Source organism: Rhizobium sp. LC145 (assembly GCF_001005825.1).
GTDB lineage: Bacteria > Pseudomonadota > Alphaproteobacteria > Rhizobiales > Rhizobiaceae > Neorhizobium.
Genome location: NZ_LBHV01000003.1, coordinates 1 through 225557 on the forward strand (window position 1 = coordinate 1; position 225557 = coordinate 225557).

A 225557-nucleotide genomic window follows, 5' to 3' on the forward strand; every position below is an offset into this window, starting at 1 on the left:
GGGTGGAGCAGCCCGGTAGCTCGTCAGGCTCATAACCTGAAGGCCGCAGGTTCAAATCCTGCCCCCGCAACCAAGTCTTCCAAAAGATCCACTCAAAGCCCGCCTCGCGCGGGCTTTCTGCGTTCTACCGCAAGCGCCGCGCGCCGACTAACCAAGCGGCTGCCGCAATCCGCCCTCGCCCAAAAGGCGACCACCCCAGCAACCTCCTTCGGATTAAAACGCAAATGGATATGAAGGCCGAGGAGGGAAGAAAATTGATCCAGCGAAACAATTCCACGCAACGGGAAAAGGTCGATCACGGCTTGGCTGATATACGCAGGAACGGCCAGGCCGGCCGGTTGCATCGGAGACTGGCGGTGATGACGCGGCATCGTTTCACCGTATCCGGTGGCAAATTCTGACCGCTTAGATCGTCCTAGTTCTTGAAGACCGTACAGGATCCGCCGGCCCCCTTGATGCGTTCGCAAAGGGAAACCGCCTCCGTGCGGCTTGCCCGTCCGATCCGGGCGGCATAACGCGGTCGGGCGCCAAAATTGCCGCCCTTCTGGCGCACGATCAGAGCTCGCTCGGAATTAAGCGGCGACGGCAGTCTGCCGATGGCATTGGCGAAAAGCCGGCTGGCGATGCCCGGATTGTAATGGGCTGCAAGCTGCACGCCCCAGGGCGCCCAATCCGCCGAGCGGAAGAGAATGGGCTCTCTCAGGCGCCGGTTGCTGGCAAGCTCCACGCAGCTTTCGATGAAGGGCTTGGCCTTGTCGAGGGGAGGAGCGGGCGTTTCGGGGGGATTGTCCTTCCAGGTCTCGGCCGTATGCCCGGTGATCGCAAAGACGTAATCGCGCGTTTCGAGCGGTAGCCGGCCGGTCCTCAGAAAGGATTCCAGGCCGGTTTCACCCGCATTATAAGCCGCTGCAGCAAGGCCAAGATTTCCGAACCGGGTTCTCAGGTCGTTGAGATATCGGGAGGATGCGGCGAGCGCTTCGATGACGTCGAAGCTGTTCGCCAAGCCGCGAAGCTTTGCGGTCGCCGGCATGAATTGGGCGATGCCCTCCGCTCCCTTCGGACTAATGGCATCCGCCCTGAACAGGCTTTCCCGCCAGATGAGGCGTGCGAAGAACTCCGGTGGAAGCGAATTTGTCGATGCCACATGCTCGATGATCTGGCAAAGGTCCCGGTTGTAGCTTTTGGTGCGAATGCACAAGGGCTGGGAACCGTCGGCCGAGATGCTTCGATAAACGCAGGCATCCTCGCCTTCATTCTTCTCCGAGGCAGCGGTGGGTGTCTGGCAGGCTCCCGCCACCCCCAGCGCAATGCCGATGATCATCAGACCGCGATATAGCTTGAACCCGTGAAACCCCGTCATGGCTCGCCCTTGCAGAACTGCATCTCCTCAAGCTGTGGTAGCATTCTAAGCGAGAGCGGCATGAAGATGGAAGCCGTCGATCTTGTTTCTGGTTACCGTCTGGGAAATAGTTCTAAATTGCCCGGCCAGGGACGCGCAGGTGCGGCAAGGCGATGTTCAAGCCGGAGCAGGGGAGGTGAAAATGCGGATGGAGCGGGGATCGTCGCGCGGATGGTGGCCGACGTGAGCGGCTTCGTTTTCAACACCACGAAATCCATCGTTTCGGAAGTCGACGCCAGCGCCCGCATTGCGGATTTGGCCGGTTCGCTGCTCGGCCGCCGGATCGTCCTCGTCACAGATAGAGGATTGCGCCGTTTGGGCATTGTCGATCCCGCGCTTGCCTCCTTCGCCAGGGCGGGCGTCGATGTCGCGGTGTTCGACGATGTCGATGCCGATCCGCCTGAAAGAAATGTATCCGAGCTCGTGGACCTCATCAGATCCCATCATGCGACTGGAGTGATCGCCATCGGCGGCGGGTCGCCCATGGATGTCGCGAAGCTGGGATCGCTGATCGCCGGTGGCGGCGAAAAACTGAGCGATGTCTACGGCGTCAATGTCGCCAAGGGGCCACGCCTGCCGCTCGTCCTCGTGCCGACGACGGCCGGTACCGGTTCGGAAGTAACTCCGATCGCTATCATCACGACCGGCGGCGCGGAGAAGAAGGGCGTTGTCTCGCCGCTTCTTCTGCCGGATATCGCGGTTCTGGATGCAGACCTCACGCTCGGCCTTCCGCCGGCGGTGACCGCCGCGACAGGGATCGACGCCATGGTGCATGCGATCGAATCCTATGCTTCCGCCTCGCCCAACAATAATCCGGTCTCCAACGGGCTTTCCAAGCAGGCGCTGCGGCTCCTGGGCGCCAATATCCGGGAAGCGGTATTCAACGGGAAGAACCGTGAAGCGCGCGGAGCCATGCTGCTCGGTTCGCTTCTCGCCGGCCAGGCTTTCGCCAATTCGCCCGTGGCAGCGGTTCATGCGCTGGCCTATCCGATCGGCGGGCATTTCCATGTCCCGCATGGTCTATCCAATGCGCTGGTCCTAACGCATGTGCTGCGCTTCAACCTGCCCAAGGCAGCTGGCCGGTACGCGGAGATTGCCGCGGATGCATTTCCGGAGCTGGCGGATATCTCCTTCGCCAGGCGGGCGGATGCCTTTATCCATGCGCTGGAAAGACTGGGAAGGGAGTTGAATTTGCCGCAAGGGCTGCGCGAGGTGGGCATTCCGCGAGAGGCGCTGCCGATGTTGGCGCGCGATGCGATGAAACAGACGCGCCTCCTCGTCAACAATCCGCGCGAAATGACCGAGGGCGACGCGCTGGCGATCTACGAGGCCGCTTATTAGCCGCGTTCATCATCTGCCGAGGCCTGTGCTGCTCACCGCTCCTTGACCGATTCCATCACCACCGATGTCGAGGTGCTGGAAACATAGGGAAGGCTGGAGATCTTCTCCCCGAGAATCTCCCGGTAGCGCCGGATGTTCCGCGTCCGGATCTTCAGGAGGTAGTCGAAGCGGCCGGCGATCATGTGACATTCTTCGATCTCGGGAATTTTCCTGATCGCGCGATTGAACTCTTCGAGCGCATTCTCCCGCGTGTCGGAAAGCTTCACCTCCGCAAAGGCGACATGGCTGGCATCGAGCTTTTGGGTATTCAGAATTGCCCGGAAGCCGAGGATGAAGCCCTGATCGACAAGGCGCTTCAGCCGTGCATTCGTCGGCGTCTTGGAGAGTCCGATGCGATTTGCGAGTTCCGTCACGGAAATGCGGCCGTCTTCCAGAACGGCCTCAAGGATCTTGCGATCGAACGCGTCCAATTCGCCTGAGGAATCCAAATTCATGGCCGTTTTCTCCTTGATTGATCCAATCATTGATAAAAAAGACCACAAATCTCAATAGAAAAGTTCGGGTGGTCCGCAGGCCTCATATTATACTTGGTCCATGTATCCCGAGGCGGTCTGAAGGCGCGATCTGTCTGTTTCCGCCGGTCGGGACTATCGGCGCATCCGGCCGATCGATCACCGATGACTATCATTTGGGAAAATATATGCCGTCCATGGAAAACGCCCGCCTCCGTGCCGAGGCCCAGCCAGTTCCGCCGTTCACCGATTTTGCGCCGCCGATCAGGCCCCAATCTTCGCTGCGTGCGGCAATCACCGCCGCTTATCGGCGGCCAGAGGAGGAATGTCTGCCGCCGCTTCTCGACGCTGCCACTCTCCCGGTCGATCTGGCGGACGAGGTCAGACAGACCGCACGGACGCTGATTACTGCGCTGAGGGGCAAGAACCGGGGCTCCGGCGTGGAGGGATTGGTGCAGGAATATGCGCTTTCCAGTCAGGAAGGCGTGGCGCTCATGTGCCTTGCCGAAGCCCTGCTCCGCATTCCTGATACGGCTACGCGGGACGCGCTGATACGCGACAAGATCGCAGACGGGAACTGGAAAGCCCATCTTGGCGAAGGCCGTTCGCTCTTCGTCAATGCCGCCACCTGGGGTCTCGTGGTGACCGGCAGGCTGACGTCGACGGTCAACGACCGGGGACTCGCCGCCGCGCTCACCCGGCTTATCGCGCGCTGCGGCGAACCGGTCATCCGCCGTGGCGTGGACATGGCGATGCGCATGATGGGCGAGCAGTTCGTCACTGGCGAGACGATCGACGAAGCGCTGCGACGCTCCAGGAGTATGGAAGAAAAAGGGTTCGGCTATTCCTACGACATGCTGGGAGAGGCCGCCACGACAGCGGCCGATGCCGAGCGCTACTACCGGGATTACGAAGCCGCGATCCATGCCATTGGCAAGGCGTCCGCCGGCCGCGGGATCTATGAGGGACCGGGCATATCGATCAAGCTTTCGGCGCTGCATCCGCGCTATTCGCGCGCGCAGGCCTCGCGCGTCATGAACGAATTGCTGCCGCGGGTGAAGGCGCTCGCCTCGATCGCCAAGTCCTATGACATCGGCCTGAACATCGACGCGGAAGAGGCCGACCGGCTGGAGCTTTCGCTCGACCTGCTGGAAAGCCTCGCTTTCGACCCCGATCTTTCCGGTTGGGATGGCATCGGTTTTGTGGTGCAGGCCTATGGCAAGCGCTGCCCCTTCGTCCTGGATTTCGTGATCGATCTCGCTCGCAGGGCCGGGCGCCGCATCATGGTGCGCCTCGTCAAGGGCGCCTATTGGGATGCCGAGATCAAGCGCGCTCAGCTCGATGGCCTTGAGGGTTTTCCGGTCTTCACCCGCAAGGTCCACACGGACGTGTCCTACATCGCTTGCGCCCGCAAGCTCTTGGCGGCGGTCGACGTGGTCTTCCCCCAATTCGCCACGCACAATGCGCAGACACTCGCCACTATCCATCATCTGGCCGGTCCGGATTTCGAGGTGGGCAAGTACGAATTCCAATGCCTTCACGGCATGGGCGAGGCGCTCTATGAGGAAGTCGTGGGTCCCGGCAAGCTCAACCGCCCCTGCCGCATCTATGCGCCGGTTGGCACGCATGAGACGCTGCTTGCCTATCTCGTGCGGCGCCTCCTCGAAAACGGCGCGAACTCCTCCTTCGTGCATCGCATCGGCGATCCCAGAGTGTCGGTGGAAGAACTGATCGCCGATCCTGTGGCGGTGGTCCGATCCATGCACGTGCCCGGTGCAAAACATGACCAGATAGCCTTGCCTGCCGATCTTTTCGGCGCGGCGCGGGTCAACTCGGCCGGCTTCGATCTCTCCAACGAGGCCACTCTCGCGGTGCTGTCTAAAGAGCTTGCGGACAGCGCGAAGCTGGACTGGAAGGCTGAGCCCCGGCTTGGCGAAGGCCTGGGAAGCGGCGAAGCCCGCCCTGTCCGCAATCCCGGCGATCATTCCGATATCGTCGGCGAGGTGACGGAGGCTTCGGATGAAGCCGTCCGCAAGGCGGCAGAGTTGGCGCTTGCGGCGGTCGGCCAATGGTCGTCGGTATCGCCGCAAGAGCGGGCGGCATGCCTCGTCCGGGCAGCGGACCTGATGCAAGCCCGCATGCCTCGGCTTCTCGGTGTTGCCATGCGCGAGGCCGGCAAGTCGCTGCCAAATGCCATTGCGGAGGTTCGCGAAGCGATAGATTTCCTGCGCTACTACGCCGAACAGACGCTTCGCACGCTCGGGCCGAACCACAAACCGCTCGGCCCCGTCGTCTGCATCAGCCCCTGGAACTTCCCACTTGCGATCTTCACGGGCCAGATTGCCGCAGCACTTGCCGCGGGCAATCCCGTCCTGGCAAAGCCCGCCGAGGAAACGCCGCTGATCGCCGCCGACGCGGTGAACATTCTTCATGAAGCGGGCATTCCGAGGGGAGCGCTGCAGTTCCTTCCAGGCGACGGCCGCGTGGGTGCGGCCCTCGTTGCGGCCTCCGAAACCGCGGGCGTCATGTTCACCGGCTCTACCGAGGTCGCGCGCCTCATCCAGAAGCAACTCGCCGGAAGGCTGTCCGCGGCCGGCAAACCTATTCCGCTGATCGCCGAGACGGGCGGCCAGAATGCGATGATCGTCGATTCCTCCGCTCTTGCCGAACAGGTGGTAGGCGATGTCATCGCTTCCGCCTTCGATAGCGCCGGCCAGCGCTGCTCGGCGCTGCGTGTACTCTGCCTGCAGGAAGATATCGCCGACCGCACCCTGGCCATGCTGAAGGGTGCATTGGCCGAGCTGCGCATCGGGCGGACGGACCGTCTTTCGATCGATATCGGCCCGGTCATCACCGAGGAGGCCCAGCGCAATATCGAGGCGCATATCGAGAAGATGCGAGCTCTCGGCCGCAAGGTCGAGCAAATTGCCCTGCCGCCGGAGACTGCGGCCGGTACCTTCGTTTCCCCGACGATCATCGAACTCAAGTCGTTTGCCGATCTCGAACGGGAGATATTCGGTCCCGTGCTTCATGTCGTGCGGTTCAAGCGGGAGGAGCTGGATCGCCTTGTGGACGATATCAACGCCACCGGTTACGGCTTGACCTTCGGGCTGCATACTCGGCTCGACGAGACGATCGCCCATGTGACCAGCCGGGTCCGGGTCGGCAATATCTATGTCAACCGCAATATCATCGGCGCCGTGGTCGGCGTGCAGCCCTTCGGCGGCCGGGGACTTTCGGGCACCGGACCCAAGGCGGGCGGGCCGCTCTATATCGGTCGCCTGGTTCAGGATCCGCCTGTGCCGCCGCAGCACAGCTCGGTCTATGTGCATCCCGCGCTTCTCGATCTTGCCCGGTGGCTGCGCGGCCGCGACAACGAGGCGCTTGCCGAACGGGTGCGGAACCTCGGCAGCAATTCCGCGCTCGGATTGAGCCTCGAGCTTCCGGGTCCGGTGGGTGAGAAGAACCTCTATGCGCTTCATTCCCGTGGCCGTATCCTGCTCGTGCCGGAAACGGAGGAAGGCCTCATCGTCCAGCTTGGAGCCGTATTGGCGACCGGCAATACGGCTGTCGTCGATGCCGGCTCCGGTCTCAAGGAGCGGATGGCTGATCTGCCTGCTGCCGTATCCTCGCAGATCACATGGGCGAGCGACTGGAAGGCCGCCGGCCCCTATGTCGGCGTCCTGATCGAGGGCGAAGGGGAAAGACTGCTGGAGATTGCCGGGCGCATTGCCGACCTGCCCGGCCCGCTGGTTCTCACCCAGGCGGCATCTACCGCCGAGCTCCTGGCGCATTCCGAAGCCTATTGCCTCAATTGGCTGCTGGAAGAGGTTTCCACCTCCGTCAACACCGCGGCGGCAGGCGGCAATGCCAGCCTGATGGCGATCGGCTGAGGTGCATATCGAGGAGAGGTGAACTTATCGTTTTCGGTCGAAAGAAACGCCCGCGGCCAACTGGTCGCGGGCGTTTCGCTGCCTTGGGAGGGAAGGCATGACACGTGAAAGGTTCAGGCGACCTTGCGTTGGCGACAGGGTTCGCAGAGCGCCTCGAGCATTCTGATTTCCTCCGCCGTGAGATCGGTGAGCGGCGGACGGACGGTGCCGGCATCGAAGCCCATCAGGCGGACGCCGGCCTTGATGGCGGAAACGGCATAGCCCTTCTGCCGGTTGCGGATCTCCATGAAGGGATAGAAGAAGTCGATGAGAATGCGGTTCGTCGTTGCGGTGTCCCCGGCGCGTAGCGCCTTGTAGAACTCCTGGGCGAGTGCCGGAACGAAGTTGAACACGGCGGAGGAATAGGTCGTGACACCGGCGCCGAGATAGGCATCGGCGAAAAGCTCAGCCGTGGGCATGCCGCCGAGATAGGTGAGCCTGTCACCCATCGTCGCCGTGATCTTGCGCACGAGGCCGATATCGCCCGATCCGTCCTTGAAACCGACGAGATTGGGGCAGGCGTCGCAGAGGCGCGCCAGCGTTTCCGACGAGAGGATCGAGTTGTCGCGATTGTAGACCATGACGCCGATCGACACCGACTGGCACACCGTCTTGATGTGCTGGAAAAGCCCTTCCTGGCTGGCATCCATCAGGTAGTGGGGCAATAGCAGCAGGCCGTCGGCGCCCGCCTTTTCGGCGGACCTTGCGATCGATACAGCGATCCGCGTGCCGTAACCGCAGCCCGAAACGATAGGCGTCTTGCCGGCGGATGCTTTCGCCGCGGCGATGATCTCAGGGATTTCAGCAGGCTCCAGGGAGAAGAATTCGCCCGTGCCCCCCGCCGCGAACAGAACGGCGGCATCGAAACCCGCGAGCCATCCGACATGCTCCTCATAAGCCTTGCGGTTGAAGAGGCCATCCTTGCCGAAAGGGGTGACGGGGAAGGAAAGCAGGCCCGCGCCGAGCGCCCGTTTCAATTCATTGGGATCCGTAGACACGGGAATAATCCTCCAGGAGTTGGCTTTGTCCCGGAAGCTATAAAGAGATACGATCTCTGTCAATAGTTGTATTATGTTTGATGCGGCGCCTATGTACGCCGCATCAGCGAGCGGTAACGCTGCTGGCTTCCTTTGAGGTGCATTCGCATCGCCTCGCGCGCGGCTGTCTCGTCGCGCTCGGCAATCGCGCGGGCGATTCGCTCATGTTCGTTCTGTATTTGCGAAAGATAATCCGGCGGCGAAGTGTCCCCTTCGTCCTCCTGCAGCAACGAGCGCGGGATCATCTGCTGGCCTATCGCTTCCAGGAGTTCGCGAAAGCGCGGATTGTTGGTGGAATCGGCGATGGCAAGATGGAAGGCGCGATCGCTGTCGATGGTCGAAGCGCTGGCGGCGATCTGCTGCTTCATGCTGTCGAGACATTCGAAGATCAGTTCCTGCTGGGCGGGCGAGCAGCGCCCGGCGGCAAGTCCGGCAGCTTCGATCTCGATCGCCGCGCGCACTTCCAGCATCTCGATGATCGAGGAAACCCGGCTGGGATCGACGCCGCGCAGGCCGCGATGGAGGCCCGGTTGCGGGGCAAGCACGAAGACTCCGACGCCATGGCGCACTTCCACGAGCCCGTCGGCACGGAGCGAGGCGATCGCTTCCCGGATGACCGTCCGGCTGACCTGATATTGCTGGGTCAATCCACTTTCGCTGGGGAGCTTCTCTCCGGGTTTCAACTCGCCGCGCAGGATTGCCTCGCGCAGGCGCTGGCTCACGGTTTCGACGAGATTGCGTCCCTTTCTGGGGGGAGCCTCCAGCGTGGTATGATCTGATCTTCTCAAGACGGCCGCTCCGGCTTATTTCTTGGTATTTCCTGCTACTTACTGGCGTAAAAACCTCTTGCTTTGTCAAGAGAGCGAAAGAAATTAATTGACGGCTTCCTGTCGCCTTGTAGTATGACATTTTGCTGAGATATGACGACATGGAGCAGGAAGACAAAATCCTGCTTTCGCCGGGCAGCCGAGATTCCCGCCCCGGCCGGGACAGGAGGAGTTTCGTGAAAATCGTAGATGTCAACGTGCGGGTCTTCGCCCACACGACCCGCCGCCATCAGGATAGCGCCGGCCATGCCCATCCCGGCCCGCCGCACAAGGTCAATCTGGCTCTGATGACCATCGTTGCCGACGACGGCAGCGAAGGCCACTGCTTTGCGGCCCCGGAAGTCGTGCGCCCGCATGTCGTCGACAAGTTCGTCAAGAAGGTGCTGATCGGGGAAGACCCATTCGCGCGCGAAAGGCTCTGGCAGGAGCTTGCCCATTGGCAGCGCGGCAGCGCCATGCAGCTCACCGACCGAACCCTGGCGATCGTCGATTGCGCGCTCTGGGACCTTGCGGGTCGCAAGCTCGACATGCCGGTGCATAAGCTGATCGGCAGCTATCGCGAGAAAATTCCCGCTTACGGCTCGATCATGTGCGGCGACGAGCTGGAGGGCGGCCTGGCGACGCCGGAAGACTACGGCCGCTTTGCCGAAAAGCTCGTCAAGCGCGGCTACAAGGGCATCAAGCTCCATACCTGGATGCCGCCGGTCTCCTGGGCGCCGAATGTCAAGATGGACCTCAAGGCCTGCGCCGCCGTCCGCGAAGCGGTCGGGCCGGATATCCACCTGATGATCGATGCCTTCCATTGGTATTCCCGCACCGAAGCGCTGGAGCTCGGCAAGGGGCTGGAAAAGCTCGGTTTCGACTGGATCGAGGAGCCCATGGACGAGCAGAGTTCGGCCTCTTACGCCTGGCTTGCCGAAAATCTGGATATTCCGGTGCTTGGACCGGAAAGCGCCGCCGGCAAGCATTTCAACCGGGCCGAATGGATCACCTCAAAGGCCTGCGACATCCTGCGGACCGGCGTGCACGATGTCGGCGGGATCAGTCCGGCCATGAAATGCATGCATCTGGCAGAATCCTTCGGAATGCATTGCGAAATTCACGGCAATGGCGCGCCGAACCTCATCGTTGCCGCCTGCTCCAAGAACGCCAAGTGGTACGAGCGCGGCCTTCTGCACCCCTTCCTCGAATATGACGACGGCTTCGAATATCTGAACGCGCTGGCCGACCCGATGGATGAGGAAGGCTACGTCCATATTTCCGACAAGCCCGGCCTCGGCGAGGATATCAACTTCGATTTCATCAACGCTAATCTCGTCGGCTGATCGGCGAACTGCCTCCCAAGTAGGAAGAAGCCCGGTTTTCCATCGAGAGCCGGGCCATTTTCTGCGTGGTTTTGAGAATTAGAGGTGACGGTCGAGCCAGTCGATCGCGTAATCCTGCTGCTCGATCGGGAAAGAGTGGGCTCCCGGCCAGAACCGGGTCTCGATCCGGTCGCAGGCACCCGCGGCGCCCCAGATGTCACGCAATTGCCGAAAGGCTTCATCCGTCACCGGTTCGGGAAAATGCCGGTCCTGCCGACCGCTGAAGATCAGAGCCGGTTTAGGCGCCGCCAGCGCCGCGAAATGCGGGTAATCCAGTTTGCCGGCGATCTGCGGATGCAGCATGCAGAAGGCGGACTGGCCGCGAAGCTGATTGTTGCCGGGCTGCATGAGACCGGCGAGCGTTCCCATCCAGCCGCCGGCGACGCAGGCTTTGACATCGTCGGAAAGGGCGGCGAGCTGCCAGGCGCGCGAGCCCCCCATCGAATAACCGAAACTCGCCAGACGGTTCGCATCGACATCCGGCAATCTGCCGAGCCAGACCAGAGCCTCCAGATCTTCGCGCAGGATGACCGAGGCGAGCGAGATGCCGAATTGCATCAGGTTAGCGGCAAGAGCCTGCTGCGCCTCGTAACCATTGCCTTTCCGGCTTCCCCAGCCAATGGCGTCGGCGCTGAGCACGGTATAGCCGCGCCGGACGAGTTCGTTGCCGACATGACGGCCGCCATATAGCCGCGCCGTCCAATGATCGATCTCGGCAGCGATTTCCGGGCTCTCTCCCGGCCGCAGGATCATCTTTTCCTTGCCGATGGAGAAGTACGAGCCGTGGTCATGCAGCAAGAGTACCGCAGGCGTCGGGCCGCCGGTATCAGGCCGAAGCAGATAGGCTTTTGTTACCTCGCCGTTCGAAAAACGAAATTCGAGTTCTTGGCCCCTGCAGCCCTCGTCGCTCCACTCGCCGACGACCAATGTCTCGGCGGGGGCGATCGCCTCGATGCCCAGCGCCTCCCGGACCTTGGCTCGCGTGCGGTGCTTCCAGGTGGTGAAATCTTCATGCAGGTCGAAATTCCAGGCGAACGAGAGATTATCGCGCAGCCTCGCGGCAAGGCTCGACATGTTCTCACCATCTATCATGGCGTGTTCCGAGACCTCTCGATCAGTCGATCGCGGCTATCTGTGAGGTGCTTGCGCATGGCTGCACGCGCTTCGTCGGCATCCTGTGCTTCGATCGCATGAAAGATTGCGCGATGCTCCTCGCTGACGCGCATGAGATGCCCGATGAAAGTCGCGTCACTCACCGTATGGGCCTGCATGCGCATGCGGGGCATCAGCGTTTCGCCGAGATAGTTGAATATCTGGTAGAAATGCTCGTTCTGGCTGGCGGCCGCAACGGCGCAATGGAATTCGAAATCCGCCTGGGTATTGCGGTCGAGATCGCGGATTGCGTTGTCCATCGCCGTGAAGGCGGCGGCCATGGCTGTAATGTCCGCCTGGGTTCTTCGCTCGGCGGCAAGCGCGGCGGCTTCGGACTCTATGCCGATGCGCAGCTCAAGGCCCTTGAGTACGTTTTCGACCCTCATGAGGTTTTCACCCGTGAGCCGAAACGGCGTCACGCCGGCATCCTCACGAACGAAAACGCCGATACCGTGGTGGATCGAGACGTGCCCGCTCGCATTGAGATTGGCGATTGCCTCGCGGACGACCGTCCTGCTGACGCCCAATTCGTCGATCAGCGCTTTTTCCGTCGGCAGCTTCGAGCCGCGCAGATATTCCCCGAGCTTGATACGCTCGGTGATCGTGCGGACGACCTGAGAGCTGAGCGTTTCCTTTCGACGCCAGGTTGCCGTCTGTGGAAGAGACTTCTCGGCTTCAATGGTCATCGCTGCTCCTCTCGGGATCAAAGCCCAAACCTAGACAGCTTGGTCGTATTCGAGGCTCGCCTGTATGAGGTCCCTGGCATAGGGGTCGCTCGCCCGGCCGGTGGCCAGAACGTCACGGCTCATGATCTCGACCAGCCGTCCGTGCTGCATCACCGCCAACTGCTCGCACATATGGTCGATCACCGCCAGATCGTGCGAGACGAAGAGATAGGTAAGGTTTCGCCTGGCACGTATATCCGCAAGCAGGTTCAGCACCTCCGCCTGCACAGAGACGTCGAGCGCCGAGGTCGGTTCGTCGAGAAGCAGGATGCGCGGTTCGAGGATGAGCGCCCGGGCGATCGCCACGCGCTGCCGCTGGCCGCCCGAGAGTTCATGGGGATAGCGCGACAGGAAATCCGGGTTGAGGCCGACGTCGATCAAAGCCCGCTCCATGCGCTCCACCTGACGGTCCATGCGGTGGATACGCAAGGGCTCCTGTAGCGCCGTGCGGATCGACTGGCGCGGATGGAGCGAGCCGTAGGGGTCCTGGAAAACCATCTGTACCATCCGGCAGTATTCGTCGAAAGGCATGTCGCGCACCGATTGACCGGCGATCAGGATATCGCCCTCCCAGGCTTTCAGCAGTTGCGCGATGCAGCGCAGGATGGTGGATTTTCCCGAGCCGGATTCCCCAACGAGGCCGAAGGATTCGCCCGCTTCTACCGAGAAGGAGACATCGCCGAGGATGCGCCGCTTGGCTGCGCCAAAGCCGAGATCGATCGACAGGTTGCGAACCTCGATGGCGTTCATGCCCGCACCTCCTTGATGTCGCGGTTCAGCACCGGAAGCGGCTTGCGGCTGCCGCCGATATGCGGCTGGGCGGCCAAAAGCCCGCGCGTATAGGGATGGGTGCAGTTCGTCATGTCGCGGGCGGCCCGCTCCTCGACGACCTCGCCGGAGCGCATGACCAGCACCCGGTCGCAGAAGTTGCGCACCAGATTGAGGTCATGGCTGATCATGATGAGGCCCATGCCCTTTTCGGTCACCAGCTCGTTCAGGATTTTCAAAACCTGCATCCGCACAGTCACGTCGAGTGCGGATGTCGGTTCGTCGGCTATGATGATCCGCGGTTCGGGGATCAGCATCATGGCGATCATGATGCGTTGGCCCATGCCGCCCGAGACCTCATGCGGATAAAGGCCGAAGACGCGTTCCGGATCGCGGATCTTCACCGCCTCCAGCATTTCGAGCGTCTTCTGTTTCGCGGCGTGCGAGGAGGCCCGCGTGTGCACCCGATAGGCCTCGGCAATCTGGTCGCCGACGCGATGCACCGGATTGAGCGAGAACTTCGGGTCCTGCAGGATCATCGAGATGCGCCGGCCGCGGATGTCGAGCATCTGCTTTTCGCTAGCGGCCAGAAGATCGGTGCCGGAAAAATCCATTCGGTCCGCTTCGATACGGGCTGTCGGCAACAGTTTCAGAAGCGCACGGCCTATCGTGGATTTGCCCGAACCGGATTCTCCGACGATGCCGAGCCTTTCCCGCCCGAGCTCGAAGGAAACGCCCTTCACGACGGTGTTGTAGGTTTTGCCGCTGCGATAGCTGACGCTCAGCTTTTCGACGCGAAGGAGAGCTTCTTGGCTTTTGTCCATGGCGTGATCCTCAGCGCTGTTTCGGGTCGAGCGCATCGCGCAGCCCGTCGCCCAGCAGGTTAAAGGCCAGGCTGACGAGCAGGATGGCGCCGCCGGGGAAGGCGACCAGCCACCAATTGTCCAGCATGTAGCGGCGGCCGGTGGCGATCATCGCCCCCCATTCGGGCAGCGGCGGCTGGGCACCGAGGCCGAGAAAACCGAGGCCCGCCGCTGTCAGGATCACGGTCGCCATGCTGAGCGTCACGCGCACCAGAACCGAGGGCAGGCACATGGGCATGATCGATTTCACGATGATGCGCAACGCCGAGGCGCCCTGCATGCGCGAGGCCGAGATATAGTCCGCACCCCGAAAGGTGAGCGTTTCGGCGCGCGCCAGCCGGGCGATCGGCGGCCAGGCCGTGAGCCCGATCGCGATGATCGCATTCTCGAGCCCGGCACCGAGGGCGGCTACGAAGGCAAGCGAGAGGATGAGGCTCGGGAAGGAAAGAAAGATATCGGTGATCCGCATCATGAACGTATCGTACCAGCCACCGAAATAGCCCGCCGTTGTGCCGACGATGAGGCCGATCGGCCCGACGATGACCGAGACGATGGTGATGATGGTGAGGCTGATGCGCGTGCCGTAGACGATGCGGCTCAATATGTCGCGGCCGAGCTCGTCCGTCCCGAACCAGTGGGCGGCGCTCGGCGGCTGCAGCGCGTTGCCGAGGTTGATGATGTTCGGATCATAGGGTGCGATCACCGGCGCAAGAAGCGCCGTGAGCAGCAGTATGGTGATGACCACAAGACCGAAGGCCGAGGTTGGGCTGCCGAGTAGCTCGCGGAAAAGCGAGACAAGCTGGCGCAGCGCCAGGCTCTGCTTTCGACGGGTTTCGGGCATGGTCGCATCCTGGGAGTGTAGAAGGTTGGCTGTCATGTCAGCGCGTCCTCGGATCGAAAATCTTGTAGAGGGCGTCGGAAAGCAGGTTCAGCGCGATGAAGATGACGCCGACCAGGAGCACGCAGGTCATCACGGCATTCATGTCGCCGATCAGCATGTTGCTGGTCATGTATTGGCCGAAGCCAGGCCAGGAGAATACCGTCTCGATCAGCACCGCGCCTTCAAGAAGACCGCCATAGGCGAGCGCCACGATCGTCACGAGCTGCACGCGGATGTTCGCGAATGCATGATGCCAGATCGTGCGGCTCTTCGAGAGCCCCTTCACGCGGGCGGTGGTGATATATTCCTGGTTTAGCTGGTCCAGCATGAAGCTGCGTGTCATGCGGGTAATGTAGGCCATCGAGGAATAGCCGAGAATGCTGGCCGGGAGCATCAGGTGGTTGACCGCATCGGCGAAGACTTCCCAGTCTCCGGCAATGGCCGCGTCGATCAGGATGAAGCCGGTTCGGTCGGGAACGAGGCCGACATAATAATCGGAAAGGCGTCCGCCGCCGCCGACTAGATCGAGCGCGGCATAGAAGATAATGAGGCCGATCATGCCGGTCCAGAAGATCGGCATGGAATGGCCGATCAGAGTGGCAAACCGTATGACGTGGTCGGCCGGCTTGTTGCGCTGGACAGCGGCAAGGATGCCGAGGGGAATGCCGAAACCCGCGCCGAAGATGATCGCGAAGGTGGCAAGTTCGATCGTGGCGGGCATGACATGCAGGATATCGTTGATGACCGGCTGCCCCGTCCGGATAGAGACGCCGAAATCGCCATGCGTGAGGTCGTTCACATAGCGGATGAACTGCTGGTAGAGCGGCAGGTGCGCGCCGATGCGCTCGGCGACCATTTCGTAGGTGGCCTGGTCCGCTTCCTCCCCGACGATGGCCCGCACCGGATCGACCGGCATCAGGCGTCCGATGCAGAAGGTCAGGACAAGCAGGCCGATAAGGGTCGCCGATACGGTGCCCGCCTGCCTTGCGAAGGCGAAAAGACGCTCGTTGCTCATGGAATTTCCTCGGTATCGCAAGCTTTCCGCCGCCGCGCGAGGCACGGCGGCGGCAGGCGATTATCTTTCCTTCGTCACGGTGCGAAGTTCAGTCGACCAGGACGCGTTGAGCTCCAGACCCCTGATGTCGGCCCGGAAGCCGACGCTGTCGACCACCTCGGCGAATGGCTGGATGGCTGGAACCATGTCGGCGTAATAGGTCTGGATTTCCTCGTATTTCTTGATCTGAGCCTCCGGATTGGCTTCCACGAGCGCCTCGTCGATCATCTTGTTGATCTTCTCGTCGTAGAAGGAGGTCCGCCAGCCCTGGAAGTTGGTTAGCTTCGCCTCGTCCGAATTGTCGGGATTGTAGACGATGGAGCGCAGATTCGAGTCTGGATGCGGCAACTGCCCGCCGCCGCCGCGGCCGACGATAAGCTCGAACTTCCGTTCGCGCATCGCGCCATAGATCTGGTCGCCGGAACCGGTGATGATCTCTGCCTTGATGCCCGCCTGAGCGAGCGTCGCCTGGATGGCCGGCGCGAGATTCACGAACGGAGTGTCCGAGATCGCCCGGAGCGTCGTCGAGAAGCCGTTCGGATAGCCGGCCTCCGCAAGCAGGGCCTTGGCCTTCTCCACGTCCAGCTTGTAACCGATACTGGGAAGAGCGCCGGAGATCCCGGTCTGGATCGGACGGTCGCGGAACTTGCCGAAATAGGGCAGGACGCTGTCGTTGAGCCCCTGGTAGTCGATGAGGTAACGCAGCGCCTCGCGAACCTTCTGGTTCTTGAATTTCTCGTCCTTCATGGAAACGGCGAGATAGTAGAAGCCGCTGCCGCCGATTGTCTGGACCTTCACGTCTTCGTTGTTCTCGAGCGCCTTCAGGTCGGCTGCCGACATGGAATAGGCGATGTCGATATCGCCCTTTTCCAGCATCAGCCGCTGGCTCTGGGATTCGGCCAGATGGCGCATGATGATGCGACGCATCGCCGGAGCGTCGCCCCAGTATTCGTCATTGCGGTCGAGGGTCACCCGCTCGTTGGAACGCCATCCCTCGAGCTTGAAGGGACCGGAGCCCGCCGAATTATTGGTCAGCCAGGCATTGCCGAGGTCGCCATCCTTCTCCTGCTCCGTCACGGCCTTGCTGTCGAGCACCGACCCCGGACCGACAAGGCAGAGCGTCATGATGATGATCTGTGGATCGACCTTCTTCGGAAGCTTGATGACGACGGTATGCTCGTCCGGCGCGGTGAAATTCTCTTCCGCATTGGCGGCCGTGAAGCCGTGCGTCTTCAGCGAGGTCGATTGCGCAAGATTGAGCTTCATCACCCGCTTGAGCGACCAGACGACGTCGGCCGAGGTCACCGGATTTCCCGACGCGAAGGTGGCGCCCTCGCGCAGCTTGAAGGTGATCGTGGAATTGTCGTCGCCGACCGTCCAGCTTTCCGCCAGTTGCGGGTCAATCTTCGAGCGGTCGGCGGCGTTCAGCGAAACGAGGTTATCATATATGTTCGCTAGAACCTGCACGGCCTCCTTGCCGGTAATGGCGGCAGGGTCGAGCGTCAGGATATTGTTCATCGAAAAGCCGACCACCAGCATATTGGGCGGTGTTTCGGCATAAGCAGGCTGCATAAGCAGCGCGGACCCGATCAGGATCGACGATATCGTATTGAAGATTGGCTTCATCAGTGCTCCTCCTGCGCCACCATGATCCTGCCTCCGCAAGATCGCTCCTCACTTAAAAGAGATATGACCTCTTATATCTCCTGTCAAACGGAAAGCGTCCAGTGCCGGCCCGGTGCTGCGTTCCTCCTTGTATTCTCTTGGCCTTTTCGGAATGGGCGATTTCGGGACGCCGGAGCCATGTCGGATGACGTAGGCCCTCGCTCAGGGCATGCTATCTGGAAAGGCGGTCGAGGAAGGCGCGCATTTCCTTCACGATCCCGGCGTCGGTGGCGTAGGATCGTGGCGGCTGGAAACCGAAGGCGACCGCTCGCTCGTCTTCGTTTTCAACCAGCCGGCGGCAGGAGCTATGGACCTCTCCCGCGCCTGTTTCCATCACCACCCGCTCGACGGTGGCGAGATTGACGCCGCCGCCAGGCATGATCGACACCCGGCCGCTCGCCTGCCTTACGAGGCGTTTCAACACGTCGATGCCATCCAGGCTGGCTGTCGCAAGTCCGGAGGTGAGGATGCGCTCGACGCCGAGGCTTGCGGCCTGTTCCAACGCCGCATCCGCATCGGGGGTCAGATCGAAGGCGCGGTGGAGCGTAACGCCGAGGCCTCGGGCGCGCTCCATCAGCCGCTGGAGAAGCGAAAGATCGAGCGTCGTGTCCGGGTGGTTGGCGCCGGTCACTACGCCCGCAAGTCCGGCCGCGCGAACTGCATCGATATCCGCCATCATCGCAGCCTCGTCATCGCCATCGAAAACGAAGTTGCCTGCGCGTGGCCGGATCATTGCGTAGACGGGGATCGGCGCTTGCGCGGCAAGCGCCATCAGGCCGGGAGAAGGGGTGAGGCCGCCTACATCGAGCGCCGAGCAAAGTTCGACGCGGTCCGCGCCGCTTTCGATAGCCGCAGCCAGGCCCTGCGGGCTATCGACACAGACTTCGAGAAGAATGCGCATTTCAGCCTCCCTGATGACCGAGCACCGCGGCCCCCACCAGACCGCCGTCCTCCTGGCGAAGCGCCGGCGTCACCAGCGGATGGTCGAAGCGGTTGAGGACGCGCCCACGCACGGCCGCGTCGAGAGCGTCGATCAACGGCGTGACCGACGCAAGCCCCCCGCCGACAGGCACGATTGAGGCGCCGGTAATGTGGACGGCAAGTGCCAGTGGATCGGCGACGAGTTCGAGATAGACGGCGACCGTCCTCGCCGCACGGCTTTCACCCGCTAGCCATCCCTCCAGAATGCGGTGGCTGCTCTCTGTCCGGCCATGCAGATGAAGATGCAGCCGCTCGATGCCGCGTGCCCCGCCGATCGTATCGACGCAGCCGGATTGCCCACAGCCGCAGGAAAAGCGTGGTATGTGGATCGGCCCCTCACCATTCCGAAGGTCGACCGAGGTGTTGAGGATCGGCCCGTGCCCCCATTCGCCGGTCACGCCGCCGGCGCCCTTCACGAGCCGTCCGTCGATGGCAAGTCCACCGCCGATGCCGGTCCCCATGATCGCGCAGAAAACGACGGAATGTCCGCGCCCGGCGCCTTCATTGGCCTCGGCGAGTGTCAGGCAATCGGCATCGTTTGCGGCAAGAACGGGTCGGCCGAGGATCGCCGCCAGCGCGGTGCTGAGATGCCGGCCGGTCACGCAGGGAACATTTGCAGAGGTCGCGATCCCGTTGCGGGGATCGACGAGGCCGGCGATAGAAAGCGCAAGTGGCGATGTGGGCGCTCCTGCGCCGGCATGGCGGTCGAGCAGCGTAGCGAGGGCGGCGGCAAGTTCGCTCCAGGAGTTCGCCGGTGTCGCTACCTTCTCCAGGAGCTCGAGCGCGCCCGGAGAGGTGGAAACCGCAAACTTCATGAAAGAGCCGCCAATATCGACGCAGTAGACGGGAATGCTCATTTGCGCGGGTCCAGAAGGTCGCGCAGGCCGTCGCCGAGAATGTTGAAGCCGAGCACGGTTATCATGATGGCAAGCCCCGGAAACAGCGACATCCAGATGTTGAGGCCGAGGTAGTTGCGGCCATCGCTCATCATCGCGCCCCATTCGGGAAGCGGCGGCTGGGCGCCGAGCCCGAGGAAGGAAAGGCTTGCTGCCGAAAGGATCACCGTGCCGGCGGTGAGCGTCGATTGCACGATGATCGGCCCGATGGCGTTGCGCAGGATGTAGTGTGTCATGATGCGGCGGCGGGAGATGCCGAGCGAGATAGCCGCCTCGACATATTCCTGGCTTTTCAGCCCGAGCGTGAGGTTGCGGCTAAGCCTAGCATACACCGGCACGGAGAATATTGCGATCGCGATCAGGAGATTGACGAGGCCCGGGCCGAGCACGCTGACGATGAGGATGGCGAGCACGATGCCGGGGAAGGCGAAGAGAATATCCATGATCCACATGATCGCCTGGTCCAGATAGTGGCCGCTCATGCCGGAAAGAATGCCGAGCGGAACGCCGAGGATGACGGCAAGTCCGACGGCGAGCACGACCTCGATGAGCGAAATGCGCGCGCCGTAAAGAACGCGCGAGAGGATGTCCCGGCCGCTGTCGTCGGTGCCGAAAGGATGTCCCCAGGAGGGAGGCAGCATGGTCGCAAGCAGATCCTGCTCGTATGGATCGGCAGGCGCGATCATCGGTGCGAAGATGGCGGCCAGCACAATCAACCCGATCAGCAGACCACCGAGAGCAATGCTTCTGTGGGATGCCACCCAGCGCAGGCTGCGGACCAGCCAGGATCGGCGCACGGTTTCCATTCCGGTTTCGAGCGCCGCCATCAGTCGAGCCTTATCTTGGGATTGAGGAGGGCGATCAACATTTCAGCGAGGAAGTTCATCATCACCACGCCGGTCACGGCGACCAGTGTCACGCCCTGGATGACCGGATAGTCGCGATAGCGCACCGCATCGACGAGCAGCCGGCCGATGCCCGGCCAGTTGAAGACGGATTCTGTGACCACCGCCCCGCCGATCAGGCTGCCGAAATTGAGGCCGACAATGGTGATGATCGGGATCAGCGCATTGCGGAGCGCATGGCTCCAGTAGATGGAACGCGGCGCGACACCCTTGGCATAGGCGGTGCGGATATAGTCCTGCGACATCACCTCGATCATGCTGGAGCGGGTCATTCGGGCAATCACGGCCATCGGCAGCACGGCGAGCGTGATCGAGGGTAGAATGAAACTCTTCCAGGAAGAAGCGCCGAGCAGCGGCAGCCAGCCGAGCTTGACGGAGAACGTGTTCATCGCCATCAGCGCCAGCCAGAAATTGGCGACGGACGCACCGGCGCTTGCCAGGATCATGACCGCCTGATCGGGCCAGCCGTGCCGGTGGATGGCGGCGATCATGCCGGCCGGTACGCCGATGCCGATCGCCAGAATATAGGCGGTGATAGCGAGGCCAATGGTGAAGGGCAGGCGCTCGGCGATTTCGTCCACCACCGGCAGTTTCGACTTGATCGATATGCCGAGATCGCCCCGGATCGCGCCATGGGCGAAGGAGGCATATTGTTCGGGCAGGCTGCGGTCGAGGCCGAGCCGCCCGGTCATGGCATCGACCGCCTCCTGGGTCGCTTCCGGACCGGCCATCAACCGGGCAGGATCGCCCGGCAGCGCCCGGATCGCCACGAAGACGATGAGCGAAACGCCGATGAGGATCAGCGGCAGGGCCAGCAATTTCTTGGCGATATAGGCTTTCATCGACCGCTATTCCGGCTGGATACGGGCGGCCGAACCGCCCGGCACCCGGCTACTCCTTGGTTGCGTCCTTGACCACGATGAGGCCGCCCGGAATGACCCAGGCGCCGCTCACATTGGCGCTGGCCGCATAGAGGTCCTGTTTGGTGAAGAGCAGCACATGCGGCGCCTCTTCGTTCACCAGCTTTTGTGCCTCGACATAGATCGCGTTGCGGGCGGTTTCATCGAGCGTGGAAGCCGCCTTGTCGATGAGGCCGTCCAGCTTCTCGTCGCTGAAGAAGCCGAGATTGGCGCCGGTCGGCGAAGCGCTCGCGGAATAATAGAGCGGGCGGAATTGCAGGTCCGCGCCGTTCACGCCGGAAGACCAGGAGGCGATCGCCGAGGCCGTGCCGTCCGCTTCCTTGCCGGCGGGGTCCTGGAAGGCTGCCTTGGACCACACGCCGCTTTCCATGCGGCGGACGTCGAGCTTCACGCCGACCTTGGCCCACATGGCCTGAAGGAGTTCGCCGATGCGCGCCTCCTGCTCCTGTACGATGGTCGACATTTCGAAACCGTCCGGATAGCCGGCTTCGGCAAGCAGAGTCTTGGCCTTCTCGACGTCATTGCTATAGGGAGCAAGCGACTTGTCATAGCCAGGCGTGACTGGCGCGAGTGGCGAGTTCGCGGGCGTGGCGAACCCTTGCGTGAAGGCTTTCACGATACCCTCGCGGTCGGTTGCGTAGTTCAGCGCTTGACGTACCCGCACGTCGTCGAGGGGCTTCATCTTGGTGTTGAGTGACACCCAGAAGACGGCCGAACCATCCGTCTTGCTGAGCTTCATTTCGGGATTGGCGCCCGCCTGCGCGGCAAAGGCGGAAGGGAAGGGATTGACGACGTCCACCTCGCCGCTCTGGAGCGCCATGTTCATCACCGAGGGCTCGGCTGTCCAGGTCCATTTGATCTCGTCTTCGCCCTTGGGCGCGCCGCCCCACCAATCGGTGTTCTTCACCTGCAATACATATTCGCCGGACTTGTATTCGGCGAGCTTGTAGGGGCCGGTGCCGACGGCCTGACTGCCGATCGTGCCGGCGGCTTCCGCAGCGGGGCTCACCATCAGGCAAGGCCCCGTGCTCAGAAGTGCGAGAAAGGCCGGGTACTGGGTCTTCAGCTTGAACTCCACCGTCATGGGATCGACGGCGATCACGCTTTCGAGGAAGGTGCGCAGCCTGCCGCTTGCGGCAAGGCCACGCTTGGTATCGAGATGGCGATTGAAGTTCTTGACCACGGCATCGGCATTGAAGGGCGTGCCATCATGGAATTTCACGCCCTCGCGCAGCTTGAAGGTCCAGACGAGGCCGGAAGGATCGGAAGACCATTCGGTGGCGAGCGCCGGCTTCAGCGAAAGATCGGGATCGCGCTTGATAAGCCCTTCATACATGGGGTCGAGCAGGGCGGCGGTAAACGTGGCGGTCTGGTCGCCGGGGTCCATGGAACGCGGCGCTTCGCTCTGCATGACGTTCAGGGTCGCCGCCATGACGGCGGCAGGCATCATCAGGCTGCCGGCAACAGCAGCCGCCAGCGCGAGGCGCCTGGCCTTGGACGGATTCCGGTGGAAGATGTTCATGATCGTTCACCCCTGATTGTTGTTGAAACAGGGCGGATCGCTGCCGCCTTAGATCATTTTTTATAGTTATTGCCGTTGATTTGTTCATTTTCTGAACTTAGTGTCAAGCACTTCCAAATCCCGGATACCGCCCTTGAACGCGATGCTCACTTCCTCCCAACGCCAGTTGTTGCGCGTCATCAGCGAGTCCGGCCCGCTCAGCCGCACCGAGATGGCCAATATTCTGGGTTTGAGCAAAGGGGCCATGAGCGGTCTCGCCCGCGACCTGCTCGATCGCGGCGTGCTGCACGAGACGGAAACGATCTATGGTCAGGGGCGACCTTCCATACGGCTCGACCTGCATCCGGAATGCGCGTTCTTCGTCGGCGTCTCGCTCCTCGAAGATCCGGCTCCGATGATTCTCGGTGATCTCAACGGCGGCATCATCGCAAGATGCGCGATGCCGCTCTCGCGGGATCCGGAAGTGATTGCCAATGCGATTGCGGAAGGCCTGCCGGCTCTGCTCGGGAGCCGGCCCGACGCGAAGGAAAAGCTTTCCGGCATTGGCGTAGCGCTTTCCGGCTTCGTCGACGAGACCCAGGCGAACTGCGTGAAATCAACGTTGCTCGGCTGGCAGGACGTTCCGCTGGCCAGGATCATCCGTGAACGGACGGGCATCGAAACCTTCATCGAGAACGATGCGAAGGCAGTCGCGGTCAGCGAGAAGCTCTTCGGTAGCGCCCGCGAGGTCCAGAACTTCAGCGTCGTCTCGCTGGGCGACGGCATAGGCTGCGCCCATTTCATCGAGGGTAGGCTCTACCGCGGCAATCACGGCGGCGCGGGCGAGATCGCCCATTGCACCATCGAGCCCGGCGGCGCGCCCTGTCGCTGCGGCAAGCGCGGCTGCCTCGATACGGTCGCCTCGATGAAGGCGATCAAGGAAATGTCGCGGGCCGAGGGACTGGAATGCACATCCCTTTCCGATATCGAACACCAGGCATCGGCCGGCAATGCGGCGGCCATCCGCATCCTCCACCGGGCGGGTTCGGCGCTCGGCCTCGCGATCGCGCATCTGATCCAGATGAACGACCCGGGCCTCATCCTCATCACCCATCTCGAAGGCTCCTTCGATGGATTGTTCGGCACGGTGGTGCAGCAAGCCGTCGAAATGAACGTGTTGCCCCGATATGCAGGCCAGACGCCGATCCGCATCAAGCGCGTCGATAGCGACATCTGGGCACGCGGCGCGGCCAGCATCGCAGCCCACAACTTTCTGATCGGCCCCAACGTGAATTGAGGTTTCCCATGCGCATCGCCGTCGGCGGCATCCATATCGAATGCAGCACCTACAACCCGGTCCTCAACGAAGAGAAGGACTTTCGCGTGGTGCGCGGCGAGGAGCTGACGGCGTCGCCCTATTTCGCTTTCCTCAAGGATTATGAAGCGGAATTCCTGCCCACCATTCATGCTCGCGCCATTGCCGGCGGTCCGGTATCGCGCTCCACCTATGAGCGTTTCAAGGCGGAGTTCCTGGAGCGCCTGAAGCCGCTCCTTCCGCTGGACGGGCTCTATCTCGCCATGCACGGCGCCATGTATGTGCAGGGCATGGAGGATGCCGAGGGTGACTGGATCACCGCCGCCCGCGATCTGGTCGGACCGGACTGCACCGTTTCGGCGAGCTACGACCTGCACGGCAATGTCAGCCAGCGCATCATCGACGCTCTGGACATGTATTCCACCTATCGCACCGCGCCGCATATTGATGTGGAGGAGACGATGCGCCGCTCGGTCTCCATGTTGGTGAAGAGCCTGAAGACCGGCGTAAAGCCGATCCTCGTCTGGGCGCCCATTCCTGTCGTCCTGCCGGGCGAGCGCACCAGCACGGTCGATGAGCCGGCAAAGAGCCTCTATGCGATGATGCCGGAGATCGATGCGCTCGAAGGCGTCTGGGACGCGTCCCTGATGGTCGGCTATGTCTGGGCCGATGAACCGCGTGCGACGGCAGCCGCGATCATGACCGGCACGAACCGGGCGGTCCTGGAGCGGGAGGCGAGGCGCGTCGCACAAGCCTATTGGGATGCGCGCGAGAAATTCGTCTTCGGCTGCGAGACCGGATCGATCGAGAAATGCGTGGAGAGGGCGATCGCCAGCAGGACCGCGCCGGTGGTGCTGGCCGAATCCGGCGACAATCCGACGGGCGGCGGTGTCGGCGACCGCGCGGAAGTGCTGGCGGAGCTGATAGCGAGGAAAGCGCAGGGCGTCGTCTTCGCAGGCATTGCCGACAGGGCAGCAACCGATGCCTGCTATGCCGCCGGCATTGGCGCCGAACTCGATCTTTCGATCGGCGCTTCTCTCGATACGATCGGAAGCAGGCCGGTGAAGACCCTTGCTCGGGTCAAGTTCCTGCACGAAACCACCGATCCGGCCGACCGTCAGGCCGTGGTCGTCATCGGCGGCATCGAGCTGGTGCTCTCGGCCAAGCGCCGGCCCTATCACAACATCGCCGATTTCACCCGGCTCGGCCTCGATCCGCACCACGCCAGGATCATCGTCGTGAAATCCGGCTACCTCTCGCCGGAACTCGCGCTGATCGCCAATCCGAACCTGATGGCGCTTTCACCGGGCGTCGTCGACCAGTTCGTCGAGCGGCTGGAGCGGCACCGCAAGCTGCGCCAGACCTATCCGTTCGACAAGGATTTCGCTTTCAAGCCGCAGGTTTTCCTTTCGGCTCGCTCCGCCGGGCGCTGAGGGGCGGGATCAGGCTCACTTATCTGCTGCCGAAGGTCGGCGAGGTTTCCAGTGCGAGCGGCCGGACGGCGGAGCGGCTACCGCCGCGAGCCGGCCTTTCGGTCTGCCGCGGAGCGTAGCGCTCCACCATTTCGCTGCAGAAGGCCGCAAATTCCTCCGGCACGAAAGGCGGGCTCGTATGATGCGCGCCGATGCCGCGATGTTCCGGCGTGAAGCAGAAGGTGACCGTCACGTCGAAATCCTCGAGCGCGCGCATCTGGCGGTCGAACCAGTCGAGTGCATTGGGGCGGAACCGGTCGGCCCATGAAAGGCCGGTGCGGACGGATTTGACTCCGAGCCGCTTCATCCAGTTCACGGCATCCGTAAGCCTCGGGTCCTCGAAGTGGAACCATTGCACGAGGCCTAATTCCGGCGTGTGCCTGACGAATTCATCGAAGGCCGGTTTCGGCGTACCGTCCTCCCGCAGAAGGCCCATGTAGTAGTGGCGATAGTAGGAGGAGCCTTCGGCCTCCCGGTGGCGCGTCGTCGCTTCCCAGGCGCGGGGGAGATCATAGAGGCTGTACCACTGGCAGCGCTCCACCTTGCCCTTCAGCAGCTCGGCGGTGCGCTTCAGCCCCCAGAGCTGCACCTCTTCCGCGCCGAAGGTCGATACGCCGACCTCGCTCACCCAGACCGGCAGGTCAGTTACAGCCCTGATTTCATCGATCTTGGCCGGCCATTCGTGGATCTGCCAGAGGTTCCAGTCGAGCGGAAAACCGTGAACAGCCACGGCATCGAGATGGTCGAGCACACCGAAATCGCGCATTCGCGTTATGAAATGCGGATCGATTGGCGAGATTCCGCCAAGGACCCGGATCAGATCGGGATTCTTCGCGCCGATCGCATCGGCGGCGAGCATGGCCATGCGGGCAAACTGGCTCCAGTCCGGGTCAAGTTCCGGGTCCCAGTGCGATTTGTTGTTCGGTTCGTTCCAGATCATCGTGGCTTCGATCATGCGTTTTCTCCAGGATCCTGGGTTTCATGCAATCGTCTCGTTGAGGGTCAGAACTTTCGCGCCCCAGTGACCGGCCGCAATGCTGGTAACCGAGGCGGGCGCGATATCGAACCTCGGCCAGGCGTCGATCGGCAGGCCCAACACATGGCTCACCGCCGCTTTGATGACATCGGCATGCGAAACCAACACTAGTCTCCCGCCGCCATCGCCGGCAGCAAGGGTTGCGATCAGCTCCAGCGCCCGGCGCTGCACGTCCAGCATGGTTTCGCCACCCGGCGTGCGGGCAAGACTGCGGATCGTATTCCACCGGCGCCATGAGGGGTCCGCATCGAGCGTCTCGAAGGTCTTGCCGGACCAGTCGCCGAAATTCACCTCGTCCAGCGCGTCCGTGATCTCCGGCTCGCCGAGCCCGCAGGCCGTCGCGATGGCTACGGCCGTTTCCCGCGTACGCTCGCGGGGGCTCGTGTGAACCGCACTGATCTTTTCCCGCTGCATCCTTTGCCCCAGGCGCCGGGCCTGCTCCTTGCCGGCCGCCCCGAGCGTGATGCCTTCCTTCCGCCCGGCCAGAAAGCGCCCGACATCGTCATGGGCGGCATGGCGGACCAGGAAGAACGTCACCGTCATTCGGCCGCCCCGCGCAGGATATCTTCCTGATCGTCGATGAAATTCTGCGTCCTCCGTCGCGCCTCGTGATCGGTGAATTGCTGCGGCGGCGACTTCATGAAATAGCTGGATGGGCCCGTCAGCACGCCGCCCACGCCGCGGTCGAGCGCGAGTTTCGCGCAGCGTACGGCGTCTATGACCACGCCGGCCGAATTGGGAGAATCCCACACCTCGAGCTTGAGCTCCGCATTCAACGGAACACCGCCGAAGGTGGTTCCCTCGAGGCGGATATAGGCCCATTTCCTGTCGGCGAGCCAGGGCACATGGTCGCTCGGCCCCACATGCACATCATCGGGCGGCAAGGGAACATCGAGCTGACTGGTGACCGATTGAGTCTTGGAAATCTTCTTCGATTCCAGCCGCTCGCGCTCCAGCATGTTGAGGAAATCCGTATTGCCGCCGAAATTGAGCTGGTAGGTGCGGTCTACCCGCACGCCGCGCTCGCGGAAGAGATTGACGAGCATTCGATGGACGATGGTGGCGCCCACCTGGCTCTTGATGTCGTCGCCGATGACCGGCAGGCCGCGCGCGGCGAACTTCCTCTGCCATTCCGGTTTTGAGGCGATGAAGACCGGAATGCAGTTGATGAAGGCGCAGCCGGCGGCGAGCGCCTGTTCGGCATACCATTTGGTCGCCTCTTCGGAGCCGACCGGCAGATAGGAAACGAGCACGTCCGTGCGTGTCCGTCGCAGGATTTCGGCCACATCCGCTTCCGGTTCGGCCGCTTCCTCGATCTCGTCCCTGAGATATTTGCCGATCCCGTCGAGCGTCCTGCCGCGTTTCACGGCAACGCCGGTCGGCGCGACATCGGCAAACCGCTTCGTGTTGTTCGGCTTGGCATAGATGGCTTCCGCCACGTCGCGCCCCACCTTGGACGCGGCGACGTCGAAGGCGGCGGAAATCTCTATGTCGCTCACCTGATAGCCGCCGAGATCGACATGCATGAGGCCTGGAACCGGCTCGTTGTCCTGGACGTTACGGTAATAGGTCAGGCCCTGGACCAGCGAGGAAGCGCAGTTTCCCACTCCGACCAGGCCGACGCGAATGGAACTCGAAACCATCTTTTTCTCCAGCATCTACAAAGCCTGCGAACAAACCGCGGCGCCATGTGTTCCAGGAAAACTTCATTTTCCCGGAGTTGCGGCAAGAAGGCTGGCTTCAGGCTTGAAAGGGAGAAATGTCGATGCTGGTCTATGGCGACCTCGAACGTGTCGAACGATCGGCCGTGATGCGCGGGGAGATCGCCGAGACGCTTGCCGGTTGCTTGCGGATGCCTCCCGGCAGGCCGCGCCATGAGGCACTGGTGAACGCTTTCATCGCCACGGGAGAACTGGTCCAGGGACTGGCGGATCGGGAGTTTGCCGAAAAGGGCGTGGATGATCTTTCGTTTGTCCAGGAGACGGGCGCGAAACTTCTTCACGCGCAGGCCGGAGCCATCATGCAGTCGTGGCGGAGCGGCTTTGCCGGCGAACTGTCGCTGCCCCGGCAATGGCCGGACCTGCTGCAGGAATTGGAGTGCGCCGAACCGCTGCGCGTGAAGCGGGGAGAAGGCTATGCCTTCTATGCCCTTTATCCGGAAAGCTATATCGAGGCGGCGTCGAGGTCGGGATTGACTGCTCGGACTATCGTGATCGGGCTTCGCAGCATCGGTGCAGGTCTTGCCGCGCTCGTGGCCGCCGCCCTCGGCTCCGGGCCAGCCTGGTCGCTGCGTCCGTCAGGCCACCCCTTCGACCGGCGCCTGCGGGTCGCGCCGGCGCTTGCTAAACGCATTCTGGGTGAGGGGGACCGCGATTTCGCGATCGTTGACGAGGGACCTGGCCTCTCGGGAAGCTCCTTCGGCAGCGTCGCGGATTGGCTGCAGGCCAATGGCGTGCCCGCCGGCCGGATACATTTCTTTCCCAGCCATCCGGGCGATCCCGGTCCACGGGCAAGCGCGGCGCATCGAAAGTTCTGGAGGGAGCGCCCCCGTCACCACGTTTCGATGGACGAGCTGATTATCGATACGCGGGAGCCCGCTCACCGCCTTTCGACCTGGGTGGCCGATCTCGTTGGCGCCAGGAAAAGATCCTGGCAGGATCTCTCCGGCGGTGCCTGGCGCGCGCTACGCCATCCCGACGAGCGGTTTTGGCCGCCGAGCCACATGCAGATGGAAAAGCGGAAATTCCTGATGCGGGCGGATGACGGGAACTGGCTCGTCAAATATGCCGGTCTTGGTGGGAGCGACAAAGAGAAGACGCGTCGGGGCGCCCTCCTGCACGAAGCCGGTTTCACGCCGGAAGTGGCCGGCACCTGCCACGGTTTCCTGGTAGAGAAATGGGTCGATGGGACCCCGCTGAGCATGATCGCCATACCACAAGGGCAGCTCATCGATCATCTTGGCCATTATCTCGGCTTTCGTGCGCGTCATCTTGCTCCACCCGGTAGAGGTGCGTCGCCCGAGGAGCTGTGTCGTATGGCGGTTTTCAATACCAGCGAGGCGCTCGGCGAAGACGCGGCGGAAAGGCTTAGACAGCAGATTGGTCCCGTTGGGAGGTTTTCCCGCCGGCTTCGCCGGGTCGATACGGATAATCGGCTTCACGCCTGGGAATGGCTGATGACCGGCGACGGCCGGCTGGTGAAGACGGATGCGCTCGACCACAATGCCGCGCACGATCTCGTCGGCTGCCAGGATATCGCCTGGGATGTCGCCGCCGCCGGCGTCGAGTTCGATCTTTCCGGCGCGGAGCGGGATCGGCTCGCCGCGGCCATCGCGCAGCAGACGGATTGCGATCTGCGTAAAGACGTCCTCACGTTCTTCGAAGCCTGCTACCTGGCCTTCCAGATCGGCCTCTGGTCAGGCGCGTTCGCCTCCGCCGACGGCCTCGAGAAAGCAAGGCTGGGGGCGCTGGTGGAACGCTATGCCGTCCGTCTGCGGAAACTGCTCGAAGTCACGGACTGTCAGGGCGAAGTCGGCTCCCCAATGCAAGCAGGGATTTTCGGCCTACCCGGATGAACGGAAGCGAAGTCAATGCCTGGATGTCAACTTGCGTTGTCGTTTCAGGCTTCTGATAGCCGCCCGTATCAGCTTCACTGATCGGTGCCCCACGCCTCTCAGTTTCAGCAACTCCCCGTCCGTGAGTTCGGATGCTTCGCTCAGGCGGCGAATGCCGTTGGCCTCAAGCGATCGGGCGACCCATTGAGGAAGACAGTTGGTCAGCAGGGGATCTAAAGGGCCATCCGGCTCGCTTTCCAATCCCGTTCGAGACGATTGCGGCATGGCAATTCACGGATTCACCGTTCAAGGTCGAGGGTCGAACCTCGTGAATCGTCCGCTGTTCCAGGGACTCCGTTAAATCTTTCGGGAAGCGATGCCTTCCATTTATCGTAGCCGGCTAAATTCCTTCCCGAAGCCTATAGCCGACGCCGGTTTCGGTGAGGATGTATTGCGGCTGATCGGGTGTCTTCTCGATCTTCTGGCGAAGCTGGCGCACATAGACACGCAGGTACTGCACGTCGGTGAGCCCGTCCCAGACGTGCTCCAGCAGGAAACGGTGCGTCAGTACCTTGCCTGCATGCTGCACGAGAATGCGCAGGATTTCGTATTCCTTCGGCGAGAGCTTCACCTCCTCGCCCGCCACCTTCACGATGCGCTTGACGAGATCGACGGAAAGCTCGCCGGTCTGGAAAATCGGCTTTTCGCCGTGGCTTTGCAGCCGGTGCCGGAGCGCGACGCGGATGCGGGCCACGAGCTCGTTCATGCCGAAAGGCTTGGTCACGTAGTCGTCGGCTCCGAGTTCGAGCGCTCTGACGATACCCGCCTCGTCGGTACGGCTTGAGAGGATGACGATCGGCAGATCGATGCCGTCGCGGCGCCATTTCTCAAGCAGATCGTGACCCGCCATGTCGGGGAGCCCGAGATCGAGCAGGACCAGGTCCGGCTTGTCCGTTTCTACGAGTTCTGCCGCGACCTTGGCGTTCATCGCCTCGCTGATGGCATAGCCCTGCGTGGAGAGGCCCACGCGCAGCAACTTCCGGATCGGCGGTTCGTCGTCGATTATAAGAATGCGGACGGCGGAATTGGTCATTCGTCTTCTCCCATTGTCGGCGCTTCGCGAGGCACCGGCATGCGGATGGTGAAAATTGCGCCCGAGCGGTCCGGTCGGTTGGAGGCCTTGATCGTGCCGCCCATGGCCTCGATGAAGCCACGGCAGATGGAAAGGCCGAGTCCGGTGCCGGCTCGCACGTGATCCCCCTTTCGAACCCTGTAAAAGCTGTCGAACACACGTTCGAGGTCGCCGGACGGAATGCCTGGCCCCTCGTCGGAGATCGAAAGCAGCAGGCTGTCTCCGTCCCGCCAGGCGCGGATATCGATCCGCGTTTCGTCGGGTGCGTATTTGGCGGCATTGTCGATGAGATTGAACAGAACCTGCTCGAACAGAACCGGATCGACCCTCAGCATCGGCAGATCGGCGGGAGCATCTACATGGACCCTGTGCCTCGCGGCGATCTTCGACGCTCGTCCGAGTGCGGTGCCCACGATATCGCCAACGAAGTGGAAGGCGTAGTTCGGCTGCATGGCGCCCGCGCCGAGGCGCGTCATGTCGAGCAGGTTGGAAATGAAGCGATTGAGCCGCTCGGATTCGTCGATGACGGTCGAGAGCAGCTCTGCCCGCGCCTCTTGGGGAATGTCCGGGCCGAAATCCTTGAGCGTTCCCGCCGAACCCATGATCGCCGCAAGCGGCGTCTTGAGATCATGCGAGATCGAGGTCAGGAGCGCGGTGCGCAGCCGGTCGGTCTCGGCGGCGAGCTTCGCCTTGTCGATGTCGGAAACGAGCTGAACGCGCTCGATCGCAAGCGCTGCCTGGTCCGCCAGCGCGTCGAAGAGGCGCTGCTGCTCCGGCGTGAGCAGCGGACCCTGCCTGTCGTTGTCCAGACCGATGACCCCGACCGCCTCGCGCCCCGTGCGCAGCGGCAGGTAAAGGCGTTTCGCCCCCGGCAGCGTGTCGGCCGCTCGTCCGGCGGGCCGGTTGTGCTGCCATGCCCAGTTGGCGGCTGCGATGTCGGCGTCGGCCAGGGTGTCGTCCGGCGGATAGCCGGCCTTGACGGCGATCGTGCCATTTTCGGGAAGCAGGATGACGACCCTGACCTTCAGCATCGAGGCGATCTGGAAGGCTGCCGCCCAAAGCACGTCGTCCAGCGTGCCGGTGCTCGCGAGCTTCTTGGAGAAGAGGTAGAGATCTTCGGTAGTGCGAGCCCGCTGCCGGGCCGCGGCGGCCTGGCGCTGCACGGCGGCCGTCAGATTGCTCGCCACGACCGCCACCCCGAGAAAGAATGCCAGTGCCACGACGCTTTCTGGGTCGCGCACGGTGAAGGTATAGCGCGGCTCCAGGAAGAAGAAGTTGAAGGAGAGGGCGCCGATGAGCGACGCGAAGGGGCCGGGCCCCAAACCGCCCCGCACGGAAGCCGCCAGTACCGCCATCAAGAAAACCAGCGCGAGGTTCTGCACGTCCAGCGCCTGATCGAGCGCGATGCCGGCGATGAGTGCAAGGCCGACGAAGACGGCGCTGCGGATATAGGGCCTGATCCTTACCGGCCGAGGTTTTGCAGTCTTCACGCCGCCGCGCGGCTCCTCCGTCGCATCGCCCGAGATCACGTGGACGCTGATGTCCCCGGCATAGCGGATGAGGTCGTCGGTTACGGTGCTTTGCCAGATACGCCACCAGGCTCGTCTTCGCGGCCTGCCGACGACGACATGGGTGAAGTTGTTGGCATTGGCATAGGCGATGATCTCGCGCGAAATGCGCAATGCAGGAAGCGTCACCGTTTCGGCGCCGAGCTGTTCGGCAAGCCGCATATTGGCGGCGAGCCGGTCTTTCTCCTCGTCCGGCAGGCTGATCGCCTGCGGAGTTTCGAGATGCAGCACCGCCCAGGGGGCACGTAGCCGGTCGGCCTGCCGTTTGCCATAGCGCACCAGCCCCGCGCTGCCTCTGCCGTGGTCGAGGCAGACGAGCACCCGCTCGCCCGCCGCCCAGGGGCCGGGAATGGCATGCGCCTGCATGTGGTTGAGAAGCTGCTCGTCCACCCGCTGCGCGGTGCGGCGCAGCGCCAGTTCGCGAAGCGCCGTCAGGTTGCCGGGTGAAAAATAGTTCTCGATGGCGCGGCGGGCAGTCGCCGGCACATAGACCTTGCCTTCCTTCAGCCGCTTGAGGAGATCATCCGGCGTGATGTCGATGATCTCGACGTCATCGGCCCTATCGATGATCGAATCTGGCACAGTCTCGCGCACCCGGATGCGGGTGATCTGCGCGACCACGTCGTTGAGGCTTTCGACGTGCTGGATGTTGAGCGTGGAATAGACGTCGATCCCCTGGGCGAGGATCTCCTGCACGTCCATGTAGCGCTTGGGGTGGCGGCTTCCCGTGGCATTGGTGTGGGCGAGCTCATCCACCAGCACCAGTGCCGGCCGACGTGCGAGGATGGCATCGAGGTCCATCTCGTCGATCTGCTGGCCTCGATAGTCGATCTTCTTGCGTGGGATGATCTCGAAACCGTCGACAAGGGCTTCGGTTTCTCTCCGGCCATGGGTTTCCACCACGCCGATGACCACGTCGATGCCGTCGGCCTGGCGCGCGCGCCCGGATATCAGCATCTCGTAGGTCTTGCCCACTCCCGGAGCTGCGCCGAGAAAAATCTTCAGGCGGCCGCGACCTTCGCGCTCGGCATTTTCCAGAAGCGCGTCCGGCGAAGGCCGGTTTTCCATGTCGCGGTTGTCATCGGGCATAGGCAGGTTCTCTCCCGAACGGGAATGCAGCGGCCGGCAAAATGCCGCCCGCTGCCCATTTCAAGTCAGGGATTGGCTTCGTCAAGCGCCAGGTTCAACGCCAACACGTTGACCACAGGTTCGCCGAGCAGGCCGAATTGCCGATCCTCCACATGAGCATCGACCAGCGCGCGCACCGCCGGCTCGTTCATGCCCCGCGCCTTGGCGACGCGCGAAACCTGGAAATAGGCGGCTTCGGGTGAGATGTCCGGGTCGAGCCCGCTGCCGGAAGTGGTAACGAGATCGATCGGCACCGTTGCATTCGGGTTTTCGGCCTTCAATGCCTCGGCATCCGTTTTGATGCGCTCGATCAGCTTCGGGTTCGTCGGGCCGAGGTTGGAGCCGCTGGAGGCGGCGGCGTTATACCCGTCGCCGGCGGCCGATGGGCGACCGTGGAAATAGCGTTCGCCGGTAAAGGCCTGGCCAATCAAGGCCGAGCCAACCACCTGGCCATCCCGCTCGATCAGGCTGCCGTTCGCCTTTTCGGGAAAGAGCGCCTGGGCGATACCCGTCATGCCGAGAGGGTAGACGAGGCCGGTGATGACGGTGAGGGCGACCAGTAGGACGATCGCGGGTCTCAATTGTTTCAGCATGGGAACTGCTCCTTATGCGAGGCCAAGGGCGGTGATGGCCATGTCGATGGCTTTGATGCCGATGAAGGGCACGATCACGCCGCCGAGGCCGTAGATGGCAAGATTGCGGGAGAGGAGGGCGCCGGCACCGATCGCTCGGTATTTGACGCCTTTCAGCGAGAGCGGGATCAGCGCCACGATGATCAGCGCGTTGAAGATGATCGCTGAAAGAATGGCGCTCTGGGGTGTCGAAAGCCCCATGATGTTCAAGACGCCGAGCTGCGGATAGAAGGCGAGGAACATGGCGGGGATGATCGCGAAATATTTGGCGATGTCGTTGGCGATCGAGAAGGTCGTCAGCGCGCCGCGGGTCATCAGGAGCTGCTTGCCGATCTCGACGATTTCGATGAGCTTTGTCGGATCGCTGTCGAGATCAACCATATTGCCGGCTTCGCGAGCGGCCACAGTGCCGGTGTTCATGGCGACGCCGACATCTGCCTGGGCAAGCGCGGGGGCATCGTTCGTGCCGTCACCGCACATGGCTACCAGCTTGCCCTTGGCCTGCTCTTCGCGGATCAGCGAAAGCTTGTTTTCGGGCGTAGCCTGAGCGAGGAAATCATCGACGCCCGCTTCGGCGGCGATTGCTGCGGCCGTCATCGGATTGTCGCCGGTGATCATAACAGTGCGGATGCCCATGCGGCGCAGCTCCGCAAAGCGTTCGCGAATGCCGCCCTTGACGATATCCTTGAGATGGATGATGCCGAGCAGGCGCCCGTCGCGCACCACGGCAAGCGGGGTGCCGCCCGACTTGGCGATGTCCTCGGCAATTCCCTGTGCTTCACGGATGGCGTCGCTGCTGGTCGCGGCAGCGTTCGACCGGATGTAGTTCAACACCGCATCCACCGCGCCCTTGCGGATCGAGGAACCCTCGAGATCAACGCCGCTCATGCGGCTCTGCGCGGTGAAGGGAATGAAGGTCGCGTGCAGGCTCTGCATGTCGCGGGCGCGGATGCCGTATTTCTCCTTGGCAAGCACGGTTATCGAACGGCCTTCCGGCGTTTCGTCGGCAAGCGAGGCGAGCTGGGCGGCATCGGCCAGTTCCTCGGCAGTCACGCCGGGCACCGGGCGGAACTCGGTCGCCTGGCGGTTGCCGAGCGTGATCGTGCCGGTCTTGTCGAGGAGAAGCGTATCGACGTCGCCCGCCGCTTCCACGGCGCGGCCGGACATGGCGAGCACGTTGAAACGCACCAGCCGGTCCATGCCGGCAATGCCGATCGCTGAAAGAAGCGCACCGATCGTGGTCGGGATCAGCGTCACGAAGAGCGCGACGAGGACGGTGACCGGGATATAGCCGCCGGCATAAGAGGCGAAGCTCGGGATCGTCGCGGTGGCGATGACAAAGATCAGCGTCATGCCGGCAAGCAGGATGTTGAGGGCGATCTCGTTCGGCGTCTTCTGGCGTTCCGCGCCTTCGACGAGCGCGATCATCCGGTCGATGAAAGTAGAGCCGGCGGCGGCCGTGATGCGCACCCGAACCCAGTCGGAAAGCACCTGCGTGCCGCCGGTGACGGCCGAGCGGTCGCCGCCCGATTCGCGGATGACGGGAGCGGATTCGCCGGTGATCGCCGCCTCGTTGACCGAAGCGATGCCTTCGATCACTTCGCCATCGGAGGGGATGATGTCGCCGGCCTCGACCAGCACGACATCACCGACCTTCAGGCTGGTGCCTGGCACCAGCTTGAAGTCGCGGCCATTGCCGTTGAGAAGTTTGGCCTGGGTTTCGGTGCGGGTCTTGCGCAGCGATTCCGCCTGCGCCTTGCCACGCCCCTCGGCCACCGCTTCCGCGAAGTTGGCGAAGAGCACCGTGAACCACAGCCAGATGACGATCTGAAAGGAGAAGCCGATATCGGCTCCCCCGGTCACCACATCCCTGATGAGCAGGATCGTGGAAAGAGCGGAAACGACGGCGACCACGAAGATCACCGGATTGCGGGCCAGGCTCTTGGGATTGAGCTTGGCGAATGCGCCGCCGATGGCTGGCACGAGGATGCGGGCATCCATGATGCTCGCGGATTTGGACTGGCTCATGACGAGGCTCCAGTATGGGTGTTCTTGTTAGGCAAGCCGGGGCAGGACATCAGAAGGTCTGCCCCCCGAGCATCGCCAGGTGTTCGACGATCGGGCCAAGCGCGAGCGCCGGGAAGAATTCCAGGCCGCCCATGATGACGATCACGCCGAGAAGCAGGGCGACGAAGAGCGGTCCGTGTGTCGGGAAGGTGCCCGCCGATTCCGGCGCGGCCTTTTTCGTAACCAGCGAACCGGCAAGTGCCATGGCAGGCACGATGATCAGGAAACGGCCGGCGAGCATCGTCAGCCCCAGCGTGACGTTGTACCAGGGCGTGTTGCCGGTGAGCCCTCCAAAGGCCGAGCCGTTGTTGGCGGCCGCCGAGACATAGGCGTAGAGGATCTCGGAGAAGCCGTGCGGACCGGGATTGGCGATCGAGGCCACCGCATTCGGCAGCACCACGGCGACCGCGGTAAAGCCCAGCATGAAGAGCGGCAGGCAGAGAAGCGCCAGCATCGCCATCTTCACTTCCTTTGCCTCGATCTTCTTGCCGAGATATTCCGGCGTGCGGCCGACCATCAGGCCGGCAACGAAGATCGCCACCACGACGAAGAGCAGGATGCCATAGAAACCTGCGCCCACGCCGCCGATGATGATTTCGCCGAGCATCATGTTGATGAGCGGGATCATGCCGCCGAGCGCCATGAAGCTGTCATGCATGGCATTGACCGCGCCGCAGGAGGCTGCCGTGGTGATGACGGCGAAGAGGGCGGAAAGCGGTATGCCGAAACGCGCCTCCTTGCCTTCCATGTTACCGCCGTCGATGCCGAGCGCGTGGACGAGCGGGTTGCCCGCAGCTTCCGCCCAGTAGCAGACGGTGACGCCGGCCAGGAACAGGATGCCCATGGTGGCGAAGATCGCCCAGCCTTGTTTCTCGTTACCGACCATGCGGCCGAAGACGTTGGTGAGTGCCGCGCCGATCGCGAAGATCGACACCATGTGGATGAGGTTGGTGAGCGCCGTCGGGTTCTCGAAAGGGTGAGCCGCATTGGCATTGAAGAAGCCGCCGCCATTGGTGCCGAGATGCTTGATCATCATCTGCGAGGCGACGGGGCCTTGCGCGATCGTCTGCTGCGCGCCCTCGAGCGTGGTCGCGACGGTATAGGGGTTGAGGTTCTGCGGAACGCCCTGCCAGACCAGCACCAGCGTGCCGATGACGCAGATGGGCAGGAGGATGTAGAGTGTGCAGCGGGTGAGATCGACCCAGAAGTTGCCGAGCGTCTGTACCGATTTGCGCGCAAAGGCGCGGATCAGCGCCATGGCGATTGCCACGCCGGTCGCGGCCGACAGGAAGTTCTGCACGTTGAGCCCGAGCATCTGCGTCAGGTACGACATCGTGCTTTCGCCGCCGTAGTTCTGCCAGTTGGTGTTCGAGACGAAGCTGGCAGCGGTGTTGAAGGCGAGGTCTGAGGGCAAGCCGCTCATACCGGCCGGGTTGAAAGGCAGGCCGCCCTGCAGCCGCTGGAGGGCGTAAAGAAGGAAGAATCCGGCTAAATTGAAGAGCAGGAGGGCGACGGTATAGGTCGTCCAGTGCTGCTCCTCACGTTCGCCGGTGCCGGCAAGCCCATAGAGGCCGCGCTCGATCGGGCGGAGAAGCGGCGAGAGAAGCGTGCGCTCGCCGTTGAAGACGCGCGTCATGTAGCCGCCGAGCGGCTTCGCGAGCGCGATGATGATCCCGCAATAGAGAAGGATCTGGAACCATCCGTTGAGTGTCATGGGATGAGCCTTCGAAATGTTGAGTCGATCCGGCGGTCAGAACCGCTCGGGGCGGACCAGCGCATAGGTGAGATAGACGAGGAGGAAGAGCGTGACGGCGCCGCCGAGGAGATATTCGAGAAGCATTTTATGGCTCCTCTCACAGTGCGTCGCAGGCGTGTGTGTAGGCGAGGAACAGGGCGAAGCTGACGACACCCATTCCGATCATGATCACGTCCATTTTGATGGCTCCTTGCATGGATCGAGTGAACCAGGACCGCTCCGGAAACGGCGGCATGCCGATGCGGCCGCCGGAGATCCGGCAGCGCTCGTCCTGGATTTCAGCAGGAAACATGGGCCCGAACCGCATAAAGGTTCGAGAGAGCCCGCATGGGAAAGAAATAAAAATCCTATAGGAATTTGTGTGGGACTACCCGCCGTAGAAGCCGGTGACCGCGTCCGAGGCAGCGGCGATATCCGCAGGCAGCCCTTGGGCCCGCAATGCCATGCCATAGGCCAAGACATTTGCGAGCACGATCTCTAGGCGGGCGCGCCGACCAGTGTGATTGAGCCGCACGAGCCGTCCCGCACCCGGCCCCACGCCCGCCGTCAGCGCAGCCCCGAAGCCGTCCGCCGCTTTCAGCAAACCGTCCATATCCGCGCTTTCCGGCAGCTTCACCGTCGTGACGAGATGCGAGCCGCGCCCTGCCGCGGCCCAGGGTTCGGCGCCAAGCGCCAGCAGACCGGCGCGGCTTGCCGCCGCTGCCTGCGCATGTCTTGCGAGGACATTTTCCAACCCCTCCGCCTCGATGCGATCAAGAGCGGCTTCGAGCGCGAAGAACTCCATGGACGAAGGTGTGCCGGGCAGGGCGCCGCGGCCTTCTTCGATCCAGTCCCTCTGGTCGAGAAGGGAAAGGACTGAATTTCGCGGCGCGCCGTTTCTTGCGACGAATTCCCATGCCTTCCGGCTTACGGAAACGGCCGAGAGTCCTGCCGGTCCCGCAAGTGATTTCTGTGGGCCGATGACGGCAATGTCGATGCCGAGCGCATCGACATCGAGCGGGTGGCCGCCGATGGAAGCCACGGCGTCCACCACGGTGAGGATGCCTCTTTGCCGGGCGAGCGAAAGAATATCTTCCAGCGGATTGAGAATGCCGCTTGCCGATTCCGCATGCACCAGGGAGAGCACACGTATATCCGGATTGGTCTCCAGGGCCGCCGCAACCGTGGAAGCCTCGATCGGCTTTGCCGGCTCGGCCATGATATCGATGACCGAGGCTTCGCCTCGCCGCAGCCAGCCCCCGAACCATCCGCCATAGGGGCTGGTGACGATGTTGGCCGCCCTGAGGCCAGGTCTTGCGAGGCTGGCGGCGACGGCCTCCAGCGCCACGATGGCTTCCGCCTGGATGAGAACCACATCGCTCCCCGTACCGAGAAGCCGGGCGATCCGATCGGCAATGGACGCATAGCGATCTGCCGAAAAGGCCGGCAGATCGTTCAGGAGGTTCCATAAGTCAGAAGCCATGTTCCGCCTGTCCTTCCTGGCGTGCGATGATGAGACGCGGGACGGCCGCAATCAGGGCCTTGGCCGCCGGCGAGCTCGGCGCATCGATGATCTGCCGCGGGGGGGCCGTTTCGACGAGCTTGCCGGCATCCATCACCGCGATCCTGTGTGAAACCGCGCGCAGAACCGCAAGATCATGCGATACGAAGAGATAGGCGATGCCGCGCTCCTCCTGCAATGCGACGAGCAGCTCAAGGATCTTGCCGCGTACGGAAACGTCGAGGGCGGAAACCGCCTCGTCCAGCACGATCAGGGAAGGATGCGTGGCAATGGCGCGCGCAATCGCCACCCTCTGCCGTTGGCCGCCGGAGAGCTCGCGGATCGAACGGGCGGAATAGGCCAGCGGCAGACCGACCCGGTCGAGAAGGGAGGCGATCTCACGGGGCCGTTCGCTTTTTGCCACCACATTGTGGATGCGCAGCGGATCGTCGATCACCGAGGCCACCGTCGCTTGCGGATTGAAGGCGCTGAGCACATCCTGGAATACCATCTGCATGCGCGCGCGCCGCCAGCGCAACTCGCGGCCGGAATGTGCAAGCCAATCCTCCCCTTCGAAGCGGATCGATCCCGCATCCGGGTGGATGAGGCGAAGAAGTACGCGGGCCAGCGTCGATTTTCCGCTGCCGGAAGCGCCGGCAAGGCCGAGTGTCTCGCCGGCTCTCAACGTGAGGGAAACGTCGTCCAGCGCAGCGACCTCTCGATCGCGAGAGAGGAAGCGTTTCGACAAGTTCTTGATCGTCAGCAGCTCGGTCATGCGGAGCGCCTTTTCCGGATCAGCGGCGGGCTCCGCAAATCGAGATGGCTTCCGATCAGCATGCGCGTATAGGCCTCGCGCGGCTCGGCCAGCACCGCCTGCGCCGCCCCCTCTTCCACGATGTCGCCGTCCTTGAAGATCGCAAGCCGGTCCGCAAAGCCGGAGGCAAGCGCGATATCGTGGGTGATGAAGAGCATCGTCGTGCCGGCCTCAAGCACCAGCTCGTCGAGCAGCTTCACGATCTCGGCCTGCACCACCATGTCGAGCGCGCTGGTCGCCTCGTCGGCGATCAGGAAGGCCGGCTTGCAGATGACGGCCGCGGCGATCGCCACGCGCTGGCGCTGCCCGCCGGAAAGCTGGTGCGGAAAGGCCTTCAGCGCCTTTTCCGGCTGCGGGATGCGCACGCGCTCCAGCATCTCCAATGCCCGGGCATAGGCATCCCTCCAGGCGAGGCCGAGATGCCGAGCCGCACTTTCGGCCACCTGCTCGCCGATCGTCAGCACCGGGTTGAGGCTTGCAGAAGGGTCCTGGAAGACGAAGCCGAGATCGCGGCCGGGTACCGGCCGTTGCCCCCGCGAGGGCCAGATGATTTCGCCGGCTATGCGCGCGCCACTGGGCAGCAGGCCGGCGAGTGCGCGCGCAAGCGTGCTTTTCCCCGAACCGCTTTCGCCGATGACGGCGAGCCTCTCGCCTGGCATGATGTCGAGGTCGATATTCTTCAAGGCGAGCGTCTGTTGTCCGGGATAAAGCACCGAAAGCCCGCGTATCTGGCAAAGCGGCGCGCTCATCTCATCCGTATCCCATGGCCGGAGATGGCTTTGCTCAAGCCTTCGCTGAACAGATAGACGCCGACGACCGTCACCACCAGCGCGATGCCGGGGAAGATCGAGAGCCAGGGCGAGGAACGCAGGACGTTGCGGCCTTCCGCGATCATTGAACCCCAAGTCACGACGTTCGGATCGCCGAGGCCGAGGAAGGAAAGCGCGGCTTCCGTGAGGATGGCGGAGGCGACGATGATGGCCGCAAGCGCCAGTACCGGCGGCAGGGCATTCGGAAGGATCTCCTTGAATGCTATTTCGACCGGATGCATGCCGACGACGCGCGCGGAGGCGACGTAATCCTGTTCACGGATCGTCAAAACCTGCGCCCGCGTCAGCCGGGCGGGATCGGCCCAGGCGCCGAGCGCGATCGCTAGCACGACGACCGGCACGGATGGACCGATGACGCTGACGAAGGCGAGCGCCAGCAGGAAGCTCGGCACGATCTGGAAGGCATCGACTACCCGCATCAGCGCCTCGTCCGCCAATCCGCCGGCAAAACCGGCCGCGAGCCCTACACACAACCCGAGCGCCAGCGCCGCCAGTGCGGCGGCGATCCCCACCGCAAGCGATGTCCGTGTGCCGTGTATGATGCCGGCCAGGACATCGCGTCCGAGCCTGTCGGTGCCGAGCGGAAAGGCTGGATCAGTGAAGGGAGCCAGCAGCGGACGGCCGGCAATGCTCAAGGGATCGCCGGGCGAAAGCAGCGGCGCGAGAATGGCCGCAATCGCGAGCACGGTCAGGATGAGAAGGCCGCCGATACCTTCGGGCGTGCGCAGAAATCTCCCCGTGACCGTCATGTGCCGGCCTCCGAGGAGCCCACGCGCGGGTCGAGCGCGGCATAGAGAATGTCGGTGAGGAGATTGACGCAGATGACCAGCACGGCGCTAACGAGAATGATCCCCATGAGGAGGGGTGCATCGCGGCCGCTCACCGCCTCCTGCGCCAGCCGCCCGAAGCCGGGGATCGCGAAGATGCTTTCGATCACCACGCTGCCGCCGAGCATGGCCGCCGATTGCAGGCCCAGCATGGTGACGAGCGGCAGGAGCGCGTTGCGGGCCACGTGGCGTAGCACGATCCTTGCTCGCGAAAGCCCTTTGGCGCGGGCGAAAAGTACGAAGTCCAGAGGCCAGATCTCCGCCATTCCTGCCCGCATGACACGCAGGAAGAGCGCGAGATAGATAAGAGAAAGAGCGCCGACCGGCAGCACGAGATGGGCCGCTATGTCGGCCGCCCGTGCAAGGCCGGTCTTTCCCGAGGCGATGGTTTCGATGCCGGAGGTCGGCAGCCAGCGGAGCTGAACCGCAAAGATTATGCTGAGCACCAGGCCGAGCCAGAAACTCGGAATGGCGTAGAGCACCAGCGATCCCGTGGAAAGCAGCCGGTCGCGGAAGCTTTCCGGCCTTGCCCCCGCGAGAATGCCGAGTGCCGAGCCCAGCCCGAAGGAAAGTGCCGTGGCGCTTCCCATCAGCAGTAACGTGTTGGGCAAGCGTTCGAGAATGAGGTCGAGAACCGGACGGTCGAAAGCGACCGACCAACCGAGATCGAGCATTGCCAGCGAGGAGAGATAGAGCCAGAGCCGCGCCCACATCGATTGGTCGAGCCCATAGGCCTGCCGCAGCGATTGCGTGAGCGCCGCATCCCCGCCGCCGATCGACAGCAGATAGGCATCGACCGCATCGCCGGACGCTTGCTCCAAGAGCAGAAAAGTCAACGCCACCACGATCAGCAACACGGGAATGCTGCTCGATGCGCGGCGCCTGATCAATCGGAGTGCACGCTTCACGCCCTAAAACGCCTCGGGAAATCGATGCCGGGAGCCGATCCTATCACGATTGCAGGGCCGTATCCGCCCAGTTCGACACGGCCCAGCGCGGATTGTTCGAAACGTTCAGCACTGTGTCGCGGGCAACGGTGATGAAGCCCCATTCGGCTACGTTGATGAGCGGCAGGTCGGTAGCCACCAGTCTCTGGAACTCGTTGTAGAGCTTGGTCCGTGCGGTCGCATCCACGGTTTCGGCCGCTTTGCCGATGATCGCGTCGAGTTCGGCATTGGCATAGCCGCCCTGATTGGAAAAGGGCACACCGGCCGGAATGCCGGACTGCACGAGAATGGTGGTGGAGATCGCCGGATCGCCCCGGAAGACAGGCGGAGCGACAGCGAGATCGAAATCATGATCCGTATAGACCGCCTTCTGGTGCGCGGCGGAATCGGCATTGACGAGTTGGGCGTCGATGCCGATCGCCGCGAGCGCCTGGCGCAGATAATCGCCGAACTGACGCGTCTCGTTGAAATAGGGAGCCGGTCTCAGCTTCAGCGAGAAGCGCGCGCCGTCGCCGGTTTTCGGATAGCCGGCTTCGTCCAGCAGCGCATTCGCTTTGGCAATGTCGAAATCGTAGGCTGGCACATCGGCGGCATAGAATTCCGGCGCATTCTTCGGCACCGGGCCGGTCGAGGCAGCAGCGTAACCGAGAAAAATCGTGTCGACGACGAACTGCTTGTCGATCGCATGCGCAATCGCCTGCCGCACCTTGAGATCGGCAAGTTCCTTGCGCCGGTGATTGATTTCCACGACGAGCTGGTAGGTCAGCGCTTCATAGCCCTTGGAAATGACCTTGATACCCGGCACTTTGGAGATCCGGTCGAGATCGGTGAGCGGCACGGCCGAGAAGGCGGCGAGGTGGATTTCTTCCGCCTCCAAGGCGGAGCCGGCGGCGGCGCGGTCCGGAAGCACGCGGAAGATCACCTCGTCAAGTTTAGGCTCGCCTTCGCCCCAGTAATCGGTGTTGCGCTCCAGCCGGTAATATTCGCCCGGCTTGTATTCTGCGAACTTGAACGGCCCGGTGCCGACGAGCTTCACATTGGCCGGATTGGTGGCGATGTCCGTGCCTTCATAGAGATGTTTGGGCACGACGCTGCTCACCACCGGCAGCGCATTGCGGATGAGCTGCAGCGGTGTCGGCTTGGAGAAGCGGAAGACCGCTGTCGTCTCGTCGGGCATATCGACCGCTTCGAGGTTGGCAAAGACGATGCGGCCGAGGTTTTGCAATGGCTTCCAGATATTGAGGGCGGAGAAGGCGACGTCGGCAGAGGTGAAGGGCTTTCCGTCGTGCCAGGTCACGCCCTCCCTCAGCTTGAAGGTGACCGATCGGCCGTCGTCGGATCCTTCCCAGGATGTCGCGAGGCGCGGTTGAAGCCCGTCTTCTCCCTCAAAGGAGGCTTCAGCCAGGGGCTCGATCACCTTGCTCGCCACGAAGAAGACCCCGTTGGAGGCGACGATCGCCGGATTGAGGTTCTTGGGCTCCGAATCCGCCGCCACGATCAGCCGGCCGCCGCTCGGTACATCCTGGGCCATCGCAAGGCGAGGCAGCGCGGTGGAGGCGAGCAGCAGGCCCGTCCCCTTCATCAGCAGGCGGCGCGAGACGGCGAACTGGTTCATCTTTTTCTCCACATGGATTCGGCTCCCCATATTCCGTCCGGAATCCAATTTTCCAAAGCGATGAAATGTCGGAAGCAGTCGGCGGCGAGGCATTTTATTGTGTGCGTCGCGCGTTGGAGAGTAAAGTCATTCGCTGGTTCAAAGTGAAGCCGGCAAAAAAGAAGGCGGGCATTGAGCCCGCCTTCAACATTCGAGACCTTCTATGGTCTTATTCCGCCGCGATCTGCCGCACCTCATCCGTGTTCGCATGGGCGGTTTCGGGTACCCGGCCGTGGTTGATCAGCGGCCGGTTGCCGGTGAGCTTGCGCACCAGTACGTAGAAGACTGGCGTCATGAAGATGCCGAAGAATGTCACCCCGATCATCCCGGAGAACACCGCGACACCCATGGCGGCGCGCATTTCCGCACCCGCGCCGGTCGAGATGACCAGCGGCACGACGCCCATGATGAAGGCCATGGAGGTCATGAGGATCGGGCGAAGCCTCAACCGGCTGGCCTCGATGGCCGCCTGCACCGGCGTTCGGCCTTCGAATTCCAGCTCGCGGGCGAATTCCACGATCAGGATCGCGTTCTTCGCCGAGAGCCCCACCAACACCACAAGTCCAATTTGGGTGAAGATGTTGTTGTCTCCGCCAGTCAACCAGACGCCGGTCAATGCCGCCAGCACGCCCATCGGCACGATCATGATGATGGCTATCGGCAGTGTCAGGCTCTCGTATTGGGCCGCGAGCACGAGGTAGACGAGCAGCAGCGCCAGCGGGAAGACGATGATGCTCGAATTACCGGCGAGGATCTGCTGGTAGGTCAGGTCCGTCCATTCGAAATCGATGCCGGGCGGCAGCGTTTCGCCGGCGATCCGCTCGATCGCGGCTTCGGCCTGTCCGGAGGAGAAGCCCGGTGCCGGCCCGCCGTTGATGTCGGCGGCAAGGAAGCCGTTGTAGCGGGTCGTACGCTCCGGCCCGGTTTGGGCGTCTACCTTGAGTAGGGCCGAAAGCGGGATCATCTCGCCCGACTTCGAACGTACCTTGAGCTGGCCGATATCCTCGGCCCGCGCGCGGAACTGCGCATCCGCCTGTACCCGCACGCTGTAGGTACGGCCGAAGGCGTTGAAGTCGTTCACGTAGAGCGAGCCCAGATAGATCTGCAGCGTTTCGAAGACATCCGTCACCGAGACGCCGAGCTGCTCGGCCTTGACGCGGTCCACGTCGGCATAGAGCTGCGGAACGTTGATCTGGAAGCTGGAGAACAGCCCCGCCAGTTCCGGTGCTTGAGAGGCCTTGGCGAGGAACGCCTTGGTGGCCTCGTCGAGCGCCTGGTTACCGAAGCCGGCGCGGTCCTCGATCTGCATCTTGAAGCCGCCCGTCTGGCCGAGACCGTTGACCGGCGGCGGCGGGAACATGGCGATGAACGCATCCTGGATGCCGGCATATTTCTGGTTCAGCGCCATGGCGATCGCGCCGCCAGAGAGTTCCGGCGTCTCGCGCTTGTCGAAATCGTCGAGGATCGCGAAGACGATGCCGGCATTCGAGCCGATGGTGAAGCCGTTGATCGACAGGCCGGGGAAGGCCACGGCATTCGCCACACCAGGCTGTTCGAGCGCGATGTCGCTCATCTGCTTGATGACCTTTTCGGTGCGGTCGAGCGTCGCGCCGTCGGGCAGCTGTGCGAAACCGATCAGGTACTGCTTGTCCTGCGCCGGCACGAAGCCTCCGGGCACGGTGGTGAAGACGCTGTAGGTCGCGCCCACCAGCACCAGGTAGATCGCCATGATGATGGTCTTGCGGCCGAGAAGTCCGCCGACGCTGCGGCCGTAGCCGTTCGAGGCGGCGCCGAACGCGCGGTTGAAGCCCCGGAAGAACCAGCCGAACAGCTTGTCCATGACCCGCGTCAGCCAATCCTTCGGAGCGTGGTGATCCTTCAGGAGAAGGGCGGCGAGCGCCGGAGAAAGCGTCAGCGAGTTGATGGCCGAGATGACGGTCGAGATCGCGATTGTCAGTGCGAACTGACGGTAGAACTGGCCGGACAACCCGGTGATGAAGGCAAGCGGTACGAAGACCGCGACCAGCACCAGCGCGATTGCGATGATCGGGCTCGATACTTCCTGCATGGCCCGATAGGTGGCGTTGCGTGGGGTAAGCCCGTTCTCGATATTGCGCTCGACGTTCTCCACCACGACGATCGCATCGTCCACGACGATACCGATCGCGAGCACGAGCCCGAAGAGCGTCAACGCGTTGATCGAGAAGCCGAAGGCGTACATCACCGCGAAGGTGCCGATAATCGAGACGGGAACCGCGATCAGCGGAATGATCGAGGCGCGCCAGGTCTGCAGGAAGAGGATGACGACGAGCACGACGAGGCCGATCGCTTCGAGCAGCGTGTGGAGCACCTTCTCGATGGAAGAGCGCACGAACTTCGTCGTGTCGTAGACGATCTCGTATTTTACCCCGGCAGGCATGGCGAGCTGCAACTCGTCCATGGTTGCGCGCACGTTGTCGGCAATCTGCAGCGCGTTCGAGCCGGGAGCCTGCAGGACCGCTACGGCCACAGCCGGCTCGCCGTCGAGCAGCGAACGCAATGTGTAGTCGGCGGCGCCGAGCTCAATGCGGGCGACGTCCCGAAGGCGGGTCACGGCGCCGTTCTCGTCACTCTTGACGATGATGCTGCCGAATTCCTCGGGCGACTGGAGGCGGCCCTGGGCATTCACGTTGAGCTGCAGGTCGACACCGGGAACGCTCGGGGATGCGCCGATGATGCCGGCGGCAGCCTGAACGTTCTGCTCGCGGATGGCGTTGGTGATGTCGCTGGCGGCTAGCGAGTGTTCGGCCGCCTTCTGCGGGTCGATCCATATGCGCATGGAATAGTCGCCGGCGCCGAAGACCTGCACCTGCCCGACGCCTTCGATCCGCGCGAGGCGATCCTTGATGTTCAAGGTCGCGTAGTTGCGGAGATAGGTGATGTCGTAGGCATCGGTCGTCGAGACGAGGTTCACCACCATGATGAAGTCGGGCGAGCTCTTGACCGTGGTGATACCGAGCGCGCGGACTTCGGCCGGCAGGCGAGGCTCTGCCTGGCTGACGCGGTTCTGCACGAGCTGCTGGGCCTTGTCCGGGTCGGTGCCGAGCTTGAAGGTGACGGTCAGCGTCAGCACGCCGTCCGAGGTCGCCTGGCTGGACATGTAGAGCATGTCCTCGACGCCGTTGATCTGCTCTTCGAGCGGCGTAGCGACGGTCTGGGCGATGACGGTCGGGTTGGCGCCCGGATAGGTGGCGCGCACCACGACCGAAGGCGGCACCACTTCTGGATATTCGGAAATCGGCAGCGCGCGCATGCCGATCAGGCCCGCCACCACGATGAGGATCGACAGCACGGCCGCAAAGACCGGTCGGTCGACGAAGAATCTGGAGATGTTCATGTCAAAGCCCTCTCCGGGGTTGAACAGAGGCGAAACGGTCCCGGCTTGCGTTCCCGAGGGACCGCAAGCGACACGAAACCGGTTGTGATTGGAGCTGCCGGAAAGGTCCGGCAGCCGTAATTACTGTTGGGCTACCTTGGCCTCGGCCTGCGGATCGACAACCGCGCCGGGGCGGATGCGCTGCAGGCCGTTGACGACGATGCGCTCGCCGGCGGTCAGGCCATTGGTAACGATCCTGTCGCCACCCACGCCTGCGCCGAGCTCGATCTGGCGGTAAGCCACGGTGTTCTTGTCATCGACCACGAAAACGAACTTCTTGTCCTGATCGGTGCCGATCGCCCGTTCGCTCACCATCAGGTGCTCTTCTGCGCGAGGCTGGCCCATGCGGACCCGCACGAACTGTCCGGGAATCAGCCGGCCGCCGGGATTGTCGAAGACTGCCCGCACGCGAATCGTGCCGCTGGAGGCGTTCACCTCGTTGTCCACGAGCTGCAGCTTGCCGCGGATCGGTGTTCCCTGGTCGCCGAGGGTGCCGATTTCGACCGGCACCTGGTCGATTGCCGGAAGACCGTTCTCGGAGGGAAGCTGGGCGAGCGTGCGGCTCACCAGTTCCTCGGTGGCGTTGAAGCTCGCATAGATCGGATCGATCGAGACCAGCGTGGTGAGCGCCGGCGAGGCGGAGCCGGCGGCGACAAGGTTGCCGGTCGTGATCTCGAGCTTGCCTGCGCGCCCGGCGATCGGTGCGCGGATCTGCGTGTAGTCGAGATTGATCTGTGCGGTCTTCAATGCCGCATTGGCCGACTGCAGGGTCGCGAGCGCCTCGCTATGGGCGCCCTGCCGCTGCGCGAGATCGCTTTGCGAGATCGTGTTCTTGGCCGAAAGAATCTTGCCGCGATCGAGCTCGGTGCGGGTGAGTTCCACCCGCGCCTTCGCCGAGGCGACCGTGCCTTCGGCTTGAGCGACGGCGGCGGCATAGGGCTCCGGATCGATCGTCAGCAGCAGATCGCCGGCCTTCACCAATCCGCCTTCGCGGAAATGCACGGACTGGATCGTCCCTGCAACCTGGGAACGGACCTGCACGCGGTCCACGGCCTCCAGACGGCCGGAAAATTCCTGCCAAGTCGTGACGCTGCGCGGTTCGACGGTGGCCACCGTCACCGGAGTTGCGGGCGCTTGCGCGGCCGCGGTCTCCGCCGGCGCAGCATTGGCCCCGCTCGGAAGTTCCAGATAAAAGGCTGCCCCGGTTGCGGCGACAGCAAACCCTAGGCCGGCGCCCCACAGGGCCCAGCGTGCCTTTTTCGAAGTCATCGGTATTCTCCTTGGCTCCTTAGAGCGAACCTGTACTCGTCTTGGGATTAATCGTTTTCAGTGTTTCAAGTCTTGGACGAAACCGGCGAACTGACGACAGAGAACGTCGAGCCATTCGCCACTTTCCTCGTTGTAAATGCCCGTCCAGCCAAAATCGGCCGGAAAGATATGCTGCCGCACCGGCACGCCCGCTGCCCGCAGCCGCGTGGCATAGCCCACCGTCTCATCGCGCAACGGATCGTCTTCCGCTGTCACGATCAGGGCCGGAGCGACACCCGAAAGCCGCGTGCACTGGCATGGCGCGGCATATGGGTGGAAGAAATTCCTTGCCGAAGCCAAATAGTGGGCCCAGCCATCGGACCAGCGTTCGCGCATACCGATCGAATCCGCTTGCCGGAAGGAAGTCGTCGCCATCATCGGGTCGATCATCGGCGAAAGCAGGATCTGTCCGTCGAGCTCGCCCGGCAGCAGATCGCGCGCCTTCAGCGCCACGCCCGCCGCGACATTGCCGCCCGCCTCCTCGCCTGCCACGAGAAGAAGCGATTTCGCCCCGCCGAGCTGTTTCCGGCGGCTGCTGAGGCAGTTGAGCGCGCCGAACGCATAGTCGAGCACCTTGGGAAAGGCGTTCTGCGATTGGCTGCTGTAGTCTGCCTCCAGCACGACGGCGCCCGCTTCGGCCAGTGCCCTGGCGATTGGCCTCTCGCGCTCCTCGCGCTCCACGTCTAGGAAGGAGCCGCCGCGCAGATAGAGCACCAGCGGCGGGGCCTTGCCGCGGCACGGGCCTTCGTAGAGGCGCACGCCCAACGGCGGCCTCTCGGACCGGTCGAGCGATATATTTTCCCACTGCGCGGCCATTGAAAAACCTCTGCCGGCACCCCTAGTGAAGGAGGGGTGCTTGCCTACAATCCACACAAAATATTATTATTGCCGGTGCGCGCCACAAGCGCGGCTGGTTCGACAACACTGTTCCGGAATTTGGGATAATGTTGCGATGCAAAAAGGTGAGCGGTCATGGATCAACTTTCCGCAATGCGTGTTTTCGTACGAGTCGTGGAGACCGGGAACTTCACCCGTGCCGCGGTGACGCTCAATCTGCCGAAGACGACGGTCACCAATCTCGTCCAGGCGTTGGAGGCGCATCTGCGCACCAAATTGCTCAATCGCACCACGCGGCGTGTCGCCGTGACCACCGATGGGGCGCTCTATTACGAGCGGGCGCTCCAGATCCTCACCGAACTCGAAGAGCTCGACGGCAGCCTGTCCAATTCCCAGGCCCAGCCTTCCGGCCGATTGCGGGTGGAAATGGCCGGGGCCTTCGCCGATCATGTGGTGATCCCGGCGCTGTGCGACTTCGCTCAGCGGTATCCGCAGATACAGCTCGATATCGGGGTCGGCGACCGTCTGGTGGATTATATCGCGGAAAACGTCGATTGCGCGTTGCGCGCCGGCACGCCGACAGACCAGTCGCTGATCGCCCGCAAGGTCGGCGAACTGGACATGCGGACCTATCTGTCTCCGATCTATATCCGCAATTTCGGCGAGCCGCAGCATCCCAGCGAGCTGGAGACGGAGCATTTCTCCGTAGGTTATCTGCATGCCCAATCCGGACGGGTTCTTCCATTGGAGTTCCGGCGGGGGAACGAGGCGATTGATGTCACCGCCCGCTATGTCGTCTCGGTCAACGACAGCCGCAGTTACGTGAATGCCGCGGTCTCCGGAATGGGTGTCGTTCAATCCCCGTATTTCATGGTGCGCGAGGCATTGGAGAAGGGTGAACTGGTGCCTGTCCTTTCCGACTGGCACCGCGAGCCGCTACCGCTTTACGTGGTCTATCCACAGACCCGGCATCTCAGCAACAAGGTGCGCGTCTTCGTGGATTGGCTCGCCAAGCTCCTGCAGAAGCTGAGCCGCGATCCGGCTCTCGATATACGCAAGAAAATGGCCGCCTACCGGCAGGAGGTCGCCTGACCTCGCTTCGAGGCTGGCGAAAGCCGGTTATTGACCGGTCGCGGTGCCTACGGTGTTTTCCAGAGCACGGCCAACGCGATTGAGATGTTCGTCATAGCTGCGGCGGGTGACCGGGTCGAAGACGGCAATCGGCGCGCTGACCGCCGCACCTGCGACGCCGCCCACCGTCTGCGCCGTTCCAAGCGCGATCGCGCCGAGCCGGTCGCCGAGACCCACTTGTGAATCCGTTATCGTCTGGCCCTGGACCAGTCGCGTACCGATCAGCCGCACGACCTCCGGGCTTTCCGCGAATTTGCCGTGATTGAGGCGATCGCCGCCCTTGAGCGCGGTGAGGTCGATCACGGTGATGCCGGCCTTCTCGAACTCCGTGCGGTAAGGTTCCGCCGTCGGATCGATCTGGCCGAGGCGGTCCACATTGCCGGAAATGCGCCTCGACAGGCTGAGCGCCCGGTCGTCGCGGGAGACGAAGAGCGTGAAGCGCGGCCGATGTTCGCCCATCTCGCTCCATTGTTTCCCGAAGACGTCGACGTCGAGATCGGGCGATGCGAGGATGACATTGGTGATCTTCGTCGCTACATGGCCGTCGCGAATGGCCATCTGCCGGAGCGCTTCGACCGTCAGCCACGAACCCATGGAATGGGCCATGACGGTGATTTCCCCGACATTCCGCTCCCTTGCGATCGAGCGCAGCAGATCCTCCAGTGCATCGCGGGAGTAATTGGTGCTTTCCTTGTCGTAGGCATAGTCGAATATCGAGGCACGCGACGGCCAGGTGAACAGGACCGGTGCCGCATCCGCCTTGGAATCGTGAACGATCTGGGCGAAGCGATAGACGGCATCTTCGTAGCGGTTGTTGAAGCCGTGGACGAAGACCATGACGCGGCGGCTTTTTGGCAGATGCTCGGTGAGCCAGCGACGGGCCTCGCTGTCGCCTTCCATCGGGGTGACGCTGACGGTCGCGAATTCTCGTTCCGGGTTCGGCGGAAGTCGCTTCGGCCATTGCACATGCCCCACCTGCCTCTGGCTGTCGGGCGGTATAGAGACCGAGATTTCAGTCAATTTCGGGCGCTCGCCGCGTTCGCCGGAAAACAGCACGCCGGGGCTTTGGGAAGGAGCGCGCGTGGTCGCGACCATCACGTCGACCGTGCTTGCGCCGGGCGCGGATTGGTTCGTCGGAATGAGGACGCCCTCAGGCCGCCCTGCGCAGGCCGAAAGCAAGGCGCAGCCCATGAGCACCCCGATCCATCGCCGTCCCATCGACGTGATGCCGCCCTGCCGACCGTTCATGGTCCTCGCGCCGTTCTCCATCTTCAATGCAAGAAGCTCTACGGGAAACGAAGCCGGGAAGGCAAGGTGAAATACATCCATTCCGATTGAGATCGCCCGCCGGTTGTGATGCTGCGGCCACAATGATCGGTCTGCGGCCGCAGTCGTGGAATGTTGATTTTGATGGTGGCATGGGCAATCTTTTCGGTAGCTGAACGGGGAGGATGGCGTTGGAGGAATTGGATTGCGTGGTAGTCGGGGCCGGTGTCGTGGGCCTGGCCGTGGCCCGTGCGCTTGCCCTTTCCGGCCGTGAGGTGCTGATCCTCGAAGCGGCCGATGCGATCGGCACGGAAACGTCATCGCGCAACAGCGAGGTGATCCACGCCGGCATCTATTATCCTGCCGGTAGTCTGATGGCGCGTTTCTGCGTGGCGGGGAAGGAAGCGCTCTATCGCTACTGCGCCGAGCGCGGCATCTCCCATAGCAGATGCGGCAAGCTGATCGTCGCGACGTCCGAAGCCGAGCTGGAGATGCTGCCGGTGATCGCTGCGCGGGCGGCTGCGAACGGCGTTGCCGATCTTCGCCGGATTTCCGCCGCCGAGGCCCGCGATCTAGAACCGGCGCTTGCCACGGTCGGGGCGCTTCTCTCTCCGTCGACCGGCATCATCGATAGCCACAGCTACATGCATTGCCTTCTGGGTGACGCGGAGAACGCGGGTGCAATGCTGGTGCTGAAAAGCCCGGTGCTTGGCGGCAGGGTGGTGGAGGGCGGCATCGAGCTCGATGTCGGCGGTGACGATCCGGTGACGGTTCGCTGCCGGCTCCTCGTCAATTCGGCCGGCAATGGCGCGCCTGCACTGGCACAGAGCATCGAGGGCATGCCGAAAGAGCATGTTCCCAGGGCCTACTATGCCAAGGGCAGCTATTTCGCGCTTTCCGGGCAGGCGACGCCTTTTAGCCGGCTCATCTATCCCGTCCCCGTCAAAGGCGGGCTCGGCATCCACCTGACCCTCGATCTTGCCGGCCGGGCCCGCTTCGGCCCGGATGTGGAATGGGTCGATGCGATTGACTACGCAGTCGATCCGGCTCGGGCGGAAAGCTTTTATACTGGCATCCGGCGCTATTTTCCGGAGCTCAAGGACGGCGCGCTCATTCCCGCGTATTCGGGCATCCGGCCGAAGATCGTGCCACCGGCGATCGCCGCTCAGGATTTCAAGGTTGAAGGCCCCGAGACCCACGGCATTGCCGGGCTCGTTAACCTCTTCGGCATCGAATCACCCGGCCTCACCTCCTCGCTTGCCCTGGCCGACCACGTCTGCGAATTGGCGCGGGCAGCGATCCCGTCCCGTAGACTGGTGAGCTAAAGGGGGTGTTTTGAAACACCCCCTTTAGCCACGTCGGTTGGGTTATGCCTCGCCTATCTTGTCCTGCGTCTTCGTCTGGAAATCGGAGGCGTCGTGGCGCTCGTGCAGCTGTTCGGACGGATCGCCGGACGTGCGGTTGACCATGCGGCCGCGCTTGACCGCCGGGCGGGCCGCGATCTCCGCCGTCCAGCGCTGGACGTTCTTGTAGGTCTCGACGTCGAGGAAGGTTCCTGCGTCGCCGTATTGCTTGCCCTGAGCGAGGCTGCCGTACCAGGGCCAGATGGCCATGTCGGCGATCGTGTATTCGCCGCCAGCCACGTATTGGTTGTCGGCGAGGTGCCGGTCGAGCACGTCGAGCTGGCGCTTCACTTCCATCGCATAGCGGTCGATCGCATATTTGATCTTCATCGGCGCATAGGCGTAGAAATGGCCGAAACCGCCGCCGAGGAACGGCGCGGAGCCCATCTGCCAGAACAGCCAGTTGAATGTTTCGGTGCGGGCTCTGAGATCGGTCGGCAGGAAGGCGCCGAACTTTTCTGCGAGATAGACGAGAATGGAGGCGGATTCGAATATCCGGACCGGTTCTCCGCCGCCCTTCGGCGCGTGGTCCATCAGCGCCGGAATTTTTGAGTTCGGATTGACCTCCACGAAGCCGGAGCCGAACTGATCGCCATCCCCGATCCTGATGAGCCAGGCATCGTATTCCGCTTGGCTATGACCCGCCGCCAGCAGTTCCTCCAGCATGATCGTGACCTTGATGCCGTTCGGCGTGCCGAGTGAATAGAGCTGCAGCGGGTGCTTTCCGATCGGCAGGACCTTTTCGTGAGTCGGGCCGGCAATCGGGCGGTTGATGCTCGCGAAAGCGCCGCCATTGCCCTTTTCCCAGGTCCATACTTTCGAAGGCTCATAGCCTGTGGGGAAATTGTCGGCGGGGGATTTCTCGGTCATGAAAATCGATCCTCTTTTCGGGTAGGCTTCGCATTCTTGCGGGTGTCGCGCGGCCAATATAGGCATGGCTTCGGCACTTTGCCGCCCTCGCAGAAAAATTGTGCCGGCAATGGGCGGTCCTGGTAGTGCAAATCACCAGCGCCCGAGAATGTGTCTGTTCAGGACGGAGCCGCATCCGCTATCCTGCCAATGACCGGAGCCCGAGACAACAGAGCAAAGGAATACCCATGCAAGCCCTCGTCCTAGAAGAAAAAGGCGTTCTTTCGTTGAGGGAGATCGATCTGCCGCTCGTCGTCGGACCGGGCGACGTGAGGATCGCCATCCATACGGTCGGTGTCTGCGGCAGCGATGTGCACTACTATACCCATGGTGCGATCGGCCCCTATGTGCTGCGCGAGCCGATGGTGCTGGGTCATGAGGCTGCCGGCACCATTGTCGAGGTGGGCAGCGAAGTGAAGCACCTCAAGGTTGGCGACAGGGTCTGCATGGAGCCCGGCGTTCCCAATCTTTCCTCGCGCGCCTCCAAGCTCGGCCTCTACAATGTCGATCCGGACGTGCGTTTCTGGGCGACGCCGCCGATCCATGGCGTGCTGACGCCCGAGGTCGTGCACCCGGCGGCCTTCACCTATAGGCTTCCGGACAATGTCACCTTCGCGGAAGGGGCCATGGTGGAGCCGTTTGCGATCGGCATGCAGGCGGCCACGCGTGCGCGCATCCAGCCGGGCGATGTGGCCGCAGTGGTCGGCGCCGGACCAATCGGTATCCTGGTGGCGCTTGCGGCCCTTGCCGGCGGCTGCGCCCGTGTCTTCATTTCCGATCTCAGCGCCGAGAAGCTCAAAATCGCCGGGCAATATCCGGGCATCGTCCCGGTCGACATCACCAAGAGGCCGTTTGCGGAGGTAATCGCGGAAGAGACCGGCAGCTGGGGTGCGGACGTCGTCTTCGAGGCGAGCGGAAGCCCCAGAGCTTTCGACGGCATCTTCGATATGGTGAGGCCGGGCGGCGCCCTGGTGCTGGTCGGCCTGCCCGTCCGCAAGGTGGAGTTCGACGTCGCGGGGGCGATCTCCAGGGAAGTGCGCATTGAGACGGTTTTCCGCTATGCCAATATCTTTGACCGGGCGCTGGAACTCATCGCCTCCGGCAAGGTCGATCTGAAGCCGCTGATCACCGGCACATTCGATTTCAAGCAATCGATCGAGGCCTTCGAGCGGGCGGCTGCCGGCAGCCCCTCGGATGTGAAGCTGCAGATCCGCCTGGTGGAATGAGTCCAAAGCCTCCTTACCGGTTGAACAGCAGGTTCGGCAGAAAGAGCACCGTCTGCGGAATGAATATCAGGATCAGCGTCACGAGGCCGACCGCGAACATCAGCGGCAGTGATTCTCGCGTATAATCGCCGATCCTGACCTTCAGAATCGAGCAGACGGCATACATCGCCGCTCCGACCGGCGGAGTGAAATTGCCGATCGTCGCGGCGACCACGAAGACGACCCCGAAATGGACGGGATCTCCACCGAGCTGCTTGATCAGCGGCAGGAAGATCGGCGTCAGCATGATGATCAGCACGGTCGCGTCGATGAAGAAGCCGCAGGCGAGAATGAAGAGCACGATCAGCATCATCACGCCGTAAAGGCTGTCCGTCACGTTGAGGATCGCGCCGGAGATGAGTTCCGGAATGCGCTCGAGCACGATGCCGTAGCTGAAGATCGCCGAAAGCGCGATGAGGAACATCACCGCTCCGACGTCGGACAGGCTTCCCTCCAGCGCCTCTCGGAAGGATGCCGTCTTCAGCTTTCGATAGGCCGCGATACCGATGAAGACGGCATAGATAACGGCGAAGGCGCCGATCTCGGACGGCGTGAAGATGCCAAACCGGAGGCCGAGGAGCAGGATGATAGGAAAGAGCAGCGCCCATATTCCGCCCCGCAGTGCCGTGGCGATCTCGCGCATGGATGCGGGCTTTGCGCGCGCTGCTGGATAGCCGCGCCTGTTGGCGACGATGGAGACGGTGGCCGCCAGCCCTACCCAGAGAAGAAAGGCGGGCGCAAAGCCGGCGGCGAACAACCGGCCTATGGAGACCTGGCCGATAGTGCCGTAGATGATGAAGCCGAGCCCCGGCGGGATGATCGGCGTCAGGATCGCGCCGAAGGAGAGGACGCCGGCGGTGAAGCCCTTCGACATTCCGCGGTTGATCATTTCGTTGCCGAGCATTCGGCTCTGCATGGCCGCATCAGCGATGGCCGAGCCGGAGACGCCGCCCATCAGTGCCGAAAGAGCGAGCGACATTTGAGCGAGCCCGCCTTTCAGCCGTCCCGCGATCACCGAGGCGAGGTCGAGCAGCCTTTCGGTGATGCCCGAAGCGTTCATCAGATTGCCGGCCATGATGAAGAGCGGAATGGCGAGCAGCGCGAAATTCTGCGTCGTCGAGATCGTCTGCTGCAGCGGAATGGTGATCGGCAGCTCGGGATGCTGGAGGAAGAAGACGACGCCCGAAATGCCGATCGCAAAGGCGACGGGCATCCCCATCAGCATCAGGAGGATGAAGGCGATGGTGACGAGGAGCATGGCGTCACGGTCCCGAAACGGAGGGATGGGCGGCGGGCACTTCGCCGCGATGCAGATCGACGAGCTTGAGGATCGTGGTCATCAGGAGCAGCAGCCCGCCGAAGGGCAGGCTGGCGCTGATCCAGGAATAGCTGATGCTAGGGATTCCCATGAAGCTGCGGGCCCGGCTCGTCCACGCAAGCTGCGTTCCATAGATGACGATGAACAGCAGGAAAGCGATCAGAATCAGGTAGTTGATGTAGATCAGGATGCGCTGGGCATTGGTCGGCAGGCGCTCGGTGAGGAGTTCTATCGACATCAGGCTGTCGCGCCGCCAGGCGATGTCGGCGCATATGAAGCAGGCCCAGGCGAAGAAGCAGGTCGCGAAATCGATGGTCCAGTTGAGCGGGTGGGCTGCAAGCCGGGCAAGCCCTCCCAGGAAGATCAGCAGGACCATCAGGATCAACAATGTCCCCGCCGCCACCGCTTCGAATTTTCCGATCGCTTCATGGATCCGTCGCATGAGCTTGTTCCTGTCGCCGGGACGATGAGGGTTACCTGCCGAGTTCGGCCTGCACGGCGTTCCTGGCTTCCGTGATGCCGAGCGTTTCGTAGGCTTTCTCACCGGTTTTTTTGAAAGCTTCGAGATCGACGTCGGAGACCACTTCCATGCCCTTGCTCTGCAGGTCTGCCTTGATCGTGTCGGCCATCTCGGCGATCTTCTGCGAGGTCTCTCGTCCGGCGGTCCTGCATTCCTCAACGAGCGCCGTCTGGAACTCCGGCGGCAGCGTATCGAACCATTGCGAACTAACAACCTGGAAGTTGATCAGCATGATGTGCTTCGTCTCGTTGGCGTATTTCAGCACTTCGTAGAAACGGCCGCCCGGAATGTTCGCATAGACGAGCTCGACGCCGTCGATCGCCTGCTGCTGCAGCGCCGGATACATGTCTCCAAAGGCCATGGCGGTGGGGGCGGCACCCAGCGCTCGGACCGATTCCTGCCAGATCGGTGCGGGCGGCGTGCGGATGCGCAGGCCGGAGAGGTCTTCGGGTTTGCGGATCGGCTTGTTGGTGAAGAAGTGGCGGAAGCCCTGCACCCAGTCGAAGCAGACCACCTTCAATCCATGCTGCGCGGCAAGCTCCTCCTGCCATTTGGCAAGCGTCGGGGATTCGGAAAGCTTCCAGACATCTTCGAGCGAATCGACGAAATATGGGCCGTTCATCACCGCGATGCTCGGCACGTAGTTGCCGAGCCGGGCGGAATCGGTGTTCTGGCCGACATTGGCGCCCTGGCGGATCTGTTCGATGATGTCCTCCTCGACACCGAGCTGGGCGCTGTGGAAGACCTCCATCTTCAGCCCGCCATTGGTACGCTCCTCGACGCGCTTCGCCCAATTCATGAAACCTTCGTGGAAGGGTTCGCTCGGCGCGAGCACATGGTTGAAGCGCAGCGTGAATTCCTGTGCCGCGGCGGATGCTGCTCCGAGCGCGGCGAGGCTTGCGGCCGCCAGAAGCGGCAGAATTCCCTTGGCAATCATGCGCATGCTTTCCTCCTCCTCTATCGTTCACGACACGGGATATCCCGTGTTCCTGATCGCGACGCCGTGGCCGGCACTCCCCCTTGGCCGGCCACGGCGGACATCAGGCCGCAAAGGGCGGCACGACGTCGAAACGGCTTGCGAAATTCCTGAACGCCTCGCACGTGGCGGGATCGAGCGGAACGCCCGTTCTCTCGCGTTCGGCGGCCACGGCCCATTCCCGGTCTCCCGGTGCCATCACCTTGAGCCCCTCTCTGGCCGGCGAGGCGCGCAGCATGTCGAGATATCGCTTCATGCCGGCCTGGAAGACTTCCTCGCCGACGAAAGCGCCGGGTTTCAGCGCCATCACGAAGGCGCCAAGCTCGCGCGGGGTCGAAATGTCCGGACCGTTCATCGGCAGGATGTCGAAGCTGAGCCGCATTCCTGAAAAGACGGCGCTTAGTATCTCCGCAAGGCCGCCGAGCCCCGCGCCCTTGAAGCCGAACTCGCCGCCGACGGGCGCCAGCATCTCCACGAGCGCCGGATCGCGGGTGTCGTTACCGTCCACATCGGAGGCGACGCCCTGCGGCAGTTCGCGTCCGAGGCTGCGGTAAAGCTGGACCCGGTTATAGGGGATCGCGCTGGTCGCCATGTCCAGAAGCCAGGGATTGTCGCCCGTGACCGGCACTGCAAAGGCGATCGGATTGGTGCCGTGGAAGCGCATTGCGCCGTCGTGCAGGCGCACGAAACTGTCGGAATTGCAGAAGGCGAGACCGGCATGACCCTTCATGGCGGCATCCATTGCAAATGCGCCGGCCGGGCCGAAATGCGAGCTGTTGCGGATCGAGACCGCGCCGATGCCGAATTTCCCCGCAAGCTCGACGGCATGTTCCATGGCGCGATAGGCGGCAAGCGCGCCATGGCCGTGGTCCGCGTCGAGGGATGCGACTGCGCCGAAGGATTGCACGATCCGAACATCCGGGCGTTTGTTGACGCGGCCGCCCTCCATCACCGTCACGTAATGATTGAGAAGGCGCACGCCGTGGCTGTCGACGCCAAGGCGTGAGCCGTGCATCATCGCCCGCGTCGCGGCATCCGCCGTTACCGCATCCGCGCCGATCGCCTCGAAGACCTGCCGGCAGAAGCGGTCGACCGCCTCCAGGGGGGCATGGATCACTCCATCTTCGGCGGGAGGGTGGGCGGCAAGCTTCATAGGGTCTGTCCTCCATCGACGACGAGAACATGGCCCGTCATGAATGCGTTTTCGTCACTGGCGAGGAAGACGGCGGCTGCGGCCATTTCCTCCACCTTTCCGAGCCTGCCCATCGGCTGGCGGGAAATGAAGGTGCGCCGCATCTCGTCCGGATCGTCGGCGAGATCGATGCGGTTCTGGAGAGAGGGCGAAAGCGTCGTGCCGGGGCAGAGCGCGTTCACCCGCACGCCGCTCGCGATCACGTCGCGCGCGGCGGCCTTGGTGAGCCCGATCACGGCCGCCTTGCTGGCGCCGTAGGCCGCACGGTTCGCCACGCCGGTGATGCTGGAGGCGACCGAGGCGACATTGACGATCGCTCCGCTGCCGCGTCTCACCATTTGCGGCAGCACTGCCTTCATGGTGCGGAACACCGTGGTCGCATTCTGCTCGATGCTCCTCTGCCAGTCCTGCTCGTCGCAATCGAGGATGGAGCCGTTGTGCACCCAGCCGGCGCAGTTGACGAGAATGTCGATATGTCCGGCATCGTCCACGCTGGAGCGCACGGAAGCGCCATCGGTAACGTCGAGCTGCATGATCTGGATGCGTAGAGAGATGTCCGGCAGATCGGCCATCTTCGAGAGCGTGCGGCTGGTCGCGACCACCTCGGCGCCTTCTTCCGCAAAGGCGATCGCAATGGCCCGGCCAATTCCTTGGCCTGCCCCGGTCACGAAGGCGCGCTTGTTTGCCAGGCGATCCGCCATTCCCTCCTCCAAGGGAGCCGCTCTCTTTGCGGTCAAAACGTCTTATGTGTACACTATACGCCGCGTGCCATTTGGCAAGCGGTTTTTGGGTGACAAGTCAGGAGGGCGGCTTACCCACGCGAATTGAACGCATTCGATGGAACTGTTATTTTGATCCGTGCGGATATTGAAAAAGCAATGAACGAAGGCGCTATGTCGCCCTCCGGGACAAAATCGGAATGGCCGGGATGGTGCAGCGGGGAGGGAATATGGCCGCAAGCCGAATGCCCGGTGCGGAGCGGCAGGGACCGAAGGTGCCGGGCGGCACGGTTCCGCGCCTCTACCAGCAGGTCTTCGATATTCTGGCAGGACAGATTGCCCAGGGTGCCCTTGGGCCGGGCGCTCGCCTCAGCGAATCCTCGGTTGCCGAACAGTTCGGCATCAGCCGGGCGCCGGCGCGCCAGGCGCTGGCGGAGCTCGAACGGCAAGGCTTACTCGAAAAGTCCTCGGGCCGCGGCTATTCGGTTCATCGCGCCGCCGCGCCGCCCGCTTCAACCGAAGCTGCGCCCTTAGCGGAGGCGGGTGACGACCTGCGCCTGACCCAGCTTTCGAGCTGGGAACGTATCTATGGCGAGGTGGAAAGCGAGATCGCCGCCCGCTGCTCCTTTGCCGGATGGCGGGTAAACGAGACCGAGCTCGCCCGCTTCTACGACGTCAGCCGTACCGTGGCGCGTGATGTCGTCGGCCGGCTGCAGCAGCGTGGCGTCGTACGCAAGGACGATCGAGCCCGCTGGATCGCGCCGGCCATGACGCCGGATCATGTAGGCGAGCTCTACGAACTGCGCTGGCTTCTGGAGCCGGTCGCGCTGGAAAAGGCGGCACCCTATCTGCCGGATGGCTTTCTCGCTGGCATGCGCAGCCACCTGGAAGAGGCGATCGCCAATGCCGGAGAGCTGGCCGGCCCCGATCTCGACCGGCTGGAGCAGGAGCTGCACGTCACGCTTCTCGGCTATTGCGGCAATCGCACGCTGATGCAGGCGGTCAGCCTGCCGCAGGCGCTTCTGGTGGCTCACAGCTTCCTCTATCGCTGGATGCCGCGGCTGTTCGGCGCCGAGCCCTTCCTGCCGGAGCACATGGAGGTCGTGGAGCGGCTGGAGGCGGGACGGGTGGCGGAAGCCGCCCAATCGTTGAAGCGGCATCTGCAGGTCTCGCGTGAACGCGCCATCGACCGGATCGGTCGGGTGACGCGGGAAATGCAGCCTGACGATTTGCCCTATCTCGAAAAACTCGACTGACGGACCATATTGCCCGGTATGGGGATCGTGTGGAGATAAAGGCGCGTCGCGCGCCTTGACCTTTGCCCGCTCCTGGGTCATTTGACCGCCTTTGCTTGACGAAGCGCCCGATCCGGGACGATCCCCGGCATCGAAGGCGCCTAAGAAGAGAAACAACAATGGCCAAAGCAACCTCCTCGGCGCCCTCCCAGCGCATGCTTCGCGTTGGCGAACAGGTACGCGCCGCCGTCACGCAGGTTCTGCAGCGAGGCGAAGTGCGAGACGAACTTCTCGAAAAGACGGTTGTCTCCGTCTCGGAAGTCCGCATGTCGCCTGATCTCAAGATTGCCACCGCCTATGTGGCGCCCCTCGGGCTTCCCGACCACAAGGCCGTCATCGACGCGCTGAACCGCAATGCGAAATTCATCCGGGGGCGGATCGGCGGTCATCTCCGGCAGATGAAATATATGCCGGAAATCCGGTTTCGCGACGATACCAGCTTCGACAATTACAGGAAGATCGATGAACTTCTGCGATCCCCTGAAGTGAGCCGCGATCTCGGCGAAAAATCCGCTGAAGACGAAGAATAAGAAGACGACAAGAAGAGAAGAATGTCCAAACCAAGGAAGCCCAAGGGCCGCCCGATTTCCGGCTGGCTGATCCTCGACAAGCCGGTGGATTTCGGCTCGACCGAAGCCGTCTCCAAGATCAAATGGCTGTTCAACGCCCAGAAGGCCGGACATGCCGGCACCCTCGATCCTCTGGCCTCCGGCATGCTGCCGATTGCGCTGGGCGACGCGACGAAAACCGTTCCCTACGTCATGGACGGTCGTAAGGTCTACGAATTCACCGTGACCTGGGGCGAGGAACGCACGACCGACGACCTCGAAGGCGAGGTGACGGTGACATCTGAACTGCGGCCGGACGAAGAGGCGATCCGCGCCCTTCTGCCGAAGTATACCGGCACGATTTCGCAGGTGCCGCCGCAGTTCTCGGCTATCAAGATCGCCGGCGAGCGCGCCTATGATCTGGCTCGCGACGGCGAAGCGGTGGAGATCCCCTCCCGTGAGGTCGAAATCTACCGCCTGACGCTTCTCGCCGTCACGGGAGATAGCGCCCATTTCGAGGTGGAATGCGGCAAGGGCACCTATGTGCGGGCCTTGGCGCGCGATTTCGGAAGGGATCTCGGTTGCGGCGGCCATATCTCCGAGCTGCGCCGTACCTTCGTCGCTCCCTTTGCGGAAGAGAGGATGGTGCCGCTTTCCGAACTGACGGCGCTGGAAGAGATCGAAGACCGGGAGGAGCGCCTGGCCGCCCTCGACGCTTTCCTGATCGACACGGCCGAGGCGCTTTCCAATCTGCCGCATCTCAAGGTGACGGACGACCAGGCCTACCGGCTGAGGATGGGCAATCCGATTATTCTGCTCGGCCGCGATGCGCCGCTCGCCGAAGCGGAGGCCTATGCCACCGCCCGAGGAAAGCTGGTCGCCATCGGCGAGATCGGCCAGGGAGAGTTCCGGCCGAAGCGGGTTTTCGGCTGATCGGTGCCCGGAATATCGCCTCTTCCCATTGCATGCTGAATGGTTTATAGGCAGCGCCAGTAAAAGGGCTGCCTTCAGGCGCTGCTTTTGCATTCACGGCCAAGGCTGGACGACATCCCGGCCTTTTGGCGACCCATAATCCTCATGAAAGAAAGGATAGTCCGATGTCGATCACTGTCGAGCGCAAGGCTGAGCTTATCAAGGAATACGCAACCGTAGAAGGCGACACCGGTTCTCCGGAAGTTCAGGTCGCGATTCTGACGGAGCGGATCAACAATCTCACCGAGCACTTCAAGGACCACAAGAAGGACAATCACTCCCGTCGTGGCCTGCTGAAGCTCGTTTCCAGCCGTCGCTCGCTTCTTGATTACCTCAAGAAGAAGGACGAAGGCCGTTACACCAAGCTGATCGCCAGCCTGGGTATCCGCCGCTAAGATTTCTCCGGCGGGCGCCGTCCCCGGCGCCCGCCGGACTGCTTTTCGGGCCTGCCCGATGAAATGTTTTCGACCACACCGCCTTTATAGGTGTGGTCAACGCCGGCAGACCCGGATGGGCCGGATCTGTCAACCAACCGCTGGCCTGTCATGGGGCAGGATTGCCGGATGCTTTGGCTGTAGCCTCAAGGGCACTGGCCCGATCTTGCAAGATCGCAACGCAAAGCCTCCCGTTGTCTTGCCCATGATATGTCACACTGATTGCGGTCGACCATGCGCTGCGTCCTTTCGGCGAAGACGTGTGCTCCCGCATTGAAGGACAAGACATGTTCAATACGCATTCTGTCGAAATCGAATGGGCAGGCCGCCCGCTGAAGCTGGAAACGGGCAAGATCGCCCGCCAGGCTGACGGCGCGGTGCTGGCCACCTACGGCGAGACCGTCGTGCTCGCTACCGTCGTTTCCGCCAAGGCTCCGAAGCCCGGCCAGGACTTCTTCCCCTTGACGGTCAACTATCAGGAAAAGACCTACGCGGCCGGCAAGATCCCGGGCGGCTACTTCAAGCGCGAGGGCCGTCCGTCGGAAAACGAAACCCTCGTTTCCCGTCTGATCGACCGTCCGATCCGCCCGCTCTTCCCGGAAGGCTACAAGAACGACACGCAGGTTGTCGTCACCGTCGTCCAGCATGACCTTGAAAACAATCCGGACGTTCTGGCAATGGTTGCGACCTCTGCAGCGCTGACGCTCTCCGGCGTTCCGTTCATGGGCCCCGTCGGCGGCGCCCGCGTCGGCTACATCAACGGCGAATACGTGCTCAACCCGCATCTCGACGAGATGGACGAGTCGAGCCTCGACCTCGTCGTGGCCGGTACGGGTGATGCGGTTCTGATGGTCGAGTCGGAAGCCAAGGAACTCAACGAAGAAGTCATGCTCGGCGCCGTCATGTTCGGCCACCGTGGTTTCCAGCCGGTCATCGATGCGATCATCAAGCTCGCCGAAGTCGCCGCCAAGGAGCCCCGCGACTTTCGGCCGGAAGACTATTCCGCCCTTGAAGCCGAAATGCTCCAGCACTTCGAAGCCGAGCTTCGCGAAGCCTACAAGATCACCCAGAAGGCCGATCGCTACGCTGCCGTCGATGCCGTCAAGGCAAAGGTCAAGGCGCATTTCTTCCCGGAGGAAGGCGAAGCGAAGTACACTGCCGAGGAAGTCGGCGCCATCTTCAAGCATCTGCAGGCGAAGATCGTTCGCTGGAACATTCTCGATACCAAGAGCCGCATCGACGGCCGTGATCTCGAGACCGTCCGTCCGATCGTCTCGGAAGTCGGCCTCCTGCCGCGCACCCACGGTTCTGCCCTCTTCACCCGCGGCGAGACCCAGGCGATCGTTGTCGCCACGCTTGGCACCGGCGAAGACGAGCAGTACGTCGACAGCCTGACGGGCATGTACAAGGAGCGCTTCCTGCTCCACTACAACTTCCCTCCCTATTCGGTTGGTGAAACCGGCCGCATGGGTTCGCCGGGCCGCCGCGAAATCGGTCACGGCAAGCTCGCATGGCGCGCTATCCGCCCGATGCTGCCGACCGCCGAGCAGTTCCCCTATACGCTGCGTGTCGTTTCGGAAATCACCGAGTCCAACGGCTCGTCTTCGATGGCGACCGTCTGCGGCACCTCGCTCGCACTGATGGACGCCGGCGTTCCGCTGGCCAAGCCGGTTGCCGGCATCGCCATGGGCCTCATCCTCGAAGGTGAGCGTTTCGCCGTTCTCTCCGACATCCTCGGCGACGAAGACCACCTCGGCGACATGGACTTCAAGGTAGCGGGTACTGCCGACGGCATCACCTCGCTGCAGATGGACATCAAGATCGCCGGTATCACCGAAGAGATCATGAAGGTCGCACTCAGCCAGGCACAGGGTGGCCGCAAGCACATCCTCGGTGAGATGGCCAACGCTCTTTCCGAAAGCCGCGGCCAGCTCGGCGAATTTGCACCGCGTATCGAAGTGATGAACATCCCGGTCGATAAGATCCGCGAAGTCATCGGTTCGGGCGGCAAGGTCATCCGCGAGATCGTCGAGAAGACCGGCGCCAAGATCAACATCGAAGACGACGGCACCGTCAAGATCGCCTCCTCTTCCGCCAAGGAGATCGAAGCGGCCCGCAAGTGGATCCACTCCATCGTCGCCGAGCCGGAAGTCGGTCAGATCTATGAAGGTACGGTCGTCAAGACCGCCGATTTCGGCGCCTTCGTGAACTTCTTCGGCGCCCGCGACGGCCTCGTCCACATCTCTCAGCTCGCCTCCGAGCGCGTTGCCAAGACCACCGATGTGGTCAAGGAAGGCGACAAGGTCTGGGTCAAGCTGATGGGCTTCGACGAGCGCGGCAAGGTCCGTCTGTCCATGAAGGTCGTAGACCAGGCCACCGGCCAGGAAATCGCCCAGGAGAAGAAGAAGGCTGACGACGGCGAAGCCGCCGAGTAAGCCTGCCTCTTCACGACAAGAATAGGGGCGCGGAAGTTATTTCCGCGCCTTTTCCATATCAGGAAGCTTAACCCATCGAGACCCCATGAGCCGAGACGCCCTCAAGACCCTGTTCCATCCCTTCGCCACGGAAGTGGTCCCGATGCCCGGAGAGGGCGAGCGTGTGATCTTTCTCGGCGCGGAAGGTGGTCATCCCTTTCCGGAGGGCTTTGCCGCTGAGGTGACTGCCGTTCAGCCGTTCCGACCGCTGTTCCGCGGCCTGCGCGAAGGCGCGTTCCCTGAGGCTGAGGGCGACGGCTATGATGTTGGGCTGGTCCTCTGCGGCAAACATCGCGGCGAGAACGAGAACCGCGTTGCGGAAGCGCTGGAACGCGTCAGAGCAGGCGGTATGATTGTGATCGCCGGGGGCAAGGAAGATGGCATCCAGCCGCTGAGGAATACGCTTCTGAAGCTCGGTATCGAACTCGATTACACGCCGAAGTACCACGGTGTCGCGATCTGGTTCGCACGGCCGGAGAATGTCGAGGCGGCCGTCACGGCTTTGAAGAAATCATCGGACGTGATCGAGGCCCGCTACGAGGCTGCACCCGGCATGTTCTCGCATGATCGCGTCGATGCCGGCTCCGAACTGCTCGCAGGCCGCCTGCCGACGGATTTCGACGGCAATGCCGCCGATTTCGGCGCCGGTTGGGGCTATCTCTCGGTCATGCTGGCGGAGAAATCTCCGCGAGTGAACCGCATCGATCTCTATGAAGCGGATCATCGGGCGCTGGAGTTCGCGAAGAAGAATCTCGCCCGCAACTGCCCGGATCTGCATGCGCGTTTCTTCTGGCACGACCTGGGCGGCGAGCCGGTAAGGGAAAAATATGACCTTATCGTCATGAATCCTCCCTTTCACGAGGCGCAAGCCGCCGATCCGGAACTTGGCAGAGCGATGATCCGCGCTGCCGCTTCCGCTCTCAGGGGCGGGGGGCGTCTATTGCTGGTGGCCAATCGGGGCCTTCCTTACGAGCCGGTGCTTGCGAGCGAATTCCGCGAGCATGGAGAAACCTGCCGCAATGCCCGCTTCAAGGTATTGTGGGCGAAGCGCTGAGGCTGAGATAGCTCTACTGCGGCGTGGAAGGATCGAATGTCGGAAGCTGGAAGTCCTCGCAGGGCCGTATCTCTTCGACGCCGGGAATCTGCTGCAATCGCTCGAGCGTTGCCTGATCGGCGCAGCCGAAGATCGCGCCGATCTCCGATACGACTTGCCTGACCTCGAAGCCGCGGGCGCTTGCCGCCTCGGCGATCGAGTTCGTCTGCGTGAGATGCGTCTCGTCGACGACGATGGAATAGTACAAGCTTTTCATGGCGATAGGCTTTCCGCCCCGTATCGGGTGATCAGGATGCCCGAATTTCATGCGACGAGGCGTGAAACCACGCTCGCCTCCATGCCAATATAGCCCCTCTGCGGTAGGCATTCAAACTTGTCGTTGGCCGCCCCGTGTCTTCGGCGCCTGCACGAGGCCAGAACCGACGTCGCGGCTTTCCAGGGCCAGAGCTTTTGCATTCTGCTGCAGGGCCGACCAGAGCGCACTGCCGCGCAGCGACGGGTCCGATTGCGCCCAGAGCGCCGCCACGCCGGCAACATGCGGGCAGGCCATGCTGGTGCCCATCAGGGTCCGGTATTTCTGCGGAAGGGGAACGCTCGAGAAGATGCCGACGCCGGGAGCTGCGATATCGACCTCGCCGCCCTCGGGATTGACGCCGCCGGAGGAAAACGATGCCACGTCGAGAGCTCCGTCGACCGCTCCGACTGCGAGGATGCTTGGCGCATTGGCCGGGCTTGCGACCGGGGCGATGAAGCCCAGGCTACGGTTGCTTTCGTTGCCGGCAGCCGCGACGATGAGGCTGCCATTTCTGAGCGCGAGCTTTCCGATCCGCTCGTAGAGAAGACTGTGGCGTTCACCTGGCCTCACCGGGCCGCCGACAGACATCGAGATGACTTCGCACTTCTGGCCGATCGCCCAGTTCATTCCGTTGATGATATCGCCTTCGGTCCCGAAACCTCGATTGTTGAGGATCTTGCCGACGAAGAGGCTCGCATCGGGCGCCACACCGTAGCGGGGAACGCCTGGATCGACCGCCTTGCCTGCCGCTGTTCCGGCGCAATGGGTGCCGTGGCCCTGCTGATCGTTTACCGTTTCGCCGGCGACGAAGCTCTGCGTGACGATGGTGCGCTCCGCAAAATCGGGATGCTTCAGATCGATTCCTGTATCGAGAACGGCGATCTTGATGCCTTCCCCGGTAAGGGAGGTCTCATGTGCGCCGACAGCCGCTATGCCCCATGTCGAATCCTGACTGTCGACGTACTGCTGCTGGAGGAAGACGAAGAATTCCGGCCGGGCTTCGAGGATCGCTTCCTCGTTGACGAGCTCGATCATCCTGGATGCATGCCGCGCCGCAATTGCGCGAGGAATGAAGGCGGTCTGCAATTCGGGGAAAAACGTCACCTTGTCCGCGGAGATGGCGGCGTTTTCTTGCCCGCCGAATGTGCTGACGCTGACCTCAGATTCCGTCTGCCGCTCCATGATACGGACGCAGTCCGCTAGGTCGGCATCGTCGCGCAGCGCGACGATCATCGCTCCCGTCGCTATCGGACGCTGGTTTTCCAATACGGGACTTGTCACCATCGCCACACTCCATTGTCACAGCGTTTCCATTTAGCGTTGAAACGCGTTGAGCCAAGGGTGGCTAAAACGGCCGAAGCCGCCAAGTGCGAGATGTTGCACTCCTGTGAACCGGGAAGCCCGCCGAAGCGGGCATCTCCTCACGCCGGTTTATTCCGCGTCGGCGTGGCGCAGCCGCTCAAGCGTCGGCAGCGAGGTTATGTTGTAGCCCGCATCCACATAGTGGATTTCACCGGTCACGCCATTCGATAGGCCGGAGAGAAGGTAGAGCGCCGAGCCGCCGATATCCTCGATTGTCGCCGTGCGGCGCAGCGGTGCGTTCTTCTGGTTCCAGGAGTACATGGCCCGCGCATCGGAAATGCCCGCGCCCGCGAGGGTGCGGACCGGACCGGCGGAAATCGCGTTGACGCGGATATTGTTCGGACCGTAATCGGCTGCCAGATAGCGTACCGAAGATTCGAGCGCCGCCTTGGCAACGCCCATGACGTTATAGTTCGGGATGACCCGCACCGAACCGCCATAGGTGAGGGTCAGCATCGACCCGCCATCCGTCATCAGATCCGCGGCGCGCTTGGCGACTTCCGTGAACGAGAAGCAGGAGATCACCATGGTCCGGCTGAAGTTCGCGCGCGTGGTGTCCGCGTAGAGACCCTTCAGCTCGTTCTTGTCCGAAAAGCCGATCGCGTGCACCAGAAAATCGAGCTTGCCCCAGCGCTCCTTGATGGAAGCGAAGGTGGCATCGACGGACGCGATGTCCTCGACATCGCAGGGCAGGACGAAATCCGAGCCCAGTTCGGCGGCAAGCGGCTTCACGCGTTTGCCGAGCGCCTCGCCCTGAAAGGTGAAGGCGAGTTCTGCGCCCTGCGCGGCGACGGCCTTCGAAATGCCCCAGGCGATGGAATGATTGTTGGCGACCCCCATGATGAGGCCGCGCTTGCCCTGCATAAGTCCCGTCATCGAGTTAACCATTGAAGCGCTGGAAGACGAGGGTGGCATTGGTGCCGCCGAAGCCGAAGGAGTTGGAGAGGATGGTGTCGATCTTGGCATCGTCGATGCGCTTGCGGACGATCGGGACACCGTCGAATTCCGGATCGAGGTTTTCGATATGGGCGCTTTCGCCGATGAAGCGCTCCTGCATCATCAGCAAGCCGTAGATCGATTCCTGCACGCCCGCCGCGCCGAGCGAATGGCCGGTCAGCGACTTTGTCGATTGAATATGGGGAACCTTGGTCCCGAAAACTTGGCGGATGGCGCCGATTTCCTTGCTGTCACCCACCGGCGTCGAGGTGCCGTGCGTGTTGATGTAGTCGATCTCGCCCTTGACGGTCGAAAGCGCCTGCCGCATGCAGCGCACCGCGCCTTCGCCCGACGGAGCTACCATGTCGTAGCCGTCCGAGGTCGCGCCATAGCCGGTGATTTCGGCGTAGATCTTCGCGCCGCGTGCCTTGGCATGTTCCAGTTCCTCGAGGACGAGCACGCCCGCGCCGCCGGCGATGACGAAGCCGTCCCGATCGACGTCATAGGCGCGAGAGGCCTTTTCCGCCTGGTCGTTGTACTTGGTGGACATGGCGCCCATGGCATCGAAGAGGTTCGACATGGTCCAGTCGAGGTCCTCGTGTCCGCCGGCGAACATCACGTCCTGCTTGCCCCATTGGATCATTTCAGCGGCATTGCCGATGCAATGGGCCGAGGTGGAGCAGGCCGAGGAGATGGAATAATTGACGCCGTGGATCTTGAACCAGGTGGCGAGCGTGGCCGAAGCCGTCGAGGACATGGCCTTCGGCACGGCGAAGGGCCCGATCCGCTTCGGGCTGTTGTTCTTGATGGTGATGTCGGCAGCTTCGATCAGCGTGCGGGTGGAAGGCCCGCCCGAACCCATGATGATGCCGGTGCGCTCGTTCTCGCTGTAGTCCTTCTCCTCCAGGCCGGAATCGGCGATCGCCTGTTTCATGGCGACATGGTTCCAGGCGCCGCCTTGCGACAGGAAGCGCATGGCGCGTCGATCGACCAGGTCGGTCGGATCGAGCGTCGGCCTGCCCCAGACCTGGCACTTGAAGCCGTGCTCGGCGAAATCCGGCGAGAAGGAAATGCCGGATTTCGTGTGGCGCAGGGATTCGGTGACTTCAGCGGCGTCGCTTCCGATGGAGGAAACGATACCGAGACCTGTAACAACTACCCGTCTCATTTCTCGGACCTTTTGACTGTTGCGGTTGGACAGGGGCCGGTCAGGCCACCTTGTCTTTCGACAGACCCACGCGAAGATCGGTCGCCTGATAAATGGTTTCGCCGTCTGCCTTCAGCCAGCCGTCGGCGGTACCCAGCACCAGGCGACCACGCATGACGCGCTTGAAGTCGATGCCGTATTCCAGCAGCTTCGTATGCGGACGGACCATGCCCTTGAACTTCACTTCGCCGGTCGAAAGCGCCATGCCGCGGCCTTCTTCACCCAGCCAGCCGAGGAAGAAACCGGTCAACTGCCACATGCCGTCCAGGCCAAGGCAGCCCGGCATGATCGGGTTGCCTTCGAAATGGCAAGGGAAATACCAGTCTTCGGGACGCACGTCGTATTCGGCGCGAAGATAGCCCTTGTCGAAGGCACCGCCCGTTTCCGATATATCCGTGATTCGGTGTACCATCAGCATGGGCGGCAGGGGCAACTGCGCATTGCCAGGTCCGAACAGTTCGCCATGTGCACAGGCGAGGAGTTCTTCGTAGGTGAAGCTGGACTGTCTGGTTTCCATTAAATTTCCTGTACCCCCTCTTGCCGTCGCCCCGAAGCTTTAGAGCAAGATCGGCAGAAAATGAAGCTCGACGATAGCCAGGCTCCACCCGAAGGGCGGGGCGGAGACCTTGCCCACTCAGGTCCGCATATAGGAAGCCATCGATGCAAACCAGAGGCAAAGTGCCCAAATAACGCGTTTTTAGCCGCCGCCGGCCCGAGCTGCCCCTTGCGAACTATTGAAAGCGCCTGCCGTAAAAGTTATATCCGAAAGTCAAGATACAACGTAACCCTCGGGATTCAGGAGCTCACCGGCACTATGGCAGAAGCCGCCACCGACATCGAGACGAGACTGCGCGATTGCGGGCTGCGTCCGACGCGTCAGCGCGTAGCGCTTGCCGATCTCCTGTTCGCGAAGGGAGACCGCCACCTGACGGTCGAGGAGCTCCATGAGGAGGCTCAATCGGCCGGCGTTCCGGTTTCGCTGGCGACGGTCTACAACACGCTGCATCAGTTTACCGAAGCCGGTATGATCAGAGTGCTCGCCGTCGAGAGCGCCAAGACCTATTTCGACACCAATGTTTCCGATCACCACCATTTCTTCGTGGAGGGCCGAAACGAGGTGCTCGATATTCCCGTCAGCAATATCGCGATCGGAAATCTGCCTGAGGCTCCCGAGGGCATGGAAATAGCCCATGTGGACGTCATCATCCGCCTGAGGGAAAAAAGGGCCTGACGGTCCTTACCTATCCCGGTTCTTCAATGAATCCTCCGGAAGTCTTCCGGGCCGCGGCTTGTAGCGCGGCAAGGTCCAGCCGTAGTGGATCGCGCCGCCGCGTAGCCCGAATGCGACCGTGACTCCCAGCGCCAAGCTTAGATATTCCGGTAGGCCAAGCGCCTGGCCGGCTGTGAAGCCGCATGCGCCGGCAAGCGCCGCGGTGATATAGATTTCCGGCCGAAGCAGCACGGAAGGCTCGTGGGCAATGAGATCGCGCATGATGCCGCCGAAAGTCGCGGTGAGCGCTCCCATGATAATGGCGATGGTCGTGGAGCCGGTGGCGGCAAGTCCTTTGTCCGCGCCAATGACGCTGTAGGCGGCAAGCCCCACGGCATCGAGCCAGATCAGCAGCCGATAGCGTGACTCTACCCGATGGGCCGTGAAGAACAGGAGGATACCTATCAGCACACAGACGAGGATATGGGTGGGATCGTCCACCCAGAATACCGGATTTAAGCCGAGCACAAGATCGCGCACGGTTCCGCCGCCGAGCCCGGTCATGGCCGCGAAGAACAGAAAGCCGATGAGATCGAGCTGTTTTCGAGAAGCTGCGAGCGCGCCCGTCGCGGCGAAGACAGCAATCCCCGCATAATCGAGAACCGTCAGCAGGAACATTTCAGTCTCCCTTCCAAACGCGAGCAAGCGTCGCGCAAGTGCGCGGCCGTAGCATACGCATCGCCAGCCATGCCCGTCATCCGGGGCGGCCAGCTTTAAACAGATGAAATTTCGAGGAATGACCGCCGTGAAGAAGTTTTTGGTCGTCGCCCTGTACCTGGCCGCGCTCGTCTTCGTTCCTGCCAGCTCATTTGCCCAGCAGCAGTTGCTGAGCGATCCGGAAATCTACGAGAAGGATCACTTCCGCCAGCAATGCGGGACGGCCGATTTCGGCCCCGATTTCATCAGGCGCTTCGACATCAACAACGATGGCATTATCGATGCGGTGGCCAATCATGCCGAACTCACCTGCAACGGCGCGAAAGGCTCTGCCTGCGATGAGGACGGCTGCCCCTATAATTTCTATCTTCAGGCCAAGGAGGGCGGCTACTTCATGATCGCCACAGCCCGGATCTACGGCTACGACTTCGTCAAATATTTCGGCAACATGGTTTTCATGTTGAAGATGCACCCGCGTTTTTGCGACCGGACCGACACGGAGCCCTGCGTGATGCGCGTTCGTGTTCGCGGCGGCCGCTTCGTCACCATCTCCAAGAAGTGAGACCTCAGCGCGGGAAGATCTGGTCGATGCGGCCGGTCAGGTAATAGGCGAGAAGTCCGATCCATTCGCGCATGGCGGTCGCGGTGAGTTGCGCATTGGATGTCGGTTGGGTGAAATCGGGCGAAAGCGTCGCGATGCCGCTTGTGCGGTAATCGGTCGGCCAGGGAGTGACCGATATGCCCGCCTTGCGGAAGAGACCCATCGCCCGCGGCATATGGAAGGCGGAGGTCACGAGCAGGCAATCGCTCAAGTCCTCCCGCGCCAGCAGTTCCGAGGTCTGTCGCGTGTTCTCGTAGGTCGTGCGCGACGCGTTCTCCTTGACGAGCCGGTCGGGCGAGATGCCGAAGGCGGCGAAGAAGCGTTCAGAGGCTTCCGATTCACCCTCGTACTCGCCGCTGAGCGATCCGTCGCCGCCCGAAACCAGGATACGGGCCTGCGGATATTTGAGCGCAAGCCGCAATGTCTCGACGTAACGATCGGCGGCCTGGTTGAATTCCGTGCCGCCGCGGGAGGTTGTCACCTCGTTTTCGAGCGCTCCGCCGAGCACAATGATGCAGGAAAGCTCGGCGGGATCGGCGGATGGCTTTGCAAAGCGGTTTTCCAGAACCTGAAGGGCGACCGCCCCGCTGGTCGTATAGAGTGTCACGAAGAGCACGAGTGCTGCCAGCAGCGATGCGGCGCCGGAGAATTTACGCCAGCCGAAAAAGCCGAGAAGGGCGGCAAGAACGGCAAGCAGGAATGCGATCGAGAGCGGCTGGGCGACGAGCCAGAAGATTTTCGAGATCAGGAACATGGCCGCCTGTGTCGCAGCCGGATACAGCCGATGTCAATGTGGCCGCCTATCACCGTCGTGCGAGCCATGCCGCTATTCCGCGCGCCGCCGCACGCCCGGTGGCGAAACAGGCGGTGAGCAGATAGCCGCCGGTCGGCGCCTCCCAATCCAGCATCTCGCCGGCGGCAAAGAGGCCGGGCATGGCTTTCAGCATGTAGTTTTCGTCAATTTCGCTCCAGGCCACGCCACCGGCAGACGAAATGGCTTCCGCGATCGGACGGGGGCGAAGGAGTGGGATCGGCAGAGCCTTGATGAGTTTCGCGAGTTCTTCCGGGGGCATGCGATTGGCATCGGACACAAGCTCGCGCAGAAGAGCGGCCTTCACGCCTTCCAGCCCCGTCCGCTTGCGCAGCCGGTTGGAAAAGCTCGCCTTGGTATCCTGCCGCGCGAGATCGCGTTGAATGCGCTCGACGGTGCGCCCTGGCATCAGGTCGAGAAGGAGCGAGGCCTGACCTCGCTCCGAAAGGCAATCGCGCAGCGCCGCCGAATGGGCGTAGACCAGGCTTCCCTCGACGCCATGCCTCGAGATCACGAATTCGCCCTGAAAGGTGCCCGCATTCGAAGTTGCGGCGACGGATTTCAGCGGTTCGCCGGCAAATCGTTCCCGGAACGTCTCGCTCCAGGCGACATCGAAGCCGCAATTGGCGGGCTCGAGATCGCGGACCGCAATATCCTTTTCCCGGAGCCGGCCTACCCAGGCGGCATCCGAGCCCAGCTTCGGCCAGCTCGCGCCGCCGAGCGCGAGAAGCGTCGCATCCGGTCGCATGGTGATCTCACCGCCCGGCGTCTCGAAACGATAGCTGTTTCCGTCGAAACCGACCCAGCGATGACGGGTTTTCAGCGCCACGCCCTGGGCCTCCAGCCGCTTCAGCCATGCCCGCAGCAGCGGCGAAGCCTTCATGGCTTTCGGAAAGACGCGGCCGGACGTGCCGACGAAGGTTTCCGTGCCGAGGCCGGCGGCCCATTCCCGCACGTCGCTTGGGGTAAATGCCTCGAGGGAGGGCCGCAGACGCTCAGAAGCCTTGCCGAAGCGCTCGGCGAATTTCAAGAACTCTTCCGAATGCGTGATGTTGAGCCCGGATTTTCCCGCGAGCAGGAATTTCCGCCCGAAGGTCGGCATCGCCTCGTAAACGGTGACGCCGAGGCCGGCGGCGGAAAGCACCTCCGCCGCCATCAGTCCCGCCGGGCCTCCGCCGATGATCGCAACCTGTTTCATGCCTTCCGGTTACGGCAGATCAAGCGATTTTGCCATAGCCCCCTGCCGTCGGCGTCTGGACTGTAACAGCCTCGCCCGCTTCGATGACGGTCTGGGCGCAGCCGCCGAGCTCTTCGAACGTACCGTCGAGGCGCCGCACGGTGGTCCGGCCCAGCTCTCCTGCTTCGCCGCCCGCCAGCCCGTGCGGGCGGATCGTCCGGTGTGAGGAAAGAATGGCGCAATCCATCCTTTCCAGAAAGCGGATCGTGCGTTTCGTGCCGTTGCCGGCGGCGAATTCCCCCCTGCCGCCCGAATTTTCCCGGATATGGAAATCTTCCAGCAGCACTGGGTAGCGCGTCTCGAGAATTTCCGGATCGGTGAGGCGCGAATTGGTCATGTGAACGTGCACGGCATCCGTGCCGGCAAACCCCGTCCCGTCGTTGAATTGGCCGGCCGGCGAGCCCGAGCACAGCGTTTCGTAATACTGGTAGATCTCGTTGCCGAAGGTCAGATTGTTCATGGTTCCCTGGCTGGCGGCCAGAGAGCCGAGCGCGCCGAACAGTGCATTGGTCACATGCTGGCTGGTCTCCACATTCCCGGCGACGACGGCGGCCGGATATTGCGGCTTCAGCATCGATCCTTCAGGCACGATGATGCGGATAGGTCTCAGGCAACCGGCGTTCATGGGAATCGAGCTTTCCACCATGACGCGGAAGACATAGAGCACGGCGGCGCGTGTGACGGGTTCCGGCGCATTGAAGTTGTTCTTCTGCTGCGGGCTCGTGCCGGTGAAATCGACGGTAGCCTCGCGCCTTTCGCGATCAACGCTGATCTTGACCTTGATCGTGCTGCCTTGGTCAGTGGAGTAGGAAAACTCCGCATCGCTCAGTTTCTCGATGACGCGACGGACGCTCTCTTCCGCATTATCCTGCACATGCCCCATATAGGCCTGCACCACGTCGAGGCCGAATTGCGCTATCATCTTGCGCATCTCGTATACGCCCTTCTCGTTGGCGGCGATCTGGGCGCGCAAGTCCGCGACGTTCTGGGCGACGTTGCGGGCCGGGTAGGGATGCTCGGAAAGGAGTTTCGTGATGCTCGCCTCGTCGAAACGGCCTTGGTCCACGAGCAGCACGTTGTCGAAGAGCACGCCCTCTTCATCCACTGTCGTGGCGAGCGGGGTCATCGAGCCCGGTGCAGTACCGCCGACATCCGCATGGTGGCCACGCGAGGCGACGTAGAAGAGGATGTCCTTGCCCCCACCATCGAACACTGGCGTCACGACGGTAATATCCGGCAGATGCGTGCCGCCGTTGTAGGGCGCATTCAGCGCGAAGACATCGCCGGGGCGAATCCTGCCCTTATTGGCGGCGATGACCGTCTCCACCGAACGGTCCATGGAGCCGAGATGCACCGGCATATGCGGCGCGTTCGCCACCAGCGCGCCACTGGCGTCAAAGACCGCGCAGGAGAAATCGAGCCGTTCCTTGATGTTGACCGAGGAGGCGGTGTTCTGCAGCGTCACGCCCATCTGCTCGGCGATCGACATGAAGAGATTGTTGAAGACCTCCAGCAGCACCGGATCGGCCTCTGTACCGATCGGCTTGGCGCGGGAAAGCGCCGCCACGCGGTTCAGCACGACATGATTGAGCCTGGTGATCTCGAAGGCCCAGCCGTCCTCCACCACGATCGTCTGGTGCGGTTCGATGATGAGGCATGGCCCGCTCGCGCGGGCACCGGGCTTGATGCCGCTTCGCTTGTAGACCGGCGCTTCGCGCCACGCGCCGCCGGAGAAGAATTTCGTCTCCTCCGCTGCGGCCGGTGCCGACGTTTCGAGCGGGAATTCCGGCTCGGCGGAATCGGCGCCGCCGCCGATCGCCTCGACTTCGTAAGCCTCGAAGATGATCTCGCGGTTCTCGAATATGAAGCCGAACTGCTTTCTATGCGCAGTCTCGAAGGCTGCGGTCATTTCGGCGGGGCTGCTCAAGGTGACGGGCAGGGTCGTGTCCGTGCCCTGATAGCGCAGATGCGCCCGGTGCAGAACGTCGGTATCGGCTTCGGAAACGCCTTGGCTTGTCATCTCTACCAGAACGCTGGCGGTAAGTTCCTCGCGGATCGGGACAAGCGTTTCGAGTGCTTCCGCCAGTCCTTCGGAGATGGTGCGCTGGCGGGTGGCGCGGATATCGGCGAGCCCCATGCCATAAGCTGAAAGAATGCCTGAGAACGGATGGATCAGCACGGTCGATATGCCGAGCGCATCGGCCGTCAGGCAGGCATGCTGGCCACCGGCGCCGCCAAAGGAGGTGAGCACATATTGGGTCACGTCGTAGCCGCGCTGCACGCTGATCTTCTTCACCGCGTTGGCCATGTTCTCCACAGCGATGGCGAGAAAACCGTCGGCCACCTCTTCCGGCGTGCGGCCGTCGCCGATCACCTTCGCCATCTCCTCGAAGGCGGCCCGTACTGCGTCCGCATCGAGCGGCTGGTCGCGGTTCGGACCGAAAATCGACGGAAAGAGCTCCGGCGAGAGCTTGCCGAGCATGACGTTGGCGTCGGTGACGGTGAGCGGCCCGCCGCGACGATAGGCCTTCGGCCCCGGATTGGCGCCCGCCGAGTCAGGCCCGACGCGGAAGCGGCCATTTTCGAAATGCAGGATCGAGCCGCCGCCGGCTGCGACCGTATGGATCGACATCATCGGCGCGCGCATGCGCACGCCGGCGACTTCCGTTTCGAAGGACCGCTCTAGCTCGCCGTCGTAATGGGAGACATCCGTCGACGTGCCGCCCATGTCGAAGCCGATCATGCGTTCGAAGCCGGCAAGTCGGGAGGTTTCGACAGCGCCGACCACGCCGCCGGCCGGACCCGAGAGGATCGCATCCTTGCCCTGGAAGAGGCGCGCGGCGGTAAGCCCGCCCGAGGATTGCATGAACATCAGTTGCGGGCCGTTCTCTTCGTCGGCACCGAGTTCGCCCGCCACCTGGTCGACGTAGCGCCGCAGTATCGATGAGAGATAGGCGTCGACAACCGTCGTATCGCCCCGGCCGACCAGTTTGATGAGCGGCGAAACCTCATGACTGACGGAGACCTGGGTATAGCCGATCTCGCGGGCGATGCGGGCGACGAGCTGTTCATGAGCCGGGTAGCGGTAGGCATGTATGAAGACGATGGCGACCGCGCGAAGGCCGGCGTCGAACTGCTGTTGCAACTCCTTGCGGATTGCCGCCTCCTCAGGGGCGGCTTCCACCGTGCCGTCGGCGCGCATGCGCTCGTCTACCTCGACGACAGCGGAATAGAGTAGTTCCGGTTTGATGATCTTCTTGGCGAAGATATCGGCGCGCGCCTGATAGCCGATAGCCAGCGCATCGCGGAAGCCGCGGGTAGTCACGAGCAGCGTCCGTTCGCCCTTGCGCTCGAGCAACGCATTGGTGGCGACGGTGGTGCCCATCTTCACCGCGCCGATGAGTTCGGATGGGATCGGCGCGCCCGCGGGTATGTCGAGCAGTTCGCGGATGCCATGCACGGCGGCATCCCGATAGGCTTCGGGATTTTCGGAAAGCACCTTGTGCGCGGTGAGCGATCCATCCGGCTTGCGTCCGACGACATCGGTAAAGGTGCCGCCGCGATCGATCCAGAAATCCCATTTGCCGCTGCTCATGTTCCGCCTCTTATTGGAAACCGTTTTGGCAACGAAAACAGTTCGTCGATAAAACGTCAATGTTTAGTTGACAGGAAAATGCCCATTGAAGCATCATGCCTGTCGAAAGGGCAAAAGGCCGTAAAGAGCCTGCCTGACAACGGCAACCGAGGGGAGCCGATCATGATCTTATGCCGTGCATGTGCCGGGAGGACGTCGCATGTCCTCCGTTGATCCGCGTCACAGCGTCCTGCCGGAATGGCTCCGAAAGTCGCTCGACGGCCTCTATCTCGTCTCCGGCTGGCTGGCCGGGCTTTTCCTGATTGCGATCTTTCTCATCATGCTGGCGCTTTCGGCCGGGCGTCCGCTCGGGATCGACGTGCCGGCGGGTGATGATTTCGCCTCCTGGTGCATGGCGGCAACCGCCTTCCTCGGCCTTGCGCATACGTTCCGATCCGGCGAGATGATCCGGGTCGGTCTGCTGATCGAGCGGATCAAAGGGCCCATGCGGCAAGTCATGGAAGTGGTCGCGCTGGCGATCGGCACCGCGGCCGTCATCTATTTCGCCTGGTACGCGGTCGACATGACGCGGACCTCGTTCCGCTTCAACGATCTGTCCCAGGGTGTCATCGCGGTTCCCTTGTGGATCCCTCAGCTCGGCTTCTGTGGAGGGCTTGTCATCCTGGCGATCGCCTTCGTGGATGAGCTTGTGCATGTGCTTTTCGGCGGCATGCCGCGATATGAGAAACCGGCGCCGGAAACCGCCGAGGAAGTCATCGAACGCGCCATCCAGAGCGGGGCATGATCGATGGGAACGCTGGAACTCGTTGAAATCGCGGGCATCGTTCTGTTTGCCCTGCTGGCGCTGCTGACGGGCGGTGTCTGGATAGGCATTGCGCTCCTGATCTGCGGCTGGATCGCCATGCTCTTCGTGCAGGGCATTCCGATCGGCGCGGTGCTTGCCACCAATTCCTGGAGCGGCAGCGCCTCCTGGTCGCTGGCAGCTCTTCCCCTGTTCATCTGGATGGGCGAAATCCTGTTTCGGACGCGGCTTTCGGAAGAGATGTTCCGCGGCCTGTCGCCCTGGCTCGGCTGGCTGCCGGGCCGGCTGATGCATGTGAACGTGCTGGGTTGCGGCCTGTTCGGCTCGATCTCCGGCTCCTCGGCGGCCACGACCGCGATGATCGCCAAGATCGCCCTGCCGGAATTGAAGAAGCGCGGCTATGACGAGATGGTGAGCCTCGGCTCGCTCGCCGGTGCCGGCACGCTCGGCATCCTCATTCCGCCGTCGATCACCATGGTCGTCTATGCCGTTGCGGCGAACGTCTCGATCATCCAGATATTCCTTGCGGGCTTCCTGCCGAGCTTGATCGTGATGGCGCTCTATTCCGGCTATATCGCCGTCTGGTCGCTCATGAACCCGGACAAGACGCCGCCCGCGCCGCCGAAGATGAGCTTCAGAGAGAAGCTGAAGGAGTCCGCAAACCTCATCCCGGTGGCCCTTCTCATTGCCTTGGTCTTCGCAACCCTGCTGCTCGGTTGGGCGACGGCAACCGAATGCGCCGCCTGGGGCGTGCTGGGATCGCTGGCGATCGCCGCATGGTCCCGTTCGCTGACCTGGAAATCCTTCTGGGACAGCGTCATGGGCGCGACCCGGCTCACCTGCATGATCATGCTGATCCTGACGGGCGCGGGCTTCATGTCGATCGCCATGGGCTATACCGGCATTCCGAACGCTCTCGCCTCCTGGGTGGAGAGTTTCGATCTCAGCCCCTATGCACTGATCGCCGTGCTGACGGTCATGTATATCCTGCTGGGTGCCGCCCTCGATGGCCTGTCGATGATCGTGCTGACGACGGTGGTGGTGCTGCCGATGATCCAGCAGGCGGGCTTCGATCTCATCTGGTTCGGCATCTTTCTGGTGCTGATCGTCGAGATGGCCGAGGTATCGCCGCCGGTCGGCTTTAACCTCTTCGTCCTGCAGACGATGAGCGGGCGTGATAGCCTGACGGTCGCGCGCGCCTCGCTGCCCTTCTTCTTCCTGCTTGTGGCGACGGTCGCCATCATCACGGTCTTCCCGGATATCGTGATGGTTCTGCCGAAAATGGCCTTCCCGGGTTAACTTGCAAAAAGGGGAATGAGATGAAACCGATGATTTCCAGCCTCGTTCGAACGGGGCTTGTCACCGCGGCGATCTTCGCCGCCGCAGGCTCCGCACTGGCGCAGACCACCTGGGTCCTGCCCTCGGCCTATCCGCCGGCGAACTACCATGTCCAGAACCTCAGCCAGTTCGCCTCGGACGTGGATGCGGCCACCAACGGCGCATTGAAGATCGCCGTCCATCCGAATGCCTCGCTCTTCAAGGCGCCCGATATCAAGCGCGCGGTGCAGACCGGCCAGGCTCAGGCCGGCGAAGTGCTGATCTCGCTGCACGAGAACGAGAACCCGGTTTTCGGCATCGATGTCGTGCCGTTCCTCGCCACCAGCTTCGAGCAGTCGAAGAAGCTTTGGGAGGCCTCCAAGCCGGCGATTGAAAAGGCGCTCGACGAGCAGGGCCTGAAGCTCCTTTATGCGACCCCTTGGCCGCCGCAGGGCATCTTCACCAAGAAGGAGCTGAACTCGGTCGACGATCTCGCCGGTCTCAAGTGGCGTGCCTATAATGTCGGCACCGCACGCATCGCCGAACTCGTCAACGCCCAGCCCGTGACAATCCAGGCAGCCGAGTTGCCTCAGGCGCTGGCAACGGGTGTCGTGGACGGCCTGATGACGTCGAGCGCGACCGGAGTCGACTCGAAAATCTGGGAGTCGCTGACCCATTACTACGACACTCAGGCCTGGATTCCGAAGAATGTCGTCTTCGTGAACAAGGAAGCTTTCGAGGCGCTTGATCCGGCCGTCCAGAAGGCCGTCATCGACGCTGCCGCCGCAGCGGAAACGCGCGGCTTCGGTCTCGGGGTCGAAAAGACAGCCGCCTATATGGATTCGTTGAAGCAGAACGGCATGCAGGTGGTCGCGCCGAGCGAGGAGCTGAAGACCGGCCTTGCCGAAGTCGGCGCCAAGCTCACCGAGGATTGGGCCGCCAAGGCCGGCGACGGGGGCAAGGCCATTCTGGACGCTTACAGCAAGATGTGATTTTGAGGCGCCGCGGCCGAAAGCCCGCGGCGCCCTCGTTTTTCCGGGAGGAGAGTCATGTCACCAAAGGATCAGTTCGGGCCGATCGTGTCCTCGGGACATCTGGCGAGCGGCGCATTGCCGGCTCTTTCCGAGATCGAGTTCGGGCTTATCATGTTGAACCATGCCTTCAGCCGCTGGATGGTGCGGTGCATGGCCGCCTCCGGCGTGCCGGACCTCTCTCCGGTGGATATCCTCGTGCTCCACAATATCAACAGCCGCAACAAACCCAAGACGCTCGCCGATATTTGCCTCGTGCTGAATATCGAGGACACCCATGTCGTGACCTACGCCCTGAAAAAGCTCGAGCGCCTGAAGCTCATCAAGTCCGGCCGGCGCGGCAAGGAAAAGCTGGTCAGTGTCACGGAGGCGGGCGCCGACGCTTGCGCCCGATACAAATCATTGCGTGAGGCATTGCTCGTCCGCTCGGTGCTCGCGACCGAGGTCTCCGCCGAGAGCCTTTCGGAAGTCGCCGCCCGGCTCAGGGCGCTCTCCGGCCATTACGACCAGGCCGCCCGCGCCGCCGCTTCGCTTTGAGGCACTTCAGGATAGCAGGGCGCCCACCATCGGGTGGCGCGGGTCGGCCAGGCCGTCGACGATGGTGAAGTGATGCTTATCGGGCTCCTCGACGTAATCCGTCTCGGCACCCAGTCCTTTCCAGATGTTGGCAAGAAGCGCGCTTTGTCGGATGAACTCCGAGCGCTCGGCGCCGCCGACCCAGCAGGTGAGCCGGACGCCGGACAGCGGCTCGAGAAGCGCCGGGCTTTCCCGCCAGGCTTCCTGCCGGTCGATCCTCAGGCTCTTGTTCATGCCGGTGTGTATCAGGGGCCTCAGATCATGCAGGCCCGATAGCGAAACCGTCTTGACGATGCGTTCCAGTACCGGCTCGGCGAGCGGCGAGGTCGTCGATATCATCCGCGTCACCAGCTGTCCGCCCGCCGAATGGCCGATGAGGCGGATCGGCCCGCCCACGATGGCCGAAGCCTCGGAAATCGCGGCGCCGATTTCGGCGGTGATGCCGGAAATGCGGATATCCGGACAGAGCGCATAGGAAGGCATCGCGACCGCATAACCATGTTCCACCGGCCCGCGCGCCAGATGAGATAGATAGCCCCGGTCGAGCCTCAGCCAGAAACCGCCATGCACGAAGACGACGAGGCCGACGGGATCGCCGACTGGAAGGAAGAGGTCGAGGCGGTTGCGCTCTCCTGGGCCGTAGGCGATGTCGAGCCTGGCCCGCCCGGTATCCATCAGCACGTCGCGATAATGCCGCGCGGGCTCGACCCAGAGCCCCGGCCAGCGCTCCCCACCGGGGATGTTCGGACCGTTGGCATAGGCATCGTTCCAGTCGGTTATGCGGTGGCGCATGCTTGATGCTCCTCGTCTTCTTCCGCAGGCATACTGGCACCGCAGCACGCTCGACGGAAGGCGCGAAGTGCTGAAAACCGCCGCTTCGAAAATTATTACAAACTTAAAATTTCTCTCTTGCCAGACGCTGAAGGCGGTGCAATTCTCATCAAAAAGGCGAAAAGCCGCGCGCGATCGGACCCGAGGAGGCAAAGCCTCCCGCCAGCCGACCGCACCAGAACGAGTGGGAACATGGACGATGCTGGGACCGACAGGCCATCTGGATTCATTTGCGCGCGACAATCTTCCGCCGGCGGATCAGTGGCCTGAACTCAAGCTCGATGGCTTCGACTATCCCGAATGGCTGAATGCCGCAGTCGAGCTCACCGATCGAATGGTCGAGCGAGGTTTCGGGGACCATACGGCGCTGATCGGCAATGGTCGCCGCCGCACCTACAAGGAGCTTTCCGACTGGACGAGCCGCATCGCGCGGGCGCTTGTCGAGGATTACGGCCTGAAGCCCGGAAACCGCGTGCTCATCCGTTCGGCCAATAATCCCGCCATGGTCGCCTGCTGGCTCGCCGCGACCAAGGCCGGCGCGGTGGTGGTCAACACGATGCCCATGCTGCGCGCCGGGGAATTGACCAAGATCATCGACAAGGCCGAAGTCTCCATGGCGCTTTGCGATACGCGGCTGATGGACGAACTGGTGGCGACCGCCAAGGAAAGCGCCTTCCTGAAGCAAGTCATCGGCTTTGACGGAACCGCCAATCATGACGCTGAGCTCGACCGTGCCGCGCTGAACAAGCCGGTCCGCTTCGATGCGGTGAACACCGGCCGGGACGACGTGGCGCTGCTCGGCTTCACCTCCGGCTCCACGGGAGTGCCGAAGGCCACCATGCATTTCCATCGCGATATTCTAATCATCGCGGATGCCTATGCCAAGGAAGTGCTGAACGTCACGCCGGACGATGTCTTCGTTGGCTCGCCACCGCTTGCCTTCACCTTCGGGCTCGGAGGGCTGGCGATCTTTCCCTTGCGCTTTGGCGCGGCCGCCACCCTCCTGGAGCAGGCGACGCCCCCGAAGATGATCGAGATCATCGAGACCTACAAGGCGACGATCAGCTTCACCGCACCGACCGCCTATCGCGCCATGCTCGCCGCACTCGACCAGGGCGCCGATCTCTCTTCGCTCCGGATCGCCGTCTCCGCCGGAGAGACCTTGCCGGCACCTGTCTTCGAGGAATGGACGCGCAAGACCGGCAAGCCGATCCTCGATGGCATCGGTTCCACTGAGATGCTGCACATCTTCATCTCCAACCATCTCGGCGACGCGAAACCCGCCTGCACCGGCAGACCGATCAAGGGCTTTGAGGCGAAGATAGTCGATGACGACATGAATGAGGTACCGGTCGGCACTATAGGGCGGCTTGCCGTCAGAGGACCGATCGGCTGCCGCTATCTCGCCGACGAGCGGCAGAAGGATTATGTCTGCGACGGCTGGAACCTGACCGGCGATTCCTTCGCCCAGGACGAGGACGGCTATTTCCATTTCGCTGCCCGCTCCGACGACATGATCGTTTCGGCCGGTTACAATATCGCCGGTCCGGAGGTGGAGGCAGCACTTCTCAAGCACGAGGCCGTACTGGAATGTGCGGTGATCGGGGCGCCGGACGCCGAAAGGGGCACGATCGTTCAGGCGCATGTGGTATTGGCCGATCCCTCCGCTGCCTGCGACGCGCTGGCGAAACTTCTGCAGGAACACGTGAAGAGCGTGATCGCACCCTATAAATATCCGCGTTCGATCGTCTTCACCGATACATTGCCCAAGACGGAGTCGGGAAAGATCCAGCGGTTTCGGCTGAAACAGGCCGCGAGAGCCTGAAAGCCTGAGAATAAAAACATCTTCGCCGTATCGAGATGGTGGAAGTTTCGCAGCGAGTGTGAATTATGGGAACAATAAAACAACTGGGAGCCATAAAATGAATAAAAGTCTTGCTGCGGCCACGCTGGCCTTGAGCCTTGGGGTCTCCGGCCTTGCCATGGCCGAACCGCTGAAGATCGGCATGATCACCACGCTTTCAGGTGGCGGCGCCGGGCTCGGCATCGATACCCGTGACGGTTTCATGCTGGCGATCAAGAATTCCGGAAACAAGGAGATCGAGGTCGTCACCGAGGACGATGCGCAGAAGCCGGAACTGGCCGTGCAGATCGCCGATAAGATGATCCAGAGCGACGAGGTGGACATCTTGACCGGCATCGTTTGGTCAAATCTTCTGATGGCCGTGGCTCCGAGCGCGGTGGCCCAGGGCAAGCTCTACGTCTCCACCAATGCCGCACCGGCCGCACTTGCCGGCGAGAAGTGCAACCCGCTTTATTTCAACGCCGCCTACCAGAACGACAATCTTCACGAGGCCATGGGCGAATACGCCAACAAGGGCTACAAGAAGATGTTCATCATGGCGCCGAACTATCCTGCGGGTAAGGATTCGCTCACCGGCTTCAAGCGTTACTATAAGGGCGAGGTCGCGGCGGAAGTCTATACGCAGGTCGGTCAGACGGACTATGCTGCAGAAATTGCCCAGATGCGCGCTTCCGGCGCCGACGGCATCTTCATCTTTCTGCCCGGCGGCATGGGCATCGCCTTCATGAAGCAGTTCGCCCAATCGGGCGTCGATATTCCGGTCATGGGCCCGGGCTTCTCCTTCAGCCAGGACGTGCTGCCGGCGATCGGCGATGCGGCGCTGGGCGTCAAGGCATCCGGCCAGTGGGCTCCGGACTTCGACAATCCGGCGAGCAAGAAGTTCCTGACGGATTTCCAGAAGGAATATAACCGCCTGCCGTCGATCTATGCCGTCCAGGCCTATGACGCCGCCCAACTCATCCTGTCGGCGGCTGGCAAGGCGGACGTCAAGGATACCGATGCGTTTCGCGCCGAACTTCTGAAGGCCGACATCCAGTCGCCGCGCGGAAACTTCAAGTTCAACACCAACCAGCATCCGATCCAGGATATCTATGTCACGGAAGTGGTGAAGGATGGCGATGTGCTCACCAACAAGACGGTGGAGAAGATCTTCACCGATCATGGCGATGCCTATGCCAAAGACTGCAAGATGTAAGGGTTGGTTGTGACCCTTGCACTTGCTCTCGAGCAGTTGCTGAACGGCCTTCAGCTCGGCGTCATGTTGTTTCTCATGGCGGCCGGGCTGACGCTGATCTTCGGCGTCATGGGCCTGATCAATCTTGCACACGGCTCGCTCTACATGGTCGGCGCTTTCGCCTGCGCCGCGGTGGCGGCCGCGACCGGCTCCTTCTGGATCGGTCTCGTCGCGAGCCTGATTGCCGCTGCCGCTGCCGGCGCGCTCGTCGAACTTCTCGTCATCCGCAGGCTCTACGACCGCGACCACCTGGATCAGGTGCTTGCCACCTTCGCCTTGATCCTGATTTTTTCCGAAGGGACACGCTGGCTCTTCGGCTCCTTCCCGCTCTATCTCGATATTCCGCCCATTCTAGGCGGCGCCGTCATGTTGCCGGGTGGGTTGCAGTATCCGGTCTATCGCCTGGCGATCATCGCTGCCGGGGCGCTGGTCGCCTTCGGGCTCTACGTGCTGATCTCGAGGACGCGTCTCGGGATGCGTATCCGCGCCGGCGAAAGCGATCGGGAGATGATCGGCGCGCTCGGCGTCGACATCCGCACTCTTTACACGGTGGTCTTCGCGCTCGGGGCGGCGCTTGCGGGCCTTGCCGGCGCCATGGTCGGCGCGCTGCAATCCGTGCAGGTGGGCATGGGCGAGCCTGTGCTCATCCTCGCCTTCGTGGTGATCGTCATCGGCGGCATCGGGTCGATCAAGGGAGCGCTTTTCGGCGCGCTGCTGGTCGGCGTCACCGATACGATGGGCCGATTCCTGCTGCCGCAACTGCTGGCGCTTTTCGTGCCGCCGGCGCAGGCGGGCATGATCGGCGGCGCGGCAGCTTCCATGCTCATCTATATCGTGATGGCCTTGATCCTGGCGGTGAAGCCGCGCGGCCTCTTCCCGGCGGCGCATGCGTGAGGCCATGATGATATCACGCGAAAACCTCATCAACTTGATTCTGGCTGCGCTTCTGCTGGCGGTGCCACTCGCCGCCTATGCTTCTGGTGAGCAGTTCTACATCACGCTCGCTACTCGCATCGCCATCCTGGCGCTCGCCGCGACTGGCCTCAATCTGGCGCTGGGTTTGGGCGGTCTCGTATCCTTCGGCCACGCGGCTTTCTTCGGCATCGGCGGCTATGCGGCGGGCATTCTGGCGACCCATGGCTTTTCGGGCGATCCATTGCTCCTCGGCTTGTCCGGTACCAATCAGATGCCGGTGATCTGGCTTGTGGCGGTTCTCGCTGCGAGCTTTGTCGGGTTGGTGATCGGCGCGATCAGCCTTCGCACATCCGGCGTCTATTTCATCATGATCACGCTCGCCTTCGCCCAGATGGTCTATTATTTCGCGATCTCCTGGCCGGCCTATGGCGGGGAGGACGGGCTGTCCATCCTCGTCCGCAACCAGTTTGCGGGCATCAACACCATGCGGCCGCTGAACTTCTTCCTGATCTGCTACGTGACCCTCCTGGTCGCGCTCGGCCTCTTTTCGCTGATCCGGGGCTCGCGCTTCGGTTCGGCTCTCCAGGCTGCGCGGCAGAACGAGGTGCGGGTGGCGACCGTCGGCATCGCCCCCTTCCGCATCCGGCTGACGGCTTTCGCGATCTCGGCGGGGATCACCGGGCTTGCCGGCGCGCTATTTGCCGATCTCAACCGCTTCGTCAGCCCCTCCATGCTGTCCTGGCACATGTCGGGCGAGTTGATCGTTCTGATCATCCTCGGCGGCGTCGGCCGCTTGTTCGGTCCGGTCGCCGGCGCCATGCTCTATGTCATCTTCGAGTATGCGCTGGGCGGCGTCACCGAGCGCTGGCAGTTCTTCCTTGGGCTGATCCTGCTCGGCGTCGTGCTGTTTGCCCGCGGCGGCTTGCTGGGGTTGCTGGCCGGGAGGGCCAAGCATGGTTGAAGTCATGGCTGATCCGGTTCTTGAAATTTCCGGCCTCGTCAAAAGCTTCGGCGCGTTGAGGGCGACCGATGGCGTGTCGCTTGATCTTCGCCCCGGCGAGATTCATGCGCTGATCGGCCCGAACGGCGCGGGCAAGTCCACCCTCATCCACCAGATCTGCGGCACGCTGCGTCAGGATGCCGGCACGATCCGTTTTGCCGGTCAGGATATCGGCGGTCTCTCGGTTGCCGAGCGTGCGCGCTTCGGCCTCGGTCGCACCTTCCAGGTCTCATCGCTGGCGCCGGAATTTTCCGCGCTCCGCAACGTCATGTTGGCGGTGCAGGCGAGGGAAGGTTCAAGCTTCCGCTTCTTCAAACCGGTGATGTGGGATGCTTCGCTCATTGATACAGCCATGGCCATGCTGGAGCGTGTGAGCCTTGCGGAACGGGCACGCGTGCCCGCGGGCGAACTTTCCCATGGTGAGCGCCGGCAACTCGAGATCGCCATGGCACTGGCGCTTCAGGCAAAGGCCTTCCTGCTCGACGAGCCGATGGCGGGCATGGGGCCAGAGGGTTCGAAGTCGCTCACCCGCTTTCTGGATGTGTTGCGGCACGAGGCGCCGATCCTGCTGGTGGAGCACGACATGGACGCGGTCTTCGCGCTCGCCGATCGGATTTCAGTGCTTGTCTACGGACGTATCATCGCGACCGGCACGGTGGAGGAGATCCGCCGCGACCCGGCCGTGCGCACCGCCTATCTCGGAGATCACGCCTGATGCTGCTCGATGTCGAGAAGATCGAAGCCTTCTATGGAGCGAGCCAGGCGCTTTTCGGTGTCGATCTTTCCCTAAACGAAGGCGAGGCCGTGGCTCTGATGGGCCGCAACGGCATGGGCAAGACGACGACCATCCGCGCCATCTGCAACCTCACGCCGCCGCGTGCGGGTGCGGTGAAGCTCGGCGGCGTGGATACGAAGGGCAAGCCGCCGCATCAGGTGGCGAAACTCGGCATCGGCCTCGTGCCGGAAGGCCGGCGTTGTTTCCCGAACCTGACGGTCCACGAAAACCTCGTGGCTGCCGCCCGGCCGGGAGAATGGACGCTCGCCCGCGTCAACGAGCTCTTTCCGAGGCTTGCGGAACGGCACGCCCAGATGGCCCGCTCGCTCTCAGGCGGTGAGCAGCAGATGCTGGCGATCGGGCGTGCCCTGATGACCAATCCGCGCCTCCTCATTCTCGACGAGGCGACCGAGGGACTGGCGCCGGTCATTCGGCAAGACATCTGGAAGGCGATCCGCAAGCTGAAGGCAGAAGGGCTTTCGATCCTGGTGGTGGACAAGACGCTTTCCGAGCTGCTGCCGGTTGCTGATCGCTGCACTATCCTCGAAAACGGCCGGAGCGTCTGGCAGGGCACTCCGGGCGAGCTTACCGCCGACCTGCAGGACCGTTATCTCGGCGTCTGAGCCTTCGCGAACATCGGCCCGCCCTTGTGGGCAGGAAAGCCGTAGCCGTTGATCATCACCAGATCGATATCGCCTGTCCGTGCCGCAATGCCCTCCGCAAGCAGTACCTCTCCCTCGGATGCCATGGCACTCAGAAGCCGACTAATGATTTCTTCGGAGGAAAACTGGCGGGATGTGATGCTTTTCGCCGCCCGGCAGGCTTCGATGATCGCCGTCACCTCCGGATCGATCGTGCGCTTGCCGTCAGGGTAGGCATACCAGCCGCGCCCGGCCTTCTGGCCGAGACGCCCGGCTTCGCAGAGCCGGTCGGCGATCTCGACGTAGCGCTCCTTGCGATCTCGGCTGGCGGCAAAGCGCTTGCGCCGCGCCCAGGCGATTTCAAGACCGGCCATGTCATAGACAGCGAAGAGTCCCATGGGAAAGCCGTAGCCTTCCAGTGCCGCGTCGATTTCATGCGGCAGGGCCCCATCTTCAAGCAGGAATTCCGCCTCTCTTCGGTATGCCGAGAAGATGCGGTTTCCGATGAAGCCTTCCGTCACGCCGGTGACGACCGGCAGCTTGCGCAGCTTCTTGGCGACGGCAAGCCCGGTCGCCAGCACGTTCGGTGCGGTCCTGCCACAGCGCACCACTTCCAGCAGTCGCATGACATGGGCGGGTGAGAAGAAATGCAGGCCGAGTACGCGTCCGGGGTGAGCGGTCGCGGCTGCGATTTCGTCAGGGTTCAGATAGCTCGTATTCGTCGCCAATACTGCATCGGGGCGGACGACGCGGTCGAGCCGCCGGAAGAGATCCGTTTTGACGGCGAGGTCATCGAATACGGCTTCGATCACGAGGTCGCATGGGGCGAGGTCTTGATCTGCTGCGGTGATCGAGAGGCGGGCAACCTGCTCCGCAAAGCCGGCTTCATCGATGCGCCCGGAGGCTTTCGCCCGCTCCAGCAGACCGATGATGCGTTGGCGGCCTGTTTCTGCGGCTTCCTCGGTCTGATCGAGGCCGATCACGGTATAACCAGCGCCGAGCGCCGCGACAGCGATCCCGCTGCCCATCAGCCCGAGGCCGCAAATGCCGATTACCTTGACCGGACGAGGCTCGACGCCTTCAAAGCCCGGCACCTTGGCGGCCTCACGCTCCGCGAAAAATACATGCCGCAACGCTGCGGCCTCCTGGCCGTCACGCAACGCCAGAAAGGTGGCGCGCTCGTCCGCAAGGCCTTCGGCAAAGGGACGCGCTACGGAGGTGACAAGCCGGATCGCCTCGGCGGGGGGCCGCTGCCCGCGCGCCTTGGCGAGAATTTTGGCCGAAAGCTTTTCCACGTCGGCCGGATCGGCGGGAGAAACGGGAAGTTGGCTTGTCCGTCGCAATGGACTGCCGGCAAGTTCGAGGGTGACGGCGACGGCGGCCTTGGTCAGATCAGTGTCCACAACGTCATCGACTATACCGAGGGAAAGGGCCTCGTGTGCCTTCACCGATCGTCCGGAGGCGATAAGGTCGAGCGCGGCGGGAATACCGATGAGGCGCGGCAGGCGTTGCGTGCCTCCGGCGCCGGGGACGATGCCGAGCTTCACCTCCGGCAGGCCCATTTGTGCGAGCGGCGAGGCGATGCGATGGTGGCAGGCGAGCGCCACTTCCAATCCCCCGCCGAGCGCTGACCCGTTGATCGCGGCGACGACCGGCTTCGACAGCGCCTCCAGAGCCTCGATCACCGTCGGCAGAGTGGGCTCCACCGGTGCCTGGCCAAATTCCCGGATATCGGCGCCGCCGATGAAGGTCTTGGCCGCCCCCGTCAGCACGACGCCGCGAATGTCGATCGCTTCCTCGGCATGGGCCAGCGCCTTGGCAAGCCCACCGCGGACATCGGCCGACGCGGCATTGACCGGCGGATTGTCGATGGTGACGACGAGTACGCTTTGCCGAACTTCGCCCGAGACGCCGGTGGAGAAATCGGTCTGTTCTCCCATCGTCTCACTCCGGAACGACGGCAATTGCCTGGATTTCGATCTTGGCGCGATCTTCCACCAGCGCTAGAACCTGCATCGCCGCCATGGCGGGAAAGTGCCGCCCCATCACCTCGCGGTAGACTTTACCTATGCCCTTGAGGTTTTCGACGTACTCCGACTTATCCGTGAAGTACCAGGTCATGGAGGTCACGTGTTCGGGCCGCGCACCGGCTTCAGCGAGCACAGCCACAACGTTCTTCAGGGTCTGACGCACCTGTTCCACGAAATCGTCGGTTTCGAAACGGCACTGGCCGTTCCAGCCGATCTGCCCGCCGACGTAGATCTGGCGTCCCCTTGCCGCAACGCCGTTGGCATAGCCCACCGGTTTCGCCCAGCTCTCCGGCTGCAGGATGTCATGCATGTCTTGTCTCCGGCTTCAGGAGCTCGCGGGCAATGATGAGTTTCTGGACTTCGGTCGCACCCTCGTAGATGCGCAGCGCCCGGATCTCGCGATAAAGTTTCTCGGTGATCTCACCGCTCTTCACGCCGCGTCCGCCGAAAATCTGTACGGCACGGTCGATGACGCTCTGGGCGGTTTCCGTGGCCGCCATCTTGGCCATGGCGGCTTCCTTGGTAGTCGGCAGCCCCTGCACGTCGCGACGCCAGGCGGCGCGATAGGTCAGAAGCGCTGCGGCATCGATCCCGGTAGCCATGTCGCCGAAAGCGGCCTGGGTGAGTTGCAGGTCGGCAAGATGGGCGCCGAACATCGGCCGAGTTTTGGCATGGGCGAGAGCCTCGTCCAGCGCGCGTTTGGCAAACCCTAGGGCTGCGGCCGCCACGGAGGCACGAAAGATGTCGAGCGTCCGCATGGCAATCTTGAACCCCTCGCCGGGGCTCCCGAGCAGACGCGAGGCGGGGATGCGGCAATTCTCGAAGCGGATCGTCGCCAACGGATGCGGGGCGATCACCTCGATCCGCTCGGCGATGGAAAAACCCGGATCGTCGGCGAAGATGACGAAGGCGGAGATGCCGCGCGTGCCCGGCGCCTCGCCGGTGCGGGCAAAGACCGTATAGACATCGGCGATGCCGCCATTGGAAATCCAGGTCTTCTCGCCATCGAGGATATAGAAGCCACCTTCCTTGCGCGCAGCACAGCTCATCGCCGCGACATCCGAGCCGGCCTGCTTTTCCGAGAGCGCGAAGGCGGAGAGCCATTCTCCCGAGCGTGCTTTGGGCAGCACCCTGCGCCGCAGTTCCTCCGTTCCCGAAAGGCCAATTGCGCCGGTGCCGAGTCCCTGCATAGCAAAGGCGAAGTCGGCAAGCCCCTCATGCCAGGCGAGCGTTTCGCGCGTCAAGCAGGCGGCGCGGCTGTCGATTGGCGTTTCTCCGCCCGCGCCGGTTGCCGCATCCAGAAGCCCGGCTTCGCCCAAGGCCCGAACGATCCTGCGGCAGCCCACATCCAGGTCCGAATGGTCGATAGCGGAAAGTGCGCCTGATACCGTGAAATCATCGAGCTTTGCGGCCAGCACCTTGTGGCTCGCGTCGAAGAAAGGCCAGTCGAGGAAGTCTCGATCCGGTCCACTGAGGGAGTTAGGCCCGCCCATCAGTCGCCCTCGAATGTCGGTTTGCGTTTTTCGGCAAAAGCCTCAAAAGCGCGGCGGAAGTCCTTGGTCGCCATGCAGATCGCCTGGGCCTGGGCTTCCGCTTCGATCATCTCGTCGATGCCCATGGCCCATTCCTGATTCAGCATGGTCTTGGTCATCGTATGGGCGAACCATGGGCCGTCCGCCAGCGAATGGGCGAGTTTCAGCGCTTCGGCTTCGAGGCTGCCCACGGCATGCAGCGCATTGTAGAAGCCCCAGGCTTGCCCTTCCTCGGGACTCATCGAGCGGCCGGTGAAGAGCAGTTCGGCGGCACGACCCTGCCCGATGATGCGGGGCAGGATACCGCATGCGCCCATATCCGCTCCGGCAAGTCCGACGCGGGTGAAAAGGAAGGCAGTTTTCGCTTCCGGCGTCGCCAGCCGCATGTCCGACGCCATGGCAAGGATCGCGCCCGCACCCGCACAGATGCCGTCGACGGCCGCGATGATCGGCTGCGGGCATTTGCGCATGGCCTTGACGAGCTCGCCGGTCATCCGCGTGAACGCAAGAAGGTCCGGCATCGCCATCTTCGTCAGCGGCTCGATGATCTCGAAGACATCGCCGCCGGACGAGAAATTGCCGCCAGCGCCCGTCAGCACCACCGCCCGGATGTCCGAGGCATGGGCGAGATCACGGAACAGATCGCGAAGTTCCGCATAGCTCTCGAAGGTCAGCGGGTTCTTTCGCTCTGGCCGGTTCAGCCGAATGGTCGCCACGCGCCCGTCCTCGCTTGCCTGCCAGAGGAAATGCCTAGCCTGGTAATCCTTGAAGGGGCGCAGATGCCCCGCCATCGAAGCATCGCTCATCCTGCCATTACCTCCCCGCCGGCGATCACGATCGCCTGGCCGTTGATCGATGCCGCGGCGGGCGAGGCGAGCCAGAGCACGGCGTCCGCGACTTCCTCCGGCCTGACGAGCCGGCCCTGCGGATTACCCTTCGTGAATTCCTGCATGGTCTCCTCCGCCGTGCGGCCCGTTTTCGCCATGATGGCGTCGATCGAACGGCCGACCAGGGGCGTATCCGTGAAACCTGGGCAGATTGCATTGACGGTTATGCCGGTCTTGGCGAGTTCCAGCGCCAGCGAGCGGGTGAGGCCGACGACCCCATGCTTTGCCGCGGTATAGGCCGAAACGTAAGGGTAACCCGTCAGTCCTGCCGTCGAGGCGATGTTGATGATCCGAGCCCCGGCGCCGTAAGCTCTGAGGTCCGGCAGGATGGCCTGGGTCACCAGGAAGACGCCGGTCAGATCAATGGCGAGCACTTGGTTCCAGATATCGATCGTAGTCCTCTCGAATGGAGCGCTCGGCGCTTCGCCGGCATTGTTGACGAGAATATCGACCGGGCCGAAGCTCGCATGGGCAGCCTTCAGCCCGTTGTCGATGGCGATATCGTCGGTCACGTCGAAACCATCGGCCACGCAGACCATGCCCGCCCCGAGCGTGCCCGCGAGTCTTTCCAGGGGTTCTGCCCGGCGGCCGGCAAGTGTCACGCGGGCGCCAGCCTCCACGAGCGCGGTTACGATTGCCGCGCCGATGCCTCCGCCGGCCCCGGTGACGAGAGCGTGACGATCGGCGAGTTTCCCGCTTGCAGTCATGGAAGCCTCCTCACTTCGCCGCCGCGCGGGCGAGATTGGTCTCGTATTGCAGCTTGCCGGAATAGTATTGCCTCGGCCAGGGAATATCCGTCAGCCCGATCTTCGCCGCCTCGTGCAGCACCCAGGCGGGGTCGGCAAGATGCGGGCGGGCGATCGCGCAGAGATCGGCGCGACCGGCGGCGATGATCGAATTGGCATGATCCGCTTCCGAGATGGCGCCGACGGCGATGGTCGGGATGCCGACCTCGTTGCGGATCTTGTCGGAGAAAGGTGTCTGGAAGAGGCGTCCATAGACCGGCTTTTCTTCTTTCCATACCTGTCCGGACGAGCAATCGATCAGGTCGGCGCCGGCTTCCTTGAACATGCGGGCGAAGATCGCCGCATCTTCCGGCGTATTGCCGCCCGCAGACCAGTCGTGGCAGGAAAGGCGTACCGAGATGGGCTTGTCATCCGGCCAGACGGCGCGGATCGCCCGGAACACTTCCAGCGGATAGCGCGCCCGGTTCTCGTGGCTGCCGCCATATTCGTCGTCGCGCAGGTTCGTCAGCGGCGAAAGGAAGCTCGACAGCAGATAGCCATGGGCGCAATGCAGCTCCAACCAATCGGCACCCGTGGTGGCCGCAAGCTCGGTGGCGCGCACGAAATCCGCCTTCACCCTGTCCATGTCGGCGCGGTCCATCGCCTTCGGTACCTGGCTGTGCGGCAGGTAGGGGGTAGCGGAGGCCGAAAGGAGCGGCCAGCCGCCTTCCGGCAGGGGCTGGTCCATGCCTTCCCAGGCGACCTTGGTCGCGCCCTTACGGCCGGCATGACCGAGCTGGATGCCCACCTTGGCGGCACTGTTCTCATGTGCGAAATCCACGAAGCGCTTCCAGCGAACCGCTTGCTCGTCATTCCAGAGGCCGAGGCAGCCGGGCGTGATGCGGGCATCCGGCGAAACGCAGGTCATTTCGGCAAAGACGAGCCCCGCGCCTCCGAGTGCGCGGGAGCCGAGATGAACGAGGTGGAAATCGTCCATCAGGCCGTCCTTGGCGGAATACATCGCCATGGGCGACATCACGATGCGGTTGGAAAGCTCCACGCCGCGCACCGCATAGGGCGTGAACATCGGCGGCAGCACGCGATCGTTCGTTCCGGTTTCGATTCCACTCTGTCCGGCAAACCAGCGTTCGTAACCCTCGAGCCAGGTCTTGTCGCGAAGCCTCAGATTCTCGTGGCTGATGCGCTGCGAGCGGGTCAGCATGGAATACATGAACTGTGGAGGCTCCAGCGTATCGGCATAGCGGTGGCCGACCACCTCGAACCATTCCATGGCGTTGCGCGCAGCGTTCTGGATGCGGGCGACGTCGACGCGGCGGATTTCCTCATAGGTTTTGAGGACTGCCGGGATATTCTCCCTGTCGTGCCCCTGCAGGTCGAACTGGCGGGTAAGCTCGATGGCATCGTCGATCGCGAGCTTTGTGCCGGAACCGATCGCGAAATGCGCGGTATGGGCGGCGTCACCCATCAGCACCACATGGGATTTTCCATTGTAATGGCTCCACCGGCCGCAGATCAGCCGGTTGAAGTTGAGCCAGGCGCTCCCTCGCAGATGCCGCGCATTGGTCATCAGTTCAGCGCCTTCCAGCACCTCCGTGAAGAGCTCCTCGCAGAAGTCGATCGAACCCTGCTGGTCCAGCTCGCCGAGACCGTGCTTCTCATAGGCCTCCTCCGTGGTTTCCACGATGAAGGTCGAGGTGTTCTCGTCGAACTTGTAGATGTGCGCCTGGAACCAGCCATGCTCCGTCTTGCGGAAGTCGAAGGTGAAGGCATCGAAGAGTTTGCTTGTGCCAAGCCAGATATAGCGGTTGGGGCGGACGAGAAGATCCGGCTCGAAGACTTCACGGTAGCGGTTGCGGATCCTTGAATTGAAGCCGTCCGAGGCGATGATGAGGTCTGCATCCGGAAAGTCGAGGTCGCTCTCCGCCTCGGTCTCGAAGATGAGCTCGACTCCGAGCGCCTCGCAGCGGCGCTGCAGGATGTTGAGCAGCTTCTTGCGGCCGATGCCGACGAAACCATGGCCGGTGGTTCGCTGGCGGGTGCCCTTGAAAAGCACCTCGATATCGTCCCAGTGGTTGAAGGCATCCTGGATTTCGGCAGCGCTCTCCGCATCCCAGGCCTGCATTGAGTCCATCGTCGCATCGGAGAAGACCACGCCCCAGCCGAAGGTGTCGTAAGGGCGGTTGCGCTCGACGACGGAAATGCGGTGCTCCGGATGCTGTTTCTTCATCAGCAGCGCGAAGTAGAGGCCGGCGGGGCCGCCGCCGATGCAGACGATGCGCATGAACCAAACTCCTCCGGACGATTCGCCACTGTTATTATTTTAAGTTTAAACTATATGGGTACAAGCCGGTGCGTCAAGAGCTTCCCGATACACCTGAAACGCCTTTGACATTTGAAATATCGGCCCGTAGTTCTGAGACAAGAGCGGAGGGTAAATTGGTGGAAACGGCAGAAGTGGAAACGGCAAGCGCCGATCTGGAGATGATCATCCATGGACGGAGCGGGCGGAACAAACCCGAGACCCGCCTATGGCTGCGCATGCTCTCAACCACCAAGCTGATTACCGCCGAAATCCGCCGCCGGCTGCGCGCCGAGTTCGGTGCCACGCTGCCGCAGTTCGACCTGATGGCGCAGCTCTATCGCGAGCCGGATGGCTTGCGGCTCGGTGAGCTTTCCAGGCGGACCATGGTGACGAACGGCAATGTCACCGGTCTCGTCGAGCGGCTGGAGGCGGACGGCTTCGTGCAGCGGGTCACGCCGGATGGCGACCGCCGCGTGACGGTCGCACGGCTGACGCCGGCCGGGACGGAGTTCTTCGAAACCATGGCGGCGGCTCACGAAGGCTGGCTGCGCGATATCATGGCGGATGTCGAACCCGCAGCGATTGCCGCGCTCTGGTCGGAAATCGGCGCGGTGAAGACATCCGCCAGCAATCACCTTTCCGGCGCTGCTTTCGAGTAGACGGAATTTCATCGAAATCAGGAGCGGATATGGCGGACCTTCAGGCCATCGTCGACGAGATTCACGAGAAGCTGACCCCGCGGCTCGGCGAAGGCAAGGTCGCCGATTATATTCCTCAGCTCGCGCGCATCGATCCGAAGAAGTTCGGCTTGGCCGTCATCGGCGTCGACGGTGAAGTTTACAAAACGGGCGACTGCGACGAACCTTTTTCGATCCAGAGCATATCCAAGGTCTTCACGCTGACGCTGGCGCTTGGCAAGCATGGCGAGACGACCTGGAACCGCGTCGGGCGCGAGCCTTCGGGCTCGGCCTTCAATTCGATCGTCCAGCTGGAACACGAGGGAGGGAAACCTCGCAACCCCTTCATCAATGCCGGGGCCATTGCGATCAGCGATCTTGTGCTGGCCGGCCACACGCCGCGCGAGGCGATCGGCGAGATTGTCCGCTTCGTGCAGTATCTGGCCGATGACGAGGCGATAGCGATCGATCCGGCGGTGGCGAAATCGGAGCAGGCGACAGGTTACCGCAACTTCGCACTTGCCAATTTCATGCGTTCCTTCGGAAAGCTCGATCATCCGGTAGAGCATGTGCTCGGCGTCTATTTCCACCATTGCGCGCTTGCCATGACCTGCACGCAGCTTGCCCGCTCGGGCCTGTTTCTAGCGGCTGCGGGTTCAAACCCCCTGACCGGTCATACGGTGGTCTCCAAGCAGCGGGCGCGCCGTATCAACGCGCTGATGCTGACCTGCGGTCACTACGATGGGTCGGGGGATTTTGCCTATCGCGTCGGTCTTCCGGGAAAGAGCGGGGTCGGCGGCGGCATCCTGGCGGTAGCGCCGGGCAAGGCTTCGGTCGCAGTCTGGTCGCCGGGGCTCAATCACAATGGCAACTCGCTGATCGGCTCGCTTGCTTTAGAAATGCTGGCGGCAAAGACCGGCTGGTCCGTCTTCGGTCATTGAAATTTCCGAACGCATGAGGGGCGGCGCTGCTGGCGCCGCCCCTCATTTCTTGGTCTTACTGCTTCGGAAGGCTGAAAGCGACGATGTAGTCGCCGCGATCGGGGGACTGGCGCGAGCCACCCGCCGAAATCACGACGAACTGACGCCCGCTTTCCGGCGAGACATAGGTCATCGGTGTACCCTGCGTGCCTACCGGCAGGCGGGCTTTCCAGAGCTCTTCGCCGGTGCGCACGTCGAGCGCCCGCAGGTAATAGTCCTGCGTGCCGGCATAGAAGACGATGCCGCCGGCGGTCGTCATTGGGCCGCCGAGCGAAGGCATGCCGACTGGGATCTGCAGGCCGGTCTTCATGCCGAGGGGTCCGCTATCCTGCAGCGTGCCGGCTGGCACCTGCCAGACGAGCTGGCGTGTCTTGAGGTCGATGCCGGAAATGGTGCCGTAGGGCGGCTGGTGGCACGGCACGCCGAGCGGTGACATGAAGCCGTTCTTCCAGGCGGCATAGGGTGTGCCCGTCTGGCTCGAAAGCCCATCATGGGCGGCAGCGCCGCTGAGGCCTTCGACCTCGGCTTGCGGGATCAGCCGCACGAATTGCGGCATGCGGATGTCGTTGACGACCAGCATGGCATTTGCTTCGTCGATCGACGCCGATCCCCAGTTCATGCCGCCGTAATAGCCCGGCATGATGAGCGAGACATCTGTGCCCGGCGGCGTGAATTCGCCCTCGTAGCGCATCTTCTTGAACTCGATGCGGCAATAGAGCTGGTCCCAGGGGGTTGCGCCCCACATTCGGGCCTCCGTGAACGGTTCGGTGCCGATTGATGGCATGCCGGTGGAATAGGGCTGCGTCTTCGAGACCCAGTCCTCCGGAACACCGCCTGTCTGCGGCACCGGCCTTTCCTCCACCGTCGCGATCGGCTCGCCGGTTTCCCGGTTGAGCATGAAGATCTGGCCGCGCTTGGTGATCTGGATCAGCGCCGGCTGCGTGCCGCCATTGCCATCCGGAACGTCGTAGAGCGCCGGCTGGGCCGGAACGTCGTAGTCCCAGATGTCGTGGTGGACGGTCTGGAATTTCCAGCGTTCGCGGCCGGTGGCGATATCGAGGGCAACGACGGATGCGGAATATTGCTCGGCAGCCTCCGAACGATGTGCGCCGAAGAAATCGGGCGTCGCGTTGCCGGTCGGCAGGTAGACGAGGCCTAGTTCGTCGTCGAAGGCAGGCGTCGACCAGACGTTCGGCGTGCCGCGAGTATAGCTTTCGCCCTCAGGCGGATAGCGGGTGATATTGGGATTGCCGAGGTCCCAGGCCCAGACGAGTTCGCCGGTACGGGCATTGAACGCACGCACCGCGCCGGAGGGTTCGTTGATCTCGCGATTGTCCCAAACCCAGCCGCCGACCAACACGAGATCGCGCATCACGGTCGGAGCGGAGGTCTGGAAGTAGAAGCCATCCTTCACCTCGCCCATGCCTTCGCGAAGATTGACCGTGCCGGCATTGCCGAACTCGGCGCAAGGCTCGCCGGTCTTCGCATCGAGCTCGATCAGCCGGGCGTCGATGGTCGTCAAGACGATGCGCGCGGCGCATTGCGCGGGTGCAGGCGGTGCTGCGGGTGCCGCAGGAGCCGCCTGTTCTTCCGGCTCCTCGATCGTGGGTGCCGCAAGCGCCGGAGCCGTCGGATCAATCGGTTCGGCCGGCGCTGTCGGCACTGGTTCTGCCGGCTGCACGGCGGCAACGACAGGCGGCTCGTAGTAGCTCACCCCGCGGCAACGCTGCCATACCGGAGACGTCGCCTGCGGATCGAATTTCCAGCGAACCTCGCCGGTTTCGGCGTTGAGCGCATGAACGATATTGTGCGCGGTGCAATGATAGATGGTATCGCCCACCTGGAGCGGCGTATTCTGATCTTCTGCTCCCTTGTCGGCGGGATCGCCGGTCCGGAAGGTCCAGGCGACCTGAAGGTTCTGAACATTGTCGCGGTTGATCTGATCGATCGGCGCATACCGGGTGCCATGCGGCGTGCGGCCGTAATGGCGCCAATCGGAGGCGGAACCTTCCGCGGCAGCCTGGCCTTGCGGTGCGGGAGCCTCCGCCACTTCGTTGCGGATCAGATGCTGTGGCTGAAAGGCCAGATAGCCCACGCCGGCGAGGCCGAGCGCCAGGAGCGCAGCGATGCCCAAGGGCGCTGCTTTCGATGAAGGGCGGTTGGTCGGAAAGAGCGGGGTGATCAGCGCGACGATGATCGCAAGCACCGTGGGCGCGACGATGCGCGGTACCAGGGGCCAGAAATCCAGGCTGCCGACTTCCCAGAGCGCCCAGGCGATGGTGGCGATATAGAGAAGGGCAAAGAGCCAGACGCCCGCCTTCCTGCGCAGAAAGAACAGGATGCCGACGAGAATGAGCGCGGCTCCGGCAAGAGCGTAATACCAGGAGCCGCCGAGCGAAATAAGCTGAACGCCGCCTGCGAGCAGAGGCAGGCCGCCAAGGAAGACGAGTATGCCGACGAGCTTGAGCAACCAGCCGCCGGATCGGGCGCTGTCTGGAGAGGAGAGATTTAAGGACATGGCGATTCCTATTTGCAGGTGTTCGCCGGGGGAAGGCGAAGCGGACCGGAAAGGATTCAAAAAAAGAACTGGCCGAATGGCCGATGCTTTCGGAAGGTTGATCACCCGGAAATAACGCCGCTTTGATTCTTGGCAAGAAAAGGATGGCCACTTTTTTGCCACAAAGCACATTTTTGCGGCACCGGAGTCAAAAAAGGGAGGCGGTTGCCCGCCTCCCTTCGCGTCTGGAATTTGCGAGGAATCAATCCTCGCTTGCAGCCATCTGCGACAGCACCTCGCCCCTGCCGCGCGCGCGCAGGATGAGCGGCAGGATCAGCGCAATCGCCGCAACCGCCAAAAGCACCGCGGCGATCGGCGAGGTGAAGAGCACCGTCACGTCGCCCTGGCTGATCGCGAGTGCCCGGCGTAGCTGTTGCTCGGCGAGCGGCCCGAGGATGAGGCCGACCACGACCGGCGCGATCGGATAGCCGAATACGCGCATGACATAGCCGAGCAGACCGAAGGTGAGCAGCATGCCAAGCTCGAAGACGGAAGGGTTGGCTCCGATCGTGCCGAGTGTGGCGAACACCAGGATGCCGGCATAGAGCCAGGGTTTCGGGATCGTCAGCAGCTTCACCCAGAGGCCGATCAGCGGCAGGTTCAGCACCAGCAGCATGAGATTGGCGATGAGCAGCGATGCGATGAGACCCCAGACGAGCTGCGGATTGGTCGCAAACAAAAGCGGCCCCGGCTGCAGGCCGTATTGCTGGAAGCCAGCAAGCATGATCGCCGCGGTCGCGGTGGTCGGCAGGCCGAGGGTCAAGAGCGGCACGAGCGTGCCGGCGGCCGATGCGTTGTTGGCAGCTTCGGGACCGGCCACGCCTTCGATCGCGCCGTTGCCGAACTCTTCCGGATGCTTGGTAAGGCGCTTTTCCGCCGCATAGGAGAGGAAGGTGCCGATTTCGGCGCCGCCTGCCGGCATGGCGCCGATCGGGAAGCCGATCACGGTGCCGCGCAGCCAGGCCTTCCAGGAGCGCGCCCAATCGGCGGCGTTCATCCAGACGGAACCCTTGACCGCTTCCACCGTTTCGGGCCCGCGATTGCCCTGCGCGGCGATATAGAGCGTCTCGCCGATCGCGAACATGGCAACCGCCATGGTCGTGACCTCGATGCCGTCGAGCAGGTCCGGAACGCCGAAGGAAAGGCGGTTCTGGCCGGTCAACTGGTCGATGCCGACGACCGAGAAAGCAAGCCCGATGAAGAGCGATGTCAGTCCGCGCAACGTCGAATCACCGAAGGCCGACGATACGGTGACGAAGGCGAGCACCATCAGCGCGAAATATTCGCGCGGGCCGAAGACCAGCGCCAGTTTCACGATATAGGGGGCGATGAAGGCGAGCAGCAGCGTGGCGATGAGGCCGGCCACGAAGGAGCCGATCGCGGCTGTCGCGAGCGCCGGTCCTCCGCGCCCGTTGCGGGCCATCTTGTTGCCTTCGAGCGCGGTGACGATCGAGGCGCTTTCGCCGGGCGTGTTCAGCAGGATCGAGGTGGTCGATCCGCCATACATGCCGCCGTAATAGATGCCGGCGAACATGATGAGCGAACCGGTGGGGTCGAGCCGGTAGGTGACGGGCAGGAGAAGGGCGACCGTCAGCGCCGGCCCGATGCCGGGGAGTACGCCGACGGCGGTGCCGAGCGTCACGCCGATCAGCGCATAGAGGAGGTTCATCGGCTCTGCTGCCGAAGCCAGCCCCTGCAGAAGGAATTCGAACGTGCTCATTGGCTTACTTTCGGAAAGTCATCAGAGAAACAGGTGTTCCAGCGGTCCCGCGGGCAGCGAAAGCTGCAGCAGGCCGGCGAAGATCAGCCAGATGACGAGACAGAGGACGATGCCGATGGGCAGCGTGATCCAAAGCCTCTTCTTGCCGAACCCGGCCGCCGTCAGGGCGAAGAGAACACCGGTCGCGATCGAGAAGCCGGCGGTGCGAAGCAGCAGCATCTGCGCGATCAGGCCAGCCACGATCCAGACGACAGGACCGAACTCCTGATGCTCGCGCTCCGGGAAGTCGCGCCGGAAGGCGGCGATCACGGTCCAGATGGCGAGGCCGACGAGCGCGAAGGCGATCCAGTCCGGAATGGTGGCGGGGCCGATCTGCGAATAGCCGGCCATGCCTTTCAGCCGGGCGACATCGAAGAAGATAGTGCCCGCGATGGTGACGAGCACGGCGGCAATGGCAAGCGCCGCCCTGTCGGGGCGGCGCTGTTCCTTGACGGAATTCTGGCGGTCGAGACTCATTTGACCAGTCCGATGTCCTTGAGCACGGTTTCCGTGGCGGCAATGTCCTTGGCGAGCTGTTCTTCGAACGCCGGGCCTGCGAGATAGGTGTCCGCCCAGCCCTTGGTCTTCAGGGTTTCCTGCCAGGTGTTCGACTTCGCGAGCTTGTCGACATCGGCGAGGACGGCAGCCTTCTGCTCGTCGGAAAGGCCCGGAGCGGCTGCGACCATACGCCAGTTCTGCAGCACGACGTCATAGCCCGATTCCTTGAGCGTCGGGGCGTCAATGCCTTCCACGCGCTCCTCGCTCGAAAGGGCGAGCAGGCGCAGCGTGCCGGCCTTCACCTGGGATTCGAACTCGCCATAGCTCGAGATGCCGGCGGTCACCTGGCTGCCGAGAATGGCCGCAAGCGCTTCGCCGCCGCCAGAATAGGCGATGTAGTTGATCTTGGTCGGATCGACGCCGGCAGCCTTCGCGAGTAGGCCCACCGCGATATGATCCGTGCCGCCGGCAGAGCCGCCGCCCCAAGAAACCGAGCCCGGATCCGCCTTCAGCTTGTCGACGAGCTGGCCGATGTTCTCGATATCCGAGGAGGCCGGAACGACGATCGCCTCGTATTCGCCGGTGAGGCGGGCAATTGGCGTGACCTCTTTCAGCGTCACGGGCGCGTTGTTGGTGAGGATTGCGCCCACCATGACATAACCGCCGACGATGAGGGCGTTCGGATTGCCTTTCTGCTGGCTGGCAAATTGGGCAAGGCCGATAGTGCCGCCGGCGCCAGGTACGTTGATTACCTGCACATTGCCGGAGATGCCTTCCTCCTGGAGAGCGGTCTGCAGTGAGCGGGCCGTCTGATCCCAGCCGCCGCCGGGGGCGGCTGGCGCCATGATCGTATAGTCGGCGGCATAGGCCGGAAGGGCGAGCGCGCCGGCAAGAAGGGAAGCAAGAAATACGTGTTTCAAGGGTCGATCCTCCGGTAGGCGTCCAAAATCTGACGCAATGTCTGTTTTTTATGATGGGAAAGAGTTCGGGGCGGGTGCTTGCCGCTTGTTTTCTTCCTCCCAGCACAAATCGAGCGCCCGCCTCCATGGGGCGCCGATCGCTCTAAGCCAGCACATCAAGCTGACATCTACCTGACATTTTTCGCGGCGGGCGATTTTGGCAAGGGCTGGCGGCCGGAATGCGCCAAATTTCCGGCTATTGCAGCCGCAGAACCTCGTTCCAGCGGTCGATGAGCCGCGCCCGCTTCACCTGGTCGAGATAGACCATCAGCCCGAGACTGACCGGCACGGGCTTCAACTGGCCGCCCAGCATTTCCCGAAGCGTTGTGGCGGTATTGTTGCCGGCCACCTCAGGGCTGACGGCCGGGATCTGTAATTCGCGCGCCATGATCGTCTGGCCGCCCTTCGACATGAAGAATTCGAGATAGCGCTTGCCGAGCTCCGGGGAGGCCGCTGCATGCGGCACCAGCCCTATCCGGGACATCACCACCGTATAATCCTTCGGCAATACGATCCCGACATCCGGATGCCGGGAGGCCCAGTCGGCCGCATAGGAGCCGAGGATATTGTAACCGAGCACGAATCGGCCATCGGCAACGCGTTCCACGATCGCCTGGCTAGTGGAATAGAGCTTGACGCCGGCAGCTCCCATGGCCTGGATCACCGACCAGATATCGCCGAACTGCTCTTGGTCGCGCGCCATGAATAGAAACCCGACGCCCGAGCGTTCGATATCATAGGTGCCGATCCGGCCGTAAACGGCGTCGCCCTTCTTCCGCAGATAGTCCACGAACTCGGCGCGGGTCGCGGGCGGCGGCTCATCCCGGAAACTGGGCTTGTGATAGACGAAGACCGCGGGCTCGAAGGTCAGCGCGTATGCCGTGTTGCGCCAGTTCGCCCAGCTTGGCCATTGTTCGCTCATCGGCAGATCGCTTGGCTGCGCGTAGCCGTCGTTGGCAAGCTTCACCTGCAGGTCCATGGCGGAGGAGAAGGCGAAGTCGGCGGTCTTCTGGCCGGCATCGGTCTCCTTGACGATGCGATCGTAGACCTCGCCCGTCAGCATGTCCTCATAACGCACGGCAATATCCGGATTGACGGCCTGGAATCCGGCGATCATCGGCTTGGCGAGAGGCTCGTCGAGCGAGGAATAAACCACCAGGACCGGCGCATCCGTCTTTCCCGAAGGAGCCGGATAGAAGGTCGTATCCGCCGCTGCCGAAGCGGGCAACGCGGTAAGACAGAGCAGGAACTGGAAAATGCGCATCATCGGGCAACAATGCCCGAGGCAAGTTTCGGAGACAAGCAACGGCAGCTGGTTCGTGCCTGCAACACGGGTGAAGATAAGGGACGGGCAGGGGAGGCGGAGGCTTGTGTAATGCCCGGCCGTCACTACCTCTTTGCCGTCCAGGCGCGCCCGGTGCTTCCGCTCGCGCATTCCACATAAAAGGTCATGTCCATGTCGCTCTCACTCTATGATGTCAGCATTCCGGTCTTCATCCGCGCCTTCGGTAACCTCTCGGAAATCCTCAAGAAAGGTGAAGCCTTCGCCGATGAGAAGGGGCTCACCCACCAGGAGCTCCTGGAAGCCCGGTTGATCGGGGACATGTATCCGCTGACCGGTCAGATCCAGCGAGCCAGCGATTCCGCCAAATTCGCCGCGGTTCGCGTGGCGGGAATCGAGAACGTGCCGATGGCCGACGAGGAGGCAAGCTTCGCCGAACTGCATGCCCGCATCGAAAAGACGGTGGCACTGCTGAAATCCATTCCGCAGAATGCCATGGACGATAAGGAGGGAATGGAGGTCGTGCTCAAGACCCATAGTGGTCCCGTCGAATTCACGGGCAAAAGCTACATCCTCAATTTCGCGATCCCGAACTTCTTCTTCCACGTGACGACGGCCTACGCCATCCTGCGCCACAAGGGCGTGCCGGTCGGCAAGATGGATTATCTCGGCCGCCGGTAAATAACCATCCTCCGTGACATCTCCCCGTCCCGGCGTCTATAATCGGCGCCGAAGCGGGGAGATTTCGTGCGCATTCTTCTGGTCGAGGACAATCAGGCGCTGGCCGAGGGCCTGACGACGATCCTGCGCGGCAGCGGCTATGTGGTCGATGCCGTGGCCGATGGCGCATCGGCCGAGGCGGTCGCTGCGGCGGAAGCCTATGATCTGGTCATCCTCGATCTCAATGTTCCCGAAATGGACGGGCTCGATGTCTTGCGTTCCATGCGGGCGCGGCAGAACAAGGCGGCGGTGATGATCCTGACCGCCCGGGGCACGCCGGAAGAGCGGGTGAAGGGCCTCGATCTCGGCGCCGACGATTACATGATCAAGCCCTTCGACATTTCCGAATTCGAGGCGCGCATCCGTGTCCTGTTGCGGCGTCAGGCCTGGCTCCGAAGCTCGGTCGTGCAATATGGCGGCGTGACGCTCGATCTTCCCTCGCGCACCTTTTCCAGCCATGGAGTGCCGCTCGATATCCCCGCGCGTGAGGTGGCGCTGCTGGAACTCCTCTTCATGCGCGCCGGCAAGGTGGTCTCGAAGGATGCGATCGTCGCTTCGCTGACCGGTTTCGGCGACGATCTGTCGGCCAATGCCATCGAGCAATATGTCAGCCGGCTGCGCCGGCGGCTGGCGCCGCACGGATTGACGGTCAAGACCGCGCGCGGCATCGGTTATTATCTCGAAGCGGCAGCTCCAGGCGCATGACCCGGACCGCCGCCTATTCGCTGCGCCGCCGGCTGCTTGCCTGGCTCCTGCTTTCGACCGCCGTGATCGGCTCCATTGCGATGGTCGATACCTGGGGCGAGGCGGTGGACACGGCGAATGAAGTCTCCGATCGCGTGCTCGCCGGCTCGGCGCTGGCGATTGCCGAGCGGGTGATCGTGGCGGAGGATGGCTCGCTCGAGGTCGATATCCCCTATGTGGCGCTTGAAATGCTGACATCTGCCGCCCAGGACCGCGTCTTCTACCGGGTGGATGGACCGCCGGGGAACTTCATCACCGGTTACCAGAACCTGCCCTCGATCCCCCGGCGCGAGGGACAGGCGCCCGCTTTCCAGAACGCGACCTTTCGCGGCGAGCCCATCCGCGTCGCGGCGCTCGCCCGCTCGGCCTCCACCGGCGTGAATTCCGTACCCTTCATCGTCACGGTTGCCGAAACGACCATCGCGCGCCAGCAGTTGACGCGGGAAATCCTGATCCGGTCGGCACTGCGCCTTCTGCTCATGATCGCGGGCGCTGCAGCCATTGTCTGGGTGGCGGTCACGCTGTCCCTGCGTCCTCTCTATCGGTTCAGCGAGGCGATTGCCGAGCGCAGCCCCGACGATCTGCATCCGATCAACGAACGCGTGCCGAACGAGGTGCAGGGGCTGGTCGATACCGTGAATTCCTTCATGGTGCGTCTCGAGAGCGCGCTGAAGGCGCTGCGCCACTTCACCGGCAATGCCAGTCACCAGCTTCGCACGCCGCTCGCCATCATCCGCACCCAGTTGGCGCTGGCGGCCCGCGCAACCGGCCTTGATGAGGCGAAGGAAGCGGCCCGCAAGGCCGACGAGGCGGTGGCGGATGCCGAGCGCATCGTCGCCCAACTGCTGCTGATGGCCAAGATCGATGCGGCCACGCGGTCTGCGTCGCTCGTTTCCACGGATATTGCCGCGCTGGCGCGCAGTATCACGGCGGATCATGTACCGCTTGCGGCGGAAGCCGGCATCGATCTCGGCTTCGAGGGTGAGGCGGAAGCGGTGGTGGCTGCGGAGCCCCTGCTTATCGGAGAGCTTCTGAAGAACCTGCTGGCCAATGCGCTGCTTTATGCCGGCCATGGTGCGGAGGTGACGGTCAGGGTGGCGAGAAGCGGGCAGGCGGTAGTGCTGGAGGTGGAGGATGACGGACCGGGCATTCCGAGGGAAAACCGGGACGCAGCGCTGAAACGCTTCGATCGCGGCGGCCGGCAGGACAGGACGGGAAGCGGTCTCGGCCTGCCGATCGTCGAGGAGGTCGCCGGCCTTCATGGCGCCACGGTGAGCCTGCTCGATGGCGCCAAGGGTCGCGGGCTGAAGGTCGCGGTCCGCTTTCCCGCGGCCTGACTACTTGAGCGTCCTTTGCTCTATCGATGCACGCAGTCGCCACCGATCCAGGTGCTCTTCATGTCGAGGCTATCGCTCAGCAGTAAGAAATCCGCGTCGTATCCGGGTTTCAGCGCGCCTTTGCGATCGCTGAGCCCCATGGCCTCGGCCGGATAGGCGGAAGCCATGCTGACCGCCTCTTCGAGCGGCAGGCCAAGCGCCTCATGCACGAAGCGGACGGAGGAAAGCATGTCGATATCCGCGCCGGCGAGCGTCCCGTCGGCAAGCGTCAGCCGTCCGTCCTGGCGCAGGATTTCGCGCCCGTTCAGCATGAAGCTCTTCAGATCGGTGCCGATGGTCGACATGGCATCGGTGACGATGAAGATCTTGCCCGGCCCATTCTTGGCGCGCAACGCGGCCGCCATGGAAGCCGGGTGCACATGAATGCCGTCGGCGATCAGCCCGGCATGGAGCGAGCCGATATCGAGTGCTGCGCCGACCAGGCCGGGTTGGCGGTGGCCGAGCGGACTCATGGCGTTGAAGAGATGGGTGACGGTCCGGGCTCCGGCCTCGGCATAGCGTCTTGCGGTATCGTAATCCGTCTCCGTATGGCCGAGGCTGACGACGAAACCTGCCGCCGCAAGCCGCGCCACCTGTTCGGTGGTAACGTTTTCCGGTGCGATGGTGGTCATCAGCGCAGGCATCTTGCCCTGGCAGGAAAGGATGAGGTCGAGGTCGGCCTCTTCCATCGGCCGGATCAGTTTTGGATCGTGCGCGCCCTTGCGGGCGAGCGAAAGATGCGGGCCCTCGAGATGCAGGCCAAGGAAACCCGGAACGCCTTCTTCGGTCGCCCGCTTGCCGGCGGCAACGACGGCCGCCGTGGTCTCGCGCGTATCGGTGATCAGAGTCGGCAAGAGAGCCGTGGTGCCGAATTTCGCATGCGCCGCGCAGATCTTGCGTAGACCAACGGCGGTTGGTTCGTCGTTCAGCATCACGCCGCCGCCGCCATTGACCTGCAGATCGATGAAGCCGGGCACGATGAGCCCACCCGCGGCATCGGTCTTCTCGGCGTCCGAAGGAACGGCTGCCGGCGCAAGGATCGCTTCGATTTTGCCGTCGAAAATCAGAAGCGCGGCATCGTCGTGCCAGGAGGAGCCGTCGAAGATGCGGGCGCCGGTGATGGCTTTTCTGCTGGTCATCGGGTTTCGGTTACCTTCTTGAGGGCTGCCGGCGCATCGGGGTTGAAGCCTCGCGCACGTGACCAGGCCTCGACGAAGCCGTAGAAGGGCAGGATCAGCGCCAGCGCATCGGTGATCGGGTGGCCGGTCGCAACGAAGGGCAGGGTTTGGGCCTGTTTTACGTTGGAGGAGGTGACGAAGACCGAAGCCCCCTTGGCCGCCAGACCGTCGGCGATCTCGACGGCCGAGGCTTCGGCCGCGTCGCGCGCGGCAAAACCTATGACCGGAAACTGCTTGCCGACCAGTGCCACCGGCCCATGCAGCACCTCGGCCGCCGAATAGGCCTCCGCATGCATGTTGGAGGTTTCCTTGAATTTCAGCGCCGCTTCGCTGGCGATCGCGAGAGCCGGGCCGCGGCCGAGCATGTAAAGCGATTCCGCCTCGCCGAGCACCTCGGCAAGCTCAGTCCATTCGAGCGCGACGGCCCTTGCGAAATGGTCCGGAAGATTGCGGATCGCTGCCTTCAGCGCCTCGTCCTCGGTCCATTCCGAAAGCACGGCAAGGCCGGCGACGATCGAGTTGACGAAGGATTTCGTGGCTGCGACGGCAAGCTCGGGACCGGCCTGAATGTCGAGCGCGTGGCGGGAGGCCGAAGCAAGCGGCGAAGGGATCGTATTGGTGAGCGCGATGGTGACCGCGCCGGAATCGGTGGCGGCCTGTGCCATGGAGACGATGTCCGGGCTCTTGCCGGATTGCGAGATCGCGATCGCCGCGCCACCCTGCAGCTTCAACTTGGCGCCGTAGATCGATGCGAGCGACGGCCCCAGTGAAGCCACCGGCCGACCGGCGGTGAGTTCCGCGGCATATTTGATGAAGGTTGCGGCGTGGTCGGAAGAACCGCGGGCGATGGTGATCAGGAATGCCGGATCTTTCTCCCGCAGCGCCCGGCCGGCTGCCGCGAAATCCGCAGCGCCCTTTTCCAGAAGCCGTGCCGTCGCTTCCGGCACCTCGTTGATTTCTTGGCGCATATGGGTCTGCATCGTCTCGTCCTGTCAGTTTCCGCCGATCGTAAGCTCGGCCACGAAGTCATAGGCATCGCCGCGATAGAGCGAGCGGGTGAATTCCACCACGCGCCCCGAAGCGAGATAGGAAATGCGCTCGATCGAGAGCCCCGCAGCACCTACCGGCACCGCCAGAAGTCCGGCATCCGGGTTCTTCACATTGCAGGCCGAAATTCGCTGGATCGCGCGCATCGGCCGCGAACGGGTCTTTTCGAGCTCCGCATAGAGCGAGGTATCGACCGTGCGCGGATCGGGCAGGAACTCCGCGGAAAGGCTGGCGCGCTCGATGGCGAGCGGCATGTCGTTGGCGATGCGAAGCCGCCCGAGTCGGGCGACCATGGTGCCGGGCGCAAGGCCGAGCATCATCATTTCCTCGGGCGAGGGGTGGAAGAGCCCCCGTTCCAGCCATTCGGCGCGGGTCTCCAATCCGCGTCTCGCCATGTCCTCGGTGAACGAGGTGAGCTGCGAAAGCGGCTGCTGCACTTTTGAAACCGGCTTGACGACGAAGGTGCCGGAGCCCTGCCGCCTGGCCAGCAATCCGTCCTTCACGAGGTCGTCCACCGCCTTGCGCACGGTCACGCGGCTGACATTTGCATAATCTGCCAGGTCGCGTTCGGCCGGCAGGGCGTCCCCATGGGCGAGCCGGCCGGAGTGAATGGCCTCCTCCAGCGTCTGGCGGAGCTTGAGGTAGAGCGGCCCGCTTCCTAACGATTGCAGGGCATCGAGCGGCAGGATCGCGGAAAGCGCCTGGTTCATGATGCAGCCCTCGCATCGGCCTGGAAGGTGCTTGCCGCGAGCGCCACCGCGCCGGTCAGCGCATCCGCAAGCGGCTCGGAAAAGCGGATGCGATGCCGGTCCGCAAGATATGCGGGATAGATCCCGGCAAGTCCGCCGAGCAGGCAGAGCCTTCCGGTCCCGCCGGTAATGGCGGCCACCGCATCCAGCGCCTCGTCCACATGGGCCGCCGCATCCCGCATCAGCCGCAGCGCGCTTCTGTCCCCCTTCGCGGCAAAGTCTATGACTTTGGGCGCATAGCGCCCGAAGAGGCCTGGATGCGCATTGCGCGCGAAATCGACCACCTTGGTCGGGTCGTTGTCGAATTCGCCGAGGATTTCTTTGCAAAGCTCGGTCATGGGCCGGATATGGTCGTAGGCAAGCAGGCTTTCCTGCAGGGCGGCATGGCCGAGACGGGCGCCGCCGCCGAGATCGCCAGCCTGAAATCCCCAGCCGCCCAGGTAGTGCAGCGCCCCCTGGTGCCGGACGATGAAGATCGTGCCGGTGCCGACGATAGCAATCGCCCCGTCCTCGTCCCCGATCGCGCCCTGCAAGGCAATGAGCCCGTCCGACACGATTTCCGACCGCGCGAAGGGCAGCCGGGCGCGTACGTAGTTGACTGCATCCCCGACATTGTTGCCGGCAAGTCCGAGCAGGGCGGAGGCCGCTATATGGAGGTCCTCGTCGAGCCCGGCATCGCGAAAGGCGAGCCGCGCGCATTCGGTGATATGCTTGAGAGCGGTATCCGGATCGGTGAGGATGTTGGAAGCGCCGCTCTTGCCGCGCCCCAGGATGCGGCCGTCGACATCGGCCACCGCCGCGCGGCAGCTCGTTCCTCCGCCATCGATTCCAATCAGATAGGACGCCATGGATACCTCCGAGAGGAATAATACCAAAAAACTACCATTAACCAAGGGTCAATTGCCTGCTTGAAAATGAATGGTTTTTAATTGATTGTTTTTGCTAAGTAATTTCGTATTCTAGGCAGTTGGTGTTTGTCGTCGTGCATAAAAGTTAATTTTCCTTCTGGACAATTGGTATTTTTTTGGCATCATTTTGTCATCAGGGGAGAAGCGGATGAGCAGAATTGCCACCGAAGCCAGGCATGGGAAAGCGGAAGGGCTGGATAGGCTCGATCCGAAGGAGATCCTGACGCTTCTGGCAATGGGCCAGCAGGAGGCGGCGAGCGCCGTCGATGGTGCCGTCGAGGCAATCGCGAAGGCCGCTGATCTCGTTTCCTTGACTTTGCGCGCCGGCGGCAAGCTCGTCTATGCGGGTGCCGGAAGCTCCGGCCTGATGGCCATGGCCGATGCGCTAGAACTTCCTGGAACCTACGGAATTCCCCGCGAGCAGATCGTGCTTCTCCTGGCCGGTGGCATCTCGAGCCTCACGGATATGGAGGGCGCGCCGGAAGACGATGTCGCGCTCGCTGAGAAGGATGCGGAGATAATTGCCGCGGGCGATTGCGTGATCTGTGTTTCGGCCAGCGGCTCGACGCCCTATGCGCTGGCGATTGCGCGTGTTGCCAAGGCAAGTGGCGCCCGTATCGTCGCCATGGCCAACAATGCCGGTGCGAAGCTGTTTGCCGATGCGGATGCTGCGATCCTGCTTGCCACTCCGCCGGAACTGGTGGCGGGTTCCACCCGCATGGGCGCGGGAACCGCACAGAAGATCGCCTTCAACATGCTGTCGACGCTGACCGCCGTCCAGCTCGGTCACGTGCATGACGGCCATATGGTCAATCTGCGCGCCGACAATGAAAAGTTGCGCGTCCGCGCCGCCCGCATGGTCTCGGAAATCTCCGGAACCGGAATCGACGAGGCTTTCCGCCAGATGCAGGTGGCCGGCGGCTCCGTGAAGATTGCAGTATTGCTTGCCGCCGGCGCGCCGGATGCCGACGCGGCGCGCGAGGCTTTGGCGCGTTCGGGCGGGGTTTTGCGTCCGGCCCTTGCCGAATTTGAAAATTCAACCGGGTTCCACAAACGCGCTTGAAGGCGCAAAAGAGGGAGAACATCATGACCCGCATCTTGAAAGGCATGCTTTTTGCCACGACCGTGCTCGCTCCGGCGGGCATGGCCTATGCTCAGGACGTCACACTGACGATCGAGAGCTGGCGTAACGACGATCTGCCGATCTGGCAGGAGAAGATCATTCCGGCCTTCGAGGCGAAGAACCCGGGGATCAAGATCGCCTTCTCCCCGACGGCGCCGACCGAATACAACGCCGCGCTCAATGCCAAGCTCGATGCGGGCTCTGCCGGTGACCTCATCACCTGCCGCCCGTTCGATGCATCGCTCGAGCTTTTCAACAAGGGTCAGCTCGCCAGCCTGAACGACCTGCCGGGCATGGAGAATTTCTCCGACGTGGCCAAGTCCGCATGGACGACGGATGACGGCGCCACCACCTTCTGCGTTCCGATGGCCTCTGTCATTCACGGCTTCATCTATAACGCCGACGCCTTTACCGAACTCGGCCTCACTCCGCCGACCACGGAAGCCGAGTTCTTCGCGCTCCTCGACAAGATCAAGGCCGACGGCAACTATATCCCGATGGCCATGGGCACCAAGGATCTCTGGGAAGCTGCGACCATGGGCTATCAGAACATCGGCCCCACCTACTGGAAGGGCGAGGAAGGCCGCAAGGCTCTCATCAAGGGCGAGCAGAAGCTGACGGACGAGCCCTGGGTCGAGCCCTATAAGGTGCTTGCCAAGTGGAAAGACTATCTCGGCGATGGTTTCGAGGCGCAGACCTATCCCGACAGCCAGAACCTCTTCACCCTTGGCCGCGCCGCCATCTATCCGGCCGGCTCCTGGGAAATCGGCCCGTTCAACACGCAGGCGCAGTTCAAGATGGGCGCCTTCCCGCCGCCGGTGAAGAACGCAGGCGATACCTGCTACATCTCCGACCACAACGATATCGGCATCGGTCTCAACGCCAAGAGCGGCAATGCGGAAGCGGCCAAGAAATTCCTTTCCTTCGTTGCCTCGGCGGAGTTCGCGGATCTCTACGCCAATGCGCTGCCCGGCTTCTTCAGCCTGAACTCGACGGCGGTGAAGATGCAGGATCCGCTGGCGCAGGAATTCGTCTCCTGGCGCGAGAAGTGCCAGCCGACGATCCGCTCCACCTATCAGGTCCTCTCGCGCGGCACGCCGAACCTGGAAAACGAGACCTGGGTGGAATCGGCCAATGTCATCAACGGCACCGATACGCCTGAACAGGCCGCTGAGAAGCTGCAGAAGGGCCTCGATAGCTGGTACAAGCCGGCGAAGTGAGCCTGTTACCCTCCCCGTGAGGGGAGGGTCGGCACATAGTGACGGGGTGGGGTGATTTCGCCTCGACTTAGGAAGAGTTTGTCACCCCCTCCGGCGGCTACGCTGCGACCTCCCCCACAAGGGGGAGGTGGTTGCTTGCCTCAACCTTGGATCAGAACATAATGACCGATGCCGAAATGACAGAGATCGAGACTGGCCCGGCCAAGCGTCCGGTGCGCTGGCATATCGCCGTCTTTCTGGCGCCCGCGGTCGTCGTCTACACGGCAATCATGATCCTGCCGCTGATCGAGACGCTGAGGCTTTCCTTCTTCAACCTTGTCGAAGGGCAGGTGCGGTTCGTAGGACTTGCGAATTTCAAGGTTCTGTTCGGCGATCCGCGCTGGGCGGCGGAGTTCTGGAACGCGCTCAAGAACAATATCATCTTCTTCGTGATCCACATGCTGGTGCAGAACCCGATCGGCATTGCGCTTGCCGCCATGCTTTCGGTGCCCAACCTGCGCTTCGCCGCCTTCTATCGCAGCGCCATCTTCGTGCCGACGCTGCTTTCCTTCGTCATCGTCGGCTTCATCTGGAAGCTCATCCTCTCGCCCATCTGGGGCATCACGCCCTGGATGCTGGATCTCGTCGGCCTCAAATGGGCCTTCGCGCCGTGGCTCGGCAAGCCGAATACGGCGCTTATCGCCGTCTCGCTGATCTCCGTCTGGCAATATGTCGGCATCCCGATGATGTTGATCTATGCGGCACTCCTCAACATTCCGGACGAGGTTCTGGAAGCCGCCGAATGCGACGGCATTACCGGCTGGAGCCAGTTCTGGAAGATCAAGCTGCCGCTCATCCTGCCGGCGATCGGCATCATCTCGATCCTCACCTTCGTCGGCAACTTCAACGCTTTCGACCTGATCTATACGGTTCAGGGGGCGCTTGCCGGTCCTGACAAGTCCACCGATATTCTGGGGACGCTGCTTTACCGCACCTTCTTCGGCTTCCAGCTTCAGCTCGGCGACCGTTCCATGGGCGCGACGATCGCTACCGTGATGTTCCTGATCATCCTGGCTGGTGTTTCGCTCTATCTTTTCGTCATCCAGCGGCGCATGCGCCGCTATCAGTTCTGAGGTCGGAAATGTCGAAAGCACGCTTTTCCCCGACCCGCTCCGCATTCGTTCACCTGGCGCTGATCGCCTATACGCTGGTTGCGCTCTTCCCCGTCTTCCTGACGATCGTGAACTCGTTCAAGAACCGCAACGCGATCTTCCGCGAGCCGATGTCGCTACCCACCCCGTCGAACTTCAGCCTGATCGGCTATGAAACGGTGCTGAGCCAGGGGAATTTCCTCGGCTACTTCCAGAACAGCTTCATCGTCACCGTGGCTTCGATCGCGCTGGTGCTGCTGTTCGGCGCCATGGCGGCTTTCGCGCTTTCCGAATACCGCTTCCGTGGCAACACGCTGATGGGCCTCTATCTCGCGCTCGGCATCATGATCCCGATCCGCCTCGGCACCGTCGCGATCCTCCAGGGCATGGTGGCAAGCGGTCTCGTCAACACGCTGACAGGGCTGATCCTGGTCTATACGGCGCAAGGATTGCCGCTTGCGGTGTTCATCCTGTCGGAATTCATGCGTACGGTTTCCGACGACCTGAAGAATGCCGGCCGCATCGACGGGCTTTCCGAATACGCCATTTTCTTCCGCCTCGTCCTGCCGCTGGTTCGTCCGGCCATGGCGACGGTCGCGGTCTTCACCATGATCCCGATCTGGAACGATCTCTGGTTTCCGCTGATCCTGGCGCCCGGAGAAAGCACCAAGACGGTCACGCTCGGCGCCCAGATGTTCATCGGCCAGTTCGTCATCAACTGGAATGCGGTGCTGTCGGCGCTCTCGCTTGCTATCCTGCCGGTCCTCGTCCTCTATGTCATCTTCTCGCGGCAATTGATCCGCGGCATCACCTCCGGAGCCGTGAAGTGACGTCATCCGAAAAACCGATCCGCGTCCTCGTGGCAGGTCTCGGCAATATGGGGCGAAGCCATGCGCTCGCCTATCATCGCAATCCGGGCTTCGAGATCGTCGGTCTGGTGAACCGTTCGGCAGTCGCCCTGCCGGAGGAGCTGCGGGGCTATGAGATCCACCCCCGCTTCGAGGATGCGCTGGCCGAGCTGAAACCGGACCTCTGCTCCATCAATACCTATTCCGATACCCATGCGGATTATGCGGTGATGGCTTTCGAGGCAGGTTGCCACGTCTTCGTGGAAAAGCCGCTTGCCACCACGGTTGCCGATGCGGAGCGCGTCGTCGCGGCAGCGGAAAAGCACGGCCGCAAGTTGGTGATCGGCTATATCCTGCGCCATCACCCCTCTTGGATGCGCCTGATCGCAGAGGCCCGCAAGCTTGGGCCGCCTTACGTTTTCCGCATGAATCTCAATCAGCAGTCCAGCGGCCCGACATGGGAAACGCACAAGGCGCTGATGCGGACGACCAGCCCGATCGTCGATTGCGGCGTGCACTACGTCGATGTGATGTGCCAGATCACCGATGCAAGGCCCGTGCAGGTACGCGGCATGGGGCTGAGGCTCTCGGACGATATCGCGCCGAATATGTATAATTACGGCCATCTGCAGGTGATGTTCGAAGACGGCTCGGTCGGCTGGTATGAGGCGGGCTGGGGCCCGATGATCTCGGAAACTGCCTTCTTCGTGAAGGATGTCATGTCGCCCAAGGGCTCCGTCTCCATCGTCATGGACCCGAACATCAGGTCCGACGACATCGATGCTCATACCAAGACCTCGATGATCCGCGTCCATGATGCCGAGACGGGTCCGGATGGCCGCTTCCTGCGGCCCGACGAGCATCTCGCCATGGAAGGCGAACCGGGCCATCAGGATCTCTGCGATCTCGAACAGGCCTATGTGTTGAAGGCCATCCGTGAAGACATCGATCTTAGCCGGCACATGAACGATGCCGTGCAGTCGCTCCGCATCTGCCTTGCCGCGGATGAGAGCGTTCGCACCGGCACGCCGATCTTTCTTTAAAGGAAAACGCTTTTGGGTTCGCTGCAGCTTAATTCCATCCGCAAGGCCTTCGGCAGCCACGAGGTGCTGAAGGGGATCGACCTCGAAGTCGAGGATGGCGAATTTGTGATCTTCGTCGGCCCCTCCGGCTGCGGCAAGTCCACGCTCCTGCGCGTCATTGCAGGCCTTGAGGATGCGAGTTCCGGCAGCGTGCGGATCGACGGCCGGGAGGTCTCCGTCACTCCGCCGGCGAAGCGTGGCATCGCCATGGTGTTCCAGTCCTACGCGCTTTATCCGCACCTTTCGGTGAAGGACAATATGGGCCTCGGTTTGAAGCAGGCCGGCACGGAGAAGGCCGAGATCGACGCACGCGTCGCCAAGGCGTCCTCCATGCTCTCGCTCGATCCCTATCTGGCCCGCCGGCCGGCGGAACTCTCCGGCGGTCAGCGTCAGCGCGTCGCCATCGGCCGCGCCATCGTGCGCGAGCCGAAGCTCTTCCTGTTCGACGAGCCGCTCTCGAACCTGGATGCGGCGCTGCGCGTCCAGACACGGCTGGAGATCGCCGGGCTGCACCGGAGACTGAAGGCGACAATGATCTACGTCACCCATGATCAGGTGGAGGCGATGACGCTTGCCGACAAGATCGTCGTGCTGAACGCCGGAGCGATCGAACAGGTCGGCTCGCCCATGGATCTCTACAACAGGCCGGCCAATCTCTTCGTCGCCGGCTTCATCGGCTCGCCGCAAATGAATTTCATTCCCGCCGAGCGGCTCGGCCAGTCGGGTGCCCAAGGGGGAACAAAGACGATTGGTATCCGGCCGGAGCATATTTCGCTTTCACGCGAAAGCGGCGAGTGGAAGGGCAAGGTGATTCACGTGGAGCACCTCGGCGCAGACACCATCGTCTATCTCGAAACCGAAACGACCGGCCTTCTGACCGTCCGCCTCTTCGGCGAACACGCTCATGCGCCGGACGACGTGGTTTTCGCCACCCCGGACAACGCGAGCATCCACCGCTTCGACGCGGATGGGAAGGCGATCGTCTGATCCCGCGCTGCGGGCATGCCGGCGTGCTACATCCAAGCCATCTTGCTTGACCGCTTGCCGCGTGAACGCGGCAAGCTCTCTTGCGTTTTCATGCGCAGGAAGCGGAATCTGACCTGTCTCAAATAGACAGGCGCAACATATCAATATTTTATGGAAGGATTTGGTGGAGCTAAGCGGGATCGAACCGCTGACCTCTTGCATGCCATGCAAGCGCTCTCCCAGCTGAGCTATAGCCCCATCAGGGTGGTCCGGTGTTCTTCCGGTCCTGGGAAACTCGTCGGGGCCGGTGTGCCCTTCGGAGTGGCGGCTTATTACTTCCGGTTTTCGCAGAGTGCAAGCCGAATTTTTTCAGCCCGGCGATTTTTGTTGAGATCGCCGGGCCGAATGTCTCGATCAGACTTCGTCGTCGTCGCCGGTCACGCCGATGATGCCGGACATATCGTCGTCGTCTTCGTCCTCGTCGGCCTCGAGGAAGGTATCGTCGTCGTCATCGCCGAGATCGACGTCTTCGTCGTCGCCCATATCCGGAATATCGTCGCCGCCGGAAGCCTCGTCGCCTTCTTCCAGCGAGACGAGTTCCACTTCCGGATTTTCGGTATCGACTTCCTGAACGTCCTCTTCCTCGGCCTGTTCCATCTTCACGGCGGCGCTGTTCTCTTCGAAGAAGGAAAGCGGCCAGGACTTGCCGGTATAGGGGGAGACCACCGGATCACGGTTCAGGTCGTAGAACTTCTTGCCGGTATCCGGGTCGGTACGTTTGGTTCCGAGTTCCGCTTTTGCCACAGTCAGAGCCTCATCAGGATGGCCGAATGGATCGGCACGCCGCTTGAGCGGCAATTGTAGGGTGAAAAATCTAAGCCGGTCCCCATAAGGCTTGCGCCGTTTGATGTCAAAGACAAACTTTCATGGGTTCCATAACGGCGGCGTGGATGATCTCCGGAGCGCTTTGTGATAGGTACCGCCCATCATGAGCGAAGGACGAGACGAATGTATCAGCCACCGCATTTCAGGGAAGAAAATCTCGACACGCAGCACGCGCTGATCCGTGCTCATCCTCTCGGGCTTCTGGTCACTGCCGGCAGCTCTGGCCTGATCGCCAATCTCGTGCCGTTCCATTTGGATTCCGCAGCCTCCGCGAAGGGCGTACTGAAACTGCATCTCGCCCGCGCCAATGCGCAATGGAAGGACATTCGCGACGGCGCACCGGTTCTCGCCGTTTTCCAGGGTGCCGATTCCTACGTCACGCCTTCCTGGTACCAGACGAAGCGTGAAACCGGGAAAGTGGTGCCGACCTGGAACTACGCGATCGTGCAGGCGCGTGGGCTCGCGCGGGTGGTCGAGGATGCCGATTGGCTGCTCGACCAGATCAATGCCATCACGGCGGAGCATGAGGGCTCGCGTGCGGCACCTTGGGCTGTCGGCGATGCTCCGGAGGATTTCATCCGCGCCCAGTTGAAGGGCATCGTCGGCATCGAAATCGAGATCGCCGAAATTGAAGGCAAGTGGAAGGTCAGCCAGAACAGGCCTGCGGCGGATCGCCAAGGCGTGGCGGAGGGGCTTGCACAAGCGCCCGGCCAAGGCGATATGGCGGAGCTCGTGCGGCTCTATGGTGCCGCGCGCGAAGCATAGGCCCCCAGGGCCACTAGGAGAATGTCTGGAACATGATTATCGCCATCGATGGGCCTGCCGCGGCCGGCAAGGGCACGCTGTCGCGGAGGATCGCTGAGGCCTACGGCTTCCATCACCTGGATACCGGGCTCACCTATCGGGCGACCGCCAAGGCCCTGCTCGATGCCGGATTGCCGCTGGACGACGAGCCTGTGGCCGCGGCAATGGCCGGAAAGGTCGAGCTTTCGAGCCTTGATCGCGATCTGTTGTCCAGCCACGAAGTCGGCGAGGCCGCATCCAGGATCGCTGTCATGCCCTCGGTCCGCCGGGCGCTGGTCGAAGCGCAGCGTAGCTTTTCGAAGAAAAAGCCGGGCACGGTGCTCGACGGCCGCGATATCGGCACGGTGGTTTGCCCCGAAGCGCCGGTTAAGCTCTACGTGACGGCTTCGCCGGAGGTGAGGGCAAGGCGCCGTTATGACGAGATCATCGCCAGGGGTGGCGTGGCCGATTACGAGGCGATCTTCTCTGACGTGAAGAAGCGCGATGAACGCGACATGGGCCGAACCGACAGCCCGCTGAAGCCGGCAGGCGACGCGCACTTGCTTGATACGTCGGAAATGAGTATAGAGGCGGCGTTTCAGGCCGCGAAAGCGATCATCGACGCTGTCTTGAAGACGAAATGAAGACCTGCCGGCTTGCCGGCACGTCGAAAGCCTGCAGTTCAGTCCTCGCGCCGGATTGCCTCTGAAAGAAGAGGCGGACTTGGACTTCGGGCGTGTTTAACACGAACCACCGGCGCATCTGTGTCCTAGACGGACACGATCAGGAGATTTCATGTCAGTATCTAACCCCACGCGGGAGGACTTCGCAGCCCTCCTCGAAGAGTCCTTTTCCAAGACCGATCTCGCCGAAGGCTATGTTGCCAAGGGCATCGTGACCGCGATTGAAAAGGACGTAGCCGTCGTTGACGTCGGCCTCAAGGTCGAAGGCCGCATCGCTCTCAAGGAGTTCGGCGCCAAGGGCAAGGACGGCACGCTGAAGGTCGGCGACGAGGTAGAGGTCTATGTCGAGCGCATCGAGAACGCGCTTGGTGAAGCCGTTCTGTCGCGTGAGAAGGCCCGCCGCGAAGAAAGCTGGATCAAGCTCGAAGCCAAGTTCGAGGCTGGCGAGCGCGTCGAAGGCGTCATCTTCAACCAGGTCAAGGGTGGTTTCACCGTCGATCTCGACGGCGCTGTCGCCTTCCTGCCGCGTTCGCAGGTGGACATCCGTCCGATCCGCGACGTCACTCCGCTCATGCACAACCCGCAGCCCTTCGAAATCCTCAAGATGGACAAGCGCCGCGGCAACATCGTCGTCTCGCGCCGTACGGTTCTCGAAGAGTCCCGCGCCGAGCAGCGTTCTGAAATCGTTCAGAACCTCGAGGAAGGCCAGGTTGTCGAGGGTGTCGTCAAGAACATCACCGATTACGGTGCGTTCGTCGACCTCGGCGGCATCGACGGCCTGCTGCACGTCACCGACATGGCATGGCGCCGCGTCAACCATCCGTCGGAAATCCTGAACATCGGCCAGCAGGTCAAGGTTCAGATCATCCGCATCAACCAGGAAACCCACCGCATCTCGCTCGGCATGAAGCAGCTCGAGTCCGATCCGTGGGATGGCATCTCGGCCAAGTATCCGGTCGGCAAGAAGATTTCCGGTACCGTCACGAACATCACCGACTACGGTGCGTTCGTCGAGCTGGAGCCGGGCATCGAAGGCCTGATCCACATCTCCGAAATGTCCTGGACCAAGAAGAACGTCCACCCCGGCAAGATCCTGTCCACGAGCCAGGAAGTCGATGTCGTCGTTCTCGAAGTCGATCCGACCAAGCGCCGCATTTCGCTCGGCCTCAAGCAGACGCTGGAAAATCCGTGGCAGGCATTCGCCTACTCACATCCGGCCGGCACTGAAGTTGAAGGCGAAGTCAAGAACAAGACCGAATTCGGCCTGTTCATTGGCCTCGAAGGCGATGTCGACGGCATGGTTCACCTCTCCGACCTCGACTGGAACCGTCCGGGCGAACAGGTCATCGAGGAGTTCAACAAGGGTGACGTCGTCAAGGCTGTCGTTCTCGATGTGGACGTCGAGAAGGAGCGCATCTCGCTCGGCATCAAGCAGCTCGGCCGTGACGCGGTCGGTGAAGCTGCCGCTTCCGGCGAACTGCGCAAGAACGCGGTCGTTTCCTGCGAAGTCATCGGCGTCAACGACGGTGGCGTGGAAGTGAAGCTCGTCAACCACGAAGACATCACCTCCTTCATCCGCCGCAACGACCTGGCACGCGATCGCGACGATCAGCGTCCGGAGCGTTTCTCGGTTGGCCAGGTTTTCGACGCCCGCGTCGTCAACTGGTCCAAGAAGGACCGCAAGGTCATGCTGTCGATCAAGGCTCTCGAGATCGCGGAAGAGAAGGAAGCCGTCGCTCAGTTCGGCTCGTCCGACTCGGGCGCGTCGCTCGGCGACATTCTCGGTGCGGCTCTGAAGAACCGCAACAGCGCCGAGTAATCAGCGTTTGAAAAGAACAAAAACCGCCGGATGCAAGTCCGGCGGTTTTTTATTGTCTTGGTATCTCGTCCTCGGGTGATCCTCGGGCTAAATCGGAGGATCACCCGAGGACGAGGATCAGGACCAGCCGGCCATCCGCAAGTAGTAATCTTGCGCCTGCACCGCCGCATCCGCTTCCTGGACGGATGGATCACCCTCTCCTTCGCCGGCTTCCTCCTGGCCGGTTTCCTCGTCATGGCGATTGAAGCCGCCCTGTCCCGAAGATTGCTGTTCGCCGTCTTCGTCGGTCCGGTCCACTTGCCGTGCCGTCGGCTCTTCGGCTTCCGGTTCCTCGGCTGCCGGCGGGTAGGCGACATAGGGGAGTGCCAATCCTTCGCGAATGGCTGCGGCCGCGAGTTGCTGCAGCATTGCTCCCTGCTGCGCGATGAGTTCCGCCATGGCCGGTAGTCCGGCCTTGGCGCCCTCGGCAAGTCCGGCCGGCCTTCTCATTGGATCGGATGCGTTTTCACCGGTTGGAGGATTGCGGTTTGCGCGTCCTGCGGGCTCCTCATCGGCAAGGGGCGTGGCATGGGCTTGTGTTTCGGGAGTATCGATCGAGCTGGCCTGGGGCGGGAATGCACCGGCGCGAAGCGGCCTTGCCTCGCCCTCTCCGGAAAGCGCCTCCGTCAGCCATTCTGTCAGGGCTGTGAGCGCCAGCCGTTCGGGATCGTAGGGCACCCGTTGCGGATGGCGTGCCTGCTCCGGTTCGGCGGAACGCTGCGACATGCGGATGAGCGCGGGCGCGTCATAGAGCACCGCCGACGATGGAGGCGACGGACGAGCGCCTGCAGATGCTTTTCCAGTGATACGCTCTTCGCCTGTGATTCCAACGGCGCCATTGCCGCTTGCCCGGGCGGGGGAATTGCCCTCGTTCGAATGGGGCGGAGCTTCGACCGTTTCGGGCTTCGCGGCTCCGGTTCTTGCCGGCACAGTCTGGACCGCGCCCGGCACCGGTTTCGTCGGGAGGGATGTCTCCATCGCCCTTTGCCCTGGAGCTTCAACATCTCCGCCGCCGGAAGCTCCGCCCAGAACCCTCTGGGATTGAAGGAGGAGCTTTTCCCCGCGGGCGGCCCCAATATCTACAGGAGAGGCCCTATCTACGGAAGAGGCCGCGCCCGCGCCGGGCGGTCGTGCTTCTCCCGCTGCATTCGCCGTAGGGCTGGGTGTTGTGCTGCCGGTAGCTGCCGAACCGGTCGCTGGAGGCGGGATCGGGGATGGCGGCCGGGCAGAGGAACCGAGCAGAAGCGTGGTTCCCGCATTCTGGCGATAGGAACTGGCGACAGCTCTTGCGGCGAGGTCACGCCCGAGGAATTGAGCCAATTCCATGCGAAGGCTGAGTTGCGCCGCCTCGGGACCTGCCGGGTTCTTGAGTATTTCGGCAAGCAGGCGCAGTGGAATACCTTTGACTATCTGGTTGAGGCTGCGCTCCAGCGCCGCCCGATCGGCTGGGCTCAAGGCGCGGATGGCTTCCGCCAGCCGTTGAGCGTAATCGGCGAGCGGTTCGCCTTCCTGCCGATCGATCTTCAGGAGCTTGCCGATTGTCTCGGCAAGGACGGATAGCCCCCGCGCCAGCGATAGCTGGCCGGCGAGCGCGAGAATGTCCAGCCGCCCGCCCGCAAGTGTCTCGGCCTCCACGGGAGCGGTATTGGCCGTGTTGGCCGGTGGCTGGGCAGCGGCCGGCGGCGTGGGGCTCGGGTGCTCGGCGCGCGGCCTGAACGTGGCACTGACCGGAGGCAGCATGGCTCGCTCCATGTTGTCGGGGAGACAGCTCGGCTAGTGGTGAAGTGTTTTCACAGCGGAGCGGCGCTGCGGCCGGGACGCCTCATGGCATCGCCAATGCCGAATACATCCTTTTAGTGTGCGAAAATGGTTAACATTCCGCAAACATCGCCTCGAAAATCTTGGGACCGATTATGGAAAGGGTGCCGGCCAGGAGAAATCACCTCAGGCTGAGCGTCGTTCTTTCAGGAGCTCGTAAAGCCCGATATCATCGATCGAGATTGAAAGGACATCCAACGGTTGTTCATGGGACGTCTCGATGATGGCTTCTGCCATCCGCGCGGCAATCTCTTTCACCGGCGCTTCAGCGCTCACCGAAGCTGGGTTTGACGTGGCATCGCCATCGATCTGATCCGTGGCCTCATCCTCGGCGTTTTCCGGCAACCGCTCCGCGGCAGCGGCCAGAATAACGAGTGTCTCTGCACCGCCGGTGGATGGCGCGTCCGGGTCATCGGCATGGGAAGGTGCGGCGTCGTTCCGTTCCTCGACCGCATCCTGCATTTCCTTGACGTCTTCGAGCTTTTCCGAGGCCTCGGCCGCCTTTATGTCGTCCTGACGCTCGGCCCGTGTCGCCTCGTCCTCGATCCGGGTAGGATCGTAGCCCTGCGGTCCGAGCTTCAACTCCTCCAGCGTCTTCGGGTCGGCGACGTCTTCGAGCCGCTGGACGACGCGTTCGATCTCTGTGCCGAGCTTGCCGCCATTCGCCTTCTTCGTGAGGCCTTCCATCAGACGTGCGTTGTCGTCGCCATATGGATTCTTGATGGCTGCCAGCAGCGTGTCGATGGAGACGCCGATTTCCTTCAGCCCGAGTTCGTCCTCGAGCTTGCTCTTGGCCGCAGGGTCCATCGTCTTGAGCACGTCCTCGAGTGCACGGCCGAGCTTATAAGAGGAGCGTGCCTCGTCCGTATCGATGCCGAGCTTTGTCGCGAGCCGCTCTATGAGCTGGATCTTGAGCGCATTGGCATCGGTGCCGTTGCTGCCGAAGAGGGCTTCGGAGATTTTTTCGCGCGCTCGTTGAGCCTCGATGCTGGCGCCGATGCGGGCCTCCGCGAGCGGGTCCCTCTTCTCGCCTGTGCGCTCCTCTTCCTGGCGCTTGCGGTTTTCCTCCATGCCGTCGAGCATCGACTGCATCAGATTGGTCGCTGCAAGTCCTTGGGTCTGCTGGGTGGGAAGCAACATGCCCGGGTCCCGATCTCCTGGAGATGATACGGGCAAAAGGTAGCCGCTTGTGGTTAACGAGAAATTTCAACCGGCAGTATTTTCCGGGCGAAATTCGGAGCGCGTGGCTTGAGGACCAGCGTCACCAGCACGAAGCTCACATAGAGCAGCAGATACCATGATCCGAGCTTGCCGAGCGAGACCGCATGCCAGGTCTTCTGCGTCGGATAAAGCCAGGTGCCGGTAAGCGTTCCGATATTTTCGGCAACCCAGAGGAAAACCGAGGACAGAAAGGCCGCGACCACCAGCGGCATATGCAAGGTCGTCCGGTCGGTGGTGAAATGAATGCTGACATGTCGGAAGACGATCACGGTCGCGGCAAACAGCACATAGCGCGCATCCGGCAGGTAATGGTGGGTGAAGAAATTCACGTAGATCGCGGCCGCGAGCAGCAGGGTCTGCCACATCGGCGGATAGTGCGTGAACCGCATGTCGAAGATGCGGATCGTACGGGCCATGAAGGAGCCGATCGAGGCATACATGAAGCCGGAAAACAGCGGCACGCCCGCGATCTGAAAGATCGCCGGTTCCGGATAGGTCCACGAACCCATGTGAACCTTGAATATCTCCATGATCGTGCCGGTGACGTGATAGATCAGGATGACCCTGGCCTCCTCCCAGCTTTCCATCTTGAAGCGCAGGAGGAGGGCCTGAAACGCGAATGCGGCAAGGAATAGCGCATCATAGCGGTAGAGCGGCCAGTCGGGTTGCCAGACGAGCTTGGTGGCGATGATGAGCCCAAGCATGATCGCCGCGAACAGGCAGGCCCAGGCCTGTTTCAGTCCGAAGAGGATGAATTCGGATAGCCACCAGGGAAGCGGGGCGAGTGCCCGCCGGACGGCAAGGCGCACCGGCTCGAGATAGGGACCCGTCTCATGGACGGGCCGGCCTTTCGAACCGCGCTGCTCCATCAGCTATGGGCGAATATGTCGGTTTCCTCCCAGCCGAGCAGGTCCAGCTTGGCGCGCGTGGGCAGGAAGGCGAAGCAGGCCTGCGCAAGCTCGTTCCGGCCGTCGCGGATCAGCCGCTCGGTGAGCTTGTGGGCAAGGGCATGCAGGTGGAGCACGTCGGAGGCGGCATATTCGAGCTGCGCCGGGGAAAGCATCTCGGCTGCCCAATCCGATTGCTGCTGCGCCTTGGAGACGTCGATGTCCAGCATTTCCTTGAGGTTATCCTTCAGGCCGTGCCGGTCGGTATAGGTGCGGGTAAGCCTGGAGGCGATCTTGGTGCAGAAGACCGGTGTCGTCGTCACACCGAAGGTATGAAAGAGCACGGCGATGTCGAAACGCCCGTAGTGGAAGATCTTCTGGCGGGCGGGATCCGCCAGCATTGCAACGAGGTTCGGTGCCTCGCGCTGGCCGGCGGCGATGCGGATGATGTCCGCCGAGCCGTCTCCCGGCGAAAGCTGTACCACGCAGAGGCGGTCGCGCCGCGGCACGAGGCCGAGCGTTTCGGTGTCGATGGCGATCGCGCCCGTGTAGCGCGCCGCATCCTCTGCCGAAATGTCTCCCTCATGATATCGTATCGCCTGCATGCCCGTCTCCGTCCGCACGTGTTCTTGCGTCCGCTATAAACCACGTTTCCGGGGAAGGATACTGGCTTGTGGCCTGGAGCCCGCTGTGGCGGGTGTGGATCACGAGCAGGTGGTGTGAGCCTGGGCGGATGCTCAAGCATTGCGTCCAACGCATTGCTGCGTTGCAACAGTAGGGCTTGGCGTGCTTAATCGATTAGCCTATATGAAGGTCATCCAACGACGCACTCCTCCTCCCAGCGAAGTTGGATAGAGATCGGCAATATCCTCCTCCTCCCAATTGCCGATCAAGTTTAAAAAGCCTGGCGCCTCCTCCTCCCGCGCCAGGCTTTTTTGCTTTTTGGGTACAATTTCCCCGACGTCATATCACGAGCTAACCGCACAGCATCGATCGCGGCCACAGAGTGTTATGCGAACTGCGATCGCCTCAAGCTTGACCTCGCTAAACCACAGGAGGCCTTCCTGTGATTGTTCTCACTCGCACGTGGCTATGACTGGCAATTGAACGGAATCTGAACGGACCCGCTTTCGCCCGGTGGCGGAGCCGCAACGGGAGACGCTTTCTGGACTGAGGAAATCATGTGATTATCGATGCGGGAATCTCCGGAGGACCGGGAGACCGAGATCGATCCGATGTTTCCACCGCCATCGACGCGGATACTAACGGTCACCAAACCATCGCCTGGGCACTTGCGTCGAGTCGCTATGCGCTTGATCTTGGCAAAAACTCTGTCCTTCCATTTCACTTGCGAAGCGGATGGCGAGGACGAGCCCGCCGAGGTCCTGCTGGCAGCCGTGCGGTTCGATTCACGAGTCTGCAGCTTCGCCTGGCTCGCTTCCTTCTGAGCTTGCTGCTGCCGCTGTTTCGGTCTCTCTACGACCTTCTTCTCTGGCTCGGGCTTCTCGACCTTCTTGGGTTCGGGCTTCGGCTTTTCCTGCACCGGCGGCGGGCGCATCACCGGAAGCGGAACCTCGACATTTTCGAGCGCCGCCAGCACCTGCTGCTCGATCGGATCGACTTCCTCGATGGGCTCAGGCTCCGGAGCAGGTTCCGGCTCTACGGGTTCCGCCACGTCCTGGGGCGGCGGCGGTTCGATTGGTTCGGGCTCCGCTACCGGTTCGGGAATGGGCTCCGGCAGGGGCTCCGGCTCCGGTTCGTTGGAAGCGCTCTTCACTTCCGGCGAATCCTGCGTCTCCGTGGCGACCTGATCTTCTTCCACGTTTGTCGCCTCGGGCTCGGGCGCGAGATCGATCATGATCGCCGCCGGCGGCTGGTTGTCGGCAGCCGCTACCGGTTCCTGGCGCATGAGATAGACCGCGCCTGCGACGTGTACCGAAAGCATCAGCACCGCCGCGCTGCTCCAGAGCGCGAGCTCTCCGACGCGCCCGGTAGGGCTGCTGCGGAAGGCAAGCGTGCTCATGGGGCGCCTCCGCCGGCGGGGGGTGCTGCTGCGGGCGGCTGTGCGGCGCCGGGAGCCGGTGCGGCCGCCGCGCTGGAAACGCTTTCCAGGCCCACCAGCGCGATCTTCAGATAGCCGGCGTCGCGCAGCAGGTTCATGACTTCCATGAACTGGCCGTAATCGACCGCCTTGTCGGCGCGCAGGAAGATGCGCGTATCCTTGTTGCCCTGCGTGGCCTGCTCGAGAGCGGCCGCAAGGGCTTCCCGCGTGACCGCATCATTGCCGAGATTGAGGGTCAGGTCTTCCTTGACCGTCAGGTAGAGCGGCTCGTCAGGCCGTTCCGCCGGCTTGGCGGAGGAGGCGGGTAGGTCGACATTGACGTCGACGGTGGCAAGCGGAGCCGCCACCATGAAGATGATCAGGAGAACCAGCATGACGTCGATGAACGGCGTCACGTTGATTTCATGGTTTTCCGAAAGCTCGTCGCCGTGATTTTCGCGGATGCCGCCGGCCATGGCCTTACTCCCCTGCTACGAGCGACACCGATGCTTTCCGGCCGGGCGGGATCTTGCGGAAGTCGAGGTCCCGGCTCACCAGCCGCTCCACGCCGGCTGCGGCATCGGCCAGTAGCTGGCGGTAGCCAGTGATCGAGCGGGCGAAGACGTTGTAGATGACAACTGCCGGAATGGCGGCGACCAGGCCGATGGCGGTCGCCAGCAGTGCTTCGGCGATGCCGGGCGCTACCACTGCGAGGTTGGTGGTCTGCGATTCGGAAATGCCGATGAAGGAGTTCATGATACCCCATACGGTGCCGAAGAGACCGACGAAGGGTGCGGTGGAGCCGATCGTCGCCAGCACGCCCGTGCCGCGCGACATGCGCCGGCCAGCATAGGCCTCGATGCGCGAGAGGGCTGAGCCGACGCGTTCCTTCACGCCCTCGCCATGCGTGTGGTCGATGGCGGCTTCCGAAAGCTCCACCTCCTCGGCGGCGGCCCGCAGCATCAGGGCGGCAGGCCCGCCGCGGCGCTCGACCGCCTCCACGGCGTCCGAAAGCGTCCGCGAGGTGCGGATCACCTTGATCGTGCGGTTGGCGCGGGCCTTCGCGCCGGCGATCTCCAGCGACTTGGCCAGCCCGACCGTCCAGGTCACGAGCGAAGCGAAGGCAAGCCCGATCATCACGCCCTTCACCACCCAGTCGGCAGCCATGAACATGCCCCAGGGCGAAAGGTTGTGGGGCAGGTCGGAGCGCTGCTCAGGCTCTAGGAACTGCGTGAACATATCCGCCGGCTCTTCCGCCGGGACAGCGGCATCGGCCGCCGGCGCCTGGGTCGGAGCAACACCGGTAGGTTCGGAAGGTGCGGCAGGAACGGGAGCTGAGGGAGTTTGCGCCTGCTGTGCGCCGGCATCCGGCGCGGCCGGCGAGCCCGGCTGAGCAGCGGGAGCGTCCACCGGGGAGGAGGCGCTAGGTGCAGTTGCCGAAGGCGTTGTAGCGGAGGGGGCGGCTGGGGCCGGGACAGACGCCGGTGCCTGCCCTTGGCTGGCAGGCGCTTCAGGCGCCGTAACCTGCGGGGGGCTCGTTTCCTGCGTCTGCGCAATCGCCACGGGTGCCGTCAGCATCAAGGCCGCCGCCAGAAGGACCAGACGCGGACGATGGGTGGAGAAAACGGGCTTTTTGGCAATGGACATGGCAGGCAACTCTCCGGACATGGAAACAAGCAGGCTGCGCTGCTTTTACGCGTGCCTGCTCCGGCAAACAAAAACCATCCGGTCATCGCCCGGTTGCTCCGAGCGGCCCGTGAGGTGTTGCTATCCCGATAATAAAGTTGACTTGCTTTGGCAACTAATAAGTTGATAACGCCGCTCACATTATGGAGCGCGGCAAGCGATCCGATATGGTCGGTGAAACCTCACGGGCGACAGGCGCCGCCCGTGAAAAGCGCGGGTTCGTGCTCCGGTCAGCGCGCCAGCCAGCCGCCGTCCACGGGCAGCACGATGCCGTGCACATAGTCCGAGGCGGGCGAGGCAAGGAAGACTGCGGCTCCCCCGAGCTCTTCCGGCTCGCCCCAATGTCCGGCCGGAATACGTCCCAGGATCGCCGCGTTGCGGTCGGGATCGTTCCTGAGGGCTTCGGTATTGTTGGTCGAGAAATAGCCGGGCGCGATTGCGTTCACGTTGATCCCCTTGCCGGCCCACTCGCAGGCGAGAAGCCGCGTCAGCCCCGCAAGCCCGCTCTTGGAGGCGGTGTAGGAAGGAATGCGTATGCCGCCCTGGAAGGAAAGCAGCGAGGCGATGTTGATGATCTTGCCGGTCTTGCCTTGGCCGATCACGTGGCGTGCGAACGCCTGGGAAAGGAAGAATACGGTCTTGAGGTTCACGTCCATCACCGCGTCCCAATCGGCTTCGGTGAAGTCTATCGCGTCGGCGCGGCGGATGATGCCGGCATTGTTGACGAGGATATCCGCGCGGCCGGTCCAGGCAAGCGCGGCATCGATCACCTCACCGGCCGGCTCTATGGTCGACAGATCCGCTTTGATCATGTGGCTTCTTCCTCGGCCCTGGGCGGCAATCGCCGCTTCGGTCTCGGCCATGGATGAACGCCCGACCAGGGCGACATCGGCGCCCGCACCCGCAAGTGCTACCGCGATCGCCTGCCCAAGTCCTGTGTTCGCACCGGTGACGATCGCCGTCTTGCCGCTGAGATCGAACGAAATTGCCATGAACTCTCCTCCTCATCCGTCTTGATCTGACAAGAAAAAACCGCCGGAAATCTCCGGCGGTTTCTGTTTGCTTGGTCCGGCGCTTAGAGCGTGCGGGTGACGTGCTCCACGCGGAAGCATTCGATGACGTCTCCGGCGCGGATATCCTCGTAGTTCTCGAAGGCCATGCCGCATTCCTGGCCGACCGGCACTTCCGAGACCTCGTCCTTGAAGCGCTTGAGCGTCTTGAGCTTGCCTTCGTGGATGACGACGTTGTCGCGGATGAGGCGCACGCCGGCACCACGCTCGACCTTGCCTTCCGTGACGCGGCAACCCGCGACCTTGCCGACCTTGGTGATGTTGAACACCTCCAGGATTTCGGCATTGCCGAGGAAGGTCTCGCGCCGCTCGGGCGAGAGTAGACCCGACATCGCCGCCTTCACGTCATCCACCAGGTCGTAGATGATGTTGTAGTAGCGGATTTCGATGCCGGAACGCTCGGCGAAGGAACGTGCCTGTGCATTGGCGCGAACGTTGAAGCCGATGATCGCCGCATCCGATGCCTCGGCAAGCGAGATATCCGACTCGGTGATGCCGCCGGCGCCCGAATGGACGATGCGCGCGCGGACTTCGTCCGTGCCGAGCTTGTCGAGCGCGCCAATGATGGCTTCGATCGAACCCTGCACGTCGCCCTTGATAACCAGCGGAAACTCCTTGAGACCGGAGGTCTGGAGCTGGGTCATCATCTGTTCGAGCGAGCCGCGCGAGCCGGACTGGCGGGCAGCCGCCTTGTCGCGGGCAAGCCGCTGGCGGTACTCGGAAATCTCGCGGGCGCGGCTTTCGCTTTCGACGACGGCGAACTTGTCGCCGGCCGCGGGCGTGCCCGAAAGGCCGAGCACTTCCACCGGCAGGGCAGGCCCGGCTTCCTTCACATGCTCGCCCTTGTCGTTGACGAGCGCGCGAACGCGGCCCCACTGATCGCCGGCGACGATGATCTGGCCGGGTTTCAGCGTACCCTTCTGTACGAGCACGGTCGCGACAGAGCCGCGGCCGCGGTCGAGCTGGGCTTCGATGACCGTGCCCTCGGCCGTCCGGTTCGGATTGGCCTTGAGGTCCAGGATTTCCGCCTGCAGCAGGATCGCTTCGAGCAGCTTGTCGAGGTTGGTCTGGTTCTTCGCCGATACTTCGACGTCGAGTACCTCACCGCCCATGCTTTCCACGAAGACTTCGTGCTGCAGCAGTTCGGTGCGCACCTTCTGCGGGTTGGCCGTCGGCTTGTCGACCTTGTTGATCGCCACGATGATCGGAACACCCGCCGCCTTGGCGTGGTTGATGGACTCGATCGTCTGCGGCATCACGCTGTCGTCGGCCGCGACCACAAGGATCGCGATGTCGGTTGCCTGGGCGCCGCGGGCGCGCATGGCGGTGAAGGCGGCGTGGCCGGGAGTGTCGATGAAGGTGATCTTCTGGCCGTTCTGCTCCACCTGATAGGCGCCGATATGCTGGGTGATGCCACCGGCTTCGCCGGCAACCACGTTCGCATGGCGGATCGCGTCGAGGAGCGAGGTCTTGCCGTGGTCGACATGGCCCATGATGGTCACGACCGGCGGACGCGACAGCATTTCGCCTTCGCTGTCGGCAACGTCGAAGATGCCTTCCTCGATGTCGGACTCGGAGACGCGCTTGACCGTATGGCCGAATTCGGTGGCGATCAGTTCCGCAAGGTCGGCGTCGATGACGTCGCCCGGCTTCATCATCTGACCTTCCTTCATCAGGTATTTGATGACGTCCACGGAGCGCTCGGACATGCGCTGCGACAGTTCCTGGATGGTGATGGTCTCGGGAAGAATGACTTCACGCACCACCTTCTCGCGCGGCTCCTGCATCTGGCTGCGCCGGAATTTTTCCTGCCGGCGGCGGATCGAAGCGAGCGAACGGCCGCGGGATGCTCCTTCCTCGTCCACGGCGGCCGTGGTCACGGTGAGCTTGCCCTGGCGGCGGCCTTCGTCGCCCTTGGGGCGCGCAGGAACCTTGGCGGGCACCGGAGCGGCAACCCGGCCGCGGCCCGGTATATTGCGCGCCGGACCTCGATCGTCTTCTTCCTCATTGCCGGGACGGCGGCCGCGAGTGGCGGCTGCCGGTTGCGGAACGGCTGCGGTCCTGGTCGGCTGCGGGCGTTCCTCTGCCGGCCGGGCCGGCGCGACGCGATCGTCAGCTCTGGCTGCGGCGGGTGCCGGAGCATCGGCGGCCGGTTGTGCGGGTTCCTCGGTAGGCTGGGGAGCCGGCTCGGCAGCGCGACGCGCGGCCTCGGCGGCTTCTTCCGCCTTGCGGAGCTCCTCTTCGGCCCTGCGGCGAACTTCTTCCTCGGCGCGCTGCTTGGCTTCCACCACTTCACGGGCCTGAGCCTCGACGAGCGCGCGGCGACGGGCCTCCATCTCTCCGGCAGAGAGATCGTGGAGCACGTTCGGTCGCTGCGTCCCGGAGGATTGCGGCCGCTGGCCCTGCGGAGCCTGGGGACGCTGTCCCTGAGGCGCAGGCTGGTGAACGCGCGGCTGCGGACGCTGTTGCTGCACCGGCTGGGCGGCTTCTACCGGCCGAGGAGCCGGCGGTGCGGGCGTGAAAGTCGGCTTTTCGTCTTCGGGGCGAAGAGGACGGCGCTTGCGTGTTTCGACCACGACCGCCTTGCTGCGACCGCGACCGATGTCCTGGCGCACGGTGCCCTGGCTCATCCCCGAGGGCTTCAGGGTAAGCGTCTTCTTGCCCGTAACGCTGAGTGTCTTGTCGTCTTTGTTGTCGGTCATTCCGTTCCTGTTCCTTCAAACGAGGATCGGATGGCGACATCAGACCTCGTTTTTCGATGCGTGCATTCCAGTGCGGCGGCCGGTCCCTGCCGGTGACCGCGTCATTGTTTTGGCTGGCCAGCGCCGCCCTCTGCCCCGGATTGACCGAACCCTCGGTACTTTTCGAGCATGGTTGCGCGCTTCACTACACCCTCACCCGCCTGCCCTGCAAGCGCGCAAGCATGGATAAAAGCATTCTGGCCCATCAGTTCGTCCATTTCCGCGCTCGTGAAGAGCGAAAAGGACGGTATGTTTTGCCCGGCATCCTCGCCGAGCGACCGGGCCTTGCGGGCCTGGTCTATCTTTCTCACCCCGTCTGCGGCGGCATCCGCCGCGTGAAAGACCGCGATCGCCGCGCCGGAGCGCACGGCGGCGTCCACCTTCATCGCGCCCGTGACGAACTGGCCCGCCTTGCGCGCCATGTTCATCATGCCGGCAAGGTCGGCGGCGATCAGCCGGTCGACCAGCGCGCCAAGATCGGCGTCGGCCTTCGCCTCGGTCTTCAGCGCCCGGGCGAAGAGCTTTTTCTGCGCCGCCCGGTCCACCAACGCCCGTTCCGCCTTTATCCAGCATCCCCTGCCGGGGAGCTGCCGTTTCAGGTCCGGCACCACCCGTCCATCGGGTGCTGCCACGAAGCGGATCAACGTTTCCGGCGATCCGGCCTCGCGGGTGACGATGCAGGTGCGGTCGTTCACGATAGCGTCGCTCCGCCCGTCATCGTCGTCATGCGGTTCGCTCACGAGCGGCATCATTCCTGTTCGGCGGCGTCCGCCTCTTCGGCTTCTTCCGCTTCGTCGGTTTCCGCAGCCTCACGGGCGAGATCCTCTTCCGTGATCCAGCCGGCGAGCAGGCGGGCCTGGACGATCATGTTCTCGGCCTCGACGCGCGATACGTCCAGCTTGGAGAACAGACCCTCGTACTTCTTGGTCTCGCCATCCTTGCGCTCGCTCCAGCCGACGAGGTCGTCGGCGGCGCAGCCGGCGAAATCCTCGACCGTCTTGATGCCGTCCTCGCCGAGCGCCACCAGCATCGGGCCGTTCAGGCCCTGGATCTGGCGGAGCTCGTCGGAAACGCCGAGTTCCTTGCGCTTGGCATCCATCTCGGCTTCCAGGCGCTCGAGATATTCGCGGGCACGCATCTGGATTTCGTTCGCCGTGTCCTCGTCGAAGCCTTCGATCGAGGAGATTTCGTCGAGTTCGACGTAAGCAAGTTCCTCGACCTGCGCGAAGCCCTCGGAGGCGAGCACCTGGCCGATCATCTCGTCCACGTCGAGCGCGTCCATGAAGAGGCCGGTCCGCTCGTTGAACTCCTTCTGACGGCGCTCGGATTCTTCCTGCTCCGTCATGATGTCGATGTCCCAGCCGGTGAGCTGCGAGGCCAGGCGCACGTTCTGGCCGCGGCGGCCGATGGCGAGCGAAAGCTGCTCGTCGGGCACGACCACTTCGATGCGCTCGGCGTCCTCGTCGAGAACGACCTTCGCGACTTCGGCCGGCTGCAGCGCGTTGACGATGAACGACGCCGGATCCTGGCTCCACGGAATGATGTCGATCTTCTCGCCCTGCAGTTCGCCGACCACCGCCTGAACGCGCGAACCGCGCATACCGACGCAGGCGCCGACCGGGTCGATCGAGCTGTCGTTCGATATCACGGCGATCTTGGCGCGCGAACCCGGATCGCGTGCGACGGACTTGATCTGGATGATGCCGTCGTAGATTTCCGGCACTTCCATGGTGAAGAGCTTGACCATGAACTGCGGATGGGTGCGCGACAGGAAGATCTGCGGGCCACGCTGCTCGCGGCGCACTTCGTAGACATAGGCGCGTACGCGGTCGCCATAGCGTAGCGTTTCGCGCGGGATCATCTCGTCGCGGCGGATGATGCCTTCGCCACGGCCGAGATCGACGATGACATTGCCATATTCGACGCGCTTGACGCTACCGTTGACGATCTCGCCGACGCGGTCCTTGAACTCGTCGTATTGACGGTCGCGTTCGGCCTCGCGCACCTTCTGCACGATCACCTGCTTGGCCGATTGCGCGGCGATGCGGCCGAAGTCCATCGGCGGCAGCGGATCGGCAATGAAATCGCCGATCTTGGCATCGGGGTTGCGGTCGCGAGCAAGCTCCAGCGGAATCTGGGTGGTATAGTCCTCGGCCTGTTCCACCACTTCCAGCAGGCGCTGGAGGCGGATTTCGCCGGTCTTGGAATTGATGTCGGCGCGGATATTGGTTTCCGAGCCGTAGCGGGAGCGGGCAGCCTTCTGGATGGCGTCGGCCATCGCGGCCAGCACGATCTCGCGGTCGATGACCTTTTCGCGCGCCACTGCATCCGCGATCTGCAGAAGTTCAAGCCGGTTCGCACTCACTGCCATTGTCGTTGGTCTCCGTAGATCGAATTATGAGGGGCTCTTCTGGAGGCCCGATGTCTCTGTTCGGTTATTCGTCGTCTGCTTCGTTCTGGTTCGCGGCTTCGGCCTTGGCGAGCTTGTCGGCCTTCAGCGCGTCGCGGATCAGATCGTCGGTCAGGATAAGCTTGGCGTCTGACAGCGCCGTGAACGGAATCCTGACGCGCGGCTCTTCGCCATAGGCCACCTGATCGCGCTCGATCGTGAAGCCTTCCCCGTCCGCATCCGAAATCTTGCCCCGGAACCGCTTGCGGTTGTCGATGAGGATCGACGTCTCGCATTTCACCAGATGGCCGCTCCAGCGCGCGAAATCCGACTTGCGGACCATCGGCCGGTCGATGCCCGGCGAGGATACTTCGAGATGATACGCTTTATCGATCGGATCTTCCACATCGAGAACCGGCGAAATGGCGGTCGAGACCTTTTCGCAATCCTCGACGGTCATCGTTCCGTCGGTGCGCTCGGCCATGACCTGAAGCGTCGCGCCGTTCTGGTTCATCAGTCGGACTCGCACGAGGCGATAGTCCATCGCGACAAGTACGGGTTCGATGATTTCGGCGACCCTGAGATCGAGACCGGTCTCGACGATGAGCCGCGGCTCGTTTTCGGTTGGCGGCATAAGCTCTCCGGCAATGATTGACCCTTGGGATTGGCCCCCTGGGGATTGGCCCTAAGGCTGTTTTGCTGCGAGCGCCTAACAAAAAAGAGCGGGTCCTCGCCGAACCCACTCTTCATCAGACGATCAAGAATATGGCCTGCATATAAGCTTTCCGGCCGCCGATTGCAATACTTGCCTGGGAAAGAGGCCGAAGCGAAAAAATCCGCTTGTCAGGCCGGGAACATTCTCTAGTTAGGGAGTGAACAGCAGCCGGACAAGACGAGGGAGGAAACGTGCCGGATCGGGTATCGCCGCTGGCTCCTTTCGGGCATGAGACTTTCCGCAACATCTGGGTTGCGAGTCTGGCTTCGAATTTCGGTGGTCTCATCCAGGCGGTCGGCGCGGCCTGGATGATGACTTCCATTTCGGATTCCGAGAACATGGTGGCGCTGGTGCAGGCCTCCACGGCCCTGCCGATCATGCTGTTCTCGCTGGTCTCGGGCGCGCTTGCCGATAGTTTCAACCGCCGCCGGCTGATGATCACCGCGCAGTGTTTCATGCTTGCCGTTTCGGCATTGCTCACGCTCTTCGCCCATTTCGAACTGCTCACGCCCTGGCTCCTGCTTGCCTTCACCTTCCTGATCGGCTGCGGGACGGCGCTCAACAATCCCTCCTGGCAGGCTTCGGTGGGAGACATGGTCCCCCGTGACGTGCTTCCGGCGGCAGTGTCGCTGAACAGCATGGGTTTCAACATCACCCGCAGCCTCGGGCCGGCGCTCGGCGGCGCGATCGTCGCCGCTGCGGGGGCCGCCGCTGCCTTCGCGATCAACACCGTTTCCTATTTCGCGCCGATCACCGCACTTCTGCGCTGGAAGCCGGACATACCCAATACCACCCTGCCGCGCGAAACGCTCGGCCGCGCCATCTCCGCCGGCTTCGGCTACGTGGCGATGTCGCCCAATATCCTCAACGTGCTGTTTCGCGGCCTCTTGTTCGGTCTCTCGGCCAGCGCCATTCTCGCCTTGATGCCGATCGTCGCGCGCGATCTCGTCTCGGGCGGCCCCTTGACCTATGGCGTCATGCTCGGCGCCTTCGGCGTCGGTGCGATCGGCGGCGCGCTGATGAACACCCGTATCCGGGAGGTCTTGTCGAGCGAAGCGATCGTCCGGCTCTCCTTCCTCGGCTTTGCCGCGAGCGCCGCCGTTGCCGGCCTCAGCACCAGCACCTGGCTCACCTGTCTTGTGCTGCTCGTGCCCGGCGCCTGTTGGGTTCTGGCGCTTTCCCTCTTCAACACGACGGTGCAGCTCTCGACGCCGCGCTGGGTGGTCGGCCGGGCGCTCTCCTTCTATCAGACGGCCACCTTCGGCGGCATCGCGCTCGGCAGTTGGGTCTGGGGCCTCGTTGCGGAAGCCTCCGGCGTGTCGATGGCACTCACGATATCAAGCCTTGTTATGCTGGTCGGCGCGGCGGTCGGGCTGCGGGTGCCGGTACCGCAATTCGGTGCCGTCGATCTCGATCCGCTGAATCGTTTCAACGAACCGCTCTTGAAGTTCGACCTGCAGCCGCGCAGCGGTCCGATCGTCTCGCTGATCGATTATACGATTGCGGCGGAGGACGTCCCGGAATTCCTGGCTCTGATGTCCGGCCGCCGGCGGGTCCGCATCCGCGACGGTGCTCGCCAATGGGCTTTGATGCGTGATCTGGAACACCCGGAAATCTGGACCGAGACCTATCACACCGCCACCTGGGCGGATTATGTGCGCCATAATCAGCGCCGCACGAAGGCGGACCAGGAGATCTGGGATGGTATCCGTCGACTGCATCGCGGCGATGATGGCCCGCGCGTCCACCGGATGATCGAGCGTCAGACCATTCCGCCGAAAAGTGACATCATCTACAAGTCGCCACCCGATCTGCATCATTAGGGCCACCCATGTACACGTTCCGAAAAGCCCGTCGTGATGATCTGACCGCCATCATCAGCCTGCTGGCCGAAGACAAGCTTGGCCAGTCGCGCGAGGTGGTTTCCGAACCTGTCGATACCCGCTACCAGGAGGCGTTCGCCGCCATCGAGGCGGATGCCAACCAGCTTCTTGCCGTGGCGGTGGGCAGGAATGATGTCGTGGTCGGCTGCCTGCAGCTTTCCTTCGTCCCCGGCCTGTCGCGCACCGGCATGTGGCGCGGCCAGATCGAGAGCGTGCGCATCGCCTCCGACGAGCGCGGCAGCGGGCTGGGTTCCGCATTCATCGAATGGGCGGTGGAAAGGGCGGCCGAGCGGGGCTGCGGACTGGTTCAGCTTACCTCCGACAAGGCCCGGCTGGATGCCATTCGATTTTATGAGAAGCTTGGCTTCGTCGCGAGCCACGAGGGTTTGAAGCGCAATCTACCTTAGCTGCGCCTTCAGGGAGGCGTCGGGATAGCAGGTCTGGACAAGGCCGTTCTTCGCCTGCCAGTCGCCGAGCGAACGGCGCGTCTTGAAACCAGGCAGACCATCAACATTGCCGACGTCATAGCCCCTGGCAACCAGCGCCTTCTGCATGGCGAGCACGTCCGAGCGCAGCATCTTGCCGACATCGCCCCAGTTATCCTTGAAGGATCCCGCACCGTGGGCGATCCGGTCGGCGAGGTTGCCGATGAAGAGCGCGTAGAGATCTGAATTGTTATATTGCTTGAGCACGTAGAAATTCGACGTGACGATGAACTCCGGCCCATGCCGGCCAGCCGGGACCAGCATCATGCCGGGCGCCCTCATCTCCGAGGACGGAAAAGCCTTGCCGGAAATCCGCTCGATCCCCGCCGAAGCCCAGGCGGAAATCGGTGATGCGAGATCGGGCCCTTCCTGCGCGCAGCTCACATTCGCAGGGATAGCCACCTCGAAGCCCCAGTCGCGGCCTCGGCTCCAGCCTTCCTTCTGAAGATAATGGGCGATCGAGGCGAGCGCATCGGGCACGGAGTTCCAGATGTCCGGATGGCCATCTCCGTCGAAATCCACGGCATATTTCAGGTAGCTGGAGGGCATGAATTGCGGCTGGCCGAGCGCGCCGGCCCAGGAGCCCATCATCTTCGAAGGTGCGATATAGCCGCGCTCGACCATGGTCAGCGCCGCGATGAGTTCGGTGCGGAACATCTCCTTGCGGGTCGACATGAAGGCCTTCGTCGCCAGCACGTCGAAAGCGGAATAGGGAAGCTTCGCGCGGCCGAAGCCGGATTCTCGACCCCAGATTGCCACGACGATCTCGCCCGGCACGCCATAGGCAGCTTCGATCTTTTTCAGCGTCGCCGCATGGGTGGCGGCGAGGCTTCGTCCGGTTGCGGCAAGCCCCTGCAGCCGCTTCTCCGAAAAATAGGCGCCCGGCGAGGAGAATTCCGCCTGGCTCTGGTCCTGCTTCTTCGGCGGCTTGGTTCCCGGTGGCACCAGATCGGGCAGGTCCCAGTTGAGCTTTATGCCCTGAAACGCGGCCTTCAGCGTGCGTTCCGAAATTCCCGCCTTCTTAGCCTCCGAACCAAGATCGCCGGCGATCCATCGCTGGAACTGCCGCTCCACATCCGCGCGCGATTGGGCAAGCGAGGAAAGGGGGAGAAGAAAGATCAGGGCGGCAAGGGCAATTGCAGCTTTCTTCATTGCATATCCCTCAGATCGTCGTGCGCGCCCGAAGCGCCGCCGTCAGCGTTCCCTCGTCGAGATAGTCGAGTTCGCCGCCGACCGGCACGCCGTGCGCCAGCCGGGTGATCTTCACGTCGATGTCGGAAAGCTGGTCTGTGATGTAATGCGCTGTCGTCTGCCCCTCGACCGTGGCATTGACCGCGATGATCAGCTCGCGAACGCCCCCTTCGCTCACCCGGTCGATGAGGCCGCGGATGTTGAGGTCTTCGGGACCGACGCCGTCGAGCGGCGATAGCGTGCCGCCGAGAACGTGATAGGCGGCGTTCAGCGCGGCGGCGCGTTCCAGAGCCCAGAGGTCGGAGACGTCTTCCACCACGATGATGACGGACTGGTCGCGGCGGATATCGGTGCAGACCGTGCAGGGATCGACGGTATCCACATTGCCGCAACGGGAACAGACCTTCACCTTGTCATAGGCCTCGCCCATTGCCAGCGAAAGCGGCCCGAGAAGCTGCTCCTTCTTCTTGATGAGGTGCAGCGCCGCACGGCGCGCCGAACGCGGCCCGAGGCCCGGCACCTTCGCCAGAAGCTGGATGAGTTTTTCGATTTCGGGGCCGGTGACTCGCTTTGCCATGCTCGCTGTTTAGCTCATATGCCGGCAAAACGGAATCGCCGAAGCCTTCGCCTCACGCGAAACTTATGGCCGTTCGGGGAAGGCGTTTTCAGCGCGCAGCGATCGCCGCGGCCGCACCCGCCATGGTGCCCGCGGAAAGCCGGTTGGCGATCCTGACCGCCCGCGGGCTTTTCAGGAATTGCCGTGCCTTGGCGGCAAGCGATACCCACAGGAGATCGACGGCCGCGAGAACGATGACCATCGTCGCGACGAGTTCGAGCCAGCCAGCGAGCGTCACGCGCCCAAGATCGATGATCGACGGCAGGAGCGCCATGTAGAACATCATGATCTTCGGGTTGCCGAGCGTGACGGTCATTCCGGCGAAGAACATCTTGAGCGCCGATCGGGTTTCCGGCAGTTCCTCGCCGGCGCCGGCGGGTGTGGCGAACCACATTTTCCAGGCGAGATAGAGGAGATAGGCGACGCCGATCCATTTGATTGCAAGGAAGACCGTGTGGAAGCTTTCGGCGATGGCCGCAAGGCCGGCGACCGCCAGCGAAAGCCACATGGCCTCTCCGATCCACATTGCCGCGATGAAGGGCAGCACGTCGCGATAGCCTTTGGTGAGGACGCGGGCGACAAGCGCCGCGATGCTGGGGCCGGGCGAGCCGGCTGCCACGAACAGTGCGGCGGCGAAGACAAGCAGGGATGCGAGCGTCATGATGCGTCCTCCTCCGCGTGCAGTTTTTGCTGCGCGTCGAGGTCTGTCAAGCTGGCGTCAGAACGGGAATTTCATGCCGGGCGGGATCGGCAGGCCGGCGGTGAGTTCCTTGGTCTTTTCGGCGGCAATCGATTCGGCGCGGCTCTTGGCGTCCTTGTGAGCGGCGACGATCAGGTCTTCGAGGATTTCCACTTCCTCTTCCTTGAAGAGCGAAGGATCGACCCTCAGCCCCAGCATCTCACCCTTGCCGTTGAGGCGCACAGTCACGAGGCCGCCGCCGGAAGTGCCTTCGATCTCGAGAGCGGCGATATCCGCCTGCATCTTCTCCATCTTGGCCTGCATTTCCTTCACCTTGCCCATCATGCCCATGATGTCGCGCATCGTCTTTTCCTTCTCTTATGGTTCGATGTCGTCGCCGGGCAGGATGTCGCCTTCGGCGGATTCCGCGATTGCCGGCGCTGCCGCTTCTTCGTCCCCGACCTCTTCCTCCGCGCGGATGCGTACGTCGGTGATTCGTGCGCCGGGAAATTGCGCAAGGATCGCCGCTACGTCCGGATCGGCGCGCGCATCGGTCTTGCGCTGCTCCTTGGCTTGCTCCTCAGCCTGAGCCAGCGTCGGGGCCCCAGGCTCGTTGGAGAGCGTCACCCACCATGTGATCCCGGTCCATTCCCGAAGCTTCGAGGTCAGATCGTTGACGATGGATTTCGGTGCGTCGGGCTCAAGGCTGATTTCAAGCCGGCCGGGTTCAAGCCTCACCAGATGGACCGATTGGCGGATGCGGGCGCGCAGCACAGGCTCGCGGTTCTTGGCGCAAAGATCGCCGATGTCCTCCAGCGACCGGATATGGACTTTCGGTTCCGGCTGGGCTTCTGCGGCTGCCTGCATCACCGGGCGCTCGAGCGTATCCCTCGCATGTTCAGGCGTGGGAACGGCGCGCAGCATGGCGGTCGGCCCGCCGCCCGGACCGCGTGCGGCGGGCATTTCCATCCCGCGTGCTTCGATGGGAGCTTCGCGGGAGACTGGCCGTCCGCCGTTGCCGTTCGAAGAGGGCGTCGGACGCTGGCCGTCACCGCCCGAAAAATCGGAAAGCCGGCGGGCGGCGTCTTCCGGAGCTGGCAGGTGGGCGGCATGCGTAAGCCGGATCAGCACCATCTCGGCCGCACCTGCGGGCCGGGAGGAGTTTTCCGCTTCCGGAATGCCCTTGAGCAGCATCTGCCAGATGCGCGAAAGCGTACTGACGGCGACGTTTTCGGAAAACTCCCGCCCGCGCAGGCGCTCCACTTCGCTCAGCGAGGGATCGTCCGCCGCGTCGGGAATATATTTGAAGCGGGTGACAAGATGAGTGAAATCGGCAAGATCGGTCAGCACGACCACCGGGTTTGCGCCCGCTTCGTATTGCGCGCCGAATTCGGAAAGCGCGGCCGTCACGTCACCGCGCACGATATGCTCGAAGAGATCGACGATGCGCGCGCGGTCGGCAAGCCCTAGCATGCCGCGCACGGCCTCGGCCGCGACCCGGCCCCCGCCATGAGCGATCGCCTGGTCGAGCAGCGACAGGCCGTCGCGTGCCGAACCTTCGGCGGCGCGGGCGATCATCGCAAGGGCTTCCGGCTCGGCGGCGATGTCTTCCTTCTCCGCGATGGTGGAGAAGAGGCCGACGAGGTCTGCGGCGCTGATGCGGCGCAGGTCGAACCGCTGGCAGCGGGAGAGCACCGTGATCGGAACCTTGCGGATTTCGGTGGTCGCGAAGATGAATTTCACATGCTCCGGCGGCTCCTCGAGCGTCTTCAGCAGGCCGTTGAAGGCCTGTGTCGAGAGCATGTGCACTTCGTCGATGATGTAGACCTTGTAACGCGCAGAGACGGGCCGGTAGCGCACCTGCTCGATGATCTCGCGGATGTCGTCGATGCCGGTATGCGAGGCGGCGTCCATCTCGATGACGTCGACATGCCGGCCTTCCATGATCGCCTGGCAGTGTTCGCCGGGAATGCGCAGGTCGATCGTCGGCTTGTCGATCTCGGGCGTCTTGTAATTGAGCGCGCGGGCAAGGATGCGGGCGGTGGTCGTCTTGCCGACACCACGAACGCCGGTCAGCATATAGGCCTGCGCAATGCGGCCCGTTTCGAAGGCATTGGTGAGCGTGCGGACCATCGGCTCCTGGCCGACCATGAGATCCGAGAAATCCTTGGGACGGTATTTGCGGGCGAGCACCCGATAGCCGCTGCCGGCCGGAGAAGAAGGGGTAGAGGATGTCGGCCCGGTATCGCTCATAAGGTCCTGACTATAGGCCTTGAGGCCTGTACGGGCCATTCCGGCTGCCAGGCGATCTTGACCGGACCGGATCTTGACCAAGATGAGAAGGTGGGAGGCTGGCACGGCGACCCGTGCCTGGCTCGTTAGGGCTGCTTCCTTCCGGACCTGACCCGGTTGGCGAGTGGCTCGTCCACCACCAACCTCCCGCCGCACATATCGGCAATAATGCTGGCAAATGCAAGCCAACCCTGTAAAAAACTGCTATTCAATAAGAAAACCACAGGAGAAACGCTTGGGCGAATTTGAACTGGATGCACGGCTCGCCCGGGATTCCGAGCTCATAACCGTGCTGGGCCTGTGCCAGCTTCGCCTGTTGAACGACAGCCGCTGGCCTTGGGTGATGCTGGTGCCGCAGCGCGCCGGTATCAGCGAGATCTTCGAGCTGACGCCGCTCGACCAGGCCCTGCTGACCTTCGAGACCAATACGGTCGCGGCAGCGCTCAAGAAGGTCACCGGTGCGAAGAAGATCAATATCGGCGCACTCGGCAATGTCGTCAGTCAATTGCACATGCATGTCATCGCCCGGTTCGAGGGCGATCCGAACTGGCCCGGCCCGATCTGGGGCTTCGGCCAGGCGGTTCCCTATGCCTCTTCGCAAAAGCAAGATTTCGTCAAAGCCCTGGTTGAAAACCTCTGATCATGACAGCGAGCATTTTCGATACCAACGCCCCGCATCCCGAGCCAAGCAGCCTGACTGCTTTTTCCGGCAACATGCTGGACCGCCAGGCCGAATACCGGCAGGACGATTGCGTGGAAAAGGCGCTTGCGGTCGAGGGCGCCCATATTCTCGCCTTCACCGGCAGCCAGCTCATCCTCAAGCATGATGGCCAGATCCTTGATCCTCTCTTCTCTCCTTATGAATTGCCTGACCTGAAACCGGATTTCGAGAATGCCGTGCTGCTCGGCTACAAGGAAACCGGTGAGCCGCGCATTGCGGTGCCGGTCACGGTCCCGCCCGAGGAATTGGCAAGCCATTTCAAGCCGACCGAGGCCCGCGCCCTTTTTCGCGACAGCCTCATCGAGGGCGAACTCCAGGGCGAGGTAGCCCAGGCCGTGTCGCTGCTCAACTGGAATGCGGCCAACCGATTCTGCGGCAAATGCGGGTCACCGACCGAAATGGGGATGGGCGGTTACAAGCGCACCTGCACCAACTGCCAGCATCTGATGTTTCCGCGCACCGATCCGGTCGTCATCATGCTGACCGTCGATATCGAGCGCGACCGTTGCCTGCTCGGCCGCAGCCATCATTTCCAGGAAGGCATGTATTCCTGCCTGGCAGGCTTCGTGGAACCGGGCGAGACGATCGAGAATGCGGTGCGCCGCGAGACCTTTGAGGAAGCCGGCATCGAGACCGGCCGCGTGCGCTATCACGCCTCCCAGCCTTGGCCGATGCCGCATTCGCTGATGATCGGCTGCTATGCCGAAGCGAAGTCCACCGAGATCAGGATCGACCCGCAGGAGATGCAGGACGTACGCTGGTTCGAGCGGGCCGAAGCTGCCGCCATGCTGGATGCCGGGCCGGACAGCCCCTATTTCGCTCCCGCCAAGGGGGCGATCGCCTATCGCTTGCTGCGTGACTGGATCGAGTGGGGTGAGGAACGGTCAAGCGTAGCTTGAGCAATCGATCCAGTGAATCGATTGCAGCGACGAACGCCCTGAAGCCCGGCAAAGGGCCGGAGCAGTCGGCGTAGCCTGAGCAATCGAAGCCCGAGGCGGGCCTTACTCCCTGTTCAGCGCTCCCCGCATCGGGTGACCTTTGTAGACGCCGAGAATGCGCACCTTTTCGGAGAAGAAGCGCAGTTCTTCCAGCGCCCGGCGCACAGGCGCATCCTCCGGATGGCCTTCGATATCCGCATAGAACTGGGTCGCCACGAACTTGCCGCCGAGCTGGTAGCTCTCGAGCTTGGTCATGTTGATGCCGTTGGTGGCGAAGCCGCCGAGCGCCTTGTAGAGCGCGGCCGGGATGTTGCGCACGTTGAAGACGAAGGTGGTGACGATGATCTCGTCGGTCTGTTCGTGGCCGGTCCAGCTCTCGTCGCGTGAGAGGATGACGAAACGGGTGACGTTGTCCTCCCGGTCCTCGACGTTTTCCGCCAGGATATCGAGACCATAGAGATCGGCGGCAAGGCGCGGGGCAAGCGCTGCCATCGACCGGTCTCCGGCTTCCGCCACCAGCTTCGCGGACCCGGCGGTATCGCCCGCGACGACCGCTTTCCAGCCGTTCGAGCGGATGACCTTCCGGCATTGTCCGAGCGCATGGATATGGCTGTGGACGGTGCGGATTTCCTCCCGCGCCACGCCCGGCAGGGTCATGAGCTGGAAGTGGATCGGCATGAAATATTCACCGGTGATATGCAGCCGCGATTCCGGCAGCAGGTGGTGGATATCCGCCACGCGTCCCGCAATGGTGTTCTCGATCGGGATCATCGCGAGATCGGCCTCGCCGTTTTCAAGCGCCTGGAAGGCATCCTCGAAGGTCGGGCAGGGCAAGGGCTCCATCGACGGGAACATGTCGCGGCAGGCCATGTCGGAGTTCGCGCCGAATTCGCCCTGGAAGGCGATCCGATTTGTGGTCTGGCTCATGGGAAAATCCGTCAGGAGATGCGGCCGGCGAGGATCGCTCGGGCCTTTTCGAGGTCGGCGGGAGTATCGACCCCGAGTGGGACCGAGTCAACGATTTCGGCATCGATCCGCATTCCCGCTTCGAGAGCGCGGAGCTGTTCGAGCGATTCGCGCTTTTCGAGCGCCGAACGCTCGAGCGACACGTATCTTTCCAGCGCCGCGCGGCGGAATGTATAGAGGCCGATATGGTGATAGAGCGGCCCCGGCCCGTAGGGGGCGGTCGCGCGCGTGAAATAGAGCGCTCTCAGGCGAGTATCCGAAATCGGCGAACCGACGATCTTCACGATGTTGGGATTGGTCTTTTCGTGTTCCTCGGTAATCTCGGTCGTCAGTGTCGCTATATCGGTCGTCGGGTTGTCCAGAGGCCGAAGCGAAGCCCGCACCACCTCGGGCTCGACGGTCGGCAGATCCCCCTGCACATTGATGACGAGGTCGACTTTCCCTTCCGGATCGGCTTTCTGCAGCGCCTCGAAGATTCGGTCAGAGCCGACCTGGTGGTCCGCGCGGGTCATCGTTGCTTCGAAGCCGGCATTGGTGACCGCGTCGAACACATCCTGATGATCGACGGCGACGATGATTCGCCCCACCTGTGCTTCCTGGGCGCGGCGCGCCACCTGGACGATCATCGGCAGCCCGTTGATGTCCGCCAGCGGCTTGCCCGGCAGGCGGGTGGAAGCCATTCGTGCGGGGATCAGCACGAGCGTCCGTTCGAAAGCGGAATTCTTCATCGGATGGCCCTTCAAATCCCCGTCCAATAGTGTCAAAAAGTCTCACGCGGGGGATTACAATTCGTGTTGCAACGGCAATGCAAAAGACATAGGTTCCGCGCAATTTCAAGATGGCCCGCCCTCTGCCGGCGGTTGGGAAGGAGCATTTGCTGATGAGCCCCTATGTGAACATGGCGACTGGCGCCCTGCTTGCCTCGGTTTTCGTCATGATGTCGGTGTCCATTGCGTCGGAAGGCCTTTTCCATTCCGAAGCTCCGGAAAAGGAAGGTTTTGCCATCGTCGCCGCTGAGCCCACGGAAGGCCAGGGTGGTGGTGCCGAAGCGCCTGCCGCGGTGCCGATCGCTCAGCTCCTGGCCTCTGCTGATGCCGCAGCCGGCGCGACTGTTTTCAAGAAGTGTCAGAGCTGTCATTCCATCGAGAAAGGCGGACCGAACAAGGTCGGCCCGGATCTTTGGGGCGTCGTCAACCGTCCGATCGCCTCGCATGAAGGCTTCAGCTATTCGGCTGCAATGAAGGATTTCTCCCAGGGCGGCGCCGTCGTCTGGGACTTCGAACACCTGAACCACTTCCTTGCCGCGCCGAAGGCCTACATCAAGGGCACCGCAATGGGCTTTGCGGGCCTGAAGAAGGACGATGAGCGCGCCAACCTGATCGCCTATATCCGCGAGCAGGCTGATTCTCCGGTTCCGTTGCCGGACCCGAACGCCGCGCCCGCCGAGGCTGCGCCGCCGGCGACGAACTGATCCCCTCGAAATTCCATCGGAAAGCCCGGCCTCGCGCCGGGCTTTTTCGTTGCGCTGGACCCTGTAGGATCAGCCAAGCAGCCAGGCCCAGAAGCTGACCGAAACGACGCCGAGCGCCGTCGTGATGCTGATCGTCGAGGCCGCGAGGCTTTGGCCCGCGTGGAAGCGTTGGGCGATCAGCCAGGCATTGATGCCGGTCGGCACCGAGGAGGTCAGCACCAGGGCGGAAGTCCATGCCGGCGAAAGGCCGAGCATCCGGCTCATCGCGAAGACCACGGCGGGCATCAGCAGGAGCTTGAGGGCGGATGTCGCGCCCGTGAGATCGAGATGGCCGCGAACCGGATATTTGGTAAGCGCCATGCCGATGGAGATCAAAGCGGCCGGAGCGGCGGCACCGGCGAGCTGGTCGATCACGGTCTTCAAGGGAGCGGTGAAGGTCAAGCCCGAGAGATTGAAGGAAAGCCCCGCAGCCAGCGCGATCACCAGCGGGTTTCGGACGAGATTGGTCCCCACCTGCTTCAATACCATGGGCAGGTTGCGTCGGCCGCCCCCGTCCACCTTGGCGACTGCGTGCTCCATCAGGATCGTTCCTGCGATCATCATCAGCGGCAGGTGGATGGCGAGCAGGATCGAGATCGCTACCAGCCCATCCTCTCCGACGCTGCGCCCGACGAGCGGCAGGCCGATGAAGACGTTGTTGGCGAAGGCGCTCGAAAGGCCGGCGACGACACCGATCTTCGCATCCCGCCCGAAGAGCCGTGTCGCCAGGAGATGAGCCACGGTCCAGGTGACCGCGACGCCGGAAAAATAGGCGGTCCAGAGCCGGAACGGAGAAGTGCCTTCGAAATGGGCCTCCGCCAGGGTGCGGAAGATCAGCATCGGCACCGCGATCTTGAACACGAATTCGCCTAGCGCGTCACCGGTCTCCTCCTTCAGGATTCCGGTTCTGGCCACGAGCCATCCGATCAGGATCAGGAGGAAGACGGGAGCGACATTGACGAGAACGGAAGACACTGGGGGAGGCTTTCGGGAGAGTTGACCCTTATGCGTCTAACGCATGTCGTCAGCCGCGACAAATGCGTTTACCGCAGAAGTGCTGCTCTTCTTCGGATTCTCTTGCTTGTGAGGCGGTAGGTGGACAAACAAAAAGCGGGGCACTTCTCCCCGCTTTCCGTACCGGCTTTGCCGGCCGCCGATCACCGCCGCCATTACATCCATGGTCGGCCGCCGATCAGGCTTGAATTCTTCTAGCAAGGCGTGATGACAGGGGTATGACATCCGGGACTTCTGCGGTATCCGGTTCTTTCCTCTTCCATTCTCGGGGAAAGCCGAATACCGGTTCTCCACCACCAGCCACCAAGGGACCGACACCGTATGCCAGAATTCGACGTGCTCGCCATCGGCAATGCCATCGTGGATATTCTCGCCCGTTGCGACGATCAGTTTCTCGACGACAACGGCATCATCAAGGGAGCGATGAACCTGATCGATGCGGAGCGCGCGGAGCTCCTCTATTCGCGCATGGGTCCGGCGGTCGAAGCTTCCGGCGGCAGCGCGGGCAATACGGCGGCCGGTGTCGCCGGGTTTGGCGGCAAGGCAGCCTATTTCGGCAAGGTAGCGAGGGACCAGCTCGGCGAGATCTTCCAGCACGATATCCGCGCTCAGGGCGTCTATTACGAGACAAGGCCCGAGGGCAACCATCCTCCGACCGCGCGCTCGATGATCTTCGTGACGCCGGATGGCGAGCGTTCGATGAATACCTATCTCGGCGCCTGCGTCGATCTCGGCCCGGAGGATGTCGAACCTGCCGTGGTTGCCGGGGCCAGGGTCACCTATTTCGAGGGCTATCTCTGGGATCCGCCGCGCGCCAAGGAGGCGATCCTTGAAAGCGCCCGCATCGCGCATGAGAACGGCCGCGAAGTCTCCATGACGCTTTCCGATCCCTTCTGCGTCGATCGCTACCGGGCCGAGTTTCTCGATCTGATGCGATCAGGCACGGTGGATATTGTTTTCGCCAACAAGCAGGAGGCCCTGTCCCTCTACGAGACCGAGGATTTCGACCTGGCGCTCAGGAAGATATCCGAGGATTGCAAGCTCGCGGCTGTGACCCTGAGCGAGGAGGGCGCGATTATCGTTCGCGGGGACGAGCGGGTGAAGGTCGACGCCTATGTCGTCGAGGAGCTGGTCGATACGACAGGCGCGGGAGACCTGTTCGCGGCAGGTTTCCTGTACGGTTATACCCAGGGCCGCTCGCTCGAGGACTGCGGCAAGCTCGGCTGCCTGGCAGCGCACATCTGCATTCAGCAGATCGGCCCGCGTCCCATGGAATCTCTGAAGGAGTCTGCTGAGCGGAAAGGCCTTATTTGAAGGCCTCGCCCGGATAGGCGCCCCAGACCTCCCCCTGATTGACCCAGCCTTCGGTGCCGTTGGCCTCGCCGCGGCACCAGTCGCCATTGCATTCGCTGATACGCAGCACGACGCCCGGCTGCAGCTTGGCGACGACCGGTCCCGAATTCTGCGGATCGCGGCGCATGTTGACGTAGATGTCCTTGCCCTTGCCGCGCATCCATGGCGCGGCGACGGCGGTTCGTTCGCCGGAAAGCAGAGCCTGGTTGACCCAGCCCTCCGTGCCGTCCGCATCGCGTACCCGCCGCCAGTTCTCGTATTCCTGGATGACCTCCATGGGAGTGCCGGATTTCATGTACATCCAGGCAACCGCATAGTCGGTGCTCGGGCCGATGCGGATATTGACCTTTCTGGACTTGAGGCTGACGAAGCGCGGCAGCGGAAGTCCGCTCGCCCCCTTTGCCGCGCCTTGAGCGTAAGCCGGCGCCGTTGCGACGAACGTGGTGGAAAACAGGGCCGTGATGCCGAGGGAGAGGGCGATGCACGACGAGAAAATTGCGCGACGCATGGGTGTATCGATCCGTGTTCGGCGGCCCTGACGATCGCAAGCCGCACCGATTCCTGCCGGGGCGGAATCATGACGGTCAGCCCCCTTGCGAGGTTTTGTTTGTCTTCGCCGACGGGTCTGGTAGAAACGCCCCTGAATGCATCGAATATCGCGCGACTTGGTTAAGGACCTCCTAAAAAGATGTCTCATGGTAGCGAGCCCATGACAGCGAAGAAGAAGCCCAAGGTCTATATCACCCGCAAGCTGCCGGACGCGGTGGAAACCCGCATGCGCGAGCTTTTCGATGCCGAGCTCAATATCGACGACCGGCTGCGCACTCGCGAGGAACTGGCGGCGGCGATGGGAGCTGCCGACGTTCTGGTGCCGACCGTGACGGATCGCATCGACGAGAAGCTGATCGAGACGGCCGGCCCGCAACTCAAGCTGATCGCGAGCTTCTCCAACGGCATCGACCATATCGACGTGGATGCCGCCGCCAGGAAGGGGATAACCGTCACCAACACGCCGAACGTGCTGACCGAAGACACGGCCGACATGACAATGGCGCTCGTCCTGGCCGTCTCGCGCCGTCTTACCGAGGGTGCCCGCATATTGACGGATCATCCGGGCGAGTGGGCCGGGTGGAGCCCGACCTGGATGCTGGGGCGGCGGATTTGGGGCAAGCGGATAGGGATCGTCGGCATGGGCCGGATCGGCACCGCCGTTGCCCGCCGCGCCAAGGCCTTCGGCCTTTCGATCCATTATCACAACCGCAAGCGCGTCAATCCGGCGACGGAGGAGGAGCTGGAGGCGACCTATTGGGACAGCCTCGACCAGATGCTTGCCCGCGTCGATGTCGTTTCGGTGAACTGCCCTTCGACGCCGGCGACCTTCCACCTTCTGTCGGCGCGCCGGCTGGCGCTGATGCAACCGACCTCGATCATCGTCAATACGGCGCGTGGCGACATTATCGACGAAGCCGCGATGATCCAGCTCCTTCGCGACGGCAAGATCGCCGGCGCGGGGCTCGATGTCTATCAGAATGAGCCGGCGGTGAACCCGAAATTGGTGAAGCTCGCAAACGAGGGGCGCGTGGTCCTTCTGCCGCACATGGGCTCGGCGACGATCGAAGGTCGCATCGACATGGGCGACAAGGTCATCATCAACATCCGCACCTTCTTCGACGGCCACCGCCCGCCGAACAGGGTACTGCCCGGCCGCAACTGAGGTCATGTTATCCGCTTCTGCATCTCGATCGAGGTGACGCGGGCAAAGCCCGGATGTGAGTTCTCCGCCGTCTTCGTGAACCCCCATTTTACGAAGGTCGCATGGTTGCCGGCAAGCTCGATGCGGGTTTCGAGCCTGAGCGCCGGCAGACCATTCTCCCGGGCGGTATTCTCCGCAATCTCCAGCAGCCGGCGGCCGATACCCTTGCCCTGATGGGTGGGCGCAATGGCGAGCTTGCCGAGGTAGAGACAGCGGGGTTCCGGTTTCATGAAGATGCAGCCGACGAGCCGGCCGTCCTCGATCGCCGCAAACGCGATCTCGTCACGAGCCTTCCGCGCCAGCGACGCGGGCGTCAGCCGATGGGCCGAGGAGAGAGGGTCGATAACGCCGTCCATATAGGCGAAGGAGGACAGGATGAGGGCGAGCAGTTCATCCCAGCGGCCGAAATCCTCGCCTATTCCAGTGATATCGATCATTCGGCGGCCGCAGTTCCGGCGCGGCGCTTGTAGCGGATGGTGTCGAAACGGGCGGAGAGCCCGTCATAGAGCATCAGCCGGCCGACGAGGGGTTCGCCGATGCCGGTGATGACCTTAAGTGTCTCCATTGCCATCAGCGTCCCGATGACGCCGGTCAGCGCGCCGAGAATGCCGGCTTCGGCGCAGGAGGGGATGAGGCCCTCGGGCGGCCGCTCGGGAAATAGATCGCGGTAGGAAGGATTGGGATTTCCGTCCGGTCCGGCCTCGTAAGGCTTCAGCACCGTGACCGATCCGTCGAAGCGCCCGACGGCGCCGGTGACCAGCGGAACCTTCGCGATCTCCGCCGCATCGGCCGCCGCATAGCGGGTATCGAAATTGTCCGAGCCGTCGACCACGAGATCGAAAAGCGAAAGATGCCGGTCCGCCCATTCGAGAGAGAAGCGCTCTTCGAAGTTCAGGGTCCGGACGAGCGGGTTGAGCTTTTCGATCGAGCGGCGCGCGCTTTCGGTCTTCAAATCTCCGATCGTTCCCGAATCGTGGATCACCTGCCGCTGCAGGTTCGAAAGGGAAACCCGGTCGTCGTCGATGATGCCGATCGTGCCGACGCCGGCGGCTGCCAGGTAATAGAGCACCGGAGCGCCGAGCCCGCCGGCGCCGATCACCAGCACGCGGGCGTTCTTGAGCTTCTGCTGTCCCGTCCCGCCGACCTCCGGCAGGAGGATATGGCGGCGATAGCGTTCGATCTCTTCGGGTGTCAGGTGTTCTTCCATGCCTGCCATCATATCACCGCCGGGTGGGACGTGTAACTCAGGATGTGACGGCCCCATGCGAGACCGTGAAGAATTGCGCGCGATCCGCAAGCGCGGCGAACATGGCCTTGTCCGTGCCGGTCATGAAGGATTGGCCCCCGAGGTCGTGAACCAGATCGAAAAGCGCTGCCCGCCGCCCTTCGTCGAGATGCGCGGCGATCTCGTCAAGCAGCAGGACCGGTGCAAAGCCGGTCATGTTGGCTGTAAGCCGGGCATGCGCCAGGACGAGGCCGATCAGCAGCGCCTTCTGCTCGCCCGTCGAGCAACGCTCGGCCTCCATGTCCTTTTCGCGGTGACGCACCAGAAGGTCCGAGCGGTGCGGTCCTTCGAGCGTGCGGCCCGCGGCGGCATCCCGGTAGCGGTTCTCGCGCAACATGGAAAGATAGTCGTCCTCGAGCTCGGCGGCGGGCTTATCGCCGGCCCCATCCATGAAGCCCTGAAGAGAAAGGACGGGGGAGGGGAAAGGCGTCTCGCCGGAGGCTGCGGAGAGCGTCCTGAGCAGCCCGAGCATCTCGTTGCGGGCAGCGGCCATGGCAATGCCGAGCCCCGCCATCTGCGCTTCGATGGCGGAAAGCCAGGCAGGATCGAACCGGCCTTCCGAAAGCAGCCGGTTGCGGCTGCGCATGGTTCGCTCGAAATCGGCAGCGCGCCGCCCATGGGCGGGATCGAGCGAGAGCACCAGCCGGTCGAGAAAGCGCCGCCGGTCGGAGGAGGGGCCCGTGAACAGCCCATCCATCGCCGGCGTCAGCCAGAGCACGCTCAGGTGGTCGGAAAGCTCCTCGGTGGATTTCGCCGGCGTGCCGTTGACGCGGAGCTTGCGGGTAACGGCCTCGCCTTCGCCGGCTTCGATACCCGTGCCGATCGACACCTCGCCTTCCATGCCCTCGACATCGGCGAAGATGGAAAAGCCGCCGGCGGCGCCGACACGCGTGACATCGGCAAGAACGGCGCGGCGCAAGCCCCGGCCGGGCGACAGGAAGGAAACGGCCTCGAGCAGGTTGGTCTTGCCCGCGCCGTTCTCGCCGGTCAGCACCACATGCCGCCCGTCGAGCGCGAGCGCGGCTTCCGCGTAGTTGCGGAAGTCGGTGAGCTTGAGCCGGGAAAGGGAAACCTTCTGCGCCATGGGAATCGCGTTCTTCGTTGAACAGGAGCTAAGGGTTATAGGCGAGGAAGGCAAGGCTGGGTGTTTATTCGGGGTGGCCCGCTCGCATGTGATTACGCCTTATCCGGGGCCTCCGGACGGGGTGAGGGCTGCGACCTCGCGTGGAGCCCCTCCCCCTTGTGGGGAGGGGTTGGGGAGGGGATCTTTTGCTGGTCTCAAAGACCCCTCCCGCCTGCCGGCCACCCTCCCCACAAGGGGGAGGGTTAGACATGCCGCGCTGCCTCATACTCCATGCAAAATAGCGCACACCGCGTTTCTACCCCACCACCTATCATCACTCCGCATCCATCCTTCGCCTGCCATCATATTTGGGCTCGTCGTCCTCCTTCCTGCCACCAAGCTGCCTCATGCCCGCCAGCACCTCCGGCTGGCGTGCCCCGCGAGGGCCGACACAGGGCGGAAAGCTATTATGGTAACTCGGCTCGGCTCGATATTGCGCCTCGGTGAGAAAGCCCTTGCAGGCTTTGGCCCGGCGGCAGGATGAAAGGTTGCAGGTTTTCCAGAAGCCGAGATAGGTCGTGACATATTGGGTGAATTTCTGGCGTTCGCGGGATTTCTGACGTTCGGATAGCGCGCTGAATTCACCCAAGGTCATCCATGGAAGATAGAGCTGCCTGTTCTCTTCTTCGATGATGCGGCGCCATTCCTCTTCGCTTTTCGGCATCGTTCCTTTCTCCCTGATCTTCTTTCCGGCACGATATGGCGCGCGGTTTCGTTCACGCGGCCGGTTCCGGCTCCCGTGTTCGGTCCTGGTTTCCTTTCCCGGCGGACCGGCCTGCCTTTTTCTTCGGAGAGCCCACACGAATGCGGAACCTCGCAATTGTTTAGTTCAGTGGCTCCGCATTCGCGTGGCCTTCGGCGTTCTCTAGGGGCTTCCGGCCCCTACAGGTGAAAAGCCTCGCCTCGCTGCGCGGCCCTTTCAGGCCACTTGCACGGCTCAACCGAACCTGGCCTGGCGGCCAGGGGAAGGCTTGATAGGGAGGGTTTGCCTTTCGGCGCGTCTCCCATGGCTTTCACCCCCCTCACCTTTCCCGCACGTTACGGTTCCGATGAGGGCGCCGGCCCCCGCCTGCCCGCGAACGTCTCGCGAAACACTCCGGCGACGGAAGCGGGACGATTGTAGGCATGGTTGGAGAGGGCGGGGATGAGAAAAGTGACAAGTGATTGATGCGATTAGGATGAGGTGGTGGTTTTATCCCCGCAAGACGTGTCGTTTGCGAGAAGGCGAAGCGCTCATAGGCCGATCCCCGGCTCATCCTCGGGCCGCCCTCGGGTTAAACCCGAGGGCGAGGCCCGAAGATGACGAAAGAGAGCGGAGCAGGGGTGCCCAAAGTCACGGCACTTCGATAAAGAAGGTTTGGATGGAATTGGAAGCACCAGAGGAGCCTAGCCCAATTGTCCGCTGACGACGAACGCATTACCCGTCTCGAAGAGACCGTCGCGCATCAGGCGAAGACGATCGAGGAACTTTCCGATCAGCTCGCCGAGCAATGGAAGGTGATCGAGCAGGTCCGCGCCAAGCTCGACCGGCTGACGGAGCGGTTCCTCTCGCTGGAGGAGGCTTCCCTGGAAGCCCCGCCGATTACCAAGCCGCCGCATTTCTGATACGCCTTCAGGCGCGGATACCCTCGGTCAATTGGCGGGCGAAGAGGCGCAGGTCCTCCGGGTCCGGATCGAGCCGGTTGGTGAGCAGCCGGTTCCAGGCAAGGCTCGAAACCATTTCCGCCAGAAGCTCGGGATCGGCCCACCCCGCCACCTCCTTCCGCGCCTGGGCGCGGCGGAAAATCTCGCCGATATATTTGCGCCGGCCGGCCGCATAGGCTGCAAGCGCTTCCGCAGCAGCAGCGTCCGACTGTGCCTCGGCGATAACCGAGCGGAAGATCGCGCCGCTTCCGGTCTGCCGCCAGTGCTGAAAAAGAGCGGTCAGGAAGAGGAATATATCTTCCGCGACGTTACCCGTATCGGATATCGGCACCGTCTTCTGGCGATGATAGACATCCAGCAGGAGGACCGCTTTCGAAGGCCACCAGCGATAGATGGTGGGCTTGCCGGCCTTGGCGCGCTTGGCGACGGCCTCGATCGAGAAGGCGCTGAGCCCGCTTTCGACCAGGATCTCCTCGGCAGCCTTGAGAATGGCTTCCTCGCTGGCGGGATTGCGTTGTGCGCCGATCGAGGTGCGGCGCCCGATCGCTTCCTTCACAGCCATGTCGTTGGTCCTTTCGCTCCTTCCGCCGTCATACCGTATTTTTCCCTTGAACGAAACGTTGCGTTTCATTATATACGAAACGTATCGTTTCAATGGAGAGAGAAATGACCACCATCACTCCACAAGCCGCTCCAGTTGCTGCAGCAACTCGCTCCGCTCCGTCGAAGTTTCGACTGGCTTCTCTCTTGATCGTCGCCGTCTATCCGCTGATCACCGCGCTGCTCTACGTCGTCATGCCTCTGACGGAGGGCTGGGCGCTCTGGCAGAGAACGCTTGTCATCGCGCCGCTGATGGTCTCTGCCATCGTCTTCGGCATCTCGCCGGTCATCCAGAAGCATTTCGGCTGGTTCGTGGCGCCGAAGCCGCGGTAGGCGCGTTGAAGAGCGCGCACCGGCATCTACGAGCCGCATAAGGTGATGGACGATCCGCGAAGCGGCAGCCGCGATAGGTTCTGAAGGGGTTGGGAAAAACGCCGTCGCAAGATTCGCTGTTCGCGTCATCCTCGGGCTTGTCCCGAGGATCTAACCACGGTTCGGCGGGCTCGGGCTTGCTATTGGGCGGCTTAGATCCTCGGGACAAGCCCGAGGATGACGGCGGCGCAAAGAGGGCCAGCGGCAAGCTCGACGCTTTACCGGCCCGTCGCTTTGGCTCCGGGCGTTCGCTGCTCAAAACGCTCCACCGGAGCGTTTTGCCGGCTGACGCCGTCGCAGCTCACCCCTCGAAGAATTCCTTCATCCGGGCAAAGAAGCCGGTGGATTCGGGATTGTTCTCCTTCGACGAAATCTGCTCGAATTCCTGCAGGAGTTCGCGCTGCCGCTTGGTGAGCTTCTGCGGCGTCTCGATCTGGATCTGGATGTAGAGATCGCCCGTCTGGCTGGAGCGGAGCACCGGCATGCCCTTGCCCTTGAGACGGAACTGCTTGCCGGCCTGCGTACCTTCCGGCACGGTGACTCGGGATTTCGTTCCGTCGAGGGTCGCCACGTCGAAGGTGCCGCCAAGTGCTGCCGTCGTCATGGAGATCGGCACGGTGCAATAGAGATCCGCGCCGTCGCGCTGGAAGAACTGGTGCGGTTTCACCGACAGGAAGATGTAGAGATCGCCAGCCGGGCCGCCGCGCGCGCCGGCTTCGCCTTCGCCCTGCAGGCGGATGCGGGTGCCGTCCTCGATGCCGGCCGGAATGTTGACCGAAAGCGAGCGCTCCTCGGCGATACGGCCCTGGCCGTGGCACTTCACGCAAGGATCGGGAATGATCTGGCCGCGGCCGTGACAGGTGGGGCAGGTGCGTTCCACCGAGAAGAAGCCCTGGCTGGCGCGAACCCGGCCGCTACCCTGACAGGTGCCGCAGGTCTTCGGTTGCGTGCCGGGCTTGGCGCCCGAGCCCGAACAGACGTCGCAGGTGATCGAGGTCGGAACCCGGATCTGCGCCGTCTTGCCGCTGAAGGCCTCTTCGAGCGTGATTTCCATATTGTAGCGAAGGTCGGCGCCGCGTTCCCGCCCGCCGGAAGAACGGCGTGCGCGCCCGCCGCCCATCATTTCGCCGAAGATGTCCTCGAAAATATCCGAGAAGCCGCCGGGCCCGAAACCGCCGCCCATGCCGGCGCCGCCCATGCCGCCATGCTCGAAGGCGGCGTGGCCGTAACGGTCGTAGGCCGCGCGCTTCTGGGGATCCTTCAAGGTCTCGTAGGCCTCGTTGATCTCCTTGAACTTCTTCTCGGCCTCATGGTCGCCCGGGTTCTTGTCCGGGTGGTACTTCATCGCGAGCTTGCGGAAGGCGCTTTTCAGCTCCTTCTCGTCAGCCGACCTGCCGACACCAAGAGTTTCGTAAAAATCTGCTTTTGCCATGGAGGTAACGGCTCCGGAAAGGATTCCGGCTGCACGATGGCAGCCGGATTTCTAAGTCGACGATCGAAGGTCCGCCAAGAGGGCGGCTTTCGTCAAGCCGACTTCTTGTCGTCCTTGATTTCTTCGTAGTCGGCATCGACGACGCCGTCGTCATTCTGCTTGCCTTCCTCGGAAGCATCGGCGTTCTCGGCCTGCTGTGCCTCGTAGATCGCCTGGCCAAGCTTCATGGAAACTTCCATGAGGGTCTGTGTCTTGGCCTGGATGTCGTCGGCATTCGGTTCGGAAGCTTCGACGGCGGTCTTGAGCGAGGCGATGGCATCCTCGATCGCCTTGCGGTCGGTCTCGGAAACCTTGTCGCCGTAATCCTTGAGCGACTTCTCGCTCGAATGGATCAGGCTTTCGGCCTGGTTCTTGGCTTCGACGCCGGCACGGCGCTGCTTGTCGGCCTCGGCATTGGCTTCGGCGTCCTTGACCATCTTCTCGATCTCGGCGTCGGAAAGACCGCCCGAGGCCTGGATGCGGATCTGCTGTTCCTTGCCGGTGCCCTTGTCCTTGGCCGAAACCTGGACGATGCCGTTGGCGTCGATATCGAAGGTGACTTCGATCTGCGGCACGCCGCGCGGCGCCGGAGGCAGACCGACGAGATCAAACTGGCCGAGCAGCTTGTTGTCGGCAGCCATTTCGCGTTCGCCCTGGGAAACACGGATCGTCACGGCCGACTGGTTGTCGTCTGCGGTCGAGAAGACCTGGGACTTCTTGGTCGGGATCGTGGTGTTGCGATCGATCAGGCGGGTGAAGACGCCGCCGAGCGTTTCGATACCGAGCGAGAGCGGGGTCACATCGAGCAGCAGCACGTCCTTGACGTCGCCCTGCAGAACGCCGGCCTGGATCGCGGCGCCCATGGCGACCACTTCATCCGGGTTGACGCCCTTGTGCGGCTCCTTGCCGAACAGCTGCTTGACGACTTCCTGGACCTTCGGCATGCGGCTCATGCCGCCGACCAGCACGACTTCGTCGATTTCGCCTGCGGTGACGCCGGCATCCTTCAGCGCGGCCTTGCAGGGCGCGACGGTGCGCTGGACGAGATCATCGACCAGGCTTTCGAACTTGGCGCGGGTCAGCTTCATCGTCAGGTGCTTCGGACCGGAAGCATCGGCCGTGATGAACGGCAGGTTGATCTCGGTCTGCTGCGAGGACGAAAGCTCGATCTTGGCCTTTTCAGCAGCTTCCTTGAGGCGCTGGAGGGCAAGCTTGTCGTTCTTGAGGTCGATACCCTGGTCCTTCTTGAACTCGTTGGCGAGATATTCGACGAGACGCATGTCGAAGTCTTCACCGCCGAGGAAAGTGTCGCCGTTGGTGGACTTCACTTCGAAGACGCCGTCGCCGATTTCCAGAACCGAGATATCGAAGGTGCCGCCGCCAAGGTCGTAGACGGCGATCGTCTTGCCGTCCTTCTTGTCGAGACCGTAGGCAAGTGCTGCCGCAGTCGGCTCGTTGATGATGCGAAGGACTTCAAGACCTGCGATCTTGCCGGCATCCTTGGTTGCCTGGCGTTGCGCGTCGTTGAAGTAGGCCGGAACCGTGATGACGGCCTTCTCGACCTTCTCGCCGAGATAGGATTCGGCGGTTTCCTTCATCTTCTGAAGGACCATCGCGGAAATCTGGGAGGGGGAATAGGACTTGTCGTGCGCCTTCACCCAGGCATCGCCATTGTCGCCCTTGACGATCTCGAACGGAACAAGGCCCTTGTCCTTCTCGACGGTCGGATCTTCGTAGCGGCGGCCGATGAGGCGCTTCACGGCAAACAGGGTATTGGTGGGGTTGGTGACCGCCTGGCGCTTGGCCGGCTGGCCGACGAGGCGTTCGCCGTCCTCGGAAAATGCGACCATGGAGGGCGTGGTGCGCGCGCCTTCGGCGTTCTCGATCACCTTTGCGTCCTTGCCGTCCATGATGGCGACGCAGGAATTGGTGGTACCGAGGTCGATGCCAATTACTTTAGCCATTTCTTCTCTCTCCTTTAAGCGAACCGTCGGAACCCCGATAGGCATTCCGCTGACAGTCCCTCGACTGGGATGGTCTTCTTAGGATTTCGCAGCATCGGCTGCGGTCATGCGGCGTATATAAGGACGGGATTTTCCGACTGCAAGGCAGGAAATCGCCCGTAGCCTAGCAAAAATAACGGTTTGCGGAACTCCTCGAAGGCGGCGTTTTCAGCGTCCCATGATGAGGTCGAGGAGCGTGGTCTGCGGCGGGTCGCGCCCGGAGCCGGAACCGCCCACCTCGCCGGGCGGGATGGGCCCGCCGCCGACATCCGCCGGGGGTACGGGGCCGGACGCGTCATAGGGCCCGCGATAGTCGCGATAATCGCGCACCGGCAGGTCGGACGGTGGAGCGACGTCCCGATAGGAACTGTCGGCCGGCGCGGGAGCCGGCGGATATTCGTCCTGATGGCGGCCGCCGGAAAACACGCCGGAAATGATATCGCCGATGGTCGTCGGGTCGGAGGGCGCCTGCGGGGAGGCGGGTGGCAGGTCATAGCCGCCATGGCTGCCGAAGAGCGGGGTCGGCGTGTAGCCCTTCATCGCCGCCGTCATGAATTCCTGCCAGGCGCGCGCCGGAAGCCCGCCGCCGGTGACCTTCTTCATGTAGGCGCCGTCGTCGTTGCCGAACCAGACGCCGGTGGTCAGCGTGCTGGTATAGCCGACGAAGAGCGCGTCGCGGAAGGACTGGGTCGTGCCGGTCTTGCCTGCCGCCTGCCAGCCGGGAATGCGGGCGGCCTTGCCGGTGCCTTCGGCGATGACGCGCGCCATCATATTGTTCATGGTGGCGGCGATCGCCTCGCTCAGCACCCGGGGCGGATTGGCATAGTCGCTTTCGTAAAGGACATTGCCGTCGGCATCCAAGATGCGCTTGACCACATGCGGAGTCGCCTTGTAGCCGCCGTTCATGAAGGGCGCATAGGCCGCTGTGAGCTCCACCAGGGAGACTTCGGAGGTGCCGAGCGCGATCGAGGCATTCGCCTGAAGATCGGATTCGACGCCGAGCCGATGGGCGAGGCTCACCACTTCCTCGGGACCGACTTCCATGACGAGCTGGGCCGCGATGGTGTTCAGCGACTGAGCGAAGGCGGAGGAAAGCGTCACCTCGCCGCGATATTTCTCGTCGTAGTTTGAGGGCGTCCAGTTACCGATCCGGACCGGCGCGTCGTTGCGGACGGAATCCGGCCGGATGCCGGCCTCCAGCGCTGCGGCATAGACGAAGGGCTTGAAGGCGGAACCCGGCTGGCGCCGCGCCTTCGTTGCCCGGTTGAACTGGCTCTCTGCGTAATCCCGGCCGCCGACCAGCGCGCGGATCGCGCCCGTGGCGTCTATGGCGACCAGGCCCGCCTGCGAGGCGTTGAGCTTGGCGCCGTTCTTGTCGAGCACGTCGGTAAGCGCCTTTTCGGCTTCCCGCTCCAGCCTGAGATCGATGGTAGTCTCGACCGTCACATCGCTCTTGATCTCGCCGATCAGCGATTTCACCTCGTCCATCGCCATATCGGCGGCATAGTGCTCCGCGCCGGACCAGTAGGAGCGTGCCTTGGTGGGCGGCTGCGACATCGCCGTCTTGATCTCGTCGGCGGTGATATAGCCTTCCTCCTCCATGGCTCCGAGCACGACCTGGGCGCGGGCTTCGGCGGCCGCGGGATCGCGTGCGGGAGACAGGCGGGAAGGAGCCTTGAGGAGGCCGGCGAGCAGGGCGGCCTCGCCGAGGTTCACCTCACGCGCCGATTTGTTGAAATAGCGCCGCGACGCCGCCTCGACCCCGTAGGCATTGGAGCCGAAGAACACGCGGTTGAGATACATGGCGAGGATCTGGTCCTTGGTGAACTTGTGCTCCAGCCAGAAGGAGAGCAGCACTTCCTGGATCTTGCGCTCGAAAGTGCGCTCCGGCGACAGGAAGAGGTTTTTGGCGAGCTGCTGGGTGATCGTCGAGCCGCCCTGGATCGGCTGGCCGGTCAGGTTGTTGACAAACGCGCGTGCGAGCCCGAACGGATCGACGCCGAAATGGTAATAGAACCGGCGGTCCTCGATGGCCATGACGGCTTGGGGAATGAAGGGCGACATTTCCTCGAGCGACAAGGCCTCGCCGCCGGTGGCGCCGCGATTGGCGATGACGGAGCCGTCGATGGCCGTGATCTTGATGTTCGGCGGACGGTCGGGGATGGACCAGCTGCTGGCGGCGGGCATCTGCGCGCCGTAATAGAGCACGATGCCGCCGACGCCGATGCCGGCCCAGATGCCGAGCACGATGCACCAGTAGACGAGCGAGCGCAGCGATCCGAAAAAGCCGCCGCTACGCCGCGAGGCGGGCTTCCCGCGGGGCTTGCGCCCAGATGTGGATTTGGCGGGTTTCGGCGCACGCTTCGCCGCGCCTCTTGCGCCGGCGACCCTGTCCTCGGCTTCGAGGCGGAACTCATCCTCGTCCTTGTGGTCTTCACCGTCGAAGGAGGGTTCTATCCGCTGCCCTGATCTGCCTCTGGCCGCCATGATGAACCGGCCCGCCTCCTTGGTTCCCGCCCGTCCCGATGACCGGCTCTGTCTCGCATTCGTCGCCCAGGCTCTCGCTGGAGTCTAAATGCGGCAATTTAAAGGGGGGTTAAAAGGCCAAATCGCGAAAAACGAGCATCTTCAAGCCCTTGTTATCAGGCTGGTCACGATCGCAGAAGGCCTTGACTTTCGGCGGGAAACATGAGAACAAAAAGAGAACATATTGAAGTGGAGATGGCGATGACCAGGACCGAACAGGTAATCGAACGCGCCATGGCGGCAGTCGCGGCGGCGCGAGCAGCGCGGGAGGCGGATGAGCGGCGCCGGCGCGAGACCTTCCAGCGCGTGCAGATTGCAAACCTTCGACGCCCCACGGTGCCGAAGGGCATCCAGCTTCCGTTGGATCTGTTTCGGCCTAACTGAAATCTCGTCAGGCGCGTATGAACAAGGCTCCTACGAGTGTGAAGACGACCAGCGACTGCAGGATGAACATCGGCAGTTGATCTGACATTTTGGGTAACCTCCGGATTTTCGGGGGAGAAGTGCTGGAGCGCCCATTAGGTTCCGTCCACGGCTTTCTCACCGATTGAACCAGGTCGCGCGCTTGCCGGCCTCTTCTTCTCTCCTGTGCGTGTTTCCCGCGAACAAAATCCATGATGGCTTGTTATGAGGCTCCAGGAGAGAAGCCGATGAACAAGATCGTGGAAGCTGTGATCAGGAAGAAGGACGGATGCGTGCCGGTCGGGCTGATGAATGTCGGGCAGGCATTGAGGATGCCCAAGGAGCCGGCGGTCGAATTCAGCCATCCCGCCTTTGAAGCAGGCGAAACGGATGTCTTCATCGACCGTGACATGCTGTCGAAGCTGATGCCGCCAGGACGGCCGGCAGAGCCGGCCGCCGGGCGGGTTTCGGATGGTGCCGTTCAGCACCGGTCGATGTAGCGGTTGCCGTTGCGGTCGCGATAGTAGCAGCGGCCCGGCTGGTCGGCGACGTTGCCGATCAGGGCGCCTCCTACGCCGCCGATGGCCGCACCTACCGCTGCGCCTCGAACATTGCCCGTGGCCACGCCGCCGACGACGGCACCCGTGGCAGCGCCGATACCTGCGCCGCGCTCCGTGGCGGTGCATGCTGCAAGGGAAAGACTAACGCAGGCCATGGCGATAATTTTCTTCATTTCGCTCTCCATCCTCTACCAGCCCGCCATTCCTAACGCTTGAGCGCGGAACTGGTTGCAGAAGTTCCAGTCCCGGAAGCGTCAGGCGTTCGCCCGGGCGCATGAAAGCCGCTCTAACTTATTGAATTCACGCATCCTGCTTTCCGAAAGTCGATTTTGATTTTCGGACCGATGCCGCAAGGGCGCGAATTCGTGATTTCGGATTTACCCGGCCGCGGGTTACTTTCCCCTCGCAACCGAAAGCGAAGGAGAATGACATGAAGACATTTCTCGTAATCGCAGCAACTCTCGGCCTGACGTCGTCCATGGCGCTTGCGGATTGCGCAGGTCATGTGACGGCTTCGAAAGAGGTCGACAAGAATCTCACCACCGCCAGCATCACTAAGGCGGAAGAAGTGCGCAACGAACAGGCAATGGTTCTGAAGCGCGACGAGGCCGCCAAGGAAGCTCCGGCAACCGAATAATCGCTGCAAACCGCGCCGGCTGCCATGACCGGCGCGGTTTTTACGAGGCTTGTCGCGATCTTTCGGGTTCTCTTCCCATATTTCCTGCGCAACTCCGTCCGCCCGTCCGTGGATCGGCGCGGAACCTCTTGCGCCATCTCCAAGTTGTCCTTGCTAGAAAAAGGGAGGCAGAAGCATGGCAAGAAGAACTCTCGGTGCGGGCTTTACCGGCGATGTGACGGAGGAGACAGGTGTTGTCGCGAAGGCAAAAGGCGCGGCGCGTCATGTGAAGGACGAAGCCGAAATGGTCGCGGCCCATGCGGCCGATCATCCGGCCGCGAGCGGTTCGGCGGTGGCATTCGTCGGGGTCCTCGGCTTTGTGCTTGGCTACCTCTGCGGAACCTCCTCCACCTCACGCCACCGGTGACGACCGAAGCCGGTCTGCGGATGTGCCGCAGGCCGTGACGCCAAAGCTCCGGCCAAAGCTCCGTATGTAGCGGCAAGCATTTGTGCGCCACGAAAAAACCATAGAATCCCAGTCTCGATTCCAGTTCACGGCTTTCGCGATTCGTCGAAAGCCGGCCTGTGCCGTGTCATGTGGGATACGGAGACAGGAAGCGCAATTCTCGCTGGCGGGCGTAGGGATGCGCGAAGCGATCCCGCCGACCGGTCGAGGCGGCGCATCGCCAAGGTTACGCAAGTCCGTTCACGGGGGACGGGCGGGGTGATCGGGAGGTTGACAATGCCGATGCAGACGACGATCCGCAATCCGGTCAGTCCGGATCAGTTAACCTTGCTGCAGCAAGTATTCGACGAGACCTGCGCCCAGCACCAGATCGACAAGGCAAGTGCCGACGGGGAGGCGCTGGCGATCATCCTCGTCCACACCCTCCAAAAGGGGTTGGGCGATCGCGAGAAGCTGGAGGCACTCGCGCAGATCCTGGCCGAGAACCGCTGAAATCTACGTTTCCCGGAACCTATGCGGTCTTTGAAAGTTCATCGGTCTTCCTGACAATCCAAGGAGGCCGGCATGGCAGAACCCATCAGAAACCTGAAAACGCCCGGTAAGCCCGAAAATCCATCTTTCGATCGAGAGGTGGGGCCGGATGTGAATCGCGAGATTGCCACGCTGCGCACCGAAATCGCGTCCTTGCGCGAAACGCTCGCGGAAAAAACCGGCGCGGCCTATGAGCAGGTCGCCGAACGCGCCAGCAGCGCCGCCGGCTACGTGGCCGGGGAAGCGAGCTCGGTGGCCGGCACCATCCGCGAACATCCGGCGGCCACGACCACGCTGTTCACGCTGATCGGGGCGATCGGCTTTGTCATAGGATATGCTGTGGCGACGGCTTCGGCCGAGAGCAAGCAGGCCTGGTATCGCCGCTACTATTGAGCCGCAACGGCCTCGGGCAAGGGGTCCTGGCCGACATCGATCCAGATGGCACCGGTCAGTTCCGCCATGCGCTGCGGGTTGATGCGCACCGCGGCGTTGGTGGCGCCAGCGGCCGGGACGACCTCCGCAAACCGCTGCAGCGAGACGTCGCAATAGATGGGCAGCGGCGAGGTGAGCCCGAATGGGCACACACCGCCGATCGGATGGCTGGTAATTTCAGTCACTTCTTCGCCCGCCAGCATGCGGGGCTTGGCGCCGAACCGGTCGCGGAACTTGCGATTGTCGAGGCGGCTCGTTCCGGCCATCACGACCAGCGCCGTCTGATCTCCGGCGCGAACGCAGATCGTCTTGGCGATCTGCTCGGGCGCCACGCCATGCGCAAGGGCGGCGAGCGCGACCGTCGCCGAGCTTTCCTCGGTGACGACGACCGGAATATCGGGTGCGTGGGCGGCGAAGAAGGCACGGACGGATTCGAGGCTCATGGTTCGGGAAGATAAGCCGCAGAGCACGCCTGAGGCAAGAGAAGGAGGAGATATGCGATTTGCGCAATGCTGCACTGCGATATCGTGTCTGTTTTTTGAGCGAACCCTGGATATATTTACAAGCATCGAAGGGCGCACTCCTCCTCCCAGCGCCTCTCGACGGGACTGACAACACCTCCTCCTCCCGGTTGTCAGTCAGTTTCAGAAACCCGGCGCACCTCCTCCCGCGCCGGGTTTTCTGTTATTTCGGGCGCCTGTTTCCGAAACGGCAGGCGGGCGGCCAGCCTTGACGCGGATAAGCCGCGGTCCTAAAGGCGAATAATCGATATTTGTTTGACAGCCAGCATTTCGGCCTCAAGCCACCTGCGACGATCTCTCCTGCAAATTCGACATCAACATATTTTCGCGATCTCGCGGAAAAACATCGGCTCACGTTTGCAAGAGAAAGGCATCGAAATGGCCACCGGTACTGTAAAATGGTTCAACGCCACCAAGGGTTACGGCTTCATCCAGCCGGATGATGGTTCCAAGGACGTATTCGTCCATATCTCCGCCGTCGAGCGCGCAGGCCTCGGCCAGCTCCAGGACGGTCAGAAGGTCTCCTACGAGCTCGTCACCGACAAGCGTTCGGGCAAGGCTTCTGCAGACCACCTCCAGGCTGCCTGAGACTCATCCTTTTGGATGATCGGAAAGGCCGGCTTTGTCCGGCCTTTTTTTATCATCCCTTGCAATTGGGCTTGAGGCTTCCCATCTATCCCTCAACGGCATTCCGGTGCAGTGGAAGCAAATGCGGGAAACCGCGCCGTTTCGCGGCGGTTCTCATATCCGTGTTAACGGGATGTTAACCAGCAGGCGAGACGATGACTGCAGAGCCGCAGCGGTCTTCAAGATCGATAATCGGCCGCGCCGGAATTGCCTGTCCTGTTTAGTGTGACCACGGATGTACTGGCACCGACAAGCAGGAGTGGAAAGGTCGGGCTTGCCCGGCCTTTTTGTTTTCAAGGGCCTGAAGCGTCAAGCTTCAGGCCCTTTTTGCGTTCAGGCGGCTTTTGCGTTTAGGCAGCAAGCGCCGCGAGAATCCTCGCCCAGGAGCGGATGCCCTTGTGGAAGGATTTGAGGTCGTATTTCTCGTTCGGCGAATGGATGCGGTCATCGACGAGGCCGAAGCCGACCAGCAGGGAATCCATGCCGAGCATCTTCTGGAAATCGCCGACGATCGGGATGGAGCCGCCCATGCCGATCACGACGGCAGCTTTCGGCCATTCATCCGAAAGCGCGCCCTTCGCCTTGGTCAGAACGGGGGAATCGTAGGAGAGCTGGATTGCCGGCGAGCCGCCATGCTCGTGGAACTCGGCCGTGCAGTCGGCCGGCAGCTTCGAGCGCACATAGGCGCGGAAGCTGTCGCGGATCTTCGCCGGGTCCTGCTGGCCGACGAGCCGGAAGGAGACCTTTGCGGAGGCCTTGGCGGCGATCACCGTCTTGAAGCCTTCGCCGGTATAGCCGCCGGTAATCCCGTTGACCTCGGCCGTCGGCCGCGCCCAGGTGAGTTCAAGCACGGAGCGGCCCTTCTCGCCGGAGGGAACCGAAAGGCCGACTTCGCCGAGGAAACTTGTCGCGTCGCGGCCGAGCGTCTCCCAGCTCGCCTTGATGTTGGCGGGCGTTTCCTCCACGCCGTCGTAGAAACCTTCGAGCGTCACGCGGCCGGTTTCGTCATGCAGGCCCGCGAGAATCTCGGCAAGGATGTGGATCGGGTTGGCGGCAGCGCCTCCGAACAGGCCGGAATGCAGGTCGCGGTCGGCGGCGGTGATGGTGACTTCCTCACCCACGAGGCCACGCAGCGTGGCGGCGATGGCGGGCGTATCTGAGTCCCACATGCCGGTGTCGCAGACGAATGCATAGTCTGCCTTGAGTTCGGCGGCGTTGGCTTCCAGGAAGGGTTTGAGAGAGGGGGAGCCGGACTCCTCTTCGCCCTCGAAAAGGATGGTGACGCGCACCGGCAGATTGCCGTGCACCTCCTTATAGGCGCGGCAGGCCTCCACGAAGGTCATGAGCTGGCCCTTGTCGTCGGAGGTGCCGCGGCCCGTCACGACCTTGCGGCCATCGCCGAGATCCTTGATCGCAGGAGCGAAGGGATCGTTCTCCCAAAGTTCGATCGGGTCCACGGGCTGCACGTCGTAGTGTCCGTAGAACAGCACGTGAGGAGCGTCTTCAGCGGCGCCGGCATGATGGGCGACGACCATCGGATGGCCGGCCGTATCGCGTACCGAAGCCGTAAAGCCGATATTGGAAAGCGTGGCTACCAGCCACTCCGCCGCCTTGCGGCAATCGGGCTTGTAGGCCGGATCGGTGGAGATCGATTTGATGCGGACGAGTTCGAACAGGCGCTCCAGGCTGCTGTCCAGGTTTTCGTCGGCGCGGGTAAGGACGGGGGAAATATCGGTCATGGCGGGGTCCTGTCTTTGGAATCGACCGGACCTTAGACCAAGAAGTTCATGGTTTCGAGACCGGATCTTGCCTTGGCGAGCCTCACGGCTTGCGGGCGTTATCGACGATCCTGCGCATGTATTCGATCATCAGTTCCCGCTCGAAGCTGCGAAAGCCGGCGAAGAGGGCCGCATCCGCTTCGGCTGCGGCTTCCACGGCCCTGCCTTCGAGATCGCGGCCAAGCCGGGTAAGCATGATGATCTGGGCGCGCCGGTCTTTCGGGTGAGGCTCCCGCTCGATGAGCCCGTCGCGCTCCATGCGCGTCAAGGTATTGGCAAGCGTCGCCTGCTCCACTTCGAGCCGATCCAGAAGCTGCTTCTGAGTGAGCCCATCCTCGTTCCACAGTTCTAGAAGCACCGGAAACTGACCTGGAGAGAAGCCGAGGTCGGTCGACCGCCTCTGCAGCGAACGTGCAAAACCCTTTGCGAGCTGGCTGGCGAGATATGTCGCCGAATGCGAGCGGTCGAATCCCATAATCGCAGTCTCCATCCCTCCCCTAAAGTCGATATATCGCACGCCATGCTTTCGCCAAGCCTGCGTCGAGCGCCCGTGAATCGATGTGATTGCGTTTGGTGAACAAAGGAAAACCGCCATGGCCGGGAGGGGACAGCCATGGCGGTTCCGATGAAGGGGCAAAGACCCGGAGAGGGGGATAGGTCTTTGCCCGGTCTGGCGCGGCGGGGGACTGGCCAACTACCAGACTGCGGCGTGATCAATGCCGGTAATGAAGAGATGTGCGGCGCAATGCGGCTTTTCAAGGGAACCGAGAATTACAAATCGGTAACGTTGCGGTGATGGCCACGAAGGTGCGAGAGGGCTTGCCGCCGGGCGAAGTTTTCATGGACGGAACGAATGGCCCGCGCTATTCCATTGCCCATGAAAAAAGGCGATCATCTCTTCCTTGTCGACGGTTCCGGCTTCATTTTCCGTGCCTTCCACGCATTGCCGCCACTGACCCGCAAGTCGGATGGTTTGCCGGTGGGCGCGGTCTCCGGCTTCTGCAACATGTTGTGGAAGCTTCTGACCGATGCGCGCGATACCTCGGTCGGCGTGACCCCCAGCCATTTCGCGGTCATCTTCGATTATTCGGCCAAGACCTTCCGCAAGGAGATCTACGATGCCTACAAGGCCAACCGTCAGGCGCCGCCGGAGGAGCTGATCCCGCAATTCGGCCTGATTCGCGAGGCGACCCGGGCCTTCAACCTGCCCTGCATAGAGATCGAGGGCTACGAGGCCGACGATATCATCGCTACCTATGCACGTCAGGCCGAGGCGATCGGCGCGGATGTCACAATCATCTCGTCCGACAAGGACCTGATGCAGCTCGTGACGCCGAACGTCCACATGTATGACAGCATGAAGGACAAGCAGATCGGCATTCCCGACGTTATCGAGAAATGGGGCGTGCCGCCGGAAAAGATGATCGACCTGCAAGCCCTGGTCGGCGATTCGGTCGATAACGTACCCGGTATCCCCGGTATCGGGCCGAAGACGGCCGCCCAGCTTCTGGAGGAGTTCGGCGATCTCGATGCGCTGCTTTCCCGCGCGGGCGAAATCAAGCAGGTGAAGCGGCGCGAGAACATCGTCGCCAATGCAGAGCTTGCCCGGCTCTCCAAGCGGCTGGTGACGCTCTCGACCGACGTGCCGGTGGATATGCCGCTCGATGCTCTGATGCTCGAGGTCCAGAACGGCCCGAAGCTGGTCGCCTTTTTGAAGACGATGGAATTCACCACGCTGACGCGGCGCGTCGCGGCGGCGTGCGATTGCGACGCGGACGCGATCGAGCCCGCGGTGGTAAAGGTCGAATGGGGCGAGGCAGCGCGGGGCCCCGATCTCGACGGTGCCGAGGCCGCTCCGGCCGATACCGGCGAAGCGGCGGCTGAGGCGCCGGCCAGTCCGCCCAAGGAGCCTGCGGCAAAAGGCGGAGCAGCGACGCCCGAAGGTTTCGCCGCCGGCCGTATCGAGGCTTTCGGCAAGGCCAAGCTCGATCCAAGCTGCTATGTGACGATCCGCGATACGGCGGTTCTCGACGATTGGATCAGGTCAGCACGGGAAACCGGGATCGTCGCCTTCGACACCGAAACCAATTCGCTGGACCCGATGCAGGCGGAGCTGGTCGGCTTTTCGCTGGCGGTGGCGGATAACCTGGCCAATCCTTCCGGCCTCGATGTCCGCGCCGCCTATGTCCCGCTTGGCCACAAGACGGGCGTCGGCGATCTCTTAGGGGGCGGACTGGCGGAGAACCAGATCCCCATGGCCGAGGCGCTTGCCCGGCTGAAGCCGCTGATGGAAGACCCATCCGTCCTGAAGGTGGCGCAGAACCTCAAGTTCGACTACCTCATCATGAAGCGTCACGGCATCACGGTCGAAAGCTACGACGACACGATGCTGATGTCCTATGTGCTGGAGGCCGGCAAGGCCAACCACGGGATGGATGCTCTTTCGGAACAGTGGCTGAATCACAAGCCGATCACCTTCAAGGATGTCGCCGGCAGCGGCAAGGCCGGCGTCACCTTCGATCTCGTCGATATCGACAGGGCGACCGCCTATGCCGCCGAAGACGCGGACGTGACGCTGCGGCTCTGGATGGTGCTGAAGCCGCAGCTCGCCGCTATGGGGCTCACCAGCGTCTACGAGCGGCTGGAGCGGCCGATGGTTTCGGTCCTGGCCCGCATGGAAGAACGGGGCATCACGATCGACCGGCAGATACTTTCGCGCCTTTCCGGCGAGTTGGCCCAGAAAGCGGCAGCCTTCGAGGATGAGATCTACCAGCTTGCCGGCGAGCGCTTCACCATCGGTTCGCCGAAACAGCTAGGCGATATCCTATTCGGCAAGATGGGCCTGCCCGGGGGCGCCAAGACCAAGACCGGCCAATGGTCCACATCGGCCAGCGTTCTGGAGGATCTGGCCGCCACAGGCCATGAACTGCCCCGCAAGATCGTCGACTGGCGTCAGCTCACCAAGCTGAAATCCACATACACGGATGCGCTGCCCGGCTATGTGCATCCTGAAACCAAGCGGGTCCATACCTGCTATTCGCTGGCTTCCACCACAACCGGGCGCCTGTCTTCCTCGGAGCCGAATCTCCAGAACATTCCGGTGCGCACGGCCGAGGGCCGGAAGATCCGCACCGCCTTCATCTCACCTCCCGGCCGCAAGCTGGTTTCGGCCGATTACAGCCAGATCGAGCTGCGGGTGCTGGCCCATGTGGCGGATATTCCGCAGCTTCGCCAGGCCTTCGCGGACGGAGTTGATATTCACGCCATGACGGCTTCGGAGATGTTCGGCGTTCCGGTGGAAGGCATGCCTGGAGAAGTCCGCCGTCGGGCCAAGGCGATCAATTTCGGCATCATCTACGGAATTTCCGCTTTCGGTCTGGCTAACCAGCTCTCGATCGAGCGTTCCGAGGCGAGCGAATACATCAAGAAGTATTTCGAGCGCTTCCCCGGCATCCGGGACTATATGGAGAGCACCAAGAATTTCGCGCGCGAGAACGGCTATGTCGAAACCATTTTCGGCCGGAGGGCGCACTATCCGGATATTCGCTCGTCCAACCCTTCCGTGAGGGCCTTCAACGAACGCGCCTCGATCAACGCACCGATCCAGGGCTCGGCTGCCGATATCATCCGCCGGGCCATGGCGAAGATGGAGCCGGCGCTGGCAAATGCGGGGCTTTCGGCCCGCATGTTGCTGCAGGTGCATGACGAACTGATCTTCGAGGTGGAAGACGAGGAGATCGAGAAGGCAATCCCCGTAATCGTCTCGACCATGGAACAGGCGGCCATGCCCGCGATCGGCATGAAGGTGCCGCTCAAGGTGGATGCGCGTGCAGCCACCAACTGGGACGAGGCGCACTGAGCCGAGCGAACATCGGTGCCACCGGGTTCCGGCGGCGCCTCAGGCTGAACGGACTGTTGCGGACCGGCAGGCGGAAAGCGCCTCAATCAAGGCCTTGCCGGCGTCTTCCAGCGCGCCGCTATTGTCGATCGTCACGACGTCGTAATCGCCAATGACGGCGAGCGAGCTGCGCTCGAGCCGTTTCAGGATCTCTTCGCGCGTTTCCCGGCCTCGGGCTTCGAGGCGTGCGGCAAGGACTTCCGGTTTCGCCGTGATATTTACGACGGTGAGGGCCGGGAAGGCGACCTTGAACTTTCCGAGCGCCGAACGGGAGCCGTTGGCGACGAGAAGGCGGCCGCGGGCCACCTCCTCCAGTGTCTCGGCGGGAATGCCGTATTTCAGGCCATGCGCCGCCCAGGAGACCGCAAACCCGCCTGCATTCTCGAGCGTATCGAAATCTTCGTTCGAAACGCCCTCGTGGTCCTCCCCGCCGGCATCGGCGCTGCGGGTGATAACCCGGCGAACAAAGGAGATGTCCCCGCAATCTGCGAAATGCCGGGCGGCATAGGCCATCAGCGTGTCCTTGCCGGCGCCGCTCGGGCCGACGACGACCACCATGCGGCCGCAGGGAAGCGCCGTGGGCAGCGTTTGCATCATGCTACCCGCCGGCCTTCACGCCAGACGCCGCGCACCACCGGAACACCGCTGGCGCGGCGCACGCGCACGACATCGGCGCGCAGGCCGACAGCGATGCAGCCGCGATCGTCGAGGCCGACGGTACGGGCCGGAGTGGAGGTGACCATAGCAAGCGCCTTGGGAAGGCTGATGGTTTCCAGTTCGTCCGCCAGGACGAAGGGCGCGTGCAGCAGGCTGAGCGGTACGTAATCGGAGGAGAGCACGTCGAGCACGCCCTTTCCGGCGAGATCACGGGCGGCGATATTGCCGGAATGGGACTTGCCGCGCACGATATTGGGGGCGCCCATCAGCACGCTCATGCCAGCCTGGTGGGAGGCCTTGGCGGCTTCGAAGCTGGTGGGGAATTCCGCAAGCCGCACGCCGTTTCCGATGGCCTCGTCCACGTGATCCAGCGTGGCATCGTCATGGCTTGCGACCGTGACGCCGCGCTCGGCGCAGACCTTGGCGATGGTATTGCGGTGGCGCGTGGAATTGCGGGCCGAATCCGCCTGACGGCGGGCGACGAAGAGCGCGAAAGCCTCGTCGCTCAAGCCCCGCTTCTTCTGGTAATAGAGGGTGTACTGATCCATGGTCTGGAACTGCCGCTGGCCGGGCGCGTGATCCATCAGCGAGACGAGCCGGACATAGGGGTCGTCCTCGAAATCGGCGAAGTGCTCCAGCACGTTGTCGGCCGAGACCTCGCAGCGCAGGTGGATCAGGTGTTCCGCGCGCAGCCGGTCCTCGCGCTCTGCCTCCTGAATGGCGTCCGCCATGGCCCGCATCTCGCCGTGCTCGAAGCCGCCGTCCTCGTCCGCTCCCATCCGCAGGCAGTCGAAGACGGTGGTGATGCCTGAGCTTGCGACCTGAGCATCATGCGCCTGGATGGCGGCGATCGTGTTCCACCGCACGCCGGGACGAGGCGAATAGTGCTGCTCCAGGTGATCGGTATGAAGCTCGACCAGGCCGGGGATGAGGAAGTCGCCCTCGAAATCTTCGCCAGTGCGAGTGGCGCCCTCGGAGATATCGGCAATGAGGCCGTCGCGGATCAGCACGGAGCCGGAGACGATATCGTCTTCGAGCACGATGCGGGCATTGGAAAGGACGAGTTCGGCGCTCATGGGGCGGTCTTCCTGTGTTCTAGGGCGGGGGCAAGCGGTAGCCGGCTATGGATGGTGAAAGGGGCGCCGCGTTCGGTTTCGCTGAAGACGGCAAGGCCATCGACAAGGAGTGGCCGGTTCGCGAAGGCGGCAAAGCGCCGGTCGAGTTCCTCGCGCATCGGGCCCGCAAGCTCGGGCTCGACCGGGCCGGTCAGCGTCATGTGGAAGCGGAATTCCTCCATGACATATGGATAGCCCCAGCGGTTAAGATTTTCCCGCTGCGGAGGGGTGAGTTTCTCCGGCTTGCGGCGGTCGATGTCCGCTTGCGAAAGCGGCGCGCGGAAAGGTTCGAACTCCTCCACCACGGCGGCAGCGAAATCCTGGAGCGGCGGGTGAAGGCTAGCCGGTACCAGCGCGAAGAAAGGGCCGAGCTGGCCGACCACGATCCTCGGGATATCGAAAGCCGGGGTTTCGGCCGCAAACCGCTCCACAGCACCCATAAGCTCCGCTTCGCTCACATCATCCTTGAGTTCGAACGGCGCCTTCAGCGTCGCATGGAAGCCGTAGCGTCGCGGATCGGCGGTAAGCCGGGTGATTTCGCCTGCCGGCAGTTCCGTATCATCGGGGGCCGGATATTCGGCGCTGGAAAAGGCATTGCGGCCAAGCCAGCGGCTGGCCGCCTCCGTCAACGGATCGTGTTCGGCGGGCGTGAAGTAGAGAGCATATCGCAAAGCGGAATTCCGGAATCAGAGGCAGTTGGCGGAGAGCTTAGCTCGTTCCCGCCATGCGGCGAACAGGGCTCTGCGCTAAAAGATTTCCATGACAGAATGATGATGGATCGGGCTTGTCAGTGGCTCTTTCTTCCGATGAGGCGGGAACGCAGCGCATTGGAGACGTTGTCGAACACGAAAACGACCAGGAGGATGAGCAGCACCATATAGGCGACCTTGTCCCAATCGGCGTTCGTCTTCATCGATTCGAGCAGCTTGAGGCCGATTCCACCCGCGCCGACGGCGCCGATGACAGTCGCGGAGCGGGTATTCGATTCCCAGAAATACAGCGATTGGGACACGAAGACCGGCAGGACCTGCGGCACGGTGCCGTAACGCTGCACGATGACGGGAGAGGCGCCGACGGATTTTACGCCCTCGCGCTGCTTGTCGTCTGCGTTTTCCAGCGCTTCGGAATAGACTTTGCCGAGCGCGCCCGTGTCGGTGAAGAAGATCGCCGCGATGCCGGGGATCGGTCCGGGGCCGAAGGCGCGGGTGAAGAACAGCGCCCAGATCAGCATGTCGATCGAGCGCAGGAAGTCGAAGAGGCGCTTCATGCCCCAGTTGACCGGGCGGCTTCGCGTAATGTTGCGCGCCGCGATGAAGGCGAGCGGGAAGGCGATCAACGTCGCGAACAGCGTGCCGACAAAGGCCATGACCAGCGTCTGCGTCAGCTTCGAGAAAATGTCGGCATGCTGCCAGCTCGCATTGTTCAGGAAGTTGTCGAGCGCGAGCGACGCGTTGGACTGGTTGGGATCGAGCCGCTCTCCGGAAAGCATCAGCCCGGCGACTTCGGGAAGGCTGCGGCCCCAGAAGGGCGATTGCGTATCGAAGAAGAAATTCGCCCAGCCGAGGAAACGCCGCTGGATATAGACCTGGCTGGAGCGGATTTCCGCCTGGCCCTCGAAACCGAAATAGACCATCACCTTGTTGCCGTCCTGCTCCATCGCCGCCGGTGCGCCGGGCGGGAGGATGGCCTGGTCGGAGGTTATCTCGACCGGGTAGGACCTGCCGTCGAGATGGATGTCGACGCGGGCGGGGGTGACGTCGAGCCGATCACCGCCGCCGAAGGATACGGTGTAGCCACCATCTGGCATGGGCTGCATCCATGGGATGTTCGCCCCTTGCGGATATTGCCCGCGGCTCGTCCACTGCGGCACGACCTCACCGTTCTGGAAGCGCAGGCGCGGCTGGGCGCGCCAGGAATACCAGTCCTGCAGATAGATCGACGCGCGATCCCAGTTGCCGTTCACGAATGTCGGAATGACGTTGAAGAACGCGAAGCAGAAGGCGAGGTAGACGACGACCACCGCGGCAGATATGGCCAGGCCCCAGCGCTGCATCAAGCTGCGGTGGAAGACTTGCGGATAGGTTGCCAGAAGGCGGTCGCGCTCTGCGGCGTTGATGGTCGGAACGGATGACATCAGGCTGCTCCCCGGCCGAATTCGAAGGATTGGTGACCGATCAGCCGGCGGCGTAGCCAGGCGGAGAACTGGTCGACGCAGATGACGGTGATCAGCAGCAGGATAATGATCGCATAGGTCTTGGCCGCATGGTCGCGTCCGATCGACAGGCTGAAGACCTCGCCGATGCCGCCGCCGCCGACCGCGCCGATGATGGTCGAGGCGCGCACGTTGATCTCGGTTCTGAGCAGCGTATAGGAGACGAAGTTCGGCAGCACCTGCGGCAGGATCGCGAACCGCACGCGCTCCACCCAGCTCGCGCCGGCTGCCCGCAGGCCCTCGTCCGGCTTCATGTCGGCATTCTCGACCACTTCGAAGAACAGTTTCCCGAGCGCGCCGACGGTGTGGATCCAGACGGCGATGATCGCCGAGATCGGGCCGATCGACAGGATGGCCGCGAGAAGCCCGGCGACGACGATTTCCGGGAAGGCGCGCATGATTTCCATCACGCGGCGGACGAACCACCGCACCGCCCGCGACCCTACCATGTTGGATGCGGCGAAAAAGCAGAGTACGAACGCGCCGCTGGCGCCGAGAATGGTCGAGACGATCGCGATGTTGATGGTGATCGCCAGCTGATAGAAGAAATTCGGGATGTAGAAGCTGTCGGTGATCCAGATACGGTCGCTGGTATAGTCGTATTTGATCGATCCGTCCGCATAGGGCGACGGCAGGTCGAACATGGCGCGGAAAATCTCCAGCGGACTGTCCGGCACGAAGCTTTTCATGAAATCGAACAGATAGGGAAGGCGCTCGAAGAATTTGCCGGAATTGGCGTTGTTGGCAAAATCGAGCGAGGCGCCGAGCACGATCAGGAAGACCACGATCGAGACGAGGGTATAGACGCGCCGGGTCCGCACCTGGCTCTGGTAATGGGCGAGGATGGTGCGGGAGCTTCCTGTGAGCCCGCTCAAGTGGTTGGCTCCGGCCGCGTGCGCCATGTGGGCTTCCTTCTTAAACGAGCGGCGGCATCGTCATGATGCCGCCGCAGGAGTGTTCGGGTGAAAGATCAGCCGCCGATGACCGACTTACGAGCGTCGATGATCGTCTGGTAGAAGCTCTGGTCGACCGGTGCCCAATCGACATAGCCGCCGCCCGTGAAGTTGTCGAAGCAGCCTTTGTCCGTCTTCGGCAGTTCGGCGAAATAGGCGGTGACCTTCTTCTGGATGTCGGCCGGCAGCTTCTGGGAAACCATCAGCGGGCCGTTCGGAATGAGCGGCGACTTCCAGACTTCGACGATGTCGTCCATGTCGAGCAGGCCCTTGGAGACCATGATGTGCAGGTTGCCGGAGGTGTAGCCCTGCGACCAGTCGCCGGTGCCGGAGCCGAACGTGGTGCCGACATCGAACTTCTTGTCGAGAACGCCGAGAACGAGGTTTTCATGGCCGCCGCCGAAATCGGTCGAAGCGAAATACTGCTTGACCGGCGCGCCAATGTCCTTGGGCAGCGAGACGTTCGGCACGAGGTAGCCGGAGGTGGAATCCGGATCGGCGAAGCCGAGCTTCTTGCCCTTGGCGTCGGCGAGCGTCTTGATGCCCGAGTCCTTGCGGGCGACCATGATCGAGTAGTAGCCGGTCGAGCCGTCGGCCTGCTTGGTGGTCAGAACCGGGGTGACGGCGTTCGGGTCCTTGAGGTAGATCGAGGCATAGGAGGAAGCACCCATGACGGCGAGGTCAAGCGTGCCGCCGAGCAGGCCCTGGATGACGCCGTTGTAGTTCGGCGACGGGAAGAGCTGGACTTCCGAGACGCCGGTGGCCTTCACCAGACCGTCCTTCACGCACTCGGTGCGGCGAACCTGGTCGGCTTCGTTTTCACCGCCGTCGAGGCCGATGCGCAGGACTTTGACGTCCTGGGCGTGAGCGGCCTGGCCGGCAACGGCTGCGATGGCGATCGTGGCCATCAGGATTTTGCGGATTGCAGACATGGAAGTCTCCTTTGGTGAAATGAGTGGCATCAGTCTTTCGGCCGTCATCCCCTTGATCGGCCGGAAACGGATCAGCGCATGACGGCGGCTTCGGCCAGCCGGCCGGATGGGGCGGCCTGCGCGGCGCGTACCGGCTCCAGGCTCGTCGACGTCATGGTTTCATCGATGCCGGCGCCGTCCTTGTCGGAGCCGTAGATCTCCCGCACCGCGGCGGAGGTGAGCTCATGGGGCGGGCCGTCGAAGACGACGCGGCCGGCAGCCATGCCGATGATGCGCTCGCAATAGCTGCGCGCCGTATCGAGCGTATGCAGGTTGGTGACGACGGTGATGCCTTCGCGCTCGTTGATGCCGCGCAGCGCATCCATGACGATCTTGGCGTTCAGCGGGTCGAGAGAGGCGATCGGCTCGTCGGCGAGCACCATCTTGGGCGCCTGCATCAGCGCCCGGGCGATCGCTACGCGTTGCTGCTGTCCGCCGGAAAGCGTGCCGGCCGGCTGCAGCGCCGTCTGTTCGATACCGAGCCGTTCGAGCGCCGCCATCGCCATGACGCGCTCGTCGCGGCTGAATATCTTGAGAAGGCTGAGAGCCGTTGAGCGATGATTGAGACGGCCGAGCAGCACATTCGTCATCACGTCGAGGCGAGGCACCAGGTTGAACTGCTGGAAGATCATCGCGCAGTCGCGCTGCCAGTTGCGCAGCGCAGCCCCCTTGAGACCAGAGACTTCGACGCTGCCGAAATGAATGGAACCTGAGCTCGGCTCCTGCAGGCGGTTGATCATGCGCAGAAGCGTGGACTTGCCGGCGCCGGAGCGGCCGATGATGCCGACCATCTGGCCCTGGGGAATTTCGACGTTTACGGCGTTGACCGCGATGCGGTCGCCGAAACGGCGGGGGGTGGTTCTCCGTTCGAACTTCATGGTCTCTCGCCTGTCCAGCAGTTTCATGAAGTTCGATTAGTCGCCCTTCATGAAGCTTGAATGTCGGTTTTGTTTCAGTCCCGCGACAATCGCGTCACAGTTTTATGACGCGCTCATGCGCCATGTCGGGACAGAAAGTCCTCTGCTGAAAGGGTTCGGAAATCATCGAGCGCATCACGCAATTTCGCATGATCCCAATCCCACCAGGCGAGCCGGTCCATGCGCTCGCCCGCCTCTTTCGTGAAACGCTGGCGGATGAGTTTCGCGGGCACGCCGCCGACGATCGTGTAGGGAGCGACCTCTTTGGAGACGACAGCGCCGGCGCCGATCACCGCGCCGTTGCCGACCGTTACGCCCGGCAGGATTGTTGCACCGTGGCCGATCCAGACGTCATGACCGATGACGACACGCTGATCCCGCCGCCATTTGAAGAAATCCTCTTCGTTTTCGGCGTCGTCCCAGTAATTGGCGGCGCGGTAGGTGAAATGATGCAGTGTCGCGCGCCAGGTGGGATGGTTGGTGGCGTTGATGCGCACGGAAGCGGCGATGTTGACGAACTTGCCGATCGTCGCGCACCAGATCGAGCCGTCCTGCATGACGTAGGAATAGTCCCCGATCTCGGCCTCCTCGATGCGGCACCGCTCGGAGACTTCGGTATAGCGCCCGATCGTGGAGTTCTTGACGCTGGCGCTTTGATGGATCGCCGGCTCAAGTCCGACCTTGACGCTCATGCCGCCACCTTCCGGGGGGAGAATTGCGCCACATCGAGGATCCGGTCGGCGACCGCCTCGCGCACTTCCTCGTCGTGGAAGATGCCGAGGAGTGCAACGCCGGCCTCCTTCTTTTGCCGGATCATCTCTACCACCACGCGGCGGTTGACGGCATCGAGCGAAGCGGTCGGCTCGTCGAGAAGCAGGATCTGGTGAGTTGTGATGAAGCCGCGGGCGATGTTGACGCGCTGCTGCTCGCCGCCGGAAAAGGTTGCGGGCGGCAGCCCCCAGAGTTCCCTGGGCAAATTGAGCCTGGCAAGCAGTTCGGAAGCCTTGTCTTTCGCTTCCGCCGCCTCCACGCCGCGCGCGACAAGCGGTTCGGCCACGACATCCAGGGCCGGCACGCGCGGAACGGTGCGGAGGAACTGGCTGACATAGCCCATGGTGTGCCGGCGTACGTCAAGGATGGCGCGCGGATCGGCGGTGGCGATATCCACGATCCGGTCGCGATGATCGACGAGGATCTGCCCGGCATCGACGGCGTAGTTGCCGTAGAGCATCTTCAGGATCGAGCTCTTGCCGATGCCGGAAGGTCCGCCCAGCACGACGCATTCGCCGCTTGCGACCGAGAAGTTGGCATTGTTGACGACCGGCAGACGGATGCCGTCGCGCAGATGCATGGTAAAGCTCTTGAAGACTTCGGAGACGACGAGGGGCGTGGCCATCTTTGTTTTCCTCACACCTGAAGGATCGATGAAACGAGCAATTGCGTGTAGGGCTCGCGTGGGTCGTCCAGCACCCGGTCCGTCAGACCGTGCTCGATGACGAAGCCATCTTTCATCACCATCATCCGGTGGGAGAGGAGACGGGCGACGGCGAGGTCGTGGGTGACGATGATCGCTGCGAGGCCGAGATCGTTGACCAGGCCGCGAACCAGGTCGAGCAGGCGGGCCTGCACCGAGACATCGAGCCCGCCGGTCGGCTCGTCCATGAAGACGAGGCGGGGATTGGTCACGAGATTGCGGGCGATCTGCAGGCGCTGGCGCATGCCGCCGGAGAAGGCGCGAGGCTGATCGTCGATGCGGTCGGTGCCGATCTCGACCCGGGTGAGCCAATCGCTCGCCGTATCTCTTATCTTGCCGTAGTGCCGGTCGCCGACCGCCATCAGCCGCTCGCCGACATTGGCGCCGGCGGAGACCGTCATGCGAAGCCCGTCGGCGGGGTTCTGGTGCACGAAGCCCCAGTCGGTGCGCATCAGGAAGCGGCGTTCGGCCTCTCCCATGTGATAGAGGTCGCGGAAATTGCCGTCGCGCATGCGGTATTCGACGCTGCCCGCCGTGGGCATAAGCCGGGTCGAGATACAGTTGAGGAGGGTCGTCTTGCCCGAGCCGGATTCGCCGACGATGGCGAGCACCTCGCCCGGCCAGAGATCGAAGGAGACATCCTTGCAGCCGATCCGCTGGCCGTAGAATTTCGAAACGGAATTGACCTTGAGGAGCGGTGTGTCGGTCATTCTGCTGCCTCCTGGCTCGGCATCTCGCCGGTATGGCCTTCCTCTCGGCGTTCCTCGCAATGGTCGGTATCGGAACAGACGAACATGCGCCCGCCCTTGTCGTCGAGCACCACCTCGTCGAGATAGACGCCTCTTGCGCCGCAGAGCGCGCAGGGCTGCTCGAACTTCTGAATTTCGAACGGGTGATCCTCGAAATCGAGACTGACCACGTCGGTATAGGGCGGGACCGCATAGATGCGTTTTTCGCGCCCGGCGCCGAAGAGTTGCAGCGCATCGGACATGTGCATCTTCGGATTGTCGAACTTGGGGGTCGGCGACGGGTCCATGACGTAGCGCCCGGCGACCTTCACCGGATAGGCATATGTGGTGGAGATCCGGCCGTTGCGGGCGATATCCTCGTAGAGCTTCACATGCATGAGGCCATATTCCTCAAGCGCGTGCATCTTGCGCGTCTCGGTTTCCCGCGGTTCGAGGAAGCGCAGAGGTTCCGGAATCGGCACCTGATAGACCAGCACCTGGCCTTCCCCGAGCTTCTGCTCGGGAATGCGGTGGCGGGTCTGGATGATCGTCGCTTCCTTCGTATGGGTGGTGACCGCGACATTCGCGACCTTCTCGAAGAAGGCTCGGATCGAGACCGCATTCGTCGTGTCGTCGGCGCCCTGATCGATCACCTTCAGGATGTCGTCCGGGCCGATGATGGAAGCGGTCACCTGCACGCCGCCGGTTCCCCAGCCGTAGGGCATCGGCATTTCGCGGGAAGCAAAGGGTACCTGATAGCCCGGAATGGCGATCGCCTTCAGGATCGCCCGACGGATCATGCGCTTCGTCTGCTCGTCCAGATAGGCGAAATTGTAGCTGGCAAGGTCCGTCATTCGGCAGCCTCCTGCATGGGGTTGTCGCCGTTACGGGCGGCTTCGATATCGGCGCGCATCTTGCGCACCAGCGCGAGTTCGGCCTGAAAGTCGACGTAATGCGGCAGCTTCAAGTGCTCCACGAAGCCCGTCGCCTGCACGTTGTCGGAATGGGAGATGACGAATTCCTCATCCTGCGCCGGCGCGGTGATGTCCTCGCCGAACTCTTCCGCCCGCAGCGCGCGATCGACCAGCGACATGCTCATCGCCTTGCGCTCGCTCTGACCGAAGATGAGCCCATAGCCGCGGGTGAACTGCGGCGGCGCCTTGGCCGAGCCCTTGAACTGGTTGACCATCTGGCATTCGGTGACTTGGATGCGGCCGAGCGAGACGGAAAAGCCGAGTTCGGGAACCTCGATTTCAACTTCCACCTCGCCGATCCGGATTTCCCCGACGAAGGGGTGGGTGCGGCCATAGCCGCGCTGGGTGGAATAGCCGAGCGCCAACAGGAAGCCCTCATCGCCGCGGGCAAGCGACTGCAGACGCAGATCGCGAGGCATGGGGAATTCCATCGGCTCGCGGGTGATATCGCCCGCCTGATGGTCTTCCGGGAACTCGCCGTCGGATTCGATCAGGCCCTCATGGGCGAGAATATCGGCGACGCGCATGACGGCATCGCCCGTGGCTTCCCGCCGCTCGGGCTCCTCGACGGGGGTGTCGGCGATCAGCGAGGGGTCGAGCAGGCGGTGGGTATAGTCGAATGTGGGGCCGAGAAGCTGGCCGCCCGGCAGGTCCTTGTAGGTGGCCGAGACGCGCCGCTCCACCAGCATCTTCGCCGTATCGATCGGCACCGAAGTGCCGAAGCGCGGCAGGGTGGTGCGGTAGGCGCGCAGCAGGAAGATCGCTTCGATGAGGTCGCCGCGCGACTGGCGGACGGCGAGTGCGGCGAGCGGCCGGTCGTAGAGGGAGGCCTCCGCCATCACGCGGTCGACCGCAAGGCCGAGCTGTTCGACGATCTGCTCGATGGTGACGGAAGGCAGCGTCCGGTCGCCCCGGCGTCGATCGGCAAGCAGCCGATGGGCGTTTCTGATGGCGGTCTCGCCACCCTTGACGGCAACATACATGGCTTATTCTCCTGCCCGTGAAGCGGCGATCCTGGTCGTGCGCGGCAGGCACAGGAAACGGCTGCCGGCCGTCAGCACCGCGTCCACGCCGCGCGGGAAAAGCGCCCGGTTGTCGGCCCAGAGCCGCTGGAAGACTTCCGGCAGCCCGGCGATGGAAATGGTGGTGGATCTCTGGATGCCGGGTCCTGAAAGCGTGAGGGTCTCGCCGGCATCGAATTCCGCGACTTCTATGATGATCGTCGTGGAGCGGTCCGGGTATTCCTGCGTGCCGGCCGAGAAGAGCCCGAACGAGGCGATGGTCGCGCCGGCTTCCACGAAGGCGAAGCGGGCCTCGGCCTTTTCCCGGGTGATCGGCGCGCCGGTGTGGAAGCCGATCCAGTTTGCGGCCGGTGATTTCGCAAGCCCGACGCTCAGCCATACGGACGTCTCATGGTCCAGCAGCGTCAGCGCGATGGCGCCGGCGGCCGCGCCGAGCGGCTCCGGCTGCCCCATCGCATCCTCCACGTGGTGGATGCTGCCCGGACGGGCCATGCCGTCCATGAGCTTGCGGAACACGCTTTGGGATTGGAAGACGGGATCGTTGAAGCCGCCGGTTAAAGCTGCGGTCTTTATGTTCATCAGTCCTCTCCCCGTACCATGGTGAAGAAATCGACGCGGGTGGCGGCCGTCTCCTGCGCCTTCCGCTCGTCCTCGGCGGCAAGCCGGGCTTCCGCGGGCGACAGGAGTTCTCTTTCGACGAAATCGCGCGTGCCGGGCTCCTGCCACAGCGCATCGAAAATGGCGGCGAGCCGGACGGCTTCCTTATTCGTGCCGAGCGCCTGCGCGTGCCCGGCCGTGCCGGAGGCCAGCATCACCGTCGCGCGGGTTATCGTCGCCTCGCCCAGATTGAAGGGATCGCCGCCGCCGCCGATGCGGCCGCGCACCATTACCAGCCCGGTCTCGGGGCCGCGGATAGGCTTCGCCTCGGGTTTTTCCGGAAGGGTTTCCCAGGCCGTTCGAAGCTCGCCGGGTGTCGCGCGCGCGAGCAGGCCGACGGTCCGGCGGCGCTCCGCCTGGTCCGGCCCTGTTTGTTCTGCAATATCCATTGTCAGGTCCTCAAATGTCTATTGATATAGACAACCATACAAGTTACTATACTGGTAACCCGCAAACGTAACAAGCATGTGACATGGACAAGGGACATTCGAACGTTCAACGGCAGAACGGGGTGGCGTTGTGGCGGCAGATCGCCGACCGCATCCGCACCTCGATTGCCAATGGCGATTACGACGCGACTGGCAAAGTGCCTCCGGAAATGGCGCTCGCCGCCGAATTCGGGGTCAATCGCCACACCGTGAGAAGCGCGCTTGCCGCGCTGGCGCAGGAGGGCATCGTCCGCCCCATGCAGGGGCGGGGCACGCTGATCGAGCGCAAGGAGCGGTTGACTTTCCCGATCCGCCGGCGAACTCGCTTCATTGAGGGGATCGGAGACCAGGCGCGGGAGAAGGAAGGCCTTCTGCTCCATTCCGCCGAGGAGCCTGCCTCTGCCGAGCTTGCCGCCCGCCTGCAAGTTCCGGAGGGCGCATCGGTGATCCGCCTGGAGATTGTGCGCAAGGCCGATGGCCGGGCCGTTGCGCGCTCGACGGCATGGTTTCCGGCCGAAAGGTTCCGGGGATTGGAGCAGGCCTATCGCGACAGCGGCTCCATAACCGCCGCTTTCGGAAAGCTCGGCCTGTCGGATTATCTCCGTGCCGCGACCGAGATCACGGCTACCCACGCGGATAGCGGTGATCTTGCCGATCTCAAATTGTCACCGGGGGCAATCGTGCTGGTGACGCGTGCGCTGAACACGGATACCGAAGGCGTGCCGGTGCAATATGCCATCACCCGGTTCGCGGCCGATCGGGTGCAGTTCACGATCGAAAATTGAGGAGTGCTCTCGACCAGGGCGCGCTCAATGCGCGCCGGACATGTCGCCGAGAACTTCCTTGGAGGCCACGGTGGAGTCGGCGTTCAGCCTGTAGACCATCGGAACGCCGGTCGCGAGGTTGAGCTTGAGGATCTCCTCCTTGCTCAGCTTGTCGAGCACCATCACCAGCGAGCGCAGCGAATTGCCGTGTGCGGCGACCAGTACCGTCTCGCCGCGCAGCACGCGGGGCAGGATCTCGGTCAGATAATAGGGCCAGACGCGTGCGCCCGTGTCGCGCAGGCTCTCGCCGCCGGGCGGCGGAACGTCATAGGAGCGGCGCCAGATATGCACCTGCTCCTCGCCCCACTTGGCGCGGGCATCGTCCTTGTTGAGACCGGAGAGATCGCCGTAGTCCCGTTCGTTGAGTGCTTGGTCGCGGATGGTTTCGAGACCGGGCTGGCCGACCTTGTCGAGCACGATCTTCAGCGTGTCCTCGGCGCGCTTCAGCACGGACGTAAACGCGATGTCGAACTTGATGCCGGTATCGGCAAGCGCCTGTCCGCCGGTTTCGGCTTCCTGGATGCCGAGCGGCGTGAGGTCCGGGTCACGCCAGCCGGTGAACAGGTTCTTGAGGTTCCATTCGCTCTGGCCGTGGCGAACGAGGACGAGGGTACCGCTCATGAAATTCCTCCAGGAAATGTCAGTGGGAGAGCCCGAGAACATCGAGCATGGAATAATAACCGGCCTTCTTGTCGCGCGCCCAGAGAGCCGCCGCAACCGCGCCGCGGGCGAAGATGGAGCGGTCACGCGCGCTGTGCGACAGCGTGACGAGTTCGCCCTCGCCGGCGAGGATGACGGAATGGTCGCCGACGACGGAGCCGCCGCGCAGCGTCGCAAAGCCGATGGTACCGGCCTCGCGGGCGCCCGTGTGCCCGTCCCGGACCTTGACCGCATTCGCCGGAAGTTCGATCCCGCGCCCCTTGGCGGCCGCTTCGCCCAATAGGAGCGCGGTGCCGGAGGGGGCGTCGACCTTGTGCTTGTGGTGCATCTCGACGACCTCGATATCCCATCCCGCCGCGGGCAGGGCGCGGGCGGCCTGTTCGACCAGCACGCCGAGCAGGTTCACCCCGAGGCTCATATTGCCGGACTTGACGACGCGGGCGTGGCGCGCAGCGGCCTTGATCTTTTCCTCGTCTTCCGCCGAGCAGCCGGTCGTGCCGAGCACGTGCACGATGCGTGCCTGGGCGGCCAGCCCCGCAAAGGCGACGCTTGCCGCCGGCGCGGTGAAATCGAGCACGCCCTCCGCATGCAGGAAGGCGGCCAGCGGATCGCTGGTCACCGGTACGCCGAGCGGGCCAACGCCTGCAAGCTCACCGGCATCCTTGCCGATGAAGGGAGAGCCTTCGCGCTCGATGGCGGCATGCAGGATTGCGCCCTCGGTCTCGTGGATGATGCGGATCAGGGTCTGGCCCATCCGACCGGCGGCGCCGACCACCACGAGTTTCATGTCATTGCCGCTCATGCGTCATCCCGTTCCTGTAACACCTTGTCATGCTCCGGCAAGCTGCCCGGTTCCGGGCGCCTGCAGGTTGTTGAGGCGAGCGTAAAGACCGTCCTTGCGCTTCGCAAGCGTCTCATGTGTCCCTTCCTCCATCACCCGGCCCTCATGCATGACGACGATCTTGTCCGCCTTGACGACGGTCGAGAGCCGGTGCGCGATGACGATCACGGTTCTGCCGGTCATGGCCGTCTCCAGCGCCTTTTGCACGGCGGCTTCCGATTCGTTGTCGAGGGCGGAGGTCGCCTCGTCGAGAAGCAGGATCGGCGCTCTGCGCACCAGCGCGCGGGCGATCGACAGGCGCTGGCGCTGCCCGCCGGAAAGCGTCACTCCGTTTTCGCCGACCGGCGTGTCATAGCCCTTGGGCTGGGCGAGGATGAAGTCGTGCGCATGCGCCAGTTTCGCGGCTTCCTCGATTTCCGCGTCCGTCGCATCCGGCCGCCCGTAGCGGATATTGTCGCGGATCGTGCCTTCGAAGAGATAGGGCTGCTGGGAGACATAGGCGAGGCTGTGCCTGAGCGAGGTTTTGGTGACGGTCGTGATATCCTGCCCGTCGATCAGGATATGGCCCTCAGTGGGGTCATAGAAGCGGGGTATGAGGTTGATGATGGTGGATTTGCCGGCGCCCGAGGGGCCGACCAGGGCCGTGGTCTTGCCCCCTTCAGCGACGATATCGACCCCCTTCAAGATCGGATCGCCGTTCGCATAGGCGAAAGCGACACCCTGCAGCTCGATCCTAGCATCGGACACCACGAGGTCCTTCGCATCCGGTTGCTCGCGCTGCTGCGGTTGCAGGTCGAGAAGGGCATAGATCATGCGGGCATTCGCGACGGCGCGCTCCATCTGCACCTGCAGTTTTGCGAGCCGTCGCGCCGGATCGTAGGCCATCAGCAGGGCCGTCACGAAGGCAAAGAAAGCGCCAGGGGGAATATCGTGGTAGATCGAGCGGAAGGCGGCATAGGCGAGCACGCCGGAGATCGCCAGCCCCGCGAAGGTCTCGGTCAGCGGCGCGGTGCGCTCCGAAAGCCTCGCTATGCGGTTTGCGCGGCCTTCGGCGGCGGTGATGATGGTGTCCACCTTGCTGTTCAGTTCCCGTTCCATCGTGAAGGCCTTGACGATGGTGATGCCCTGGATCGTCTCCTGCATGGCCCCCAGCACATGGCTGTTGAGATGGACGGCCTCCACCGTCGCCTTGCGCAGTTTCCGGGAAACGATGCGTAGCGAATAGATGAGCGCCGGCGCCACGACGAGAATGATCAGCGAAAGAATGGGGTCCTTGCTGATCATGACGCCGATCAGCGCAATCAGCGAAAGCAGGTCGCGGGCGGTGGAGGTGACGGTAAGATTGAGGACGTCGCGGATGCCGTTGACGTTCTGGCTCACCTGGGCGGCCAGATGAGCCGAGCGAGCCTCGGCGAAAAAGCCGACCGAAAGCGACATCAAATGGGAATAGAGGCGGCGTTGGTAGCGCGCCACGATATTGTTGCCGATCTTCGAAAGCGTAACGGCCTGGCCGTAGGTGGCAAGGCCGCGCAGCACGAAGGCGGCGAGAATGCCGCCGCAGATGGCAACCACCACATCGGCGCGTTTGTTGGCGAAAGCCTCGTTCACCACGGCTTCCATGATCCAGGCGGTGAAGGCGGTGGTTCCGGCGATCACCACCAGGCAGAAGATCGCGAAGGCATAGCCGGGAATATGATCGCGGCCGTTTTCGGCAATGATGCGCTTCAGCACGCTGCTGACGGTGCCGGCATCGATCTGGCGTTTCGTCTTCTTGGTCTCGGCTTTCAAAAAGGCCTTCCCATTCCGGTTTTACCGTCGGGCGCAATATGACGCGCCGGGCGTCTTAGCCCTTCGACGCGGCTTTTGAAAGCGTCGAGGGCGAGAATCGTCCGATCAGCGCCTCCAGCGGCGGCCGTCGGTGGAAATGCCGTAGCTCGAGGGCGCGCGGGCATAGCTTGCAAGGCCTGCGGGTGCTGCGAGCGGATGGGTGACGACATAGGTCGGTATGGTGCGCATCAGTTCGGAATGCGGCGCCTTGTCCTCGAACTGGATACGGAATTCCGGTTTTTTCAGCGCGGTGACGATCTTCTGGGAAATGCCTCCTGCGAGATAGACGCCGCCGCGCGCCATGAAGATTAGAGCCATGTCGCCCGCCAGACGGCCAAGATAGGTGACGAAGAGCTCGATGGTTTCGGCCGCCTGTCGGTCGTCGCCGGAGAGGCCGAGCGCCGTCACGTCGGCGGGAATGGCGAGTTTAGGGTCGATGCCGTCGGCAGCGCAGATCGCGCGGTAGATGTTGACCAGACCGCGCCCGCAGAGGAGCTGCTCGGCGGAAATGCGGCCTTCGATGCGCTCGATATGGGGGAATATCTGGAAATCGCGGTCGGAACGCGGCCCGATATCCACATGCCCGCCCTCGCCGGGCACCGGAAACCAGGTGTGCTGGGCATGCACCAGGCCGGCCACGCCAAGTCCGGTGCCGGGCCCGAGGACGACGCGCGAGGCGAGCTGCGGCTCGCCGCTGTCGCCGATCGGCTCGCGATATTCCGCCGGAAGAGAGGCGACGGCTAGCGCCTGGGCCTCGAAGTCGTTGAGGACCAGCACGTCCTCGAAGCCGAGCTCGCTGATCATGGCCTTCGGGCGCACGATCCAGTCGCAATTGGTCAGATCGATCTCGTCGCCGTCGATCGGTCCGGCGACGGCGAGGATGGCCGATCGCGGCTGCACGGAGGTCGTGTCGAGCACCGTCTTCTGGATCGCCTCGTCTATGGTCGGAAAATCGGCGGTGCGGACATTCGGAAAGTGCCGGGGTTCGGCATAGGCATCCGTCAGGATGGAGAACCGGGCATTGGTGCCGCCGATATCGCCGATCAGGATTGGGAAGGGAAGATTATCGGTCTTCGAAACGTCGGCCATCGGCAAACTCGTGTTGTCTCAGTGGAAATCGATCAGTCGCTCGGCCGTGGCGCGATTCAGCGCCATGGGAATATCGTAGACTGTGGCGAGCCGGGTCAGCGCCTTCACGTCCACATCGTGGGGAAGAGCGCTCAAGGGATCGATAAAGAAGATGAGTATGTCCACCTCGCCGATGGCGATCATTGCGCCGATCTGCTGGTCACCGCCGAGCGGGCCGCTCTTCAATCGCGTCACCTCGAGCCCCGGACAGGCTTCCTGCACCCGCCCGCCGGTGGTGCCGGTCGCCACGATGCGGAAGCGGGAAAGTGCGGCCTGGTGACGGCGGGCGAATTCCGCCATGTCGTCCTTCTTCTCGTCGTGCGCGATCAGCGCTATGCAGGGCTGGGCGGACATGCGGGGTTCCTCACCGAGAGACGATTTCAATCGTTTGCAGTGGCCTTCTAGCGCGTGCTGCAGCCCTTGGAAAGTGCAAGTGCCGCCGATCGCGTCGGCGACGCCCGGAGAGGCTTCATCGCATCGGCCGCGGCAGCGGAACGGGAACGTTCGCAAGGGCCGCGGGTTCGTCACCGATGATCGCCTCGATGCTTTGCACCGGCGCACTCGGCGGCTGTTCTGAGGAAAAGGCCACGGCATCGGTGCCGAAGGTGGCCTCCTCTTCGGGCCGGGCGGGCTCGGCCAGCACGACGGCGCAGGCCTTCGGCAGGTCGGAGAGGACCACCGGCCGCGGCTTGACCGGTTTCTTGTTCGGATCGGGCTTCGGCTTTGCCCAGGGCTCATCGGTGAACCACCAGGCGAGCGACTTGTCGCAGCCGTCCCCCTCCGGGACCGGAGCCTGCGCCTTGCAGCCGACGGCATCCGCCGGGCACTTGATGCGGATGTGGAAATGATAGTCGTGGCCGTAGATCGGGCGCACCTTGCCAAGCGCCGAACGGTCGCCGGTCCAGGTATCGCAGAGCTTTTTCTTGATCGCCGGATTGACGAAGACGCGTTCGACTTGCGGATAGCTGGCCGCCAGCATGATCAGCCTGGCGTGCTGCGGTGTCCAGATCGAAGGATCGACCGTCAGGAATTTGTTCTTCGCAAGCATCGATATCGCCGAGGTGTCCTCACGCTCGCGGTAACTCAGCTTGCGCTGGGGCATCGGCGTCAGCCAGATATCGGCATCGAGGCCGATCTGGTGTGAGGCGTGGCCGGTGAGCATCGGACCGCCGCGCGGCTGGGAAATGTCGCCCAGGAGCAGGCCCGGCCAGCCCGCCTTTTCCACGGCATCGCGCGAGAACTGCTCGATCAGCGCGATCATCTGCGGGTTGCCCCAGCGTCGGTTCCGCGAAAGACGCATCGCCTGCCAGGTTGGTCCGTCGGTCGGGATCGCGACGCCGCCCGCCATGCAGCCCTTGGAATAGAAGCCGAAGGATTGCGCGTCGGACCTGCTCGGCAACTTCATGCCGCCGAACAATTCCTTGGCCGGTTTTCCTTCCTGCGCCACCGATTGCCCCGCGAGACTCCCCGAAAGAAGAACGGCCGCCGCCGCCCGCAAAATGATTTTCGATATCAGGTGCATTGTATTCCGCCGTCCCCGGACAAATCACTTCCCGCCTGTGAATGTATCGTGAAACAGGAATTTGGTGAAACGGAGATCGGCGCAAGGCGATGTTCCGCAATAAAACGGTTGTGAGCGGCCGGCTCCTGTTTTTTGCCTCCTTTTGCCCTATGCTTCGCTGCAACAAACGAAGACGAAGGGGTATGCGGATGGTTTTGCCGGGATTGAAGGCGGGCTTTGCGGTCGTTCTGGCGATGATATCGGCGGCGCCGGCCGCCCTGGCCCAGGAGCAGCAATGGCGGCATGCCATCGCCATCCTCGACGAGCCCAAGCTGCCTGCGGATTTCAAACAGCTACCCTATGTCAATCCCGAAGCCCCGAAGGGGGGCGAGCTGCGTCTTTCCAGCGAGGGAACGTTCGACAACTTCAATCCCTATATCGATAGAGGCACCCCCGCAGCCGGCATCTCCAGCATCTTCGACACGCTTCTGAAGCGTTCGGAAGACGAGGTATTCGGCTCCTATGGGCTTCTGGCGGAGTCGCTCTCCTATCCGGAGGACAGGTCGTCGGTGACCTTCCGGCTTCGTCCGGAAGCGAAATGGGCGGATAGCCAGCCGGTAACCCCGGAGGACGTGATCTTCAGCTTCGACAAGGCGAAGGAACACAGCGCGCTCTTCTCGAGCTACTACCGGCATGTGACCGCAGCGGAAAAGACCGGCAACCGCGAGGTGACCTTCCGTTTCGATGAAAAGAACAATAAAGAGCTGCCTTCCATCGTCGGCGATTTCCCGGTGCTGCCGAAGCACTGGTGGGAGGGCAAGGATGCGCAGGGCAAGCAGCGTGATATCTCGCGCACCACGCTCGAGCCCCCCATGGGATCCGGTCCCTACAAGATGGCATCCTTCCAGCCCGGTTCGACCATCCGCTACGAGCTGCGGGATGACTATTGGGGCAAGGATTTGCCCGTCAACATCGGCCAGAACAATTTCAAGGTGATCAGCTACACCTATTTCGCCGATAAGGATGTCGAGTTCGAGGCTTTCCGCGCAGGCAACATCGATTACATGCAGGAAAACAGCTCCAGCCGCTGGGCCACCCGCTATGATTTCGCGGCGGTCAAGGAAGGCCGCATCATACGCGAGGAGTTGACCAACCCCTTCCGCGCCACCGGCGTGATGCAGGCTTTCGTGCCGAACATGCGGCGCGACATATTCAAGGATGCGCGGGTGCGCGAAGCGCTGAACTACGCCTATGACTTCGAGGATATCAATAAGAACCTCGCCTATGGCGGCTTGAAGCGTGTCGATAGCTTTTTCTGGGGGACGGAGCTTGCGTCCTCCGGCTTGCCTGAGGGTCGCGAACTGGAAATTCTCGAAGGCCTCAAGGATAAGGTCCCGGCGCGGGTCTTCACCACTCCCTATACCAATCCGGTTGGCGGAGATCCGAACAAGGTGCGCGACAATCTGCGCAAGGCTGTCGGGCTCTTCAAGGAGGCGGGATGGGAGCTCAAGGGCAACCGGATGGTGAATACCAAGACCGGTCAGCCGATGAGCTTCGAAATCCTGCTCAATAGCCCGTCCTTCGAGCGCACCGTCCAGCCATATGTGGCAAGCCTCAAGAAGATCGGCATCGACGCCCGGCTCCGCATAGTCGATTCATCGCAATACATAAATCGCGTCCGCAGCTTCGACTATGACATGATGTATGGCCTATGGGCGCAGACCATGAATCCGGGCAATGAGCAGGTGGACTATTGGGGTTCGGCATCCGTCGACAGGCCCGGCTCGCGCAACTATGCGGGCATCGCCGATCCCGCCATCGATCAGCTCATCCAGATGATCACCTTTGCGCCCAATCGAGAGGAGCAGGAGGCGGCGATCAGGGCGATGGATCGCGTGCTGCTCGCCAACCATTTCGTCGTTCCGATGTTCTATTCCGGCGAGGTGAAGATCGCTTACTGGAATCAGATCACGCATCCGGAAAGGCTTCCGGAATATGGCATTGGCTTCCCGGACATTTGGTGGTCGAAGAACGCCTCGAACTGACGAGGCTTGCACCCCGCATCCGCACCTGTTCCAAATGGGATCGAATGATTCGGCATCGAAAACGAGGAAAGTGCCTTTTGAACGTCACGCAGATACGCGGTGAAGCAATGCCGGTGACAACGGGCAGGAAGCTCTGATGGGCGCCTATATTCTCCGCCGTCTCCTGCTGATGATCCCGACGATCATCGGCATCATGGCCATATCCTTCCTTGTCGTGCAGTTCGCGCCGGGCGGCCCGGTCGAGCAGGTGATCGCCCAGTTGCAGGGCCAGGATATGGGCGACCGACTTTCGGGCGGCGGCGACATGCTGAGCCAGGGCCTGTCGGGAAGCGAGGGCAGCTATCGCGGCGCCCAGGGGCTCGATCCCGAATTCATCAAGAAGCTCGAGCAGCAATTCGGTTTCGACAAGCCGCCGCTCACCCGCTTTTTCGAAATGATGTGGAACTACATCCGCTTCGATTTCGGCGAAAGCTTCTTCCGCAATACGTCGGTGCTGGATCTCATCATCGACAAGCTTCCGGTCTCGATCTCGCTTGGTTTCTGGATACTGATCGTCTCCTACCTGATCTCCATCCCGCTCGGCATCCGCAAGGCGGTGAAGGACGGCTCGGCCTTCGACGTCTGGACCTCGGGCATCATCGTGGTGGGCTATGCCGTGCCGAGCTTCCTGTTCGGCATCCTGCTGATCGTGCTTTTCGCCGGCGGCTCCTTCCTGGATTGGTTCCCGCTACGTGGCCTCGTTTCCGATAATTTCGCCCAGCTCTCCTGGTGGGAAAAGATCATCGATTATTTCTGGCACCTGACGCTGCCGCTGATCGCCCTTTCGCTTTCCGCTTTCGCCACCACGACGCTGCTGACGAAGAACTCCTTCATCGACGAGATCCGCAAGCAATATGTGGTGACGGCGCGCGCCAAGGGGCTGAACGAGCGGCAGGTGCTCTACGGCCATGTCTTCCGCAACGCCATGCTGATCGTCATCGCCGGCTTTCCGGGCGCCTTCATTTCGGCCTTCTTCACCGGCTCGCTCCTGATCGAGAACATCTTCTCGCTCGATGGTCTCGGCCGGCTCGGCTATCTCGCGGTCGTCAACCGCGATTATCCGATCGTCTTCGGCACGCTTTATATCTTCTCGCTGATCGGCCTCTTCGTCGGACTGATCTCCGACCTCATCTACACATGGATCGACCCGCGCATCGATTTCGAGCGGAGGGATGTCTGACATGGAGGCGCCCGTCGCAACCTCGGTGAGGGAAACCGCCGCTCCGCCGAAAAAGCCCTGGATTTCGCCGACCAACCGCCGGCGGCTTGCCAATTTCCGCGCCAACAAGCGCGGCTACTGGTCCTTCTGGATCTTCATGGTCCTCTTCGTGCTGAGCCTGCTTGCGGAATTCATAGCCAATGACCGGCCGATCGTCGCCTCCTACAAGGGCGAAATCCTCTATCCGGTATTCGTGGATTATCCGGAGGAGAAGTTCGGCGGCTTCCTCGCCACGACCGACTATCGTTCGGACTTCATCCAACAGGAAATCGATGCCAATGGCTGGATGATCTGGCCGCCGATCCGCTACTCCTACCAGACGGTCAATTCCAACATTCCCCATTCGGCGCCGACGCCGCCCTTCTGGCTGATGCCGGAGGGCGACCGCTGCAGCGCCTATCCGGCGGGCGATCAGGACCCGAATTGCATTCTCGGCAACATGAACTGGCTCGGCACCGACGACCAGGCACGCGACGTGCTGGCGCGTACGATCTACGGCTTCCGCGTCTCGGTTCTGTTCGGGCTGGCGCTCACCATTTGCTCGGCCATCATCGGCGTGACGGCCGGTGCCGTGCAGGGCTATTTCGGTGGCTGGACGGACCTTCTCCTGCAGCGGTTCATCGAGATCTGGTCGTCCATGCCGGTGCTCTACATCCTGCTGATCATCGCCGCGATCCTGCCGCCCGGCTTCTTCGTGCTGCTCGGCATCATGCTGCTCTTCTCCTGGGTGGGTTTCGTCGGCGTGGTGCGCGCCGAATTCCTGCGGGCGCGCAATTTCGAATATGTGCGGGCCGCCCGCGCGCTCGGCGTCGGCAACGGGACGATCATGTTCCGCCACCTGCTGCCGAATGCCATGGTGGCGACGCTCACCTTCCTGCCCTTCATCCTGTCCGGCTCGATCGCAACGCTCACCTCGCTGGATTTCTTAGGTTTCGGCATGCCGCCCGGCTCTCCCTCGCTGGGTGAGATGATCGCCCAGGGCAAGAACAATCTGCAGGCGCCCTGGCTCGGGCTTGTGGCCTTCTTCACCATGTCGATCATGCTGTCGCTGCTGATCTTCGTCGGCGAGGCGGTGCGCGATGCCTTCGACCCCAGAAAGACGTTCCGGTGAGCCGATGACAGAACCTCTCCTCTCCGTCCGCGATCTTTCGGTAGCCTTCCATCAAGGTGAAAACACCTCGCTTGCCGTCGACCGCGTTTCCTTCGACATCATGCCCGGCGAAGTGATGGCGCTGGTGGGCGAATCCGGCTCTGGCAAGTCGGTGACGGCCAATTCCGTTCTCAAGCTTCTGCCTTATCCGGCGGCGAGCCATCCGTCCGGCGAAATCCTTTTCGGCGGCAAGAACCTCCTGAAAGCTTCGGAAGCGGAACTCCGCCATGTGCGCGGCAACGACATCACCATGATCTTTCAGGAGCCGATGACCTCGCTCAATCCGCTCCATGCGATCGAGAAGCAGATCGGCGAAATCCTCGACCTGCATCAGGGCATCACCGGCGAGGCGGCGCGAACGCGCGTCCTCGAACTCCTGAACCAGGTCGGCATCCGCGAGCCCGAGAAGCGCCTGAAGGCCTATCCGCACGAGCTATCCGGCGGGCAGCGCCAGCGCGTGATGATCGCCATGGCGCTCGCCAACCGCCCGAAGCTGCTGATCGCCGATGAGCCGACGACCGCGCTCGACGTGACCGTGCAGGCACAGATCCTCGATCTTTTGCGCCGTCTCAAGGGCGATCACGGCATGTCCATGCTGTTCATCACCCATGATCTCGGCATCGTGCGGAAATTCGCCGATCGGGTCTGCGTCATGACCAAGGGCAAGATCGTCGAGACCGGCCCCGTGGAGGAGGTTTTCGTCAACCCCAAGCACGAATACACACGCCATCTGCTGGCTTCCGAACCGCGCGGCGAGCCGCCGCCTGCCGATCCCTCCCGGCCGGTAGTGATGGAAGGCGAGGACATCCGCGTCTGGTTTCCGATCAAGGCGGGTTTCCTGCGCAAGGTAGTCGATCACGTGAAAGCCGTGGACGGCGTCAACTTGAAGCTCAGGGCGGGCGAGACGCTCGGCGTCGTCGGCGAATCGGGTTCCGGGAAGACGACGCTCGGCCTGGCGCTGGCGCGATTGATCTCGTCCGAAGGCAGGATCGCCTTCATCGGCAACGATATCGGCAAATATTCCTTCAAGGAGATGCGCCCTCTGCGTGACCGGCTGCAGGTGGTCTTTCAGGACCCTTACGGCTCACTCTCGCCGCGCATGCCGGTGGGAGATATCATCGCCGAGGGCCTGAAGGTGCACGAGCGCGCGCTTTCCGAGCGGGAGCGGGACGAACGGGTCGCCTGGTCGCTGTCGGAGGTCGGGCTCGATCCCGCGACGCGCTGGCGCTACCCGCATGAATTCTCCGGCGGCCAGCGGCAGCGCATCGCGATCGCCCGAGCCATGGTCCTGAAACCGCGTTTCGTCATGCTCGACGAGCCGACCTCGGCGCTCGACATGACCGTGCAGGCGCAGGTAGTCGATCTCCTGCGGGACCTGCAGAAAAAGCACGATCTCGCTTATCTCTTTATCAGTCACGATCTGAAGGTCGTGAAGGCGCTCGCCAATCATGTCATCGTCATGCGTCTCGGCAAGGTGATGGAGGAGGGGCCGGCCGATGAGATTTTCAAGGCGCCCAAGCAGGAATATACCCGCGCCCTGATGGCGGCGGCCTTCGATCTCGAAGCCGTCGAGAACGGCGGCATACAGCAATAATCGACCAGGTGAACCATGCCCGATAACAGTCCGGTCGTCATCGACCTAAAATTCGATCGTGCCGAAGTCGAGGCCGCGCTGGCCGGGGCGTTTCAAGCCAGGGCAGTGCTTCACGCCTCCGATCCGGATGCGGACCTGACGGGAGCACGCTATGCGGTGATCTGGAAGCCTGACCGCAATCTGTTTTCGCGGGCTCCGAATTTGCAGGTCCTCTTCTCCGGCGGTGCCGGGGTCGATCACATTCTCTCGCTGCCGGATTTGCCGGACATCCCGATCGTGCGTTTCGTCGATCACAGCCTGACCACCCGCATGAGCGAATGGGTGGTGCTGCAATGCCTGACGCATCTGAGGCAGGTGCCCACTTACCTGAAGCAGCAGCGTGAGCGCCGCTGGCTCGAACTTCCACAGCCCGAGGCGTCGGAAGTGACGGTCGGCATCATGGGGCTCGGCATTCTCGGCCAGGACTCCGCTGCCAAGTTGAAGGCGCTCGGCTTCAACGTCATCGGCTGGTCCCGCAGCAAAAAGGAAGTCGAAGGCATCGAGACCTTCCATGGGGCTGAGCTGGATGCCTTCCTCGCCCGCACGGATATCCTGGTCGGACTGCTGCCGCTGACGCCGGAAACGCGCGGCATCTTCAACGCCTCGGTTTTCTCGAAGCTGCGGCAGGGCGGTACGCTTGGAAAACCCGTATTCCTGAATGCCGGTCGCGGCGGCAGCCAGGTGGAGGCCGACATTCTCTCAGCGCTGGAAAGCGGCGTTCTCGGCGGCGCCTCGCTCGATGTGTTCGAGACCGAGCCTCTGCCGCTGGAAAGCCCCTTCTGGAGCATGGAGAATGTCGTAGTGACACCGCATGCGGCGGCCGCTTCCGATGTGCGGGCGCTGTTCCGCCATGTGGAAGGTCAGATCAGCCGCTTGGAGACGGGCGAGCCGCTGGAATATCTGGTGGACCGGAACACTGGCTACTGATCGGGAACATTCGCCCGTTTCCATTCGTTCCAATGTCGGAGCCGGTAGAAAATCCGGCAGGACAAGGAGCGAGATCATGGACACCAAGGACAGATCGTCGTCCCATCCCCATCCGATCGGCTCTCCGATCGAGGAACCGATGAGCCCGACGGAGGCGCGTCAGGCGCGAACGGGCCGGCCCGTCCTGATCGTGCTGGTGAGCGGCCTGATCCTGGCGTTCATCGCATGGGGCGCTGTGGAATGGTGGGGGCAGACGACCGAGCCGCCCGCGGAGCAGACGGCGACACCGCCGGCAGGCGACACCACGCCGGCCAATCCGGACGCGCGGCCCCCGAGCACGCCATAGCTGGATGCTATGGACTTCCCGCGCGTTTTTTTCGATAAGTCTGCCCTGGGGCGGTTGCCGCCGCCTCTGGATTATCGATGCTGAGGAGCGTTTCCGCTAAGGGGAGCGCAGGCGAGGGCAGGCATGACCAAGACCGATATCGCAACCAGGGTCTACAATCACACCTGGAAGCTCGACCCGATCATCCGCAGCCTGATCGACACGGACTTCTACAAGCTCCTGATGCTGCAGATGATCTGGAAGCTCTATCCGGAGGTCGATGCCACCTTTTCCCTCATTAACCGCACCAAGTCCGTCCGCCTGGCGGAGGAGATCGATGAAGGGGAACTGCGCGAGCAGCTCGATCATGCCCGCGATGTGAGGCTCTCCAAGAAGGAGATGATCTGGCTTGCGGGTAATACCTTTTACGGCCGCAAGCAGATTTTCGAACCGGAATTTCTCAATTGGCTCGCGGATTACCGCCTGCCGGAATACGAGCTCTCCAAACGCGACGGCCAGTACGAGCTGCATTTCCATGGGCGTTGGATGGAAACCACGCTTTGGGAAATCCCGGCGCTCGCCATCATCAACGAGCTGCGCTCGCGGGCAGCAATGCGCTCGCTCGGCCTGTTCACGCTGGACGTGCTTTATGCACGGGCCAAAGCCAAGATGTGGGAGAAGGTCGAGCGTCTGCGCACCCTTCCGGGGTTGAGAATTTCCGATTTCGGCACTCGGCGTCGCCACAGCTTCCTCTGGCAGCGCTGGTGCGTGGAAGCCCTGAAAGAAGGTATAGGTCCCGCCTTCACCGGCACCAGCAACGTGCTGCTCGCCATGGATTCCGATCTCGAGGCGGTGGGCACCAACGCTCATGAACTGCCGATGGTCCTGGCCGCGCTTGCCGATAGCGACGAGAAATTGCACGCGGCTCCGTACGAGGTTCTGAAGGATTGGAACCGGCTCTATCACGGCAACCTGCTGATCGTGCTGCCGGATGCCTTCGGAACCGCAGCCTTCCTGCGCGACGCGCCGGATTGGGTGGCCGACTGGACGGGTTTTCGCCCCGACAGCGCCCCGCCGATCGAAGGAGGCGAGAAGATCATCGCCTGGTGGAAGAAGATGGGGCGCGATCCCGAAAGCAAGATGCTGATCTTCTCCGACGGCCTGGACGTGGATGCCATCATCGACACGTACAAGCATTTCGAGGGCCGTGTGCGGATGAGCTTCGGCTGGGGCACCAATCTCACCAACGATTTTGCCGGTTGCGCTCCTCTGGAGATCGATGGGCTGAAACCGATCTCGATCGTCTGCAAGGTCAGCAGCGCCAATGGCCGTCCGGCAGTCAAGCTTTCGGACAATCCGCAGAAGGCGACGGGCGATCCTAAGGAAGTCGAGCGCTATCTCAAATTCTTTGGCCAGGAAGATCGGGTGGATCAGGCGGTTTTCGTCTGACGGTCGATCGAGTGAAGAGCGAAACAGGCTCCGCATGCACGGAGCCTGCTCGATTTTCATGGTTTATTCGATGATCTGAACGACCGTGTGGGTCCTCGGATCGACGATGACGCGCTGGTCGTTTACCACCGCATAGGCATAGTCGGTGTGGTCCGGTACCGGGGTCAGTACCACCGTCTCGGGTATGGGCTTGCCGACGACGATCGGCTGCTCCACAACGACGCTGGCGCTCGGCGCCGGCTGCTGTTCCACATAGGTGATGACTTCACGCGGCGGCGGATCGATCACCGTGCCGGCTGCGGCACCAACGATGCCGCCGACTGCGGCGCCAACGGGACCACCGACGATCGCACCCGTCACGGCACCCCCGGCCGCACCCGTAACGGTGCTTTCCTGGGCTAGTGCGCTCGAGCCAAGTGAAGTAATGGCGATGGCTCCAACGGCAAGAATTATGTTTCTCATAGGTCTTCTCCTCTGATTGAACCTATGATGGGCTAACCCGCCGCTGGCAAACCGGTTCCGGGCTCCGGTTCACCTTGTGTTTTTGCGTGAAATGCTGTGCGACTGGGAAAATGGAGCGCTCAATAGAATTTGAGTATCACTCCGGAAAATCTTGATGTCACTTGGGTCAGGAGAACAATACTGGCGAATCCCGAGCGTGAACTTCCGGCCCGCGCCGTGATTTCCATGCGCCCGAACCGACATCTCGAACCTATGTCTTGCCGAAGCCGGCGAGTGACCAAGATCATAGGCAGAGCATTTGCCCCGAGGGGACTTGGAGATGAACAAGAAGACGCAGTTTCACGTCTGGTATTGGGTCGCGGCGTTTTTCGCCCTGATGCTGTTCCAGTATTTCTTCGCCACGACCCAGCAGGTCGCGCAGATCCCCTATAGCCAGTTCGAGACGGATCTGCAGGCCGGAAAAATCGCGGAAGTCTCCGTCTCCGACAGGTTCATCCAGGGGCGTTATCGGGAGCCGCAGAACGAGCGGCCCTATTTCGTGACGACCCGGGTGGAGCAGGATCTTGCCCAGCAGCTCCAGCAGCATGGCGTGGTTGTGACAGGCCAGATCGAAAGCACTTTTCTGCGCGATATCCTGTCCTGGGTCATTCCGGTGGCGCTCTTCATCGGTGTGTGGATGTTCATGCTGCGGCGGATGACCGGCGGTCCGGGCGGCGGCCTGATGCAGATCGGCAAGAGCCGCGCCAAGATCTATGTCGAATCCGATACCGGCGTGCGGTTCGAGGATGTCGCCGGCGTGGACGAGGCCAAGGACGAGCTGAAGGAGATCGTTGATTTCTTGAAGGACCCCAAGGGTTACGGCCGGCTTGGCGGGCGCATGCCGAAAGGAGTGCTTCTCGTCGGTCCACCCGGCACCGGCAAGACCCTGCTCGCCAAAGCCGTCGCCGGCGAGGCCAAGGTGCCGTTCTTCTCGATATCCGGCTCCGAGTTCGTGGAAATGTTCGTAGGTGTCGGCGCAGCGCGGGTCCGCGATCTCTTCGAGCAGGCGCGTGCCAAGGCGCCCGCCATCATCTTCATAGACGAGCTCGACGCGCTCGGCCGCGCCCGCGGCATCGGCCCCATGGCGGGTGGTCACGACGAGAAGGAGCAGACCCTCAACCAGCTTCTTGTCGAGTTGGACGGGTTCGATTCCTCGACCGGTCTAGTGCTGCTCGCCGCCACCAACCGGCCGGAAATCCTCGACCCCGCTTTGCTGCGGGCTGGCCGCTTCGACCGCCAGGTGCTGGTGGACCGACCGGACAAGCCCGGTCGCATCCAGATACTGAACGTCCACCTCAAGAAAGCGAAGCTCGCTCCGGAAGTCGACGTGGAGCAGATCGCTTCGCTGACACCGGGCTTCACCGGCGCCGACCTCGCCAATCTCGTCAACGAGGCGACGCTGCTTGCCACCCGGCGCCAGGCGGAAGCAGTCACCATGGAGGATTTCAACAACGCGATCGAGCGCATCGTGGCGGGGCTGGAAAAGCGCAACCGGCTCCTCAACCCGAAAGAGCGGGAGATCGTCGCCTATCACGAGATGGGCCATGCGCTCGTCGCCATGGCGCTGCCGGGCGTGGACCCGGTGCACAAGGTCTCGATCATCCCGCGCGGCATCGGTGCGCTCGGCTATACCATCCAGCGGCCGACCGAGGACCGGTTCCTGATGACCCGCGAGGAATTGGAGAACAAGATGGCGGTCCTGCTCGGCGGACGGGCGGCCGAATGGATCGTCTACAAGCATCTATCGACGGGCGCGGCCGACGACCTCATCAAGGTCACCGATATCGCCCGCGCCATGGTGACCCGCTATGGCATGACCGAAAAGCTCGGCCATGTGGCGCTGGAGAAGGACCGGCGCTCCTATCTTTCCACTGACCAGCCCTATTACGGGCCGCAGGAGCAAGAATATTCCGACGAGACCGCCACGACGGTCGATGAGGAGGTCCGTCGCATCGTCGACGGAACCTTCGACCGCACTGTGGCTCTGCTCGAGGAACGCAGGGACGTTCTGGAACGGGTGGCACGCCTCCTCCTGGAGAAGGAGACGCTGGACGAGGACGAGCTTCGCGCCGCCGTCGCCGGCGAGAGGAGCAGGGAGCTCGAATACAAGTAAGCCGCGATGGCTTGGAGGTGGGGCCGAGTGCGCCTCATGAAAGCGCACGAACCGAGCCCGCCGGCATTGCGCGGAGCGTCAGTCCCCAGAAAGCGAGCGTCAATCCGCTGATGCCGGCGCCGAGCAGGCAGACGCCTGTCCATCCGCCATGCGCATAGGCAAGTGTGGACGACGATGATCCGATGGCGCTGCCGATCGAATAGAAGACCATGTAACCGGCGGTCAGCCGGCTCTGCGCTTCCGGCCGCACGCGATAGATCATGGCCTGGTTGGTCACATGCACCGCCTGCAAGCCGAAATCGATGACGATGACACCGAGGATAAGCCACAGGATCGAATGGGGAAGCAGTGAAATGGGTAGCCATGCGGCCAGCATGAGCGCAAGGGCCATGCCCGTGACGCGTTGGCCGAAGCCGCGATCCGCCCAGCGGCCTGCTCTCGTCGCTCCGATTGCTCCCGCCGCGCCCGCCAGCCCGAAAAGGCCGATCGCGGTATGCGATAGCGAGAACGGAGGTGCGCTCAGCGGCAATACCAGCGGCGTCAGCAAGGTGGTGATATTGGCGAAGATCAGCATGGCGATGATCCCGCGGATCCGCAGCACCGGTTCGGTCGCGAGAAGGTTGAAGAGCGAGCCGATGAGACGTGGGTAGGACATCGGCTCGACGGGTTTCTCCTGTCCCGGCAGCAGTTTGTAGAGCACAGCCACGATAACGAGCGTCAGAAAAGCGGAAACGAGATAGACCGTCCGCCAGCCTGAAAGGTCGGTGAGGGCACCGGCGACGGTGCGGGCAAGCAATATGCCGAGCACGATGCCGCCCGTGACGGTTCCGACCACGTGGCCGCGTTCGCTCGGTCGGGCAAGGGTGGCCGCATAGGCGACGAAGGCCTGCGTCAGGACCGCAAGGAACCCCATGATGGCCATGGAAACCAGCAGCATGGGGCCGGTGAAGGAAAAACTTATGGAGAGCAGCGCAAGGACCGAGAGAAGCGACTGCACGATCACGAGCTTGCGACGATCGACGAGATCGCCGATCGGGACAAGCAGGATCAGCCCCAATCCGTAGCCGATCTGTGTTGCCGCGACGATGAGGCCTGCATGCGCGCGGGATAAGCCGAGATCGTCGGCCATCACATCGAGCATGGGATGGGCGAAATAGGCGTTGGCAACCGCCAGACCGCTCGCCACGGCGAAGAGCAATGTCAGGCCCGGTGAAAGGGATCGGTCCTTCTGGTTACTAGCAAGCGGCTTGCCGTCTTGATCATGAACCGGCGTTTCCGGGCTGTATATCTCGCCGCTGGCGTTAGCCAGCTTCTCCTCGCTGTCGAATCGCATGGTTCTTCCTTGAATGGTTTAATAACGAAACCATTTGATCGATAGCAGTTTGGTTTTATAATGCAACCGTTATCACGATGGTGTGAAAGGAGGCCCATGGTCAGGCGCAAGAGTTTCGGCGGGGATTATTGCCCGAGCGCGCGGTCGCTGGATGTGATCGGCGACTGGTGGTCCCTGCTGATCGTCCGCGATGCCTTCGACGGGCTGACGCGTTTCGGCGAATTCCAGAAGAGCCTGGGCATTGCCAAGAACATTCTTGCCCAACGGTTGCGCACGCTGGTCGAGCGCGGCATTCTGATACCGGTTGCGCCCGCTGACGGCGGGGCTCATCAGGAATATCATCTGACCGACAAGGGCCGCGACCTGTTTCCGGTGATGGTTGCGTTGCGCCAATGGGGGGAGCGCTATCTGTTCGCACCGGGCGAGGTTCACTCGACGCTGGTCGATCGCGAAACCGGAAAGCCCATCCGGCTTGATATTCTGACCCATGACGGAAAGCCGATCGGCCCCGGCAGAGCCGTCATCGTTCCTCCGTCGGAGACAGAGGACTAAGGGGCGCGATTAGCCACAAAACAGCAATGCTTTGGAAAATCCAAGGGAATGGCGGACAGAGAGGGATTCGAACCCTCGATACGCTTTCACGTATACACGCGTTCCAGGCGTGCGCCTTCAACCACTCGGCCACCTGTCCTTTGGAAAAGGGCTGCGCACCAAAGGCATGCAGCGGTCGGGCGGGATATATACCGATCCCTTTCCAAGGATCAACCCGAATCTGAAGGATTTTTGACAGCCGCTTGCGAAACCTGGCCGCTTTCGTTGCCAAGCATGCGTGGCGGCGTTATTTCTTCATATATTCGCGCGCAATTCCAGGCAGTTGCGGATGGTTGACATGACGACAGGAGCCGTCACATGCGAAGCTTTGTCCATTTCCTGAGCCTTTTGGCGCTGGTGGCCGCCGTTGCCGCGGGCACTCTGGATTCGATCCGCTCGGTTTCCGCCTCCTCGGTCGTCGTGACAAGCCTTGGCAATGCCTGGCTGAATCTGAGCCCGGAAAGCCTGGTGGTGGCGGAAATGCAGGCCAATACCTATATATCTCCCGATATCTGGCGGTCGTTCGTGGCGCCTGTTCTGGCACAGCCGGCATTTGCCGTCTTTCTGGCGCTCGCCCTTATTTTATGGATGATCGGCTATCGCAGGCCGCGGTTCGCCGGGCGGTTTTCCGCCTGAACTATCGGCGGTCGAGCTTGGAGGAAAAGATGTTCGTAATCGATATGCTCAGCAAGAAGACTGTCATGCCGACGGCCGAAACCGCGCTGCCGGGACGGACGGCGCCGATCCCGACCTCGGAACACCATTTCGTCAATGGCCGCTCCCTCAAGGGCCCCTATCCGGAGGGGTCGGAAGTGGCCTATTTCGGCATGGGTTGCTTCTGGGGCGCAGAGCGGCTGTTCTGGAAGATCCCCGGCGTCCACGTCACGGCCGTGGGCTATTCCGGCGGGCTCACGCCGAACCCGACCTATCATGAGACTACCACCGGCCTCACCGGCCATGCCGAGATCGTGAAGGTCGTCTTCGATCCGAAGGAAGTCAGCTACGGGCAGTTGCTGAAGGTCTTCTTCGAGGAGCACGATCCGACTCAGGGCATGCGCCAGGGCAATGACATCGGCACCACCTACCGCTCCGCCATCTATACCACGACGTCGGAGCAGGAGGCCGAGGCGAAGGCCGCGCTCGACGCCTTTCAGGCGGCGCTGGACGCGTCGGGCCGGAGCCTGCGTATAACCACGGAGATCGCCCCAGTCGGGGAATTCTACTATGCCGAGGATTATCACCAGCAATATCTCGCCAAGAATCCCGGCGGCTATTGCGGTCTCAAGGGAACCGGCGTCTCTTGCCCGATGGGTTGAAAGACGAGCGACGAAAATGTACTTCGAAGCCGCGGATTTAATCAGTCCCGCGGCTTTTTTGTTGAAGTTTTGAGCAGGATGATCGTTTTTTACCAACTGAAAAAAATCTGGTGAAATTTTCCAGAACCCATGCAAGAGTGCGCAAAGCCAAGCCTTCGAAGAGGGGCGGTAGCCGCAATATGCCCGGTCAACGGGCTTGCGGGAGGACCTAACAGTTAAAAAAACAGGGCTGCACGATGAAGAAAACCCTACTCAGTCTTTTTGCCTTGGCCGCGATGTCGGCGACCGCGTTTGCCGCGGAAGTTCAGCCGGCGCTGGTCTATGGCACGGGCGGCAAATTCGACAAATCCTTCAACGAAGCGGCTCATGCCGGCGCCGAGAAGTTCAAGGCGGAAACCGGCATCGACTATCGTGATTTCGAGCCGACCAGCGACACGCAGGGCGAGCAGGCGATTCGCAACTTCGCGAGCCGCGGCTTCAACCCGGTCGTCGCCGTCTCCTTCGCTTGGACCTCGGCGATGGAAAAGGTCGCTGCCGAATATCCGGATACCAAATTCGTCATCGTCGATTCGGTGGTCGATCTGCCGAACGTCCGCTCCGTCGTCTACAAGGAAGAAGAAGGCTCCTATCTGGTAGGCCTGCTCGCCGGCATGGCGTCCAAGACCGGCAAGTTCGGTTTCGTCGGCGGCATGGATATCCCGCTGATCCGCAAGTTCGCCTGTGGCTACGTGCAGGGCGTGAAAGCCGCCAAGGCCGACGCGCAGATTTTCCAGAACATGGTCGGCACCACGGGTGCGGCCTGGAACGATCCGGTGCGTGCGGGTGAGCTCACCAAGAACCAGATCGATCAGGGCGCCGACGTGATCTACGCGGCGGCCGGTGCAAGTGGCCTCGGCGTGCTGCAGACCGCCGCCGACAACGGCAAGTTCTCGATTGGCGTGGATTCCAACCAGAACCACCTGCATCCCGGCAAGGTGCTGACCTCCATGGTCAAGCGCGTCGATCTCGCCGTCTATAATGCCTACAAGGATACCCAGGGCGACAAGTTCACGCCCGGCGTCCAGGCGCTCGGGATCAAGGAAGACGGCGTCTCGGCGGCGATCGACGACAACAACAAGTCGCTGATCACGGCCGAGATGCAGGCTGCGGTCGACAAGGCCAAGGCCGACATCGTCGCCGGCACGGTCAAGGTGCACGACTACATGTCGGATAATTCCTGCCCGAATTAAGGCCTGCTTTAAGGGGCGCATGGTGAATCTGAATCGCCATGCGCCCTTTTTCATATGCGGAAAGGCGGATCATTGAGCCTCGGACCTTCCAAGGAGCCAGCTATCGAGCTTGTCGGCATCGACAAGAAATTCGGCGCTGTGCACGCCAACAAGAATATCAATCTGACGGTGGCCAAGGGTTCGATCCACGGCATCATCGGCGAGAATGGGGCCGGCAAATCGACGCTGATGTCGATCCTCTACGGCTTTTATCATGCCGATGAGGGCGAGATCCGCATCTTTGGCAAGCCGGTCGCGATCCGCGACAGCCAGGCGGCGATCGCCGCCGGCATAGGCATGGTCCATCAGCACTTCATGCTGGTGGAGAATTTCACCGTGCTGGAAAATGTCATGCTCGGCGCCGAGAGCGGCCAGCTTCTGGCGAAGGGCGTCGCAAGCGCCCGCAAGGAGCTGAAGCGGCTGGAGGACGATTACGGCCTCGAGGTCGATCCGGATGCGGTGATCGAAGAGCTGCCGGTCGGCCGGCAGCAGCGGGTGGAAATCCTGAAGGCGCTCTATCGGGGCGCCGAAATTCTCATTCTCGATGAGCCGACCGGCGTGTTGACCCCGGCCGAGGCCGATCATCTCTTCAAGGTTCTGCGCGTGCTGCGCGACCAGGGCAAGACGATCATTCTCATCACCCACAAGCTGCGCGAAATCATGGCGATCACCGACACGGTCTCCGTCATGCGCCGAGGCGAGATGGTGGCGACCCGCAAGACGGCCGAAACAACGGTCGAGGAACTGGCCGAACTGATGGTCGGCCGCCGCGTGCTGCTGCGCGTGGAAAAGGGCGAGGCCAAGCCCGGTTCGGTATTGCTCTCCGTCCGTAACCTGACGGTGAAGGATAGCCGCGGCGTCACCATGGTCGATGACGTCTCCTTCGATGTGCGGGCGGGCGAGATCGTCGGCATCGCCGGTGTGGCCGGCAATGGCCAGTCCGAGCTTCTCGAGGCGATCGCCGGTATCCGCAAGCCGACGTCCGGTGAAATCTTCATCGACGGTCAGCCGGCGGCCAATGTGGATCCGGCGCGCCTGCGCGATCTGGGGCTTGCCCATATCCCGGAAGACCGACACCACATGGGCCTGGTGCTGAAGTTCGAGGAATATGAGAATTCGATCCTCGGCTATCACCGAAACGAGCAATACGGCAAAGGCGCGTTGCTCGATCTGGAGGCGATCCGCAAGGACGCCGAGGAGAAGATCGCCAAATACGATATCCGCCCCCCGAACCCTCGGCTCAAGACCGCGAATTTCTCCGGCGGCAACCAGCAGAAGATCGTCGTGGCGCGAGAGATAGAGCGCGATCCGAAGATGTTGATCATCGGCCAGCCCACGCGCGGCGTCGATATCGGCGCGATCGAGTTCATCCACCGCCGCATCATCGAGATGCGTGATGCCGGCAAGGCGATCCTTCTCGTTTCGGTGGAACTCGATGAGGTCAGGTCGCTCTCCGACCGCATCCTGGTTATGTTTGCCGGAAAGATCGTGGGAGAGAAGGAAGCGGATGCGGGCGAGCAGACGCTCGGGCTGATGATGGCGGGTATCGCGGCGTGATGCGACAGGGACGTGAGGGTTCTGGTTTGGAGTATGGAATGCGTGCAGGGGGCATGGTGAAGGACCGCATGATTGCGGGGACGGCGGATTTTCGATGAGCACGGCCTCCGTTCCGCTCCCGGCGTGGATTTCCTATGGGGTGATCCCGCTTATCAATCTCATGCTGGCCTTCTTCTTCTCCGGTCTTGTCATCTGGTCGATCGGCGAAAATCCGTTCGAGGCGCTGAAATTCCTCGTGCAGGGCGCGCTCGGCCGTGGAGACGCCATCGGCTTCACGCTGTTCTATGCGACGAGCTTCATCTTCACGGGCCTTTCGGTGGCCGTCGCCTTCCATGCCGGCCTCTTCAACATCGGCTCGGAAGGGCAGGCCTATATCGGCGGGTTGGGTGCGGCGCTCGTAGCGCTTGCGCTCGATCGTTACGTGCCGTGGTACGTGACCATGCCGTTCGCCATCGCCGGCGCGGCGATCTTCGGCGCGGCCTGGGCGTTCATTCCGGCCTGGCTGCAGGCCAAGCGCGGCAGCCATATCGTCATCACGACGATCATGTTCAATTTCATCGCTGCGGCGCTGATGGTCTATCTGCTCGTCAACGTCTTCATCGTGCCGGGCAAGATGGCGCCGGAAACCCGCACTTTTCTGCCGGGCGGACAGTTGCCCAAGCTCGACTGGCTGATGGCGCTGTTCGGGCTGAGGCTTGGACCGGCGCCGTTCAACGTCTCCTTCGTCATCGCGCTCGTCATGTGCTTCCTCGTCTGGGTGCTGATCTGGCGAACGAAGCTCGGCTATGAGATGCGTACGCTGGGCGTCAGCCCGACCGCCGCCGTCTATGCCGGCGTTCCCTATGTCCGCACGGTCATCGTGGCCATGCTGATTTCCGGAGCGCTCGCGGGCATGATGGCGCTCAACGTGGTGATGGGCGCTTCCGCGCGTCTGCAGGTGGAATTCGTGGCGGGCGCCGGCTTCGTCGGCATCGCAGTGTCGTTGATGGGCCGCAGCCATCCCGTCGGCATTCTTTTCGCCGCGTTGCTCTTCGGCATTCTCTATCAGGGCGGCGCCGATCTTTCCTTCGAGATGCCGAACATCACCCGCGACATGATCGTGGTCATCCAGGGCCTCGTGATCCTTTTCGCCGGCGCGCTGGAATACATGCTGCGCCCGGCCATGGTACGGCTCTACCAGCAGTTCGCGGGGAAATGAGGCCATGGAATTCTTTGATATCCTCGTCAGCATCCTCGGTTCGGCTGTCCGGCTCTCCATCCCGCTGCTCTTCACCGCACTTGCGGGGCTGTTTTCCGAGCGCGCCGGAATCTTCGACATCGGGCTCGAAGGCAAGATGCTCGCCTCTGCCTTCGCCTCCGCTTGCGTCGCGTATATGACGGGCAATGCCTGGCTCGGCCTTCTTGCCGGCATCGCCGTATCGATCGCATTTTCGCTGATCCATGGTTTTGCCTCGATCACCAACCGGGGCAACCAGATCGTTTCCGGCGTGGCGTTGAATTTCGTGGCCGCCGGTCTCACCATCGTGCTCGGCCAGGCCTGGTTCGGCCAGGGCGGCCGCACGCCGCAGGTGCCGGGCGAGGGGCGTTTCGCGCCGATCATCCTGCCCGGCGTCGATGCCATGCGGGAGGTGCCGTTCATCGGCCCGCTCTATGCCAACGTCATATCCGGCAACAATATCCTCACCTATATCGCTTTCCTGATGGTGCCACTCTCCTGGTGGGTTCTCTATCGTACCCGTTTCGGCCTGCGTCTGCGCGCCGTCGGCGAAAATCCGGGCGCGGTGGACACTGCCGGTATTTCGGTGCCGTGGATGCGCTATCGCGCGGTCATCCTCGCGGGTTTCCTGTGCGGCTTCGCGGGCACCTATCTGGCGGTTGCCCAATCGGCCGCCTTCATCAACAATATGTCGGCCGGCAAGGGCTATATCGCGCTCGCGGCGCTGATCTTCGCCAAATGGCGTCCGGTGCCGGTGATGTTCGCCTGCCTGCTCTTCGGCTTCCTGGATGCGGTCGCCAATTTCATGCAGGGCAAGGTGGTGCCGGGGATAGGCGAAGTGCCGGTGCAGATCTTCCAGGCGCTGCCCTATGTACTCACCTGCATCCTGCTCGCCGGCTTCATCGGCGTCGCCCGCCCCCCGAAGGCTGGTGGGGTGCCTTACACGAAGGAGCGCTGACCTATGGCCCACGATCTTTTCGAAGCCGCACGCGACGCCATGGCAAAGGCCTATGCGCCCTATTCGAAGTTCCCTGTGGGAGCGGCGATCCGGGCCGATGACGGCAAAGTCTATGCCGGCGCCAACATCGAGAACCTCTCCTTCCCGCAAGGCTGGTGCGCCGAGCCCACGGCGATCGGTGCCATGATCATGGGTGGGGGAAGGAAGATCGTGGAGCTTGCGGTGATCGCCGAGAAGCTGCCGCTCTGCACGCCCTGCGGCGGTTGCCGCCAGAAGATTTCCGAGTTCGCCTCCGCCGATACTCGCATCTATCTCTGCGATGATCTGGGCGTGCAGAAGACGGTGACCATGGCGGAACTGTTACCCTACGCCTTCGAAACGGATGTCATCGGATGAAGGACGTCATCGATCTTCTCGTGGAAAGATTGAACGGGCTTGTGCCGCGCCATGCCGTGGTGCTCGGTTCCGGCCTCGGCTCGCTGGTCGAGGAGGTGGCTGAGCCGGTGCGCATCCCCTACGCAGAACTTTCCGGCTTTCCCGTGAGCGGGGTTACCGGCCATGCGGGCGAACTGGTTGCCGGGCGCCTCGGAGGCGAGCCCGTCATCATGCTGTCCGGCCGCGCCCATTACTACGAGAAGGGAGACGCCAAGGCGATGCGTTTCCCGATCGAGGTCCTGAAGGGCCTCGGCGTGCAGGCGCTGATCCTCACCAATTCGGCGGGATCGCTGCGGCAGGATATGCCGCCGGGCTCGGTCATGCAGATTACCGATCACATAAACTATTCCGGTATGAACCCGCTGGTCGGCGAGGAAGGCGACCGTCGTTTCGTCGGCATGACCAATGCCTATGACGAGGAGCTGGCGATGGATATGCGCAATGCCGCGATCCGTTGCGGCGTACCGCTGCTTTCGGGCGTCTATATGTGGTTTTCCGGCCCGAGCTTCGAAACCCCGGCAGAGATCCGCATGGCCCGCACGCTAGGAGCGGATGCGGTCGGCATGTCGACGGTGCCGGAAGTCATCCTGGCGCGCTATTTCGGGCTCCGGGTCGCGGCGGCTTCCGTCGTCACCAATTATGCGGCCGGCATGACGGGAGCCGAACTCTCCCATGAGGAGACGAAGGACATGGCGCCGGTCGGTGGCCGGCGGCTCGCCGCAATCCTCAAGGAAATGCTGTCGGCAAAAGCCTAGGGATATCAGGCGCGAAGCCAAAGGCGGGGAGAATAAGCCCTTCTCCTTCGCCGATGCGGGTTGCTTCTAATCGTTTGAACGATAAATTATGCCGCTCGATCGTGGCGCCCGAGATCAACGCGTCGCGGCAATTCCGTAAATTGCGCCCGACTCTGCTCTGACGGTTCGTCCGGGTCGCGCGCCGGCCGGGGAGGTAGGTACGATGGAGATCAACACGCCGCGCGAGGCCGCGAGTTTTGCGCTCTCGCTTCTCGATCTCACCAACCTGCGTGACGACTGCGATGAGGCAGCGATCGAGAAACTATGCCTTCGTGCCCAGACGCCCTATGGCAACACGGCCGCGATCTGCATCTGGCCGCGCTTCGTTGCCCATGCTCGGAAAGTCCTCGGAGCCGGCCATCCGGTTCGCATCGCGACGGTGGTGAATTTCCCTTCCGGCGACCTTCCCGTGGAAACGGTCGTGGAAGAAACCGGCCAAGCGATCGCGGACGGTGCCGATGAAATCGACATGGTGATCCCGTACCACGCCTTTATGGCGGGCGACGAGCAGGCGGTGACGGATATGGTGGAAGCGGTCAGGGCCGCTTGCCCGGATGCCTGCCTCAAGGTCATTCTCGAAACCGGGGAATTGAAGGATAGCGCCCATATCCGCCGCGCCTCGGAGCTGGCGATCGCCGGAGGAGCGGATTTCATCAAGACATCGACCGGCAAGGTGGCGGTGAATGCCACGCTGGAAGCCGCCGACATCATGCTGCAGGCAATCCGGGATTCGAAGAAGACCGTCGGCTTCAAGCCAGCCGGGGGCATAGGTTCGGTTGCCGATGCCGATCTCTATCTGAGGCTTGCGGAAACCATCATGGGGCCGAACTGGATCATGCCCTCGACCTTCCGTTTCGGTGCATCCAGCCTGCTGGACGATATCCTGGCGGTACTTGGCGGCGGTGTCTCCGCCCGCGTCTCTGCCGGCTACTGAGCGCGTCCATGATCCCGCAGGAGATCATCCGCCGCAAGCGGGACGGAGCCGAACTGGCGGCGGAGGAAATAGCCGCCTTCATCTCCGCGCTTTCGAGCGAAGAGATTTCCGAAAGCCAGGCGGCCGCCTTCGCCATGGCAGTGTTTTTTCGCGGCATGTCTCCGGAAGAAACGGTCGCGCTGACGCTTGCCATGCGCGATTCCGGCGATGTCCTGGATTGGCGCGATGCGGGACGGCCGGTGGCCGACAAGCACTCGACCGGCGGCGTCGGCGACAATGTTTCGCTGATGCTGGCGCCGATCGCGGCGGCCTGCGGGCTGGCGGTACCGATGATTTCCGGACGCGGTCTTGGCCACACGGGCGGCACGCTCGATAAGCTGCAATCGATTCCGGGCTACGATATCGCGCCGGGGGATGCGTTGTTCCGTAAAACGGTAGCGGAGGCGGGCTGCGCCATCATCGGGCAGACGGCCGATCTCGCGCCCGCCGACCGACGCCTTTATGCCATCCGCGATGTCACCGCTACGGTCGAATCCGTGCCGCTGATCACTGCCTCCATTCTTTCCAAGAAGCTCGCGGCGGGCCTTGAAACCCTCGTGCTGGATGTGAAGCTGGGCAACGGCGCCTTCATGGAAAGCCTCGATGAGGCGGAGACCTTGGCCCGCTCTCTGGTGGAGGTCGCGAACCGCGCGGGTGTGCGGACCTCCGCTCTTCTGACCGACATGAACCAGCCGCTCGCGGATGCGGCGGGCAATGCTCTCGAAATCTGGAACTGCGTGGAGTTCCTGAAGGGAAAGAAGGTCGGCACACGGCTCGATACTGTCGTCTTCGCTCTCGCAGTGGAAATGCTGGTGCAGGCCGGGCTCTACCCGGATGCGCGGGCCGCAGAAGCGGCCGCTCGCGATGCGCTCGCGGGTGGCCAGGCCATGGAGGTCTTCGCCCGCATGGTGCATCTGCTCGGCGGTCCTGCGGATTTCGTTGATCGGCCGGAGGTCTATCTGCAAACTGCCCCGGTCGTATTGCCGGTTCTGGCGGCGGAGGACGGCTGGCTCTCGGCTTGCTCAACACGCGAGGTCGGTCTGGCAGTGATCGAACTCGGCGGCGGACGCAAACGGGCAACCGACACCATAGACCATCGGGTAGGCATTGATGGCATCCTGCCGCTCGGCAGCAAGGTTTCGAAAGGTGAGCCGATCGCCTTCGTTCATGCTTCGGATCGGGATGCCGGCGAGCAGATGGCGGCAAGGCTTGCCGGCTGCTTCACGCTTGCCGACCGGCCGCCGGCGCCGCCGCCTGTCGTGCTGCGGAAGATCGGATGAGCTACTGAATCAGCTTGAGCGAGCCGTTCTCCACCCGGTAGGATTTCAGCTTGTTCATGAAGCTCATGCCGATGAGCGTCGAGGAAAGCGCCTTGTCCCGCATCACGAAGGCGTCGACGTCCCGTACTTTCACGCCGCCGATCTCGACGCGGTCCAGCACGACATAAGCGGCTTCCGTCCTGCCATTGGCGGTGTTCACGACATGGCGAAAATCGAGGCGGTTCGCGCCGAAGCCGAGCTTCCGAGCGGTCGTTTCGTTGATCGCAATCAGCGATGCGCCGGTATCGACCATGCCATCCACTGTCTTGCCGTTGAGGCGGAAACTGCCGTTGAAATGACCCCGCCTGTCTGCGCGAAGCACGACCGAGCCGGGTGTCGCTGATACCTGCATGGGCTCGGCCTTGGTGTTCTGCGCGGGCGCATCGGGCTTTGCGGGCTCCGTGAGCTTCAGCAGCGTCGGTATCTGCGAGGCCAATGCTGCCGTTGCAACCGCAAAGACGAGGCTGCGCATGATCATGGGCGCGTTCCCTTGTGAAGTAGCGCCTTACTTCATAATCGGAAATTCATAAGAAAAGGCTCGCAGAACGTGCCTGCGAGCCCTTCGATGAGAGTGTGGTTAAGAAAACCCAGCCGGCTTACTTCGTTCCGTACATGCGGTCGCCTGCATCGCCCAGTCCCGGCACGATATAGCCCTTCTCGTTCAAATGGCTGTCGATCGATGCGGTATAGATTTTTACGTCCGGATGGACCTTGCGGAAGTTCTCGATACCCTCGGGGGCGGCAAGCAGGCAGAGGAAGCGGATATTGCGGGCACCGCGTTCCTTGAGCTTGTCGATGGCGGCGATCGATGAGTTGCCGGTTGCGAGCATCGGATCGACGACGATGACGAGGCGCTCATTGATGCTGTCCGGCGCCTTGAAGAAATACTCGACCGCTTCCAGCGTCTCATGATCGCGATAAACGCCGATATGCGAGACGCGGGCCGACGGCACCAGTTCCAGCATGCCTTCGAGAAGCCCGTTGCCGGCGCGCAGGATCGAGGCGAAGACCAGCTTCTTGCCTTCGAGCACAGGCGCTTGCATTTCCATGATCGGCGTCTCGATCGTTTCCATGGTGAGCTCGAGGTCGCGCGTCACCTCATAGCAGAGCAGGGTGGAGATCTCGCGCAGCAGACGCCGGAAGCCGGCGGTGGAAGTTTCCTTCTTGCGCATGATGGTGAGCTTGTGCTGCACCAGCGGATGATCGATGACCGTTACGCCTTCCATGAGAAGCTTCCCTTTCCGTTTCTTTTCTCTTTTCCTGAAATGGCCGCGAACGCAAGCCATCAGGCGCGGTGGACTGCTTCATCCCCAGCATCCGCGGCCTCGCCGTCGAGGCGAGCGAGCAATTTTGCCCGCGTGTCCTCGTCCAGGAAAGCCGCTTCCACCGCCGTGCGCGTCATTGCATCGATCTCGGCGTCGGAAAAGCCCATTTCCTTCGATGCGATCTCGTATTCCCTTGCGAGCGAGGTGTGGAAGAAGGGCGGATCGTCCGAATTCAGGCAGACGCGCACGCCCGCTGCCTTCAGCCGCTTCAGCGGGTGACTAGCGAAATCCGGGAAGACCTTGAGGGCGATGTTGGAGCCCGGGCAGACTTCCAGCACGGTGCCGAGTTCGGCAAGCCGCTCCACGAGCGCCGGATCCTCGATCGCGCGAACCCCGTGGCCGATCCGTGACGGCCTCACGAGGTCGAGCGCGTCGGAGACGCTGAAGGCGCCGCAGACCTCGCCGGCATGGATGGTGAGCCCGAGCCCGGCCTCGCGGGCGATGTCGAAGGCGCGGGCATAATCCGCGACCCTCCCCATGCGCTCTTCGCCGGCCATGTTGAACCCCGTGACCAGCGGGTTCTTCGCCCGCGCGGCATATTCGGCCGCGGAGATGACCCGGTCCGGCCCGAAATGCCGTTCTCCGGTAACGATGATGCGCGCCTCTATGCCGGTCTTTTCGCGGGCGGTATGGATGCCCGCCGAAATGCCGGCGATATAGGCGTCCGCTCCAAGCCCGATGCGGTCGCCGTGGTCCGGTGAGACGATGACCTCGCTATAGATCGTGTTCGCCGCGGCGAGTTCACAAAGATAGGTCTCCGTCAGCAGCGCATAGTCTTCGTCCGTCTTGAACAGGGAGGCAACCTTGTCGTAGCAGGCGAGGAATTCGGCAAAATCCGACCAGACATAGGCGCCGCCGCGCAGGAAGCTGCCAGTATCGACGCCGTATTTTCTCGCCTGGGCCTGCGCCAGCGCCGGTGGCGCCGCCCCTTCTATATGGCAGTGGATTTCGGCTTTCAGCAGGTATGCCGTCAAAGGAAGCTCCATCCATGCGAGCCGGCGGGAATACCGAGATGCGCGGCCACCGTTTCGCCGATATCCGCGTAAGTTGGCCTGACGCCGATCGAACGGGAGCGGATGCCCGGACCGAACGCCATGACCGGCACGCGCTCGCGCGTATGGTCGCTTCCGCGCCAGGTGGGATCGCAGCCGTGATCGGCGGTGAGAATGACTAGGGCGCCGGGCTTCAGCCGACGGGGGATGTCCGGAAGGGCGAGATCGAAGGCTTCCAGCGCCGCGGCATAGCCGGGGACGTCGCGGCGGTGGCCGTAAAGCATGTCGAAATCGACGAAATTGGTGAAGACGAGGTCGCCATCTGCAGCTTCGTCCATGGCGGCGAGCGTGGCCTGCATCAGCGCCGCATTGCCATTCGCCTTGATGACGCGCGAGACGCCCTGGTGGGCGAAGATGTCGCCGATCTTGCCGACCGCATGCACCGTCCGGCCCGCTTCCGTCAGCCGGTCGAGGAGCGTGGGTTCAGGCGGGGGCACTGAGAAATCCCGGCGGTTGCCGGTGCGTTCGAAGGTTTCCGCCGTCTCGCCGAGGAAGGGGCGAGCGATCACCCGGCCGATATTCAGCGGGTCGAGGAGGCGGCGCACCACCAGGCTGAGCTCGAGCAAACGTTCCAGACCGAAATGGGTTTCGTGCGCCGCGATCTGGAAGACGGAGTCGCTGGACGTGTAGCAGATCGGCTTGCCGGTGCGGATATGCTCCTCTCCGAGCCTGGCGATGACTTCGGTGCCGGAGGCATGGCAATTGCCGAGAATGCCCGGAATATCCCCCTCGCGGCAGATCGCTTCAACGAGATCGGGCGGAAAGGCATCGCCCTCGGTTGCGAAATAGCCCCAATCGAACATCACCGGCGTGCCGGCGATCTCCCAATGGCCGGAGGGCGTATCCTTGCCTCGCGACACCTCGTTGGCGGCGCCGTGCAGGCCGAAGATCCGCTCGGGCATCGGCATGCCGGCGGGATAGTTGCCGCTGGCGAGCTTGGCGATCTCGAGAAGCCCGAGGGAGGACATGTTGGGGAGCTTCAGCGGACCGCTTCTGAGGCCCGCCCGGTCGGCAGCCCCCGCAGCGCAGAACTCGGCGATATGGCCGAGCGTATTGGAACCGAGATCACCATAGGCTTCGGCGTCGCCCGCACCGCCGACGCCGAAGGAATCGAGAACGAAGAGAAAGGCGCGCGCCATAGGTCATCCTGGCTTGAAACTGCGGCCGTCATCGGCCGCCATCGATTTTCGACCGGATATATAGTCGGGGAAAGGACTTGGCAAAGGCCAATGTATCGCTGCCTTTCAGCAGTCGGAGCAGGTGATGTCCTTGCCGAGGCGCTGCTGGAAGAAGGATTCGCGCCGGATGGTGATGTTCTCGACGGCACTCGGAAGCAGTCCCGGCATGAACATCAAAAGCTGATGAGGCACGGAAACCTCCGCCCGCACCAGGAACGTCTCGGCACGCCGCATGCCCTCCGGAACGGCGACGGCGGAGCCTGCCGCATAAGGCTTGCCGCCGCTCTGGTCCCAGGACCACAGGACCTTGGCGCTGGCGGAGGAATCGATCGTCACACCGGTGACCTTCATCGTGATGCCGGAGGTTCCATAGGGCACGAAGAGGCCTCTGGCGACGTCGAGCATCGTCTTGAGATAGGGCTTGTTGACCGTTGTCTGCTGGGTCACGAGGTCGGCGATGCTGGTTGCCGCGCGCGACACCCGCTTGGAAACGCTGAAACCGATCGTCAGCTCGAAGACGGTGATGTAGAGCATCAGGAGAAGCGGCGCGACGAGCGCGAATTCCACCGCGCCCATGCCGCGCCGGTCGGCGATGAGCGCTCGCAACCGCATCAGAATCCCGCGACATCCGGCTTCCTTTCGGGTCGGCTCGGTCACAGCGGATAATCCTCGTTCTGGAATGCCGCCGTCCCGACGATCAGGAAATCGGTGGGCATGGACTGCCCTTCCGGCCGGATGGTCGTGATATAGGGCCGCACGAGATCGGTGATGATCTGCCAGCGGTAATAGGCGCGCACCATGTTGATCGATTTCGGCCCGCCGGGGGAATAATGGTTTGCGTTCAAGGCATCGAGGTCGGCGAAGGGCTTGTCGGAGACCCGTGGTATCTCCTTGGGGATATCGGCGAAGGTGGGGAAGCTGCGGACATCGAGATAAAGCTTTTGAGGGGTTTTTATCTCCTCCTCACTGCATCGGATCAGGATCGATATCTCGTCGCAGAAAGCCTCGCGGAATTTGTCCCGGTCCTTGTTGCTGGAGAGGTTGAGCCCGTAGGTGATCTGCCCCATCCTGATCTGGCGCGCCATGTTGTCGACAGCGGTCGAGACCAGTTGCTCCGCCATGAAGGCGATGAAGGTCTCGATGATGGCGAAGACGATCAGGAAATAGGGAATGGCGAGCAGGGCGAACTCGATTGCCGCCGCCCCGTCGCGCGAGCGAACGAGCTGCCGCAACGTGCGCCTGCGCGGTGCGCTATCCTTGCGCGTGATCTCACGGCTCTTGCCCATGATGCTGTACGGAATGCCCCTTTAAACCCCGGCAGCATCCTAGGAAGGGTTTATTGAAATTCCGTTTCCCACCACCCTCGTATTTGAAGGGGTTGGTGACCGGCGAGAATTACGGATTGGCGGCGGCGGCGGTGTTGCTGAATTCCGCGTGCTGCTCGCAATTGGGCGTGCAGGAGAGAATGGAGCGGGCGGTCTGGCGGAAGACGCGCACGGTATTGCCCTCGTCGATCGACACCAGCACGCGTTCGTCGGCGATCGCATTTCCTTCCGCATCGAGGAGCACGAGGTTCGTCGCGCCGAAGCTGCGGCCGGTGAGCACGATGGTGGTCGCATCCGCTACGGTGGCGTCCGCGACATTGGAATTGCCGACGATCACCTTGCTCACGGGACGGTCGAGCTTCAGCACGCGCGCATGGTTCATGAAGACGCGCAGCAGGTCTTCCTCATGGTCCTGGGCCGACACCGTAGCAGCGCCCGCGAGGACGAGAAGTCCGGCCATGAGGCTTTGCAACAGCATAAGGAAGGGCCTTTGATAATGAGCTCGATGCCTCAAGCATGGGCCGGAATGGTGAACGGGTGGTTAAATGCGGCGATCGAACCCGCTTTCCGGTTTGTTAAATATTTCCTCTTGGATATTTTCGAAGTTCATCGATACCTCATCGTCATGTGTGAAGCATGTTAACCAATGGGAATTGAAGGGTTGTTGAGAGTATCGGAGACGACTCCCGTCTGGCAGCATTCAAAGCATTCCCTTTGCCTCCCGTTAACCAATTTCCGAGCCGTGATGGCTTTAAGTTTTCGGTAACGTTCTTTCTTAAGCGGCCGGAAATTGCGCTCCATATAGGTTCCGCTCATCCGAACAACGGCAAACAGTTGGCGGGAAGTGCTGGATAACTATCGGAGTTAGGAGAGTTCCATGTCGAAGATTTTCGCTCGTTTTAAGAAGAATGAGTCGGGTGCGACTGCCATCGAGTATGGCCTGATCGCGGCCCTCATCTCTGTCGCGCTTATTGCTGGTGCTGGTGCTCTTGGTACCAGTCTTAATACTACCTTCGACGGCCTTTCGAAGGAACTTGATAAACATGCACCTGAAGCGCCTGCCGAAGGCTAAGTTTGTTATAAATCAGAAAGCCGCCCATCGGGCGGCTTTCTCTTCTTTACGCAGCTTATATTACGTATACAGCTCGAAAAATAAACGGAGCGAAGAGGATGATTGTCGCAGTGATATTTTTTATCCTGCCGATCGGCCTTGCCCTCGCTGCGCTCACCGACCTCTTCACCATGACCATTCCGAACCGGATCCCTGCGGTTCTGCTGGCGGCCTTCCTTGTTCTTGCACCCTTTTCAGGCCTCGCCTGGCCTGATATCGGCCTGAGCCTTGTCGCCGGTCTCGTCGTCTTTGCTGGCTGCTTCGGTCTCTTCGCGTTCAATGTCATGGGCGGTGGAGATGCGAAGCTTTTGACCGCCGCCGTCGTCTGGTTCGGCTTCAACCATTCCTTGCTCGTTTTTCTCGTTGCGGTCTCATTCATTGGCGGCCTTCTGACCATCGCCATCCTCATCATCCGCTCGCAGTCGAACTCCGTGCTTGCCATGGGCATACCGCTGCCGGCGTCGCTGACGACCGCCAAGAAAATCCCCTATGGCATCGCGATCGCGATCGCTGGGTTCCTCACCTACGACCAGTCGCCGATCTTCCGGCTGGCCACGGGAACTTGAAGTTCAGGCTTAGTTGATCTGAAAAGATTTCGTTAACCACAATTATAAGCCTAGTATTAACTATAATTACACCATTGCGGGACCATTTTGGGGGGAATTGCAGCCCCCGAGAACCGGCCATGAAACCCGCCCGCCTCATCATCCTCACGGTAGCCGTCGTCGCGGCGGGCCTTGCCGGCATTCTGGCAATGAATCTTTCCGGCAAGGAAGTGGTTCAGATGGCCGAAACCGTCATCGAGAAAGAACCCACCGTCAACGTGCTGGTATCGGCCGCCAACCTGCCCGTGGGCAGCCGGCTGAACGATCAAGCGGTCCGCTGGATGGCCTGGCCAGCAGCCGGAGTCGTCGAAGGGTTCATTACCGACAAGGCGCGTCCGAATGCCGTTGCGGAGGTGAATGGCGCCGTGGTCCGTCTGCCGGTCTTCGAAGGCGAGCCGATCCGGCCGGAAAAGATCGCGGATTCATCAAGCCGCATCATGTCGGCGCTTCTACCGGCCGGCAAGCGGGCGGTGGCCACCGAGATCACGGTCGCGACCGGCGCGGGCGGCTTCGTACTGCCGAACGATCGGGTGGATGTCATCATGGTCCGCCGCAATGAGGAGGGCTCCTTTCTCACCGAGAACGTGCTGAACAACGTGCGCGTTCTGGCGATCGATCAGCAGATCCAGGAAAACGAGGATGGCTCCAAGGCCGTGGTGGGCACGACCGCGACACTGGAACTTACCCCTGAGCAGACGCGCGTGATCACCGTCGCCCAGCAGATGGCGGAGCGGCTGACGCTGGCACTGCGCTCGGTCGCGGACGCGCAGGAGGCCGACACGATCGCTGCCGATTACCTGCTCAAGGGCGGCGACGGCAAGGCCGATATCCAGGTCATCAAGTCGGGCTCGATCGTCAGAGGCTCGCAATCGCAGGTGCAGACGCAGTGAACGGAGCGGAACCAGTGAGCAGACCGAAACAGGCAATCTATCGCTCCGCCGCGGCAGGCATGGCCTTCTGCCTTGCCTTTTCCGGTCTTCCGGTCACGCCTTTCTCGGGCAATCTCGCGCCGGCCAGCGCGCTTGCCGAACAGCAGAGCCTCATCCGCATCACCGAGGCGGGCACCGGTATTCGCAAGCGCCTGAAACTCGGGCTGAACAAGGCCCTGGTCGTCGATCTGCCGGCGGATGCCCATGATATCCTGGTGGCCGATCCCTCCATGGCCGATGCCGTGACGCGCACCTCGCGGCGCATCTATCTCTTCGGCAAGTCGGTCGGCCAGACCAACATCTTCATCTTCGGCCCGAATGGAGAGGAGATCGTCAGCCTCGATCTGGAGATCGAGCGCGATATCGCCGGCCTGCAGCAGAACCTGCGGCGCTTCCTGCCGGAGTCCGATATTCAGGTCGAGATCGTTTCCGACAACATCGTGCTGACCGGCACGGTGCGCACGCCGCAGGATGCCGCGCAGGCTGAAAAGCTGGCCACGGCCTTTCTTCGGGGCGGTGAAGCCACCACCCGCGGCACCGTGGCCACCAGCGAAAGCAGCGGCGACGGCGCCGTGGCGATCTACGCGGAAGACCGTCAGCTCTCGCAGATCGTCAATCTCCTGACGATCGAAGGCGAGGACCAGGTGACGCTGAAAGTCACCGTGGCCGAAGTCAGCCGCCAGGTGTTGAAGCAGCTCGGATTCAACGGTTCGATCAGGAGTG

The 225557-nt window shown here is 62.7% G+C and carries 212 protein-coding genes, 2 tRNA genes and 1 other RNA gene (1 of these 215 running past the window's edge); 82 read left to right on the forward strand and 133 right to left on the reverse strand.

Going from position 1 to position 225557, the window contains the following annotated elements:
* Positions 1-415: 415 nt before the first annotated feature.
* Positions 416-1360: a lytic transglycosylase domain-containing protein gene (locus tag YH62_RS08335; protein ID WP_245282069.1), complete on the reverse strand. Its 945-nt coding sequence runs from the start codon at positions 1358-1360 to the stop codon at positions 416-418.
* A gap of 222 nt (positions 1361-1582) precedes the next feature.
* On the opposite strand from YH62_RS08335, the gene YH62_RS08340 reads away from it, so the two are divergent.
* Positions 1583-2740 carry an iron-containing alcohol dehydrogenase gene (locus tag YH62_RS08340; RefSeq protein ID WP_046794285.1) on the forward strand — a complete coding sequence of 386 codons (1158 nt, stop codon included), beginning with the start codon at positions 1583-1585 and terminating at the stop codon, positions 2738-2740.
* A 32-nt stretch (positions 2741-2772) separates the two neighbouring features.
* Here the strand turns inward: YH62_RS08340 and YH62_RS08345 are convergent, their stop codons facing one another.
* Positions 2773-3234, reverse strand: coding sequence for an Lrp/AsnC ligand binding domain-containing protein (locus YH62_RS08345; protein ID WP_046793759.1), 462 nt, complete (start codon positions 3232-3234; stop codon positions 2773-2775).
* Positions 3235-3449: 215 nt separating this feature from the next.
* Between YH62_RS08345 and putA the strand changes: the two genes are divergently transcribed.
* Positions 3450-7145: a trifunctional transcriptional regulator/proline dehydrogenase/L-glutamate gamma-semialdehyde dehydrogenase gene (gene putA / locus YH62_RS08350; RefSeq protein ID WP_046794286.1), complete on the forward strand. Its 3696-nt coding sequence runs from the start codon at positions 3450-3452 to the stop codon at positions 7143-7145.
* 113 nt (positions 7146-7258) lie between these two features.
* On the opposite strand, the gene kdgD is transcribed toward putA, so the two are convergent.
* A complete protein-coding gene (kdgD, locus tag YH62_RS08355; protein ID WP_046793760.1) occupies positions 7259-8182 on the reverse strand; it encodes a 5-dehydro-4-deoxyglucarate dehydratase in 924 nt (307 codons plus the stop codon).
* 89 nt (positions 8183-8271) lie between these two features.
* Positions 8272-9009, reverse strand: coding sequence for a FadR/GntR family transcriptional regulator (locus tag YH62_RS08360; RefSeq protein ID WP_245282070.1), 738 nt, complete (start codon positions 9007-9009; stop codon positions 8272-8274).
* 215 nt (positions 9010-9224) lie between these two features.
* Between YH62_RS08360 and YH62_RS08365 the strand changes: the two genes are divergently transcribed.
* The gene (locus YH62_RS08365; protein WP_046794288.1) at positions 9225-10373 is read left to right on the forward strand and encodes a mandelate racemase family protein; all 1149 of its coding nucleotides are present in this window, start codon (positions 9225-9227) and stop codon (positions 10371-10373) included.
* 78 nt (positions 10374-10451) lie between these two features.
* Here YH62_RS08365 and YH62_RS08370 read toward each other — a convergent pair whose 3' ends face one another.
* The 12 genes from YH62_RS08370 to YH62_RS08425 all read right to left on the reverse strand — a co-directional run bounded on the left by YH62_RS08370 (position 10452) and on the right by YH62_RS08425 (position 22743).
* On the reverse strand, positions 10452-11504 hold the full coding sequence (locus YH62_RS08370; protein ID WP_046793761.1) for a dienelactone hydrolase family protein: 1053 nt from the start codon (positions 11502-11504) through the stop codon (positions 10452-10454).
* Positions 11501-12250, reverse strand: coding sequence for a FadR/GntR family transcriptional regulator (locus YH62_RS08375; RefSeq protein WP_046793762.1), 750 nt, complete (start codon positions 12248-12250; stop codon positions 11501-11503). The genes YH62_RS08370 and YH62_RS08375 overlap by 4 nt, the downstream gene beginning before the upstream one ends.
* Before the next feature lie 30 nt (positions 12251-12280).
* Entirely contained in the window at positions 12281-13039 is a 759-nt protein-coding gene (locus tag YH62_RS08380; protein WP_046793763.1) for an ABC transporter ATP-binding protein, read from the reverse strand.
* Positions 13036-13881, reverse strand: coding sequence for an ABC transporter ATP-binding protein (locus YH62_RS08385; protein ID WP_046793764.1), 846 nt, complete (start codon positions 13879-13881; stop codon positions 13036-13038). Before YH62_RS08385 ends, YH62_RS08380 begins: the two co-directional genes overlap by 4 nt.
* 10 nt (positions 13882-13891) lie before the next feature.
* Positions 13892-14761 (reverse strand): ABC transporter permease, encoded by an 870-nt coding sequence (locus YH62_RS08390; RefSeq protein ID WP_046794289.1) that lies wholly within the window; start codon positions 14759-14761, stop codon positions 13892-13894.
* Between the two features lie 37 nt (positions 14762-14798).
* A complete protein-coding gene (locus YH62_RS08395) occupies positions 14799-15815 on the reverse strand; it encodes an ABC transporter permease (protein WP_046793765.1) in 1017 nt (338 codons plus the stop codon).
* A gap of 60 nt (positions 15816-15875) precedes the next feature.
* A complete protein-coding gene (locus YH62_RS08400; protein WP_046793766.1) occupies positions 15876-17480 on the reverse strand; it encodes an ABC transporter substrate-binding protein in 1605 nt (534 codons plus the stop codon).
* A gap of 211 nt (positions 17481-17691) precedes the next feature.
* Positions 17692-18420, reverse strand: a complete 729-nt coding sequence (locus YH62_RS08405) for a copper homeostasis protein CutC (RefSeq protein WP_046793767.1) — start codon at positions 18418-18420, stop codon at positions 17692-17694.
* 1 nt (position 18421) lies between these two features.
* Positions 18422-19357, reverse strand: coding sequence for an ROK family protein (locus YH62_RS08410; protein ID WP_046793768.1), 936 nt, complete (start codon positions 19355-19357; stop codon positions 18422-18424).
* Complete coding sequence (locus tag YH62_RS08415; RefSeq protein WP_046793769.1) at positions 19354-20223, reverse strand: ABC transporter permease; 870 nt, start codon at positions 20221-20223, stop codon at positions 19354-19356. The genes YH62_RS08410 and YH62_RS08415 overlap by 4 nt, the downstream gene beginning before the upstream one ends.
* The gene (locus YH62_RS08420; RefSeq protein ID WP_046793770.1) at positions 20223-21143 is read right to left on the reverse strand and encodes an ABC transporter permease; all 921 of its coding nucleotides are present in this window, start codon (positions 21141-21143) and stop codon (positions 20223-20225) included. Before YH62_RS08420 ends, YH62_RS08415 begins: the two co-directional genes overlap by 1 nt.
* Before the next feature lie 49 nt (positions 21144-21192).
* Complete coding sequence (locus YH62_RS08425) at positions 21193-22743, reverse strand: ABC transporter substrate-binding protein (protein ID WP_046793771.1); 1551 nt, start codon at positions 22741-22743, stop codon at positions 21193-21195.
* Between the two features lie 142 nt (positions 22744-22885).
* Between YH62_RS08425 and YH62_RS08430 the strand changes: the two genes are divergently transcribed.
* Positions 22886-24019 carry an ROK family transcriptional regulator gene (locus tag YH62_RS08430; RefSeq protein WP_046794290.1) on the forward strand — a complete coding sequence of 378 codons (1134 nt, stop codon included), beginning with the start codon at positions 22886-22888 and terminating at the stop codon, positions 24017-24019.
* Between the two features lie 8 nt (positions 24020-24027).
* Positions 24028-25470: a M81 family metallopeptidase gene (locus tag YH62_RS08435; protein ID WP_046793772.1), complete on the forward strand. Its 1443-nt coding sequence runs from the start codon at positions 24028-24030 to the stop codon at positions 25468-25470.
* Positions 25471-25489: 19 nt separating this feature from the next.
* On the opposite strand, the gene YH62_RS08440 is transcribed toward YH62_RS08435, so the two are convergent.
* Genes YH62_RS08440 through YH62_RS08450 form a run of 3 tightly spaced genes read right to left on the reverse strand, consistent with a single transcriptional unit; the run spans position 25490 to position 28188 of the window.
* Entirely contained in the window at positions 25490-26464 is a 975-nt protein-coding gene (locus tag YH62_RS08440; RefSeq protein ID WP_046793773.1) for a beta-xylosidase, read from the reverse strand.
* Between the two features lie 24 nt (positions 26465-26488).
* A complete protein-coding gene (locus YH62_RS08445) occupies positions 26489-27088 on the reverse strand; it encodes a histidine phosphatase family protein (protein ID WP_046793774.1) in 600 nt (199 codons plus the stop codon).
* Positions 27085-28188 (reverse strand): inositol-3-phosphate synthase, encoded by a 1104-nt coding sequence (locus tag YH62_RS08450; RefSeq protein ID WP_046794291.1) that lies wholly within the window; start codon positions 28186-28188, stop codon positions 27085-27087. Before YH62_RS08450 ends, YH62_RS08445 begins: the two co-directional genes overlap by 4 nt.
* A 122-nt stretch (positions 28189-28310) precedes the next feature.
* Between YH62_RS08450 and YH62_RS08455 the strand changes: the two genes are divergently transcribed.
* Positions 28311-30119 carry a hypothetical protein gene (locus tag YH62_RS08455; RefSeq protein WP_046793775.1) on the forward strand — a complete coding sequence of 603 codons (1809 nt, stop codon included), beginning with the start codon at positions 28311-28313 and terminating at the stop codon, positions 30117-30119.
* A gap of 379 nt (positions 30120-30498) precedes the next feature.
* On the opposite strand, the gene YH62_RS08460 is transcribed toward YH62_RS08455, so the two are convergent.
* From YH62_RS08460 to YH62_RS08535, 16 genes are all read right to left on the reverse strand, one after another.
* The gene (locus tag YH62_RS08460) at positions 30499-31191 is read right to left on the reverse strand and encodes a response regulator transcription factor (protein WP_046793776.1); all 693 of its coding nucleotides are present in this window, start codon (positions 31189-31191) and stop codon (positions 30499-30501) included.
* Positions 31188-33887: a sensor histidine kinase KdpD gene (locus YH62_RS08465; RefSeq protein WP_046793777.1), complete on the reverse strand. Its 2700-nt coding sequence runs from the start codon at positions 33885-33887 to the stop codon at positions 31188-31190. The genes YH62_RS08460 and YH62_RS08465 overlap by 4 nt, the downstream gene beginning before the upstream one ends.
* A 65-nt stretch (positions 33888-33952) precedes the next feature.
* Positions 33953-34519 (reverse strand): potassium-transporting ATPase subunit KdpC, encoded by a 567-nt coding sequence (gene kdpC, locus YH62_RS08470; protein ID WP_046793778.1) that lies wholly within the window; start codon positions 34517-34519, stop codon positions 33953-33955.
* A gap of 12 nt (positions 34520-34531) precedes the next feature.
* Entirely contained in the window at positions 34532-36586 is a 2055-nt protein-coding gene (gene kdpB, locus YH62_RS08475; protein WP_046793779.1) for a potassium-transporting ATPase subunit KdpB, read from the reverse strand.
* A 49-nt stretch (positions 36587-36635) separates the two neighbouring features.
* A complete protein-coding gene (gene kdpA, locus YH62_RS08480) occupies positions 36636-38339 on the reverse strand; it encodes a potassium-transporting ATPase subunit KdpA (RefSeq protein WP_046793780.1) in 1704 nt (567 codons plus the stop codon).
* A 36-nt stretch (positions 38340-38375) separates the two neighbouring features.
* On the reverse strand, positions 38376-38465 hold the full coding sequence (locus YH62_RS08485; protein WP_046793781.1) for a K(+)-transporting ATPase subunit F: 90 nt from the start codon (positions 38463-38465) through the stop codon (positions 38376-38378).
* A gap of 13 nt (positions 38466-38478) precedes the next feature.
* Positions 38479-38673 (reverse strand): hypothetical protein, encoded by a 195-nt coding sequence (locus tag YH62_RS08490; RefSeq protein WP_137326575.1) that lies wholly within the window; start codon positions 38671-38673, stop codon positions 38479-38481.
* Between the two features lie 75 nt (positions 38674-38748).
* Complete coding sequence (locus YH62_RS08495) at positions 38749-39843, reverse strand: aminotransferase class V-fold PLP-dependent enzyme (RefSeq protein WP_046793783.1); 1095 nt, start codon at positions 39841-39843, stop codon at positions 38749-38751.
* Positions 39833-40636 carry an ATP-binding cassette domain-containing protein gene (locus tag YH62_RS08500; RefSeq protein WP_046793784.1) on the reverse strand — a complete coding sequence of 268 codons (804 nt, stop codon included), beginning with the start codon at positions 40634-40636 and terminating at the stop codon, positions 39833-39835. The genes YH62_RS08495 and YH62_RS08500 overlap by 11 nt, the downstream gene beginning before the upstream one ends.
* The gene (locus YH62_RS08505) at positions 40633-41424 is read right to left on the reverse strand and encodes an ABC transporter ATP-binding protein (protein ID WP_046793785.1); all 792 of its coding nucleotides are present in this window, start codon (positions 41422-41424) and stop codon (positions 40633-40635) included. The genes YH62_RS08500 and YH62_RS08505 overlap by 4 nt, the downstream gene beginning before the upstream one ends.
* Entirely contained in the window at positions 41421-42254 is an 834-nt protein-coding gene (locus YH62_RS08510) for an ABC transporter permease (RefSeq protein ID WP_046793786.1), read from the reverse strand. Before YH62_RS08510 ends, YH62_RS08505 begins: the two co-directional genes overlap by 4 nt.
* Positions 42251-43240, reverse strand: a complete 990-nt coding sequence (locus YH62_RS08515) for an ABC transporter permease (protein ID WP_046793787.1) — start codon at positions 43238-43240, stop codon at positions 42251-42253. Before YH62_RS08515 ends, YH62_RS08510 begins: the two co-directional genes overlap by 4 nt.
* Before the next feature lie 43 nt (positions 43241-43283).
* Positions 43284-44894 (reverse strand): ABC transporter substrate-binding protein, encoded by a 1611-nt coding sequence (locus YH62_RS08520; protein WP_046793788.1) that lies wholly within the window; start codon positions 44892-44894, stop codon positions 43284-43286.
* A 208-nt stretch (positions 44895-45102) separates the two neighbouring features.
* Positions 45103-48309, reverse strand: coding sequence for a multidrug efflux RND transporter permease subunit (locus YH62_RS08525; RefSeq protein ID WP_046793789.1), 3207 nt, complete (start codon positions 48307-48309; stop codon positions 45103-45105).
* Positions 48310-48429: 120 nt separating this feature from the next.
* A complete protein-coding gene (locus tag YH62_RS08530) occupies positions 48430-49617 on the reverse strand; it encodes an efflux RND transporter periplasmic adaptor subunit (RefSeq protein WP_046793790.1) in 1188 nt (395 codons plus the stop codon).
* A gap of 57 nt (positions 49618-49674) precedes the next feature.
* Positions 49675-50472 carry an alpha/beta hydrolase gene (locus YH62_RS08535; protein WP_046793791.1) on the reverse strand — a complete coding sequence of 266 codons (798 nt, stop codon included), beginning with the start codon at positions 50470-50472 and terminating at the stop codon, positions 49675-49677.
* A gap of 156 nt (positions 50473-50628) precedes the next feature.
* Between YH62_RS08535 and YH62_RS08540 the strand changes: the two genes are divergently transcribed.
* Entirely contained in the window at positions 50629-51585 is a 957-nt protein-coding gene (locus YH62_RS08540) for a LysR family transcriptional regulator (RefSeq protein ID WP_046793792.1), read from the forward strand.
* 27 nt (positions 51586-51612) lie between these two features.
* Here YH62_RS08540 and YH62_RS08545 read toward each other — a convergent pair whose 3' ends face one another.
* On the reverse strand, positions 51613-52842 hold the full coding sequence (locus tag YH62_RS08545; RefSeq protein ID WP_046794292.1) for an alpha/beta hydrolase: 1230 nt from the start codon (positions 52840-52842) through the stop codon (positions 51613-51615).
* 233 nt (positions 52843-53075) lie between these two features.
* Here YH62_RS08545 and YH62_RS08550 point away from each other — a divergent pair, with 233 nt between their 5' ends.
* Positions 53076-54215 carry an NAD(P)/FAD-dependent oxidoreductase gene (locus YH62_RS08550; protein ID WP_046793793.1) on the forward strand — a complete coding sequence of 380 codons (1140 nt, stop codon included), beginning with the start codon at positions 53076-53078 and terminating at the stop codon, positions 54213-54215.
* A 42-nt stretch (positions 54216-54257) separates the two neighbouring features.
* On the opposite strand, the gene yghU is transcribed toward YH62_RS08550, so the two are convergent.
* Positions 54258-55163, reverse strand: coding sequence for a glutathione-dependent disulfide-bond oxidoreductase (yghU, locus tag YH62_RS08555; RefSeq protein WP_046793794.1), 906 nt, complete (start codon positions 55161-55163; stop codon positions 54258-54260).
* Between the two features lie 227 nt (positions 55164-55390).
* Between yghU and YH62_RS08560 the strand changes: the two genes are divergently transcribed.
* Complete coding sequence (locus YH62_RS08560; RefSeq protein WP_046793795.1) at positions 55391-56428, forward strand: NAD(P)-dependent alcohol dehydrogenase; 1038 nt, start codon at positions 55391-55393, stop codon at positions 56426-56428.
* 13 nt (positions 56429-56441) lie between these two features.
* On the opposite strand, the gene YH62_RS08565 is transcribed toward YH62_RS08560, so the two are convergent.
* The 5 genes from YH62_RS08565 to YH62_RS08585 form a co-directional block, all read right to left on the reverse strand.
* Positions 56442-57725 carry a TRAP transporter large permease subunit gene (locus YH62_RS08565; RefSeq protein ID WP_046793796.1) on the reverse strand — a complete coding sequence of 428 codons (1284 nt, stop codon included), beginning with the start codon at positions 57723-57725 and terminating at the stop codon, positions 56442-56444.
* Between the two features lie 4 nt (positions 57726-57729).
* A complete protein-coding gene (locus YH62_RS08570) occupies positions 57730-58227 on the reverse strand; it encodes a TRAP transporter small permease subunit (RefSeq protein WP_046793797.1) in 498 nt (165 codons plus the stop codon).
* A gap of 31 nt (positions 58228-58258) precedes the next feature.
* Positions 58259-59248: a C4-dicarboxylate TRAP transporter substrate-binding protein gene (locus YH62_RS08575; RefSeq protein WP_082118304.1), complete on the reverse strand. Its 990-nt coding sequence runs from the start codon at positions 59246-59248 to the stop codon at positions 58259-58261.
* Between the two features lie 97 nt (positions 59249-59345).
* Positions 59346-60434 carry an Ldh family oxidoreductase gene (locus YH62_RS08580; RefSeq protein ID WP_046793798.1) on the reverse strand — a complete coding sequence of 363 codons (1089 nt, stop codon included), beginning with the start codon at positions 60432-60434 and terminating at the stop codon, positions 59346-59348.
* Positions 60431-61174: an SDR family oxidoreductase gene (locus YH62_RS08585; protein WP_046793799.1), complete on the reverse strand. Its 744-nt coding sequence runs from the start codon at positions 61172-61174 to the stop codon at positions 60431-60433. The genes YH62_RS08580 and YH62_RS08585 overlap by 4 nt, the downstream gene beginning before the upstream one ends.
* Before the next feature lie 248 nt (positions 61175-61422).
* On the opposite strand from YH62_RS08585, the gene YH62_RS08590 reads away from it, so the two are divergent.
* From YH62_RS08590 to YH62_RS08615, 6 genes are all read left to right on the forward strand, one after another.
* Complete coding sequence (locus YH62_RS08590) at positions 61423-62448, forward strand: GntR family transcriptional regulator (RefSeq protein ID WP_197082518.1); 1026 nt, start codon at positions 61423-61425, stop codon at positions 62446-62448.
* Positions 62449-62606: 158 nt separating this feature from the next.
* Positions 62607-63017 carry a 30S ribosome-binding factor RbfA gene (gene rbfA / locus YH62_RS08595; protein WP_046793800.1) on the forward strand — a complete coding sequence of 137 codons (411 nt, stop codon included), beginning with the start codon at positions 62607-62609 and terminating at the stop codon, positions 63015-63017.
* 21 nt (positions 63018-63038) lie between these two features.
* Complete coding sequence (gene truB / locus YH62_RS08600; RefSeq protein WP_046793801.1) at positions 63039-63968, forward strand: tRNA pseudouridine(55) synthase TruB; 930 nt, start codon at positions 63039-63041, stop codon at positions 63966-63968.
* 164 nt (positions 63969-64132) lie between these two features.
* Positions 64133-64402 carry a 30S ribosomal protein S15 gene (rpsO, locus tag YH62_RS08605; RefSeq protein WP_046793802.1) on the forward strand — a complete coding sequence of 90 codons (270 nt, stop codon included), beginning with the start codon at positions 64133-64135 and terminating at the stop codon, positions 64400-64402.
* Positions 64403-64728: 326 nt separating this feature from the next.
* The gene (gene pnp / locus YH62_RS08610; protein ID WP_046793803.1) at positions 64729-66876 is read left to right on the forward strand and encodes a polyribonucleotide nucleotidyltransferase; all 2148 of its coding nucleotides are present in this window, start codon (positions 64729-64731) and stop codon (positions 66874-66876) included.
* A gap of 85 nt (positions 66877-66961) precedes the next feature.
* Positions 66962-67969, forward strand: coding sequence for a class I SAM-dependent methyltransferase (locus tag YH62_RS08615; protein ID WP_046793804.1), 1008 nt, complete (start codon positions 66962-66964; stop codon positions 67967-67969).
* A 13-nt stretch (positions 67970-67982) separates the two neighbouring features.
* Here YH62_RS08615 and YH62_RS08620 read toward each other — a convergent pair whose 3' ends face one another.
* From YH62_RS08620 to fabA, 5 genes are all read right to left on the reverse strand, one after another.
* Complete coding sequence (locus YH62_RS08620; protein ID WP_046793805.1) at positions 67983-68225, reverse strand: hypothetical protein; 243 nt, start codon at positions 68223-68225, stop codon at positions 67983-67985.
* A gap of 111 nt (positions 68226-68336) precedes the next feature.
* Positions 68337-69548: a S8 family serine peptidase gene (locus YH62_RS08625; RefSeq protein WP_046793806.1), complete on the reverse strand. Its 1212-nt coding sequence runs from the start codon at positions 69546-69548 to the stop codon at positions 68337-68339.
* Positions 69549-69695: 147 nt separating this feature from the next.
* Complete coding sequence (gene fabI, locus YH62_RS08630; RefSeq protein WP_046794295.1) at positions 69696-70502, reverse strand: enoyl-ACP reductase FabI; 807 nt, start codon at positions 70500-70502, stop codon at positions 69696-69698.
* 4 nt (positions 70503-70506) lie between these two features.
* Complete coding sequence (gene fabB, locus YH62_RS08635) at positions 70507-71730, reverse strand: beta-ketoacyl-ACP synthase I (RefSeq protein WP_046793807.1); 1224 nt, start codon at positions 71728-71730, stop codon at positions 70507-70509.
* 40 nt (positions 71731-71770) lie between these two features.
* Positions 71771-72286, reverse strand: a complete 516-nt coding sequence (fabA, locus tag YH62_RS08640) for a 3-hydroxyacyl-[acyl-carrier-protein] dehydratase FabA (RefSeq protein ID WP_046793808.1) — start codon at positions 72284-72286, stop codon at positions 71771-71773.
* 297 nt (positions 72287-72583) lie between these two features.
* On the opposite strand from fabA, the gene irrA reads away from it, so the two are divergent.
* Complete coding sequence (irrA, locus tag YH62_RS08645; RefSeq protein WP_046793809.1) at positions 72584-73000, forward strand: iron response transcriptional regulator IrrA; 417 nt, start codon at positions 72584-72586, stop codon at positions 72998-73000.
* 6 nt (positions 73001-73006) lie between these two features.
* Here irrA and YH62_RS08650 read toward each other — a convergent pair whose 3' ends face one another.
* A complete protein-coding gene (locus YH62_RS08650; protein WP_046793810.1) occupies positions 73007-73657 on the reverse strand; it encodes a trimeric intracellular cation channel family protein in 651 nt (216 codons plus the stop codon).
* A gap of 118 nt (positions 73658-73775) precedes the next feature.
* Here YH62_RS08650 and YH62_RS08655 point away from each other — a divergent pair, with 118 nt between their 5' ends.
* Positions 73776-74258, forward strand: coding sequence for a hypothetical protein (locus tag YH62_RS08655; RefSeq protein WP_046793811.1), 483 nt, complete (start codon positions 73776-73778; stop codon positions 74256-74258).
* A 4-nt stretch (positions 74259-74262) separates the two neighbouring features.
* Here the strand turns inward: YH62_RS08655 and YH62_RS08660 are convergent, their stop codons facing one another.
* From YH62_RS08660 to YH62_RS08670, 3 genes are read right to left on the reverse strand one after another with little or no spacing between them, the layout of a single operon-like run.
* Positions 74263-75051, reverse strand: a complete 789-nt coding sequence (locus YH62_RS08660) for a YdcF family protein (protein ID WP_046793812.1) — start codon at positions 75049-75051, stop codon at positions 74263-74265.
* Positions 75052-75100: 49 nt separating this feature from the next.
* Positions 75101-76306 carry a TIGR03862 family flavoprotein gene (locus tag YH62_RS08665; protein ID WP_046793813.1) on the reverse strand — a complete coding sequence of 402 codons (1206 nt, stop codon included), beginning with the start codon at positions 76304-76306 and terminating at the stop codon, positions 75101-75103.
* Positions 76307-76325: 19 nt separating this feature from the next.
* Positions 76326-79940 carry a hydantoinase B/oxoprolinase family protein gene (locus YH62_RS08670; RefSeq protein WP_046793814.1) on the reverse strand — a complete coding sequence of 1205 codons (3615 nt, stop codon included), beginning with the start codon at positions 79938-79940 and terminating at the stop codon, positions 76326-76328.
* A 199-nt stretch (positions 79941-80139) separates the two neighbouring features.
* On the opposite strand from YH62_RS08670, the gene YH62_RS08675 reads away from it, so the two are divergent.
* From YH62_RS08675 to YH62_RS08690, 4 genes are read left to right on the forward strand one after another with little or no spacing between them, the layout of a single operon-like run.
* Positions 80140-80724, forward strand: coding sequence for a TRAP transporter small permease (locus YH62_RS08675; protein ID WP_046793815.1), 585 nt, complete (start codon positions 80140-80142; stop codon positions 80722-80724).
* Between the two features lie 3 nt (positions 80725-80727).
* On the forward strand, positions 80728-82041 hold the full coding sequence (locus tag YH62_RS08680) for a TRAP transporter large permease subunit (protein WP_046793816.1): 1314 nt from the start codon (positions 80728-80730) through the stop codon (positions 82039-82041).
* Positions 82042-82070: 29 nt separating this feature from the next.
* The gene (locus tag YH62_RS08685; protein WP_046793817.1) at positions 82071-83051 is read left to right on the forward strand and encodes a TRAP transporter substrate-binding protein; all 981 of its coding nucleotides are present in this window, start codon (positions 82071-82073) and stop codon (positions 83049-83051) included.
* 57 nt (positions 83052-83108) lie between these two features.
* Positions 83109-83627: a winged helix DNA-binding protein gene (locus YH62_RS08690; RefSeq protein ID WP_046793818.1), complete on the forward strand. Its 519-nt coding sequence runs from the start codon at positions 83109-83111 to the stop codon at positions 83625-83627.
* A 6-nt stretch (positions 83628-83633) separates the two neighbouring features.
* Here YH62_RS08690 and YH62_RS08695 read toward each other — a convergent pair whose 3' ends face one another.
* Positions 83634-84458: an alpha/beta hydrolase gene (locus tag YH62_RS08695; RefSeq protein ID WP_046793819.1), complete on the reverse strand. Its 825-nt coding sequence runs from the start codon at positions 84456-84458 to the stop codon at positions 83634-83636.
* A gap of 238 nt (positions 84459-84696) precedes the next feature.
* Between YH62_RS08695 and YH62_RS08700 the strand changes: the two genes are divergently transcribed.
* From YH62_RS08700 to YH62_RS08725, 6 genes are all read left to right on the forward strand, one after another.
* Positions 84697-86322: an AMP-binding protein gene (locus tag YH62_RS08700; RefSeq protein ID WP_046793820.1), complete on the forward strand. Its 1626-nt coding sequence runs from the start codon at positions 84697-84699 to the stop codon at positions 86320-86322.
* Between the two features lie 97 nt (positions 86323-86419).
* A complete protein-coding gene (locus YH62_RS08705) occupies positions 86420-87556 on the forward strand; it encodes an ABC transporter substrate-binding protein (protein ID WP_046793821.1) in 1137 nt (378 codons plus the stop codon).
* 9 nt (positions 87557-87565) lie between these two features.
* Complete coding sequence (locus YH62_RS08710) at positions 87566-88489, forward strand: branched-chain amino acid ABC transporter permease (protein WP_046794296.1); 924 nt, start codon at positions 87566-87568, stop codon at positions 88487-88489.
* Positions 88490-88496: 7 nt separating this feature from the next.
* Entirely contained in the window at positions 88497-89471 is a 975-nt protein-coding gene (locus YH62_RS08715) for a branched-chain amino acid ABC transporter permease (protein WP_046794297.1), read from the forward strand.
* Positions 89472-89475: 4 nt separating this feature from the next.
* Positions 89476-90225, forward strand: coding sequence for an ABC transporter ATP-binding protein (locus tag YH62_RS08720; protein WP_046794298.1), 750 nt, complete (start codon positions 89476-89478; stop codon positions 90223-90225).
* Positions 90222-90908, forward strand: a complete 687-nt coding sequence (locus YH62_RS08725) for an ABC transporter ATP-binding protein (RefSeq protein WP_197082520.1) — start codon at positions 90222-90224, stop codon at positions 90906-90908. The genes YH62_RS08720 and YH62_RS08725 overlap by 4 nt, the downstream gene beginning before the upstream one ends.
* On the opposite strand, the gene YH62_RS08730 is transcribed toward YH62_RS08725, so the two are convergent.
* From YH62_RS08730 to YH62_RS08755, 6 genes are read right to left on the reverse strand one after another with little or no spacing between them, the layout of a single operon-like run.
* On the reverse strand, positions 90893-92866 hold the full coding sequence (locus YH62_RS08730; protein ID WP_046793822.1) for a 3-hydroxyacyl-CoA dehydrogenase NAD-binding domain-containing protein: 1974 nt from the start codon (positions 92864-92866) through the stop codon (positions 90893-90895). The genes YH62_RS08725 and YH62_RS08730 overlap by 16 nt on opposite strands.
* 4 nt (positions 92867-92870) lie before the next feature.
* Complete coding sequence (locus YH62_RS08735; protein ID WP_046793823.1) at positions 92871-93266, reverse strand: RidA family protein; 396 nt, start codon at positions 93264-93266, stop codon at positions 92871-92873.
* A complete protein-coding gene (locus YH62_RS08740; RefSeq protein WP_046793824.1) occupies positions 93259-94449 on the reverse strand; it encodes an acyl-CoA dehydrogenase family protein in 1191 nt (396 codons plus the stop codon). Before YH62_RS08740 ends, YH62_RS08735 begins: the two co-directional genes overlap by 8 nt.
* Complete coding sequence (locus YH62_RS08745; RefSeq protein WP_046793825.1) at positions 94449-95294, reverse strand: enoyl-CoA hydratase family protein; 846 nt, start codon at positions 95292-95294, stop codon at positions 94449-94451. Before YH62_RS08745 ends, YH62_RS08740 begins: the two co-directional genes overlap by 1 nt.
* Entirely contained in the window at positions 95291-96082 is a 792-nt protein-coding gene (locus tag YH62_RS08750) for an SDR family NAD(P)-dependent oxidoreductase (RefSeq protein WP_046793826.1), read from the reverse strand. The genes YH62_RS08745 and YH62_RS08750 overlap by 4 nt, the downstream gene beginning before the upstream one ends.
* 10 nt (positions 96083-96092) lie before the next feature.
* Complete coding sequence (locus YH62_RS08755; protein WP_046793827.1) at positions 96093-98402, reverse strand: bifunctional salicylyl-CoA 5-hydroxylase/oxidoreductase; 2310 nt, start codon at positions 98400-98402, stop codon at positions 96093-96095.
* 200 nt (positions 98403-98602) lie between these two features.
* Between YH62_RS08755 and YH62_RS08760 the strand changes: the two genes are divergently transcribed.
* Positions 98603-99082: a MarR family transcriptional regulator gene (locus YH62_RS08760; protein WP_046794300.1), complete on the forward strand. Its 480-nt coding sequence runs from the start codon at positions 98603-98605 to the stop codon at positions 99080-99082.
* Between the two features lie 29 nt (positions 99083-99111).
* Positions 99112-100041 carry a glutaminase gene (locus YH62_RS08765; protein WP_046793828.1) on the forward strand — a complete coding sequence of 310 codons (930 nt, stop codon included), beginning with the start codon at positions 99112-99114 and terminating at the stop codon, positions 100039-100041.
* A 55-nt stretch (positions 100042-100096) separates the two neighbouring features.
* Here YH62_RS08765 and YH62_RS08770 read toward each other — a convergent pair whose 3' ends face one another.
* The 5 genes from YH62_RS08770 to YH62_RS08790 form a co-directional block, all read right to left on the reverse strand.
* Positions 100097-102598, reverse strand: a complete 2502-nt coding sequence (locus tag YH62_RS08770; protein ID WP_046793829.1) for a membrane-bound PQQ-dependent dehydrogenase, glucose/quinate/shikimate family — start codon at positions 102596-102598, stop codon at positions 100097-100099.
* Between the two features lie 241 nt (positions 102599-102839).
* Positions 102840-104357: a tripartite tricarboxylate transporter permease gene (locus YH62_RS08775; RefSeq protein ID WP_046793830.1), complete on the reverse strand. Its 1518-nt coding sequence runs from the start codon at positions 104355-104357 to the stop codon at positions 102840-102842.
* Positions 104358-104378: 21 nt separating this feature from the next.
* Complete coding sequence (locus YH62_RS08780; RefSeq protein ID WP_046793831.1) at positions 104379-104873, reverse strand: tripartite tricarboxylate transporter TctB family protein; 495 nt, start codon at positions 104871-104873, stop codon at positions 104379-104381.
* A complete protein-coding gene (locus tag YH62_RS08785; protein WP_046793832.1) occupies positions 104870-105814 on the reverse strand; it encodes a tripartite tricarboxylate transporter substrate binding protein in 945 nt (314 codons plus the stop codon). Before YH62_RS08785 ends, YH62_RS08780 begins: the two co-directional genes overlap by 4 nt.
* A gap of 235 nt (positions 105815-106049) precedes the next feature.
* On the reverse strand, positions 106050-107120 hold the full coding sequence (locus YH62_RS08790; RefSeq protein ID WP_046793833.1) for an ABC transporter substrate-binding protein: 1071 nt from the start codon (positions 107118-107120) through the stop codon (positions 106050-106052).
* Between the two features lie 189 nt (positions 107121-107309).
* Here YH62_RS08790 and YH62_RS08795 point away from each other — a divergent pair, with 189 nt between their 5' ends.
* The 3 genes from YH62_RS08795 to YH62_RS08805 all read left to right on the forward strand — a co-directional run bounded on the left by YH62_RS08795 (position 107310) and on the right by YH62_RS08805 (position 109936).
* A complete protein-coding gene (locus YH62_RS08795) occupies positions 107310-107816 on the forward strand; it encodes a DUF1993 domain-containing protein (protein ID WP_046794301.1) in 507 nt (168 codons plus the stop codon).
* Between the two features lie 66 nt (positions 107817-107882).
* Positions 107883-108560: a response regulator transcription factor gene (locus YH62_RS08800; RefSeq protein ID WP_046793834.1), complete on the forward strand. Its 678-nt coding sequence runs from the start codon at positions 107883-107885 to the stop codon at positions 108558-108560.
* Positions 108557-109936, forward strand: coding sequence for a sensor histidine kinase (locus tag YH62_RS08805; protein ID WP_046793835.1), 1380 nt, complete (start codon positions 108557-108559; stop codon positions 109934-109936). Before YH62_RS08800 ends, YH62_RS08805 begins: the two co-directional genes overlap by 4 nt.
* Positions 109937-109956: 20 nt before the next feature.
* Here YH62_RS08805 and nagA read toward each other — a convergent pair whose 3' ends face one another.
* The 4 genes from nagA to YH62_RS08825 are packed head-to-tail and all read right to left on the reverse strand — an operon-like array spanning position 109957 to position 113797.
* Positions 109957-111114, reverse strand: coding sequence for an N-acetylglucosamine-6-phosphate deacetylase (gene nagA / locus YH62_RS08810; RefSeq protein ID WP_046793836.1), 1158 nt, complete (start codon positions 111112-111114; stop codon positions 109957-109959).
* Positions 111111-112133, reverse strand: a complete 1023-nt coding sequence (locus YH62_RS08815) for an SIS domain-containing protein (protein WP_046793837.1) — start codon at positions 112131-112133, stop codon at positions 111111-111113. Before YH62_RS08815 ends, nagA begins: the two co-directional genes overlap by 4 nt.
* Before the next feature lie 12 nt (positions 112134-112145).
* Positions 112146-112910, reverse strand: a complete 765-nt coding sequence (locus tag YH62_RS08820) for a GntR family transcriptional regulator (RefSeq protein ID WP_046793838.1) — start codon at positions 112908-112910, stop codon at positions 112146-112148.
* Positions 112907-113797, reverse strand: a complete 891-nt coding sequence (locus tag YH62_RS08825; protein WP_046793839.1) for an N-acetylglucosamine kinase — start codon at positions 113795-113797, stop codon at positions 112907-112909. The genes YH62_RS08820 and YH62_RS08825 overlap by 4 nt, the downstream gene beginning before the upstream one ends.
* Positions 113798-114005: 208 nt before the next feature.
* On the opposite strand from YH62_RS08825, the gene YH62_RS08830 reads away from it, so the two are divergent.
* The 6 genes from YH62_RS08830 (at position 114006) to YH62_RS08855 (ending at position 120247) form a co-directional block, all read left to right on the forward strand.
* On the forward strand, positions 114006-114920 hold the full coding sequence (locus YH62_RS08830; RefSeq protein WP_046793840.1) for an N-acetylmuramic acid 6-phosphate etherase: 915 nt from the start codon (positions 114006-114008) through the stop codon (positions 114918-114920).
* Between the two features lie 23 nt (positions 114921-114943).
* On the forward strand, positions 114944-116200 hold the full coding sequence (locus YH62_RS08835) for an ABC transporter substrate-binding protein (RefSeq protein WP_046793841.1): 1257 nt from the start codon (positions 114944-114946) through the stop codon (positions 116198-116200).
* Positions 116201-116361: 161 nt separating this feature from the next.
* Positions 116362-117312, forward strand: coding sequence for a sugar ABC transporter permease (locus tag YH62_RS08840; RefSeq protein ID WP_137326576.1), 951 nt, complete (start codon positions 116362-116364; stop codon positions 117310-117312).
* A gap of 8 nt (positions 117313-117320) precedes the next feature.
* On the forward strand, positions 117321-118160 hold the full coding sequence (locus YH62_RS08845) for a carbohydrate ABC transporter permease (RefSeq protein WP_046793842.1): 840 nt from the start codon (positions 117321-117323) through the stop codon (positions 118158-118160).
* Entirely contained in the window at positions 118157-119221 is a 1065-nt protein-coding gene (locus YH62_RS08850) for a Gfo/Idh/MocA family oxidoreductase (protein WP_046793843.1), read from the forward strand. The genes YH62_RS08845 and YH62_RS08850 overlap by 4 nt, the downstream gene beginning before the upstream one ends.
* Before the next feature lie 12 nt (positions 119222-119233).
* Positions 119234-120247 (forward strand): ABC transporter ATP-binding protein, encoded by a 1014-nt coding sequence (locus YH62_RS08855; RefSeq protein ID WP_046793844.1) that lies wholly within the window; start codon positions 119234-119236, stop codon positions 120245-120247.
* 161 nt (positions 120248-120408) lie between these two features.
* Here YH62_RS08855 and YH62_RS08860 read toward each other — a convergent pair.
* Together YH62_RS08860 and YH62_RS08865 are read right to left on the reverse strand one after the other, a co-directional pair.
* Positions 120409-120484, reverse strand: a tRNA-Ala gene (locus YH62_RS08860).
* 156 nt (positions 120485-120640) lie between these two features.
* A complete protein-coding gene (locus tag YH62_RS08865) occupies positions 120641-121030 on the reverse strand; it encodes a TIGR02300 family protein (RefSeq protein ID WP_046793845.1) in 390 nt (129 codons plus the stop codon).
* A gap of 204 nt (positions 121031-121234) precedes the next feature.
* Between YH62_RS08865 and YH62_RS08870 the strand changes: the two genes are divergently transcribed.
* From YH62_RS08870 to rpsA, 3 genes are all read left to right on the forward strand, one after another.
* On the forward strand, positions 121235-121876 hold the full coding sequence (locus tag YH62_RS08870) for an FMN-binding negative transcriptional regulator (RefSeq protein WP_046793846.1): 642 nt from the start codon (positions 121235-121237) through the stop codon (positions 121874-121876).
* A 32-nt stretch (positions 121877-121908) separates the two neighbouring features.
* Positions 121909-122538, forward strand: coding sequence for a (d)CMP kinase (gene cmk, locus YH62_RS08875; protein ID WP_046793847.1), 630 nt, complete (start codon positions 121909-121911; stop codon positions 122536-122538).
* 151 nt (positions 122539-122689) lie between these two features.
* Entirely contained in the window at positions 122690-124396 is a 1707-nt protein-coding gene (rpsA, locus tag YH62_RS08880) for a 30S ribosomal protein S1 (RefSeq protein ID WP_046793848.1), read from the forward strand.
* A gap of 117 nt (positions 124397-124513) precedes the next feature.
* Here rpsA and YH62_RS08885 read toward each other — a convergent pair whose 3' ends face one another.
* The 12 genes from YH62_RS08885 to rimP form a co-directional block, all read right to left on the reverse strand.
* Complete coding sequence (locus YH62_RS08885) at positions 124514-126175, reverse strand: hypothetical protein (RefSeq protein WP_046793849.1); 1662 nt, start codon at positions 126173-126175, stop codon at positions 124514-124516.
* A 204-nt stretch (positions 126176-126379) separates the two neighbouring features.
* Positions 126380-127393: a hypothetical protein gene (locus YH62_RS08890; protein WP_046793850.1), complete on the reverse strand. Its 1014-nt coding sequence runs from the start codon at positions 127391-127393 to the stop codon at positions 126380-126382.
* A 53-nt stretch (positions 127394-127446) separates the two neighbouring features.
* Complete coding sequence (locus tag YH62_RS08895) at positions 127447-128343, reverse strand: DUF817 domain-containing protein (RefSeq protein ID WP_046793851.1); 897 nt, start codon at positions 128341-128343, stop codon at positions 127447-127449.
* Positions 128343-128966 carry a ribonuclease D gene (locus YH62_RS08900; RefSeq protein ID WP_046793852.1) on the reverse strand — a complete coding sequence of 208 codons (624 nt, stop codon included), beginning with the start codon at positions 128964-128966 and terminating at the stop codon, positions 128343-128345. Before YH62_RS08900 ends, YH62_RS08895 begins: the two co-directional genes overlap by 1 nt.
* Before the next feature lie 485 nt (positions 128967-129451).
* Positions 129452-130384: a TonB family protein gene (locus YH62_RS08905; RefSeq protein WP_046793853.1), complete on the reverse strand. Its 933-nt coding sequence runs from the start codon at positions 130382-130384 to the stop codon at positions 129452-129454.
* Entirely contained in the window at positions 130381-130878 is a 498-nt protein-coding gene (gene exbD / locus YH62_RS08910; protein ID WP_046793854.1) for a TonB system transport protein ExbD, read from the reverse strand. The genes YH62_RS08905 and exbD overlap by 4 nt, the downstream gene beginning before the upstream one ends.
* 4 nt (positions 130879-130882) lie before the next feature.
* Positions 130883-131980: a tonB-system energizer ExbB gene (gene exbB, locus YH62_RS08915; RefSeq protein ID WP_046794303.1), complete on the reverse strand. Its 1098-nt coding sequence runs from the start codon at positions 131978-131980 to the stop codon at positions 130883-130885.
* 338 nt (positions 131981-132318) lie between these two features.
* Complete coding sequence (gene kduD, locus YH62_RS08920; protein WP_046793855.1) at positions 132319-133080, reverse strand: 2-dehydro-3-deoxy-D-gluconate 5-dehydrogenase KduD; 762 nt, start codon at positions 133078-133080, stop codon at positions 132319-132321.
* A gap of 83 nt (positions 133081-133163) precedes the next feature.
* A complete protein-coding gene (gene infB / locus YH62_RS08925; protein WP_046793856.1) occupies positions 133164-135860 on the reverse strand; it encodes a translation initiation factor IF-2 in 2697 nt (898 codons plus the stop codon).
* 101 nt (positions 135861-135961) lie between these two features.
* Entirely contained in the window at positions 135962-136648 is a 687-nt protein-coding gene (locus tag YH62_RS08930) for an RNA-binding protein (protein WP_046794304.1), read from the reverse strand.
* Entirely contained in the window at positions 136648-138270 is a 1623-nt protein-coding gene (gene nusA, locus YH62_RS08935) for a transcription termination factor NusA (RefSeq protein ID WP_046793857.1), read from the reverse strand. The genes YH62_RS08930 and nusA overlap by 1 nt, the downstream gene beginning before the upstream one ends.
* Positions 138271-138334: 64 nt before the next feature.
* On the reverse strand, positions 138335-138922 hold the full coding sequence (gene rimP / locus YH62_RS08940; RefSeq protein ID WP_046793858.1) for a ribosome maturation factor RimP: 588 nt from the start codon (positions 138920-138922) through the stop codon (positions 138335-138337).
* Between the two features lie 272 nt (positions 138923-139194).
* On the opposite strand from rimP, the gene YH62_RS08945 reads away from it, so the two are divergent.
* Entirely contained in the window at positions 139195-140826 is a 1632-nt protein-coding gene (locus tag YH62_RS08945) for an MFS transporter (protein WP_046793859.1), read from the forward strand.
* Between the two features lie 8 nt (positions 140827-140834).
* Positions 140835-141293, forward strand: coding sequence for a GNAT family N-acetyltransferase (locus YH62_RS08950; RefSeq protein ID WP_046793860.1), 459 nt, complete (start codon positions 140835-140837; stop codon positions 141291-141293).
* On the opposite strand, the gene YH62_RS08955 is transcribed toward YH62_RS08950, so the two are convergent.
* The 6 genes from YH62_RS08955 to ffs all read right to left on the reverse strand — a co-directional run bounded on the left by YH62_RS08955 (position 141285) and on the right by ffs (position 146297).
* Positions 141285-142523, reverse strand: a complete 1239-nt coding sequence (locus YH62_RS08955; RefSeq protein ID WP_046793861.1) for a lytic murein transglycosylase — start codon at positions 142521-142523, stop codon at positions 141285-141287. The two genes, YH62_RS08950 and YH62_RS08955, sit on opposite strands and share 9 nt — an antisense overlap.
* Positions 142524-142533: 10 nt before the next feature.
* Complete coding sequence (gene recR / locus YH62_RS08960; protein ID WP_046793862.1) at positions 142534-143139, reverse strand: recombination mediator RecR; 606 nt, start codon at positions 143137-143139, stop codon at positions 142534-142536.
* Positions 143140-143227: 88 nt separating this feature from the next.
* Positions 143228-143839, reverse strand: a complete 612-nt coding sequence (locus YH62_RS08965; RefSeq protein WP_046793863.1) for a LysE family translocator — start codon at positions 143837-143839, stop codon at positions 143228-143230.
* Between the two features lie 57 nt (positions 143840-143896).
* On the reverse strand, positions 143897-144220 hold the full coding sequence (locus tag YH62_RS08970; RefSeq protein ID WP_046793864.1) for a YbaB/EbfC family nucleoid-associated protein: 324 nt from the start codon (positions 144218-144220) through the stop codon (positions 143897-143899).
* Between the two features lie 15 nt (positions 144221-144235).
* Positions 144236-146110: a DNA polymerase III subunit gamma/tau gene (locus tag YH62_RS08975; RefSeq protein ID WP_046794305.1), complete on the reverse strand. Its 1875-nt coding sequence runs from the start codon at positions 146108-146110 to the stop codon at positions 144236-144238.
* A gap of 90 nt (positions 146111-146200) precedes the next feature.
* An RNA gene (gene ffs, locus YH62_RS29435) (signal recognition particle sRNA small type) lies at positions 146201-146297 on the reverse strand.
* An 87-nt stretch (positions 146298-146384) separates the two neighbouring features.
* Here ffs and YH62_RS08980 point away from each other — a divergent pair.
* Together YH62_RS08980 and nudC are read left to right on the forward strand one after the other, a co-directional pair.
* The gene (locus tag YH62_RS08980; protein ID WP_046793865.1) at positions 146385-146789 is read left to right on the forward strand and encodes an HIT family protein; all 405 of its coding nucleotides are present in this window, start codon (positions 146385-146387) and stop codon (positions 146787-146789) included.
* Positions 146789-147769, forward strand: a complete 981-nt coding sequence (gene nudC / locus YH62_RS08985) for an NAD(+) diphosphatase (RefSeq protein WP_170986285.1) — start codon at positions 146789-146791, stop codon at positions 147767-147769. Before YH62_RS08980 ends, nudC begins: the two co-directional genes overlap by 1 nt.
* 102 nt (positions 147770-147871) lie before the next feature.
* Here nudC and YH62_RS08990 read toward each other — a convergent pair whose 3' ends face one another.
* Both YH62_RS08990 and YH62_RS08995 read right to left on the reverse strand, forming a co-directional pair.
* On the reverse strand, positions 147872-148735 hold the full coding sequence (locus tag YH62_RS08990) for a prephenate dehydratase (RefSeq protein ID WP_046793867.1): 864 nt from the start codon (positions 148733-148735) through the stop codon (positions 147872-147874).
* Between the two features lie 11 nt (positions 148736-148746).
* Positions 148747-149502 carry a 3-deoxy-manno-octulosonate cytidylyltransferase gene (locus tag YH62_RS08995; protein WP_046793868.1) on the reverse strand — a complete coding sequence of 252 codons (756 nt, stop codon included), beginning with the start codon at positions 149500-149502 and terminating at the stop codon, positions 148747-148749.
* A gap of 152 nt (positions 149503-149654) precedes the next feature.
* Here YH62_RS08995 and YH62_RS09000 point away from each other — a divergent pair, with 152 nt between their 5' ends.
* Complete coding sequence (locus YH62_RS09000) at positions 149655-150245, forward strand: cytochrome c family protein (RefSeq protein WP_046793869.1); 591 nt, start codon at positions 149655-149657, stop codon at positions 150243-150245.
* A gap of 69 nt (positions 150246-150314) precedes the next feature.
* Here the strand turns inward: YH62_RS09000 and YH62_RS09005 are convergent, their stop codons facing one another.
* Positions 150315-151259 carry an AEC family transporter gene (locus YH62_RS09005; protein WP_046793870.1) on the reverse strand — a complete coding sequence of 315 codons (945 nt, stop codon included), beginning with the start codon at positions 151257-151259 and terminating at the stop codon, positions 150315-150317.
* Positions 151260-151619: 360 nt separating this feature from the next.
* On the opposite strand from YH62_RS09005, the gene YH62_RS09015 reads away from it, so the two are divergent.
* Complete coding sequence (locus YH62_RS09015; protein WP_046793872.1) at positions 151620-152612, forward strand: adenosine kinase; 993 nt, start codon at positions 151620-151622, stop codon at positions 152610-152612.
* Here YH62_RS09015 and YH62_RS09020 read toward each other — a convergent pair.
* Positions 152605-153159, reverse strand: a complete 555-nt coding sequence (locus tag YH62_RS09020; protein ID WP_046793873.1) for an SH3 domain-containing protein — start codon at positions 153157-153159, stop codon at positions 152605-152607. The two genes, YH62_RS09015 and YH62_RS09020, sit on opposite strands and share 8 nt — an antisense overlap.
* Positions 153160-153360: 201 nt before the next feature.
* On the opposite strand from YH62_RS09020, the gene YH62_RS09025 reads away from it, so the two are divergent.
* Positions 153361-154365: a D-glycerate dehydrogenase gene (locus YH62_RS09025; RefSeq protein ID WP_046793874.1), complete on the forward strand. Its 1005-nt coding sequence runs from the start codon at positions 153361-153363 to the stop codon at positions 154363-154365.
* A gap of 2 nt (positions 154366-154367) precedes the next feature.
* Here the strand turns inward: YH62_RS09025 and YH62_RS09030 are convergent, their stop codons facing one another.
* The 4 genes from YH62_RS09030 to YH62_RS09045 all read right to left on the reverse strand — a co-directional run bounded on the left by YH62_RS09030 (position 154368) and on the right by YH62_RS09045 (position 157476).
* Complete coding sequence (locus YH62_RS09030) at positions 154368-154838, reverse strand: GNAT family N-acetyltransferase (protein ID WP_170986286.1); 471 nt, start codon at positions 154836-154838, stop codon at positions 154368-154370.
* Entirely contained in the window at positions 154838-155620 is a 783-nt protein-coding gene (locus tag YH62_RS09035; RefSeq protein WP_245282077.1) for a molybdopterin-synthase adenylyltransferase MoeB, read from the reverse strand. Before YH62_RS09035 ends, YH62_RS09030 begins: the two co-directional genes overlap by 1 nt.
* A gap of 28 nt (positions 155621-155648) precedes the next feature.
* Positions 155649-156773 (reverse strand): DNA replication/repair protein RecF, encoded by a 1125-nt coding sequence (gene recF / locus YH62_RS09040; RefSeq protein ID WP_046793877.1) that lies wholly within the window; start codon positions 156771-156773, stop codon positions 155649-155651.
* Between the two features lie 313 nt (positions 156774-157086).
* Positions 157087-157476, reverse strand: coding sequence for a hypothetical protein (locus tag YH62_RS09045; protein ID WP_046793878.1), 390 nt, complete (start codon positions 157474-157476; stop codon positions 157087-157089).
* Positions 157477-158207: 731 nt separating this feature from the next.
* Between YH62_RS09045 and YH62_RS09050 the strand changes: the two genes are divergently transcribed.
* Entirely contained in the window at positions 158208-158417 is a 210-nt protein-coding gene (locus YH62_RS09050) for a SlyX family protein (RefSeq protein ID WP_046793879.1), read from the forward strand.
* Between the two features lie 7 nt (positions 158418-158424).
* On the opposite strand, the gene YH62_RS09055 is transcribed toward YH62_RS09050, so the two are convergent.
* Complete coding sequence (locus YH62_RS09055; RefSeq protein ID WP_046794306.1) at positions 158425-159018, reverse strand: TetR/AcrR family transcriptional regulator; 594 nt, start codon at positions 159016-159018, stop codon at positions 158425-158427.
* Positions 159019-159122: 104 nt separating this feature from the next.
* On the opposite strand from YH62_RS09055, the gene YH62_RS09060 reads away from it, so the two are divergent.
* Positions 159123-159389: a hypothetical protein gene (locus YH62_RS09060; RefSeq protein ID WP_046793880.1), complete on the forward strand. Its 267-nt coding sequence runs from the start codon at positions 159123-159125 to the stop codon at positions 159387-159389.
* A gap of 340 nt (positions 159390-159729) precedes the next feature.
* Here YH62_RS09060 and dnaJ read toward each other — a convergent pair whose 3' ends face one another.
* From dnaJ to YH62_RS09075, 3 genes are all read right to left on the reverse strand, one after another.
* Positions 159730-160860 (reverse strand): molecular chaperone DnaJ, encoded by a 1131-nt coding sequence (gene dnaJ, locus YH62_RS09065; RefSeq protein WP_046793881.1) that lies wholly within the window; start codon positions 160858-160860, stop codon positions 159730-159732.
* 92 nt (positions 160861-160952) lie between these two features.
* Entirely contained in the window at positions 160953-162863 is a 1911-nt protein-coding gene (gene dnaK / locus YH62_RS09070) for a molecular chaperone DnaK (protein ID WP_046793882.1), read from the reverse strand.
* Positions 162864-163070: 207 nt separating this feature from the next.
* Positions 163071-165389, reverse strand: a complete 2319-nt coding sequence (locus YH62_RS09075) for a transglycosylase domain-containing protein (protein ID WP_046793883.1) — start codon at positions 165387-165389, stop codon at positions 163071-163073.
* A gap of 240 nt (positions 165390-165629) precedes the next feature.
* Between YH62_RS09075 and YH62_RS09080 the strand changes: the two genes are divergently transcribed.
* Positions 165630-165812 carry a hypothetical protein gene (locus tag YH62_RS09080; RefSeq protein WP_046793884.1) on the forward strand — a complete coding sequence of 61 codons (183 nt, stop codon included), beginning with the start codon at positions 165630-165632 and terminating at the stop codon, positions 165810-165812.
* A gap of 266 nt (positions 165813-166078) precedes the next feature.
* Entirely contained in the window at positions 166079-166330 is a 252-nt protein-coding gene (locus YH62_RS09085; RefSeq protein WP_137326579.1) for a hypothetical protein, read from the forward strand.
* Here the strand turns inward: YH62_RS09085 and YH62_RS09090 are convergent.
* Complete coding sequence (locus YH62_RS09090) at positions 166312-166563, reverse strand: glycine zipper domain-containing protein (protein WP_046793885.1); 252 nt, start codon at positions 166561-166563, stop codon at positions 166312-166314. The two genes, YH62_RS09085 and YH62_RS09090, sit on opposite strands and share 19 nt — an antisense overlap.
* A 257-nt stretch (positions 166564-166820) precedes the next feature.
* Between YH62_RS09090 and YH62_RS09095 the strand changes: the two genes are divergently transcribed.
* The 4 genes from YH62_RS09095 (at position 166821) to YH62_RS09110 (ending at position 168396) form a co-directional block, all read left to right on the forward strand.
* Positions 166821-167027, forward strand: coding sequence for a hypothetical protein (locus YH62_RS09095; RefSeq protein WP_046793886.1), 207 nt, complete (start codon positions 166821-166823; stop codon positions 167025-167027).
* A 175-nt stretch (positions 167028-167202) separates the two neighbouring features.
* Entirely contained in the window at positions 167203-167433 is a 231-nt protein-coding gene (locus tag YH62_RS09100) for a hypothetical protein (protein ID WP_046793887.1), read from the forward strand.
* Positions 167434-167748: 315 nt separating this feature from the next.
* Positions 167749-167964: a hypothetical protein gene (locus tag YH62_RS09105; RefSeq protein ID WP_046793888.1), complete on the forward strand. Its 216-nt coding sequence runs from the start codon at positions 167749-167751 to the stop codon at positions 167962-167964.
* Between the two features lie 72 nt (positions 167965-168036).
* On the forward strand, positions 168037-168396 hold the full coding sequence (locus tag YH62_RS09110) for a hypothetical protein (RefSeq protein WP_046793889.1): 360 nt from the start codon (positions 168037-168039) through the stop codon (positions 168394-168396).
* On the opposite strand, the gene YH62_RS09115 is transcribed toward YH62_RS09110, so the two are convergent.
* Positions 168390-168878, reverse strand: a complete 489-nt coding sequence (locus YH62_RS09115; RefSeq protein ID WP_046793890.1) for a YbaK/EbsC family protein — start codon at positions 168876-168878, stop codon at positions 168390-168392. The two genes, YH62_RS09110 and YH62_RS09115, sit on opposite strands and share 7 nt — an antisense overlap.
* 456 nt (positions 168879-169334) lie before the next feature.
* Here YH62_RS09115 and YH62_RS09120 point away from each other — a divergent pair, with 456 nt between their 5' ends.
* A complete protein-coding gene (locus YH62_RS09120) occupies positions 169335-169544 on the forward strand; it encodes a cold-shock protein (protein ID WP_046794308.1) in 210 nt (69 codons plus the stop codon).
* 389 nt (positions 169545-169933) lie between these two features.
* Here YH62_RS09120 and YH62_RS09125 read toward each other — a convergent pair whose 3' ends face one another.
* Both YH62_RS09125 and YH62_RS09130 read right to left on the reverse strand, forming a co-directional pair.
* Positions 169934-171322, reverse strand: coding sequence for a dipeptidase (locus YH62_RS09125; protein ID WP_046793891.1), 1389 nt, complete (start codon positions 171320-171322; stop codon positions 169934-169936).
* Positions 171323-171404: 82 nt separating this feature from the next.
* Positions 171405-171836 carry a MarR family transcriptional regulator gene (locus tag YH62_RS09130; RefSeq protein ID WP_046793892.1) on the reverse strand — a complete coding sequence of 144 codons (432 nt, stop codon included), beginning with the start codon at positions 171834-171836 and terminating at the stop codon, positions 171405-171407.
* Positions 171837-172238: 402 nt separating this feature from the next.
* Here YH62_RS09130 and polA point away from each other — a divergent pair, with 402 nt between their 5' ends.
* A complete protein-coding gene (gene polA, locus YH62_RS09140) occupies positions 172239-175220 on the forward strand; it encodes a DNA polymerase I (RefSeq protein WP_046793894.1) in 2982 nt (993 codons plus the stop codon).
* A 39-nt stretch (positions 175221-175259) separates the two neighbouring features.
* Here polA and phnN read toward each other — a convergent pair whose 3' ends face one another.
* The 14 genes from phnN to phnG form a co-directional block, all read right to left on the reverse strand.
* A complete protein-coding gene (phnN, locus tag YH62_RS09145) occupies positions 175260-175856 on the reverse strand; it encodes a phosphonate metabolism protein/1,5-bisphosphokinase (PRPP-forming) PhnN (RefSeq protein WP_046793895.1) in 597 nt (198 codons plus the stop codon).
* Entirely contained in the window at positions 175853-176992 is a 1140-nt protein-coding gene (locus tag YH62_RS09150; RefSeq protein WP_046793896.1) for an alpha-D-ribose 1-methylphosphonate 5-triphosphate diphosphatase, read from the reverse strand. Before YH62_RS09150 ends, phnN begins: the two co-directional genes overlap by 4 nt.
* Positions 176989-177702, reverse strand: coding sequence for a DUF1045 domain-containing protein (locus tag YH62_RS09155; protein WP_046793897.1), 714 nt, complete (start codon positions 177700-177702; stop codon positions 176989-176991). Before YH62_RS09155 ends, YH62_RS09150 begins: the two co-directional genes overlap by 4 nt.
* Before the next feature lie 116 nt (positions 177703-177818).
* Positions 177819-179165, reverse strand: a complete 1347-nt coding sequence (gene phnE / locus YH62_RS09160) for a phosphonate ABC transporter, permease protein PhnE (protein WP_046793898.1) — start codon at positions 179163-179165, stop codon at positions 177819-177821.
* Positions 179165-180145 carry a phosphonate ABC transporter, permease protein PhnE gene (gene phnE, locus YH62_RS09165; protein WP_046793899.1) on the reverse strand — a complete coding sequence of 327 codons (981 nt, stop codon included), beginning with the start codon at positions 180143-180145 and terminating at the stop codon, positions 179165-179167. The genes phnE (YH62_RS09160) and phnE (YH62_RS09165) overlap by 1 nt, the downstream gene beginning before the upstream one ends.
* Positions 180146-180213: 68 nt before the next feature.
* Positions 180214-181128, reverse strand: a complete 915-nt coding sequence (gene phnD / locus YH62_RS09170) for a phosphonate ABC transporter substrate-binding protein (protein ID WP_046793900.1) — start codon at positions 181126-181128, stop codon at positions 180214-180216.
* Positions 181129-181199: 71 nt separating this feature from the next.
* Positions 181200-182045, reverse strand: coding sequence for a phosphonate ABC transporter ATP-binding protein (phnC, locus tag YH62_RS09175; protein WP_046793901.1), 846 nt, complete (start codon positions 182043-182045; stop codon positions 181200-181202).
* Positions 182046-182158: 113 nt separating this feature from the next.
* Entirely contained in the window at positions 182159-182776 is a 618-nt protein-coding gene (locus tag YH62_RS09180; protein WP_046793902.1) for a DapH/DapD/GlmU-related protein, read from the reverse strand.
* Positions 182773-183480, reverse strand: a complete 708-nt coding sequence (gene phnL, locus YH62_RS09185) for a phosphonate C-P lyase system protein PhnL (protein WP_046793903.1) — start codon at positions 183478-183480, stop codon at positions 182773-182775. The genes YH62_RS09180 and phnL overlap by 4 nt, the downstream gene beginning before the upstream one ends.
* Before the next feature lie 11 nt (positions 183481-183491).
* Positions 183492-184268 (reverse strand): phosphonate C-P lyase system protein PhnK, encoded by a 777-nt coding sequence (phnK, locus tag YH62_RS09190; RefSeq protein ID WP_046793904.1) that lies wholly within the window; start codon positions 184266-184268, stop codon positions 183492-183494.
* The gene (locus tag YH62_RS09195; RefSeq protein WP_046793905.1) at positions 184265-185140 is read right to left on the reverse strand and encodes an alpha-D-ribose 1-methylphosphonate 5-phosphate C-P-lyase PhnJ; all 876 of its coding nucleotides are present in this window, start codon (positions 185138-185140) and stop codon (positions 184265-184267) included. The genes phnK and YH62_RS09195 overlap by 4 nt, the downstream gene beginning before the upstream one ends.
* A complete protein-coding gene (locus YH62_RS09200) occupies positions 185137-186243 on the reverse strand; it encodes a carbon-phosphorus lyase complex subunit PhnI (RefSeq protein ID WP_046793906.1) in 1107 nt (368 codons plus the stop codon). The genes YH62_RS09195 and YH62_RS09200 overlap by 4 nt, the downstream gene beginning before the upstream one ends.
* Positions 186244-186246: 3 nt before the next feature.
* Positions 186247-186861 (reverse strand): phosphonate C-P lyase system protein PhnH, encoded by a 615-nt coding sequence (phnH, locus tag YH62_RS09205; RefSeq protein WP_046793907.1) that lies wholly within the window; start codon positions 186859-186861, stop codon positions 186247-186249.
* Positions 186861-187328: a phosphonate C-P lyase system protein PhnG gene (gene phnG / locus YH62_RS09210; protein ID WP_046793908.1), complete on the reverse strand. Its 468-nt coding sequence runs from the start codon at positions 187326-187328 to the stop codon at positions 186861-186863. The genes phnH and phnG overlap by 1 nt, the downstream gene beginning before the upstream one ends.
* Before the next feature lie 83 nt (positions 187329-187411).
* Between phnG and phnF the strand changes: the two genes are divergently transcribed.
* A complete protein-coding gene (gene phnF, locus YH62_RS09215; protein WP_046793909.1) occupies positions 187412-188152 on the forward strand; it encodes a phosphonate metabolism transcriptional regulator PhnF in 741 nt (246 codons plus the stop codon).
* A gap of 24 nt (positions 188153-188176) precedes the next feature.
* Here phnF and YH62_RS09220 read toward each other — a convergent pair whose 3' ends face one another.
* From YH62_RS09220 to mepA, 6 genes are all read right to left on the reverse strand, one after another.
* Positions 188177-188812: a 2,3-bisphosphoglycerate-dependent phosphoglycerate mutase gene (locus YH62_RS09220; protein ID WP_046793910.1), complete on the reverse strand. Its 636-nt coding sequence runs from the start codon at positions 188810-188812 to the stop codon at positions 188177-188179.
* A gap of 19 nt (positions 188813-188831) precedes the next feature.
* Positions 188832-189653, reverse strand: a complete 822-nt coding sequence (gene dapB, locus YH62_RS09225) for a 4-hydroxy-tetrahydrodipicolinate reductase (protein ID WP_046793911.1) — start codon at positions 189651-189653, stop codon at positions 188832-188834.
* Positions 189654-189680: 27 nt separating this feature from the next.
* Complete coding sequence (locus YH62_RS09230; RefSeq protein ID WP_046793912.1) at positions 189681-191480, reverse strand: ABC transporter ATP-binding protein; 1800 nt, start codon at positions 191478-191480, stop codon at positions 189681-189683.
* 105 nt (positions 191481-191585) lie between these two features.
* Positions 191586-192608: a glucokinase gene (locus YH62_RS09235; protein ID WP_046793913.1), complete on the reverse strand. Its 1023-nt coding sequence runs from the start codon at positions 192606-192608 to the stop codon at positions 191586-191588.
* 18 nt (positions 192609-192626) lie between these two features.
* Positions 192627-193001, reverse strand: coding sequence for a methylglyoxal synthase (locus YH62_RS09240; RefSeq protein WP_046793914.1), 375 nt, complete (start codon positions 192999-193001; stop codon positions 192627-192629).
* A 115-nt stretch (positions 193002-193116) separates the two neighbouring features.
* A complete protein-coding gene (gene mepA, locus YH62_RS09245) occupies positions 193117-194169 on the reverse strand; it encodes a penicillin-insensitive murein endopeptidase (protein WP_046793915.1) in 1053 nt (350 codons plus the stop codon).
* A 233-nt stretch (positions 194170-194402) separates the two neighbouring features.
* Between mepA and YH62_RS09250 the strand changes: the two genes are divergently transcribed.
* The 7 genes from YH62_RS09250 to pncB all read left to right on the forward strand — a co-directional run bounded on the left by YH62_RS09250 (position 194403) and on the right by pncB (position 202935).
* Positions 194403-196193: an extracellular solute-binding protein gene (locus YH62_RS09250; RefSeq protein WP_245282078.1), complete on the forward strand. Its 1791-nt coding sequence runs from the start codon at positions 194403-194405 to the stop codon at positions 196191-196193.
* Between the two features lie 136 nt (positions 196194-196329).
* On the forward strand, positions 196330-197412 hold the full coding sequence (locus YH62_RS09255; protein ID WP_046793916.1) for a microcin C ABC transporter permease YejB: 1083 nt from the start codon (positions 196330-196332) through the stop codon (positions 197410-197412).
* Position 197413: 1 nt separating this feature from the next.
* A complete protein-coding gene (locus tag YH62_RS09260) occupies positions 197414-198562 on the forward strand; it encodes an ABC transporter permease (RefSeq protein WP_046793917.1) in 1149 nt (382 codons plus the stop codon).
* Between the two features lie 4 nt (positions 198563-198566).
* The gene (locus YH62_RS09265; protein ID WP_046793918.1) at positions 198567-200195 is read left to right on the forward strand and encodes an ABC transporter ATP-binding protein; all 1629 of its coding nucleotides are present in this window, start codon (positions 198567-198569) and stop codon (positions 200193-200195) included.
* Positions 200196-200210: 15 nt separating this feature from the next.
* A complete protein-coding gene (locus YH62_RS09270) occupies positions 200211-201161 on the forward strand; it encodes a glyoxylate/hydroxypyruvate reductase A (RefSeq protein ID WP_046793919.1) in 951 nt (316 codons plus the stop codon).
* A 76-nt stretch (positions 201162-201237) separates the two neighbouring features.
* Positions 201238-201507: a hypothetical protein gene (locus tag YH62_RS09275; RefSeq protein ID WP_082118308.1), complete on the forward strand. Its 270-nt coding sequence runs from the start codon at positions 201238-201240 to the stop codon at positions 201505-201507.
* A 123-nt stretch (positions 201508-201630) separates the two neighbouring features.
* Entirely contained in the window at positions 201631-202935 is a 1305-nt protein-coding gene (pncB, locus tag YH62_RS09280; RefSeq protein ID WP_046793920.1) for a nicotinate phosphoribosyltransferase, read from the forward strand.
* Between the two features lie 63 nt (positions 202936-202998).
* Here the strand turns inward: pncB and YH62_RS09285 are convergent, their stop codons facing one another.
* Positions 202999-203397 carry a DUF1236 domain-containing protein gene (locus YH62_RS09285; protein WP_046793921.1) on the reverse strand — a complete coding sequence of 133 codons (399 nt, stop codon included), beginning with the start codon at positions 203395-203397 and terminating at the stop codon, positions 202999-203001.
* Between the two features lie 319 nt (positions 203398-203716).
* Here YH62_RS09285 and ftsH point away from each other — a divergent pair, with 319 nt between their 5' ends.
* A complete protein-coding gene (gene ftsH / locus YH62_RS09290; protein ID WP_046793922.1) occupies positions 203717-205549 on the forward strand; it encodes an ATP-dependent zinc metalloprotease FtsH in 1833 nt (610 codons plus the stop codon).
* Positions 205550-205583: 34 nt separating this feature from the next.
* On the opposite strand, the gene YH62_RS09295 is transcribed toward ftsH, so the two are convergent.
* Positions 205584-206882: an MFS transporter gene (locus tag YH62_RS09295; protein ID WP_082118309.1), complete on the reverse strand. Its 1299-nt coding sequence runs from the start codon at positions 206880-206882 to the stop codon at positions 205584-205586.
* A gap of 96 nt (positions 206883-206978) precedes the next feature.
* Between YH62_RS09295 and YH62_RS09300 the strand changes: the two genes are divergently transcribed.
* The gene (locus YH62_RS09300; RefSeq protein WP_046793923.1) at positions 206979-207434 is read left to right on the forward strand and encodes a helix-turn-helix domain-containing protein; all 456 of its coding nucleotides are present in this window, start codon (positions 206979-206981) and stop codon (positions 207432-207434) included.
* Between the two features lie 49 nt (positions 207435-207483).
* On the opposite strand, the gene YH62_RS09305 is transcribed toward YH62_RS09300, so the two are convergent.
* Positions 207484-207573, reverse strand: a tRNA-Ser gene (locus tag YH62_RS09305).
* A gap of 218 nt (positions 207574-207791) precedes the next feature.
* On the opposite strand from YH62_RS09305, the gene YH62_RS09310 reads away from it, so the two are divergent.
* The 10 genes from YH62_RS09310 (at position 207792) to deoA (ending at position 217270) form a co-directional block, all read left to right on the forward strand.
* On the forward strand, positions 207792-208109 hold the full coding sequence (locus tag YH62_RS09310; RefSeq protein WP_046793924.1) for a hypothetical protein: 318 nt from the start codon (positions 207792-207794) through the stop codon (positions 208107-208109).
* 29 nt (positions 208110-208138) lie between these two features.
* Positions 208139-208789, forward strand: a complete 651-nt coding sequence (gene msrA, locus YH62_RS09315; RefSeq protein ID WP_046793925.1) for a peptide-methionine (S)-S-oxide reductase MsrA — start codon at positions 208139-208141, stop codon at positions 208787-208789.
* Between the two features lie 236 nt (positions 208790-209025).
* The gene (locus YH62_RS09320) at positions 209026-210018 is read left to right on the forward strand and encodes a BMP family ABC transporter substrate-binding protein (protein WP_046793926.1); all 993 of its coding nucleotides are present in this window, start codon (positions 209026-209028) and stop codon (positions 210016-210018) included.
* A 54-nt stretch (positions 210019-210072) separates the two neighbouring features.
* Positions 210073-211614: an ABC transporter ATP-binding protein gene (locus tag YH62_RS09325; RefSeq protein WP_046793927.1), complete on the forward strand. Its 1542-nt coding sequence runs from the start codon at positions 210073-210075 to the stop codon at positions 211612-211614.
* 94 nt (positions 211615-211708) lie between these two features.
* Positions 211709-212812, forward strand: a complete 1104-nt coding sequence (locus tag YH62_RS09330; RefSeq protein ID WP_046793928.1) for an ABC transporter permease — start codon at positions 211709-211711, stop codon at positions 212810-212812.
* Positions 212813-212816: 4 nt separating this feature from the next.
* Positions 212817-213788 carry an ABC transporter permease gene (locus YH62_RS09335; protein ID WP_046793929.1) on the forward strand — a complete coding sequence of 324 codons (972 nt, stop codon included), beginning with the start codon at positions 212817-212819 and terminating at the stop codon, positions 213786-213788.
* A gap of 3 nt (positions 213789-213791) precedes the next feature.
* Positions 213792-214184: a cytidine deaminase gene (locus tag YH62_RS09340; protein ID WP_046793930.1), complete on the forward strand. Its 393-nt coding sequence runs from the start codon at positions 213792-213794 to the stop codon at positions 214182-214184.
* Positions 214181-214978 carry a purine-nucleoside phosphorylase gene (locus tag YH62_RS09345; protein ID WP_046793931.1) on the forward strand — a complete coding sequence of 266 codons (798 nt, stop codon included), beginning with the start codon at positions 214181-214183 and terminating at the stop codon, positions 214976-214978. Before YH62_RS09340 ends, YH62_RS09345 begins: the two co-directional genes overlap by 4 nt.
* 202 nt (positions 214979-215180) lie before the next feature.
* Positions 215181-215951, forward strand: coding sequence for a deoxyribose-phosphate aldolase (gene deoC, locus YH62_RS09350; RefSeq protein ID WP_046793932.1), 771 nt, complete (start codon positions 215181-215183; stop codon positions 215949-215951).
* An 8-nt stretch (positions 215952-215959) separates the two neighbouring features.
* Entirely contained in the window at positions 215960-217270 is a 1311-nt protein-coding gene (gene deoA / locus YH62_RS09355) for a thymidine phosphorylase (RefSeq protein ID WP_046793933.1), read from the forward strand.
* 1 nt (position 217271) lies between these two features.
* Here deoA and YH62_RS09360 read toward each other — a convergent pair whose 3' ends face one another.
* The 7 genes from YH62_RS09360 to YH62_RS09390 form a co-directional block, all read right to left on the reverse strand.
* Positions 217272-217787 carry a TIGR02281 family clan AA aspartic protease gene (locus YH62_RS09360; protein ID WP_046793934.1) on the reverse strand — a complete coding sequence of 172 codons (516 nt, stop codon included), beginning with the start codon at positions 217785-217787 and terminating at the stop codon, positions 217272-217274.
* Positions 217788-217905: 118 nt separating this feature from the next.
* Positions 217906-218535 carry a uracil phosphoribosyltransferase gene (gene upp / locus YH62_RS09365; RefSeq protein WP_046793935.1) on the reverse strand — a complete coding sequence of 210 codons (630 nt, stop codon included), beginning with the start codon at positions 218533-218535 and terminating at the stop codon, positions 217906-217908.
* 59 nt (positions 218536-218594) lie between these two features.
* Positions 218595-219608 carry an adenosine deaminase gene (locus YH62_RS09370; RefSeq protein ID WP_046793936.1) on the reverse strand — a complete coding sequence of 338 codons (1014 nt, stop codon included), beginning with the start codon at positions 219606-219608 and terminating at the stop codon, positions 218595-218597.
* The gene (locus YH62_RS09375) at positions 219605-220825 is read right to left on the reverse strand and encodes a phosphopentomutase (RefSeq protein ID WP_046793937.1); all 1221 of its coding nucleotides are present in this window, start codon (positions 220823-220825) and stop codon (positions 219605-219607) included. The genes YH62_RS09370 and YH62_RS09375 overlap by 4 nt, the downstream gene beginning before the upstream one ends.
* A gap of 105 nt (positions 220826-220930) precedes the next feature.
* Positions 220931-221476: a TadE/TadG family type IV pilus assembly protein gene (locus YH62_RS09380; protein WP_046794312.1), complete on the reverse strand. Its 546-nt coding sequence runs from the start codon at positions 221474-221476 to the stop codon at positions 220931-220933.
* Positions 221477-221517: 41 nt separating this feature from the next.
* Positions 221518-222150, reverse strand: coding sequence for a TadE/TadG family type IV pilus assembly protein (locus tag YH62_RS09385; RefSeq protein ID WP_046793938.1), 633 nt, complete (start codon positions 222148-222150; stop codon positions 221518-221520).
* 109 nt (positions 222151-222259) lie between these two features.
* Complete coding sequence (locus YH62_RS09390; RefSeq protein WP_046793939.1) at positions 222260-222667, reverse strand: pilus assembly protein N-terminal domain-containing protein; 408 nt, start codon at positions 222665-222667, stop codon at positions 222260-222262.
* Between the two features lie 399 nt (positions 222668-223066).
* On the opposite strand from YH62_RS09390, the gene YH62_RS09395 reads away from it, so the two are divergent.
* The 4 genes from YH62_RS09395 to YH62_RS09410 form a co-directional block, all read left to right on the forward strand.
* Positions 223067-223261, forward strand: coding sequence for a Flp family type IVb pilin (locus YH62_RS09395; protein ID WP_046793940.1), 195 nt, complete (start codon positions 223067-223069; stop codon positions 223259-223261).
* Positions 223262-223359: 98 nt separating this feature from the next.
* Positions 223360-223866 (forward strand): prepilin peptidase, encoded by a 507-nt coding sequence (locus YH62_RS09400; protein ID WP_046793941.1) that lies wholly within the window; start codon positions 223360-223362, stop codon positions 223864-223866.
* Positions 223867-223985: 119 nt separating this feature from the next.
* The gene (gene cpaB, locus YH62_RS09405) at positions 223986-224795 is read left to right on the forward strand and encodes a Flp pilus assembly protein CpaB (RefSeq protein ID WP_046793942.1); all 810 of its coding nucleotides are present in this window, start codon (positions 223986-223988) and stop codon (positions 224793-224795) included.
* A 59-nt stretch (positions 224796-224854) separates the two neighbouring features.
* Positions 224855-225557 carry the 5' end (the start) of a type II and III secretion system protein family protein gene (locus tag YH62_RS09410; protein WP_082118322.1) on the forward strand. The gene runs 818 nt beyond the window's last position, so only the first 703 of its 1521 coding nucleotides appear in the window; its start codon is at positions 224855-224857; its stop codon lies beyond the right edge, outside the window.

What these genes read in the sequence shown, in the direction of transcription:
- YH62_RS09085 (WP_137326579.1), top strand. Translation starts at nt 166,079, where the DNA reads ATGAACAAGATCGTGGAAGCTGTGATCAGGAAGAAGGACGGATGCGTG.
- truB (WP_046793801.1), top strand. Translation starts at nt 63,039, where the DNA reads ATGTCCAAACCAAGGAAGCCCAAGGGCCGCCCGATTTCCGGCTGGCTG.
- YH62_RS08765 (WP_046793828.1), top strand. Translation starts at nt 99,112, where the DNA reads ATGGCGGACCTTCAGGCCATCGTCGACGAGATTCACGAGAAGCTGACC.
- YH62_RS08820 (WP_046793838.1), bottom strand. Translation starts at nt 112,910, where the DNA reads ATGAACCAGGCGCTTTCCGCGATCCTGCCGCTCGATGCCCTGCAATCG.
- phnC (WP_046793901.1), bottom strand. Translation starts at nt 182,045, where the DNA reads ATGAAGTTCGAACGGAGAACCACCCCCCGCCGTTTCGGCGACCGCATC.
- YH62_RS09295 (WP_082118309.1), bottom strand. Translation starts at nt 206,882, where the DNA reads ATGCGATTCGACAGCGAGGAGAAGCTGGCTAACGCCAGCGGCGAGATA.
- YH62_RS08405 (WP_046793767.1), bottom strand. Translation starts at nt 18,420, where the DNA reads ATGCGCATTCTTCTCGAAGTCTGTGTCGATAGCCCGCAGGGCCTGGCT.
- rpsO (WP_046793802.1), top strand. Translation starts at nt 64,133, where the DNA reads ATGTCGATCACTGTCGAGCGCAAGGCTGAGCTTATCAAGGAATACGCA.
- YH62_RS09395 (WP_046793940.1), top strand. Translation starts at nt 223,067, where the DNA reads ATGTCGAAGATTTTCGCTCGTTTTAAGAAGAATGAGTCGGGTGCGACT.
- YH62_RS09250 (WP_245282078.1), top strand. Translation starts at nt 194,403, where the DNA reads ATGATATCGGCGGCGCCGGCCGCCCTGGCCCAGGAGCAGCAATGGCGG.
- yghU (WP_046793794.1), bottom strand. Translation starts at nt 55,163, where the DNA reads ATGACCGAGAAATCCCCCGCCGACAATTTCCCCACAGGCTATGAGCCT.
- rimP (WP_046793858.1), bottom strand. Translation starts at nt 138,922, where the DNA reads ATGCCGCCAACCGAAAACGAGCCGCGGCTCATCGTCGAGACCGGTCTC.
- rbfA (WP_046793800.1), top strand. Translation starts at nt 62,607, where the DNA reads ATGGCCAAAGCAACCTCCTCGGCGCCCTCCCAGCGCATGCTTCGCGTT.
- YH62_RS09300 (WP_046793923.1), top strand. Translation starts at nt 206,979, where the DNA reads ATGGTCAGGCGCAAGAGTTTCGGCGGGGATTATTGCCCGAGCGCGCGG.
- YH62_RS08495 (WP_046793783.1), bottom strand. Translation starts at nt 39,843, where the DNA reads ATGGCTTCTGACTTATGGAACCTCCTGAACGATCTGCCGGCCTTTTCG.
- YH62_RS08570 (WP_046793797.1), bottom strand. Translation starts at nt 58,227, where the DNA reads ATGCGACGGATCCATGAAGCGATCGGAAAATTCGAAGCGGTGGCGGCG.
- infB (WP_046793856.1), bottom strand. Translation starts at nt 135,860, where the DNA reads ATGACCGACAACAAAGACGACAAGACACTCAGCGTTACGGGCAAGAAG.
- cmk (WP_046793847.1), top strand. Translation starts at nt 121,909, where the DNA reads ATGATTATCGCCATCGATGGGCCTGCCGCGGCCGGCAAGGGCACGCTG.
- YH62_RS09195 (WP_046793905.1), bottom strand. Translation starts at nt 185,140, where the DNA reads ATGACGGACCTTGCCAGCTACAATTTCGCCTATCTGGACGAGCAGACG.
- YH62_RS08790 (WP_046793833.1), bottom strand. Translation starts at nt 107,120, where the DNA reads ATGATGCGCATTTTCCAGTTCCTGCTCTGTCTTACCGCGTTGCCCGCT.
- YH62_RS09265 (WP_046793918.1), top strand. Translation starts at nt 198,567, where the DNA reads ATGACAGAACCTCTCCTCTCCGTCCGCGATCTTTCGGTAGCCTTCCAT.
- YH62_RS09325 (WP_046793927.1), top strand. Translation starts at nt 210,073, where the DNA reads ATGCGGAAAGGCGGATCATTGAGCCTCGGACCTTCCAAGGAGCCAGCT.
- YH62_RS08900 (WP_046793852.1), bottom strand. Translation starts at nt 128,966, where the DNA reads ATGCAGGCGATACGATATCATGAGGGAGACATTTCGGCAGAGGATGCG.
- YH62_RS08835 (WP_046793841.1), top strand. Translation starts at nt 114,944, where the DNA reads ATGACCCGCATCTTGAAAGGCATGCTTTTTGCCACGACCGTGCTCGCT.
- YH62_RS08755 (WP_046793827.1), bottom strand. Translation starts at nt 98,402, where the DNA reads ATGCGCATCGTCTGCATCGGCGGCGGCCCCGCCGGCCTCTACTTCGCG.
- YH62_RS09310 (WP_046793924.1), top strand. Translation starts at nt 207,792, where the DNA reads ATGCGAAGCTTTGTCCATTTCCTGAGCCTTTTGGCGCTGGTGGCCGCC.
- YH62_RS09385 (WP_046793938.1), bottom strand. Translation starts at nt 222,150, where the DNA reads ATGGGCAAGAGCCGTGAGATCACGCGCAAGGATAGCGCACCGCGCAGG.
- YH62_RS08870 (WP_046793846.1), top strand. Translation starts at nt 121,235, where the DNA reads ATGTATCAGCCACCGCATTTCAGGGAAGAAAATCTCGACACGCAGCAC.
- msrA (WP_046793925.1), top strand. Translation starts at nt 208,139, where the DNA reads ATGTTCGTAATCGATATGCTCAGCAAGAAGACTGTCATGCCGACGGCC.
- exbB (WP_046794303.1), bottom strand. Translation starts at nt 131,980, where the DNA reads ATGCTGACGGCACCCGTGGCGATTGCGCAGACGCAGGAAACGAGCCCC.
- YH62_RS08770 (WP_046793829.1), bottom strand. Translation starts at nt 102,598, where the DNA reads ATGTCCTTAAATCTCTCCTCTCCAGACAGCGCCCGATCCGGCGGCTGG.
- YH62_RS08620 (WP_046793805.1), bottom strand. Translation starts at nt 68,225, where the DNA reads ATGAAAAGCTTGTACTATTCCATCGTCGTCGACGAGACGCATCTCACG.
- YH62_RS08525 (WP_046793789.1), bottom strand. Translation starts at nt 48,309, where the DNA reads ATGAACATCTCCAGATTCTTCGTCGACCGACCGGTCTTTGCGGCCGTG.
- YH62_RS08370 (WP_046793761.1), bottom strand. Translation starts at nt 11,504, where the DNA reads ATGATAGATGGTGAGAACATGTCGAGCCTTGCCGCGAGGCTGCGCGAT.
- YH62_RS09060 (WP_046793880.1), top strand. Translation starts at nt 159,123, where the DNA reads ATGACCACCATCACTCCACAAGCCGCTCCAGTTGCTGCAGCAACTCGC.
- YH62_RS08450 (WP_046794291.1), bottom strand. Translation starts at nt 28,188, where the DNA reads ATGGTTTCGAGTTCCATTCGCGTCGGCCTGGTCGGAGTGGGAAACTGC.
- YH62_RS09375 (WP_046793937.1), bottom strand. Translation starts at nt 220,825, where the DNA reads ATGGCGCGCGCCTTTCTCTTCGTTCTCGATTCCTTCGGCGTCGGCGGT.
- YH62_RS08385 (WP_046793764.1), bottom strand. Translation starts at nt 13,881, where the DNA reads ATGGACAAAAGCCAAGAAGCTCTCCTTCGCGTCGAAAAGCTGAGCGTC.
- YH62_RS09115 (WP_046793890.1), bottom strand. Translation starts at nt 168,878, where the DNA reads ATGAGCCTCGAATCCGTCCGTGCCTTCTTCGCCGCCCACGCACCCGAT.
- YH62_RS08545 (WP_046794292.1), bottom strand. Translation starts at nt 52,842, where the DNA reads ATGGGACGGCGATGGATCGGGGTGCTCATGGGCTGCGCCTTGCTTTCG.
- YH62_RS08995 (WP_046793868.1), bottom strand. Translation starts at nt 149,502, where the DNA reads ATGAAGAATTCCGCTTTCGAACGGACGCTCGTGCTGATCCCCGCACGA.
- YH62_RS09045 (WP_046793878.1), bottom strand. Translation starts at nt 157,476, where the DNA reads ATGCCGAAAAGCGAAGAGGAATGGCGCCGCATCATCGAAGAAGAGAAC.
- cpaB (WP_046793942.1), top strand. Translation starts at nt 223,986, where the DNA reads ATGAAACCCGCCCGCCTCATCATCCTCACGGTAGCCGTCGTCGCGGCG.
- polA (WP_046793894.1), top strand. Translation starts at nt 172,239, where the DNA reads ATGAAAAAAGGCGATCATCTCTTCCTTGTCGACGGTTCCGGCTTCATT.
- YH62_RS08750 (WP_046793826.1), bottom strand. Translation starts at nt 96,082, where the DNA reads ATGACTGCAAGCGGGAAACTCGCCGATCGTCACGCTCTCGTCACCGGG.
- dnaK (WP_046793882.1), bottom strand. Translation starts at nt 162,863, where the DNA reads ATGGCTAAAGTAATTGGCATCGACCTCGGTACCACCAATTCCTGCGTC.
- YH62_RS09200 (WP_046793906.1), bottom strand. Translation starts at nt 186,243, where the DNA reads ATGTATGTTGCCGTCAAGGGTGGCGAGACCGCCATCAGAAACGCCCAT.
- pnp (WP_046793803.1), top strand. Translation starts at nt 64,729, where the DNA reads ATGTTCAATACGCATTCTGTCGAAATCGAATGGGCAGGCCGCCCGCTG.
- ftsH (WP_046793922.1), top strand. Translation starts at nt 203,717, where the DNA reads ATGAACAAGAAGACGCAGTTTCACGTCTGGTATTGGGTCGCGGCGTTT.
- YH62_RS08465 (WP_046793777.1), bottom strand. Translation starts at nt 33,887, where the DNA reads ATGCCCGATGACAACCGCGACATGGAAAACCGGCCTTCGCCGGACGCG.
- YH62_RS08990 (WP_046793867.1), bottom strand. Translation starts at nt 148,735, where the DNA reads ATGAGCCAGACCACAAATCGGATCGCCTTCCAGGGCGAATTCGGCGCG.
- YH62_RS09000 (WP_046793869.1), top strand. Translation starts at nt 149,655, where the DNA reads ATGAGCCCCTATGTGAACATGGCGACTGGCGCCCTGCTTGCCTCGGTT.
- YH62_RS08825 (WP_046793839.1), bottom strand. Translation starts at nt 113,797, where the DNA reads ATGGCGTCCTATCTGATTGGAATCGATGGCGGAGGAACGAGCTGCCGC.
- YH62_RS08730 (WP_046793822.1), bottom strand. Translation starts at nt 92,866, where the DNA reads ATGGGAGAACAGACCGATTTCTCCACCGGCGTCTCGGGCGAAGTTCGG.
- YH62_RS09075 (WP_046793883.1), bottom strand. Translation starts at nt 165,389, where the DNA reads ATGGCGGCCAGAGGCAGATCAGGGCAGCGGATAGAACCCTCCTTCGAC.
- dnaJ (WP_046793881.1), bottom strand. Translation starts at nt 160,860, where the DNA reads ATGGCAAAAGCAGATTTTTACGAAACTCTTGGTGTCGGCAGGTCGGCT.
- YH62_RS08505 (WP_046793785.1), bottom strand. Translation starts at nt 41,424, where the DNA reads ATGAGCGCGCCGCTTTGCCAGATACGCGGGCTTTCGGTGCTTTATCCC.
- YH62_RS08380 (WP_046793763.1), bottom strand. Translation starts at nt 13,039, where the DNA reads ATGAACGCCATCGAGGTTCGCAACCTGTCGATCGATCTCGGCTTTGGC.
- YH62_RS09025 (WP_046793874.1), top strand. Translation starts at nt 153,361, where the DNA reads ATGACAGCGAAGAAGAAGCCCAAGGTCTATATCACCCGCAAGCTGCCG.
- YH62_RS08560 (WP_046793795.1), top strand. Translation starts at nt 55,391, where the DNA reads ATGCAAGCCCTCGTCCTAGAAGAAAAAGGCGTTCTTTCGTTGAGGGAG.
- YH62_RS08455 (WP_046793775.1), top strand. Translation starts at nt 28,311, where the DNA reads ATGCTGGTCTATGGCGACCTCGAACGTGTCGAACGATCGGCCGTGATG.
- fabA (WP_046793808.1), bottom strand. Translation starts at nt 72,286, where the DNA reads ATGGAAACCAGACAGTCCAGCTTCACCTACGAAGAACTCCTCGCCTGT.
- YH62_RS08975 (WP_046794305.1), bottom strand. Translation starts at nt 146,110, where the DNA reads ATGAGCGATACCGGGCCGACATCCTCTACCCCTTCTTCTCCGGCCGGC.
- YH62_RS08780 (WP_046793831.1), bottom strand. Translation starts at nt 104,873, where the DNA reads ATGAGTCTCGACCGCCAGAATTCCGTCAAGGAACAGCGCCGCCCCGAC.
- YH62_RS08650 (WP_046793810.1), bottom strand. Translation starts at nt 73,657, where the DNA reads ATGTTCCTGCTGACGGTTCTCGATTATGCGGGGATTGCTGTCTTCGCC.
- YH62_RS08815 (WP_046793837.1), bottom strand. Translation starts at nt 112,133, where the DNA reads ATGCAGACCCATATGCGCCAAGAAATCAACGAGGTGCCGGAAGCGACG.
- recR (WP_046793862.1), bottom strand. Translation starts at nt 143,139, where the DNA reads ATGGCAAAGCGAGTCACCGGCCCCGAAATCGAAAAACTCATCCAGCTT.
- YH62_RS09330 (WP_046793928.1), top strand. Translation starts at nt 211,709, where the DNA reads ATGAGCACGGCCTCCGTTCCGCTCCCGGCGTGGATTTCCTATGGGGTG.
- YH62_RS08460 (WP_046793776.1), bottom strand. Translation starts at nt 31,191, where the DNA reads ATGACCAATTCCGCCGTCCGCATTCTTATAATCGACGACGAACCGCCG.
- YH62_RS09270 (WP_046793919.1), top strand. Translation starts at nt 200,211, where the DNA reads ATGCCCGATAACAGTCCGGTCGTCATCGACCTAAAATTCGATCGTGCC.
- phnL (WP_046793903.1), bottom strand. Translation starts at nt 183,480, where the DNA reads ATGGCCACGCCCCTCGTCGTCTCCGAAGTCTTCAAGAGCTTTACCATG.
- YH62_RS08775 (WP_046793830.1), bottom strand. Translation starts at nt 104,357, where the DNA reads ATGAGCACGTTCGAATTCCTTCTGCAGGGGCTGGCTTCGGCAGCAGAG.
- YH62_RS08885 (WP_046793849.1), bottom strand. Translation starts at nt 126,175, where the DNA reads ATGCTGCCTCCGGTCAGTGCCACGTTCAGGCCGCGCGCCGAGCACCCG.
- YH62_RS09055 (WP_046794306.1), bottom strand. Translation starts at nt 159,018, where the DNA reads ATGGCTGTGAAGGAAGCGATCGGGCGCCGCACCTCGATCGGCGCACAA.
- YH62_RS09100 (WP_046793887.1), top strand. Translation starts at nt 167,203, where the DNA reads ATGGCAAGAAGAACTCTCGGTGCGGGCTTTACCGGCGATGTGACGGAG.
- YH62_RS08375 (WP_046793762.1), bottom strand. Translation starts at nt 12,250, where the DNA reads ATGACCATTGAAGCCGAGAAGTCTCTTCCACAGACGGCAACCTGGCGT.
- phnE (WP_046793899.1), bottom strand. Translation starts at nt 180,145, where the DNA reads ATGGCGCACGCGGCCGGAGCCAACCACTTGAGCGGGCTCACAGGAAGC.
- upp (WP_046793935.1), bottom strand. Translation starts at nt 218,535, where the DNA reads ATGGAAGGCGTAACGGTCATCGATCATCCGCTGGTGCAGCACAAGCTC.
- YH62_RS08415 (WP_046793769.1), bottom strand. Translation starts at nt 20,223, where the DNA reads ATGGCGGCGCTCGAAACCGGAATGGAAACCGTGCGCCGATCCTGGCTG.
- YH62_RS08530 (WP_046793790.1), bottom strand. Translation starts at nt 49,617, where the DNA reads ATGACTTCGAAAAAGGCACGCTGGGCCCTGTGGGGCGCCGGCCTAGGG.
- YH62_RS08675 (WP_046793815.1), top strand. Translation starts at nt 80,140, where the DNA reads ATGTCCTCCGTTGATCCGCGTCACAGCGTCCTGCCGGAATGGCTCCGA.
- YH62_RS08895 (WP_046793851.1), bottom strand. Translation starts at nt 128,343, where the DNA reads ATGGAGCAGCGCGGTTCGAAAGGCCGGCCCGTCCATGAGACGGGTCCC.
- recF (WP_046793877.1), bottom strand. Translation starts at nt 156,773, where the DNA reads ATGGCGCAGAAGGTTTCCCTTTCCCGGCTCAAGCTCACCGACTTCCGC.
- YH62_RS09035 (WP_245282077.1), bottom strand. Translation starts at nt 155,620, where the DNA reads ATGGCAGGCATGGAAGAACACCTGACACCCGAAGAGATCGAACGCTAT.
- YH62_RS08720 (WP_046794298.1), top strand. Translation starts at nt 89,476, where the DNA reads ATGGCTGATCCGGTTCTTGAAATTTCCGGCCTCGTCAAAAGCTTCGGC.
- YH62_RS09285 (WP_046793921.1), bottom strand. Translation starts at nt 203,397, where the DNA reads ATGAGAAACATAATTCTTGCCGTTGGAGCCATCGCCATTACTTCACTT.
- YH62_RS08685 (WP_046793817.1), top strand. Translation starts at nt 82,071, where the DNA reads ATGATTTCCAGCCTCGTTCGAACGGGGCTTGTCACCGCGGCGATCTTC.
- YH62_RS08550 (WP_046793793.1), top strand. Translation starts at nt 53,076, where the DNA reads ATGGCGTTGGAGGAATTGGATTGCGTGGTAGTCGGGGCCGGTGTCGTG.
- YH62_RS09345 (WP_046793931.1), top strand. Translation starts at nt 214,181, where the DNA reads ATGAAGGACGTCATCGATCTTCTCGTGGAAAGATTGAACGGGCTTGTG.
- YH62_RS09260 (WP_046793917.1), top strand. Translation starts at nt 197,414, where the DNA reads ATGGAGGCGCCCGTCGCAACCTCGGTGAGGGAAACCGCCGCTCCGCCG.
- YH62_RS08930 (WP_046794304.1), bottom strand. Translation starts at nt 136,648, where the DNA reads ATGCCGCTCGTGAGCGAACCGCATGACGACGATGACGGGCGGAGCGAC.
- YH62_RS08580 (WP_046793798.1), bottom strand. Translation starts at nt 60,434, where the DNA reads ATGAAGCTTGCCGCCCACCCTCCCGCCGAAGATGGAGTGATCCATGCC.
- YH62_RS09180 (WP_046793902.1), bottom strand. Translation starts at nt 182,776, where the DNA reads ATGAGCGTCAAGGTCGGACTTGAGCCGGCGATCCATCAAAGCGCCAGC.
- phnN (WP_046793895.1), bottom strand. Translation starts at nt 175,856, where the DNA reads ATGATGCAAACGCTGCCCACGGCGCTTCCCTGCGGCCGCATGGTGGTC.
- YH62_RS09400 (WP_046793941.1), top strand. Translation starts at nt 223,360, where the DNA reads ATGATTGTCGCAGTGATATTTTTTATCCTGCCGATCGGCCTTGCCCTC.
- YH62_RS09360 (WP_046793934.1), bottom strand. Translation starts at nt 217,787, where the DNA reads ATGATCATGCGCAGCCTCGTCTTTGCGGTTGCAACGGCAGCATTGGCC.
- YH62_RS08420 (WP_046793770.1), bottom strand. Translation starts at nt 21,143, where the DNA reads ATGAAAGCCTATATCGCCAAGAAATTGCTGGCCCTGCCGCTGATCCTC.
- YH62_RS09255 (WP_046793916.1), top strand. Translation starts at nt 196,330, where the DNA reads ATGGGCGCCTATATTCTCCGCCGTCTCCTGCTGATGATCCCGACGATC.
- YH62_RS08520 (WP_046793788.1), bottom strand. Translation starts at nt 44,894, where the DNA reads ATGAACCAGTTCGCCGTCTCGCGCCGCCTGCTGATGAAGGGGACGGGC.
- YH62_RS08970 (WP_046793864.1), bottom strand. Translation starts at nt 144,220, where the DNA reads ATGCGCGACATCATGGGCATGATGGGCAAGGTGAAGGAAATGCAGGCC.
- fabI (WP_046794295.1), bottom strand. Translation starts at nt 70,502, where the DNA reads ATGACGGGACTTATGCAGGGCAAGCGCGGCCTCATCATGGGGGTCGCC.
- YH62_RS09125 (WP_046793891.1), bottom strand. Translation starts at nt 171,322, where the DNA reads ATGACCGATATTTCCCCCGTCCTTACCCGCGCCGACGAAAACCTGGAC.
- YH62_RS08695 (WP_046793819.1), bottom strand. Translation starts at nt 84,458, where the DNA reads ATGCGCCACCGCATAACCGACTGGAACGATGCCTATGCCAACGGTCCG.
- YH62_RS08425 (WP_046793771.1), bottom strand. Translation starts at nt 22,743, where the DNA reads ATGAACATCTTCCACCGGAATCCGTCCAAGGCCAGGCGCCTCGCGCTG.
- phnH (WP_046793907.1), bottom strand. Translation starts at nt 186,861, where the DNA reads ATGAACATAAAGACCGCAGCTTTAACCGGCGGCTTCAACGATCCCGTC.
- rpsA (WP_046793848.1), top strand. Translation starts at nt 122,690, where the DNA reads ATGTCAGTATCTAACCCCACGCGGGAGGACTTCGCAGCCCTCCTCGAA.
- phnF (WP_046793909.1), top strand. Translation starts at nt 187,412, where the DNA reads ATGGACAAGGGACATTCGAACGTTCAACGGCAGAACGGGGTGGCGTTG.
- YH62_RS08795 (WP_046794301.1), top strand. Translation starts at nt 107,310, where the DNA reads ATGTCGCTCTCACTCTATGATGTCAGCATTCCGGTCTTCATCCGCGCC.
- YH62_RS08660 (WP_046793812.1), bottom strand. Translation starts at nt 75,051, where the DNA reads ATGTTCCTGATCTCGAAAATCTTCTGGCTCGTCGCCCAGCCGCTCTCG.
- YH62_RS08840 (WP_137326576.1), top strand. Translation starts at nt 116,362, where the DNA reads ATGACCGATGCCGAAATGACAGAGATCGAGACTGGCCCGGCCAAGCGT.
- YH62_RS09015 (WP_046793872.1), top strand. Translation starts at nt 151,620, where the DNA reads ATGCCAGAATTCGACGTGCTCGCCATCGGCAATGCCATCGTGGATATT.
- YH62_RS08585 (WP_046793799.1), bottom strand. Translation starts at nt 61,174, where the DNA reads ATGGCGGATCGCCTGGCAAACAAGCGCGCCTTCGTGACCGGGGCAGGC.
- YH62_RS08500 (WP_046793784.1), bottom strand. Translation starts at nt 40,636, where the DNA reads ATGACCGAGCTGCTGACGATCAAGAACTTGTCGAAACGCTTCCTCTCT.
- YH62_RS09335 (WP_046793929.1), top strand. Translation starts at nt 212,817, where the DNA reads ATGGAATTCTTTGATATCCTCGTCAGCATCCTCGGTTCGGCTGTCCGG.
- YH62_RS08390 (WP_046794289.1), bottom strand. Translation starts at nt 14,761, where the DNA reads ATGCCCGAAACCCGTCGAAAGCAGAGCCTGGCGCTGCGCCAGCTTGTC.
- YH62_RS08435 (WP_046793772.1), top strand. Translation starts at nt 24,028, where the DNA reads ATGCGCATCGCCGTCGGCGGCATCCATATCGAATGCAGCACCTACAAC.
- YH62_RS09380 (WP_046794312.1), bottom strand. Translation starts at nt 221,476, where the DNA reads ATGCGGTTGCGAGCGCTCATCGCCGACCGGCGCGGCATGGGCGCGGTG.
- YH62_RS08440 (WP_046793773.1), bottom strand. Translation starts at nt 26,464, where the DNA reads ATGATCGAAGCCACGATGATCTGGAACGAACCGAACAACAAATCGCAC.
- putA (WP_046794286.1), top strand. Translation starts at nt 3,450, where the DNA reads ATGGAAAACGCCCGCCTCCGTGCCGAGGCCCAGCCAGTTCCGCCGTTC.
- nusA (WP_046793857.1), bottom strand. Translation starts at nt 138,270, where the DNA reads ATGGCAGTGAGTGCGAACCGGCTTGAACTTCTGCAGATCGCGGATGCA.
- phnG (WP_046793908.1), bottom strand. Translation starts at nt 187,328, where the DNA reads ATGGATATTGCAGAACAAACAGGGCCGGACCAGGCGGAGCGCCGCCGG.
- YH62_RS08890 (WP_046793850.1), bottom strand. Translation starts at nt 127,393, where the DNA reads ATGTTGCTTCCCACCCAGCAGACCCAAGGACTTGCAGCGACCAATCTG.
- phnE (WP_046793898.1), bottom strand. Translation starts at nt 179,165, where the DNA reads ATGTCATCCGTTCCGACCATCAACGCCGCAGAGCGCGACCGCCTTCTG.
- exbD (WP_046793854.1), bottom strand. Translation starts at nt 130,878, where the DNA reads ATGGCCGGCGGCATCCGCGAAAATCACGGCGACGAGCTTTCGGAAAAC.
- YH62_RS08735 (WP_046793823.1), bottom strand. Translation starts at nt 93,266, where the DNA reads ATGCATGACATCCTGCAGCCGGAGAGCTGGGCGAAACCGGTGGGCTAT.
- pncB (WP_046793920.1), top strand. Translation starts at nt 201,631, where the DNA reads ATGACCAAGACCGATATCGCAACCAGGGTCTACAATCACACCTGGAAG.
- YH62_RS08565 (WP_046793796.1), bottom strand. Translation starts at nt 57,725, where the DNA reads ATGCTCCTCGTCACCATCGCCTTCATCCTCCTGATGCTGATGGGGATG.
- YH62_RS08690 (WP_046793818.1), top strand. Translation starts at nt 83,109, where the DNA reads ATGTCACCAAAGGATCAGTTCGGGCCGATCGTGTCCTCGGGACATCTG.
- YH62_RS09110 (WP_046793889.1), top strand. Translation starts at nt 168,037, where the DNA reads ATGGCAGAACCCATCAGAAACCTGAAAACGCCCGGTAAGCCCGAAAAT.
- YH62_RS09130 (WP_046793892.1), bottom strand. Translation starts at nt 171,836, where the DNA reads ATGGGATTCGACCGCTCGCATTCGGCGACATATCTCGCCAGCCAGCTC.
- YH62_RS08670 (WP_046793814.1), bottom strand. Translation starts at nt 79,940, where the DNA reads ATGAGCAGCGGCAAATGGGATTTCTGGATCGATCGCGGCGGCACCTTT.
- phnK (WP_046793904.1), bottom strand. Translation starts at nt 184,268, where the DNA reads ATGACCGACACACCGCTCCTCAAGGTCAATTCCGTTTCGAAATTCTAC.
- YH62_RS08805 (WP_046793835.1), top strand. Translation starts at nt 108,557, where the DNA reads ATGACCCGGACCGCCGCCTATTCGCTGCGCCGCCGGCTGCTTGCCTGG.
- YH62_RS09320 (WP_046793926.1), top strand. Translation starts at nt 209,026, where the DNA reads ATGAAGAAAACCCTACTCAGTCTTTTTGCCTTGGCCGCGATGTCGGCG.
- YH62_RS09340 (WP_046793930.1), top strand. Translation starts at nt 213,792, where the DNA reads ATGGCCCACGATCTTTTCGAAGCCGCACGCGACGCCATGGCAAAGGCC.
- YH62_RS08540 (WP_046793792.1), top strand. Translation starts at nt 50,629, where the DNA reads ATGGATCAACTTTCCGCAATGCGTGTTTTCGTACGAGTCGTGGAGACC.
- YH62_RS08395 (WP_046793765.1), bottom strand. Translation starts at nt 15,815, where the DNA reads ATGAGCAACGAGCGTCTTTTCGCCTTCGCAAGGCAGGCGGGCACCGTA.
- YH62_RS08955 (WP_046793861.1), bottom strand. Translation starts at nt 142,523, where the DNA reads ATGAAGAAAGCTGCAATTGCCCTTGCCGCCCTGATCTTTCTTCTCCCC.
- YH62_RS08740 (WP_046793824.1), bottom strand. Translation starts at nt 94,449, where the DNA reads ATGGGCGGGCCTAACTCCCTCAGTGGACCGGATCGAGACTTCCTCGAC.
- nagA (WP_046793836.1), bottom strand. Translation starts at nt 111,114, where the DNA reads ATGACCAGCAGAAAAGCCATCACCGGCGCCCGCATCTTCGACGGCTCC.
- phnD (WP_046793900.1), bottom strand. Translation starts at nt 181,128, where the DNA reads ATGTCTGCAATCCGCAAAATCCTGATGGCCACGATCGCCATCGCAGCC.
- YH62_RS08715 (WP_046794297.1), top strand. Translation starts at nt 88,497, where the DNA reads ATGATATCACGCGAAAACCTCATCAACTTGATTCTGGCTGCGCTTCTG.
- YH62_RS08345 (WP_046793759.1), bottom strand. Translation starts at nt 3,234, where the DNA reads ATGAATTTGGATTCCTCAGGCGAATTGGACGCGTTCGATCGCAAGATC.
- YH62_RS08950 (WP_046793860.1), top strand. Translation starts at nt 140,835, where the DNA reads ATGTACACGTTCCGAAAAGCCCGTCGTGATGATCTGACCGCCATCATC.
- YH62_RS09240 (WP_046793914.1), bottom strand. Translation starts at nt 193,001, where the DNA reads ATGTCCGCCCAGCCCTGCATAGCGCTGATCGCGCACGACGAGAAGAAG.
- YH62_RS09105 (WP_046793888.1), top strand. Translation starts at nt 167,749, where the DNA reads ATGCCGATGCAGACGACGATCCGCAATCCGGTCAGTCCGGATCAGTTA.
- YH62_RS09235 (WP_046793913.1), bottom strand. Translation starts at nt 192,608, where the DNA reads ATGGCCGACGTTTCGAAGACCGATAATCTTCCCTTCCCAATCCTGATC.
- YH62_RS08905 (WP_046793853.1), bottom strand. Translation starts at nt 130,384, where the DNA reads ATGAGCACGCTTGCCTTCCGCAGCAGCCCTACCGGGCGCGTCGGAGAG.
- YH62_RS08490 (WP_137326575.1), bottom strand. Translation starts at nt 38,673, where the DNA reads ATGTTTCCTGCTGAAATCCAGGACGAGCGCTGCCGGATCTCCGGCGGC.
- YH62_RS09150 (WP_046793896.1), bottom strand. Translation starts at nt 176,992, where the DNA reads ATGAGCGCCGAACTCGTCCTTTCCAATGCCCGCATCGTGCTCGAAGAC.
- YH62_RS08965 (WP_046793863.1), bottom strand. Translation starts at nt 143,839, where the DNA reads ATGACGCTCGCATCCCTGCTTGTCTTCGCCGCCGCACTGTTCGTGGCA.
- YH62_RS09220 (WP_046793910.1), bottom strand. Translation starts at nt 188,812, where the DNA reads ATGAGCGGTACCCTCGTCCTCGTTCGCCACGGCCAGAGCGAATGGAAC.
- YH62_RS09090 (WP_046793885.1), bottom strand. Translation starts at nt 166,563, where the DNA reads ATGAAGAAAATTATCGCCATGGCCTGCGTTAGTCTTTCCCTTGCAGCA.
- YH62_RS08830 (WP_046793840.1), top strand. Translation starts at nt 114,006, where the DNA reads ATGAGCAGAATTGCCACCGAAGCCAGGCATGGGAAAGCGGAAGGGCTG.
- YH62_RS09080 (WP_046793884.1), top strand. Translation starts at nt 165,630, where the DNA reads ATGACCAGGACCGAACAGGTAATCGAACGCGCCATGGCGGCAGTCGCG.
- YH62_RS09390 (WP_046793939.1), bottom strand. Translation starts at nt 222,667, where the DNA reads ATGCTGTTGCAAAGCCTCATGGCCGGACTTCTCGTCCTCGCGGGCGCT.
- YH62_RS08575 (WP_082118304.1), bottom strand. Translation starts at nt 59,248, where the DNA reads ATGCGCATGATTGCCAAGGGAATTCTGCCGCTTCTGGCGGCCGCAAGC.
- YH62_RS08845 (WP_046793842.1), top strand. Translation starts at nt 117,321, where the DNA reads ATGTCGAAAGCACGCTTTTCCCCGACCCGCTCCGCATTCGTTCACCTG.
- YH62_RS08445 (WP_046793774.1), bottom strand. Translation starts at nt 27,088, where the DNA reads ATGACGGTGACGTTCTTCCTGGTCCGCCATGCCGCCCATGACGATGTC.
- YH62_RS08485 (WP_046793781.1), bottom strand. Translation starts at nt 38,465, where the DNA reads ATGCTTCTCGAATATCTCCTCGGCGGCGCCGTCACGCTCTTCCTCCTC.
- kduD (WP_046793855.1), bottom strand. Translation starts at nt 133,080, where the DNA reads ATGGCAATTTCGTTCGATCTCAGCGGCAAGACGGCGATCGTCACCGGT.
- YH62_RS08400 (WP_046793766.1), bottom strand. Translation starts at nt 17,480, where the DNA reads ATGAAGCCAATCTTCAATACGATATCGTCGATCCTGATCGGGTCCGCG.
- YH62_RS08335 (WP_245282069.1), bottom strand. Translation starts at nt 1,360, where the DNA reads ATGACGGGGTTTCACGGGTTCAAGCTATATCGCGGTCTGATGATCATC.
- YH62_RS08700 (WP_046793820.1), top strand. Translation starts at nt 84,697, where the DNA reads ATGCTGGGACCGACAGGCCATCTGGATTCATTTGCGCGCGACAATCTT.
- kdpB (WP_046793779.1), bottom strand. Translation starts at nt 36,586, where the DNA reads ATGAGCCAGTCCAAATCCGCGAGCATCATGGATGCCCGCATCCTCGTG.
- YH62_RS08535 (WP_046793791.1), bottom strand. Translation starts at nt 50,472, where the DNA reads ATGGCCGCGCAGTGGGAAAATATATCGCTCGACCGGTCCGAGAGGCCG.
- YH62_RS08655 (WP_046793811.1), top strand. Translation starts at nt 73,776, where the DNA reads ATGACCGCCGTGAAGAAGTTTTTGGTCGTCGCCCTGTACCTGGCCGCG.
- kdpA (WP_046793780.1), bottom strand. Translation starts at nt 38,339, where the DNA reads ATGACACTCAACGGATGGTTCCAGATCCTTCTCTATTGCGGGATCATC.
- deoC (WP_046793932.1), top strand. Translation starts at nt 215,181, where the DNA reads ATGGAGATCAACACGCCGCGCGAGGCCGCGAGTTTTGCGCTCTCGCTT.
- YH62_RS08760 (WP_046794300.1), top strand. Translation starts at nt 98,603, where the DNA reads ATGATCATCCATGGACGGAGCGGGCGGAACAAACCCGAGACCCGCCTA.
- YH62_RS09095 (WP_046793886.1), top strand. Translation starts at nt 166,821, where the DNA reads ATGAAGACATTTCTCGTAATCGCAGCAACTCTCGGCCTGACGTCGTCC.
- YH62_RS08615 (WP_046793804.1), top strand. Translation starts at nt 66,962, where the DNA reads ATGAGCCGAGACGCCCTCAAGACCCTGTTCCATCCCTTCGCCACGGAA.
- mepA (WP_046793915.1), bottom strand. Translation starts at nt 194,169, where the DNA reads ATGCACCTGATATCGAAAATCATTTTGCGGGCGGCGGCGGCCGTTCTT.
- dapB (WP_046793911.1), bottom strand. Translation starts at nt 189,653, where the DNA reads ATGAGCGGCAATGACATGAAACTCGTGGTGGTCGGCGCCGCCGGTCGG.
- kdpC (WP_046793778.1), bottom strand. Translation starts at nt 34,519, where the DNA reads ATGCTGAAACAATTGAGACCCGCGATCGTCCTACTGGTCGCCCTCACC.
- YH62_RS08410 (WP_046793768.1), bottom strand. Translation starts at nt 19,357, where the DNA reads ATGAGCATTCCCGTCTACTGCGTCGATATTGGCGGCTCTTTCATGAAG.
- fabB (WP_046793807.1), bottom strand. Translation starts at nt 71,730, where the DNA reads ATGAGACGGGTAGTTGTTACAGGTCTCGGTATCGTTTCCTCCATCGGA.
- YH62_RS08625 (WP_046793806.1), bottom strand. Translation starts at nt 69,548, where the DNA reads ATGGTGACAAGTCCCGTATTGGAAAACCAGCGTCCGATAGCGACGGGA.
- deoA (WP_046793933.1), top strand. Translation starts at nt 215,960, where the DNA reads ATGATCCCGCAGGAGATCATCCGCCGCAAGCGGGACGGAGCCGAACTG.
- YH62_RS08590 (WP_197082518.1), top strand. Translation starts at nt 61,423, where the DNA reads ATGGCCGCAAGCCGAATGCCCGGTGCGGAGCGGCAGGGACCGAAGGTG.
- YH62_RS08745 (WP_046793825.1), bottom strand. Translation starts at nt 95,294, where the DNA reads ATGAGCGATGCTTCGATGGCGGGGCATCTGCGCCCCTTCAAGGATTAC.
- YH62_RS08705 (WP_046793821.1), top strand. Translation starts at nt 86,420, where the DNA reads ATGAATAAAAGTCTTGCTGCGGCCACGCTGGCCTTGAGCCTTGGGGTC.
- YH62_RS08665 (WP_046793813.1), bottom strand. Translation starts at nt 76,306, where the DNA reads ATGAAACAGGTTGCGATCATCGGCGGAGGCCCGGCGGGACTGATGGCG.
- YH62_RS08430 (WP_046794290.1), top strand. Translation starts at nt 22,886, where the DNA reads ATGCTCACTTCCTCCCAACGCCAGTTGTTGCGCGTCATCAGCGAGTCC.
- irrA (WP_046793809.1), top strand. Translation starts at nt 72,584, where the DNA reads ATGGCAGAAGCCGCCACCGACATCGAGACGAGACTGCGCGATTGCGGG.
- YH62_RS09020 (WP_046793873.1), bottom strand. Translation starts at nt 153,159, where the DNA reads ATGCGTCGCGCAATTTTCTCGTCGTGCATCGCCCTCTCCCTCGGCATC.
- YH62_RS08510 (WP_046793786.1), bottom strand. Translation starts at nt 42,254, where the DNA reads ATGACGGTCACGGGGAGATTTCTGCGCACGCCCGAAGGTATCGGCGGC.
- YH62_RS09275 (WP_082118308.1), top strand. Translation starts at nt 201,238, where the DNA reads ATGGACACCAAGGACAGATCGTCGTCCCATCCCCATCCGATCGGCTCT.
- YH62_RS08680 (WP_046793816.1), top strand. Translation starts at nt 80,728, where the DNA reads ATGGGAACGCTGGAACTCGTTGAAATCGCGGGCATCGTTCTGTTTGCC.
- YH62_RS09120 (WP_046794308.1), top strand. Translation starts at nt 169,335, where the DNA reads ATGGCCACCGGTACTGTAAAATGGTTCAACGCCACCAAGGGTTACGGC.